This is a genomic window from Streptomyces sp. ATexAB-D23 (assembly GCF_000373645.1).
Lineage (GTDB): Bacteria > Actinomycetota > Actinomycetes > Streptomycetales > Streptomycetaceae > Streptomyces > Streptomyces castrisilvae.
The window spans coordinates 205,577-433,369 of the sequence record NZ_KB892024.1 but is presented as its reverse complement, the minus strand read 5'-3'; the positions used below and the strand labels follow the sequence as shown (position 1 = coordinate 433,369).

The window sequence follows — 227,793 nt, the reverse complement described above, 5'->3', positions numbered from 1 at the left end:
GCGCCTGGGGCGGGGCGGCGGGCGGCGGCGCCTGCTGGGCGGGCGGGGCGGCCGGCGGGGGCGCGTCCCCCCGGACCGCGGCACGCGCGACGGCGGGCCCCGACCCGGCGTCCGGCTGCGGGGCGGGGATGTGCGGGGCCGGCTGCGGGGCGGCCGGGGCGTGGGCGAGGGCCTCGGGCCCGGGGACGTAGCCCATGGCGGGCCCGGGGCCGGTCGTGGCGAAGGAGGCTCCCCGCTCCAGCCGGTCGAGCCGGGCCTGGAGGGAGCGCTCGTCATCGAAGGCGGCGGGCAGCAGCACCCGGGCGCAGATGAGCTCGACCTGGAGGCGCGGCGAGGTGGCGCCACGCATCTCCGTAAGCCCTTCGTTGACCAGATCGGCGGCGCGGCTCAGCTCGGCGGCCCCGAACACGGACGCCTGGGCCTGCATCCGCTCCACGACATCGGCCGGCGCGTCGATAAGACCCTTCTCGCCGGCGTCCGGCACGGCCGCCAGGATCACCAGGTCGCGCAGCCGCTCCAGCAGGTCGGCGACGAACCGGCGCGGGTCGTTTCCGCCCTCGATGACCCGGTCCACGACCTCGAAGGCCGCGGCCCCGTCGCCCGCCGCGAAGGCGTCCACGATCGAGTCGAGCAACGAGCCGTCCGTATAACCGAGCAGCGCCGTCGCCATGGCGTACGTCACACCCTCGTCGCCCGCACCGGCGAGCAACTGGTCCATGACGGACATCGAGTCACGCACGGAACCGGCACCGGCCCGCACGACGAGCGGCAGGACCCCGTCGTCGACGTGGCTGTTCTCCTTGCCGCACACCTCGGCGAGGTAGTCGCGCAACGTCCCCGGCGGCACGAGCCGGAACGGATAGTGGTGGGTACGCGACCGGATGGTGCCGATGACCTTCTCGGGCTCGGTGGTCGCGAAGATGAACTTCAGGTGCTCCGGCGGTTCCTCGACCACCTTCAGCAGGGCGTTGAACCCCGCCGAGGTCACCATGTGGGCCTCGTCGATGATGTAGATCTTGTAACGACTCGACGCCGGCCCGAAGAACGCCTTCTCCCGCAGATCACGGGCGTCGTCCACGCCACCGTGCGAAGCGGCGTCGATCTCGATCACGTCGATCGACCCCGGCCCGTTGCGCGCCAGGTCCTGGCAGGACTGGCACTCCCCGCAGGGCGTGGGCGTGGGCCCCTGCTCGCAGTTCAGACAGCGGGCCAGGATGCGCGCACTGGTCGTCTTGCCGCAGCCTCGCGGGCCGCTGAACAGGTACGCGTGATTGACCCGGTTGTTCCGCAGGGCCTGCTGGAGCGGGTCAGTGACATGCTCCTGACCGATGACCTCGGCGAATGACTCGGGGCGGTAGCGGCGGTACAGCGCAAGGGACGACACACCTACGAGGTTATCGGGGCGGACTGACAACCGGCCCCGCCCCGGGCCACCACCGGCCCCCGGGCACACAAGGGCCCCCCACGCACCCGCCAGAGCCAACCTACCCTTGCTGCCTTCCGGCCCTGGGGGAGTTCAGTCAGATAGCGCCACGTGAGGGGCTGACGCCCACCTTAACCGATCCCCACCCCCGCAAGTCCACCTCCCCCACCTCCCCCCCACACACACACCCGGGCCCCCCGGGACCCCCTCCCGGGGAACGGGTTCGCGAGCACTCCTCAACGTCTTGTATTGTTTGCCGCGGAGGATTCGCCTAGTGGCCTAGGGCGCACGCTTGGAAAGCGTGTTGGGGGCAACCCCTCACGAGTTCGAATCTCGTATCCTCCGCCATTGCTCTCACCGGGCAATACGTTGAAGGGCCCCACCGTTCGCGGTGGGGCCCTTCGGCGTTGTCTCAGCCCTCGTTGTCCTGGTCTCTATCCATAGGAGCGTTCGGTGCGGGTCCCCCAGATGGCGTCCGCAAGCTTCTGCGCCACCTCCTTCAGCATGGCGTCGGGCACGTGCAGGTACCGGGCGCGCATCCGTGAGGAGGTGCCTGCCTCCCAGCCCATGATCTGGTCGATCACGCGGTCCGGGATGCCGAGCAGCATGAGGACGGTGGTGGCGGTGTGACGGGCGTCATGCAGCCGCGCGTCACGCACCCCGGCGCCCTCCAGCAGCCTCTTCCAGTCGTGGTAGTCCGTGTTCGGACTGAGCGGGCCGCCGAGCGGCTTCGTGAACACGTAGTCCGACTCGGCCCATTGCCGGCGGTCTTGCGCTCCCGAGCCTGGATCTCCCTGTGCTTTCGCAGCATCACGACCAGGGGCCCGGCAGGGGAACCGCACGGCGGCCGGCGCGCGACTTGGTGCTCCTCGTCTCGCGCCGTACCTGCTTTCGGTCCGGGCAGTACCCGGCCTTCCTGCCGCACGGGGCTGCCTCCTTGCACCCGTGCTCGCACTTGGGGCGCAGACGGTTTCGGCGTAGCTTCAGGTACTCGTGGTCCAGGTCCACGTCGACCCAGCGCAGCCCCAGCGGTTCCCCCTGTCGCAGGCCGAGGGCCAAGGCCAGCATCCAACGAGCGCTGTTGCGGCGCTTGTTCACCTCGATCAGCAGGCTCTGGACCTCCTCGACCGAGTAGGGCTCGATCTCCTCCTCCGGCTCCTCCACCCGTGGCGGCTCGGCCAGGGCGGCAGCGTTCTTCGCAGCGTGGCCACGGAGCATCGCCTCGCCAAGGTCAGTACCGGCGCGATGGGCCTGATGGGCGGTGACTGCCTTGCTGCCGTTCTTCTGCATCCGGCGGTACAGGCTCGCCAAGTGTTCTGGCTCCAGACGGTCAATGCGGTGGGGCAGGTCAAGTGGGCGCCCGATCGTGCATCCAGCCCCGGCGGGAAGCGCAGCTCCGCGCCGTGCGGTCAGGCTTCACAACAGGCGACAGAGCCTCCTGGCCTCATCCCCTCGGCTCGGCTCCTCGGCTTGCACTTCCCAGGGAAGAACGCTTTCTGGAGGCGGCGACTGCCGACACCTACCTCGCAGTCGAGAAGGAGACCCTGGATGAAGCGCGTAGCGACGCTGCAGACTTCCGCGGGTATGCCCAGCCGTCCCCATCGAACCGTCTCGGACCTGCGTACACCTCGAATCACGATGAGCACGTACGCGTAGCCCGTCGAGAACTGCCCGACGGGCTACGCGCGCCGTGGAGTCGCCTCGGCGGCTCACGCCGGCCCCGCAGAAGACCGATCACAGTGTCACGTCGGCGCCGCGCGGCCATAGATGCTCGGGCGCTCGGTAGCCGCGTAGAGGACGAGTTGAGCAAGCCCGACACCCCAGGTGACCTGCCTCACACTCGAAGCGCCATCCCAGGCGACGCCTCCTCTCCGCCGCAGTCCCGACACGTCCACCATCAGCAACTTCACCCAAGGTCATTGCGCAGCACCACTGCGCAGTCAGCGCTGTGGACGAGAGCGGAGAAGCAACAGCCACGCGCATGCCTTCATCCACTGCTAAATTCCTAGTCAATCCGCCTCAACTTCAGGGTCAAGCGCGACCATCCAGTAACAGGGCCCCTAAGTGAGAGGCTGCGCAGCACTACTGCGCACGTACCCAATCGAGAGTGGTAGGGGGCACCACAGAGTGAAGTCGTTCTTCGAGCTGTTGGGGAAGGCGATGCAGAGCACGGGCATGACGCTGCGTCTATGCCTGCTGATGGTTGTCGCCTCAGCAGCGGCATACACCATCAGCCAACTGCAGTAGTCGATGTGGATCGAGGAGACCTGCACATGGGAAGCACGGGAACGAAAAGCGCATCTGCGGACGTTGCGGACCGGCTCTGGCGGGCATACGCACCCTTCCAACGGGGCCGGAAGACGTTCGGCGACCTCACCTCTATGACCACGATCCTGCTTCTTGCAGGGTTTGTTGAGTCGGTCGGTGAACCGGCGGATGAGTTCGTCAAGCGGTGGGATCGAGCAACCGCGGAGGCCCAGATCGGCATCTCGCCGCTCGTGGACCTGCGTGCCGCCTTGAGAATCGCGAGTAGGCATCAGCTCTTTCCTGTGCCTGACATCGACAGGCTTGACGTCGACTTCCTCGACGGAAGTGAAGGAGCAGACGACGTTCCCTGGGCAGCCGCGTTCCTTGCTGCCCTGACGCAGGGTCCGGCGCCGGCCAAAGCAAGCCTGGCGGAAGTCCATGAGTTGCTCCTCGAACGCCATGTTCAGGAAGGGGCTTTTCTGGCAGGAGAGTTCTACACACCGCGCGACGTCGTGCGCCTGCTTGTGGAGACCGCAGCCCCGCAGCCGGGAGATCGAATCCTTGATCCGGCTTGCGGCACTGGTGGCCTTCTCGCAGTCGCAGCGGAGCGAATCGCGGAACACGGTCGGTTGGACGGCGCTGCCTTCGAGGCTCATGCCACAGATCGCAGCAATCCGCGGCTGGCGATGATGAACCTGGCCATCCACGGAGTGGATCAGCCCGTGGTAAGTGCCTCCGATCCGGTGTCGCTCTTTCAGCACCGGGGCACGGGCCTTGTCGACCTGGTGCTGAGCAACCCGCCGTTCAACCAGCGCATCACGGCTCACCGAGCAGTCGACTGGCCCTTCGGGCAACCGCCCGAGTCCAGTGCGAACTTCGCCTGGCTCCAGCTCGCGTGGAGCCGGCTCAGCGAAGAGGGGTTCGCGGTAATGATCATGCCGCCGGGGGCCGCCTGGTCCGGCGGCCGTGAGGCGTTGATCCGCAGGAGAATGATCGCCAGTGGTGCTCTCCTCGCTGTCATTGCGTTGCCAGCGAACCTTTTCGCACCCCACACCGCCATTCCCGTGCACATCTGGGTGCTGGCTCGCGACAAATCCCGCCACCTCCCGGTAGGAGATACCAAATCCGTCCTCTTCATCGATGCAAGCAGACTCGGTAAGCAGGCTCCACGGCAGCCATGCACCTTGACCACCGAGGACACGGATCGCATCAGTACGCGGTTTCACGCGTGGCGGTTGTCCCCTTCCGCAACGCCGGATGAGCCGGGATTCTCTCGTTCGGTATCGCATGCCGAGATCGACCAGAACGACGGCAGCCTCGACCCGCGCCGATACGTCCACTTCGACCCTGAGCAGCAACCAGCAGCACCAGACCTCGATCTCATGCTCGATGCCCTGGGCCGGCATGACGATGCGACGTCGCGTTCGAGCCGTGCCGTCCAGGGAAGTCTCAGCGTGTGCAAACGACTGACTCGCAGCGGGATCGAGCTCCCCCGTGTGTCCCTTGGACTCGTTGTGAAGGGCACTCCAGCTGACTTGTTCGAGGGATCTGAGCCTGGCCTGCTCTTCGCCGGACCTTCGGGAAGTCTCATCCGAGCCGAGGACTACGAGGACGTCGGCATCCCCGTGGTGATGCCCAAGGACCTCACCAACAATGGCATCAGCACGGCGAGCATCAAGTACGTCGCCGAGCGGCAAGCCAATGATCTGGAACGTTTTCGCCTTCACCTCGGAGACGTGGTCCTGGCACGTCGCGGAGAGCTGGGACGCTGTGCGGTCGTCCGAGAGGAGCAACAGGGATGGCTCTGTGGAACCGGCTGCTTCGTGCTTCGGCCGCCCGCTGAGCTGAACGCCGACTACTTCGCGGCCTACCTCCGCAGTACAGAGGCACGCCAGTGGCTCGATGCCCACTCCACGGGGAGCATGACCATGAAGACCATCTCTCTCAATGCTTTGAGTGAATTGCCGGTTGCACTGCCAGACCTGGGAGTGCAACAGGCGGTCGCCGACGCGATGACGCAGCTGGATGAACATGAGCAACGGCTGCACGAGCAGCTCGCCGTCACACAGCAGATCCGTCGCGACTCGCTCATGGGGCTCCTGCGAAGTTGAGTACGACGCAAACGTCCCGCGCAGATCTCTCATGCTGCCAGCGACGGCCCTGGCAGCTCGCCCGGCGCCACTCGTGCGGGTGCCGGAGCGAGCTGGCCGGATACCGGCCTGCGCTCCACATGCATACTTGATTGCGCTCCCCCGCCCCGCCCTACCGTTCTGCGGCTCAGGCCACATGACGTCAACGGAAGGGCAATCGGTGAACAAGGACGAATCCAAAGCCGTCAGCGAGATCCTCCACGAGCTGAGCAACACCTCGCACGTCCAGATCCGCTCGTCCACCGAACTTGCCGCCCATGTCTCCGAGGCCGCGGACGACGAGGACGAGAAGCGGATAGACAACGGGCAGGGACCGCTTCGCCGGCGCACCGACTACAGAGCGGCTCGGAACGCGCCACGTTCACTGACCCTCACACCCTGGCAGATCATTCACGCCATCGGCCTCGGTGCTGCTTCGGCCCGACAGGGCGCGGGGCGAGGTCTGGCCGAGCACTGGGGGAGTCTGCGCTACATCCAGGCCCTGGAGGGCAACCAAGGCGATTACTTGCAATTGTCGTCCGAGGGTCGCGATCTCCTGCGCTTCTACAAGGCCACCCAGTCCGGGGAGATCGGCGCCGGCTTCGCCTCTCTGTTGGCCGAGAAGCTGGTCAGATCCCGCTACCCGGACCACTCGGTCTCCGTGATTCCCGCGGACGTCGCCCTGAAGGCCGGCTGGACCCTCCGCAGCGCCTCCGGAACGGGCGCCCGCCCGGAGCCCTTGCAGCGACGGCCCCACTTCTTCGTCGAAGCCTGGCAACCGGGGCAGCCGTCCAAGATACTCCTCGTCTCCTCCAAAGGCACCCACAGCAGCGTTCAACAGGTCCACAAGCAGCTCAGCACGGCCAGCGCTCACGTGGAGTCCGTCCACATCGGGCCCTACGGCACTGTCCCGTACCTGCTCATCGGGACAGAGATCCCCAAGAAGGAGAGCCTCGCCCTGCACATCCTGGAGGCGCCGGGCACGACCCTGCTCCGCCCGTCCGGAGAAGCATCAGAAGCCGACCTTGACCTCACCCTGGACCAGGCGAACCGCGTGGCCGACGTCGTACGGCACGCCGAGCAAGAGCGCACGATCATTCCCGGGTTCCAGGTACTGCCCGAATCCTTCGCCTGGTTCAGCATCGTGCTGGCTCGGACGGAAGCGGCCACGCTGACCGCCTTCACCGGAGGTGGCAAACCCACCGCCCAATACCTGACCAAGGAGCAAGGGCGACGCCACTTCCAGCACGATGTCCACGCCGGCACCGACAGGCTGCGAGATGCGGGGCACCGCATCCACGACATCGACTTCGTCGGCACCGACCACATCTACCGCCTCAACGGCACCCGCGTGGAGGCGTTTTCCGGGCTCGAGAAGAGCCTGTACACGCATCTCCACCACGGGCGCGTCAACGAGTACCGACGCGAAGTACACGAGCTCCGAGACCAGTGGCCGGGCGGCAGCACAGCGGAACAGTGGAGCGCGGTGTCCATCCGTGCCGACGGGACTGTGCTGGCAATTCGTCTCCAGGAGGAGTGACCGTACCGACGGGCCCCCACGCTCAGATGGTCTCACTTCTGGTCTCGTTCGCCCTCGTCCGACGCCGTTCGCGGGTGCCGCCACCAGCTCCGCAGCAGGTCAGGACACCCACGGCCCCCGCCGGACCCCCGGACGAACATTTGGAAAGCGTGTTGGGGGCAACCCCTCACGAGTTCGACTCTCGTATCCTCCGCCATTGCTCTCACCGGGCAATACGTTGAAGGGCCCCACCGCGAACGGTGGGGCCCTTCGGCGTGGGTGGTCGCAGTTCCCGGGCTCCCGGGGCCGTCGTCCCGGCGTGGGCGCTTCCCCGTGAACGGCTCCCGGCCCTGGAGCCGCGGGGCGGCGGGGCGGCGGGGCGGGCAGTGTGCCGGGGGCTTCGGGGCGAGGTGCTTGTGTCAGGATCTCGGGATGCTACGACTCACCGATTTCATCATCGACTGTCCGGACACGATGAAGCTCGCGGCCTTCTACTCCGAGGTGACGGGCCGCCCGGTCAAGGAGGACAGCTCGGAGGAGTGGGCCGGCATCCGGTTCGGGGAGGTCGAGTTGGCGTTCATCCGGGTGGACGGCTACCGCGCCCCGCAGTGGCCCGACAGCGAGCACCCCAAGCAGTTCCACCTCGACTTCGAAGTGGACGACATCGAGTCCGAGCAGCGCCGCGTCGTGGGCCTCGGCGCGACTCTGCGGCAGGACTTCGTCGGCCCGGAGGGCTATGGCTGGCAGGTCTACACGGACCCGGTCGGCCATCCCTTCTGCCTGTGCCGCAACAAGGGTGTCGTCTGGGGCGATCAGGGGCCGGTCTGGCCCGAGCGCGGCTAGCGGCCCTGGGTCCGGGGAGGGGCGCGGCTCTGTCGGTGGCTGATGCCCGACCGGACGGCTGCCCGCTGCTTCCGCGCCGGCGCCGCCCGGGACAGTTCGGCGAGTCCGTGATCCGGTCGGCCGGGCCGGGCTCAGGCCACTGCCGTCAGTCGGGGGGCGGTGGCGTGGGACGGGGGCGTGAGGGTGTGGGCGCAGTCGCGCAGGAGCAGGGGGATCGCGAGGTGGGCGGGGCTCGGTTCGTCGGCCAGGTTGTGGTCGAGGAGGGTGTCGAAGAGGCACTCCACGGCCGAGGGGGCGAGGCCGGTGGCGGCGCAGGCCTGGCCTATGTCGTGGACGGCGGCCGGGTGCAGGGCGAGGGCTCGGGTGAACTCCAGCGCCTCGTAGGGCAGGTGGGCGTAGGAGAGGGCCAGGACGGACATCAGGTCGCGGTCGGCCGTGCGCAGGAACGCGGTCCGGCCCCCACTCGTGCACAGGCGGGCCGTCACGTCCGGCACGGTCCACGAGGGGCGGTCGCGCAGGCGGGTCGCCGCGATGCGCAGGGCCAGCGGGTGGTGCCCGCACAGGGCGACCGTCCGGGTCAGGGACGGACCGGTGGCGGCTTCGCCCGCGATGCGGCGGAACAGGGTCTCCGCTTCCGCCGGGGCCAGCGCGCCCAGGGGCAGCGAGAGGGCGCCGTCCGTCGCGGTCAGCTTGCGGCGGGTGGTGATCAGGGCGAGGGTGTCGCCGGTGCCGGGCAGCAGGGGGGCCACTTGGGCGGCGTCGGCCACGTTGTCGAGGACGAGCAGGGCTCTGCGGCCCGCGAGGCGGGAGCGCCAGATGGCGCTGCGCTCGGCCAGACCCGCCGGGAGGGCGTCGGGCGCGGCGCCGTCGGAGCGCAGCAGCACGCCCAGCGCCTCCTCCGGAGTGAGCGGTGCGCGCACGGGGCTGAAGCCGTGCAGGTCGACGTAGAACTGGCCGTCCGGGTGGTCCGCGGTACGGCGGTGCGCGAAGTGGACGGCGAGTGTCGTCTTGCCGATGCCGCCCATGCCGTCGATCACGACGGTGCGGGGAGAACCGCCGCCCGGCTCGTCGACGGCCCGGTCGAGCCGCGCCAGCTCGGTGGCGCGGCCGGTGAAGTCGGGCAGGTCGCGTGGCAGGTAGTTGTCCTGGACGAGGCGGACGGTGGTGGGCCGGGCGGGCGCGGGCGTCCGGCGCTGCACCTGGGGGGCGTCCGCGAGGATCTCGGTCTGCAGGCGGCGCAGCCGTGGGCCTGGTTCCAGGCCCAGTTCGTCCGCGAGCAGCCGGCGGCCCTCGTCGTAGACGGCGAGCGCGTCGGCCTGCCGGCCGCCCCGGTACAGCGCGAGCATCAGGCTGCCGCGCAGGGCGTCGCGCAAGGGGTGCCTGGCGGTCAGCGCGAACAGTTCGGCGACCAGCGAACCGGTCTCACCGGCCGCGAGGCGCAGCTCCATCAACTCCTCGACGGCCGTGAGCCGTTGCTCGTCCAGGCCGGCCGCCGCCGCGGTCACCGCCGGGCAGTCGATGTCGGCGAAGGCGTCACCGCGCCACAGGTCGACCGCCGCTTGCAGCAACCGCATCGCCTCGGTGTCACGGCCCTCGCGCCGGGCGGAGCGGGCGGCGCGGACCCACTCGGTGAAGCGGTGCGCGTCCACCGCGTCGGCGGGTACGTCCAGGCGGTAGCCGACGTCCACCGTGATGAGCCCGGCGCCTTCGGAGGAGGTCAGGGCGGCGCGCAGATCACGGATCGCGTTGTGCACCTGATGGCGGGCGGAAGCGGGCGGATCCGGCCACATCTCGTCCACCAGCGCGTCCATGGACACCGCGTGCCCGGCGTTCAGCAGAAGAAGAGCCAGAAGCCGACGGCGACGCATTCCGCGGAGCCGGACCGGCACTCCGGACTCACGCACTTCCACCGGTCCCAGAACCAGGAAATCCATCTCCCGCACCCCTGACGTTCCGCATCGTGCAGCGTGATTGCGACGCTGGTGACGCTAGGCGCGCGGGCCCCCCGTATTCAACGCGAGTACTCCCCAAGGCACATGGCATACCTCGGAAGACACATGCCGGAACGGCGAGTTCCAGCCTTAGGTTCCCCACATGACACAGGCCCTTACGCCTCGCCTCTCCCCCACGTCCCCCTCCGTCTTCAGCGTGTTCGACGTCCCGTGGTCCTCCCTCCTCTCGACGGCCCGCACCGTGCGGATGTGTCTGCGGGAGGCGCGCCCGCTGGTGCAGGTGATGTTCGTCCTGCGGTTCGTCACGGGCGCACTGCTGACGGCGTCCGCCGCGCACCAGCGCCCCGACGCCCGGCACCTGCTGATCGGCGCGGCTGCCTGGTGGGCGGTGACGGTGAGTGTCTACGTCTTCAACGGGGTGAGCGACCTGTGCGAGGACCGGGCCAACAGGTCCCAGAGGCCGCTGGCCAGCGGCCGGCTGAGTGAGGGGGCGGCGCGGCGGGCCGTGGTGGTGACCGCGGTGGCCGGGCTGCTGCTCGGCTGGGCCGCGGGGTGGAAGGTGGCCGAGGCCGCCGCCGTCTTCCTCGCGCTGGGGTACGCCTACTCCGCGCCGTGGATCGCCGCGAAGTGCCGTTCCTGGTCGGCCTCCGCGGTCACCTGCGCCGCCGCGGGGACCACGTACCTCGCCGGGGTCGCGTCCTCCGGCAGCGCGCTCAGCGCCGAGGCCGCCGTCTTCGCCCTGGTGCTCTCGCTCGGGGTGGGGCTGATCGCGGCCGTCGCCAAGGACCTGGGCAGCACCCGGGGAGACGCGCTCGCGGGCCGGCGCACCCTTGCCGTCGTCCGCGGCGAGCACAGCGCCCGGCGGTTCTGCGCCGTCTCCGGCGGTGTGCTGACCCTGGCCCTGACGGCCGGCGCCCTGTGGGTGCACGAGGTGCCGCTCGACGCGGCTGCCGCCGTCTTCGCCGTGGGCGCCCTGTGCGTGGCGGGACGCTGCCTGCCGCCCCGGATGAAGAACGGCCGCCTCGGGAACAGCGGGCTCCGGGCTCCGTACCGGAGTTGGATGGCCACTCAGTACGCCGTCCATCTGTCCGCTCTGGGGGCGCTTGTCCTGGCTTGAGGCCCTCGATTCGCTGTCCGGACTCGCCTTCTTCCAGGGGTCTCCTTAGTATGATCCCCGCCGGACGGGTGATTGTGGGGAGTCGTGCCGTCCTGGTCTCGATGGCTCCCCGTATCGAGGGGACGCACCGTGGAACTCTCCGCCGACCCGACCATCGAGCGGTCCCGTCTGATCGACTCCTCCGTCGCCCGCTACGCCGAGGTCCTGCGAGAATCGGCCAACCCGCTGGTTCTGCGTCCGGACCTGTGGGCCTCCTGCGAGAGGCAGGGCCGGCAGATCCTCGGTGAGTGCATCGCCACCCTGCACGGCACGTCCGTACAGGTCGCGGCGGAGGCCGAACTCACCTCCATGGCCCTCGGTGTGCAGCGCTCCTTCGAGAAGGTCTCGCCGATCGACTCGGTGCACGCGGCCCGCGTGCTGTTCGACGTGGCGGTCGAGACGATGACCGAGGCCGCCGCCCAACTCCCCGCCGAGGTCGCCCTCTCCCGGTTCCTGACCGCCGTGCGGATGCTGCACAAGAGCATCTTCGCGCGGGTCAGCGCCGCCGCCATCGGCTACGAATCGGTGACCCTGCGCGATGTCGGCGAGGCCAGCACGGCCCGCCGCCATCAGCTCGCCCGCGATCTGCACGACCACATCGGCAGCAGCATCAGTCTGGCGCTGCGCTGCCTCGACCTGTACACAATGGAACAGGCGAACGGGGTCGAATCCACCCGTGACCGGCTCCAGGACGCCCGGCAGGCGCTGCGTGACGTGTTCAGCTTCACCCGCACGATGGTCAGCGGACTGCGCGTCAACGAGCTGCACGACGGCCTGAAGGAGGAGATCGACGCCTACAGCGCCGCCGCCTCCGACCGGCCGGCCGAAGTCTTCTCCCGTATCGACGGCGACGAGTCCTGGCTGCCCGAACAGACCCGCCAGGAGCTGTTCCTCGTAGTGCGCGAAGCCCTGCGCAACGCCTTCGCACACGCCAGGGCCGACCGTATCGACATCCTCGTCAGCGTCTTCCCCGACGCCGCGCACGCCACCATCACCGACGACGGGGTCGGGCTGCCGCACCCGCGTGACGGTGACGGCACCGGTCTGACCGCCATGCGGCAGCGGGTGACCGCCCTCGGCGGGACGCTGGAGCTGATCAGCGAGCCCGGCCGGGGGACGCGCGTCCAGCTCCGCATCCCGCTGGACAGCGCCGGGACGGCCTGCAGATGAGCACGGGAGCGGCCGCCTCCGGCGACATCCGGGTGCTCGCCGTGGACGACCACCGGCTGCTGCGCGAAGCACTGTGCGAACTCCTGGAGATGTACGAGGGGCTGACGGTGGTCGCGCAGGCCGATGACGGGCCGAGCGGTGTACGGATGGCCGGGCTGCACCGGCCGGACCTCGTGCTGCTCGACGTGGAGATGCCGGGCCCCGGCCCGCTCGCCAACCTGCGGGGGGTCCGCCAGGCGGCGCCCGAGGCACAGGTCATCATCTTGACGATGCACGACAACCGCCACCTCATCGACTCGCTGTTGGCCGCGGGGGCCGTGGGCTACCTCCACAAGGAGGCCGACCGGGAGGTCCTGGTCTCCGCGATCCGCAGCGCGATGGCGGGCGGCACGACGATGTTCCTGCCGCGCAAGCCGAGCGGCTCGGGCCCCGAGCGGGGGCCGGCGCCCGCCGACACGCTGACCCTCCGCGAGCAGGAGCTGATGGAGCTGGTCGCCGAGGGACTGAGCAACCGGCAGATCGGCAGCCGCCTGGGGATCACCGAGGGTACGGTCAAGCGCCATCTGCGCAACATCTTCGACAAGCTCGGCGCCACCTCCCGGCTGGACGCGGTCAACCGGGCCCACCCGCCCCGCCGTTACTGAGCCGCGGCGGCCCGTGCGGCCTTCTCCCGGCGATCGGCGATCAGCAGCGCGACAGCCGGGGCGAGGGTGAGCGCGTACACGGCGAGCAGCAGGCCGAAGGAGTCGGCGAACGCGGCCGGTACGAGCCCGTGATGGGACTGCGCGGCCCGGTCCAGGACGACCGTGACCACGGCGAGGGCGAAAGTGCCGCCGATCCGCTGGACCAGGTTGAGCTGTGCGGAGGCGTCCGGGATGGAGCGCGGCTCGACCGACTCGAAGGCGCGGGTCATGGCCGGCACGATGGTCAGGCCCGTGCCCAGGCCCCGGACCGCGATCGCCGCGCACAGCAGCGCGTACGAGGTGCTGGAGGACAGGGCGGTCAGCGGAACGGTGGCCAGCATGGTGAGGACGATCCCGATCACGACGGTGGTGCCGCCGCCGATCTTCTTCATGATCGGACGGCAGGCGAGACCCGCGACGACGACTCCGGTGCCGCCCGCCGACATCAGCAGACCCGTGGTGACGGCGCTCTCGCCGCGTGCCGACTCGAAGTACAGCGGGATCAGCATCATCGGGGAGAAGAGGACGAAGCCGAGGCAGAAGATGTTGATCGCGGCCGTACGGTACACGCGGTGCGCGAACAGGCGCAGATCCAGCAGCGGCGCCTCGGAGCGCAGTTGGTGACGTACGAAGACGATGCCGCTCCCCACGGCCACCACCAGCGGGACGAGGGAGGCGGGGTGGACGGACAGGCCCGTCTGGGAGAAGGCGTGCACGGCGAGGACGACACCGACCGTGCAGGCGGCGGCGGTCAGCAGACCCAGTACGTCGAGCGGGCGGCGGCCACCGTCCTGGGTGGACGGCGCGTCCTTGCGGACACGGCGAATCGCCACCACCAGCAGCACCGCGCACAGCGGGATGTTGACGGCGTAGACCGCCCACCAGCCCCAGGCGTTGACCAGGAGACCGCCGACGGTGGGGCCGAGTAGCGGGCTGATCAGCATGACGCTGCCGTTCAGCGCCTGCACCTGGCCCAGGCGTTCACGCGGCATGCCGCTGGTGAGCAGCATGGTGGCGACCGGGACGAGCACACCGGCGGCGGCGCCGGACAGGGCGCGCGCGGCGATCAGTTCGGGGAGGGTCGTGCTGAGGGCGCAGGCCGCGGAGCCGACCGCGAACACGGAGACGGAGGAGATGAAGGTGCGGCGGGTGCCGAAGCGGGAGGCCAGCCAGCCCGCGGCCGGCATCAGGGCGACCAGGGCCAGCAGGTAGGCGGTGACGACCCATTGGACCTGGGTGATGGCGCCGAAGCGGGCCGAGGTGTCGGCCAGCGAGACGTTGACGATGGTGGTGTCGAGCTGGGCCACGAAGGCTCCGCCCACGGCCACGGCGATGGTGAGGATCGCGGTGCGGGTGGCCGCCGCGGCTGCGGCGTCGCGGCCTGCCGCCGGTCCTCGGTCCGCGGCGGGATCCGTAGCCGGATCCGTAGCGGAGTCCGTGTCGGCCTCGTGGGCCGCCTCGGCCTCATGGGCCGGCTCCTGCGGACGGGTGTCCGTCGCCGGGGAACGGTCCTCCGGGGGTGTCGGGTCCACCGCGGGCGCGTGCTCCGCCACGGGGGTCGGGTCCGCCGCCGGCGCCGGGGGCTCGGTTCTCTGGTCCAGGGACATACGGGTCGTCCTTCGGGTGCGTGGTGGATCGGACTGGGGGTCGGTCGGGGACGGGCTTTCGTGATCGGGCGGGGTTGCCGTGGGCGGGCAGGGTTGCCGTGGGCGGTCGGGGTTGCCGTGGGCGGGGTTCGCCGTGACCGGGCGGGACGGGCTGTCGCGAGCGGGCGCTCGCGGTGTCCCTGGGCCGGCTGCGTCTTGGGGAGGGGAAGGGGCTGCCTCGTTGGGGACCGGCGCGCCCTGCCGAGGGGGGCGGCTGCCCGGGGCGGGTTCAGCTACCCGGGACCGGTTCGGCTACCCGGGGCGGGGCGCTGTCGCCCGCCGGAGCGGGGCGCCTGCCCGAGGCGGGTCGCCTGCCCGAGGCGGGTCGCCCGCCGGGGCGGGTCGCTGTCGCCCGCCGGGGCGGGGCGGCTGCCCGAGGCGGGTCGCCTGCCCGAGGCGGGTCGCCCGCCGGAGCGGGTCGCTGTCGCCCGCCGGAGCGGGGCGCCTGCCCGAGGCGGGGCGGCTGCCCGAGGCCGGTTCGCTGTTGTCCGCCGGGGCCGGGTCGGCTGTCCGGGGTGCCGGTTCAGCCGGAGACCAAGGCCTCGGTGATGTCGTCCAGGAGGGTCCCGGCCTTCTCCCGGGCACCCGGGCGGTCGCGGCAGGCCAGGGTCAGTTCGGTGCTGTCGCCCACGCGGCAGGCGCTCAGAAACATCTCGGCGTACGGGACCAGCATCGGCAGCGTGGAGAAGGAGGTGGCGCGGAAGGCGGGCGCCGAGAACGCCTCCGGGTCGACCGCGCCGTGGTCGGAGATGATCGCCGTACAGGGGAAGCTCGTGCCGTCGAACGCGCGGGCCTCGCTCAGGTTGTTGGCGAACGGGTTGTCGCGCAGGAAGTCGCGGTCGAGGACGGCGACCTCGGTCTTGGCGATCAGGGCGCGGACCAGCGTGGAGTGCACGCGCTTCCAGCTCTCGTCGCGGCGCAGGTCCAGGACGAGCTGGGAGGTCAGGTTGGCGGTGGAACGCTTCGTGGTGTCGTGGCGGCGCAGGTCCACCGGGACGATCAGGCGGCCGGTGTCCGTGGTGAGGTGGCGGGAGAGCGCGGCCGCGGCGCGTGCGGTGACCCCGGACGGGGCGGCGGGCACCCGGCGGCTCAGCCACAGGGGCCGCTCGCCCGCGGGCCCCTCGCCGACGATCGCGGGCAGTCCGGTGAGGCGGGTGGCCTCGGGGGCCGGGCGGACGTCGCCCGCCGCCGCGCGGAAGTGCGCGTCGTCCACCGTGTCCGGACAGCCGGCCGGGTCCTCGTCGCGCAGGACCCGGAAGAGGTCCGCGATCCACTGCCGCAGACCGCGCCCGTCGGTGACGATGTGGCTGGCCCGGACGACCAGCCGGGTGGACCCCGCGTCCGGGATCAGGCCCAGTTCGCAGACGGGTCCGGTGACCACCGACAGATCGCGGTGGAAGAACGGGTGGTCGAGGCCGGTGCCCGCGGGCAGTTCCACGACCTCGGGGGCGGTGCCGTCGGCGCGCCACAGCGGGCCCCGGCGGCGTACCGCGAGTCCGGGGCTCGCCTCGGTCGCCACGCGCGCGGCCCGCCGTAGCGCGACCGGGTCGAGCGTGCCCTCGCCCTCGATCACCATCTGAATGAGCTGCGGGATGCCGGTCGCGGCGGCGTTGAGGTAGCCCCGCTCGATCGGGGAGATGCGGCGGGTGTACGGCCGCGCGGCGGTGAGGGTCATTCCTCCTCCAAGTGGTGGAAGCGCACCGGAGCCGGTGCGTCGCAGGCGAGGGCGAGGTGCAGGGGCGGTTCCCCCTCGGCCCGCAGGACGACGGAACGCACCTCGTAGGTACCGGTGTTCGTGGGCCGCCAGCCCGGCTGCCACCCAGGCAGCCGGGTTCCGGCGAAGGTCTCCTTCGTCAGGTGCGAGGCCTTGATGAGCGCCTCGCACTCGGCGAAGTCCCTGATCGTGGCCGGCTGCTCACGTCCGAGCAGGTCACCGAGCCAGCGCAGGGCGTTGGGCCGGTCACGTTCGTCCTGGAGGTCCACGCCGATCACACGGCCGGCGGGCGCGAAGGCCACCGCGCTGTACGCGCCGACGTGGGCCACCGAGACGGACAGCCCCAGGGCGGGCACCGACCAGCGCTTGAGACCGTCCCGCGCCAGGTCGCCGGCGGTGATCCGGCGCCCGTACGTCCGGTGGAGCGCCCCGACGATCAGGGACCGCCCCGAGGCGGACAGCCGGTGCCCCATCCGGTCGCGGGGCAGCCGGCGGTGCCGGGAGACCAGGACGTTCACCGTCTCCCCCACCTCCGCCGGCCCGTCGGGTGCCAGCGTGTACCCGGTCAGGCCCGGGTCGATGAGCAGTCCCATCAGGGCGCCCATCACGCCTCCGGGTCGAGGACGGCCGCCGCGTAGCTGCCGCCGTACGCGAAGCTCGACAGCAGCACCGGCCCCGCGGTGCCGTCGCCGGTGAGGGCGGCGACCAGGCCGAGGGCGCCCGCGCTGCCGTAGGTCTCGCCGAGCAGGGCCTTGGGGGCCAGGACCGGCCGGCCGTCCAGACCGGTGTGGCGCAGGGCCGCCCGCTGTGCCAGGTCGACCAGCGGGTGGCCGGACGCGGCCGAGACGACCGTGCCGATCCCCTCCGGGCCGAGCCCCGCTTCGGCGAGCGCGGAGCGCAGGGAGCGTCCCCAGGCCACGCCGTCCCTGGCGATGCGGCCGATGCCGGCCGGTTCGCCACTGGCGCCGAAGCCGCGGACCCGCGCCAGGACGTCGGCGCCCCGGTCCTGGGCCGCTTCCCGGCTCTCCAGCAGGATCGCGGCGGCGCCCTCGCTGAGGACGGTGCCGGTGCGCCCGCCGGGCACGACGTGCGCGGACCGGGCGTAGCCGGGCAGCGCCGCCTGGGTGGCGAGGGCCTGCTCGGGGAACTCGTCGGCGACCACGACCATGATCCGCTCGGCGGCGCCGCGGGCGATGACCCTGGCGGCGAGCTGGAGCGCGAGCACGGAGCTGGTGCCGCCGTTGGCGATGGTCGCGGTGTAGCCGCGGAAGCGGTGCAGCATCGCGACGTGGCCGGCGGCGGCGTTGACGACGGTGTTGGCGAACAGGGAGGGGTTGGCACCGGTGATGCCCGAGCGCACCACGCCCTCGTGGAACCGCAGGACCGAGGTCACCGGCCCGTATCCGGTGGCGAAGACGACTCCGGTCGACTCCGCCACGGCCCGCGACGGTTTGCCGTGGCGGGCGTACAGGTCGCCCACGGCGGACGCGGCGAGCAGGCTCAGCGGGTCCATGCGCCGGGCCCGGCTGGGGTTCGTACCGCGCGAGGCGGCCTTGATGTCGACCCGGCCGACCGGGACCCTGCCGACGCCCGGGACCTCCTCGAAGGTCTCGAAGCAGGGCCGCCCCTCGGCGAAGGCCGCGGCGATCGCCTCGGTGCCGCCCGCCGTTCCGGCCAGGCCCGCGGCCCCGGTGACGACGACCTCGTGGACCGCCTCGCGGCGCGGCGGCCTGGAGCCGGTGCGGCCGGGCCGGTTGATGACGACGGAGGCGTTGTTGCCGCCGAACGCGAAGGAGTTCGACAGCACCACCTCCGGGCGCGCGTCGCGGCCGGTGTCCGGGATGACGTCCAGGCCGTACGGCGAGGGGACGCCCCGGGTGTTGATGGTGGGCGGCAGCGTGCCCCGGTCGATGGCCAGGGTGCTCACCACGGCCTCGACCGCGCCGGCCGCGCCGAGGGTGTGGCCCAGGATCGACTTGGTGGAGCTGGCCGCCGGTATCTCCAGGCCGAACAGGAGCTTCAGCGCCTTGGGTTCGGAGGCGTCGTTGGCGGGCGTACCGGTGCCGTGCAGGTTGAGGTAGTCCACATCGGCGGGGGTGAGGCCCGCCGTGTCGAGCGCCTGCGCCATGGCGGAGCAGGCGCCCTTGCCGCTGGGGTCGGGCGCGGTCTGGTGGTGGCCGTCGCAGGACAGGCCGTATCCGCCCAGCTCCGCGAGGACACGGGCGCCGCGCGCCTCGGCCCGCTCCACCGACTCCAGGACCATGAATCCGGCGCCCTCGCCGAGGGTGAGCCCGGTGGAGGCGGACAGCGGCGAGCACGGCTCGGAGTCCAGCGCGCCGAGCGCGCTGAACCCGTACGCGGACAGCTCCGCCAGCGGGTCGACGCCGCCGCAGACCACGAAGTCGACATCGCCCTTCCACAGCAGCTCGGCCGCGTAGCCGAGGGCGACGGCGCTGGCCGCGCAGGCGTTGGAGAGGACCACGCGCGGACCGCGCAGGTCGAACTCCGCCGCGATGTAGTCGCCCACGCAGGGCAGTTGTGAGGCGACCGCCTGCCCGACGTCCAGCCTGCCCTCCAGGACGAGGGTGCGGTGGGTGGCCTCCAGCGTCGGCATGGCGCCGAGGCTGGAGCCCACCACGACGGCCACCCGGTCGCGGTCCACGGTGGTGAGGTCGAGGCCGCTGCCGTGCAGGGCCTCGCGGATCGCGGTGGCCGCGAGCGCGTAGCAGCGGTCCAGGTCGGCGGGCTGCTCGGCGGTGGACATGCCCGCCCAGTCGGTGAGCAGCTCGGAGGTGTCGAAGAGGGTGTTGGTGCGGATGCCGGTGGTGCCGGCGGCGATCGACGACCAGCTCTTCTCCACGTCGTCACCGGCCCCGGTGATCAGGCCCAGGCCCGTCAGGGCGATGTTCGCAGGTGTCATGACCCGGCCCTTCAGGCGATCTTGACGGTGAGGGAGCGGGCGATGACCCGGGGCAGGGTCGCGGTGCGCACCGGGCGCTCGTCGCCCGTGCGGTCAGCGGCCGTCAGCTCCAGCCCCGGCACCCAGAAGGGGGTGTCGAGCAGGGCCAGGACCAGCTCCTCCTCGGGGTTGGCGGAGGGCGCCTGGTGCAGGACGGTGCCGATCTCCTGGCCGGCCGCGGTGACCGGCGTACCGGCTGCGAAGCGGCTGCCGAAGGGGGCGACGAGCGCGGTGAGGCGGCTCTCGGACCCGGTCGGCGCGGTCAGCTCACCGGAGCCGTGGAACTCGCCGGTCCGGCTCCAGTCGATCATCCAGGCCAGGTCGGCCTCGTCGACGCCCAGCTCGCCGAACCCGGCGCCGTACACGCCCATCCCGGCCTCGGCCTGCACCCGGGAGAGACCTTCCTCGCCTATCTCGGCGCCGCCCTTGTCTGCGACGCCCGCGAGTACCGCCTCGTGCGCGGCCTGCGGGGCGTCGGACAGCAGCAGGTAGCCGTACTCCCCGGTGGTGCCGACGCGGGCCAGGTGGGCGGTGGCGCCGGGGGCGTCGAGGGTGGCCTCGGTGACGGCGTGCAGGGTCAGGCCGGAGATGTCGAAGTCCACGAAGCCGGCCGCGACCGACCAGGCGACGGGCCCCTCGAAGGCGACGGCGCCCCAGCCTTCGGGGGCGATCTCGACGGTGACCCCGGCGGACGCGTCGAACTGGCCGAGGTAGGCGCCGAGCTCCTCCGCCGTGACGGCGGTGCGCGGCAGCAGCCACGACTCCTCGCCGATCTCGAAGTGCAGCAGGATCGCGAACGGCTTGCCGTCGGCGTTCAGCGCCAGCACCTCACGGACCGAGTCGGGCTCCACGTAGTCGGCGGACTTGGCGAGGAAGCCGTCCAGGAAGGTCAGCCGGTCGTCACCGGTCAGCCTGACCAGCGGGTCGGTGACGCGGTAGGCGCCGACGGCGGTGCGCAGGGTGGCGTAGTCCTCGGTGGCGGTGCGGACGGCCGGGGCGATGGTGGTGGCAGTCATGATCTGTCTTGCCTTTCGGGTCGATAGCTCAGAAGGAAGGGGGTGTGTCGTGTACGGAGAGCAGCCAGGCGCTCTCCCGGGCGGCGGAGACTCCGCCGACGAGCAGGCCCGACGGGGTGGCGCGCAGCACCAGCTCGTCGCGCGAACCGGTGGCGGGGACGCAGTGCAGCCACCGCCCGTCGGAGAGCCGGACGGCTGCCCGGCGGGCCCACACCTGGCGGAAGTCGCCGGAGTTCAGCTCCCAGCGCTCGCCGTCCGAGTCGAGGACGACGGGCGTCCTGAGCGGTGTCTGCGGGGTGAGCCACACCACGGTCTCGCGGTCCGTCCCGGTCGCCCGGGTGTCGACGCGGAGCCCGTCGCCGTCGGCGGCGATCTCCCAGTCGAGGCCGGAATCCGGGGCGTGGAGGCCGAGCGGGTGCTTCTCCTCCCAGGCGCCGGCGGCCGGCACCCCCCAGCCGAGCCCGGCGGCCCGGTCGTGGCGGCTGTTCTCGTGGGTCACCCACAGGCCCGCGGACCAGTGGGGGTTGTAGCCGTGGGAGCGGGTGCGGGGGTAGGGGCTGCGCAGCACCTTGGTGGTGCCCTCCCGCCAGACGGTGACGCCGCCGGCGGCGGCCCGCACCTCCAGGCGACGCTCGGTGTCCGCGCCGCTCGGGCGGATGGTGGTGCGCATCCGGGCCACGCCGTCCGCGCCGGGTTCGAGGCCGCGCTCCAGGAGCGTGCTGTGGACCAGCCGCAGGGGCCCGTCCACCGCCAGCGAGACGCGTACGTCCCGCCCCCGCCAGGTCAGCTCCGCGCCTTCCTCGACGGACCGGGAGGCGGCGACGATCTCGGACGCGTCACGCACCCCCTGACCGAGCCCGACCGGGTGGGCCTGTCCGTCCGCGCCGGTGAAGACGCCCTGGCGCAGGCCGACGGTCTGGAAGATCCGGCCGGTCGCGGAGCCGGTGCGGGTGAACTCCTGGAGCAGGCCGGAGCCGTCCAGGGTGAAGGTGCCGGTGACCGTGGCGTCGCCGTCCCGCTCGGTGACCCGTACCCCGCCCCCGACGGGCTCCAGGGTGAGGTCACGGGGCTCGCCCTCGCGCCAGCCGGCCGGGCGGTCGGCCCGGCAGCTGGGCCAGGTCGAGACGAGTACCGGGCCGCGGTGCCCGGCCACGAGGACGCTCAGCGTGCCGTCCTCGCCGTCCACCTCACAGGTGAGCCCGGACTCGGTGAACCGGTACGGTGCCGCCCCGCGCGGGGTCCTCACCTCGTACGGGGGCCGGGTGATGCGCAGCTCCCGTGCCGGGCCGCCGGGCTCGGTGAGGCGGGCCTCGCGGACGGCGCCCCGGTCCACGTCCACGGACGCGTCGATCCGGAAATCGCCGAGCGCCAGGCTGTAGTCGACGGTGCGGACCCCGTCCACCATCCGCACGTCCGAGCGCAGCTCGTCGTCACGGGACTCCGTGACGGAGGCGAAGCTGGTCAGGCCGCCGAGTGCCGCCGTGGCCCGCTCGCCCAGGTCGGCGAAGACGCTGCGCACGACGAGCGGGATGTAGTTGTGCAGCTCCACGTTGCCGTCCTCGCCGGGAACGGCCCGGCCCACCGAGACGCAGCCGACGCGCCGGTAGAGCCGGAAGGCCACGGTGTTGGCCGGGTTGACGGTCAGCCGCAGCACCAGGCAGCCGGTGCGCATCATCCACTCGACGGCCTCGGTGAACAGCCTCCCGGTGACCAGGCCGCCCCGGTGCGCGGGGTGGACGAAGAACATGTCCGCGATGAGTTCGCCCGCGCGGGCCGAGCGCCGGCCGGTGTTGTGGAAGAGGCCGAACGTACCCACGAGCCGCTCGTCGTCCTCGGCCACCAGGAACGTCGCCGTCTCCCGCTCGGCCAGCTCGCGGGCGAGTTCGGCGCCGCTGACGCCCCCGGCGACCGGGTTGGGGTTGTCGCGGTGACGGTTGTAGAGCTCCGCGATGGCGTGCGCGTCGCCCTCCTGGTACGGGCGGATCGTGAGGGCCATGACCACACCTCCTTCTGTCGTCCTGTGGTTCGGGTTTCGTTGCTGAGGTCTCGTTGCTGAGGTCTCGTTGCTGGGGTTTCGTTGCTGGGGGGGGGGAGCGGGCGTTCAGCCCTTGCGGCCGGTGGTGACGACGAGCGTCCCGGCGGCGGCGAGTTCGGAGCCGACGGTCGCCCGCACCTTCACCTGGCGCAGCCCTCCGAGGCGCTGCCCCAGCCGGGCCTCCAGCGTGAGCTGGTCGCCCGGGACGACGAGCCGGGAGAACTTCATGTTGCTGATGGAGCCGAGGTAGCCGACGCTTCGCGAGGCGTCGTCCGCTCCGGTGCCCGCGGCGTTCTCAAGGATCTCCGCGACGTAGACGACGGCGACCAGCTGGGCCATCGACTCGACGATCATCACGCCGGGCATGATCGAGTGGTCCGGGTAGTGCCCGGCGAAGAACGGCTCGTTGACGGAGACGCTCTTGACGCCGCGCCCCGAGACGCCCGGGACGACGTCGTAGGCCCGGTCGATCATCAGCATCGGCCAGCGGTGCGGCAGCATCTGCTTGATGTCGTCCGACGAGTAGCTCAGGGCCTTGCGCGCGGGCGCGGGCGCCGGGGCCGGGGCCGGGGCTTCGAGGAGTGTGGTGGTCGCGGTGCTCACGCGGCGGTCTCCCGGTCCTCGATGAAGTCGACCAGGGAGTTGATGGAGCCGAAGGCCTCGAAGTCGTCGTCGCTGATCAGCACGTCGAACTCGTTGTTGACCATGACGACGATCTCCAGCGTGTCCAGCGAGTCCATCTCCAGGCCCCGGCCGAACAGCGGCTGGTTGTCGGAGACGACGGCCGGCTCGACTTCGAGGCCGAGCCGGTCGATGATCATCGACTTGACCTTCATGTTCTTGTCGAGACGGGTCTCGGCCTGGGAGCGGATGTCCTCGAAGGTGGCGGTGGACATAGTGGGTCTCTCCTGTGGATCGGTTGGAATTACGGTCAGTTGGGGATCATTCCGCCGTCGACGGTCAGCACCTTCCCGGTGATGTACGAAGCGGCGGGCGAGGCCATGAAGACGGCGGCCTGGGCGACCTCGGCGGGGGTGCCGGTGCGGCCGAGCGGGATCACCTGGAGGGCCTCCTTCAGCTGGGCCGGGGGGACCTTCTTGACCATGTCGGTCGCGACGAACCCCGGGGCGACGACGTTGACGCGGATGCCGCGCGGCGCCACCTCGTACGAGAGGGTCTTGGCCAGGGAGATCACTCCGCCCTTGCTGGCCGCGTAGTTGGCCTGGCCGGCCCGGCCCGCGATGCCGCTGGTCGAGGCGATCAGGACGATGGAGCCGCCGCTCGCGTACATCTGCTTGGTGGCCTCGCGGGCGGTGAGGAAGGAACCGGTCAGGTTGGTGCCGATGACCTCCTGCCACTTGGCGCTGCTCATGGCCGCGAGATGGCCGTCCGCGGTCACGCCGGAGTTGAGGACGGCGACCTGGATCGGTCCCCACTCGGTGCGGATCTGCTTGAACATCGCGATGACCTGGGCCTCGTCACCGACATCGGCCTGGACGAGGAGGGCCTTACGGCCCAGGGCGCGGATCTGCTCGGCGACCGTCTCCGCCTTGGCCGCGCTGGCGCGGTAGTTCAGGACGACGTCGCAGCCGTGCTCGGCGAGCGCCAGCGCGGTGGCCGCGCCGATGCCGCGCGAGGCGCCGGTGACCAGGGCCCGGGTGCCCTCGGGGAACAGGAAGCTCATGCCGTGCCTCCCGCCATGGCCGCGGTGACCCGGTGCTGTCCGGGGTCGAAGCCGGCCGCCTCGCTGCCGATGCCGTCCCGCGTGGCCGCGGCGAGGATCGTCCGGGCGACGGCGAGGTCGAGGATGCCGAGGCCGAAGGGCGAGAAGACGATGGTCCCCTCGGTCGCCGGCTCCTCGCTCTGGCCGAGCGCCGTGGCGATCTCGGCGTTCACGAAGCGGCGGTGCCCCACCTCCTGCTCGGCGCGGTGCAGCGAGGTCCGTTCGCGCATCACGTGCTCGATGTCGTCGACCACGTTGTAGGCGTTCAGGACGGATTCCGTGCTCAGGTCGCGCAGCGACAGGTGCAGGATCACCTGGTGCCCGGGACGGTCGGGGTGGGCGGCGAGGTCGAGCCAGTAGGTGGAGTCGGTGGTGGCGACGGAGACCGTGGCGGCGCGCAGCGCGTCGTCGACGTCACCGGCGAGGAAGCTGATCTCCGGGCGCTCGGCCGCCAGTTGGGCGGCGAAGGTGTCCGCGCGGCCCGGCACCGCGTCCTGGACGGTGACCGTGCGCAGTTCGGGGTGGACCAGCACGAGGAAGTCCAGGACGCGCCGGTTGATGGTGCCGCAGCCGATCAGCCCGGCCGTGCGCACCGGCCGTGCGCCGTGCAGCGTGCGGCTCGCGAGGGCGGCCGACGCCGCGGTGCGGGAGGCCGATATCTGGCTGGCCTCCAGGACGGCGGTCGGGTAGCCGGTGCTCAGGTCGTTGAGGATCTGCACCGACGAGGCACGCTGCAGGCCCCGCTCGACGTTGGCCGGGAACGAGGAGATCCACTTCAGGCCCATGACGGGCTCGGGGCCGCCCAGGTAGGCGGGGAGCGAGATGATGCGGGAGCCGTCGTCGCCGGGCGGGCGCAGGAACCCGGAGTACGGCACCTCCGAGCGGCCCTGGCCGTGCAGCACGTACGCGGTGCGTACCGCGTCGAGCACGGCGGGGTCGAGGCCGTTGAGCGCGGCGGCAACGTCCTCACGACCGAGGATTTTCATGTCTGGTCAATTCCTCTGCGTGGAAGATGGGTTGGAAGACGGGCTGGGGGACGCGTGACGCGTCGCGGGCGGGGCGGTCAGCCGAACCGGGACTCGACCCAGGAGTCGCTGTAGATCGTGTCGAGGTAGCGGTCGCCCCCGTCGGGAAGGATCGCGACGCAGGTGGCACCCGGCGTGATCCAGGAGGAGGCGTCCATCAGCGCGGATATGACGGCGCCGGACGAACCGCCGGCGAGGATCGACTCCTTCGCCAGCAGGGTGCGGCAGCCGCGCACGCAGTCCAGGTCGGTCACCTTCACCACCCGGTCCGCGAGACCGGGGCGCAGCAGCGCAGGGACCACCGCCGCGCCGTGCCCGGGGATGGTGCGGCGGTGCCGGCGCTCCCAGGACTCGGGCGGGCCGAAGATCACGCTGCCCACCGCGTCCACCGCCACCACCTGGGTGGGCAGGTCCTCGGCGGCGATGTACTCGGCGCAGCCGCGCAGCGTGCCGGTGGTGCCGGCGGCCAGGAAGAGGTAGTCGGGAGCCTGTGACAGCGCTTCGTGGATCTCGCGCATGGTGTGCTGATGGGCAAGGGCGTTGTACTCGTTGCCGTACTGGTTGGGCCAGTAGGCGTCGGGCACGGTGTTCAGGAGTTCCCGCACCCGCCTGATCCGGGACGGCAGGTACTCGCCGGTCTCCGGGTCGCGGTCCACGATCTCGACCGTCGCCCCGTACGCCCGCATGATCGCGGTGTTCTGGGCGGTGGTGCGCGGGTCGGCGACGCAGATCAGGTCGAGCCGGTAGAAGTTGCAGAGCTGCGCCAGGGCGATGCCCAGGTTGCCGGACGAGGACTCCACGACGGTGGAGATGCCCGGCATCAGCACCCCGGTGGACAGGGCGTGTTCGATCATGGAGCGGGCGGCGCGGTCCTTGATGGAGCCGCCCGGGTTGAACCGCTCGCACTTGCCGTAGACCTGGAAGAGCGTGGGCGGGAAGAGACGGTCGAGGGCGACCAGCGGGGTGGCGCCGATCGTCGCGATGATGTCCGGATCGCGAGGACGGGCCGCGGTGGCGGCGCGGGCCGTCGCGTCGGAGGGGGCCACGGTCATTCCGGTACCTTTCTGCTGATCTGGAGCCGGAGTTCGCTGACGTAGCGCTCGCCCTCGGCCCCCGTGAGCCAGGAGTCCCGGGGATGCGGCAGCGGCTCGCTGAGGATCACGGTGGCGTCCTCGTCGAGGCGCCGGGTACGGCGGACGAGGTTGGCGAAGGAGAGCACGAGGGTGGGGCTGGTGAAGTCGACCAGGGACGGCTTGGTCTCCTGGGGGAACTTCACGAAGGCCTGGTCGGGCAGCCCGCCCGCGCGCAGCCAGCGCCGTACGGCCAGGTAGTCGCCCGCCCGGTCGGGCTTGGCGGCGAGCAGGATCTCCCCGGCCGGCACCCGCCAGGTCTCCCGGAACAGGACGAGCCCGTCGAGGCTGACGCGCGGGGCGTGCGGCTGGTCGAGCCCGATCTTGAAGGCGTCCGCGGCGATGATCGACACCGGGACGGCGAGCAGTTCGGCCATGCTCCACTCGCGCCCGTCGGGCGTGGTGGCGGTGACCGTGCCGTCCCGCTCGGCCAGGGTGGTCGCGGCGGCCGGGTCGATCCGGGACCGGTCGTCGAACGGCGCCCGGGTGAACCCGATGAGCCGGTCGCCCTCGCCGATGGGCGCGGGCACCATCCGGCCGCTGTTGCGCTTCCAGTCGACCGGGAGCAGCGGCACCAGGCGGGGCGCGCCGATCGCCGCGTTCACCTTGTCGCGCAGGGAGCCGGCGTCACTGGTCCAGTCGAGGAACGGCAGGTCGCAGGTGGCGAGGCAGGCGTGCAGTTCGCCGAGGACGACGGTCAGGTCCCCGTCCGGCCCCTGGACCACCTGGAGGTCGGGGCTGTGCAGGGCGAGATGGGGCGAGCGGACGGGTCCGGTGGCGAAGACGGCGCGCGCCCGCCGCTCGATGTCGTCCACCCGCAGCGCGACCGGCTCCGTGCCGGCCGGATCGAGGTCGAGGACCTCACGCCACTTGCGGGCGAGTTCCGTCGTCGCGGTGTGCACCGGCCGGGCGGCGTCGCCGCCCCAGAACAGGCCGAGCACCTGTGGCCACACGTCGGCGAGGGTGACCGGGGAGCGGCGCCGCGCGGCAGCCCGGACGAACCCGGCCATCTCCGCCTCGACCAGCTCCACCAGGCGGTTGCCGAACCAGTCCGCCGCGTCGGCCACCAGGGCCAGCGGCCGGGCGATCCCGTCCAGGAAGCCGGTGCCGACCTCGACCCGGCAGTCGCGCACCGCGTCCTGGTAGCAGAGGGTGCGGCCGGCGTACGCCTTGCCCTCGTCGCGGGACGCGTCGAGTCCGGTCGTCCGTACGAAGTAGGCGTCCAACTCATCCAGGCGTGCGGCGAGTTCGTCGGAGCCGGTGGCGGCGTCGATGGCCTCGCGGTGCCGGTCGAGTCCGGTGAGGACGGTCTCGAAGCGGACGAACAGCTCGGGGTCGGCGACGGCGGCGACCCGCCGGCGCAGTATCCGCTCGGCGCGCACGTCGACCGGGATGTTGGCGTCCCAGGTCAGCACGCGCTGCTTGAGCAGCCGGGTCAGGATCTTCTCGACGCGGGGGCGTGCCCCCTCGGCGTCCCAGCCGTCCTCGCGGACCAGGGCCTCGGTGATCGCCGCACCGTTGCGCTCCCCGTCCGCGTGGCGGAGGACCTGCCGGTCCTCCGGGCGCAGCCGCGTCACGCGTCCGCCCGGCAGCAGCAGCCGGTCGCCGTCGAGGTGGACGTCGGGGCGCGGCAGCGGCGGGAACCACCAGCGGGCGCCGGGCTGGGCGACCATCCAGTCCGCGACAGCGGCCAGTGCCCAGCGTTCGAAGTACGTACGGCTGCGCGCGACCAGCCGCTCGCCGTGGTCCACCGCGAGGCCCCCGGGCGCGCGCCCGACGGACATCCAGGCGGCCGGGCCGAAGAAGCCGATGGTCTCGGCCTTGGCGCAGTAGCGCAGCCAGTACATGGCCAGGGTGCGCTCCCGCTGCTTGCGCTTGGACTCCTTGCCCGTGCCGGCGGCGAGCGCGTCGAGAACGCGGTAGACGGTGCGGTTCTGCCAGGCGATGGCCGTGCGGACCTTCTCGTCACCGGCGAGGACGGCCAGGCGGCGCGTTTCGGCCGCGCTGTCGGCGAGGTAGGCGGCGGTGAAGGCGTCCGTGTCCCCCCGGTCGGCCGCGGCGGCGGCCGCCGGCCCGCCGAGCAGGTCGAGCCCCGAGGCGGGGAAGCCCGCGCTGCGCAGCAGTCCGACGCCCCACATGTGCCACTCGCTGTCGCCGAGGCGCCGGGTGGGCCGGAAGTCGGCCCAGTCGTGCTCGCGCAGCGCTTCACGGGTGCTGGTCACGCGGCCCGCCTCCCGGGGTCCGCGTCGAGGTCCGCGCCGGCGGCGGTTCTGGTGCCGGCCTCCGCGCCTCGCAGCGCCGCGGCGAGCCGGGCGACGCCCTCGGGGATGCGCTTGCGCGGGACGTTGCTGAAGCAGAGCCGCAGCCTGTCGCCGCACTCCCCGTCGAGCCCGAAGTGGCTGCCGGGGACGAAGGAGACGCCCCGCTCGGCCGCGGCGTGCGCGAAGCGGCCGGTGTCGGCGCCGCCCTCGTGCCGCAGCCACAGGTAGAAGCCGCCTTCAGGCCGCTGCCACCGCCAGGGGCCCCCGGTCCCCAGCTCCGCCTCCAGCGCGTCGGCCATCAGGCCGCACCGCTCCCGGTAGCGCTCGCGGTAGGCGTCGATCAGGCTGTCCCAGCCACCGCGGGCGTGGAACGCGGCGAGCGCGGCCTGGGCGAACGCCGACGGCGACAGCGCCATCACCTCGGTCGTACGGCGCAGCCGCTCCGCGACCGGCTCGGGCGCGGCGATCCAGCCGCAGCGCAGCCCGGGGGCGAAGACCTTGGAGAAGGTGCCGAGGTAGACGACGTTCTCCGGGTCGATGCCCTGGAGGACGGGGACCGTGGTGCCGTCGAAGCCGAGCAGCCCGTAGGGGTTGTCCTCGACGATCAGCAGGCCCAGTTCCCTTGCCGTGTCCGCCAGTTGGTGGCGGCGCTCGACGGACAGGGTGGCGCCCGTGGGGTTCTGGAAGGTCGGGTTGCAGTACAGCATCCGTACCTGCTGCCCGTCGGCCCGCAGCCGGGCCACGGTCTCCCGCAGCCCCCGCGGGTCGAGCCCTTCGGCGTCCTCGGGGGCCCCGTGCAGCCGCAGTCCCGCCGTACGGAAGGCGGTGGCCGCGCCCGGGTAGGCGGGGGTCTGGCACAGTACGGTCTCCCCCGGTGAGGCGAGGCCGAGACCGAGGGCCAGCAGCCCCATCTGCGATCCGGCGGTGGGCACCAGGTTCGCGGCGCCGGTGCTGCCGCCCTCGCGGGCCATCAGGTCGGTGATGGCGGGGACGAGGGCCTTGGCCACGTGCGGGGTGCTGTACTGGAGCGCGATCCGGCCGCCGATCCGCGTCAGCCGGGCGAACTGCTCGGAGAGTTCCTTCAGGGGCAGCAGGTCGAGGTCCGGCAGGCCGCCGGCGAACGAGATCAGGTCACCGCCCCGTTCGAAGAGCTGCGGCATCTCGGGCGAGGGTCTTACATCGGTCCACATGGCGGTCAGCTCCCCGACAACGCGTTCGCGCCGCTCGCCAGCTGCTCGTGCACGAGCCCGAGCAGGCCGGCCGACGAGGTGAGCGAGAGGTCGGCGAGCGCGTCGGGGTCCAGCTCGATGTCGAATCTGTCCTCGACCGCCATCACCAGGGCGACGGTGTGGAGCGAGTCCACACCGAGGTCCACGAGCGGCACCTCGGAGCTGGTGACCTGCACGGCGCATATCTCTTCTACGAGCTGGTCAAACTGCGACTGGTCCATGGGAGCTCCCTGTGAGTGCGGCGGGGACGGTGGTGGCAGCCGTGGGAGCGGCTGCGGAGGGCGCGGTGCCGGCCCCGGCGTGGAGCATCCGGGCGACGGCGGCGCGGTCGGGCTTGCCGTTGGCGGTCAGCGGCATGGTGTCGAGCGGGACGATTCCGTCGGGGCGACGGGCCGGGTCCAGCCGGTGGACGAGAGCCGCGCGGACCTCGTGCGGGGCGAGATCCGTCTGCACGGCGAGCAGCAGCGGGGCGTTCTCGTCCGCGGGGCGCGGGGCGACGGCGGCGTACACGCCGGGGATGCGCTCGGCGGCGAGCTCGATCTCCGACAGGCCCATGCGCACACCGCGCCGTTTGATCACGTCGTCGTCGCGGCCGACGAAGTACAGCAGGCCGTCGGCGTCGAGCCGGCCCTGATCGCCGGTGCGCAGCTCCAGGGAGCCGTCGTCACGGCGCACGTACCGGCTCTGCCGCTCCAGCGGCACGCCCCAGTACCCGGCCATCACGGTCTCGCCCCGGACGACGATCTCGCCGACCTCGCCCGGCGGCAGGGTGTCCCCGTCCGGGCCGGCTATCCGTACCTGGACTCCGGGGATGGCGCGGCCCACCGAGTCGGGATGCCGTTCGTAGAGCGCCGGGTCCAGGACCGAGATGCGCTTGCACTCGGTCATCCCGTACATCGAGGCGAACACGGAGCCAGGGAAGGCGTCGAGCAGTTCGCGCATCACGGCGGGGCTGGGCCGGGCACCGGTGTTGGTGAACAGCCGGACCCTGGTGGCCCGGCGCAGTTTCTTCTGCAACAGGCCGAGGATCTGCGCGAGCGAGGGCACCAGCGGGATGACGGTGACGCCGTGGCGCTCGATCGCCCGGATCAGCCCGACGTCGCCGCCCCGGCTGGTGAGCACCAGGGCCGAGCCGGCCAGCGTGCACAGCAGGGCCTGGTAGAGGCCGTAGTCGAAGGAGAGCGGCAGCCGGCACAGCACCACGTCGTCGGCGCGGTAGCCGAGCCCCGCGTTGACGGCGCGGACCGCGGCGAGGATCTGCCGGTGCGGGCAGACGACGCCCTTGGGGCGGCCGGTGGTGCCGGAGGTGTAGATCAGCAGGGCGACGGCGTCCTCGGCGACCTCGGCGGCGGTGTGGTCGGCGGGCGTGCGCTCGATCTCCCGCGCGGCCCGCTCCACCTCCACGGTCTTCCGGGCGGAGCCACCCGCGCCGGGCGGGCAGACGGCGAGAGCGGCCGTGCAGTCCCGCACGATGTGGTCGATCTGGCTGTCCGTGAGGTCGGGGTGCACCGGTACGAACACCGCTCCGATGCGGAGCGCGGCCCACAGGAGGGCGAGGAAGGTGCGGTCGCCGCCACCGGCGTAGACGACGCGCTCACCCGGGCCCACTCCCTGACCGCGCAGCCAGCCGGCGGCCCGGTCGGTCTCGGTGCCCAGCTCGGCGTAGGTCAGTGGTCCTGTGGCGTCGACGAGGGCGAGGTGCCCGGGGCGCTCGGCGCGGGCGCGGGCGAACAGCTCAGACACCGGCATGGACGAGGTCCTCCTTCCAGGCGACGGCGGCACCGATCCGGGTGCGCGCCTTGTCGAGGTCGCGGGGGGTGGTGACGCAGACGACGGCCAGCGCGGGAAGCCGGCGCTTGAAGATGCCCGCGAGGGTGCGGGCGGGCGGCAGACAGACCGTCACCTCGGGTGCGATCCGGCCGAGCGACTCCATGCACAGGTCCCAGCGCACCGGCTTGACCACCTGCTCGGCCAGGCGGCGGCGGATGTCGTCCGGTTCGCGGACGACCGAACCGTCGGCGTTCGACAGGAGGGCCCCGGTCGGCCGCCGGAACGGGGTCCGCTCGGCCGCCTCGGCGACGGCCCGGCGGGCGGACTCCATGTACGGGGTGTGGAAGGCGCCGGCGACCTGGAGCGGTTTGACCGTGGCGGAGCGCGGCGGGGCGGCGACGAGCCGCTCCAGGTCCTCCGTGGTCCCGGCCGCGACGATCTGTCCCGGGCCGTTGAACGTGGCCGCGTGCAGGCCGAGTTCGCCGATGCGTTCGAGTACGTCGGCCTCCTCGCCGCCGACCACGGCCGCCATCGAGGTGGGGACCTCGGCACAGGCCGCTGCCATCGCCCGGCCGCGCACCGCGGCCAGCCGCACGGCGTCGGCGGGGGTGAGCGCTCCGGCGTACACCGCGGCGGCCAGTTCCCCGACCGAGTGCCCGGCGGCCACCAGCGGGCCGTCCGGCTCGGCCATGCTGAGCGCCTCATGGGCGAGCAGCCCGGCGGCGACCAGCAGCGGCTGGGTGTTCTCGGTACGGGCGATCTCCGCGGCCGGCGCCTTGCCGCCGAGGTGCACGAGGTCCACATCGGCGGCCTCGGACCAGGCGCGCAGCCGCTCGGCGTACACCGGGTCGCGCAGCCAGCCGGCCAGCATGCCCGGGGTCTGGGAGCCCTGCCCCGGTACAACGAATGCGTACATGAGTTCGAATCTCCTTTCGTAGAGCTGTCGTTGACCGGTGCGGGGCCCGGTGTCGTGCCGTGCGGGGCGGTGCCGGCGCGGGTCTCAGTTGCGGCCGGTGCTCTTGCGGAAGCGGCGTACGGCCATGAAGGAGAAGGCCGCGAACCAGGCGACGGTGTTGACGGCCGCCATCGCGAGGCTGGAGTGCTCACCGCTGAACGAGTAGCCCTCGGTCAGGCTGTAGCGGGCGAGCGTGGAGACGCCGAACATCGGCGAGTAGCGGGAGATCTCCAGCATGGTGCCGGAGAGCGGGATGAAGAGGTTGCCGAGGAAGGCGAGCGCGGTCATGGTCAGGCCCGGCATGTGCATCACGGTGTCGGGCTTGAGAGCGAGCCCCAGCGTGATGCCGAGGGCGGCGAAGACGGCCGCGCCGAGCCAGGCGACCAGCAGGGACGTCACCCACACCGTGGACGTGGCCTCCACCCCGGTGAACACACCGAGCACCCCCACGACGGCCACCGGCACCGCCGCCATGATCACGGAGGACAGCACCTTGACGAAGAGGTAGCCGGGAGGCGCGAGCGGGCTGAGCGCCATGGTGCGCATCCAGCCGGACGCCTTCTCCACGGAGATGGTGGCCGCCGAGCTGACCGCCGCGGTCGCCGCTCCGTACACGGCGATGCCGGTCATCATCCAGGCGGCGAAGTTGCCGTGCGGGAGGGTGGCGTTGTCGGGTTCGGTACGGAACAGCGCCAGATAGAGGACGGCCGGCAGCAGCAGCGTGAAGATCGTGGTCTGCCGGTTGAAGCGGCGGCGCAGTTCGTAGCCGATGAAGACGGGGTTGACGCCGCTGAACGGCGAGGTCCGCACCTCGTGGGTGGCCGAGGCGGAGCTCATCGGGTGCCCCCTTCGGTACGGCTGTGGTGGGTGAGGGTCATGAAGGCCTCTTCGAGGCTGCGCGGGGTGACCTCGATGTCGGTGGCGGATGTCTGCTCGATCAGCAGGCGCAGCAGTGCGTCGGAGTCGGTGGTGTCGAAGTGGTACCGCCCGCCGCGCGGCTCGCACGAGCGGACCAGCGGGGACTGGGCGAGGGCGGCCGCGCTCTGCTCGGCGATCCGCGCCGACACGGTGCGCCCGCTGAGGGCGGACCGCACGTCGGACACCTGACCGTCGACGACGACACGGCCGCTGTCGATCATCACCACCCGGTCGGCGAACCGGTCCGCTTCCTCCATGTAGTGGGTGGCGAACATGACCGTCATGCCGTGCTCCGCGTCCTCACGGACCGTGGCCCAGAAGTCCCGGCGGGCGACGACGTCCATGCCGGCCGTCGGCTCGTCGAGGACCAGCAGCTCGGGCCCGGAGAGCAGGGCGAGGGCGAACCGCAGCCGCTGCTGCTCGCCGCCGGAGCACTCCGCGACGCGGCGGCGGCGCAGCTGGTCGAGTCCGGCCCGGGACAGCACCGCGTCGATGTCGGCGCGGGGGTGCAGCGAGCCCAGCATCCGTACGGTGGCCTCGACGCTCAGGTCGGGCAGCAGCCCGCCCGTCTGGAGGACCGCGGCGACCTGCCCGGAACGCACCGCCTGCCGGGGTTCGCGTCCGAACAGCCGCACCGAGCCCTCGTCGGGCCGCGTCAGCCCGAGAAGCATGTCGATGGTGGTCGTCTTGCCTGCGCCGTTCGGTCCGAGGAAGGCCACGATCTCACCCCGCCGGATGCGCAAGTCGATGCCGTCGACGGCGGTGAACCGCTCTCCCTTGGAATCGGTGAACCGCTTCACGACAGAGCTGAGCCTTACGGCATCCGAGGACGTCACCTCCTCGGGCACCGGGCGCGGTCGGGTTTGGATCATCTTCGAGTCCTCACGATCTGGGCGGGGGCGGCCTGGCAGAGGCCACTCTTCCCGGACCGCCTATCCGCCCCTGCCCGCCGTTCTATCCGGCCGCTATCGGGACGCGGAGACACCGGATAGCCGCTCGGACCGCCGGCGGCGGGAGGCGCCCGGGACACGTACGTAACGGACATCCGGGGCGCCGCCATCACCGTCGAGCGCTACGCCGAACCGTGCGAGCGGTTCGGCGAGCCGCTTCGTCTAGACTTGACGAGTTCTGCAATTCGTCAGTTGCCGAGTTGACCAACTGGGTGGGATGAAGACGAGGTGGGCGTGAGCGCGGTGGCAGTGCCTCTGTACCAGGCGAAGGCGGAGTTCTTCCGGATGCTCGGGCATCCGGTCCGAATCCGGGTGCTGGAGCTGCTTCAGGACGGGCCCATGCCGGTGCGTGACCTGCTCGCCGCGATCGGGATCGAGCCCTCGAACCTCTCCCAGCAGCTCGCGGTTCTGCGCCGCTCCGGGATCGTGTCCTCCACCCGGGAGAGTTCCACCGTCGTGTACCAGCTGGCGGGCGGGGACGTGGCCGAGCTGATGCGGGCCGCCCGGAAGGTTCTGACGGTGATGCTGGCGGGGCAGCAGGACCTGTTGGCCCATCTGCACGGTTCCGGCATCGAAACGTCCGCGCCGTGACGCGGGGGCACCGGAAGAACGACGACGAAGGGCTCACCGTGAGCGACGACGGTCAGGATTCGGCCGCCTCCCAGGACCGGGGGCGGGAGACCGAGGCGTGGAAGGAGAAGGGCGTCATCCTGCGGGCGTCCATCTACATCTTCGGCACGCATCTCTTCGCGGCATTCGTCTGGTTGCTGTTCTACGTGGGCCAGCACGCCGACAAGTAGCCGACACACGGGCGACGGGCGGGCGGGACAGGGTCCCCGCCGCCGTTCACCGGGGTGACGGCCCGTGCCGCTCGGGCGCGGTGCCGGGTTCGGCGGCCCGGAGGTCGGCCAGCAGTTCGGCCTGGCCCGACAGCACACCGGACAGGATGGTCCGCGCCACCCGCAGCAACTCCGCCACCTGCGGATTGGTCAGCCGGTAGTAGACGGCGGAGCCCTCGCGGCGTGGGACGACCAGGTTGGCCCGGCGCAGGACGGCGAGCTGCTGGGAGAGATGGGCCGCTTCGACGCCGATCTCGGACAGCATCTCGGAGACGGCGTGCTCGCGCAGGCTGAGGAGTTCCAGTACGCGGATGCGGACGGGGTGGCCGAGGGTTTTGAAGAACTCCGCCTTCAGCTGGTACAGCGGGGCGCTCACCGGCCGGCCCCCGCTCCGCGCCGGACCGCCGGCCGGCCCGGTCGCCGGACGGTCGTGGGCGTGCGGGTACCGCGCATCACATCCCCCTCAGAACTCTTCACCATGGGGACATCATCGCGCCCCCGCGCCGAGGCCGTGCCCCCGGGAATCGCCACGTCCGGTCAGGCCTTCCTGACCACGCTCGACTTCAGCTGCATGGGGCCGAACCCCTCGACCCTGCAGTCGATGTCGTGCCCGTCCACACCGTCCACCAGCCGGATGTTGCGCACCTTGGTGCCGGCCTTGATACCGCTCGGGCTGCCCTTGACCTTCAGGGTCCTGGTCACCGTGACCGTGTCACCGTCGGCGAGTACGTTACCCACCGCGTCCCGGATCACCCCGTCGTCCCCCGCACCGCCCGCGGGTTCGGCGGACGTGGCGGCCGACCACTCGTGGCCGCACTCGGGGCAGACCAGGAGCGCGCCCATCTCGTAGGTGTACACGCCGGAGCACTCCGGGCACGGCGGCGGAGTCTCGTTCACGTCACTGATGTCGGCCATGGTGATTCCTTGCTCGATCGTTCGTGTGCGGTTCATTGGTCTGTCGCGGCTGCTGTCCCGGCCCGGTGCGCGGACCGCTCACAGCGGGAGGGTGATCCAGATGCTCTTCCCCTTGCCGTCCGCGTCGCCCCGGGTGACGGCGGTGCCGCCGAGGCCGAGGGTGAGTTCCAGGACGGTGCCCAGACCCCCGCCGCTCGTATGCGTGATCGTCGAGAAGAGCGGGGGCTGGTACGGGTGCCGGTCGTGCACGGCGAACGCGAACGTGTCCGGGCCGGCCGCGTAGATCACGGTCACGTTCGGCGACAGCACGGCGGCATGCCGGACGCTGTTGGTGACCAGCTCGGACAGGATCAGCAGCGCCGGACCGATCGTGGGGTGAAGCCTGCTGACGCCCCACTCGGCCAAGACCTGTTCGGTGGTCTCACGCGCGATCCGTACCGCCGAGCCCAGCGTGGGCAGGGTCAGTACGTGCCGCAGCGGGAGAGCCTCGCGTCGCGCGCCGCTCACCGGGCGGCCCCGGTGTCGAGCGGCCGCGGCACCCCGGTGCCGGGCAGCCCGGTCGTACGGCGGGGAACGAGGGTGGGCATCAGGGAACCTCTTCGTCGACGGGAGCGGGGGCGGCGGGGAGGAGCCCGGCCCGGTGGAGGTGGGCGCGGGCGCCGGCGATCGCCTCCGGGGTGGTGGCGTACTCGCGGCCCTCCCGGCGCAGCAGGTCCAGCGCGCCGACCGATGCGAGGGCGCGCCGCTGGCCGGGGCGGATCCCGGAGGTCAGTACGGCGATGCCCCGCCGGTTCAGCTTCTCCACGGCGTCCTTGAGGACCAGGGCCCCGGTGGCGTCCATCGTCGTGATCCGGGACATCCGCAGGATCACCACGCGGACGTCGGCGACCTCGGACAGCTCCAGGAGGAAGCGGTGGGCGCCGGCGAAGAACACCGGACCGTCGATGCGGTAGGCGACGATGTGCTCGGCCAGCAGCGCGTGCTCCTCCTCGCTGTGCTCGCCCGGCAGGTCGGCCGTGAAGTCGACCTGGTCCATGCGCGCGTGGCGGGCGACCGCCCGCAGCGCCAGGGCGCCGGCGACGGCCAGGCCGATGACGACCGCGTGGACGAGGTCGAGGGCGAGCGTGGCCACGGCGGTCAGCACCAGCACGATCGCGTCCGAGCGGGTCGCCCGGACCATCGCCCGCAGCGCGCCGACCTCGACCATGCGGATCGCGGTGGCCAGCAGCACCCCGGCGAGCGCGGCCAGCGGGATCTTCGAGACGAGCGGGGCGGCGGCGAACACGATCGCCGCGAGGACGGCGGCGTGGGTCAGGGAGGCCAGGCGGGAGCCCGCGCCGCTGCGCACGTTGACGGCGGTACGGGCGATGGCCGCGGTGGCGGGCACACCGCCGAACAGCGGGGCGGCCAGGTTGGCGATGCCCTGCCCGAACAGCTCCTTGTCCGGGTCGTGCTTCTGGCCCACCGTCATGCCGTCCGCGACCGTGGCCGAAAGCAGCGACTCCAGGGCCGCGAGCGCGGCGACCGCCACGGCCGGGGCGAGCAGCGAGCCCAGCGCGGACAGGTCGAGGAAGCCGAGCGACGGCGCGGGCAGCCCGGACGGCAGGTCGCCGATCGGGGGCGCCGCGTCCAGGTGGAAGAGCTGGGCGGCCAGCGTCGCGGCGACGACGCCGACGATCGAGAACGGGACGGTGGGCCGCCATCGGGTCCCGAGCAGCATCACGGCCGCCACGGAGAGGGCCAGGGCCGCCGCGGTCCAGTTCGGGGTCCGTACGAACTCCGCCACGGCCCGCCAGGTCACCGCCAGGACCGCCTCGCCCTCGGGTCCGGCGACCCCGAGGGCGTTCGGGACCTGTTGCAGGCCGATCACGCACGCGATGCCGAGGGTGAAGCCCTCCACCACGGGCGCCGGGATGTACCGCATGTACCGGCCGGCCTTCAGCAGGGCCAGCGCGATGAGCAGCACACCAGCCATCAGCCCGACCGTCAGCACCCCGCCCGGCCCGTACCGCGCGACGATCGGCACCAGCACCACCGTCATCGCGCCGGTCGGCCCGGACACCTGGAGGTTGGAGCCGCCGAAGAGCGCCGCGAGCGCACCGGCCACGACGGCGGTCGCCAGTCCTGCCTCGGCGCCCAGGCCGGAGGAGACCCCGAAGCCGAGCGCGAGCGGCAGCGCCACGATCGCCACGGTGAGGCCGGCGAGCAGGTCGCGGCGCGGGTTGCGGGCCATGACGGCGAAGTCCGCGCGGGCGGGCAGCAGGGACCGCACCCGGCCCCAGGACCGGGCGAGCAGCACGTTCACCGGACCGAGACCTCGGCTTCCCGCAGTTCGGGGAACAGGCCGGCGGACCACTCGTTCCGCCGCGCCGCCGGTACGTCACGGACCGGCGTCCGGTCCGCCCGGGACCGCCCCGCGACCCGTATCCGCACGGGGCGCCCAAGCATCCGGAAGAACTCGGCCTCGGCCTGACACAGCACAACCGGCACGATCACGGACCCCCTTCGCCACCCCGTCGGACGCGGGCTTCACTCGGCGCCGCGCCCGCGGGTCCCGCACGACCGCGGCACAGCCGTGCCAGCAGCATGTAATGAATTGCCGAATTTCGCAATTCGCAGATTCGTTGCACCGCCCCGGCGTCCCGCCCCGCGTCCCGGTTCACGCCGGACCGCGGCCGGGATGAAACATTTCCCGGCCGCCGCCGCATCTAGAAGGGTGTGGTGAAAGGGGGTGGCGGATGAGGCAGTCCGAGGAGGGTGTCTTCCGCGAGTTCGCGGAGGCACGCATGGGGCCGCTGTTTCGTTCGGCGTGTCTGCTGACCGGCGGGGACACGCACTTCGCCGAGGACCTGGTGCAGGACACGCTCGGGCGGATGTACGCGGTGTGGGGGCGCGTGACACGGCTCGGCAATCCCGCGGCGTACGCGCAGACCGTGCTCGTACGGTGCTACCTCGGGCACAGGCGGCGCAGGTCCGCGGGGGAACGGCCGAGTGACACGCTGCCGGACCGGGCGGACCGGGACTCGGGGGACTCGGCGCTGCGCATGACGCTTCTCGACGCGCTGCGGGGGCTGCCGCCCAAGGACCGGGCCGTGATCGTGCTCCGTTACTGGGAGGACCGGTCGGTGACCGAGACCGCGGACGCGCTGCACGTCAGCTCGGCGGCCGTACGCACGCGCAGCACCCGGGCGCTCGCCCGGCTCCGTGAGCAACTCGGCAGCAGCATCGGTGAACTGACGGCGCGCTGAGTACGCCCTCGCGCCTTTCGTCGCTCTTCACTCTTTTCTCACTCTTCAAACAGGACGGTGGTGGTGGTCGGCATGTCCGAAAACAGGGCTCAGCAGGACCGGGACGCCTTCGAGGACGGGCTCGTCGAGGCGATGAAGCAGACCGGGGAGGGTTTCTCCCCGACGGGCCGGCCCCTTGTGGACGGCGGGGTCGTGCGCGGGCGGCGCCGGCGCGTGATGCGGCGCGGCGCGATGGTGAGCGGAAGCGTCGCGGCGCTGGCCCTGATCGGGCTCGGCGGGTCGTACGTCACCGGGGGGATCGGCGCCTCGAAGGACGACGGCGACAAGGTGGCCGTCGGCACGCAGACGAAGGCGTCCGGGGGGTCCTCCGCCAGGAACAAGGTGTTCGGGGCCCTTGAGGGGCTGCTGCCCGAGGCGAAGCTCAGCGAGCAGGGGGACGGCGGCTCCGTCCCGCCCGAGGAGCGCGCGGGCGCCTCCGTCGTGTACGACGACGGGCACGGGAAGGCCGCCGTTTCGGTGAACCTCGAACGGCAGTACCCCGGCCGGGAGCCGCAGGAGGGCGACATGGTCTGCCCCGACAAGAACCTGACGCGGTTCGAGTCCTGCTCCGCCACCTCGCTGGACGACGGCTCGCGCCTCGTGCTGTTCAAGGGCTGGGAGTACCCGGACCGCCGCGAGGAGACCAAGTGGTGGTACGCGGACCTGCTGACGCCCGAGGGCTACCGGATCTCGGTGTACGAGTGGAACGCGCCCGCGGAGAAGGGCGAGCCGGTCAGCCGGTCCACCCCGCCGCTGTCCCTGGACCGGCTGAAGACCCTGGTGCGGGCCGACGCGTGGCTGCCGGTCCTGCGGGCCCTGCCCGAGCCCGATGAGCCGCCTCAGGCGCAGCCCCCGCAGGGCATGAGCGGCGACAAGATCCTGAGCAAGCTGACCGCGCAGCTCCCCGGGCGCCTGTCGGTGAAGGCCTCCGGGAAGCAGGAGACGGAGTACGCGTACCTCGTGGTCGACGACGGCCGGGGCAGGAGCTTCGTGCAGATCAACGTCCAGCCGGGGATGGAGGCGAGCGACGTCTCCGGCGCCGACGTGAAGGTCCTGCCCGACGGTACGAGGGTCTCCACCCGGCAGGGGCCGGGCGAGAAGGGCGGCGCCGGCGTGGTGGTGTCGGAGGTCGACACGGTCCGCCCCGACGGTCTGCGCGTGGTGATCTCCGCCTTCAACGCGGCGAGCCAGAGCGAGGCCGCCACCCGCGAGGCCCCCGCCCTGACCCTCGCCGAGCTGGAGAAGATCGCCACGAGCGAGGTGTGGCTGAGCAACTGAGCGGGTAGGCCGCGCCCCGGCGTACGGGGCACGGCCGCCTCCGGTGTACGGAGCAGGCTCTGCGGCCTGCTCCGTACACCGCGTTACGCCTCCGGTGTCCCGTCGGCGGCGATACGGCGGAAGCCGAGGTACGGCGCCAGGGCCTCCGGCAGGACCAGGGAGCCGTCCTCCTGCTGGCACTGCTCCAGGAGGGCGGCCAGGGTACGGCCGATGGGGAGGCCGGAGCCGTTGAGGGTGGCGACGAGCTTGGGCTTGCCGTCCTCGCCCCGGGTGCGGATGTTGGCGCGGCGGGCCTGGAAGGTGCCGAAGTCGGAGACCGAGGAGATCTCGCGGTAGGTGTTCTGGCTCGGGATCCAGACCTCGATGTCGTACGTCAGGCGGGCGGAGAAGCCCGTGTCGCCGGCCGCCAGGGTGACGACGCGGTAGGCGAGGCCGAGTTCCTTCAGGCAGGCCTCGGCGTGCCCGACCATGCTCTCCAGCTCGGCGCCGGCCTGCTCCGGGTCGACGATCCGCACCATCTCGACCTTGGAGAACTGGTGCTGCCGGATCAGCCCCCGGGTGTCCCGGCCGTACGAGCCGGCCTCGGACCGGAAGCACGGGGTGTGCGCGGTGAGGGCCAGGGGCAGTTCGGCGGGCGGGATGATCTCGTCCGCGTAGAGGTTGGTCAGCGGGACCTCGGCCGTGGGGATCAGGAACAGCTCGCGGTCGGCCACACCCGTCCTGAACAGGTCCTCCTCGAACTTCGGGAGCTGTCCGGTGCCGGTCATGGTCCTGCGGGTGACCAGGTACGGGACGGCGTGCTCGACGTACCCGTGGCGGCGGGTGTGCAGGTCGAGGAAGAGGGTCGCCAGGGCGCGTTCCAGGGCCGCGCCCGCGCCGCGCGTGACGGCGAAGCGGGGGCCGGACAGCTTGGTCGCCCGAGCGAAGTCGAGGATGCCGGTGGCCTCGCCGATGTCGACGTGGTCCTTCGGCTCGAAGGAGAACACGGGCGGCGTGCCCACACGCCTGACCTCGACCGCGTCCTCGTCGGTGGAGCCGTCCGGGGCCGCGTCGGACGGAAGGTTCGGGATGCTGAGGAGGAGGTCGCGCAGCTGCTCCTGCACCTGCTCCTGCCCGGCCTCGATCGCCCGGATCTCGTCCTTCAGCTCGCGGGCCCGCTCCTTCAGCTTGGTGATGTCACCGCCCTGCCTGGCCGTCTGCTGGACCTCGCCGGCCACCCGCTTCGACTCCGCCCGCAGCTCGTCGGCCGAGCGGATGTTCTGGTTCCGCCGGGACTGGAGGTCCTCCAGCGCGGCCAGGTCCAGCGAGTAACCGCGACGAGCGAGCCGACGAACCGCTTCGGCACCCATGTCAATCAGGGCGCGGGCATCATGCATCAGGGAGATCCTTCTGTTCCGGCGAGTGGGGTCGGTGGGTTGCGGAACCGACGGTAGCAATCGCCGCACCACGCGCGGTCCCGAATATCAACGGGCCGGGAACACCCGACGCGTGCGGGGCGCATTCGGAGTGTCGACAACGCCGTGGACCGCTTCCACTCGCATGTGATCGCCCACCTCGCGCAAGCCGACCGCCGCACCACCCGCCGGGCACCGGCCACCGAGCCGGCCACGGGCCCGGCCACGGAGGCGGTGACGGACCGGACAGCCGTGCGGGCCTGAACGCCCGTCGCCGGCCGAGGGTGACCGGCACAGCGGCAAACGGCTGCAAACCGGTCCGTCGGCGGTGGTTGTGCTGGCCGTCGCCTCCCGTGCTCGCCATGATTCGGCCCATGACCAACAGCGACGCAGGCCGAGACATCACCCTCCGGATCGCCCAGGAGCCGGCGGCGGACAAGCTTCTCGCACGCAGTCCGCTCGCCGCCCTGGTGGGCATGCTGCTGGATCAGCAAGTGCCGATGGAATGGGCGTTCGCCGGGCCGTACGCCCTCGCTCAGCGCATGGGAAAGGACGATCTGGACGCGCACGAGATCGCCACGTACGCCCCGGAGGCGTTCACCGAACTGTTCACCACCAAACCCGCGCTGCACCGCTACCCCGGCTCGATGGCCAAGCGGGTGCAGCAGCTGTGCCAGTTCCTGGTGGCGCAGTACGACGGTGACGCGGCGGCGGTATGGCGCGACGCCGCGACCGGGGCGGAGCTGCGCAGGCGCCTCAACGCGCTGCCCGGGTTCGGTACGCAGAAGGCGCAGATCTTCCTCGCCCTGCTGGGCAAGCAGTTCGGTGTCCGGCCGCCGGGCTGGCGGGAGGCGGCGGGACCGTACGGGGAGGAGGGCTCGCACCGGTCGGTCGCCGACATCACCGGACCGGAGTCGCTCGCCGAGGTCCGCGCGTACAAGCAGGAGGCCAAACAGGCCGCCAAGGCCGCGAAGGCGGCGGCGAAGATCCGGTGAGCGCCGGCACACCCCTCCCCGCAATTCCGGAATGCAGTCCTATATGCCGTTGTTGTGTGGCGTCGCTGCCCGCAGTGCGGTGGCGCCCATGGCTGCGGGCGGAGGCCCTTGCCCGGTAGGCTTTCCGTGTGATCTTCAAGCGCATCGGAAATGGGCAGCCTTATCCCGCCCACGGCCGGGAAAGCACCCGGCAGTGGGCGGACGTCGCGCCGCGCCCGGTCCGCCTGGACCAGCTCGTGACCACCAAGGGCCAGCTGGACCTCGAAACCCTCCTCGCCGAGGACTCCACGTTCTACGGCGACCTGTTCGCGCACGTCGTGAAGTGGCAGGGCGACCTCTATCTGGAGGACGGGCTGCACCGCGCGGTCCGTGCCGCGCTCCAGCAGCGCCAGGTGCTGCACGCCCGCGTGCTCGAACTCGGCTAGCACACGGGCACGGCCCGAACGGGGTTCGTTCGGGTGTTTTCCCACCCGGACGGGTGCGATCGATTGATCATTTAGTAGGCATCATCACCGGGTCGCACTACGCTGCGCCCATGAGCATGCTCACTCCCCCAGGCATGGGCGGAAAGTACCGCATCACGGGTGACAAGTACCCCCGCATGCGGCGCCCCCGCCGCCGCAGCAGACTGGTCCTCGCCGCCATCGCCTCCGTGGTCGCCCTCGGGCTGGCCGGATGGGGCACGCTGCAGCTCATCGATGTCTTCACGGGCGGCGACAAGACGGCCAGTGCCGCCGATCGCACGCAGTGCCCGTCGCCGAAGCCCTCGGCGCCCGCCAAGGTGCTGCCGCAGCCCGCGAAGATCACGGTGAACGTCTACAACGCGACCCCGCGCAGCGGTCTCGCCAAGGCGGCCGCCGATGAGCTGAAGAAGCGCGGTTTCAAGATCGGTGAGGTGGGGAACGCCACCGCCGCCTACGACAAGAAGGTCCCGGGGCCCGGACTCCTGCTGGGTGCCCCGGCCGCCGTCGACGGATCGTTCCCGGTGCTCGGGACCCAGCTGCCGGGGGCCCTGACCAAGACCGACGCCCGCAGGAACGGGGAGGTCGACCTGATCATCGGGACGCAGTTCAAGGCGTTCAGCAAGCCGCAGGCCGCCGCCTCCGCGCTGACCGCCCTGACGAAGCCGGCCCCGGCGCCGTCCTCCTGCTGAGGACACCGCCGGGGCGCGGCCCGGGTGGATCAGGTGGGTCAGATCCGCCGGACAGGCCCTAGTCGGCGGTGCCGTACATGCGGTCGCCCGCGTCGCCGAGGCCCGGCACGATGTAGCCGTTCTCGTTGAGCCGCTCGTCGACCGAGGCGGTGACCACGGTCACCGGCGTCCCGGCGAGCTCGCGCTCCATCACCTCGACGCCCTCGGGGGCCGCGAGGAGCACGACCGCGGTGACGTCGTCCGCACCGCGCTTGATCAGCTCCCGGATGGCCGCGACGAGCGTGCCTCCCGTGGCCAGCATCGGGTCCAGGACGTACACCTGGCGGCCGGAGAGGTCGTCCGGCATCCGGCTCGCGTAGGTGGACGCCTGGAGCGTCTCCTCGTCGCGGATCATGCCGAGGAAGCCCACCTCGGCGGTCGGCAGCAGCCTGACCATGCCGTCGAGCATGCCGAGACCGGCCCGCAGGATCGGCACGACCAGGGGGCGGGGGTGCGACAGCTTCACGCCGGTGGTGGGTGTCACCGGGGTCTCGATGTCGACCTGTTCGGTGCGCACATCGCGGGTGGCCTCGTACGCGAGCAGGGTCACCAGCTCGTCGGCGAGGCGCCGGAAGGTCGGGGAGTCGGTGCGCTTGTCGCGCAGGGTGGTGAGTTTGTGCGCGACCAGCGGGTGGTCGACGACGTGGATCCGCATGACTCCACAGTAGCCGCGGCTCCCGTACCCGTGCGCTGGCATCATCCGCACGTTCGGAGGGAAGGTGGTGGCGTACGGACCCAGCGACGTAGCCAGCCTTGGGGGTGACGAGCCGATGGCCGACGGGACGCAGAGCGCCGAGGAGCCGGGCAGGGCCTCCGGGGACACGCCGGACGCGCCGGACGAGCCGGAGACCGACGCACAGCGCCGCCGGCGGCGCGCCCAGTTCCTCCGCGAGCTCCACGAGGCGAAGGCGCTGCGCGACCGGGTCCAGCCACGCCGTGTCAAAGCCGCCCGAATGCGCCAGGCGATGCGGATGCGCACGTTCCGCTGGTAGCCCTCCGGCCTGCGGAAAACCCCCTGGTGACGGTGGCCGGGAGAACTGATGGCCGACTCAACGGCCGAACTGCTCTCGCGAGGCCATGGTTTCTGCCACGATTCCGATGGGCGGGACACAGGGGCAGCCGGACCACCGACTGCCCTCCCGCCGGACCGGCCCTTGGCCCCGAGACCAGTGGGAGAGTCACGGTGTACTTCGCCGCACTGCTCGCGCGCACCGAAGACGGGTGGGAAGCGAGCGACACGGAGCTCGACGATGTGGAGACCTTGTCCGACCTGACGGATCTGGCCCGTGAGGCCTCGGTCGACGAGGACACGGTGCTCGTATTCATCGAGCAGGAGGACGCCTGGTTCGGCGTCGTCCGGGTCGATGGTGAGGAGGACCCCCGGATCTACATCTCGGACGCCTCCGCCGCCGCACGCTCCTCGTACGGGGAGATCCTGCTCACCGATGAGCTGCTCGGCCGCGAACCAGGGGCCGAGGACACGATCGCCGCCCTTGAGGAGCTCGTCGGCCTCGACGGTACGGAGGACGGCGAGCCGAACACTGCCGACAACAACAACGACGATGACGACGAGGACGGGCCGGGCGCCGGTGTCGTCCCGGCCGGTCCGCTCGGTGACACCGGGGTGCTGTCCGACCTCGGGCTCCCCGAGGCCGAGCTGCTGATGCTGCGGACGGACGCCCTGGCGGAGATCGCGGACGCGCTGGGAGCGGCCGAGGTCCTGGAGACCGTCCGTTAGGGTCCGCGGGTGACCGAAGCACCCCACCCGTACGACCCGAACCACCCGCACGATCCGGTGCGGGACCCGTGGCGGGCGGCCATGCGCCGCGCCCTGGCCGAGGCGGACCGCGCGGCGGCGACCGGTGACGTACCGGTCGGCGCCGTCGTCCTCGGCCCGGACGGGGCGCCGCTCGCCACGGGCCACAACGAACGCGAGGCGACCGGCGACCCGACCGCGCACGCCGAGGTCCTGGCGCTGCGCCGGGCCGCCGCCGCGCTCGGTGAATGGCGGCTGTCCGGCTGCACCCTGGTCGTCACCCTGGAGCCCTGCACGATGTGCGCGGGCGCCCTGGTGCAGGCCCGGGTGGGGCGGGTGGTCTACGGGGCGCGGGACGAGAAGGCGGGCGCCGCCGGCTCGCTCTGGGACCTGGTGCGCGACCGGCGCCTCAACCACCGGCCCGAGGTGATCCCCGGCGTCCTGGAAGCCGACTGCGCGGCCCTGCTGACGGCCTTCTTCCGCGACCGCTGACCTGCCCCGGGCCGTCCGCGAAGTGCTGTCCGGTATCGGATTTCGGCGGACGGCCGACATGGTCTAAGCTCTCTCTCGGTAGCGTGTCCGAGCGGCCGAAGGAGCTCGCCTCGAAAGCGAGTGTGGGGAAACTCACCGTGGGTTCAAATCCCACCGCTACCGCCAGCAGAGAAACCGCCTCCGAACCGTGCGAACGGGTCGGGGGCGGTTTTGCGTGTGTCCGGGCGCCGGATGCCGGGCGCCCGGAGCCGGTTGGTCAAGGGGACCGGCGCTGGGGGATCATGCCCGGGGCGGCGCACGGGCCGGCTGCCGCCGCGCGGTCCGTACGAGACAGACGGCTCGGCGCGGGTGAACGCGTGCGGAGCCACGACAAGAAAGCACTGGCCGTTATGCAGATCGTGCGAGGCAAGAAGCTGGAAAAGGCCTCCGACGGGGAATTCCAGCAGCTGGTCGAGGAATGCTCCCGGGTCGTCGTGGACGTCGGGACGGGCGACGCACGGGCGTCCTACCGCATCGCCAAGGAGAATCCGTCCTGGCTGGTCGTGGGAGTGGACCCGGCGTGGCAGCGGATGACACAGACGAGCATTCGCAGCCGGCGGAAGCCCGCCAAGGGCGGCGTACCGAATCTGCTGCTGGTGAATTCCTCGATCGAGAACGCCCCGGCCGAGCTGCTGGGGGCCGCCGATGAATTGCTGGTCCTGATGCCCTGGGGGAAATTGCTCCACGGCCTGGTGCGCGGGGACGAGGACATCTGGAGCGGGCTGCGATCGGTGGCCAAGCCGAATGCGCCGCTCACCGCTACGGTCGGCACCAGCATCTGGCGCGAACCGGTGCCCCGCGACATCCAGGGCCTTCCGGAGCTGACCCACCCGTACGTGGACGAGGTGCTGTCCGCGAAAGCCCTCGCGTGCGGGTGGAAGGTCACCGATTTCCAGCTCACCAAGGCCGAGGAGGCCGCGGCGGTCTCGTCGTCGTGGGCCCGCAGGCTGGACGCGGCCAGCACCGAGGTCATCGCCACGCTGACGGCCGTCGCGGCCGGGGCGGACGCGGAGGGGCCCGCCGAAGCCGGGCGGTGAGCCGGCGGGGCGGGCGTCAGCCGGTCGGGAACTGCTTGCAGTACTCGTACATGGCCATGGCGCCGGCCGTCGCGACGTTGTAGCTGTGCGGGAAGCCCCAGACCGGGATTTCCACGCACTCGTCCACGCACGCGAGTTCGTCCTCCTTGAGGCCGGTGCGTTCGTTCCCGAGGACGATGACCGACTTACGGGGGAAGCTGATCTCGTGCAGGCTCTTGGAATTCGTGGCCTGTTCGAGCGCGATGATCGTGTAGCCGTCCTCGCGCATCTTCTTCAGTACCGGGGGAAGGCTCCTGCGCATTTCGATCTCGACGTGCTCGGCGCCGTCCCGGGCGATCTTCGGGTCGAGTTTCGCGTTGCCGCACGCGATGATCTTCTCCACTCCGCAGCATCCCGCCGTGCGCACCACACTCGACAGATTGACGCGACTGCGGAACGCCGAGCAAGCGATGACGAGCTCACGCTTACGGAGCAAGGAAGAGCCCGGCTTATGGCGGAGATGTTCGAACATGCCGATGAGTCTACGCGGGCGCCGCATACCGCTAACTCCGCTAACTCCGCGAGAGGGCGCGCAGGTTACCATGACCAATCGGAAGAACGGGACAGGACACCTAGCCGTGAGTAGGCCATGAAGATCCACGCCAGGGGCCACGAGAACGTCCGCGCGACCCACGCCAAGACCCTGGAGATCACCGGCGAGCAGGACATCACGCCCCGGGCGACCTGTGTCATCGGTGTCGGCGCCGCCCTCGACGGCCGGGAGCTGGCCCTGCTGCGCGGACCGGTCGCCGTCCGGCTCTCGGCCGGGCCGCACGTGGCCACAGGCACCGCCGTGGTCAACCCGCACCACGCGGTGACCGACCGGCTGGTCCTCAGGCGCAGCGACCACGGCTCGCCGGACACCTTCGCGGTCCGCAGCACGCTGGTGGCGAGCGCGCTCGACCCGGAGTTCGTCGCCGCGCTGGCCGACCCGGCGAACGAGGTGACCCTGACGCTCACCGAGGCGGGGCCCCGTCAGCCGCTCGTGCTCGTGAACCGCCGGGACCAGCCGGAGCCGCAGGGGCGGCCGGGGCTGCTGTGGCGGGCGGCGGCGGCCTCGGTGGACCTGGACGCCGCGCGCGTGCCGGACGACGCGCGGACGGCCCTGGCCGAGGGCGGGGTCGTCGCGGCGGTCACCTCGGGCCCGCTGGAGGGCCGCTCCCAGGCGGCCGGTGCGTGGCTGGCCGAGGCGGCCGGGCTGGGGGCCCGGTTCGAGGTGCTGGGCGATGCGACCGGGACCGTACCGGCGCTGCTGGCGGCGGGGCTGCCGGTCGCTCCCGTGATCGGGCTCGGCCGGGTCGACCGGCGGGCGCTCGCCGGGGCGCCCTGCGCGGACCTGCTGCGTTCGGCGGCGGTCCCCGTGGTGTTCCGGGCAGCGGGCGCGGACCTCGGGGTGCTGGGCGAGGTGCTGGCCGGGTCCTTCGGTGAGCGGCGGATCTCCGTTCCGGACGGCCGGCCCGACCTCGGGCACGGGGTGACGTGGCTGCCGCTCCCCGAGGCCGTCGAGTCGTTCGGGAGCGACGACGAGGGCGTGTTCGTCCTGGCACCGCCGGAGCGGGCCGCGTGGAACGTCGATCTGCGGCCCCTGCTCCCGCTCCTGGTCGAACAGGGAGTCACCGCCAGGACGTTGAGCACGGTGCTCCGCCCGTTCGGGATCAGCAGGCGGGACCTCTACGACGCGCTGGGCGACAAGGCCAGGAAACAGGCCGAGAAGTAGGCCGGGAAGGAAGGGGGAGGGGAAGCGGCATCGGGGGGACGAAGCCGCTTCCCCGGGAGACAGGTCCTGCCGGTCCTTGCCGCGGTCGGGGGAGGCCACGGCATGGGTCCCACGGAAGGTCCCTGCTCCCCGGCCCCCCGGCATCCGGTGGACCCGCGGGGCTCACTTTCCATTGTCGCGCGCCGCGGGCCCCACGTGAGCGGACCAAGGGCCCCGATCAATGGGTCATTGGTCCTCAAGCCGCGGTCCCGTACGCACCCCGGTCCTCGGCAAGCGATCGCAAACAGCCAGCGGATACGGGCATGCGTACGGATAGACTCGCCCGACCGCACAGGGGAGCGAAGGGGAGTCAGGGGCCGATGGTGCAAGCGAGGAAGATAGCCCTCTACGTGCTTGTCGTGTTCGTGCTCTACACGATCATCACGTCCCCGGAGCGGGCCGCGGATCTGGTCCAAGTAGGGTTCGAGGGCGTTTCGGACGCTGCCAAGGGCGTCGGTGACTTCATGTCCGAGCTGGTCAACTAGGAGTACCGCGTGATCCGCCATCTGGTCCTGTTCAAGCTGAACGACGGCGTCGAGCGGGACGATCCCCGGGTCGTGGCGGGTGCCCAGGCGTTCCGGGAGCTGGCGGGCAAGGTCCCCGAGCTGGAGTTCTGGGAGTGCGCCTGGAACATCACGGACCGGCCGATCGCGTACGACTTCGCCATCAACTCCGCCGTCGCCGACGAGGCCGCGCTGAAGCGCTACGTCGAGCATCCGGACCATCAGGCGGCCGCCGGCCAGTGGCGCGAGTTCGCCACCTGGGTGATCGCCGACTACCCGTTCTGACGGCTTCGGCCCTGCGAGCCCCTCACCATGCCGGTGAGGGGCTTTTCTTTGTGATGAGGCCATGGCGAGACGTTTTAAACCAAGGCCGGGTCAACACGGCGCTATGGGGTGCTTGCACATAGTGGTCATGTCTTGTGATGCTATGACCGCTTTTGACGGATGAATTGACCGAAGTTGACCGCGAAGGGGTGGCGTCACCGTGCCGGCCAGTACAGCGCCTCAAGTGCCTCCCCAGATCCATCAAGCGGCCCAGGCCACCCCTCCGGCGGCGCAGACCCACCAGGCGGCGCCGACCGTGCCGCCGGCCGGGTCCGCCCAGGCACCGGGCGCGGTGCGGACGATCGAGATCGAGACCGAGACCCCGGACGAGACGGTCACGCCCGCCAGGTCGCGGGGCGCGGACACCCGGGCGCTCACCCAGGTGCTCTTCGGCCGGCTCAAGGGCCTCGAACCGGGCACCCCGGAGCACGACCGGGTGCGGACCGCCCTGATCGAGGCGAACCTCCCCCTCGTGCGGTACGCCGCCGCGCGCTTCCGCAGCCGCAACGAACCGATGGAGGACGTCGTCCAGGTCGGCACGATCGGCCTGATCAACGCGATCGACCGCTTCGACCCCGAACGCGGCGTCCAGTTCCCGACGTTCGCCATGCCCACCGTGGTCGGCGAGATCAAGCGGTACTTCCGGGACAACGTGCGCACCGTCCACGTGCCCCGCCGGCTGCACGAGCTGTGGGTCCAGGTCACCGGCGCCACCGAGGACCTGACGACCGCTCACGGGCGCTCCCCCACCACCGCGGAGATCGCCGAGCGGCTGAAGATCTCCGAGGAGGAGGTGCTGGCCTGCATCGAGGCCGGCCGCTCGTACCACGCCACCTCGCTGGAGGCAGCCCAGGAGGGCGACGGGCTGCCCGGACTCCTGGACCGCCTCGGCTACGAGGACCCGGCCCTGGCGGGCGTCGAACACCGGGACCTGGTCCGGCATCTGCTCGTACAACTGCCCGAGCGCGAGCAGCGCATCCTGCTGCTGCGGTACTACAGCAACCTGACGCAGTCGCAGATCAGTGCCGAACTGGGTGTCTCCCAGATGCACGTGTCAAGGCTTCTGGCCCGAAGTTTCGCTCGACTTCGGTCAGCAAACAGGATCGAAGCGTAGCTCGAACGGGTAGACCGTCCTCGGGGCGTTTCCCGTCAGCCAAAAGCCTCACACCCCTTGTTAACTGCACAGACTCCCCCTTGACTTGTCGACAAGTCACTACAGCGTGTTGCCGACATGTGACATTCTGCGGGAAGCGCGTTTGCCGCAGCCCCGCCTCCGGTATTCAGGTGGAGGCTGCGTTCCTCCGATGGTCGTGGCCACCGCGACCGTCCGCGACCTCAAGGGGGTGGCATGTCCGAAGAACAGGGCAGCTCGAAGGTGCTCACGCTCACCAAGAGCGCTCCCGCACCCGTTGCGCTCACCAGCTCGCCGGAAGCCATCGACACCCGCACGCTGTCCCGCTCCCTGTTCCTGCGGCTCGCCNCACTGGGGCCCGCTCCGGGCCCCGGGGGAACCGACACTCCGGAGCGCGCCTATGTGCGGGACACACTGATCGAGCTCAACCTGCCGCTGGTGCGTTACGCCGCGGCGCGGTTCCGGAGCCGCAACGAACCGATGGAGGACATCGTCCAGGTCGGCACGATCGGCCTGATCAAGGCGATCGACCGATTCGACTGCGAACGGGGCGTCGAATTCCCGACGTTCGCGATGCCCACCGTCGTCGGCGAGATCAAGCGGTTCTTCCGCGACACCTCGTGGTCGGTGCGCGTGCCGCGCCGGCTCCAGGAGCTGCGCCTCGCCCTGACCCGGGCCAGCGACGAGCTCGCCCAGAAGCTCGACCGCTCCCCGACCGTCCCGGAGCTGGCCAAGGCGCTCGGCGTCTCCGAGGAGGAGGTCGTCGACGGCCTCGCCGTGGGCAACGCCTACACCGCCTCCTCGCTCGACTCGCCCTCCCCCGAGGACGACGGCGGCGAGGGCTCGCTGGCCGACCGGCTGGGCTACGAGGACGCGGCGCTGGAAGGCGTCGAGTACCGCGAGTCGCTCAAGCCGCTGCTGGCCAAACTCCCGCCGCGCGAACGGCAGATCATCATGCTGCGGTTCTTCGCCAACATGACCCAGTCGCAGATCGGCGAGGAGGTCGGCATCTCCCAGATGCACGTCTCGCGCCTGCTGACCCGCACCCTCGCCCAGCTCAGGGAAGGGCTCATCGCCGACTGAACCGGACCGCGAACCGGGCTACGGGGGTTCATAACTGACGACGCGTCAGGCACACTGGCGCGATGCGACGTCAGACACGCGTCACCGCCGGCCGCCGAGGCGCCTTGCTCACAGCGTCGGCGGCCGTGCTGTTCCTGGGCGGCGCGTCGGCGGGCTGCGGCGGGGCGGGTGGCGACGACGGCTATACGGCGCTCGGCGCGGCCGCCACGGGGCCGGGCCGGGGGCCCTCGGGGGCCGTCGCGCCCTCGGACGGCGTCACGCTGATCCCGCTGGACGGGGCCCGGAGCGGTACGAAGGGGGGCGGCGGCGCGAGTCCCTCGCCGGGGGCGCCCGGAGGCGGGGGCTCGGACACGGCGCGGCCCGGTGGCCCGGGATACGTCCCCGGGCCCGGCTCCGGACCTGCCTCCGGCCGTACGACCGGCTCACCCGGACCGTCCGGCTCACCCGCCGCACCGGCCACGGGAACCACAGCGCCCCCGCACGGCACTCCGGGCACCACTGCCCCCGCGAGCCCGTCCCGGCCCACGGACCCCGGCGACCCCACCAGTCCCACCGCACCCACCGGACCCGCCGTGCTCCACGTGGGCGCGCCCGTGCGGGCGGCGGCGGACGACCGCTGGTGCGAGAAGGTGACCGTGGAGTTCCGTAACAGCGGAGGGGCGCCCGTGCGGTCGGGGACCGTCACCTTCGCCACGCATGTCATCGGCGGGCTGGGGGTCGACTGGGCGACCCTGGAATCGACAGCGCCGCTGCCCGCGCCGATCGACGCGGGAGCGGCGCGGAAGAAGACGTACACCGTCTGTGTGGACGCCTGGCGGGTGCCCCTGGGTATGCGTGTCGAGACCCGGGACGTCACCGCCGCCTGGAAGTGACGAGGGACGGGGAGCGGGGGGGCGGTCAGCCGAATGCGAGCCAGGCGACCGCGCCGAGCACGATGACCACCGCGACGATCCCGACGATCAGGCCGGTCCTCGGCCCGGAAGAGGAGGAGGAGACGGCCGCGGGCTGCTGCCGGCGCTGCGGCTCGCCCTCGTCGACGAAGGCGCGGAACATCTGGGTGCTGCCGGCCGGGTCGTGGGAGCCCTCGGGACCCTGCGGTGCGTGGGGATTGTGTGCCATGTCGCAGGACACTAGCGAACTCGGCCGAACGGCCCAACCCCCGGGCTCCGCCTCCCGATCCACCACCCCTGTGGCGCGCGCCACACCCGACGCCCCTCTACCGCAGACCCTGCTGGTTTGACCAGTACCCTACGCAGCCTTTTGCGTTCCTTTACCCCAGCAAGCCCCTTTTCGTTTGCCTGCAGCAACCAACGGCTTCTATGGTTGCCCTAAGCAACAAGATGGCCGGTGAGATGAGATGTCTGGGGGTTCCGTGGCCGCACGGAGTCAGTACGAAGAACTGGCCCGGCAGCTGAGCGCCATCGGAGCCGTCAAGCGAGGTCTCGCCCGCATCCTGCCCGCCGAGTGCCCTGGCGGGTCCGCCGCCGTACTGACTCTGCTGAGCCGGCACGGGGAGATGCGGATCAGCCGGCTGGCCGAGCTCCTCTCGGTCGACATGTCGGTGACCAGCCGGCACGTCGCCCACGTGGCGGAACGCGGCTGGATCGAACGGTTCCCGGACCCGGCGGACAAGCGGTCCCGCATTCTGCGGCTGACCCCCGCGGGGGAAGGGGTCCTCGACGACCTCTCCCGGCGGACGACCGAGATGTTCGCCGGTCATCTTCAGGATTGGTCCGACGAGGAAGTCGGACAGCTCAACACGTTGCTGGCCCGGCTGCGCGACAGCTTCTCCTGTCGCGGCACCGGAGGATGCGCCCCGGGGAAGCACAGCGGCGACTGCCGCCCCCGGCAGGCCGACAGCCACGACGGCTCGTACACCCGTACACCCGTGTAACAGAAGCAAGGACAAGGACTTAAATGGCTACGACCACACCGAGCGGTGTGCGGGGCGGCCACGCCAAGCACGGAGGGCACGACGCCTCCGACGGCACGCCGATGACACACCGGCAGATCATGGAAGCACTGACCGGGCTGCTGCTCGGCATGTTCGTCGCGATCCTGTCGTCCACCGTCGTCTCCAACGCCCTGCCGGAGATCATCTCCGACCTCGGCGGCGGACAGAGCGCCTACACCTGGGTCGTCACGGCCTCGCTGCTGGCGATGACGGCGACCACCCCGCTGTGGGGCAAGCTCGCCGACCTGTTCAGCAAGAAGCTGCTGGTTCAGATAGCCCTGATCATCTACGTGGGCGGTTCGGTCGTCGCCGGTCTCTCGACCAGCAGCGGCATGCTGATCACCTGCCGTGTCGTGCAGGGCATCGGCGTCGGCGGTCTCTCCGCCCTCGCCCAGATCGTGATGGCCGCGATGATCGCCCCGCGCGAGCGCGGCCGTTACAGCGGTTACCTCGGCGCGGTCTTCGCCGTCGCCACCGTCGGCGGCCCGCTGCTCGGCGGTGTCATCACCGACACCAGCTGGATGGGCTGGCGCTGGTGCTTCTACGTGGGTGTGCCGTTCGCGGTCATCGCCCTCATCGTGCTCCAGAAGACCCTGAAGCTCCCGGTCGTCAAGCGTGAGGTCAAGGTCGACTGGACCGGCGCCTTCTTCATCAGCGCCGCCGTCTCGCTGCTGCTCCTGTGGGTGACGTTCGCGGGCGACAAGTACGACTGGATGTCCTGGCAGACCGGCGTGATGCTCGCGGGCTCCGTGGTGCTGACGCTGCTCTTCGTCCTCACCGAGTCCCGGGCCAGCGAGCCGATCATCCCGCTGCGTCTCTTCCGCAACCGGACCATCACGCTCGCGTCGCTGGCCTCGCTGTTCGTCGGTATCGCGATGTTCGCCGGCACCGTCTTCTTCAGCCAGTACTTCCAGCTGGCGCGCGGCAAGTCGCCGACGATGTCCGGTGTGATGACGATCCCGATGATCGGCGGTCTGTTCCTCTCCTCGACCCTCTCCGGCCAGATCATCACCAAGACCGGCCGCTGGAAGGCCTGGCTGGTCAGCGGTGGCTTCCTGGTCACCGCCGGCCTGGGGATGCTCGGCACGATCCGCTACGACACGACGTACTGGCACATCGCGATCTACATGTTCGTCATGGGTCTCGGCATCGGCATGATGATGCAGAACCTGGTGCTCGCCACGCAGAACCAGGTGGACCCGTCCGACCTCGGTTCGGCCAGCTCCGTCGTCACGTTCTTCCGTTCCCTCGGTGGTGCGATCGGTGTCTCGGCGCTGGGCGCCGTCATGGCCAACCGCGTCACCCACTACGTCAAGACCGGCCTGGCGGACCTCGGTCCCGAGGGTGCGGCCCTGGGCCACGGCGGTACCGGCGGCGGGGGTATCCCCGACCTGGACAAGCTGCCCCCGGCCTTCCGTACGGTCGTGGAGGCCGCCTACGGGCACGGCGTCGGTGACGTCTTCCTGTACGCCGCTCCGGCCGCGCTCGTCGCCTTCCTGATCACGATCTTCATCAAGGAGGTCGCGCTCAGGACGAGGGCCGGCAACGACAGCCCCGACAAGGCCGAGGCGCTCGCCGAGGTCCCCGCGGGTACGGCCGAGGCCGTCGCCGAGGGAGCCGCCGGAGTCACCGCGGTGGACACGGCCGAGGGCACGGTCGCGGACGCCCCGGTGGACTTCGCCAAGAGCGGCACCGCCGTCCACGGTGTGGTGCGCGGCGCCGAAGGCGCTCCCGTCGGCCGGGCCGCCGTCACGCTGATCTCGCTCGGCGGCCGTCAGCTGGGCATCGCCGCCGCACAGGACGACGGCCGTTACACCCTGGACGCCCCGGGCGCCGGTTCGTACGTGCTGATCGCGTCCGCCGACGGCTTCCAGCCGCAGGCCTCCACCGTGGTCGTCGGCGACGAGCCGCTGGCGTACGACATCCTGCTCGCCGGTACGAGCGGCCTCGCCGGCATCGTGCGGGCCGCCGAGAGCGGCACGCCGGTCGCGGACGCCATGGTCGTCGTGACCGATGTGCGCGGCGACGTGCTGGCCACCGGCAAGTCCGGTGAGACGGGCGACTTCACCTTCGGTGAGCTGGTCCCCGGTGCGGTGACCGTCGCGGTCAACGCGGCCGGATTCCGCCCGCTGGCCCTGCCGGTCGAGATCGGCGGCCAGGGGATCACCCGCGTCGAGGCCGCGCTGCGGGCCGGTGCGCTGGTCCAGGGCATCGTGCGGGCTGGTGCGAGCCGCCGCCCGCTGCCGGACGCCCGGGTCACCCTGGTCGACGCGGCCGGCAACGTGATCGCCAACTCGACGACCGGGGAGGACGGGGCGTACGCCTTCGCCGACCTGGACGCGGGCGAGTACTCGGTCATCGCGACCGGCTACCCGCCGGTGGCCGGTGCCCTGACCGTGGCCGGTCACGGGGTCGACGGCCACGACATCGAGCTCGCCCACCCCGGTGAGTAGGACGGGCGAGTAACCCGAGCGGTCCGGGGCATACCCCACGGACCCACAAGACCCCTGGCGGGGGCGGCGTTTCGAGCGGAGGCGCCGCACCGGCCGGTGGAAATGGGCCCCGGTGGCGGGGACGGCAGGCAGGGGACGGCCTGCCGCCCCCGCCCCGGGGCCCGACTCATTGAGTGGCCCGGCCCGGGGACCGGGCGGGCCACTGAGCAAGGAGAGAGAGAACGGGATGGGACTTCGCGCACAGGTACGGACGCGGGACGGCTGGGCCGTCCAGCACGCGGTCGTGACGGTCACCGACATGACCGGCACCCAGGTGCTGCGTGCCGCCGCCGACGAGGCCGGGGCGGTACGCACCGAGACCCCGCTGTCCGCGGGCGCGTACACGGTGATCGTGACGGCGGTCGGGTACGCCCCCGCCGCCTCCACGGCCCTCGTCACGGCGAGCGGCCAGGTCGAGGCCGGGACGGTCGTGCTGAACCGCCAGGGCGGCGTGGAGCTGCCGCCGCCGGGCGCCTGGTCGCTGGACCCGGCGCACTCCTCGGTCGGGGCGGTCGCGCAGCACCTGGGGATCTCCAGCGTGCACGGCCGGTTCACCGAATTCTCCGGGCGCGTCGAGATCGCACGGGACGTCCAGAACTCCCGCGTGGACGCCGTGATCAGCGCGGCGAGCATCGACACCGGCAACGGCATGCGGGACAAGCACCTGCGCTCGCCCGACTTCCTGGACGCCGACCGGTTCCCCGAGATCACCTACCGCTCCAGCGGGCTGACCCCGGCCGGGCCCGACCGCTGGACCGTGCACGGCGAGCTGACCCTGCGTGGCGTCGAGCGGCCCATCGACCTCGACCTGAGCTACCTCGGCACCGGCCCCGACCCGTGGGGCGGGGTGCGCGCCGCCTTCAGCGCGACGGCCGAGCTGCACCGCGAGGACTTCGCCATGAACTACAACCAGGTGGTCCAGGCCGGCATCTCGGCGATCGGCACCACACTCCGCATCGAGCTGGACGTCCAGGCCGTACAGGGCGATTCCCTGCCCGCCGTCTGACGCTCCCCGGTCGTAGGGTCGGTTCCATGGCACCCAACATCGCGACCAACACCGCCGTGGAACTCGACGACCTGCTGGCGTTCGTGCGGCCCCGGCACCGGGCGATCCTGCTGACCACCCGGGCCGACGGCCGCCCCCAGGGCTCCCCGCTCACCTGCGGCGTGGACGACGCCGGCCGGATCGTCGTCTCCACGTACCCCGAGCGCGCCAAGACCCGCAACGCCAAGCGCGACGAGCGGGTCAGCGTCATCGTGCTGTCCGACGAGTGGAACGGACCCTGGGTCCAGATCGACGGATCGGCCGAGGTCATCGACGCGCCGGATTCGGTCGAGCCGCTCGTGGAGTACTTCCGGAACATCTCCGGCGAGCACCCCGACTGGGACGAGTACCGGGCGGCGATGCTGAAGCAGGGCAAGTCGATCATCCGGATCACCCCGGAGCGCTGGGGCCCGGTCGCGACGGGCGGCTTCCCCGCCCACCTCGCCCCGTGATCTCCCCCGCCCTGCTGGGCCGGGCCCGGCTGCTGGCCGGGCCCGAGGTGAGCGAGACCGCCGCGCGAGGCCTGGCAAGGGCCTCTGCCCGGCCCTTCGAACGCGGTACCCCCGGCGACGGCCCCTACGTCTACGTGGGGGCCTCGCTGCCCGACGCGCCGCGCGGGGCGGACCTGGTCTGGTTCCACAGCGTGAACGCCGGCACGGACGCCCTGCTGGACGCCGGGCCCTGGCCACGCACCGCACTGCTCACCCGGACGGTGGGCCGGATGGGCGAGCGCATCGCGCAGTACGTCCTCGGCTGGATCCTCGCCGAGTGCCAGTCGGTCCCGGAGTACACCGCCCTGCACGCCCGCGCCGAGTGGCGCCGTATCCCCGGTGAGCTCGTCGCCGGGCAGACCGCCGTCGTGCACGGCATCGGCCGGATCGGCTCCGCCGTCGCCGCGCGGCTGCGGGCCTGCGGCATCCGGACGGTGGGCGTGGCCCGCACCCCGCGCGAACTCCCGCCCGGCTTCGACGCGCTCGCCGCGCCGGACGAACCGGTGGCCGCCCGCTGGGTGGTCGCCGCGCTCCCGCTGACCGGGGCGACGGCCGGGTACTTCGGGGCGGACCGGTTCGCCGCGATGGGCGGGGCGACGTTCCTCAACGTGGGGCGGGGCGCGACCGTGGAGCTTGGGGCGCTGGAGGGGGCGCTGCGCTCGGGGGCGGTGGGGCGGGCGGTGCTGGACGTGCTGCCCGACGAGCCGGCCGCGCCCGGTGATCCGTGCTGGCGGCTGCCGCGTACGGTGATCACCTCGCACTCGGCGGGCATCACGGCCGACGACGACATCGTCACCGACTTCACGGCGTGCCTGCGGGAGTTGACGGCCGGGCGCGTGCCGCCGCTCACCGTGGACACGGCACGGGGCTACTGAGCCCGTTGTGCGTGGGACCGCTCCCCTTCGGCCCGTTCGCGCATCGCGTCGATGCCCGCGATCAGCAGGTCCAGCGCGAAGGTGAAGTCCCGGTCGCGCATCTCCTCGATGGCCACGCCGCCGCGCGCGGCCATGAGGTCCCGCGAGTCCTCCACGAACTCGTCCAGCTCGGGCTGTTCCCCGACCGCGGACATCGCCTGCCGGAAGTACTGGTCCTGGGTGAGTCCCGCCTCCGCGCTGCGCTGCGCGAACTGGCCCTCGACCGTGCCGAATCCGTATACGAACTGGAAGACCGCGGCGAGCGCGCCGCTGCGGCCCTCCAGGGGCAGGCCGGTCGAGCGGATCACGTCCTGGATGGTGTGGGTCACCAGCAGCGAATGCGGCCCGAGGTTCAGGAACTTGCCCGCGAGCGGCGAGACCCAGGCGTGCCGGACCAGCAGCGTGCGGTAGGCGGTGGCCACCGCGCGCAGCCGGTCCTGCCAGGGGGCGTCCGCGGGCGGTGGCCCGATCTCGCTGTAGACCGCGTCGAGGGCCAGTTCCAGCAGGTCGTCCTTGGTGTCGACGTACCAGTAGAGGGACATCGCGGTCACGTTCAGCTCGGCGGCCAGCCGGCGCATGGAGAACTTCGCGAGGCCCTCGGCGTCCAGCAGCCGGACCGAGGCGGCGGTGATCCTCTCCCGGTCGAGGCCGGCCGGCTGGGCCGTCCTGCGGGAGCGGGAGGGCGGCCGGGTGTTCAGCCACACGCTGGTCCTGGCAGGGTTCTTCACTCGGTCGGCCGCGGACACCATGGCGCACTCCCTCGTCTCACCGGCGGGACGGACGGACCGGCCCCGTACCGCGTACCCCGAAACGGAGGCACGCGGTCCGGTGGTCCCGACTGATGCTATGCCGCTGCCGCGGCCGGGTCGGCCCGTTCCGATTCTCCCCGCTCGGCCCGGCGCAGCAGGAGAGCGGCCAGCAGACCGCCGGCCAGGACGGCCACCGCTCCGCCGAGCATGCTGGTCTCCAGGCCCGAGGAGAACGCGTCCGTGATCCGCGCCCGCTCCTCCTCACCGGCCGCGGCGGCCAGGGCGGCGGGCAGTGAGGCGGCGCCGACGGCGGACGGGACGAGCGCGGCGAACCGGGAGTTGAGGACCGCGCCGAGTACGGCGACCCCGAGGCCGTTGCCGCATTCGGCGAGCGTGCCGTTGACGCCCGCGCCGACCCCGGCCTTCTCGGGCGGGATCGCGCTCATGATCGCGTTGGCCATGGCGGGCATGGCGAGCGCGATCCCGACGCCCATCACGAGCAGGCCGAGCAGCATGCCGCCGTAGCCGTCGCCGCCGAGCAGGGCGATCGAGGCCAGCCCCACGGCGAGCAGCCCCATGCCGGACGCGATGGTGAGCGGGGTGCCGAGCCTGGGGACCAGGCGGGCGCCGAGTCCGGTGAGGTTGAGGGCGACGACGCTCAGGGCGAGCGGGGCCGTGCGCAGTCCGGCCTCCAGCGGGCCGTAGCCGAGGACGAACTGCAACTGCTGGGTGAGCAGGAAGAGCGAGCCGCCCATCCCGAACGCGACCAGGACCGCGCCCGCGACCGCCCCGACGAACTTCTGGTTGCGGAAGAAGTGCATGTCCAGCATCGGGTACGGGATGTGCAGCTCCCACAGCACGAAGCCGGTGAGGACGGCGACCCCGGTGAACGCGGTCAGCAGCACCCGGCCCGAGGTCCAGCCGTGCCCGGGGCCCGAGATGATCGCGTACACGACGGCGGCCATGCCGATGGTGGACAGCAGCGCGCCCAGCAGGTCGGGGCGCTCACCGCTCGCGTTCTTCGACTCGGGGACCAGCCGGGCCACGGCGACCAGGCCGATGACGGCGACCGGGATGTTGATCAGGAAGATCGCGCCCCACCAGAAGTGGTCGAGCATGACACCGCCGATCAGCGGGCCGACGGCGAAGCCGAGCGAACTCACGGTCGACCAGATGCCGATGGCCTTCACCCGCTCGCTGTCGTCGAAGATCTGGACGACGACGGCCAGCGTGGTGGTCATCAGCAGTGCCCCGCCGACGCCCATGCCGGCCCGTGCGGCGATCAGCTGGGCGGACGACCCGGCGAGCCCGGCCACCAGGGAGCCGATGCCGAACAGGGCGAGCCCCGCGATCAGCATCTTCTTGCGCCCGTAGCGGTCGGCGGAGCTTCCGGCCGTGAGCAGCAGCCCGGACTGGACGAGCGAGTAGGCGTTGATCATCCACTGCACATCGGCGGTGGAGGCGTTCAACTCCCTGGTCAGGGAGGGGATCGCCACGTTGAGGACGGTGTTGTCGAGCAGCACGACCAGCTGGGCGAGGCAGATGACGCCGAGGATCAGCCAGCGCTGCGGATGGCTCGGCCCGGCGAGCGGGTTGTTCTGCGCGGCGTCGGTCGCCGTCATGCGTGCTCCCTGCGGTCGGTCGGGTGTCCCCGCACCTTCTTATACGGTGTACAGGGAATGAGTTGTACACCGTATAGGGACCGGATGGGGCGTACAACCGGCTTTTCGCGGGTACGGTGCCGGTCGCCGATCCGGCAACGGTCCGTCACCTGGAGTTGGAGCGCTATGTCACTGCGTCGTCGTACGGTGGAAGTCCTGGTGGCCGTGGGCCTGTTGGGGACGGCGCTCGCGCCTCCCGCGACAGCCGCGGGACACGGGCACGGGCACGGTCCCGGGCAGTCGGTGCCGCTGCGCGTCGCCACGTACAACATCCATGCCGGCGCCGGCATGGACAACGTCTTCGATCTCGACCGCCAGGTGGCCGCGCTCCGCTCGCTCGACGCGGACGTCATCGGGCTCCAGGAGGTCGACGTCCACTGGGACGCCCGCAGCGAGTGGCGCGATCTCGCAAGCGAACTGGCCCGGCGGCTGCGGATGCACGTGTCCTTCGCCCCGATCTACGACTTCGACCCGGTGGCCGAGGGCGAGCCGAGGCGCGAGTTCGGGGTGGCGGTGCTGTCCCGGTACCGGATAGTGAGCGCCGAGAACCATGACATCACCCGGCTCTCCACCCAGGACCCGGACCCGGTCCCGGCGCCCGGACCCGGCTTCGGCGAGGTGGTCCTGCGGGTGCGCGGCCTGCCGGTCCATGTGTACGCGACGCACCTCGACTTCCGGGGCGACCCGTCCGTCCGCGTCGCCCAGGTCGCGGACACCCGGCGGATCATGGCGGAGGACCGGAAGTCGGAGCGCGGCCCGGTCCGGCAGATCCTGCTCGGCGACTTCAACGCGGCGCCCACCGCCCCGGAGCTGGCCCCGCTGTGGGAGAACCTGACCGACATCGAGCCCGGCGCGCCCACCTTCCCGGCGCAGGACCCGGTGCAGCGGATCGACTACGTGGCCGTCTCGAAGGACACCATCCGGGTACGCGACGCGGCGGTGACCGAGACGCTCGCCTCGGACCACCGCCCTGTCGTCGCCGACCTGGAGCTGCGGCGCTGAGTCCGGGAACGGTCAGCTGTCCGTCGCCGGCTGGGTCAGGTCGTAGAACGTGGCGCTGCCCACCGTCACCTCCTTGAAGTTCTTCTCGACCCAGGAGGAGATCTTCGAGGCGGTGCCGCTGCCGCCCATGCCGCCGCCCTGGCCGCCGCCTTCTCCGCCGGAGACGAAGTAGTGGATGCGGCCGTCCTCGACGTACTTCTCGAACTGCGCGAGCGTCGGGGACGGGTCGCTGCCGTTGAAGCCGCCGATCGCCATCACGGGCTTCTCGGTGGCGAGTTGGTAGCTCGCCGCGTTCTGCGAGCCGATGGCGGCGGCCGCCCAGGTGTAGTCGTCGGCGTTCGCCTCCAGGAGCTTCCTGGCCTCGGAGCCGACGGACGCGCCGTTGAGCAGTCCGCCCATGCCGCCGCCACCGCCGGGGGCGCCGCCGCGTTCGCCGGCGGGCCGGTTGTTCTGGTTGTTCTGGTTGCTCTGGTTGCTCTGTGAGGGTGCTTGGCCCTGGCCTGTGCCCTGGTTCTGGCCCGTGCCCTGGCCGGGCGGGGTGCCGGTGGGGGGCCGGCCCATGCCGCCACCGCCGCCGTCACCGCCGCCGCCCGGTCCGCCGCCGCGACCGCCACCGCCGGGGCCGCCCATGCCGCCGGAGGACGGGCCCGCCGTGACGATGGAGCCCTGGTGGCCCGTGTTGAGCGTGCTGATCGTGTACGCGGTCGGGGCGGCCAGCGACGCGGCGAAGCCGAGCACCACCGCGGCCAGGGCGAGCCGGCGGCCGAGCCGGGACGCGAACAGCAGGCCCACCGCCGCCACGACCCCGGCGACGAGCACCGTGGTCCGCAGCCACGGCTGGTAGTCGGGCGTCCGCCCCAGCAGGACGTACGCCCAGTACGCCGTCACCGCGACCACGGCCGCGAGCGTGGCGCCCGCCCACCAGCGGGCCCGCTCCTCCCACAGGACCGTGACGCCCATGCCGATCAGCGCCGCGACGCATGGGGCCAGGGCCACCGTGTAGTACTGGTGGAAGATGCCGGCCATGAAGCTGAACACGGCCGCCGTCATCAGCAGCGAACTGCCCCAGGCGAGGAAGGCCGCGCGGGCGGTGTCCGTACGCTTCCCCCGCCAGGTCAGCCAGACACCCGCGACGAGCAGGATCAGGGCGGCGGGCAGCAGCCAGGAGATCTGGGACCCGATCTCGGAGTTGAACATCCGCCCGGGACCGGTCTCGCCCCACTGACCGCCGCCACCGCCTCCCCCGCCGCCTACGCTGCCGGTCTCGTCGCCGTTGATCCGGCCGAGCCCGTTGTAGCCGAAGGTCAGCTCAAGGAAGGAGTTGTTCTGCGAACCGCCGATGTACGGGCGGGAGGAGGCGGGCCACAGCTCGACGACCGCGACCCACCAGCCGCCCGCGACGGCCATGGCGAGCGCGGAGAGCCCCAGCTGCCCGAACCGCTTGCGTACGGAGACCGGCGCGAACACCGCGTACAGCACCGCCAGGGGCGGCAGGATCAGGAACGCCTGGAGGGTCTTGGACAGGAACGCGAGCCCGACCGCGACGCCCGCCCACACCAGCCACTTGGTGCGGCCGTGCTCCATCGCGCGCAGCACGCAGTAGACGGTGACGGTCATCAGCAGCGCGAGCAGCGCGTCCGGGTTGTTGAAGCGGAACATCAGCGCGGCGACGGGCGTGAGCGCGAACACCGCCATGGTGATCAGCCCGGCGGCGGCGCTGAACCGGCGGCGTACGGCCGCGTACAGCACCCCGGCCGTCGCCGCGGCCATCAGCACCTGCGGGGCCAGGATCGCCCACGAGCCGAGGCCGAAGACCCGCACGGACAGGGCCATCGGCCACAGGGCGGCCGGGGGCTTGTCGACGGTGATGGCGTTGGCCGAGTCCAGCGAGCCGAAGAAGAACGCCTTCCAGCTCCGGCTGCCGGCCTGCACGGCCGCGGAGTAGAAGGAGTTGGCGTAGCCGGAGGCGCCGAGGTTCCAGAAGTACGTCAGCGTGATGACGAGGAGCAGGGCGAGGAAGGCCGGGCGCACCCAGGGCGCGTCCTCGGGCCGCCCGCGCCAGGCGCGGCCCGGCAGCGAGGTGCCGGCCCGTACATGACCCGGGGGCGTGTCCGGCCGGGCCGGGGCGTAGGCGGGGTCGAACGTGGTCATCGGGCGTTCCTCAGGTGGTGGGTGGTGGTGGTGTCGGCGGAGACCGCGGCCGGTGCCGCTCCCTGGCCCGCTCCCCGGTCCGCATCCCGGTCCGCTTCCCGGCCCCGGTCCGGGAAGACCCAGGCGCGGAAGAGCAGGAAACGGAGCACGGTCGCCGCGAGGTTGGCCGCGATCAGTACGGCGAGTTCGGTGGTGTGCGAGGGCGATCCGGACGCCGCGCCCAGGGCCGCGAGCGAACCGCTGGTCAGGGCGAGGCCGATGGCGAAGACCACGAGGCCCTGCGCCTGGTGGCGTACGGCGCCGCCCCGGCCCCGTACACCGAAGGTGAGCCTCCGGTTCGCCGCGGTGTTGGCGACGGCGGAGACGAGGAGCGCGGCCCCGTTGGCGAGCTGGGGCCCGGCGCCGAGCCGGAAGAGGGAGTACAGCGCCAGGTAGAACAGGGTGGACAGGGCGCCCACGACACAGAACCCGACCAGCTGCCGGGCCGGCCCGCCCGGCACCCCGCCGATCCCCCGGTCCCGCGGGTCGTCCCCGAAGGGCCGCGCCAGCCGGTCCAGCGGCAGCCCGCCGACGGCGAGCGCCCGCCCGACCCGCCACACGCCCTTCAGGTCATCGGTGGCGGTGCGCACGATGTGAACGGTGGAGTCGGGGTCGTCCACCCAGTCGACCGGCACCTCGTGGATGCGCAGCCCGGCCCGCTCGGCCAGCACCAGCATCTCGGTGTCGAAGAACCACCCGGTGTCCTCCACCATCGGCAGCAGCCGCTGCGCGACCTCGCGGCGGATCGCCTTGAACCCGCACTGCGCGTCACTGAACCGGGCGGCCAGCGACGAGCGCAGGATGATGTTGTACGCCCGCGAGATGAACTCCCGCTTCGTCCCCCGCACCACCCGCGAACTGCGCGCCAGCCGCGAGCCGATGGCGAGGTCCGAGTGCCCCGAGATGAGCGGCGCCACCAGCGGGAGCAGCGCGTTGAGGTCGGTGGACAGGTCCACGTCCATGTAGGCGAGAACCGGCGCGTCCGAGTGCGTCCAGACGGTACGCAACGCCCGCCCGCGCCCCTTCTCCTCCAACCGGAACGACCGCACCCCCGGCAACAACCGCGCCAGCCGCCGCGCCACCTCGGGCGTACGGTCGGTGCTCGCGTTGTCCGCGACGGTGATCCGGAAGGCGTACGGGAAGGTGCGCGCCAGGTGCTCGTGCAGCCGCAGGACACACGGTTCGAGGTCCTTCTCCTCGTTGTGGACGGGTACCACCACATCCAGCACGGGGTCACCCGCCACACCGCCCGCACCGGCCAGGAGGTGGTCCCGGGTCGGCAAGGTGCTCCAAGGAGTCTCTGTTCGCATGCCACCGACACTCGTCAACCGCGCTGTCACAGGTGTGTGGTGAGGCTGTGGGACGTCTGTGAGTGGGCGCGGGCGCCCCGGCGGCTCGGTGGGCCGTTCACACGATGCAGTGGGTGTGCGTAACCAATGGGGCGACGTGTCGTTGAGCTGGGACCGGGGGTGGGTGCCGGGGGTGTCGAGGTGGGGGAGCGGCGGGGGTCCGTCCGGAGCAGGACCTCTTGCCGAGCCATCGCGTCCACTGCCGGGCCGGCCGGTCGGGCCGGGGCCGTTTCGTCGTGAGCGCTGTCGCGGTGGGCTCGGTCACCACTTGACCCGAACGCGACCGGTGGCTTGAGCTTCCCGTCGCGGGCCGGGTCGCCGCAGGAGAAGGGGAATGCTGTATGAGTTCCGAAGAGAGCCCCGGCCTGCCCGGTTCACCGCGTCCCCCGGGGCGGTTCGTGCCCGCGCGTGGGGTGTATACGGAGGCGGCGCGCCTGCGAAGGCTGGGCTGGCTCCGCTCCAGGACCCGGTCGGCGCTGAGTTCCCTTCAGCACACACGGCTGGACGCCGGCAGGCTGACCGGGAACATCGAGGGATTCGTCGGCACCGTCGAGATTCCGGTCGGGGTGGCCGGGCCCCTGCTGTTTCGCGGGACGCACGTCCAGGGCGAGGTCTACGCGCCGCTGGCGACCACGGAAGGCGCTCTGGTCTCGTCGGCGACGCGTGGGGCGCTGGCCGTCACGATGGCGGGTGGCGTCAGTACGCACGCCGTCTCGCAGGCGATGACGCGCGCCCCCGTATTCGCGTTCGCCCGCCTGGCGGACGCCTGCCGTTTCGCCTCGGCGGTCTCCCGGTACCTCGGTGAACTCCGTACGGCCGTCCGGGAGGTCTCCGGCCATGCCGTGCTCGACTCGATCGAACCCGTGGTCCTGGGCAGGACCGTTCACCTGAGGTTCAGGTACACCACCGGGGACGCGGCGGGGCAGAACATGACGACCGCCTGTACGTGGCACGCGTGTCAGTGGCTTCTGCGGCAACCGCGGCTGTTCGCGGGCGGGGCGCTCGAATCCTTCATCATCGAAGGCAACTCGTCGGGCGACAAGAAGGCGTCGGCCCTGGCCCTGGCGGAGGGCCGCGGGACCAGGGTGGCAGCCGACTGCGTGCTGCCGGCCGGAGTGATCGAACGGGTCCTCAGGACCACCCCCGACGAGTTGGTGCGCGGGTACCAGCACCTCGCGGCCGGGGCGGTCCACAGCGCGATGCTGGGGTCCAACGCCAACTCCGCCAACATCGTGGCGGCGATCTTCGCCGCGACCGGCCAGGACATCGCCTGCGTCCACGAGTCGGGTTCGGGGCACTTCCTCCTCGAACGCACACCGGACGGCGTCCACGCGAGCATGACCCTGCCCGGACTGGCACTCGGCACGGTCGGTGGCGGTACCCATCTGCCCACGCAGCACGAGCTGTTGGAACTCATGGGCTGCACCGGCCCGGGGAGCGCCGTCCGGCTGGCGGAGATCATCGCGGGCTTCGCCCTGGCCCTGGACCTGTCGACCGTGTCCGCGGCCGTGTCGGGAGACTTCGCCAGCGCCCACGAACGCCTCGGCCGCAACAGGCTGCCCCAGCAGAGTGGCAGCGGCCAGTACGCCGCGCCCTCGTGACGCCGCGTCGGCGGGCGGCGTCACACCGGGCCGGCGCCCCTGCGGCGGGCGGCGTCACCCCGGGGCGGGCGGCGTCGCCCCCGGGGCGGGCGCCTCACACAGCCACCGCCCCGTCCACCGGCAGACGCACCGCGAACACCGTCTCCCCCGGGACCGACCGGACCTCCGTGACGCCCCCGTGCGCCGCCACCACCGCCTGGACGATGGCCAGGCCGAGGCCCGTCGAGCCGGCGTTGCGGGAGCGGGAGGCGTCGCCCCGGGCGAAGCGTTCGAAGACGTGGGGGAGGAGGCCGGGCGGGATGCCGGGGCCGTTGTCCTGGACCTCCAGGGTGACCCACGGGTTGCCGGGGGCCGCCAGGACGCGGGCGGTGACCGTGGTGCCGGGTGGGGTGTGGGTGCGGGCGTTGGCCAGGAGGTTGACCAGGACCTGTTGGATACGGGTGGGGTCGGCGTGGAGGGTGGCGGGGGTGTCGGGGAGGTCCAGCCGCCAGCGGTGTGCGGCGCGGTCCGCGGCTCGGGCGTCGCTCACCGCGTCCACGACGAGCGGCGAGAGATCGGTGCTCTCGCACAAGAGCGGGCGGCCCGCGTCCAGGCGGGCCAGCAGGAGCAGGTCCTCGACCATGCCCGTCATGCGCTGCGCCTCGGACTCGATACGGCCCAGCGCGTGCCGGGTGTCGGGCCCCGTCTCCTCACGGCCGCGCCGGGTGAGTTCGGCGTAGCCGCGTATCGAGGCGAGCGGGGTGCGCAGCTCGTGGCCGGCGTCCGCGACGAACTGGCGCACCCGCGTCTCGCTGCGCTGCCGCGCGTCCAGCGCGGAGCCGACGTGGCCCAGCATCCGGTTGAGGGCCGCGCCGACCTGGCCGACCTCCGTGCGCGGGTCCGCCTCGGCCTCCGGGACCCGCTCGAACAGGGCCACCTCACCACTGTGCAGGGGAAGTTCGGAGACCCGGGTCGCCGTGGCGGCCACCCGGCGCAGGGGGCGGAGAGCCACCCCGACCATCGCCGCGCCCGCGATCCCCGCCGCGACGAGCCCCGCGCCGGTCACGCAGACCTCGACCAGGATCAGGGTGCCCAACGCGCGGCTCACCTCCGTGGTGGGGATGCCGACCAGGACGGACCCGCCGCCGCCCGCGGGCACCGCGCGTACCCGGTAGCCGCCCAGACCGGGCAGCTCGACGTCGTGCGCGCTGTTGTCCGCGGTGACACCGGCCGCCGTGAGGGCCTTCCGCTGCGCCCCGGTCAGCGGCTGGGTGTTCTCGGCGGCGTCGGGGCCGCCGTCCTTCACCACCGCGGAGTCGGCGACCGCGCCGTCCTCCACCAGCGCGCCGAACGTCTGGAGGGGCTGGCCGCCCATGCCGATGAAGGCGAGCGGGTCGCGGTCCGAAGCGCCCCCCGGGCTCTTGGGGCCTCCCGGGCCCGGCGCGCCCGGCACGCGTTCCGCGCGGACCGCGATGTCCCGCAGCTGGTCGTCCAGTTTCCCGTACATGTAGCTGTGGAAGGCGATGGCGGTCACCGAGCCGATCACGGCGGCGACCACCGCGATCAGGGTCACCGCCGAGACCACGAGACGGGTGCGCAGCGTCCAGGGCCGGCCCGCGCGGCTACTCACCGGGCTTGATCAGGTATCCCGCCCCGCGCCGGGTGTGGATCATGGGCGTGCGGCCCGCGTCGATCTTCTTGCGCAGGTAGGAGATGTACAGCTCGACCACGTTGGCCTGGCCGCCGAAGTCGTAGTTCCAGACCCGGTCCAGGATCTGCGCCTTGCTCAGCACCCGGCGCGGATTGCGCATCAGGAACCGCAGCAGCTCGAACTCGGTCGCCGTCAGGTGGATGTTCTTCCCGCCCCGGCTCACCTCGTGGCTGTCCTCGTCCAGCATCAGATCGCCCACGACGAGCTGGGACTCGCTGCGCGCCGCCGCCGTGCCCGAACGCCGGATCAGGCCGCGCAGCCGGGCCACGACCTCCTCCAGACTGAACGGCTTGGTGACGTAGTCGTCGCCGCCCGCCGTGAGCCCGGCGATCCGGTCCTCCACGGAGTCCCGCGCGGTCAGGAACAGCACCGGCACGTCGGACAGCTCCCGGCGCAGCCTGCCGAGGACGGCGAGGCCGTCCATGTCGGGCAGCATCACGTCGAGGATCACCGCGTCGGGCCGGAAGTCCCTGGCCGTCCGCACGGCGTCGGCGCCGTCCCCGGCACTGCGCACCTCCCAGCCCTCGTAACGAAGCGCCATGGACAGCAGCTCCGCGAGCGGGGCCTCGTCGTCCACGACCAGGACCCGGACGGGGGTGCGGTCCGGCCTGAGCAGTTCGGTACGCCCCTGGGGCGAGGTCGTCGTCATGACGGCAAGCCTGCGAGCCGGCTCTGAGAGAGTCCTTGTCCGTTTCTGTGAATTTCCTGAGAAAGCCCGGGACGGGAGCCCCGCTCAGATCTCGAACAGCGCCTTCGCGTTGTCGTGGCAGACCGCCCGCAGCCAGTCGTCACCGAGCCCCAGCCGCTCCAGGGCGTGCAGCTGGTGGGCGTACGGGTACGGGATGTTCGGGAAGTCCGTGCCCAGCAGGACGCGGTCGCCGAGCGCCGCGAGCCGCCCGTGCTCCGCCCTCGGGAACGGGGAGAACTCCTCCGTGAAATCCGTGAACGCCATCGTCGTGTCCAGCCGGACCTCCGGGTACGTCTCCGCGAGCGTCAGGAACTCCGCGTACTCCGGCATCCCCATGTGCGCCACGATCAGGGGGAGGCGGGGGTGGCGGGCGAGGACGCGGGCCATGGGGTCCGGGCCGGTGTGCTTGCCGGGGGCGGGGCCGGAGCCGCAGTGCGTCACGACCGGGATGCCGGCCTCCGCGAGCAGGCCCCAGACCGGGTCGAGCAGGGGGTCGTTCGGGTCGTACGCGCCGACCTGGAGGTGCGCCTTGAAGACCCGCGCCCCCGCCTCCACGGCCTCCCGTACGTACCGCTCCGCCTCCGGCTCGGGAAAGAAGGTCGCGGTGTGCAGGCAGTCGGGGGTCCGGGCGGCGAAATCGGCCGCCCAGGCGTTGAGCCAGGCAGCCATCGACGGCTTGTGCGGGTAGAGCATCGAGGTGAAGCGGAGTACGCCGAACGAGCGGAGCAGGGCGAGCCGTTCGTCCTCCTCGTGCCGGTAGGTGATCGGCCACTCCAGGCCGGTCAGCGGGCCCGCCGAGTCGAAGTACGCCCAGACCTTGCGCAGCACCCGCTCCGGCATGAAGTGCGTGTGGACGTCGATGATCCCTGGCAGCCCGAGCCGCTGCCAGAAACGCACCACGTCGTCGTGATCGTCACCCATACGGCCGAGCCTCTCAGAACAGCCCGTCCTGCGCCGCCCCGCCCCCCAGCGCGACGGCCGGCACGCCCACCCCGGCGTCCGCGCCGGCCGCCGCCAGCGTCCAGCCGGTCATCAGCCGGGTGTCGAGGACGACGACGCCGTCCGCGCCCGTGTCCAGGTGGAGGTCGGGTCCGGCCGCCGCGACCAGCAGGCCCGCGACCGCGCCGCCGTCCGCCAGGCCGGTCACCGCCCTGCCCGGCGCGGACACCGCCCCGAGCCCGAAGATCCCCGCGTGGTCGACCGCCTCGAACGGCAGCCGCTCCAGCGCCTCCGGCCAGCCGCCGCCCTCCAGGGCCGCCGCCTTCCCGTACAGCTCCGCCACCTCGGCGGCCCGTACCGCCTCGTCCGGCAGCTCCGCCCGCACGGCCCGCTTGCGGGCGTACGGAATGCGGTCCGGCACCCCGAGCGCCGCCCGCAGCAGCTCCTCGGCCCGGCGGGCCGCCATCAGCGGGCCACGCCCCAGCCAGCTGAAGACCACCGCCCCCTGCTCCCGCAGCCGGGCCGCGCCGCGCCCCTCGGCGGTGATCCCGACCTTCACCATCCCGGTCCCGAACCAGGCCAGGTACACGCGGTACGTGCGCGGGTCGTCCGGGATCGTGTCGGCGGCCACCGAATGCGCCCGGTCGAGCCGCCCGCACTCGGGGCAGCGCCCGCCCGTGCTGTGCGCGGGGACCACGGCCCCCAGCGGGCAGGCGTGGCCCCGGGCCCCGGCGCAGCGCCGCTCACCGGCCGCCCGGAGGCCGAACTCCGTCCCGTACGCCAGGGCGCTCGCCCGCGTCCGTGTGCCCTTGCGCCAGCCGAGCGCGGGGCCGCCGGACGCCTCGGGCCACCTCAGGCCGGTGCACTGCCAGTCCATGCGCGCACCTTACGGGCGGGCACTGACAACGGGCGCGGGACTAGGATTCGGGCATGGACCTGACGGTGCAGGACGTGGACCGGTTCGAGGCGGCCAGGCCCCGCCTGGAGGCCATCGCCTACCGCCTCCTCGGCTCGGCGAGCGAGGCCGAGGACGCCGTGCAGGACACCTTCCTGCGCTGGCAGGCCGCCGACACCGGGCGGATCGAGGTCCCCGAGGCCTGGCTGACGAAGGTCCTCACCAACCTCTGCCTCAACCAGCTCACCTCGGCCCGCGCCCGGCGCGAGACGTACGTCGGGCAGTGGCTGCCCGAACCGCTGCTCGCCGGGGACGCCATGCTCGGCCCCGCCGACACGGCCGAGCAGCGCGAGTCGGTCTCGTACGCCGTGCTCACGCTCATGGAGCGGCTGGCCCCGCGCGAGCGGGCGGTGTACGTGCTGCGGGAGGCGTTCGGCTACCCGCACCGGGAGATCGCCGAGATCCTGGACCTCACGGAGTCGGCCGTCCAGCAGGTCCACCACCGGGCGAAGAAGCACATCGCGGACGGCAGGACGCGCACCGAGGTGGACGAGGCCGCCGCCCGCCGGGTCATCGAGGAGTTCCTGCTCGCCGCCGCCGGGGGGCGTACCGAACCGCTCGTGAAGCTGCTGACCTCGGACGCCTTCTCGGTCGGGGACGGCGGCGGGAAGGTGCCGGCCCGCACCAAGCCGTTCGAGGGGGCGAAGGCCGTCGCGACGTTCATGCGGGGGCTGCTCAAGCCGGGCAAGGCCAAGACCGCCGTCACCGGGGGCTCCGTCGACCTGTACGTCACGAGCGCCAACGGCTCCACCGCGGTCGTCGCGGCCGTCGGCGAGCGCGTCATCGGCGTCATGTGCCTGGAGGTAACCCCCGAGGGCATCCAATCGTTCCGCAACCAGGCCAACCCGGACAAGCTCGAACGGGCGACCCGGCAGTGGGCGGCCATGGAACACGGGAAGCCGCTGCTCACAGCCTTCTGATCAATATGTGACGCAGGTCACATCACTTCTGTGTCAGGGAATCGCGGGCTGTCCGGTTCAAGGGGCGAAACCGCGCGAGACAGGAGCAGGCACATGCAGCACCGCATCATCGTCCTCGGAGCCGGCTACGCCGGAGCCATCGCCGCAGGCCGCATCGCCAAGCGGCTGCGCCGCGACGACGCCACCGTCACCCTCGTCAACGCGGAGCCCGACTTCGTCGAGCGCGTCCGCATGCACCAGCTCGCGGCGGGCCAGGACCTCACCCCGCGCCCCTTCGGCGAGATGTTCGCCGGGACCGGCGTGGAACTGAGGGTCGGCAGGGTCACCGCTGTGGACGTCGACCTGAAGACCGTCACCGTCCAGGGCGCCGACGGCCCCGACGAGCTGGCCTACGACACCCTCGTCTACGCCCTCGGCAGCGCCTGGAACCCCCAGGGCGTCCCCGGCACCGCCGAGCACGCCCACGAGATCGCGAGCCGCCCCGGCGCGCTCCGGCTCCGCGACCGGCTGGCCGCCCTCCCGCCCGGCGGGTCCGTGGTCGTCGTCGGCGGCGGACTGACCGGTCTGGAGGCGGCCACCGAGTTCGCCGAGGCCCGCCCGGACCTGGACATCGCGCTCGCCGCACGCGGCGGGCTCGGCGACTGGCTGTCCCCGGCCGGCCGCCGGCACGTACGCAAGGTGTGCGACCGGCTCGGCATCACCGTCCACGAGCACACCGCCGTCACCGAGGTCGGCGCCGGCCACGTCACCACGGCCGACGGCACCTCGTTCCCCGCCTCGGTCACCGTGTGGACGGCGGGCTTCGCGGTCCACCCGCTCGCGGCGGCCACCCCCCTGGAGACCGACGGCACCGGCCGGATCGTGGTCGACGCGACCATGCGCTCGGTCTCCCACCCCGACGTGTACGCCATCGGCGACGCGGCCCTGGTCGCGGGCCCCGGCGACAAGCCACTGCGGATGTCCTGCGCCTCGGGCATCCCGACCGCCTGGCAGGCCGCCGACTCCCTCGCCGCCCGGCTGACCGGCCGCAAGCTCCCGCACACCCCGCTGCGCTACTTCAACCAGTGCGTCTCGCTGGGCCGCAAGGACGGCCTGATCCAGTACGTCACCGCCGACGACCGCTCGGTGCGCGGGGTCCTGACGGGCCGGATCGCCGCCGTCTACAAGGAGCTGGTCTGCAAGGGCGCGGCCTGGGGCGTGGCCAACCCGACGACCGGCATGCCCACCCGGCGCCACCCGGCCACCGCCCCGCGGCCCGCACCGGCCGCGGCGGAGGGACGGTGACCGGGGACCGGCTCCGGGTGGTGCTCAGGCTGCGGGGCAGCCGGCGGTGAAGGGGACGTCGGCGAAGAACTCCCGCCAGGCGGTCTCCGCAAGGGCGCCGTCCGCCCGGCGGCAGACCGTGGTGGCGGCAGTACGCGGGGCGATCTCGTACGACGCGAGGTCCACGTGGCGCCCCGATACGCGCAATGTGGTGCCGTCCGCGCCGAAGCTCAGCGCCATGACGGAGTCCCCGGCCGTGGGCAGGGGCGAGCCGAGCGGCGTACGGGAGGCGAGGTCCCACAGCTGAACGGCTCCGTTGCCTCCGCCGACCGCCAGGAGACGGGAGTCCGGGGAGAAGGCCAGCGCCGTGACCCCCCTCGGTGCTTCGGGGCCCACGCGTCGCAGTTCGCCCAGGCGCTCGCGCACCTGCCCGTCCCACAGCACGACGCGGCCCGTGCTGTCCCCGGCGGCCAGAACCGCGCCGTCCGGGCTGAAGGCCAGAGGGCCCGTGCTCTCGATGGACCCTGCGCCTGCGGGGGGCCGGTCGTCCGACGGCTCGCGGACCTGTCCGTCGGAGGTGACGAACCGGCTGCCGTCCGGGGCGATGGCCACCGCGTGCCCCTGAGCGCCGGGCCACGACCTGACCATGTCGCGGCGGCGCAGGTCCCACAGGTGTGTCCAGCCGAGGGCCGGGGGTTCGACCAGGAGCAGCGACCGGCCGTCGGGCGTGTAGGCGATGGTGCTCAGCTCCACCGGGTGGGTTCGCTCGGGCATGACCAGATCCGCTGTCCCTGTGACACGGTGGCGGGACACGCCCCAGAAGTTCACGCGCAGGGGTGGTGTGGGGTGAGCCACGGCAGAGATCGTTTCGGTTCCGTACGCGAGGGTGCGGTTGTCGGGGCTGAAGGCCAGGAACTGCATGCAGCCCGGGGACTGGTCTGTCGGGGCCGGGCACGGCAGGCCAGGCAGGTCCGTCCAGCCGCCGCCCGACCCCAGCTCCCGGAGCCGGAACCCGGCCCGGTCCCCCTCCCCCTGACGGGCGACGGCGAGCAGCGTGCCGGAGGGGCTGAACTCGGCGTTCAAGGCGGGGCTTCGCTGCCAGTCGGCGGCCAGGACACGGCCTATGTCCACCGTACGCACGGCGCTTCCCCACCCGAAGTTAAGAGGGGAACCGGCCAGATAGCTGAGGGTTCCCGCCGCGAGGTCGAAGCGCAGCTGTGCCGCCTCCGCCCCTTCGAGCCCGTACCGGAACACCGGCTCGCCGCCCGGATCGTCCGTGCGCCAGAGCAGCAGCTCCTCACCGTCCGTCGCCGCCAGGAACCTTCCGTCGGGACTGAGCCGCGCCTCCACGAGGCCCTGGTGTTCGGCGAGCCGCTGTCCGCGGCCGGTGCCGATGTCCCACATACGCACCCCGTCGTCGTCGACCAGTACGAGGCCACGGGAGTCGGGGGTGAACTGCACCGCCTCGTTCAGGCACTGCACGCGGGAGGTGGTGGGCGCCCAGGGCGTCGCGACCCTGCGCCGGCGGTCGAGATCCCAGAGCTGGACCGGCTCACCGGGCAGGCACTGGGCCAGCAGACTGTCGTCGGGGCTGACGTTCACCTCCTGGACGAGTACGAGACCACGCCCTTCCGACGAGCGCCGGGCGTCGAGCGCGCCCGAGGCGGCCGGAGCGAAACCCTCGTCGGCGCGCGGCTCGCGCCAGGGGCGCGGCGGCAGGGTCAGGAGGGTCTCCCCGGTCGTCGCGTCGCGTACCACCGCCCGTTGTCGCCGGCCTTCGCCCGCCGGATCGGGGGCCTTCTCGTACGTGATGAGGAGCCGCCCGCTGGGACTCGTCGCCACCCCGCCGGAGGCCGCCGTCGACAGGGCGCGGCCGGTGCGGCCGGTGACGAGATCGCGCATCCCCACCCGCACCTCGAAGGGATCGCCCTTGAGGAACTGCGGAACGCTCAGTCCACCGCCCCGCATCGGGGCCACCAGGTCCAGCGCCTCCCCCAGGCCGGGCAGGTGACGCCGCTCCCGCCCCGTGCGTACGTCCCACTCGACCACGTTCCTGCTGCCGAGGCTGAGCAGGGTGCGACCGTCGTCGCTCAGGTGCCGCATTGTCGCGCTGTCCGTGTCGGGGTCCGTGAACAGCCCCTGCTCCGGCTGGGTCGACGCGCTCAGCAGCGCGGAGCGCGTCTCCGGCAGGTCGGCGGCGTTCCAGGCCGCGAGGGCGAGGCGCATGGATGTGACGGGGTCCGACAGGCGCAGGCTCTCGGCCACTCCGGCGACACGGCGCGCCTCGTCCTCGATGCGGCGCCGGTCGCCCAGCCGGCTCTGCTGCCAGGCCACCAGACCCGCGAGCAGGGCGAGCACGAGCAGGGTCGACAGAGCCCCGCCCCGCACGCGACGGAGGCGCACTCTGCGCGCGGCAGCCCGGGTGCTCGCGGCAAGGAAGCGGCCTTCCAGCGGGGAGAGTTCGCCGCTCTCCCCGGAGCGGGTCCCGAAGTGTGCCTGGGCAGTGGACAGCCGCACCCCCCGGTAGAGCGCTCCGGGATCGCGGCCGAGGTCCTGCCAGCCCGTGGCGGCCTCGGTGAGACGGCGGTGCAGACGCAGCCGCTCACGGTCCTCGTCGATCCACCCGCGCAGGCGCGGCCAGGCGGTCAGGAGCGCCTCGTGCGCGAGGTCGACGCTGTCGTGGCCGAGGGTGATCAGGCGGGCGCGGCCGAGATGTTCGAGGACGACCGCCACGTCTTCGCCGTGACCGCCCTCCCCGGCATTCCTGTCTGCGGCGAGGCCCAGTTCGGACCGGATGACCGGCCGGCGTGTGTCCTGGGTGCCGAAGCCCGGGGCGACCAGGCGCAGCAGCACGCGCTGGGCCGTTTCCCGCTGCATCGGGGTGAGCCGGCCGTAACACTCCTCCGCTGTACGGGAGATGGCCCCGGCCAGGCCGCCCGCCGCACCGTACGCCGATTCGGTGAGGGTCCGGCCGTGGCGCCTGTGCCAGGTCTCCAGGAGGGCGTGCGACATCAGGGGCAGGCTGCCCGGCTGTTCCGACAGCTCCTCAATGATTCTTGCCGTCAGGGAACGTTCGACCAGAAGCCCTTGGGTCGCGGCGGGTCTGGTGATCGCCTCACGGAGTTCGTCCTCGGTCATCGGCCCGAGCAGCAGCGTGCTGTCGCCGGCCGCTTCGGCCAGGCGGCGGTCCTGGGCGAGGTGGCCGTAGAAGTCGGCGCGCACCGCGATCAGTACGCGTCCCCCGCGCTCGGGCCGTACCGCGTCCAGGAGTCCGCCGATGAACCGGGACCGTTCGGAGGCGTCCGTACACAGCGTGAACAGCTCCTCGAACTGGTCCACGATGAGCAGGGCGCGCCCGTCGTTCGTGGCCCCGGGTGCCAGCAGGGGGGCGTGCGCGGTGGCCGGACGCGGGCCGGGGGTGAGGACCCTGATCACCGACGGCCGGTCCGCCGTCCCCGTCAGGTGGCGCAGCCGGGGGATGAGGCCCGCCCGGAGCATTGACGACTTCCCGCTGCCGGAGGGTCCCGACAGCACGGTGAACGGCTTCTCGCCGACGAGGGCGGCGAGTTGGGCCACGGCTCGGTCACGGCCGAAGAAGAGGTCGCTGTCACCCGTCTCGAACCGGGCGAGCCCCCGGTACGGCGCCGAGGCCGGATCGCTGTCGGCGGCGAGGCGTTCGCCCGTCACCTCCTCGCCCGCCTCGGCCCACCGCCGTTCCCAGTGGGCCTCGTCGCCGCCGCAGGCCCGTACGTAGGCGAGGGTGACCGGCAGGGACGGGAGCCGGTCCCCGGCGGCGGCCTCCGCCAGCGTGGTGGCCGAGTAGTGCGCCCGCGCGGCCATCTCCCGGTAGGTCAGCGGCGCGGCCTCCCTGCGCAGCTTCCGTAACTCCAGTGCGAACCGGACCACGGGCCCGTCGGCCGGGTCCAGTTCGCGTTCACGGCGTCCCAAGGCAGTCCCCCTCCGTCCCACAACGTCCGGACCAGCATGCCGGGCTTTGTCCGGAGTGATGGAAGGGGTCTGCCGGACAACCTGCCGGCCCCGAAAACTCGAATCGACAGCAACCGAACAGCAGAGGAGAAGTCGAACCCATGCGAATCAAACGCTCTCTCGGTGCGGCGGCCGTGCTGGCCACGGCCGTCACCGCACTGGCCGTCCCGCAGGCGGAGGCCGGACAGGCGGCCCCGGCCCCGGCGTCGGTGCAGGCGAAGTCGCCGACCGTCTCCCCCAGTACGGGACACGCCCCCATCTACAACGACGCCGGCCTCATCTCGTGCCAGGTCGGTTCCCTGTGCACTGCCGTCTGGGACCCGGCCAGGGGACAGTGGCGGGTCGACCGCTTCGAGAAGTGCGGCACCTACTACCTGAGCTACTGGGAGGGTGCCGGGACGTACATCAACAACCAGACCGGCGGAGCGGTGGGCAAGTTCATCCGGGCGGACGAGACGTCGAAGAAGGCACCCGCGGACAACAAGAGCCACCCGATCAACTGGAGCGAGTTCTGGTCGATCAAGCCCTGCTGACCCCCCTCACGGCAGCCGCTCCGGCAGTGGCCCCGCGCTCCGCGTACCGGGGTGGGGGCCGGCCGGGGTGAGGAACTCGACGTCGCCCGCGGGGTCGGCCGTCACCACACCGATCACGGTGACGTGCCGGCCCCGGGGGTGGGCGCGGAGGACGGCGAGCACCGGGTCCGTGCGTTCCGGAGGGGGGAACAGGCATAGGCAACCCGCGCAGGCCCCCCAACAGTCATCAACCTGATCCGCGAACGCCTCGTGCGGAGAGGGGAAGGGCGAAGTCCCGACCGGGACTTCGCCCTTCCCCTCTCCGCCGCACCTCTCCATCGGCCGAAGCAGTGGCCGTACGCGCATCCGCGATGAGATCCGGCAGCGCCTTCATCACCGTGTCGAACTCAGCTGAGTGTTACCGCGTCCATCCCGCCGCGAACTGCTCGCGCAACTGATCCAACGAGAACCCGGCCCGGGCGGCTCCGGCGCCCGGCCCCCGAGCACGGGCATGATGGCGCGACGCACCGCCACGAAGCGCGGCCCGTCGCTCTCCCCCGAGGACGCGACCGCGGGAAGATGCCCCAACAACGTGGTGAGCTCCACGCCCAACCCGTTCGCCAACGCGTGCCGTGGGGGAAGCCGCGCCGACTGCTTCCGCCCCTGCTCAAGCTGCCTGATCGCATCCACGGACACACCGGCCCGCTCGGCCAGCTCTTCCTGCGTCAGGGAATCCAGCCGCCGCAGAGCCCGCCCCAGATCATCGCTCGCCACCCGGCCACGGTACGCGCGCAAGTACCGGCGGGGTGGGGAGCAGGACGAAGAGCCACCTCACCGATCAACAACCCACCGCGCATCAGCCGGCCAGGCACCCGATCCAACGATGTGCTCCACGATCCGAAGCGCCTCCGCGAGGGGCACGGTGTCCCGGTCCGGATACTCATCGTCCTGCCCGTTGGCCAGCACGAACCCGTCGCTCTCCCCCTCGGCCCCCGGATCCACGGCATGCTCCCCGGGATCGCCCTCCCGTTCCAGCAACACCACCATGGCCCGCCACCCGTTGGAAACGAATGCCGGCATCCGGCCGGCAGAGCTGCTGAACCACGTCTCGAACTGCCCGCCCGCCATCCGCGCCCGAAGAGCCGGAACCACCGCTCCGCGCGAAACAGGGGCAGGGCTGTCGCCGTCGATCGCCCAGGACTCGATCACGGTCACGACGATCTCACGGGAGAACAGCGGCCTGTCAGCCGATCAACGCATCGCCGCCCCGGACCGTCCGGACCTCAACGCGAGAGGCCCCCAGGATTTCTCCTGGGGGCCTCTGGCCTGCTGTGCACTCGGCAGGATTCGAACCTGCAACCTTCTGATCCGTAGCTCTAGCCGGATCGGTCAGTAGCGGCCATTCCGGCACCTACGAGGTTCCGCAGAGTCGTCGGGGGCCAGGCGCGGTCGCTCTGGTTGCGGTACTTCTCTGCTGTACAGCAGGGGCTCAGCGCGGGGCTATGCGGCAGGCACAACGTGGTCAAAGCAGGAACCAGTAGTTCCCGCCAGCGATGCCGACAGCGGTGGCCACGCACACGAGGAACGCGGGCGAGACCGACAGGGACACGGACAAGCTGAAGTGTTTCCCGACCGTCAGGTGCAGGCGCCGGGGCGCCCCCACGGGTTGAGTCTCGGAGCTGGCCGCGCCATGCTGGGGCTCATCGGCAGGCAAGTGATGCTGGTGGATCATGGGGAACCCCCTTTGTGATGGGGCGTCGCCGCTCTCGCGGCCTCGGAACCTGATGGTGGCGACGCTCCCGCTCACCCCTGCTGCTTATGCAGAAGAGGACACAAAAAGGGGCCCCACCGTGGCATGCCATGGTAGGGCCCCTCAACGCTACTGAGACGCTAGCGAGTTACCGTGAAGTTGGTCAACTCGACTCGCCGGTCGAACTGTTGGGGGAGCTCCCGGAGAGCGGGCCCGTCTTCAGCGTCAATCTTTGAGCCACGGGGAGAGCGCTCCGCTGTGCCGCACCGAGGCACCCGGCGAGGCGAGGTCGGGGTTGGGCCGCATGGGCGATGACCTCTTCATCCCGAAGCAACTCGGGGGAGTGCTCGACCTCGGGGCATTCGTGCCGTGAGCTGCCATGACTATCTCTCGGCGTCCGTGGGCGTCCATCACGGGTCGGGTCCGTTGTCACGCAGAAAGACACTCACTTGGCGCGCCTTCGGAGCATCCCCTGGAGACCTGCATGCCTCGTCGCCTCGTAGGGCGTCTGCTTCTACTCGCCCTCGCGTCTTGAGTTGACAGCAGCTCGCAGGCGGCGTTCCCACCCTTGATGGTGAGTGATCCGCTCGAAGTCACGCGCTGGTTCGGCAATCAACTCAAGGCGTGAGCGTCGGCTCAGCTCCTCCCAACCTTCGTACATAACGTACAAAGCGTTGCCGTACTCGACGTTCTCGAAGGCCACCAAATTCGGACCGAACTTCGCCCCCACGTACCGCTGAAATCCGCTGGTGCCGTAGACGAGTTCACTAGGCGAAAGATCTAGTAGGACGCTCATCCTTTCTTCCAGCGCCCTTCTGCGCTTGTCGCCTACGGTGATGCCGACACGTCTGGCCAAGTCGTTCAGGGCTGCATCACGCTTGCCGACAGGCAGAAACTCCCACGTGACGGTTACTGATGCCAGCCAGTCAGAGCCAGTCGTGTCGCTTTCTACTACGTCAACAGCGCCCACGTTCTCCTGAAGGAGAGACAGCGCGAAGACCAACTCTCGGTCCTCCGTCTCGACGCGATGCAGGACAGACTCGACCCGAAAGGCGATGCTGATCTCGTCGTCGGCCTGTCGCGTGCTCACCATCGTGATCGGGATCTGCTGCCCGTACACGATCTCGGTCGGGTAGACGAGGCGATTGAAGAGGATTGTGTGACTACCCTTGCTCCAGTCCCCGAAGTTGGGCGTCTCGATACCCCAGGTGCGAGGTACCTTTGGGAGATCGACCCGCCGCACGACCTTCCCTGTGAGGTTCCAACGTGAGAAGCGTCCGCGTGCGATAGGCGGAAGTGCGCTCCCGGGGACTTCGACCGCGTCGTCTTCTGCTCGAACTCCGAGGTGCTCCAGTGCGCCTTCTCGGATCTCTTCGAGCGTGTAGGACTTGCGAACGCCTACCTGGTAGTTGTCGCTCTGCAGCCCAGAGATCTTAAGTCTGATGTTCTCTGGGACGCGTCTGAAACTCTTCTTCCCCATGGGCACCTCCGTAGGTGAGGGCCAAGCTCATGCTCGGGGCCTGCTTGGAAGCTCAGGCTTACCGATGTAGGGTCCCAGGGCGCGACCAACGCACGGGCCTTATGCCGGAGCTTGACACCAAGTCGAAGCCCCGCATGGGGCCTGTTTGGTTTCTGCTACTTCCAGTAGAGCACCACTGACGATCTACCAGCAACCATCTATCACTACAGGTTGTGGTAGGCACTCGATGCCACCCCTAGATCTAGTGGCCCAGGGGTGCGTAGACGCAAAATTTCCAGAATATCGGGCCACACTGACAAGAGTCGGGCATTCGCTGCACTACTCGGCTGCTCGGTCTTGTACCACCTCAACCCACCACTTACCTCGGCTCCCATCCCGTCCGCCTTCGACCCACACACCGTGGAGCGGTCGTGGTTCAGGGCGTCAAGGTGGAGCGCGCCACTGTACGAACGACCTTGACGCCCTGAACCACGACCGCTCGGCTCTGCCTGGGTCGAAGGTGGTCGGGATGGGAGCTCCCCGACGCTCGCCACGCTCCGGCCGGCACTCGCGAACGGCGCCCCGTCCCATCCCGGAGTCTGAGCGCCCCCGCCGGAGGCATCCTCTTGAAGCCGCGGGCTTGGTTCTCTCCTTATGCCCCGGGCCTATCCAGTTGTGGGCGCGCGTCGGCGGCGGCAGCGCCGAGCGGGCCGAAGGCAGGAGCGCGGGCGCAGCCAGAGCCGGGAAGCGCGCCCGGCGGAGCGGAGCGCAGCCGGGTGCCTTGATGAGGTAGAGAAACCTGTAACAGCTCTCGGTGGCCGGAATCGGCGTCTTGGCACCTCTACTGGGACATGGTGCGGTGGACTCCGAACCGAGGGGGTAGATAGCCGTGCTGCAACAGGACTTGGTGGGCAATCGGCCGGGAGATGCGATCCGGAGGAAGCTCGCAGAACTGGAGCCCAACCGAGTGAAGAGGCCGTTCGCCCGCTGGTCGCCGGATCGGGAGATACGCAACTGGGCGTTAGGGCTGGTCGGTGAACGCATGACTGGCCGGCGCCTGAACACTCTCAGACGACAGGGCTGGCGGGTTCTTCACTCCGTCCAATGGCCCAGCGGGTCGGACATCGATCACCTGGCCATAGGACCCTCGGGCGTCTTCACCATCAACTCGAAGTGCCACAGGGGCAAGGCCGTCTGGTACGGCGATCACGCCATTACGGTCAACCGCGCCCCCACCAGGTACATCGTGGTCAGCGGGCATGAGGCTCGCCGCACCTCGCGTGCTCTGTCAGACCACTGCGGGTTCCTTGTCCCTGTCCGCCCGGTCATCGCGATCGTGGGCGCGGCCAGACTTTCCGTGAAGAACGCGGCGCCTCCGGTTCTCGTCATCGATGGCGCCAGGGTGCACACAGTCCTCTCCGGACTCGCACCTGTGCTTCCGCCAGAGCGGGTTGAGCAGATATTCACCGTTGCCCGCCAGGGCGAAACCTGGGCTGGGCGCTGAGCAGCCCTTACGCGTCAAAGGCGTATTCGAGGATGTATGAAGCGGAGTCAAGGGTCATCTCGTTGACCTCGACGGCGCGTCCCTCGTCCGCAAACGCTGTCCGGCAGATCAGCATGACGGGCGTCCCGGTGGAGAGCTTCAGTTGTTCCGCCTCGTCCGTCGACGGCATGCGAGAACGAATCTCCTCGCGGAAGTGGACCGGCTTGGAGCCGAGTTCAGCGAGCCGGGCATAGATGCCGCCAGGCCCCGTGTCCTCTTGAGTGATTGCAGACCCGGCTACCAGGCTTGCCGGCAGGTACGACGTGGCGATGAGCACTGGCTTGTCGTCCAGCACGAACCGTCGGCTGCGTACGCACACGGGATCGCCCTGCTCCACTCCCAGCACGCGCGCGACACGCTCCGGGGCGCCCTGTTCGGTGACGCTTACCTGGTCAACGACCAGAGTCCGATCTTCCGTGTCGACGGCCCAGATGGACCGGCCCTCGCCCCACTGTGACTGAGCCAAGCGCTTGATGCCCTGGCGACGCAGCGGGCGGAACGATCGCACGAAGACGCCGGCGCCCTTGCGCGACTCGGCGATGCCCTCGCTTTGCAGAACGCCGAGGGCCTGGCGCGCGGTCATCCGGGCCACGCCGTGGCTGGCCATGAGGTCGTTCTCACCTGGCAGCCGGTCTCCTGGCTGGTACTGCCCGGACTGGATGGCGTCTCGCAGCTCATCGGCGATCCGTTGGTACTTCGGCTGCCGCTTGGCGCCCTCGGTGGACATGAGTGATCTCTTCCTCTCCTCTCTAGACAGCCTAGAGGTTTCTTTCACGAAAGAAACGTACGTCCCAGCAGCGGAACGTGCTCGTTACGAACCGATCGCCTGCCCTGAGGTGGCACAACAACACATCTCTAGACAGGCATTGACGTCTCTAGAGATGAGCTGCTTCACTGTAGATGTCTAGAGAGGTTGCCGGTTGGCGGTGACCTCCTGAACAAGGGATGCGCTCATGCCGTCTTTCAAGATCGACGTTTCGACCGCTGTCGTGTTCGTGGCGACGCCTCCGACGCCGAAGCTCGTGAGCAAGCAGACCGGCGAGATCGCGGTGGACCGGGAGACCGGTGCCCAGCTCGCGACGGTGGGTCTGCTGATCTCGGACGAGGGGGAGGGCAACCTCTACCAGGTGACGGTGCCGAGCACGGGTGTCCCGGAGAACCTGGTCCCCGGCACCCCGGTCACGGTGATTGGCCTCAAGGCCCGCGACTGGGAGAACACCTTCAACGGCCAGACCCGGCACGGAATCAGCTTCCGCGCGGTGGCCATCACGGCGGGTGTCTGACCATGTCGGACCTCTCAACGGTGATCGAGGTGGCGGGGGCCTTATCGGCCGCCGGCGGCCTCGGCTACGCGAAGGTTCGGTCTCCTCGGGTGTTCTGGTCGCTGGTCGGTGCCCCGGTTGCCCGGGTCCGGTTCACGGTGACATACCGGGCGACGATGGATGTGTGCGGGCTGACGGTTCAGCCGTCCCGCCTGCGGGCGTTCATGGTCCGCAACGTGGCCCGTCAGGAAGTCCAGCCGGTTCCGCCGAGGGTCCGCCGGGTCCGCTACTCCTCGACCGGGATGCGGGCGACGCTGCGCCTCCCGGCCGGCCTGGAACCCGCCGACGTGTCCGCCGCCTCGGAACGGTTGCGCCACGCCTGGGGCGTCCACTCCGTGCATGTGGTGGAGGTGAAGCCGGGGTTCGTGGAACTGCGCATGACCGGCTACGACGTACTGCGCCGGGTGAAGATGCCCCGCCGCCTGCCCCGTAACACCACCGCAGGCCCACTGGTCGTCCCCGTCGCGCTCCGGGAGGACGGCACCGCGTTCGTCCGCGACTACCAGAAAATCCCGCACGCCCTGACGGTCGGTGCAAACCAGTCGGGCAAGTCGATGTATCAGCGCAACCTCATCTCCGAGCTGGCCAAGCGCCCGGTCGGCCTGGTCGGGATCGACTGCAAGAGGGGTGTGGAACAGCGCAGTTATGCGCCCCGGCTCTCCGCCCTGGCCGTGACCCCGGACGAGGCGGACGGGCTGCTGCAAGCTCTCGTGGGAGAGATGGAAGAGCGCTTCGACCTCCTCAGCTCTCACGGTGTCCCGGACATGTGGGGCCTGCCGGCCAATGTGCGGCCGGTGCCGCTCGTCGTCCTCGTGGATGAGGTCGCGGAACTGTTCCTCGTCGCCGCGAAGAAGGACGAGGAACGCCGGGACCGGATGGTGATGCGCATGATCCGGCTCGCGCAGATGGCCCGTGCGGTCGGGATCTTTCTGGAGGTCTGCGGGCAGCGTTTCGGCTCCGACCTCGGCAAGGGGGCGACCGCGCTGCGTGCCCAGCTCACCGGGCGTGTGGTGCACCGGGTCAACGACAAGCAGACCGCCGAAATGGCCCTGGGCGACATCGCCCCGGAAGCGGTCTTCGCCGCGACCAGCATCGCGCCCGACCGTCCCGGTGTCGCGGTGGCCGGGGACGCCTCCGGCGGCTGGTCCCGCATCCGAACCCCCGCCATGAGCCCGGCCGACGCGGTCGCGGCCTGCCAGGAGTACGCGCACCTCACCCCGCACCTCGCCGCTCTGGCACCCTTCCGGCCGGCCGTTTCCGCCGCCCCGGCCCCGGGCTCCCCGCTCCTCAAGCCCCGCCCGGCAACCAGCTAACACCCAACCCAGCCCCGTCAGCTGGCGTGACTGTCTCGCGCCAGGTCCCTACCCCGCCCATGTCTGGAACCGGAAGGAACCGCCGCCATGGCCGCCCGACGGATCACCACCAAGCCCCCCAAGAAGCCCTCCACGGCCGAGCCGGTTGTCTGCTCGCCGTGCGACGGGTCCGGGATGGTCGCCGCCACGGTCCGTGTCGGTCGCAAGCGTCGTCCGGTCGGTCAGCAGGACGGCATCTGCCTCAACTGTCTCGGTTCCGGCCTCGCCCCCACCGACTGACCATTCCCCGTCGCTCCGGTGCCGGGCGGTGAGCCTTCGTCTCCTGCCCGGCCCCGGCCAAGCCTCTGAGAGGTCCTGCTGTGCGCTTCTACCTGACCACCCACAAACGCCACTGGATCAAGCTCACCGACAAGCCGTTGTTCCTGAAGTCCGAGCACTTCACCAGCGCCGCCAAGCTCTACCCCGCGCTCGGCCCATACGCGGTCGACTCCGGCGGCTTTTCGGAGCTCCAGCGCCACGGAACCTGGACCCGCACCCCCCGCCAGTACGTCCAGGACCTGCGACGCATCTGGGAGTGCGTCGGCCCCTACGACTGGGCCGCCGGACAAGACTGGATGTGCGAAGACCTCATCATCCACGGCGGCCAAGCCGGACCCCTCACCTTCGCCGGTACCGGCCTCAGCGTTGCCGAACACCAGCGGCGCACGGTCGAGAACTTCCTCGACCTGCGGAGCCTGGCTCCCGATCTGCGGATCATCCCTACCCTTCAGGGGAGCACGGTGCCGGAGTACGAGCACTGCCGGGAGCTCTACGAACGCGCCGGGGTCAACCTCGCCGCTGAGCCGACGGTCGGGCTCGGATCGGTGTGCCGGTTGCAGTCCACCACCCAGGGCGCGGCCATCGTCACCGCCATGGCCGTCCACGGCTTACGCCTGCATGGCTTCGGCTTCAAAACCTTGGGGCTGAACCGGGTGGGTCATCTGCTTGCCTCTGCCGACTCCGCCGCATGGAGCCTCCACGCCCGCCACCGGCCGCCGATGCCCGGCCACACCCACAAGAACTGCGCGAACTGCTTCCCCTACGCCATGAACTGGCGCACCCGCGTCCTGAACACCACAACCCCCGTCCCCACGGCCCCGGCCCCGGCCCCGGCCCAACTTTCTCTGTTCTGAGCAGAAAGGAGGTGACTCCACGTGTCCCGTATCCGCATAGACGCCGTACTCATCCAGGCCGTCATCGCCGGTGCCCTGTCCTTCGCCCACCTGCACGACCTGGCCGCAGCCGCCGGACAGGACGGCTGGAAAGCCTGGGCCTACCCCGTCAGCGTCGATCTGCTCCTCGTCGCCGCCTGGCGCCGCATGCGCACCACCGCCGACAACCGTGCCGCCTGGGCCTGGTTCATCATCGCCCTCACCGCCTCGCTCGGCGCGAACGTCGCCACCGCCGGACTCCTCGACCTCAACGACGTTCCCGCCTGGCTACGCATCCTCGTCGCCGGATGGCCAGCCCTCGCCTTCCTCGGCGGCACCCTCCTCGTCCACAGCCCCACCACCGCACCCGACGCCGACCCCGAGCCCTTTCCGGTGCCCGCACCGCCGGTTACTCCAGCATCTGAACCCGCCGCGGACGTGAAGGTGGAGCGGGCTCCCGAACCGGCTCCCCAACTGCCGCCCGCGGCTACTCCCGAGGAAGACACGGCTTCTCCGGCTCCGGTGTCCGCTCCGGCCGCGGCCGTTCCTCCGGCCCTTCTGGATCACGCACGGAAGCTCGCCGACACCCACCACGCCACCACCGGCAGCCGTATCGACTCCGCCACCCTGCGCGCCCGCCTCGGCGTCCCCGCCCCTCTCGCCGACGCCATCACCGCCCAACTCACGTAAGTCATAAGGAGGTTCACGCCATGCCGCGTCCGAACCGCTTCACGAACGTGGTCCGCTTCGGCCCTGTTCAGGTCGGCACCTACTACGACGGCCGGGGACGCACCAAGCACGTCGCCGCCTGCACCGCCCCGGCCTGCGCCTTCTCCGCCGACTACCACGGCCGTCCCGCCGCCGAACTCGCCGCCCGCACCCACCGCTGCAACCCCTGACAAGGAGGCCCAGCCGTGTTCACCCCGAAGATCCCGCCCCCGGACACCGCACCCACCCCCGGCACGTCCCTCGTCCAGCCGCTCACCGGCCTCGTGCATCCTCCGGCCTGCACCTGCCACAACACCCCGACCGTCCCGGCCCCGGTTCCGGCTGCTCCGCCCGCCCGGCCGGCCGTTCAGCTCACCCCGGGCTCGCTCCTCGTCGCCGCTGCTGGCGGGACCGCCATGGTCCTGATCATCGGCACGGTCCTGGTCTCGATGCTCCTCGCGACCGCGATCACCGCCGCCTCGGTCGCCGTGTGCGCCGTGGTCCTGCGCTCGCTGCTCAATCGCCCGAACAACCGCTAACCGGCCCCCGGGGCGGCCTCAACCGCCAAGTTTCCGCCGCCCCGGGCGCCCAACCACTTCCAGATCCAACGGACCCGAAAGGGAGCTCCCATCATGCCCCAGCACACCCCGCCCCGGCCGATCTGCGGCCACTGCGACGGCTTCCCCACCGCCACCATCACCACCGGCCAGACCACCCCCGACGGGCAGCGCCAGACCATCACCGCTCACTGCCCCGCCTGCCACGGCACCGGCCACACCACCCCCGCCCGTGCCTACACCCGGATCGAGGCCTGAGCGCCATGGCCGACTTGACCCCCACCCCGGACCGCCCTGGCCTCCACGTCAGCAAGCCCTCCCCCAACACCCCGGCCACCGGGTCCGCTGTCTGCCACTGCGGGGCCTCGGCCACCGCAAGCGGTGACGCACGGGTCAAGGCCCTGGTCGAGGGCTACACCGCCAACCACGGCCCCGCCCACAACCGGACGGGGCGCTGAACATGACCACCGCTGCCACCGCGGCGGGCCTGGACCCGGCCACCCTCACCGACCTGCTGAGGGTGGCCGGGTCTCCCGGCTTCGACCGCCTCACCGAACAACTCCGCCGCACCGGCGGCTGCTTCCAGCCCATCCACCTCACCGGCGCCACCAAGACCATCGACCGGGCAACCGGCGCCCTGCTCCACCACTACACGACCGACAACGAGCCCGGCGGCCGGTTACGGATCGCCTGCGGCAACCGCCGCGCCTCCCGCTGCCCCGCCTGCGCCTGGACCTACGCCGGCGACACCTACCACCTCATCCGCGCCGGCCTCACCGGCGACCCCGACAAAGGCACCCCTCACACCATCCGGGATCACCCCCGCGTCTTCGCGACGCTCACCGCCCCCTCCTTCGGCCCGGTCCATAACCGGCCCGGCACCCGGCCCTGCCACTGCGGCATCCACCACCCCGACAACGCCCCGGAACTCGGCACGCCCCTCGACCCCGACCGGTACGACTACGCGGGCGCGGTGCTCTGGAACAACCACGCCTCCGACCTCTGGCGCTACTTCACGATCTACCTCCGCCGCGAAATCGCCCGCCGCGCCGGCCTCACCCAGAAAGCCGCCCGCGAACAGTCCAAGGTCTCCTTCGGCAAGGTCGCCGAATACCAGAAACGCGGCGCCGTTCACTTCCACGCCGTGATCCGCTTCGACGGACCCGAAGGACCGGACACCCCGCCCCCGGCCTGGGCCACCCTCGCCCTGCTGGAAGACGCCATCCGCGCCGCCGCCGCACGCGCCGAAGTCACCGTCCCCGCGAACGAGGAAGCCGGCTTCCCCTCGGAATGGGTGCTGCGCTGGGGCATCCAGCTCGACGTCCAGCCCATCGGCGCCTTCGGCAACGGCGAGGACCTCACCGAACAGGCCGTGGCCTCCTACGTCGCCAAGTACGCCACCAAAGCCGCCGAGACCACCGGCACCGTGGACCACCGCATCGGCAACAAGGAAGCGCTGATCCTCCTCGACGTCTCCGAGCACCCCCGCCGGCTGATCGAGGCATGCCTCGACCTGCACCACGCCTACCCGGACCGCAAGCTCCGCGACTGGGCCCACATGCTCGGCTTCCGCGGCCACTTCTCCACCAAATCCCGCGCCTACTCCACCACCCTCGGCGCCCTCCGACAGGTACGCGCCGACTACCGCGCCGCCGAACAACGCGCCGCCCTCGGCCTCCCCGACCCCGACGACCACCCGGAAGCGACGACGCTCACGCTCGCGCACTGGGCCTACGCCGGCAACGGCCACACCCCCGGCGAATCCTGGCTCGCCGCCAACATCCACCGCGACATCCAACACAACCGCGAAACCGCCCGCGAACACCGCGCCGAACTGCAAGTCCTGGAAGGGGACGAGTACTGATGCCCACCACCGCGATTAAGCCCAAGTGGCACACCACCGCCGAGGTTGCCGAGATGTTGAGCTTCGGCCTCTCCAAGACGAAGATGCTCGTGCTTACCGGGGAGATTCGCTCCGTGAAGATCGGCCGCAATCGCCGCATCCTGCCGGCGTGGGTGGACGAGTACGTCGAGCGCGTCACCGCCGATGCCGAAGGGTGGGCGGCATGACCGGCAAGCGCGGCAACGGGGAAGGGTCTATCTACCCTTACAAGAACGGCTTCGCGGCGTACGTCTGGGTCACCAAGCCGGACGGGAAGCGGGCGCGTAAGTACGCCTACGGCAAGACGCGTGACGAGGTCCACGACAAGTGGCTGAACCTCCACGCCGAGGCGAAGAAGGGGCCGGTGGCCACGCGGCACCGCACTCTTGCGGTCTTCCTTGCCTACTGGCTGGACTCGATCGTGAAGCCGAACCTGGCCCCGCTGTCGTACGTCTCGTATGAGGGATACGTGCGGCTTTACATCACCCCGCACCTCGGCTCGAAGCGGCTCGACAGGCTCACCGTCCGGGACGTGCGCGAGTGGCTGACCAAGCTGGGCACCGTCTGCCAGTGCTGCGCACAGGGCAAGGATGCGAAGAGGGCGCCCTCGCGCCGGAAGTGCTGTGCGGTGGGGGACTGCTGCGAGTTGTTCCCCTCTCGCCGGGTGATTCAGGCGTCCAGGGATGCTCTGCGGGCTGCACTGATGCACGCGGTCACAGAGGAAGAGATCGGTAAGAACGTCGCTTCGCTGGTGAAGGTGCCCAAGCCTCGCCGACGGCGGATCAAACCGTGGTCCGTCGCTGAGGCAGGCCAGTTCCTCGCCGACGCTGCCGCTCGCGATGACCACCTCTTCGCGGCCTGGGTTCTCGTGCTGACGCTCGGTCTGCGACGCGGGGAGGTGTTGGGTCTGACCTGGAAGTCCATCGACTTCGATGCCGGCGAGCTGTACGTGGACCACCAGATCCAGCGGGCCGGTCGCCAGATCCTTCACCGCGAGACCAAGACCGAGGACTCCGACGACTTCCTCCCGCTGCCCTCCCTCTGCCTGAAGGCTCTCCGGATGCGACGCGCTCAGCAGATCGGCGACCGGAAGGCGGCGGGCGACCTCTGGCAGGACACGCACGGTCTCGTCTTCACGACGAAGTACGGCACTCCGATCGAGCCGGGGAACCTCACCCGCATGTTCGCCCTCCGGGCCCGTCGCGCCGGCCTCCGGGGCATCCCGCTCCGGAACACTCGGCACACATGCAGTTCGCTCTTGGTCGCCCTCAAGGTGCACCCGAAGATCGCCCAGCGCATTCTTCGCCACTCCCAGATCGCCATGACGATGGAGGTCTACGCCGAAGCGAGCGAGGAAGAGGTACGCGCCGCGATCGGCAAGCTGTCCGACGCGATGGGCGGTACCGGCTGACGCGGTTGCTGTACTTCGCTGCTGTACGGGCAACGCGAGAGGCCCCCAGGATTTCTCCTGGGGGCCTCTGGCCTGCTGTGCACTCGGCAGGATTCGAACCTGCAACCTTCTGATCCGTAGTCAGATGCTCTATCCGTTAAGCTACGAGTGCTTGTGCTTCCTGGGCTTTTCTGCCCCGTCCGCGTTGCGAGAACAACATTACATGACCTGCGCCGGGACGCGAAATCCATTGGCCGCACCCGGCCTGACCTGCGAGAACGACGGGAACGCGCCTCGAACGAGCCGGGAACGACCGAAGCCCCGGGCCAGGGGCTCGGGGCTTCGGTGGTGGGGCGGAGGCGGAGGGATTTGAACCCTCGATGGGGGGTAAGCCCCAAACCGCATTAGCAGTGCGGCGCCATAGACCGGACTAGGCGACGCCTCCAGCACACCCCGCGCGAGCGCGGGTGGTGCGTGCAGATGATGACACAGCTGCACGCTGCGCCACCAATCGCGGCCTACGGTACTAGGCAGTCGGCCAGGAGGGCAAAGCGGTTCGGTTGCGCAACGCCGGGGCGTGCGGCGCGTTAGTCAGGGCGAGGGCGCCGCCCTCCGCAGGTTCTTCGGTCACAGGAGTCCGCATGATGCGCCGTCTCGCCCTCACCGCTGTCGCGTCCCTCGCCGCGCTGACCGCGGCCGCGCCCGCCGCCACCGCCGCGTCCGGGCCCCTTCCGCTTCCGCTCTCCCTGCCCCTCCTCCAGAACGACGGCGCCGGCACCCGGCTCACCGTCGTCGTCGCCGGCTCGGGCAATCCGGAGGCGGACGGGACGTACGAGCTGGCGTGCGAGCCGGCCCGGGGGACCCACCCGGTCGCCGCGGACGCCTGTGAGCGGCTGGGGCAGCTGGAGGGCGAGAGGGCGGACCCGTTCGCACCGGTGCCCGGGGACGCGATGTGCACGCTTCAGTACGGCGGGACAGCCACCGCCCGGGTCACCGGGACCTGGCACGGACGGGACGTCAACGCCTCGTTCAAGCGGACCGACGGATGCGAGATCGCGCGCTGGAACCAGCTGCGTCCGGTCCTGCCGAACGTGCGGTGACCTGCCCCGCGCCCCGGTGGCAGGGCCCATCGGGGCGCGGCGAGGGGCGGAGTCGTACACCGTATGCACCAAACCTTGGTGAGAGCTCCCCCTCATCCGCAGCCCCGCGCCCCTCCCCTGCCTTTAGACTCCTCCAGTGACAGCCTGAGGCCCGAGGGGCAAGATGGGGCCGCTGTCGGCAAGGTGCAGTAATCAGGGAGGAAGCGTCGTCGTGAGCAGCAGGCCATCCCGAGGCGCTGCTCGCCTCGCAGCCATACTCGACGCCCTTCCGGACGGGCTTCTGCTCGTCAACTGCAACGGTACGGTCGTCAACGCCAACACCATCGCCCTCGAAATGTTCGAGACCCCGGGCACCGCGCTCGTCGGTCGCGGGCTGCTCGATCTGCTGCCGGAGTTCGACTCCAAGCTGATCCCGGGGTCGATGCGAAGGCCGGAGGCTGCGGACGAGCGGGGCCGTACGAAGCCCACGCGGATGACCGCGCGGCGTACCGACGGCAACGAGTACCCCGTCGAGGTGACGAGCGCCAGCCTGGAGGACGGGCAGGCGGCGTACAAGGACGTCCAGCCCTCGTACGGCGGCAGCTATACGGGTGATGAGCTGCTGATGCTCGTCGTGCGCGACCTCTCCGGCACCGTCGACACCGAGGCCGAGCTCGCCCGCTCGCAGCGCCAGACCGAGATGATCCTGCGCGCCGCGGCCGAAGGCGTCGTCGGTACGGACACGGACGGCCGGGTCGTCCTCGTCAACCCCGCCGCCGCGCAGATCCTGGGCTTCCGCGCCAGCGATCTCGGCGGCCAGGAGCTGCATCCGCTGATCCTTCACTCGCGTGCGGAGGGCGAGCCGTTCCCGTACGAGGAGTCGCCGCTCGCCGACACCCTGAAGTCGGGGCGCAAGCATCGGGTGCGCGGGCAGGTTCTGTGGTCCAAAAACGGGGAACAGGTGCCGGTCGACCTGACCACCGCCCCCGTCCGCGACGGCGACCAGCTCGTCGGCGCCGTGATGACGTTCACCGACCGCAGGCCCTACGAGGAGCTGGAGTCGCGGCGCAGGGCCGAGGCGGCCGAGCTGGCCGAAAGCCACACCTCCGAGGTCACCGAGCTCACCGAACGGCACGCCGCCGAGCTCGCCGCCCTGAAGGAGGCGCACGCCGCCGAACTGGCCGACAGCACCGAGCGCTACGCCTCCGAGCTGGAGAAGCAGACCGAGCGGCTGACCGATCTCACCGCCCGGCACACCCAGCTCACCGCCGTGCTCGGCGAGTCGCTGCGCGGGCCCCTGGAAGAACTGCGCGGCGAGCTGTCCACGCTCGCCGCCGACCCGGCCGGGCAGCTCTGGCCCGAGGCCAACCAGATCCTGCACCACCTCGCCGCGGGCTACGCGCGTATGACGACGCTCATCGACAACGTGCTGAGCTACCAGCGCCTCGACGGCGGCGCCGAGGCGCTCGCCAAGACGCGGGTGCTGCTCGACGGGGTCGTCACGGCCGGCATCGACGCCTCGGTCGAGCTGATCGGGCCGGGGCGCGCGCAGTTCGCGGTGCACGCCCCGCCGATCGAGGCGGAGGTGGACGCCGGACGGCTGGTGACCGCGCTCGCCCACCTCGTCGCGGATGTCGCGGGCGTCGATTCGACGGGCAAGGCACGGGTCGTGCCCGGTGGCGGTTACGTCGACTCGACCGTCGTGGTCGCCGCCGCCCAGCGCGGTGACGTCGTACGCATCGAGGTACGCGGTCCGTTCGCCGGAGGCGACCCGGTGCACGTGCCGATCGTCAGCGGCATCGTGCGCGCGCACGGCGGTGTCCTCCAGACGCACGAGATGCCGGGCATGAGCGGCAGCGCGTACGTGCTCGAGGTGCCGATCGGCGCGGGGGCCGGGACCGTGGTGCCTGCCGCACCGTCTGCGCCCGAGGCCGTGCCTACGGCTGAATCCGTGCCTACGGCTGAATCCGTGCCTGCGCCCGTGCCTGTGCCTGAGTCCGTGCCTGCGGCTGAATCTGTGCCTGCGGCTGTTCCCGAACCTGCGGGTGTTCCCGCTGCTCAGTCGGGTCACACTTCCTCGGAGGCCACGGTTCCCGAGGCCGGGCGGGGGCGGCGCCGGGCGCGCCGTTCCTCCACCGACGCCTTCCTGGAGAGCCCCGTCGGCGGGTCCGACGGCACCGGCGAGCTCCAGGCCGCGCCCGGGGACACCGGCGCGTCCGAGCCGACCGGGCGCCGGCGTGCGCGCCGTGCTGCCCCCGCGCCCGAGGTGGCCCCGAACGAGCTCATCCCCGCCCAACAGGCCGAGGGCTCCGGACGTCGGCGCGGGCGGCCCAGCCCCGCCGAAGCCGGTGCCCAGGCCGCCGCCCAGGCGCCGGGGCAGGCCCTCGCGCTGCCCTCGGCCGCTCCGTCGGAGGGGTCCGTGGTGACCGCCGCCGAGGGCGCTCAGGGTGGCGGTGGCCGGCCGCAGCGCGGGCAGACCGTGCCGCCGCAGGGCGTGGCGGCCGACGCGCAGGTCCCGGTCCCGGCCGGTGGGCACCGGGGACATCGAGGGCATTCGGGCGAGGAGAACCGGCTGGCGCTCCCCGCCGCCGTGAACGCCGTCGAGGCCCCGGCCCCCGCCCCCGCTACGTTCTCGGACCTGAACGACGGGGGCCACGCGGCTCCCGGTGCGACGGCCCCCGTCTCCGAGTCGCCCGCACCCGCGCCGCAGCCGACCGGCCGGAGGGCCCGGCGCGCGCTGGCCGCCGCCCAGGACCGGGCCGCCGCTGCCGAGCAGTCCGGGCCGCGCGTCCCCTTCGCGTTGCCGCCCGCCGATGCGGACCGGGTGGCTCCGGCCGGCGCGGAGGTCGACGGTCCGACCCGCGCGGAGGTCGACGGCTCGCTGCCCGCGGGCCTCGGTGGTGCGGCCGGCGCCGGGACCGAGGGAGCCGGTGCGGCGCCCGGTATGCCCGAGGGTGGTGTGACCGGTGCGCCCCAGGGTGGAGTGGCTGGTGCGCCCCAGGGCGGTGCCGACGGTGCGCCCCAGGGTGGTGCCGCCGGTACGCCAGGCGGAGTGCCGGGTGCACCCGAGGGCCGCGCCGGTACGCCCGAGGATGGTGTGGCTGGTGCTCCCCAGGGCGGTGCCGACGGTGCGCCCCAGGGTGGTGCCGCCGGTACGCCCGGCGGTGCGCTGGGTACGCACGGAGGCGGCGCTGGTGTGCCCGGTGGTGTGGCCGGGGGGCTCGACGCCCTCTCCGGTACACCGGAGCACACCCCCGTACCACCGCAGGTCCCCCAGGCCCCGCCCGTACCCCCGCAGGCTCCGCCTGCCTCGCCCGCACCCACCGGCCGGCGTCGTGCCCGGCGGCCCGACAGCGGCCCGCAGGAGGGACAGCCCGCGTCCTTCGCGCTGCCGGCGCAGGACGGACAGCCCGTGGCCGGTGCGCCTGGCGCGGACCCGGTGCCGGGTGCCCCCGTCCCGCCGCCTCCGGCCGCGCACGTACCCGCACAGGCGGCCCAGCCCGCCCCCGCCCCGCGCTCCGAGCCCTTCGCGCCCTCGGCGCCTCCCGCTCAGCCCGGTGGCTGGGGGCAGGACGACGCCTCCGGCCAGAGGCCCGTCGCGCCCGCCGCCCCCGAGCCGGAGTTGCCGGACGCCGCGCCCGTCGCACCCACCGCGCACACCACCGGCACCGCGGCCGCCCCCGGCGGGGCCCCCGTCGATGACACGGGCGCCGGCCCCGAAGGGCTTCGCGCCCCCGCGGCCCGTCCCCGGCCCCTGGCGCCCGCGCCCGACGTACGACGGCAGCCGTTGCCCGCCGAGGCGCCGATGCCGGGGTCGCCGGACTCGACGCAGGGGCGCGCGTTCAGCGTGCGCACGCTCGGGCAGGGTGTGCCGTTCGCCCAGCACATCGCCCACCAGCAGAACCAGCCCCAGGGCGGCGCCGGCAGCGTCGGCAGGCGCCGGAAGCTCGCCGCGCCGCCGGAACCGGAACCGGAACCGGGCGCGCCCGCGCCCGAAGAACAGCAGACCGCGCTCCCCGCACCCCAGTCCGCCCCCGGCACCACGGTTCAGGGGCAGGGGTCGGGGCAGCTGCTCGCCGCACCGGCGGCCGAAGGGCGCGCCTACGCCATAGGGGCGCCCGACGAGGGCGCGGCCGAGGGCCCGGAGCCGCTGGACGGTCCCGGGGGTGCGGTCGAGGTCGCCAACCGGCCCTCCCCGCAGCCCGTGGACGACGAGCTGCCTCCCGAGCCGCTGGACAACCCGCGCCGGCTGCTCGTGTGGCCCGCGCCCGACGTCTCGACCCAGCAGGCGCTGAGCGACCGCGGTTACCGGCCGGTGATCGTGCACTCGCGCGAGGAGGTGGACGCGCAGATCGCCGCGTTCCCGGCCGCGCTCTTCGTAGACCCGTTGACCGGGCCCATCACCCGAAAGGCGTTGCAGTCGCTGCGCCAGGCGGCAGTGGCCGCCGAGGTGCCGGTCCTGGTGACGGCCGGTCTCGGGCAGGCGTCGCGGGAGGCGGCGTACGGCGCCGACCCCGCCGTACTGCTGAAGGCGCTCGCTCCGCGCGACAGCGAGCAGCACCCGCCGCGCGTCCTGCTGATCGAGGAGCACGAGGACATCGCGTTCGCTCTGACGCAGACGCTGGAGCGGCGGGGCATGCAGGTGGCCTGCGCGGCGACGGACAGCGAGGCGGTATCGCTGGCGGCCCAGATGCGCCCGAACCTGGTGGTGATGGACCTGATGCAGGTACGCCGTCGCCGGGCCGGCATCGTCGACTGGCTGCGCGCCAACGGGCAGCTGAACCGCACCCCGCTGGTCGTCTACACCTCGGCCGGCATCGATCAGTCGGAGCTGCCGAAGCTCGCTTCCGGCGAGACCGTGCTGTTCCTGGCAGAGCGCTCGACGAGCGAAGAGGTGCAGTCCCGCATCGTCGACCTGCTCGCGAAGATCGGCACGAACTGACCGCAGCGCAACCGCGGTCCGACCGCCGCACAGGCACGAACTGACCGCCGCACAGGCGGTCCGACGGCCCCGCAGGCGCGGCCCGACCGCTCCACAGGCGCAGTCCGGCCACCGCACAAGCACGAACTGACCGCCGCACAGGCGCATACGACGAGGGCGGTACGGGAAGACCCCCGTACCGCCCTCGTCGTCCGTGCGGCTCGGCTCAGAGCTGCGTGATGTCCAGCTCGCCCTGCGCGTACTGCTTGCGGATGACCTTCTTGTCGAACTTGCCGACGCTCGTCTTCGGCACAGCGGGGATGACCGACCACCGCTCCGGCAGCTGCCACTTCGCGATGCCCGAGTCGGCGAGGAACGACTTCAGGGCCTCGTAGTCGGCGGTGGCGCCCTCCTTGAGGACGACCGTGGCGAGCGGGCGCTCGCCCCACTTGTCGTCCGGGACGGCCACGACGGCGGCCTCGGCGACGTCCGGGTGCGCCATCAAGGCGTTCTCCAGCTCGACGCTGGAAATCCATTCGCCGCCGGACTTGATGACGTCCTTCGCGCGGTCGGTGAGCGTGAGGAAGCCGTCGGGGCTGATCACACCGACATCGCCGGTCTTCAGCCAGCCGTCCTCGCTGAACTTGTCCTCGGGCCGCAGCGCCTCGCCGTCGGCACCGCCGTAGTACGCACCGGCGATCCAGGACCCGCGCACCTCCAGCTCACCGGCCGACTCACCGTCCCACGGCAGGTGCTCGCCAGCCGGGCCGACCAGCCGCGCCTCGACGCCCGCGGGGAAGCGGCCCTGGGTGATGCGGTAGGGCCACTCCTGCTCCTCGGTCAGCCCGGCGGGCGGATTGGCCATGGTGCCGAGCGGGGAGGTCTCCGTCATGCCCCAGGCGTGACAGAGGCGGACGCCGAGCTTGTCGTACGCCTCCATGAGGGAGGGCGGACAGGCGGCGCCGCCGATCGTGACGTTGGCCATCGAGGTGAGGTCGCGCGGGTTGGCGGTGACCTCTGCGAGCAGCCCCTGCCAGATGGTGGGGACGGCCGCGGCGTGCGACGGACGCTCGCGCTCGATCATGTCGGCGAGCGGGGCCGGCTGGAGGAAACGGTCCGGCATCAGCATGTTGACGCCGGACATGAACGTCGCGTGCGGAAGCCCCCACGCGTTGACGTGGAACTGGGGCACGACGACCAGGGTGGTGTCCTTGTCGGTCAGACCCATCGATTCGCTCATGTTCACCTGCATGGAGTGCAGGTAGATCGAACGGTGGGAATAGACGACGCCCTTCGGGTCCCCCGTCGTGCCGGAGGTGTAGCACATGGCCGCGGCCTGGCGCTCGTCGAGCTCGGGCCAGTCGTAGCTGGTGGGGCGGCCCGCGATCAGCTCCTCGTACTCGTGCACCCGCACCGTCGCGCCGTCCAGCGCGGAACGGTCACCCGGACCGGATACGACCACGTGTTCGAGCGACGTCAGCTGGGGGAGCAGCGGCGCGAGGAGCGGCAGCAGCGAGCCGTTGACAAGGACGACCTTGTCGTCGGCGTGCTTGACGATCCAGATCAGCTGCTCGGCGGGGAGGCGGAGGTTCAGCGTGTGGAGCACGGCGCCCATGGACGGGATGGCGAGGTACGCCTCCACGTGCTCCGCGTTGTTCCACATGAGGGTCGCGACGCGCTGATCCGCGTCGATGCCGAGCTCGTCGCGCAGGGCGTTGGCGAGCTGCGTGGCCCGCCGCCCGATCTCGGCGAAGCTGCGCCGGTGCGGCTCGGGCTCTCCGGTCCAGGTCGTGACCTGCGACTTCCCATGAATCGTCATCCCGTGGTTCAGGATGCGGGTGACAGTCAGCGGTACGTCCTGCATGGTGCTGAGCACGGCGTCCTCCCGGTGGGCGCTACGCGGCAGTAGGGTTCCGCTGATTCTGCGCACATACCGAGCGGTATGTCACTACTCCCGAGGGTACGAATCGGTGTCGTCCGGCATTTCACACCGACCGGAGGGGTGGTGACGGACGGCTCCGCTCCGCTTGCCCGCGTGCCGGACGACTCAGCGGACCGGGGTCAGCTCCGGGTCCATACGCAGTTTGCCGAGCGCCCGGGAGACCGCGCTCTTGACCGTGCCGACGGATACGCCGAGCACCTCGGCGGTCTGGGCCTCGCTCAGGTCCTCGTAGTAGCGCAGGACGACCATGGCCCGCTGGCGGGCCGGCAGCTTCAGCACCGCCCGCCACATCGCGTCGTGCAACGACTGCTGCTCGGCGGGGTCGGGGCCGGGGGCCGTCTCCTGCTCGGGCAGCTCGTCGCAGGCGAACTCGTCGACCTTGCGCTTGCGCCACTGCGAGGTCCTGGTGTTCAGCAGGGCCCGGCGCACATAGCCGTCGAGCGCCCGGTGGTCCTCGATCCGGTCCCAGGCCACATACGTCTTGGTGAGCGCCGTCTGCAGCAGGTCCTCGGCATCGCTCGGATTCGCGGTGAGCGAGCGGGCGGCGCGCAGCAGCACCGGCCCCCGCGCCTTCACGAATGACGTGAACGAGGGGTACGGGACATACGGCGCCGCCGACGCGCGCACACCGTACGAGGTGCGCGCCGAGGCGGACGGACGCATCGGTGCGGATGTGCGCACCGCCGGTGCGAAAGTACGTGCCGCTGCCGACGTGCATGCCGGTGCGGCTCCCCTGGAGGTGCCCGTGCGGACTGGCGTGGTCATGGCTCCACGCTAGGAGCGGGGCCCGCTCCGTGGATCGCCCCCAGGTCCCGAAACCGCGTCCGCCTCAGGGTGTAGGCCCATGCACCCCTCCACCTCCTGTAGGTGGAGGGCCCACCCCTGCGGGACTCCGGGTCGCCCCCGGTGCGTACGCCCACGGACACGGCCCCCGTCAGCCCGCCCGGCCCAGCAGAAGACCTGAGGTCGGGACGCCCGTGCCGGCGGTGACCAGGGAGGTGGCGGCGCCCGGCACCTGGTTCACCGAGGTGCCCCGGATCTGCCGGACCGCCTCCGCGATGCCGTTCATGCCGTGCAGGTACGCCTCCCCGAGCTGGCCCCCGTGGGTGTTCAGGGGCAGCGCGTCCGCCGCCACGAAGTCCGCCGCCTCACCCGGGGCGCAGAAGCCGAACTCCTCCAGCTGCATCAGGACGAACGGGGTGAAGTGGTCGTACAGGATCGCCACGTCGACATCGGAGGGCGCGAGGCCCGAGGTGCGCCACAGCTGGCGCGCGACGACCCCCATCTCCGGCAGGCCCGTCAGATCGTCCCGGTAGAAGCTGGTCATCTGCTCCTGCGCCCGCCCCGCGCCCTGGGCCGCCGCGACGATCACTGCGGGCGGACGGCGCAGGTCACGGGCCCGTTCGGCGCTGGTGACGACGATCGCCTGGCCGCCGTCCGTCTCCTGGCAGCAGTCCAGCAACCGCAGCGGCTCGACGATCCAGCGGGAGGCCGCGTGGTCGGCGAGCGTGATCGGCTTGCCGTGGAAGTACGCCGCCGGATTGCGGGCCGCGTGCCGCCGGTCGACCACCGCGACATGCCCGAAAGCCTCCGGCGTCAGCCCGTACGTGTGGAGATAGCGCTGGGCCGCCATGGCCACCCAGGAGGCGGGCGTGAGCAGTCCGAAGGGCAGGTTCCAGCCGAGCGCCGCGCCCTCGGCCGTGGGCTCGCGCCGCTGCACGCCGGAGCCGAAGCGGCGCCCGGACCGCTCGTTGAACGCCCGGTAGCAGACGACGACGTCGGCGACCCCGCAGGCGACGGCGAGGGCCGCCTGCTGGACCGTCGCGCAGGCCGCGCCACCGCCGTAGTGGACGCGCGAGAAGAAGGACAGTTCGCCGATGCCGGCGGCCTGGGCGACGGTGATCTCCGGGCTGGTGTCCATCGTGAAGGTGACCAGACCGTCGACGTCCGCGGGGGTGAGCCCCGCGTCGTCCAGCGCCGCGTGCACCGCCTCGACGGCGAGCCTGAGTTCGCTGCGTCCGGAGTCCTTGGAGAACTCGGTGGCGCCGATCCCGGCCACCGCCGCCTTCCCACCGAGCGAGTCGGCCATGCGCACGCTCATACGGACCCCTTCGGACGGGTGACGCCTACGGGGATGCTGACGCTCACCGTGCCGGTGACGTGCCGGCCGAGCCCGTTGGCGCCGACGACGGACACCTCCACCGTCCCGTCCGCCCCGAGCGCGGTGACCCTGCCGCTCAGGACCATGGTGTCGCCGGGATAGTTGGGCGCGCCGAGCCTGATGGCGACGCGCCTGAGGACCGCCGTGGGGCCGAAGCGGTCGGTGACGTACCGCCCGACCAGGCCGTTGGTGGTCAGGATGTTCATGAAGACGTCCGGGGAGCCCTTCCCCCGCGCCGACTCCGCGTCGTGGTGCACGTCCTGGTAGTCGCGGGAGGCGATGGCACCGGCCACGATGAGGGTGCGGGTCACCGCGATCTCCAGCGGCGCCAGTTCCTCGCCGAGTGCGGGCGCGGGGGCGCCGGGCATCGGCGCGGGCGTCGGCGCGACGGGTTCCGGTCGGCCGTCGGTCATCGGCGCGACGGGTTCCGGTCGGCCGTCGGGCATCGGGGCGACGGGTTCCGGTCGGCCGTCAGGCATCGGGTCCGTCATTCCTCCGGCTCCCCCTCCGTCAGCAGCGTGCCGAGTTCCTGGAGTACGCCACCGCCGCTGCCGAGGTAGGCGTCGAGCTGCCGCCCCCAGAGGAAGTGCCGGTGGACGGGGTGGTCGAGGTCGGCCCCCGTTCCGCCGTGCAGATGCTGCCCGGTGTGGACGACGCGCTTTCCCGCCTCGGACGCCCACCATGCGGCCGTCAGCGCCTGTTTCCCGTACGGCAGTCCCTCGTCGCGGCGCCATGCCGCCTCGTACGCCGTGACACGGATCGCCTCGGTGTCCATGTACGCGTCGGCGGCCCGCAGCAGCACGGCCTGCTTGGTCGACAGGGGGCGCCCGAACTGTTCGCGCGTGCCAGTGTGTTCGACCGCTCGCGTCACCGATCCGGCGCACACGCCCGCCTGCACACCGGCGAACGCCGTCCGCGCACCGGCGAGCACGTCCTCGTACGCCCCCGCGTCCCCGAGCCGCTCGGCAGACGCCCCGTCCAGCACGAGCCGGCCGGCCGACCACGCGGCCGTGGTCTCGACGGGCTCGGTCCGCACTCCGCGCTCCCCGGTCCGCACCAGCCACAGGGTGCGGTCGGCGGCGGCGACCAGGACGTGTGTGGCGTCCCGCAGCCAGGGAACCAGCGGCACACCACCACTCAGACGGGCCCCTGCCTCCACGTGTACGGCGCCGCAGGCGGGGAAGGCACCCGTCGCCACCGCCGTACCGTCACGCAGCGGCGGCAGCAACCGCTCGCGCTGTTCGTCCGTACCGTGCCGGGCGACGGCCAGCAGCCCGTAGACACAGCTCGCCGCGAACGGCACCTGCGCCGTCGTCCGCCCCTGCTCCTCCAGCATCAGCACCAGGCCGAGCAGTCCGGTCTCCTCGACCGCCCCGGGCAGACCGGCCGCACACAGCTCCTTCCACAGCTCCGTGTCCGAGCCGCTGCCGGCCGCGACCAGGCGGTCGTGCGTCGACAGGTCCGCGAAGATCCGGGCGGCCAGCCCCTGCGCCGCGCACTGCTCCTCACTGGGCGTGAAATCCATGTCAGCCCTCACCTCCCGCCGAGGAGCGGAAGACCGGAAGTCGCGCCCCGGGGCCGGTACGCAGGAACTCCAGCCGCACCGGCATGCCCACCCGCACCTCGTCGTACGGCACACCGACCACATTGCTGACCATGCGCACGCCCTCCGCGAGCTCGATGAGTGCCACCGCGTACGGGCCGCCCTCGCCCGACTCGCTGAAGGCGGGGAACGGCGGGTGGTGCATGACGACGTAACTGAAGACCGTGCCCTCGCCCGATGCCTCGACCGTGTCCCACTCGGGTGATCCGCAGGTGTTGCAGCCGGGCAGCCAGGGAAAGCGCAGGGCGGCGCACACCCCACAGCGCTGGATCAGCAGCCGGCCGGCCGCCACGCCCTCCCAGAAACCGGCGTTGTCCCGGTTGACGACAGGTTCGGGCCGCGCGACACGGGCCGGCCCCTTGGCCTTCCCCCCTGCCTTCGCCGGGCGGTACTTGAGGATGCGGAAGCGGTGTGTCCCGGCCGGTTCGCCCGAGGCGCGGACGTCCATGCGCGTGGTGACGAAGTAGCCGGTGCCGAGTTTCGTCGTCTTGCGTGCGGATACGGACTCGATCACCGCGTCGAAGGTGACCCGGTCCCCGGGGCGCAGGGGGCGCAGATACTCCTGTTCGCAGTCGGTCGCGACGACAGCGGAGTACCCGGCCCCGTCGAGCAGGGCGAACAGCTCGTCGTAGGGCCCACTGCGGTCCGTGTGACCGGACAGACCGCCCATCGTCCAGGCCTGGAGCATCGTCGGCGGAGCAATGGCGTCCGGTCCCGTGTAGGCGGGGTTGGTGTCGCCCATCGCCTCGCACCAGTGCCTGATCATCGGCTCGTTGACGAGGTCCTTGCCGGTCCCGGCGGTGGCGGCGGGCCGCCCTTCGTACGCCCTGAGCCGCCCGTACAGCTCGTCGGCGCCCTCCCTCACGCCCTCGTCCACGCCGGCTTCCGCGCTCGCGTTCCCGGCTGTCACCGCTTCGCCCCCCTCATGCCGAGCCGCATCATGGCGACGATCTCCCGCTGCACCTCGCTCACCCCGCCCCCGAACGTGTTGATCTGGGCCGCCCGGTTCATCCGCTCCAGCTCGCCGTCGCCGAACGCGCCGGGGGAGCCGCCGCGGATGAGGCCGGCGTCGCCCGTGATCTCCTGGCACATCCGGTAGACCTCCACGGCGCTCTCGGTCCCGGCGAACTTCACGCCGCTCGCGTCGCCCGGCGCCAGTGCGCCCGCGCCCACGTCCCCGACGAGGCGCCAGTTGAGCAGGCGCGTCGCCGCCAGCCGCGCATACGCCTCGGCCAGCCGGGAACGCACCCACGGCTCATCGGCCGGGCACCGGCCCGTCAGCGGATCGGGGGTGCGGGCGAAGGCGAGCGCCGCCGCGTAGAAGTCCTCCGCCTGCATGCCGATCGCCGCGAGCGCCACTCGTTCGTGGTTGAGCTGGTTGGTGATGAGCCCCCAGCCGGCGTTCTCCTCCCCGACGAGGGCGGTGGCCGGGACGCGCACACCGTCGTAGTACGTGGCGGTGGTGGTCAGACCGCCCACCGTTTCGATGGGTGTCCACGAGAAGCCCGGCGCGTCCGTCGGCACGAGCAGGATCGAGATGCCGCGGTGTTTGGGCGCGTCCGGGTCGGTTCGGCAGGCGAGCCAGATCCAGTCCGCCTGTTGCGCGTTGCTGGTGAAGATCTTCTGCCCGTCGATGACCCAGGCGTCGCCGTCCCGTACCGCCCGGGTGCGCAGCGCGGCGAGGTCCGTACCGGCCTCCGGTTCGCTGTAGCCGATGGCGAAGACGGTCTCACCGGCGAGGATCCGGGGCAGGAAGTACCCCTTCTGCGCCTCGGTCCCGTACTTCATCAGGGTGGGGCCGACGGTGTTGAGCGTGACCATGGAGACGGGCGCGCCGGCCCGGTACGCCTCGTCGAAGAACACGAACTGCTCGTCCGCGCCGCGCCCCTGCCCCCCGTACGCGACGGGCCAGCCGAGGCCGAGCATCCCGTCCGCCCCGATCCGCCGCAGCAGCAGCCGCTGCGCGTCCGGATCATGGACCGCGTGGCCGGGCTCCGGCATCACCTCGCGGAAGTAGGCACGGAGTTCGGCGCGCAGACGGAGCTGGCGCTCGGTCGGGGCCAGATGCACGTCGACGCCTCCCGGGAACGGCATGAGGACCGGTCGGCAGCGCACTGCGAGCCGACCGCTACAGGTTTCTGACTGTCCGTCAGATTCACTGCCACTGTCAAGGCACGCGACACCACCGCCCGTACGCACACGTCCCACGTGCCCTCCGCGCACGTCCCCACGTGCCCCTCCGCACACGGAACGGCCCGCACGGGCGCCGAAGCAGCGCCTGTGCGGGCCGTAGCCGTCCTTCCGTCGCGGTCCGGCCCCCCGCCCGGACCGCGACGGACCCCGCGCTCACCAGAGGTTGGTGAAGTTCACCGCCAAGTTGTGCGTGGACTGGTCGATGTCGGTGAACCCGGACCCGTTCACCTGCGCGGAGTTGCTTTGATTCGACGCCCCGGGCCCGGTGGCCTGTTGTTGGGAGGTCGACGAGTTGCCCGCGTTGTCCCCGCCGACCCCGCTGCCGCCGATCGTCGCCACGCCGGCGTTCGATCCGCCGCTCGCGATCGAGCCGTTGTCCGCCTGCGCCACCCCGCCGAGGAGAACGGCGGCAAGAGGCAGCGCGGCAACAACGGCGAGGGCACGAGCGGTACGGATGCTTGCCATGTCTGTTCCTCCATGAACCGGAAATAGGGCTGAGGCCGAACCCGGGCCGGCGGCCGACCGCCCGGTGATGATCACGACGTCGCGGATCAAAGCTGCCCAGCGCCGTACCGGCGAACCACCCGCGCCTCCCGATTCCCCCGCAAGCGTGAGGAAGGGAAACCAAACCCCCGGGAACGTCCGAACCATCCGCTCGGGCCCGCGAGGTCCCCAGCAGGGCCGCAGAACAGCCCCGGAGAAGTGGGCGAGGAAACAGGGCGGAACCGGCCGGATTCGAACCGGCGCCCTCGCGGTTTTGGAGACCGCGCGCGACGACCTCTGCGCTACGGGCCCCGCCCCACCCACCATCCTAAAAGCCCGCACGCACAACCGAACGGCCCCCGCCCGATGCACCTGGTGCACCTGGACGGGGGCCGTTCCCATGCGGTGGGTGTGGGATTTGAACCCACGGTGACTCGCGCCACGACGGTTTTCAAGACCGCCCACATCCGCGAACGCTTGGGGCTCTGACCTGCCCGTTTACTGGCGCTGCGCCCGGGCGGGCTTCGCCCGGCCCGTACATGGCCCACGGCGCACAAAGACTGCCCGGCCACGCCTGACGATCCCTCATTGCGGTGCACAGGCCACATCAACGAAACCGTCCGTCGATGTGGCCTGTGCCCATCCCGCTAGTCGACCGGTAGCGCCGCACTCGCCCGCGCTTAGGCCCGAAGCGCTGTAACCAGAGCGGCAACGGCCCCCAGCAGAGCCGCGACGGGGGTGGCGATCTGTACCAAACGGTTGACCCACCTAGAGGTGCTGTCGTTACGCTCTCGTGCGGAGGGGCTGTCAAATCCCATGGTGCCAGTTCTCCAATCCTTGCGAGACCCCGAGGTGTAGAGTTCGGCGGCTCGTTCGAGCGAAGCCCTGTTCCTGCCCTTGCCGACAGGAACAGGGCTTTCTTGTGGCACCGATGTAAACCTGTCCGGTCCCCCTATGCGATCCTGCCGGTCGCTTCCGTCAAGACCCGGACGCCAAGAGCGCAGTTGGACTAGGCTTCCGTACCCAGCCCCGGACATCAGCGGACAGTGCCGGACGCAGCCGGACAGGTAGATCAAAGAGGCCACTTATGGACCTGGCAGCACAACTCCGGGAACTCCGGGTTCGCGCTGGAGACCCATCGATTCGCAGCATCGAGCGCCTGATTGCAAGGCAAGGCAGACAAAGCAAGATGGCCCGGTCGACCATTCAAGATAAGCTCTCAGGCACAAGCCCTCTCAACCTTCCTCAAGTCTTGTCAATTGTGGAAGCGCTAGGTGAACACGCCCGACTCAATGACGCACCATTGCCACAGGAGGAGATCGACCAATCGATTTGGCGCGAAAGGACATCTGCTGCGAAAAAAGAGAAGGAGCAAGCTTCTCAAGCACACATGAAAATATTGCCGTCCAAAAAAATCTCCTGGGACAGTGAACCACTAGAACAGGCACACCTGCACGATCTCGTGCAGATTGTCACGGACTCGGCACACCTTCCAGCCGCAGGTTGGCTACCCGGACTCCTGCGGGAAATGATCAAAGCCGGAATGACTGTCACAGAATTTATTACCAGAGCTTCGGAAGAGGATCCGCTTAGTGTCGTGCGGACCCTCGCGGCTCTGGAGGACGAGTTCCCGTACGTGGACTCCCAGTGGGGGCGATGGGCGGCGACGGAGAACAATATGACCGTGGGCATGCTTCTCCGCCTCACGGCTCAGCGGGTCGGCGACACCGCATCTCCCGCCATCGTCGCTGGACTTCGGCGTTCGGATGTCGGATTGCACGTCGAAAGGTACTTGATTGAAGTCGGGGTGCACCTGCCTCCGGATCGTATCGAGAAGGCAGTAGACCACCTACGTTCGGCGACCTTGCAGGTAGACGCACAGGCTCTGCTTAGCGGGACTGGGACTCACCGAAGCTCGAACGAATTGGCGGCTGTCGTTATTCACTTTCAGACAAAAGGGAAAGTTTCCGACAGGGACACAATTCTTGCGGGTGTCGCCAAGGCCTCGTGGTTCCACGCGCGAGACGTTTTCCTGGAATTGGAAAAATCGTCGGCACCCCGTGAATGCCTCTGGGAAGTAGCTAAGGGGGTGCCGTACGGCAAACATGCGGAATATGCGCAAAATCTACAAGACGCCAACATGGAACTGTTTGCAGAGCTAGTTAGAAAGGCGGCATCTGAACCGCCGTTCTAACGGCCCGTACGGCTACCGGCCCTTGCTTTGCACGTTCACCTCGCAGCCAAAGTTTCAGCCTAGCGCGGACAGAGCCGCAAGAACTGCGACCGCGTCACCCTCGTACAGCAAATGTGGCTCATCGGAAGTAGGGGGAATGAACCGGGTTCGGTATCGCTGAAGGTCGCTTTCCGCGAAATAGATCGCGTTCGGGTCGTTCGCGTGGAACTCGTTTCGCTTACTCACCCTGGCCCAGAGTTCTTCATGGCTGGCGGCCAGGTAGACGAGCACGGGCGTCGCGTTGGCATCTACGGCGATGGCCTGCCACTTCGCCCGGTCCTCGGGAGTCCAGAATCCGTGGTCGACTACAACATTGTGTCCGGCCTTGAGCTGTGCGCGGAGGTCGGCCGCCACGTCTTCGAGCACAGGCCGTTCCAGGGTAGGGAAGACGCCCCGGGGGAAGTCGACTCCGTAGACGCCGTGCCGGCGGAACATTTCCTCGTCCGGGCACAGGCGAACGAAGCCCCGATCCGTCAGTGCGCGGGACAGTGTGGTCTTGCCGGAGCCGGGCAGCCCGGCCATCAGCACGCAGAACGGGGAGCGGCGGGGCTTCGGTTGCGTCATGGCTCGTGAAACGACTGCTGCCTCGGTTTCGGTTCCTGGCACGGTGGTGCCACTGGGCCTGGCCGTGAGCGGGGCGTCCCCTCGCCCTTCTGGCCCGTTCGCGGGTGCGTTGCTCTCACCGGTCACAGGGTGACCTCGGTTTCAGTGCGCCACGTACGCCCCGGGGCACCGAGGTCGACGCCGTACTCCACAACGGTGTCCTCACTGTCGAGGAACTTCGCGGTCATCACTACCACCGGGTCGGCCGGCGGGTTCTCCGGGTCCAGTTCCAGGAGCCGCGCGTGCTCCGGCGTGAGACGGCTGGACGATGCCGTATCGATGCGCCGGGTGATCGGGTGGCCGGTTGCCTGCGCGATGAGCTGAAGCGACGTACCCCCCATCAGCCGCTCGCTCTCTGCCAGTTGCGGCACCAGCTTCCCGTACCGGGCGGGGATCCACGACGTGCTGTGAGCGACGATGCCGTGCCGGTCCCGGTACACCCGGCTACGCCGTACGACCTTCGAGCCGGGCTTGATGTCCAGGGCCTGCGCCACGTCAGCGGGCGCCGGCACGATGGCCGCCTGGTGCGAGTCGGATCGTTCGCCCGTCCCCCAGCTGGACCCGGTACGGCGTCCGCGGTCCTGCCGCTGGGCCCCCGAGGACATCGGACCAGGCTGGTCCAGGACTTCAGTGCCGATCCCGTGAATGCCTCGGACAAGCCCTTCGCTGCGCAGCTTCCGCAGGGCCTTCTCCGCCGTGGCGGTGCTGACCTTCCACTCTTCGGCGAGGTTCTTGATGCTCGGCAGGAGCGCCCCCGGCCGCAGCTCGCCGGATGAGATCAGCTCTGAGTAGTGAGCGGCAATCTTTGCGTAAGGGGCTCGATTGTCGGCCTGGCCTGCCATTTCGCTTGCTCCTTCGCGTGTACATCCCTGAGGTTCCCTACCTTACTGCTTGACACCGCAGGGAACCCTAGGGAACCTTAGGGATGTGCCCGCCGGTCGGATCGAACGAACGGAGAGCACCCGGCACATCTGTGTCTGCAACAAGAGCGCCCGGAGGGTCCCGGCATCGGGAGTGAGCCCGAAGGAAGCCCTGTTCCTTGAGAACTGAACAGTGAAATTTAGATCGACAGGCATCTGCGACAAGCCGCAGGCCCTGCCGCACGAGGTAGCAAGCACCTTCCTCCCGGCCCGTTCAGGGCCGGTGAACCCGTCCGTGCGGTGAGACAAGGGCAAAGATCGCGAACCATGCCGTACGCCATGTCCGTGCCGTTGGAGGCCGACGTGAAGCGACGAAGACAGCGGGCGCTGTACCTGCTGGACCGGCCGGTACGGCCGCGCCCACCGCGTCATCTGACCACCCGCAGCCGCTGAGCTGGGGCCGGTTGCCTCCCTCGTCCGTCCGGCCCGCCGAGCGCGGTGCTGTACGGGCGAGGTTGAGGGGAGCCGGAGGGTCCGGAACCACGGCGGCACCCCGGGGGCAACCGGGGTGCCGCGATACAGGCACCTGTCTAGGAGGCACCTGTGATCAGCAGTCTGACAGACCAGGAACGCGAAGAGCTGTCGAAGAAGGTCAGCGAGGCCAACCGCCGTTCCTCCGGCGGCTCCGGCCGCTGAACCCCGCCCCGGACCCGGCGTGATGCCGCCGGATCGAATCCGGCCCGGGGCACTGCCACCCCCTCGGGTGGCTCTTCACCCAACGGCCAGCACCCCGGAGCGGCTACTCCGGGGTGCTGTTGGGCCGTCCTACCGCTAGGAGACAACGACCCATGATCCCCATCGTTGCACTTCAGGACCGTGTTACGGCCGCTTCGCTCGACTTCGAGCCGCCGGCCGCCGAGCTGGACGCGATCGAGCACGAGATGCCGCTCATCCGGGCGGAGGTCGAGCTGCTGGACGCGCAGATCATGACCCTCGACCGCCCGGTCAGCGAGCTGGACATGCGGCGGGTTCGCCGGGCCCGGAACCGGGTCATGGCCGCCCGCCGCGACCTGACCAACCGCACCGCCACGGTGCAGCCGGGCGGTGCCGCGTGAGCGCCGTACAGACCGCGCCAAAGCCGGAACTGCTCCTGGACCACCGGGGCGCTGCCAAGCCGAACGTCGACTCGGGTCTCGACTACGGGTCGGCTCGGCTGGGGACGGTGTTCCACGAGGCCGGGCACGCGGTGCTGGCCATGGCCTACGGCATCCACGTGGTGTCCAGCGAGGTCATGTCCTGGAGCGTCGGCGAGGACGGTTGGGGGCTGACCGGGTCCACGACGCTGAACGTGGGAAACGTCGGTGCGTGGCAGTACGCGGCGATGTGTGCGGCCGGTTCGGTCGCACAGGTGCAGTACCTGCTTGTCGCGGGACTGTGGACACCGGAGCATGCCTTGTCCTGCGCGGCCGTGCACGACCGGGAACAGGCCGTCGATGTCCTCGCCGCCCACGGGCACCGTCTGGGCCGCACCAGCGTTCCGGCCGGCGGCCGGTCGTGGGGGCAGGTGCGCGGCATGGCCCGGCGCCGGATCTCCTTCTACTGGCGGGAGATCCGCCTGGTCGCCGAGGCGATGAACGAGCGCACCATCGTCACGGGCGAGGAGATCGCCGCTCTGACCGGCCTGGCCAACCCGCCCCGGCCCGAGGGCGGTGCGGCGTGAGCGCACCGGACACCTTCCCCGCGCAGATGGCCATCGCGCAGAGCACTGGCCGGTGGCGCCTGTACGTGGCGATCTACGGCGGGCTGGTCTCCGAGTGGCCCGAGTACGTCTTCGAGGGGGCCGCGGTGCCGAGTGTTCAGGACCGTTCACGGGCTCTGGACGCTCTCGGTTACACGTTCACCGGCGCCCCGGTGTGGGACTGGATCGAGGACTACGCCCCGGGCGACGACCCTGCCCAGCCCGTCTCCCTGATCGCGACGACGCGGGTGCGGGAGGTGGCGTCGTGAACGATGTTCAGATCCGTTCAGCGGAACGCGCGTTGTCGGTAGGGACGTGGCTGATCGTGGGCGGCGCGATGCTGTTCTCGGTCCTCACGGTCACCCCGCTGATGGAACGCCACACCCCCCAGGGCTGGACCTGGACCGCCCCGATCCTCCCCCTGGTCGTGGACGCGGCGGTCGTCATCGTCGTGCGCCTGGACGCTGTTCTGGCCCGGCTGGGCGGGCACGGCGGGCGGTGGCCGGTCGCGCTGCGGTGGATGACCGGAGCGATGACCCTCGCCCTGAACGTCGCGGACTCCGCACTGCGAAAAGAGCTGGTCGGCGTGGCCGTGCACGCGGTCGCACCCCTCCTGCTGATCGTCACCGCAGAGACCGGACTCGCCTACCGCCAGGCCATCACCGCCGCCCAGAGCGCCCGCGAAGCCCAGCTCAAAGCCGACCGCAAGGAGCGCGAGCAGGAAGCCGCCGAGCGCCGCGAAGCGCAGGAGCGGCGGGCCCGTGAGGAGCGCGAGCACGCCGCCCAGTTGGCCCGTGAACAGCGTGAGCACGAAGCCCTCCTTGCCCGTGAACAGACCGCCCGCGAGGAAGCGGCACGGCGTGAGGAGCGCGAGCGGGCCGAGGCCCGGGAGCGTGCCGAGCGGGAGGCCCGTGAACGCCGCGAGCGCGAGCGTGAACAGCAGCAGGCCGAGCGTGAACGCCTTGAACGCGAGGCCGTCCAGCGCCGTGAGCGGGAGCGGCTGGAGCGGGAGCAGACGGAGCGCCGGCAGGAGGAGGAGCGGGCCGGGCGTGAGGCCCGTGAACGCGAAGCGCTGCTGTCCGGCGGCCCGGTGAACACCAAGCTCCCCGAGGACCGCGCCCGCCAGATCGTCACCGCCGCCTACACCTCCGGGACGCCCGTCCGTACGGCCGCGGAACTGTGCGGGTGGTCGGTGGGCTGGGTCTCCACCCGCTACCAGGAACTGCGCGACCGTTCGGCGGTGGCCCTCTGATGCGCCGGCCGCGTGTGCTGGATCTGTTCTGCTGCGCGGGCGGGGCGTCGATGGGCTACTACCGGGCCGGGTTCGACGTGACCGGCGTGGACATCACCCCGCGCCCCGCCTATCCGTTCACGTTCGTGCGGGGTGATGCGCTGAAGGTGGCGCGGGAGCGGTGCCAGGAATTCGACCTGGTCCACTACTCCCCGCCGTGCCAGGCATCCTGTGCCCTGACCAAGGGCACCAACCGGGGCCGCCGCGACCACATCGACCTCATCCCGCAAGTGCGAGAGGTGTGCGAGTGGTACGGCGTGCCGTACGTCATCGAGAACGTCCAAGGCGCCCGGCTACGCAAGGATTTGTTGCTGTGCGGGGAGATGTTCGGACTGTCGGTGATCCGTCACCGCTACTTCGAACTCGGTCCCTACTGGCGGCCCCCGGTCGCCGTGCACAAGCCGCACCGGGGCCCGGTCCGCGGCTGGCGCCACGGCGTGTGGCGCGACGGCCCGTACATCGCCGCGTACGGCAAGGGCGGCGGCAAAGGCAACGTCACCGAAATGCAGCGGGCCATGGGCATCACCTGGACCGACACGCACGAAGAACTCACCGAGGCCATTCCGCCCGCCTACACGCACTACATCGGTCAGAACTTCATCGCCGACGACTGGTGCGCGGCCACGATGCCCTGCCCCGACACACGCCTGCTCCACCTCGCCCGCCCCACCCCGCACGAACTGGTGGTGGCAGCCTGATGGCCACCATCCCCGAATACCGTTGGCGCCTGGCCCCCGACGGCTACGCCACCCGCCGCCAGCTCCGCGCGCTCGGGCTGCGGCCCGGCGGGCAGGACGTCGCCGCCGTACTGCGCCGCTCCCGCCGCCGGCGGGAACCGCTGCTCGCCTACCTCTACCGCATCGACCTCGCCCGCCCGGTACGGCCCATGACTCCGGGCCGTACCGCCTCCCTCGCGGCGGCCATGCGGGCCCGCCGCACCTGCCCCGTCTGCCGGCGGGATGCCGGTTACTGCATCCCGCGCTCGCTCGGCATGTGCGTGCCCTGCGCCGATGCCCCCTCTCGTTGAACCGCCCATCGTTGGAGACCCTTCATGTGGCAGACCCTCATCGCCGTCCTCGGCACCCTTGCCGGGGCCCTGGCCGCCGGGCTCATGCAGGCCCGGATCGCCCACACCGCCCGTAACGCCGCTCGCGCCGACGTCCGGCGCCGTGACTCCGTCAACGCCGTCACCGACCTCGCGGTCGCTCTGTCCGATCACCGCCGGGCCATGTGGGAACTCGGGGATGCTCGACTGACCGGCGCCGACACCGGACGCGTCCAGGCCCTGCGCGACGAGTCACACCGCACCCGCAGCGCCGTCACCGCCCCGGCCGTCCGCGTCCAGCTCCTCACCCCAGAGGTTCAGGCACCCGCCCGTCTCGCAGTGCAGGCCACCTACGCGATGCGCCATCCGAAGGACGCACACGAGCTGGAAATCCTCCGACGCCGCGCGCTGGACGCCCATGACGCCCTGATCGCGACTGCCGCGCCCCACCTCTGCGCCCCCGTCGCCGAAGGGGAGTTACGTGTTCGCTGACATCGCGTTCCTGCTCTACCTGGGCCATCTGATCTCCGATTATCCGCTTCAGAGCGACCACCAGGCCGGGCACAAGGCGCTTCCTGGCCCGGCCGGTTGGCGGGCGAATATCGCGCACGCCGCCACGCACGTCGTGGTTTGCGGTCTCCTGCTCGCGCTGGGCGCGGCCGTGCTCGGGTGGCGGCTTCCGCTGCTGCCCGCCACCGCCGCTCTGATGTGGATCGGCGCCACCCATGCGGTGATCGACCGGCGGTGGCCGGTGGCCGCGTGGATGCGCCTGGCCCGCCAGGAGTCCTGGGCTGCTGCCGGTGACGCCGTCCACGTCGATCAGACCGCCCATATCGCCGCGCTCACTGTCGCGGCTCTCTGCCTCTCCGCCTGAGACAAGGGGTTCACCATGGCAAGCAACAGCACCCGAACCGCCCCGCCCCGCCCCCGTACGGGCGGCGGACCGGCGCCCGAGAGCAAGGGCGCGAAGTTCGCGAACGCCGCCGGAGCGGCAGCCGGTGGTTTCGTCGGCTCGGTGGCCGGCGGGTTCGTCCCGCCGATCAACGTCACCGTCAACAACAACAAGTCGGCGTCCGCCCCCGGGGCCCGTCGGCACGCGGAGAGCCTGCTCCCCGCCCCGGAGTTCTCCTCCCCGGCGCAGATCCGCGACTACTGCAACGCCCTGCGGGCCGCGGCCGTGATGCTCTCCTTCGAGGTCGCCATGGGTGCCGAGATCCTCAAAGCCGTCCTCGCCACGGTCCCGGACCCCGACGGCCGGATGGGCGGCGCGAAGATCCGCGCGTTCAAGGTCTCGCGGAAGATGCAGCGCGCGGCCGACGAGCTGCGCAACGCCGCGAAGCTCGCCGCGGCCTGCTACGCCCAGTTCCAGCAGGAGTACGAGGGTGAACTCGGTGCCCACCGCCACCGTGCCCAGCGCCCCCAGCGGCCGCGCATGAACTGGACCGCGCAGTGAGCCGCCGGCGGGCCGACCCGCACGGACTAGACGTGGAAGGCGAGCTGGAAAGGATGGAACAAGGGATGAGGAACCTCGGGGAGCACAGCACACCGGCCCGGAGCAGCATCGGGGCCTACCTCCTGCGCCGTGCCCAGCCGCATCTCCCGCCGTGGCTCGGTGTGGCCGGGGTCGGTGTCGCCGGGTCGGGTGCGCACCTGTTGTGGGCCGATTCGGTCGGGGCGGGGGTCGGGCTGACCCTGTCAGCCGTCGCCCTGACCGGGGCCACGTGGTGGGCGGGGCGGGAGACCAGCGCGCAGCGGCGCCTGCACTCCGCGATCACCGTGGCGGCCGGGTCGGCGTGGGTGAGCGCTGCCGCGCTTGCCGGTCCGCTGGCCGGGGGTCTGCCTGACGCCTACCTGATGGGCGGGGTGGTGCTCGCCCTGTCCTGGAACGTGCGGATGGCCTTGCGTACCTCCGAGGGTGCTGCGCCGGCGGAGTCCGCCGACAAGGGGCTGCTCGCCAAGGTCGGTCTGGCGCGCGCGATGATCGGCCGGACCGAGGTCGAGCCGAACCGGGTCACCGCGGCGCTCGCCCTGGAGGGCGGGGAGCAGACCACCGACGATGTCGCGAAGGCGCTGATGCGGATCGCGTCCGCACTGGACCTGCCGCAGTCGGCGGTGCGGTTCCAGCCCGACCCGGACTCCGCCCGGCGCGGGGACTTGGTCATCGTGCCCAAGGACATGCTGACCGAGCCCCAGCCGTGGGAGGGCCCCTCCCAGCCCGGCGCCTCGATCACGGACCCGCTGGTCATCGGCCGTTACGACGACGGAGCCCCGCTCATGGTGTGGCTGCCCGGCGACCCGGCGGCCGGGCGTAACGCCCAGCACTTCCTTGTCGCCGGGGGCACCGGCTCCGGCAAGGGCGACACCGCCCTGAATCTCCAGACGGAAATCCTGTCCCGCCGCGACGTCATCATGTGGCTCTCCGACCCCAAGGCATTCCAGGACTTCCGGCCTCTGCTTCCCGCCTACGACTGGGCCGTGGAAGGCGGCACCGGAACCGAAGCCATGGTCGAGGCACTTCAGCACGTGATCCCGGCCCGGACGGGGTGGCTGGGCAAGCACTCCTACCGGCAGTGGACCCCGCAGGCCGCCGAGCCCCAGACCGACCCTGCGCACTCCTGCCGGCCGGACAGCACGGCTTGTGGCTGCGAGGGCATGCCGTATCTCGTCGCATGGATGGAAGAGGCCGCCAACACGCTGCGGGCCCTGGGCGACGACGCGTTCACCGGCATCGCCCAGGAAGCCCGGTCCGCCGGATGCTCCCTGATCGTGTCGCTCCAGCGGCCCTCGTACGACCAGATGTCCACCAGCACCCGGGCCTCCCTGCCGTCCGTGATCGCTCTGGGCTGCGACCCCCGCGACGAAGGGTTCTCCCTCCCGGACACGGTCATCGACGCCGGGGCCCACCCCGGCGCGTGGGGCAACCGCAAGCCCGGCTACTGCTACGTCGTCGCCGGAGGCATCGACCCCGACCGCTACGCCTCCCCCGCCCGCACGCAGCAGTTCACCCAGGACGCCGCGCCGGTCATGGAAATGCTCGCGCAGTGGACGGTCCGCAACGGCGCCACCGCCGACCCCGTCACCGCAGGCGCCGCCAGGGCGGTCGTCGGCAACGCCTACACCGGGCGCCGCACTGAAACCGACGAGACGGAGCAGACCACCGTGCCGGACCAGGACGACAGCATCCAGACCGGCACCCTCCTGGACCCCGAGGACGCCGCGATGGACCCCGAAGCCGACCTCCCCGCCGCGCAGCAGGGCGACGACGCCCCGCTCTTCGGCCAGGAAACCGGCCGCAAGCCCTCCCCGGAGGAAGCACGGGAACTGTTCGCCCAAGCCCTCAACGAGTTCGAGGCAGCCGGTCAGATGGTCGTCGGACCGAAGGACTTCATGGACTGGTGCGACGCCAACGGCTACAGCCGCCCCTGGGTCTCCGCCCGCCTCCGCGACGCCGCCATGGAGGGCCGCCTCCAGCCGACCAACCAAACCGGCCGCTGGCGCATCGTCCCAGCCCTCGCCGCAGCAGCCTGACACCCGGCGTGACACCTGACACCGTCACGGGCGTGTGACACCCAAACCCCTAGGCGGGAGCAGGTGTCACGCGCCCTGACACCCGGGCCTGACACGCCCTGACACCCACACGTGACACCCACCAGGGTCCCCGCCCGACCAGGCGCGGGACCCCGGCCCGTCCGGGAGGACCCTCCCCATGAACCGGCCTGAACAGCCCCCCGTCGAGCGTCCGCTCACCCCCGTCGAAGCCGACCTCCACGCCCGCCGCCTCATTGACGAGGCGTACACGCCGACATCGCACCGCGACGACACCCCACTCCCCACGTACGGGCCGACGCCGCCTGTGGCTCAGCCGGGGCGCCCGCCGATGAGCCAGAAGGCCGCCGACGCCAGCGCCCTGATGCTCGCCGGCAGCGTCGCCGCCCTGTCCGTCGGCGGCGCCACCTCCCTCGTCCTCTTCACGCTCGGCCACGTCGACCCCGTCGCCCTCGCCGTCGGCGCGGGCGGACCCGTCGCGCTGGTCCTTGCCGCCGGCTCCCTGCTCCGGGCTGCTGGTCGCGCCAAAGCAGCCACCCACACCGAGCACCACCACCACTACAAGGGCCCCGTCCACCAGGACCAGCGCACCACCCGCACCACCAACCGCGGCGTATGGACCAAAACCGTCAACCGCCACTGAGGGACGACACCTAACCCGAGCACGACCGTTCGTCGAGAGGCACGCCCAATGACCTTCCGTTTCCTTAGCGACCACGCCAAACTGACCGCCGCGCCCGTCATCCTGCACGCCACCTCCGACCATCCGGAGCCCGCCGTGGCCGTGCGGATCACCTCCGGCGGGGGGAGTCGGATGCTCTACGTCTCCCTCGACCGCGTCGAAGAGCTGCTGACCAGCATCAAGGACGCCGCCCGACAGGCCGCAGCCGACTTCGACCGGCACAGCAAAAAGGACATTCAGTGAACCCCCACTTGCCCGCCCCTCGCGCGCTCACCGCCGACCAGCTCCCGAACGGCGGACTCACCGCCGACCACACCGCCTGACCAACCCCCGGCACGACCAAGGGCGGCCCCCGTCTCGCCAAAGTCCGGGGCCGCCCTCTGCTGCCAGTACTTCTCACAGAACTGGAGACACCCAGCATGACCCAACCCGACACCCCGGCGCAGCCCGTCGGCGGCAACGTCAGTCTGTGCACGGGTTCCGGCGCCCTGGACCTGGCCCTGTCCCGCTCCGACCAGCTCAAAATCCTCGGCAACGGCGTCGTCATCCACCAGGCCGCCCACGCCTACCGCCTCTTCCTCGCGGGACTGGCCGCCACCGAGGACACGGGGGCTGCGGCATGAGCGACCTCCTGCGCGCCGCCCTGGCCGCCGCCGAACGTGGGTGGCACGTCTTCCCGCTCCACCCCGGCGACAAGCGCCCCGCCCTCCACGGCGAGACCACCTGCCCCCGCACCGGCACCTGCGCCACCGGGCATGTGAAGTGGGAGCAGCGGGCCACCACCGACCCGGACCGCATCCGCGCTGCCTGGTCCGCCGGCCCGTTCAACATCGGGCTGGCAACGGGCCCCTCCGGGCTTGTCGTCGTGGACCTCGACAAGCCCAAGACCATTACGGACGCGCCTGACGGCGCGGCGAACCTCGCGGCGCTCTGCGAGCGCGCCGGGCAGCCGGTGCCCCGCACCCGCACAATCCGGACCGCGAGCGGCGGACAGCACCTGTACTTCTCCGCCCCCGCCGCCGCCCACCTCCACAACACCGCCGGAACCCTGGCCCCGCTGGTCGACACCCGGGCATGGGGCGGGTACGTCGTCGCCGCAGGCAGCATCGTCAATGGCCACCGCTACGAAGCCGACGGGCCCGCCCTCATCAACCCCCTCCCCAGCTGGCTCAAGCAACTCCTCACCCCCACACACCCCCAACCGCCCGCCCCGGCACCCGCGCCCGCCGCCGTGCCGTTGCGGGCCCACCACTACGCGCAGACCGCCCTCCAGCGCGAGCGCGAGACCGTCCGGGCCTCCGGGGAGGGCAGGCGCAACGCCACGTTGCTCGCGTCCGTCCGGGCAGTGGGCCGGTTCGTGGCCTGGGGAGACCTCCCCCGCCACGTAGTCGAAGCGGCTTTTCAGGAGGAGGGCGAGGCGGCCGGGCTCACCACTGCCGAGTGCCGCGCCACCATCGCTTCGGCCCTGTCCTGGTCCATCCGCACCTGCCGGCCACGACCGGAGGCGGCATGACCACCGGACCCGCCCCTCACCTGAAAAGCCTTCCCGCGCCCTCCACCGGGCCCCGCGCCGCCGAACCGGCAGGACGGGGCCCCGGCAGTAGCGCGCCGAAGGTCGTCGGCCGCCAGGCCGTCCCCGTTGCTGTCCGCCCTGACCCGCACACGGTCACCGTGGCTGGCATCCAACCCGGCCTGACCGTACGCGGGCTCGGCCGCCACCAGCTCCCCATCGCCGACTGGCTGTGCACCTGCGGCCACCACGAGCGGGCCCGGGGGCGCCAAGCCGTCACCGACCTCACCACCCGCGCCCGGATCGGCCAGTGCCCCCACACCGAACCCGCAACGAGCAGGAGCGCCGCATGACCGACACGACCACAGCCCCAACCGACGGGGCCGCCCTGCTCGATGAGGTCGAAGCCTTCCACCGCCGCTTCAACGCCTTCCCGGCCGAGGCCGCTTACGTGGCCGTGGCCCTCTGGGACGCGCACACCCACCTGCTCGACTGCTTCGACTCCACACCTCGCCTCGCGTTCCTCTCGCCCGAACCGGGGAGCGGCAAGACCCGTGCGCTCGAAGTCATCAGCACGTTGGTCCCCCACCCCATGCACGCCGTCAACGCCTCCCCGGCCGCGCTTTTCCGTGCGGTGGCCGACGAGGCGGGGCGGCCCACGATCCTCTTCGATGAGATCGACACCGTCTTCGGCCCGAAGGCCAAGGACAACGAGGATCTGCGCGGCCTGCTCAATGCCGGGCACCGCAGGAGCGGCGTCTCCTACCGGTGCGTCGGAGACGGCGGAACACAGACGGTCGTCGCCTTCCCCTCCTACTGCGCGGTCGCCATGGGAGGGCTCGGCTCCCTGCCCGACACGATCCTGGCGCGCTCTGTGATCATCCGCATGCGGCGCCGCGCCCGTAACGAACGCGTCGAACCCTTCCGAGCCCGCGTCCATGAACCCCAGGGCCACGCCCTGCGCGATCAACTCGCCGCATGGGCCAAGGAGGTACGTCCCCACGTCGACGGCGCCTTCCCCGACATGCCCGACGGCATCACGGACCGCCCCGCCGACGTGTGGGAACCGCTGCTCGCTGTCGCCGACGCGGCCGGCGGAACCTGGCCCGACCGGGCCAGGCAAGCCTGCGTCGACCTGGTCACCGCCGTGAACGAGGACGACCGCGCCTCGCTCGGAGTCAAGCTCCTCACCGACCTGCGTGACCACGTCTTCCCCGGCGAGGACACCGTCTCCACCGTCGAGATCCTGCACCTGCTCAACGGTCTGGAGGAATCCCCCTGGGGGGACCTGGACGGCCGCCCGCTGAACGCGCGCACCCTCTCCAAGACGCTCAAGGAGTACGTCACCGCCAAGAGCAAGCCCATCTCGCCCCGCCCGCTCCGCATCGGCGGACAGATCGTCAAGGGCTACCACCGCGACGACCTCACCGACGCCTGGAACAGGTACTGCCCCCCGCCCCCGGAATCCCCGGTTACATCGGTTACACCCCTCCCGCTGGACTCCTGACCTGCGACGCACCCGTAACCGATCGGGGCGGTGTAACCGGAACACCGTCGGTTACACCGCCCCGTCTCACCGCCGCCTGTAACCGCACGCCATCGGTTACACCTCACCCATCGGTTACAGAAAACAGGCCCCTGACCTGCGGTGTAACCGCAGTAACCGATGTAACCGCACCTATAGAGCCGACCTGAGCGAAGGAGTAGCACCCATGGCCCGCCCCCAGATGCTCAAGCTCCCCGAAGTCCTCGCCGAACTGAACATGTCCCGCGCCGCCTTCTACCGCATGCGCGCCCGGGGCCTGGCCCCCAAGCTCATCAAGCTCCCCAACCACCAGGTCCGCGTACGCCGCGCCGACCTTGACGCGTGGCTCAGCAAGTACGAGGAAGCCGCCTGAGCCCGCCGTACCAACAAGTTCCGAGAGGGCCCGCCACGGCGGGCCCTCTCTCTTTGGAGAGACATACTCACCTTCGAAGTCGTCATCTGGTCCATCCGTCAACGCAAGAGCCGGCCGAAGCCATGGGAGGTGCGCTGGCGGGTCGGCAGCGAGGGGCATTCCAAGAGCTACGCGCTGAAGCCACAGGCAGACGGCCGACGTTCCCAACTCATGGCGGCCCTGCGGGCTGGGCAGCAATTCGACGAGGAAACCGGCCTTCCTGAGAAGGAACTCGCCGCGCTCTCCATGCCGACGTGGTACGAGCACGCCAAGGCGTACGCGCTGATGAAGTGGCCCGGGGCGGCGGCCAAGCATCGCGCGAGCATTGCGGAGTCCCTTGCCGTCGTGACGCCCGTCTTCACGAGCGGGCGGGGCGCCCGCCCTGACGCTCGCGTGCTCCGGGCCGCCCTCTATCAGTGGGCGTTCCGGGCCGTGGACGGTCCGGAGGAACAGTTGATCTCGCGTGCTGACGGCCAAGAACTCCCGGACGGCGTCCGCGAGGCGCTGGACTGGGTCGCTCAGCGCTCCATGCGGGTGGATGAGGCCGCGAAGCCGGAGCACGTACGGGCGGCGCTGTCCGCCCTCTCCAAGCTCCTGAACGGGAAGCAGGCGGCGGAGAACACGGCGAACCGGAAGCGCATGGTGCTGAGCAACGCCTTCCGGTACGCCGTTGAGGAGCGGGCTCTCCTCACCCGCCACCCGTTCCTGTCCGTCGACTGGACCGCACCCCAGACCTCGGATGAGGTCGACTTCCGCTGGGTGCCCGGCCCACGGCTCGCTCGCGCCCTGCTCGCCGCCGTGGCCGCCCAGGGGGCCCGGGGCGAGCACCTGGAGGCGTTCTACGGGGCCGTGTACTACGTGGCGACGCGTCCCGGCGAGGCCGTGGCCCTGCGGGAGTCGGATTTCGATCTGCCACCGGAGAGCGAGCCGGACGCGTGGGGCGAAGTCCTGGTGTCGGAGAGCCACCCCGAGGTGGGAAGCGGCTGGACCGACAGCGGGAAGTCCCACGACGAACGGGGCCTCAAGCACCGCGCCCGGAAGTCCGTACGCGCCGTGCCCGTCCCGCCGGTGTACGTCCGCATGGTCCGCGCTCACATCGCGCGCTTCGGCGTGGCACCGGACGGACGGCTGTTCCGGGCGGTGCGCGGTGGCCGCCTCACCTCAAACGAGTACTCCGAGGTCTGGAGCGAGGCGCGGAAGGCCGTACTCGGCGAGCGGGAGCAGGGCACCCCGCTCGCCGACGTTCCGTACGCCCTGCGTCACGCGGCCATTTCTCTGTGGATCAAGTCCGGCATGGACCCGGTGGAAGCCGCGTCCCGCGCCGGCCACAGTCTCGCGGTGCTCTACCGCTTCTACGCCAAGCTGCTCAAGGGCGGGTCGGCGGCGGCCAATCTGCTCGTTGAGCAGGGGCTTCGGGCGGAGGAGTAGGGCGCGGTTCTGGCCCACGTATGGCCCACACGGCCTGGCCAACACCGGGAAACAGGCACCCGGGGTGAGACAAGGTGAACGCAGAGGGCGGGTCTCCGACTCGGAGACCCGCCCTCTGACCTGCTCATTCTCTGACCTGTGGCGGTGGGTGTGGGATTTGAACCCACGGTGACTCGCGCCACGACGGTTTTCAAGACCGTTCCCTTAGGCCGCTCGGGCAACCCACCCCGCGCCGGCCGCGATCCGTGTGGATGTGTCCGGCGCGGGGAACAGCCTAGCCGGTCAGCTGTCGCCCTTGCGCTCCCCCAGGGTGACTTCGGCCGTTGCCGTCTTGCCGTCGCGCTCGTAGGTCAGGGTGACGCGGTCGCCGGGCTTGTGGGTCCAGATCTCGCCGATCAGGGTGGGGCCGCTGTCGACGACGGTGTCGTTGAACTTCGTGATGACGTCGCCCGCGCGGAGGCCGGCCTTGGCCGCCGGGCCGTCCTTGGTGACCGCTTCCGTGCCGCCGGAGCCCTGGTCCGAGATGACCGCGCCGCCGCTCTGGTCGTCCATCGTCACCGTGGCGCCGATGACCGGGTAGACCGGCTGGCCCGTCTTGATCAGCTGCTCCGCGACCGTCTTCGCCTGGTTGATCGGAATCGCGAAGCCGAGGCCGATCGAGCCGGCCTGGCTCTGGCCGGAGCTGCCGGTCGACTGGATCGCCGAGTTGATCCCGATGACGGCGCCGCCCGCGCTCAGCAGCGGGCCGCCGGAGTTGCCCGGGTTGATCGAGGCGTCGGTCTGCAGGGCGCTCATGTACGAGTTGCTGCCGCCGTTGCCGTCACCGGAGGCGACCGGGCGGTTCTTCGCGCTGATGATGCCCGTGGTCACCGTGTTGGACAGGCCGAACGGGGCGCCGATCGCGATGGTCGAGTCGCCGACCGCCACCTGCTCCGAGTTGCCCAGAGGGAGCGGGGTCAGGGACTGCGGCGGGTTCTTCAGCTTCAGCACGGCCACGTCGTAGCCCTGGGCCCGGCCGACCACCTCGGCGTCGTACTTCCTGCCGTCGGAGAACGTCGCCGTGAGCTGGCCGCTGTCCGCGGCGGAGGCCACCACGTGGTTGTTCGTGAGGATGTGGCCTTCCTTGTCGTACACGAAGCCCGTACCCGTGCCGCCCTCGCCGTCGCCGCCCTTCGCGTCGATCGTAACCACGCTGGGGAGCGCCTTGGCCGCGACGCCGGCGACCGTGCCCGGGTCGCGCTTCAGGTCCTGGGGATTGGCGGAGGCAGAGACGGTCGTCGAACCGGAGCCGTCGTTGCTGTCCGCCGCCCAGTAGCCGAGGGCGCCACCGATGCCGCCCGCGACGAGCGCCGCCACGGCCACCGCGGCGACCAGACCGCCCGCACCCCGCTTGCGCGGCGCTTCGGGGGCGTGCGGTGCGTGCGGTGCGCCGGGCGGACCCCAGACGGGACCGCCGCCACCGGCCTGCGGGTGCGCGTACGCGGGAACGGCGGGCGGCGGCGGGGGCCAGCCGGCATCGGCCGCGGACTGCGGCGGGGCCGGGGGGGCGTACTGCGGCGTCGCCGAAACCGCGGCCAGCTGCGTGGTCGCCTGGTCCTGTACGGGGGAGGCCGGCGGCTGCTGTTGCGCGGCCGCCGGGTCCTGCGCGTGGGAGACGGGCGGCTGCTGCGGGGCCGTCGGGCCGGGGTGGGACACGGCGGGGGGCGCGTCCTCCGAGTGCGCCTGGGGAGTGTCGGCCGGCACGGGAGGTGCGGACGGAACGGACGGGGCGGCCTCGGCCGCGTTGCCCTCGTTGCCCTCGTTCTCTGTGCTCACAGCTCTATACTCCTCGGTTCCACATCATCATTCGGCAAGAGATCCGCTGTGTACGTGTCTGGGACCAGCCTTTCCCACAACACGTCAGGCCACTGTAAGCAGGACCTGTGCATCTGCGCACGGGTCCTTACAACGGACAAAACGGTCCTGCGTCGCAAGGTGCGCACACCCATGGTCTCCCGGTGACACCATGACCCGGGTGACCCAAGCACGGCAGCACCGCCCCGAGCAGCATCCCATCCAGGTCATCGCACACCGGGGCGCGTCCGACGACGCCCCCGAGCACACCCTCGCCGCGTACCGGAAAGCGATCGAGGACGGTGCCGACGCCCTGGAGTGCGACGTACGACTCACGGCCGACGGCCACCTCGTATGCGTACACGACCGCAGAGTGAACCGTACGTCCAACGGGCGTGGCGCGGTTTCCGCCCTGGAGTTGAACGCACTCGCCGCCCTCGACTTCGGCTCCTGGAAGGACCGGGACGAGACCGAGTCACCGGACTGGGACCCGGTGCCGGGCGAGCTCACCTCCGTACTCACCTTGGAACGGCTCCTCGAACTCCTCGTCGAGACACGGGCGGGCGGGCGGCCGCTCCAGTTGGCCATCGAGACCAAGCATCCGACGCGCTGGGCCGGCCAGGTCGAGGAACGGCTCCTGCACCTGCTGAAACGCTTCGAACTCGACGCGCCCCCGCCCGCCGGCAGCCCCTCGCCCGTACGCGTCATGAGCTTCTCGGCCCGCTCGCTGCACCGCGTCCGCGACGCCGTACCCCATTTGCCCACCGTCTATCTCATGCAGTTCGTCTCCCCCCGCCTGCGTGACGGGCGGCTGCCGGCCGGAGCCCGGATCGCCGGCCCCGGCATGCGGATCGTGCGCAGCCACCCCGGCTACATCGAACGGCTCCACCGGGCCGGGCACCGGGCTCATGTCTGGACGGTCAACGAGCCCGAGGACGTCGAGCTGTGCGTCCGACTCGGCGTCGAGGCCATCATCACCAACCGCCCCAAGCAGGTTCTGGCGCAACTGGGCCGCTCGTAGCGTCGACGCCGCCACCCCTCCGACGCACCTGCACCTGCACCTGCACCTGCACCTGCACCTCAGTAGATCGCATCAGCGCATGAGCCCTTCAGTAGATCAACTACAGGGAGTACACCGGCGCACTCGGACTGTGTCCGATGGTGACGAGTGCGTCACTGCCAGACCATTGGCCGGTTTCCGGCACAGCCCTGGAGGGCATCCACTCCGTGGCGTGGGGACAAAGGAGGTCTCGGGGGTGGCGTTGGTGGTGGCACAGGAGGTGCCCACGTCGTCGAGCATGGCCGTACCTCATGGCCCGGCGGGCGTGGGACAGGCACGGCAGCGGATGCGTGAGCAGTTGCGCAGCCACGGGGTGTCGGATTCGGTCGTCGACGATGCGGTGCTGATTCTTTCCGAGCTGCTCAGCAATGCCTGCCGGCACGGCAGGCCGCTGGGCCGGCAGGCAGAGAGAGGAGAGGGCGACGTCCGTGCCGCGTGGCGCGTCGACCGGACGGGCGGACTGACGGTCGAGGTGACGGACGGCGGCGGCCCGACCAGGCCGGTTCCGGCCACCCCCTCGGTGACCGCGCGCGGTGGTCGAGGGCTCAACATCATCAGCGCGCTGGCCCAGGAGTGGGGCGTACGTGACGACGCCCCCGGCGAGGTCACCGTCTGGGTGCTCGTCAGCGCGGGCCATGGGGCCCACCGTTCACACGGGCGCCCCGGCGAGCGGCCGGGCGGCCGGAACGGCGGGCGGACGCGCGGCGTGACCGGCTTGCCGAGCGCGCCGAAGACCACCGTCGTCCCGGGGTTCGAAGGGCTGGATTTCTCCGGCGCGTTCGACGACGCGTTCGACGACGTGGGCTGAAGGCGACGACCGCGGGCACGAGCCGGGAGCGGGGCGAGGGCGGCTGTGCCCCGGACAGCGGTGGGGCGGCTAGGCTCGCGGGCCAGACCGCACTGTCGCAATCGGGAGAAAGCCCACCATGGCTAAGAAGCGCCCTCAGACCAAGGCCGGGAAGCAGCAGCTCAAGGACGGCGAGATCCCGGTGGTCGGGGCTCGCGAGCCCTGCCCGTGCGGTTCGGGCCGCCGCTACAAGGCCTGTCACGGCCGGGCCGCGGCCCAGGCAGTGACCGAGCTGGTCCAGCGCCCGTTCGAGGGGCTGGCCGGGGAGTGCGACTGGGTCGCGCTGCGCGAGCTGGTCCCGGCGGCCACGGCCGAGCTGACGCTCAAGGGCGGCCTGCCCGAGGGCGTGCCCTCGGTGACGCTCGCGACGGTCCTCCCGATGGCCTGGCCCGCACTGCGCCGCGAGGACGGTTCCGTGCTGCTCGCCCTGCAGAACGACACCTCGTCCGGTGACCTGAGCCGGGACCTCGCGGACACGCTCCAGCGTGCGCTGGAGGCGGAGCCGGGTTCGCCCGTGGCCGCCCGCCGTGTGCCGGCCGACGGCCCCCGGCTGCAGGACCTGCTGGACGCCGACGCGTCCTTCGCGCCGGTCGTCCACTCCGGCTTCGAGTTCTGGGTGCCGGACGCGGAGAACGCCACGGCCGAGGTGAGCGCCTCGCTGGAGCGTGCGAACGACGCGGCGATCCCGACCGTCCTGCTCTCCGGGGTGGATGCCGCCTACTGGTGCGAGACGCCGGAGAAGAACCACCTGCGCTGGGTCATGCCGCACGCCGAGGAGCAGCTGCTCGACGCGCTCGCCCGGCTGCACGCCGCCGGCGAGTCGTCGCTCGGTGACGACACCAGGCTGGTCGGCTCGTTCCGGGCGCACGGGCTGATGGTCCCGGTCTGGGACCTGCCGAGCGCGATGGGCGCGGAGGACTGCGAGAAGCCGGCCGCCGCATTCGCGGAGCGGCTCGCGAAGGCGCTCGCCTCGGACGCGCCACTCACCGCCGAGGAGCGGCGGGCGCGCGGCGGGCTCACCAACCGCCAGGTGACGCTCAGCTGACAGTCACCAGCAAGCGGACCGAACGGTGACCCGCGTCACAACTCCCCCGTACTGACAGGTAAATCGCTGTCCGAATACGCGAGATCGAATTTGCGAACGGCAGATCTCTTGTTACCGTTCTAGAAGCCCGGTCGCTGGTGCATCCCCCGTCGCCAGCGACCGGGCATCCTCATTTCCGGGTACGGCGCCGCAGGGCGTGCCCCGCGGCGCACAAGCCGCGCACAGGCCCCCGCACAAGCCGCGTACGGCCCCCGCACAAGCCGCGCGCAGGCCCGCTGCCTCGCTTCCCGCCCCCGCACTCCTCCCCCCGATGGCCCGGCATCAGTCCTGCGGCCGCGTACGCCGGTTGGGGCCGTGGCACGATCACAGCCGCCCCGGACCAGCGCCCGAAGCGCCATCAGGTACCCCGCCGCCGCCCGGATTTACCCGGCCCGCCGCACCCGGGCGCCACTTGGCGACAGGGCAATCGCACCGGCACAAACGGGCCGACGTGAATGAGACGGCGCAAACGGGCCGGCAGAAACAGATCGATACAGCGGGCCGGCGGTTTACGCGGAGAATGTGAAACGTGAAGCAAGTCGGAAGGGCGGGGAGGAGGTACGGAGTACGGAAGGGATTCGCCGGAGACCGGGCAGAGAACCGACAGAAATCCGTAATGAATGCGTTCCAAAAGAACACACGCACACCGGAAACGGGCCAACCCGGCTGTCGAACGCTCAGTGAGCCAGTCTGCTTCCGCCGTCGGGGGCACTCGTGCTCGCCGCGACCAGCGCGTCCAGCACCTCCCCCACATCCGGCAGCCACGGCGCGGCGGCGACCACCCCTCCGGCGCGCGGCCCGGAAACCCGCTCCGGCGCACGCTCCCAGCGCACCCGCCCCGTACCGATCTCCGAGGGCGGCAGGACGACGTAACCCCCCTCGCCGTGGAACCGCAGCGAGCTGGGGACCCAGTCCTGTGCGTACAGCAGCTCACCGAGCCGTTCGAGCGTGTACGGGGCGACCAGCAGCAACCACCGGGTCGGCGTCGCCACGACCGGGCCGAGCCGTACGCCCGCCAGTTCCAGCTCGGCCAGGGCGCGGGCACCGGCCACGGCGGGCAGGCTCAGGGCGCAGGGCGCCCGTCCGCCCGTGGCGAGCAGCACCGGCGCGGTGGGCCGGTTCGTCCACCACCAGCGCACCATCCGGGCGTCGGTGGTCGCCGCGAGCAGTCCGGGATCGAAGGGGTGCGCGCCGGGCACGGCGCACTCGGGATCGGGGCAGGCGCAGCCGTGCCCACGGTCACCGCGGCCGCCGGCCGCCCGCAGCCCCGCTCCGGGGAGCACGGGCCACTGCCAGGCCGTGGCACAGGTCAGGGCGGCGTCGAGCCGGGCGGAGCCGCCCCTGCGTCCGAGCCTGAACCTGAGCCTGCGTCGCCTTCCGAGGATCTCGCGCATGAGCGCTCGTTCCTTTCCGTTGAACGCCGAGGGTCCGCTCCACATCGTGCGCGGTCACACCATGCGTGCGGATCTTCACTGGGTGTACATGCTCGTCGAGCCTGCGGTACGGGTCATTCGTCGGTACCGAGCGTGAGCTGTGCTGAGCCGGATCGAGCTGCTTGCAGTCGACATCGTGGCGAGGTGCAGGCCGCGTGGCGCGCCTGCCGTCCGTGCGTACGGCCTCACCACTCGGGGGTGGGGCGCGGCCGTCACAAGGGAGGACGTCCGGACCCGCTGCCAGGTTCCGGGGGCGGGTGCGACCGCCCCTGGCCATCCAAGGATTTACGTACCCAGCATGCCCGGAATGACGCTCCCCCGGGGCTTCACCCAGAGGTACACCCCCGTCGGGCAGACCCAGTCGACCCCGAATAGGCACTACAGGGTGCAGTTTTTGGCCAAGTTGACCAACGCGGGAACACCGCGTTTCCCGGGGGGACAATGCTGGACATCGCCTTACTTGTGCGTGTACATGTGGATGCACTGGTAGCGGCGCAGAATGACATGGGGGTTTGCGATGCTATTCGACGGAACACACCGCTCGGAAAGCCGACGACCATGAGCGCTCCGCACCTGCCAAAAGTGGCTGGAATCGATCCAGAAGTTCCGGTTTCGGCGCACACTGCCGGGCCGATCGACGAGGTCTCCGCGGCGCCCGGCGCCTTCATCCAGGACCGCCTGGCCGGCTGGGTCTCCGACCTCACCACGCTCCACGAACTCACCGAACGGCTGGCCAGAACCAGCACCCTCGACGACGCACTGCACGAGTTCCTCGAAGCCGGAGCCGCCCTGGTCGGCGCCCGTCGGGGACTGGTCGCCTTCGAGCCCTCCGACCGCCGCGGCCCCGTCAGCACCGTCGGGCTCGGTCTGGCCCACGCCGAACTCGGCCAGATCGAGACCGTGCCGCGCAGCGCCACCTCCTACGGCCGCATCCTGGAAGGGCTGCCGAACCCCGAAGGCCCGCTGACCACGCCCGACCTGCTCGGCGACCCCGGCGTGGACCCCCACAGGCGCGAGGTGGCCGCCCGGCTGGGCTACGCCGCCAGCTACGCGCTGCCCCTGTCCACCGGGGCGACCGGACGGCTCGCCGCGGCCGTCTGGCTCTACGACGAACCCGCCGAACCGCTGGAGCGCCAGCGCCACCTCGTCGGCCTGTACGCCGGATACGCCTCCGAGCACCTGGCCCGCCTGCTGGAGCTGGAACGGGCCAGGACGGACGTCGCCACCGTGACCGAGGAGCTCCTGCCCACCCGGCTCCCCCGGATTCCCGGCGTCCAGCTGGCCGTACGCCATCAGGTGGCCCCGCAGGGCGGCACCGACTGGTACGACGCGCTGGCCCTGCCGGAGGGCACGCTCGGTCTCGCCGTCGGCTCGGTGGGCGGCTCCGGACCCAGCGCGCTGGCCGCCATGGGACGGCTGCGCGCCGGTCTGCGCGCCTACGCGGTGATGGAGGGAGAGGACCCCGTCGCCGTACTCTCCGACCTCGAACTGCTGCTGCGGCTGACCGAGCCCGCCCGCTCGGCTACCGCGCTCTTCGCGTACTGCGAACCGGCCCGCCGCAAGATCCTGCTGGCCGGGGCCGGGCACACACCGCCGCTGATCGTCGGTGAGCGCCGCACCTCGTACGTCGAGACCACCCTGTCCGCCCCGCTGGGCATGCTGTCGTGCTGGGAGGCGCCCAGCGTGGACATCACCCCGGCGCCCGGCGAGACGGTCCTGCTCTACACCGACGGGCTGCTGCGCCGGGCCGGCGACTCGATGGACCGGGCCTTCGCGCGGCTGCACTCGGCGGCGGCGAGCGTGCCGAGGGCGCTGCGCCAGGACGCCGGGTCGGTGGCCGACCATGTGGTGCGCACCGTGCTGCCCGAGGGAGCCGGGCGCGCGGACAGTGCCGAGGACGTGGTCGTCGTGGCCGCCCGCTTCGACTGACGCCCCCCTTTTTCCGCACCGCGCCGGCCTCCTTGTGTAAGAGGTCTTCCGGCCCTGGGCCCCCTTCCGTACGCCCGTACGATGGAGAGGGCCCAGTGTCGTACCAAGGAGAGACAAGTCGTGTCTGAGGAGTTCATTCCGGAGACCCCGGAGACCGAAGAGACAGAGACGGTCAAGCAGCGGAAGAACGGCCTGTACCCGGGCGTATCCGATGAGCTCGCCGCGAGCATGAAGTCCGGTTGGGCCGACACCGAACTGCACGGTCTGGAGCCGATCGCCCAGGCCGGGCACACCGCCGACCGCCGAGCGGCGCTCTCCGCGCGCTTTCCCGGCGAGCGTCTGGTCATTCCCGCGGGCCGGCTGAAGACCCGTTCGAATGACACCGATTACGCCTTCCGCGCCTCCACCGAATACGCGTACCTCACCGGCGACCAGACCCAGGACGGCGTCCTCGTCCTGGAGCCGACGGACGAGGGCCACGAGGCGACCGTCTACCTGCTGCCCCGCTCGAACCGGGAGGACGGCGAGTTCTGGCTCGACGGCCAGGGCGAGCTGTGGGTCGGCCGCCGCCACTCGCTCACCGAGGCCGAGCAGCTGCTGGGCATCCCGGCGAAGGACGTGCGCGAGCTGCCCGCCGCCCTGACCGAGGCCACCGGCCCCGTGCGCAACGTGCGTGGCCACGACGCCGAGATCGAGGCCGCGCTGACCGACAAGGTCACCGCCGAGCGCGACGAGGAACTGCGCGTCCACCTCTCCGAGGCCCGGCTGGTCAAGGACGCCTTCGAGATCGCCGAGCTGACGAAGGCCTGCGACATCACCGCGCGCGGCTTCGAGGACGTCGTGAAGGTCCTCGACAAGGCGGAGGCCACGAGCGAGCGCTACATCGAGGGCACCTTCTTCCTGCGCGCCCGCATCGAGGGCAACGACATCGGGTACGGCTCGATCTGCGCCGCCGGCCCGCACGCCACCACCCTGCACTGGGTGCGCAACGACGGCGCGGTCCGCTCGGGCGAGCTGCTGCTGCTCGACGCCGGGGTCGAGACCAACGACCTCTACACGGCCGACGTGACCCGCACGCTTCCCATCAGCGGCACGTTCACACCGCTCCAGCGCAAGATCTACGACGCGGTGTACGAGGCGCAGGAGGCGGGTATCGCCGCGGTCAAGCCCGGCGCCGACTTCCGCGACTTCCACGACGCCGCGCAGCGGGTGCTCACCGAGAAGCTCGTCGAGTGGGGCCTGCTGGGCGACCTGTCGGTGGAGAAGGTCCTGGAGCTGGGCCTCCAGCGCCGCTGGACGCTGCACGGCACCGGCCACATGCTCGGCATGGACGTCCACGACTGCGCCGCCGCGCGGACCGAGGCGTACGTCAACGGGACGCTGGAGCCGGGCGTCTGCCTCACCGTCGAGCCCGGTCTCTACTTCCAGGCCGACGACCTGACCGTGCCGGAGGAGTACCGCGGCATCGGCGTCCGGATCGAGGACGACATCCTGGTCACCGAGGACGGCAACCGGAACCTCTCGGACAAGCTGCCGCGGCAGGCCGACGAGGTCGAGGCGTGGATGGCCCGGCTGAAGGGCTGATTCTCCGCCGGCCCGCACCGGGCCGGGCCCGTGCGCCGGAGGGCGCCCCGCTCAGGACACCATGAGCAGGGCGCCCTCCCGCCGCTTCAGGACCTTGTCGAAGCTCACCACCGCTCCCGCGTGCCCCGGGCGGTTCCCGAAGTGCACATGGTCGGCGAGCTGCTCAATCAGGCACAGCCCCCGCCCCTCCTCGGCGGTGACGGGCGGATACGACGCGTACTGCGGTTCCGGCGGCCTGCTCCCGGGCTTCCGCCCGGATGTGTGCGGCCCGCCCCGGGTGGGAAAGCCGGGCCCCGAATCGGCGACTTCGATACGGCACTTCTCGCCGTCCAGATACGCGGTGACCCGGTACTGCCCACTGGCCGTGGCGGACGGCTCCTCCCAGGCGTCCCGGGTTTTCCCGGTGCCGTCGGCGGCGTCGTGCTTCCCTCCGTGCTCGACCGCGTTCGCACAGGCTTCGCTGAGCGCGAGGGACAGATCGAAGGAGATGTCCGGGTCAACGCCCGCGGATTCCATCGTGCCGAGCAGGAACCGGCGGGCGAGCGGAACGCTCGCAGCTTCGCGCCGCAAATGGAGTGACCACCAGATGCTCATGCTCCGGCCTCCTGGATGCGGCTAGACATACCGATACGTATGCCACGCAGGGGCGGTCATAAGCACGCGCGTGCCGTCTTACCGCTCGATCGGCGGATGGCCGGATGCGTCACACCGGTGTAGCCCCGCCCCACGGGACCCTTTCCGTACCACCCAGGAGGGTGCGGAACCCGCCCGAACGGCCCTGCTCGCGCCCAATCCGCCTGGAAGACGACCTTCCGGACCTGCCGTACGGAGGCGGGGGGCCGGGTGCGATGATGGCCCGGCCATGTCTACATCTGTGGGACGCGCCGGAGCCGGTCTGCGGCTACTGAGGGCCGCGGTGTTCGCCGCGGTCTGCGTCGCGTTGTCCGCGGCGGGGCATGCGCTGGCCGCCTGCGCGACCGTCCCCTGGTGGACGCTGCTCGCCGCCTTCCTCGGCGTCCTCGCGGTGGCCGTCCCCCTCGCCGGGCGCGAACGTTCGCTGCCCGGCATCGCGGCGGCCCTGGCCGGCGGACAGCTCGCCCTGCACGTCCTCTTCGGCCTGGGCACGCACACCACGACGCCCCGGGCCACCGGCGGCGAGGACGCGCTCATCCGGTTCGCGGCGAGCCTCGTCTGCGGCGCCGGCCCCGGTCAGCTGGACGCCTCGGACGCGCACGACATCGTCACCACCGCGGGCGTCGACCCGGTGGCGGTGACCGCACAGGCGCACCAGCACCTGGCCGCGGCCCCTTCCGACGGCCTCTGGGCCACCGGAACGACCGGCCTCGCCGGAATGCTGCCCGGCCTGCCCATGCTGCTCGGGCACCTGCTGGCCGCGCTGGCCACCGGCTGGCTGCTGCGGCGGGGCGAAGTCGCCCTGTTCCGCCTCGCCCGGCTCTCGGCCCACGGCGCCCAGCAGATCGCGGCAGGGGCCCGGCTCCGGGCGCTGCGGGCCGCGTTCGGCCTCGTCTCCGCCCTGCGCGCGGGCCTGTCCGGCGAACTCACGACCGGGCCGCGCACCCCCCGTACCGCCGTGGACGCGCCGCGCCCGGCGACCGGGGACCCGTTGCAGCACATGGTGATCCGGCGCGGGCCGCCTCCCGTACTCACCCTCGCAGCCTGACGCGACGCCCTCCACGCGATGCGGTCCGGCCCACGCCACGCGCCTCTCGGCGCGTCCGCGGGTCGTCCGCGCATTCCGCTCGTGCGGAGGAGGTGTCGCGATGCCGGTGCGTACCCGCGCGCCGGAGCACCTTTCCTTCGTGCCTCTGTGGAGTGATCTCTGTCATGAACGTTTCCCGCATCGCCCTCGCCGGCGGCGTCGCCGCGTCGACCGTGCTGCTGCTCGCCGGTACGGCCTCCGCCCACGTCAGCGTCCAGCCGCAGGGCGAGGCCGCCAAGGGCGGTTACGCCGTCATCAACTTCAAGGTGCCCAACGAGCGCGACAACGCCTCGACGACCAAGCTCGAAGTCAGCTTCCCCACCGACCACCCGCTGGCGTCCGTCATGCCGCAGCCGGTACCCGGCTGGGACATCGAGGTGACGACCAGCAAGCTCGACAAGCCGCTGGAGATGCACGGCAAGACGATCAACGAGGCCGTCTCCAAGGTCACCTGGACCGGCGGCAAGATCGAGCCCGGCCGCTTCCAGCAGTTCCCCCTGTCCGTCGGCCAGCTCCCCGAGGACGCCGACCAGCTGGTGTTCAAGGCCGTCCAGACGTACTCCAACAAGGAGGTCGTCCGCTGGATCGAGGAGCAGAAGGAGGGCGCCGACGAGCCCGACACCCCCGCTCCCGTCCTCAAGCTGACGGCCGCGTCGGGTGACGGGCACGGGGCCGACGCGGCGGCCGGCTCGGGCTCCTCCGCCTCATCGGACTCCTCCGCCGCCTCCGACAAGAGCGGGGAGACCACCACCGCCTCGTCGGCCTCTTCCCAGGACAACGCCGCCCGGGTGCTCGGCGTCATCGGCATCGTCATCGGTGTCGCCGGCGTGGCCTTCGGCGTCCTGGCCGGCCGCCGTCGCACCACCACCTGATCCGGCCCAAGCCCCACCCGCTCCATCGACCCACCAGGAAAAGTGCTCCATGGTTAAGAAGATCGTGCCGGCCGCGGCGCTCGTCGTCGCGGCCGCGCTCACCCTGTCCGCCTGTGGCGGCAGTGACAACGACAGCAAGAAGCCCATCGCCGATGTGTCGGTGGAGGCGAAGACCAAGGCCGCGACGGTGCTCGACCAGCCGTTCACCAAGCCGAACCTCGTCCTGACCGACACACACGGCAAGAAGTACGACCTGCGCGAGCAGACCAAGGGCAAGCCGACTCTCATCTACTTCGGCTACACCCACTGCCCCGACGTCTGCCCGCTCATCATGAGCAACATCGCGATCGCCAAGAAGTCCCTCTCCCAGGCGGACCAGGACAAGCTCCAGGTCATCTTCGTCACCACCGACCCGGAGCGGGACACCCCCGCCTCGCTGGGCACCTGGCTCAAGTCCCAGGACCCGTCCTTCATCGGTCTCACCGGCGACTTCCCGACCATCCAGGCGGGCGCCCGGCAGATCGGCATCGGCATGGACGCGCCGAAGAAGGAGAAGGACGGCACGATCGTCTCGATGCACGGCTCGCAGGTCCTCGCGTTCTCCCCGAAGACCGACCAGGGGTACGTGCTGTACAGCGAGGACACCACGCCCGACGACTACACCAAGGACCTCCCCAAGATCGTCAAGGGGGAGAACCCGTGAACCGCCGTACGGCCCTCGCCGGTGTCCTGACCCTCACCACGGGTCTGGCGCTGGCGGGGTGTTCGTCCTCCTCGGACCGGCCGGAGCTGAAGGTCATCGGCGGGTTCATGCCGCAGCCCGTCAACGACATGGCAGCCGGCTTCCTCGTCGTGCAGAACCACGGCAACGGAGCCGACCGCCTCACCTCGGTCACCAGCCCGCTCTCGGACGACGTCACGATCCACGAGACGAAGAACCAGGTCATGCGCGAGGTGACGTCCTTCGACGTGCCCGCGGGCGGTGAGCTGGACCTCGAACGCGGTGGCAACCACATCATGTTCGCGAAGCTCAAGCAGCAGCCCAAGCAGGGCCAGAAGGTGTCCGTGGAGCTGCACTTCGAGAAGGCCGGCGCGGTCAAGGTCGACCTTCCCGTGAAGGAGACCACCCACAACCCGAAGAAGCAGTGAGGGACTGACAGACCATGACAGCCACCGCCCCGCACTTCGGGCCGCCCCCGTACGCCGCACGACGGCCGCTCGCCGCGGCCGGACTCCTCGCCGCACTCGTCGGCGCGGTGTTCGGTCTGCTGCTGGCCGTCGCGGGTCCCGCGTCGGCCCACGCCGCACTCACCGGGAGCGATCCGCAGGACGGGGCGGTGGTCGCCACCGCACCCCAGGAGGTCACCCTCACCTTCTCCGAGCAGGTCGCTCTCGGCGCGGACTCCATCCGCGTCCTCGACCCCTCGGGCAAGCGCGCCGACACCCAGGCCGCCCCGCGCGACCTGCACAGCGGCTCCACCGTGAAGTACGGCGTCGCCCTGCGCACCGGCCTGCCCGACGGTACGTACACCGTCGCCTGGCAGGCGGTCTCCGCCGACAGCCACCCCGTCTCCGGCGCCTTCACCTTCTCCATCGGCGCACCCTCCGAGACCACCGTCGCCCTTCCCGACAACGAGGCCGGGGGCGGCCTCGTCGGCACGCTCTACGACATCGCGCGCTACGCCGCGTACGCCGGGTTCATCGTGCTCGCGGGCGGCGCCGCCTTCGTGCTGGCCTGCTGGCGGCACGGCGCGGGCGCGCGTCCGCTGCAGCGCCTGGTGGTACGCGGCTGGATGACGCTCACCGCGGCCACCATCGCGATGCTGCTCCTGCGCAACCCGTACACCGGGTCCGGGAAGCTCGGGGACGTGTTCGACCTCGACGGCCTGAAGGCGGTCCTCGACACCAAGCCCGGCGCCGCACTCGTCTCGCGGCTCCTGCTGCTCGGTGCCGCCGCGCTGTTCGTCGCGGTGCTGTTCGGCACGTACGCCAAGCGCGAGGACCCGCGCGAGAAGAAGGACCTCACCTTCGGCCTCGCCATCGGCGGCGCGGTCATCGCCGCCGGCATCGCCGGGACCTGGGCGCTGGCCGAGCATGCGTCGACCGGCATCCAGCCCGGTATCGCCATGCCCGTGGACGTGCTCCACCTGCTGGCCGTCGCGGCCTGGCTGGGCGGGCTCGTGGCCCTGCTGACCGCGCTGTACCGCACCCCGGACCTCCCCGCGGCGGCCGTACGGCGCTTCTCCGCGATCGCGTTCACCAGCGTGGTCCTCCTCGTCGCGACCGGGGTCTACCAGTCGTGGCGGCAGCTCGGCACCTGGTCGGCGCTGACCGGCACCGGATACGGGCAGCTGCTGATCGCGAAGGTGGCGCTCGTCGCCGCGCTGGTCGGGGTCGCGTCCGTGTCCCGCAGGTGGACGGCCCGACTCGCGGCGGGCGGCGGCACGGAGGAGCCAGCAGCCGCTGCCGGATCCGGTGTCCCTGAGCCGGAGGAAGAGGAAGAGGCCGCGGCGGAGGCCGCCACGGACCCCGGCCGGGCAGCGCAGCTCGCCCGGCAGCGGGCGGCTGTGGCCTCCGCCGAGCAGAAGCGGATACGTGACGCCGACCCCGGCCGGGCAGCGCTGCGGCGCTCCGTGCTGGCCGAGGTCGGCGTCGCCGTGGCCCTGCTGGCCGTGACCACCGTCCTGACCTCGACCGAACCCGGCCGTACGGAGGAGGAAGCGCGCTCGTCGACGGCGGCCGCCGTACCCGTGGCGGACGGGCCCGTCAACCTCTCCCTGCCCTTCGAGACGGGCGGCGAGAACGGCAAGGGCACGGTCCGGATGGACATCGACCCGGGTCGCACCGGAGCCAACGTGATCCACCTGTGGATCAAGGACAGCGGCGGAAAGGCCATGGACGTCCCCGAGGTGAAGGTCGCGTTCACCTTGAAGTCCAAGGACATCGGCCCCCTCCCGGCCGTTCCGGTCCGACTGACCGAGGGACACTGGACCGCCACCGGCCTCCAGCTCCCGATCGCGGGCGACTGGAACGTCGCGGTGACCGTGCGGACGTCGGACATCGACCAGACGACGGTCGACAAGAACGTGAAGATCGGCTGAGCAGGACGTGAGCGGAAACAGCGCGAGCAACAAGAGCGACAAGAGCCGTGACAACGGCAGGGCCGGAGCGATTTCGCGGCGGCGGCTGCTCGGCACGGCAGGCGCGGCCGGAGCTACCGGGCTGGTACTCGGAGCGGCCGGCGGCGCCACCGGCTATGCCGCCACGCGCGACGATCCACCGACGGCGCTGACGTCGGTCGGCTCCACCGAGGTGATGTTTCACGGGAAACATCAACCGGGGATCACCACTCCGCTTCAGGCGTGCGGCCACCTCGTCGCCTTCGACCTCACCGCCGGCGCCGGCCGCAAGGAGGCCGCCGCCCTGATGCGTCGCTGGTCCGCCGCGGCCCAGCGGCTGATGGCCGGCGAACCCGCCGCCGGCTCCGCGGCGGACGGCAGTGTGCACGACACCGGCATCGCGCTGGACGCGGGGCCCTCCTCGCTGACCGTCACCTTCGGCTTCGGCGCCACCTTCTTCGAACGCACGGGCCTGGCCTCCCGTCGGCCTCCGGGCCTCGACCCCCTGCCGCCGTTCTCGTCCGACCACCTCGACACCGGCCGGTCCAACGGGGATCTGTGGGTGCAGATCGGCGCCGACGACGCGCTCGTCGCGTTCCATGCCCTGCGGGCGGTACAGAAGGAGGCCGGTTCGACGGCCACTGTGCGCTGGCAGATGAACGGCTTCAACCGCACGCCCGGCGCCACCGCCAAGCCGATGACGGCCCGCAACCTGATGGGCCAGGTCGACGGCACCGGCAACCCGAAGCCTGCCGACAGCGACTTCGACAAGCGGATCTTCGTCCCCGGCGGCCGCGACGCCGCCTACGACTGGCTCGCGGGCGGCTCGTACGCGGTGGTCCGGCGGATCAGGATGCTGCTCGACGACTGGGAGAAGCTCCCCGTCGGGCAGCAGGAGCGGGTCATCGGCCGACGCAAGTCGGACGGTGCCCCGCTCAGCGGCGGCACGGAGACCACCGCCATGGACCTCGACAAGGTCGGGTCCGACGGCAAGCTCCTGATCCCGGACAACGCGCACGCCCGGATCTCCGCCCCCGAGCGCAACAGCGGTGCCGCGATGCTGCGCCGGCCGTTCTCGTACCACGACGGCATCGCCGCCGACGGCACCCCGGACGCGGGGCTGCTGTTCATCTGCTGGCAGGCCGATCCGCTGCGCGGCTTCGTGCCCGTGCAGCGCAAGCTCGACCGGGGGGACGCGCTCTCCCCCTTCCTGCGCCACGAGGCGAGCGGGCTGTTCGCCGTGCCGGGCGGGGCCGCGGCCGGGGAGTACGTGGGGCAGCGGCTTCTGGAGTCCTGAGCCACCGCGGCTCCGCAGACCTGGACTTCCGAGCCGTCACCGCGCATTAGGGTGACGGTATGTCCGCCACGCGCTACGCCTATCTCGGCCCCGAGGGCACCTTCACCGAGGTCGCCCTCCGTACGCTCCCGGAAGCCGCCACCCGCGAACTGGTCCCGATGGTCTCCGTACCGGCGGCCCTGGACGCGGTACGCGGCGGTACGGCCGCCGCGGCGCTCGTACCGATCGAGAACTCCGTCGAGGGCGGCATCACCACCACGCTCGACCAGCTCACCAGCGGTGAACCGCTGATGATCTACCGCGAAGTGCTGCTCTCCATCACCTTCGCGCTGCTGGTGCGGCCCGGCACCAAGCTGTCCGACATCAAGACGGTCACCGCCCACCCGGCCGCGCAGCCGCAGGTACGCAACTGGATGGCCGCCCATCTCCCGCAGGCCGTATGGGAGTCGGCGGCTTCCAACGCGGACGGCGCGCGGCTCGTGCAGGAGGGCCGGTACGACGCCGCGTTCGCCGGGGAGTTCGCGGCGGCGACGTACGGGCTCGAACCGCTCGTCACCGAGATCCATGACGCGGAGAACGCGCAGACCCGCTTCGTGCTGGTGGGCCGGCCGGCCCGGCCCGCGGCGCCGACCGGCGCGGACAAGACCTCCGTCGTCATCTGGCTGGGGGACGATCACCCCGGCGCCCTGCTCGAACTGCTCCAGGAGTTCGCGGTGCGCGGGGTGAACCTGATGCTGATCCAGTCGCGGCCGACCGGGGCGGGCATCGGCAACTACTGCTTCGCGGTGGACGCCGAGGGCCACATCTCCGACCGCCGGGTCGGCGAGGCGCTGATGGGGCTGAAGCGGATCTGCCCGAATGTGCGGTTCCTCGGCTCGTACCCGCGGGCCGGTGTGACGCCGGCGGATGTACGCCCGCTGCGCGCGGGGACCTCCGACGCCGAGTTCACCGAGGCCTCGGACTGGCTGGCCCGCAACCAGGACGGACGCGCCTGACAGCTCTCGGCCGGCAAGCAGCTGCTGGACTGGTAGGGGGAGCCGGCGGGCGGGCTGTCGCCCGCCTCCCTGGCCGATGGGATCAGCTGATTGCCTTACCGGGAAAAGTTATCCACAGGTGCGTACCCGAGGCTGGGGACAAGTCGACACGGCAATGCGACATGGTCGACAAATCAACACACCCCACCCAGACCGGCCCACAGGGTCGCAGGCCACCCGGTGTCAGCCCAATTCCATTGATCAACTCTTTAGAGCGAGCAATTCCCACCCGAACGAGCGTATAAAGCGGGTTTGAACTGCGAATCCACGCGTTTTCGCAGGCCTCCCGGAATGACCTCCTCCACGTCCACAGACTTCCCCCACAGCCTGTGGATAACTTTGCCGGATCACCCATTCCTGTGGACAAGCGGCAACCAACTGCCGTGCCGGGCAAGGCCGATACGTCAGGAGCCCACACCCCTTCTGTCCCATTTAGGGGAATAGCGGCCCTTTCTTCGATACACGCTTCGATTCCGGCCCGGCAGCTCGCCCCCAGAATGTCGAATACCGGCAATTCGGGCAAAGCGCCACGCTTGCCCCTATCGGTTCAAGCAGGGGAAGCCGACACCGGTAGCCTGGAGGAGTGATTGACCTTCGCCTGATTCGTGAGGACCCCGACCGTGTTCGCGCCTCCCAGCGCAACCGGGGAGAGGACGTCGCGCTCGTCGATGCCCTGCTCTCCGCCGACGAACGGCGCAGGTCGTCCGGGACCGCCTTCGACGAACTCCGTTCCGAGCAGAAGTCGCTCGGCAAACTCATCCCCAAGGCGTCCCCCGAGGAGCGCGCCGAGCTGCTGAAGAGAGCCGAGCAGCTCAAGGCCGACGTCAAGGCGGCCGACGCGGCACAGGCCGAGGCCGACGCGGAGACCAGGAATCTGCTCCTCCGGCTCGGCAACATCGTCCACCCGGACGTGCCGGTCGGCGGCGAGGAGGACTTCGTCGTCCTGGAGACGCACGGAACGATCCGCGACTTCGGCGCCGAGGGATTCGAGCCCAGGGACCACCTGGAGCTCGGCGAGTCGCTGGGCGCGATCGACATGGAGCGCGGCGCCAAGGTATCCGGCTCGCGTTTCTACTACCTGACCGGCGTGGGCGCGCTGCTGGAGCTCGCCCTCGTCAACGCGGCGATCGCCCAGGCCACCGAGGCCGGTTTCACCCCGATGCTCACCCCGGCGCTGGTCCGCCCGCGCGCCATGGAGGGCACCGGATTCCTCGGCCAGGCCGCCGAGGACGTCTACCACCTGGAGAAGGACGACCAGTACCTGGTCGGCACCTCCGAGGTACCCCTCGCCGCGTACCACATGGACGAGATCATCGACGCGGAGAAGCTGCCGCTGCGCTACGCGGGCTTCTCGCCCTGTTTCCGCCGCGAGGCGGGCACGTACGGCAAGGACACCCGGGGGATCTTCCGGGTCCACCAGTTCGACAAGGTCGAGATGTTCACGTACGTCGACCCGGCCGACGCGGAGGCGGAGCACCTGCGCCTGCTGGACTGGGAGAAGCAGTGGCTCACCGGCCTTGAGCTGCCCTTCCAGGTGATCGATGTCGCCAGCGGGGACCTGGGGGCTTCGGCCACCAGGAAGTACGACTGCGAAGCGTGGATTCCGACCCAGGGCAAGTACCGCGAGCTCACCTCGGCGTCCAACTGCGGTGAGTTCCAGGCGCGCAGGCTCTCCGTGCGGATGCGGGACAACCGGGGCGGCAAGAAGGTCATGCAGCCGCCGGCCACGCTGAACGGCACGCTCTGCGCCGTCCCGCGCACCATCGTTGCGATCCTGGAGAACCACCAGCTGGCCGACGGTTCGGTGCGGGTGCCCGAGGTGCTCCGCCCCTACCTGGGCGGGCGCGAGCTGCTGGAACCGGTCGCCAAGTGACCCTCCCCTACAAGCTCGTCGCGACCGACCTCGACGGCACCCTGCTGCGTGACGACGAGACCGTCTCCGCACGGACGCGCGAGGCGCTGGCCGCCGTCACCGCGGCCGGTGCGGCGCACATCATCGTCACCGGCCGCGCCGTCCCGTGGACCCGGCACGTCCTGGACGACCTCGGCTACGACGGCCTCGCCGTCTGCGGGCAGGGGGCGCAGGTCTACCACGCGGGTGAGCACAGGCTGCTGACCTCGCTGACGCTGGACCGGCAGCTCGCCGGGCTCGCGCTGTCCAAGGTCGAGGCCGAGATCGGGCCGCTGGCGCTGGCCGCGAGCCGCGACGGGCTCGACGGCGAAGTGCTGGTCGGGCCGGGCTACCGCGTGCAGGAAGGTCCGCGTCCGGCCGTCTTCGTCCAGGATCCGGCCGAGATGTGGGCCGCCCCGCTGAACAAGGTCTACATACAGCACCCCGATCTGGACGACGACGCACTGGCCAAGGCCGCACGGGCTGCGGTCGGCAATCTGGTCGACGTGGTCATGGCGGGTCCGGGGGTCGTGGAGATCCTTCCGCTGGGGCTCAGCAAGGCCACCGGCCTCTCGCTCGCCGCACGCCGGCTGGGCGTGAAGGCGGCGGACACGATCGCCTTCGGCGACATGCCGAACGACATCCCCATGTTCGCCTGGGCAGGGCACGGCGTGGCCATGGCCAACGCCCACGAGGACCTGAAGGCCGTCGCTCAGGAGATCACCGCGTCGAACGAGGACGACGGGATCGCCGTGGTACTGGAGCAGCTGCTCCGGGAGTCGTAGGAACGGCCGTCCCGCCGTGCGGCTCGGGGACCGGGGCACCGCCTCGGTCCCCGAGCCTTTTCTACTCTGCTCCTGGGCCCGCTGCGGCCGGATCAGCGCTTGTTGCGGCGGTTGAGCTCCTTCAGATTGCGGGCGAGCGCGTCCATGCGGCCGTCGAGCCGGGCCACGTCCTCGGAGACTCCGCCCAGCCGGACGCTCATGGAGCCGACGACCTGATGGGTGACCTCCAGCCGCCGGTCGAGGCTGTCGAGCCGGTGCGACATCCGGCCGAGGACCGGGCCCAGCTCCTGAAGCGCGGTGCCCACCCCGGCCAGGTGGTTCTCGACCCGGGTGACGCGGTGTTCGAGCGACGCGTATCCCGCGCGCAGGTCCTGTTCGGCGTCGAGCAGATACGTACGCACGCACCGGGCAACGTCGCTGTCGCGAAGAAGCATGGCGACGTTAAGGACGGCCCTACGGGTGTAGAGGCGGAGCTGAGTGGCAGCCTGTGGATAACTTTCGGCACCTTCGCCGCTCCATAGCGACAGCATGTCGCTATGGAAGACATGCAGCTCAGAGCCTCGAAGCACGCGCATGCCGTTTCCCAGAAGCTCGCTTTGATGCCGGTCGGTCAGCCTCCGGACCGCCCTTGTGGATACTTCGAAGTAACGAGCCACGTCCTCTGTGCGAACGTGAATACCGTCCGGGAGCATGACAAGACACTTCACCTTGTCCAGGACGTCGACGCGCCCCATCTGTTCGTCACGCAGCGCGCGGGATTCGAGTAGGGCCATTTCTGTCGCCATGAGCATGCCTTCCGTTCGTGAAAGCTACGGGGGAATGGACGGCCCTCTCCCCGGGCTTCAGGGGCGGAGGACGCTCACGGTTGCCACTCACTCCAGGAACCGACCGGCGGGTGATCCCCCGCCGCATCGGCCATCACATATTTCACGAACGCTACGACGCCACGGATTCCAGTTGCCTCCACGCACCGTGAACAACGCACCGATAACCGTACAGTTACGCGTAAGACTGTCCGACATGCGACAGCCCCCCGGCCGAAGACCGGGGGGCTGTCGCATGTCGGAGGGTTCGCGCTCACTCCTCGCCGGCGAGCTTCAGGGCGCGCAGCTTCTGCCCCGCGTACCAGGTCGCCACGACGGTGACCACGGCGAGCAGGATGGTGGCGAGCGGCAGGCCCACGTCCGAGGTGATCGTGCCGTTACCGCCGGTCTTCTCCGCCAGCGCGAGCGCCCACTGCTGCACACTGAGCGTCCGCGCGCCGGGCACCAGGCTGCCGAAGAAGGCCTCCCACACCAGCGCGTAGACGAGACCCAGGACCACCGCGTGCCGGCTCACGGTCCCCAGCAGCAGGAACAGCGCGCTGTAGGCGATCGAGGCGACCAGGGCGGCGATGGTGTAGGCCACCGCGATCTGCTGGCCGTTGCCGTTGAGGATCAGGCCGGCGAGCAAGGTGGGCACGGCCGAGAACACCATGGTCACCGCGATCGCCACGATCAGCTTGGTGAAGATGATCGTCGGCCGGCTCACCGGCTTGGCCAGCAGGTACACGATCGAACCGTCATCGATCTCCGGCCCGATGGCGCCCGTACCGGCGATGACGCCGATCAGCGGCACCATGGTGGCGATGGCGAATCCGGCGAGCACGTCCGAGGTCATCTGGTCGTCGGCCCCGGCGAACATCCGTACCGCCACCGCGATGACGATCAGGAGCGCGGGCAGGACGAAGAGGATGGCGGCCCGGCGCCGGCCGAGCAGCGCCCGGTAGGTGAGCCGGGCGACTGTGGGGTCGTACATGACGTCACAGCTCCTTGTCGGCCTCAGGCCGCTACGAGATAGGAAAAGACCGATTCGAGGGACTCGTCGGACGGTGAAACGGTCAGCAGACGAATGCCCTGCTCGCGTGCGACCTTGGGCAACAGCGTGGTGAAGCGGCCAAAATCGATCGCCTGGATACGCAAAGCGTTCTCGCTCAGGTCCACTTCGATCCCAGCCGTCGACGGATCGGCGATGAGCGCGGCGGCCAGGGCCCGGTCGTCGCTGGACCGTACGAGATAGCGGTGCGGGCGGTCCGTCATCAGCCTGCGGATCCTGCGGAAGTCACCGGACGCCGCGTGCCGACCTGCCACGATCACCTCGATGTGCGAGGCGAGCTGTTCGACCTCTTCGAGGATGTGCGAGGAGAAGAGGACCGTCCGGCCCTCCGCTCCCATCTCCCGCAGCAGGTCCATCAGCTGCATCCGCTGACGCGGGTCCATCCCGTTGAACGGCTCGTCGAGCAGCAGCACGGACGGGTTGTGGACCAGCGCGGACGCCATCTTCACGCGCTGGCGCATGCCCTTGCTGTACGTCGAGATCTTGCGGTCCTGCGCGTACTCCATCTGGACCGTGGCCAGCGCCGCGGCCGCCTCGGCGTCGCCCAGACCGTGCAGTTCGGCGTTGGCCACCACGAACTCGCGGCCGGTGAGGAAGTCGTACATGCCTTCCCGCTCCGGCACGATGCCAATCTGCCGGTACACCGCCTCATTGCGCCAGATCGGCTTGCCGTCCAGCGTGACCGTCCCCGTCGACGGGGCGAGGAATCCGGCCATCATGTTGATCAGCGTCGACTTGCCGGCGCCGTTGGGTCCGAGCAGACCGGTGACGCCAGGTCCCACGGTCATGCTCACGTCGTTGACGGCGACCACGTTGCCGAACCAGCGGGAGGTGTGGTCGATCTCGATGGTGGTCACAGGCCGACCTTCCGGTAGCGGCGCATCAGTACGGCGTACGAGCCGGCGACGAGCGCGAGGACAACGAGCAGATACACGACTCCGGCGCCGGCACCCGGACCGTACCCTCCGGGGAAGGCCGAGGAGGCACCGAGGAAAGCGGTCTGCACACCGTCGATCAGCGTGATCGGGGAGAACAGCCCCAGCCACTTCACCGCGCCTTCGGACTCGGTCGACCAGGCGATGCCCTGGACGGTGGAGACCGCGCCGTAGGTGATGGTCAGCAGCGCGATGACGGCGGCGACACCGAAGCCGCGGCGCGGGGTGAACGCGGCCATCACGAGGCCGAGGCCGGCGAAGAGCACGGACAGCAGGGCCACCGAAACCATCCCCTGGGCGAACCACTCGGTCTGGTCCGCGAAGTCGAACTTCCCCAGCAGCGCGCCGATGTAGAGGATCACGAGGGGCGCACCGGTGAGCACGAACAGCGCCGAGGCCATGGCGGCGAACTTGGCGATGACGTAGTCGCTGCGCTCGATCGGACGCGAGAAGTACAGCGGCACGGTCTTGAACCGCAGGTCCCTGGAGACCGCCTGCGGCGCCTGTGAGGCGATGAACAGGCCGATGACGGCCTGGAGGTAGATCGCGAACGATGTGTACTTGATGGGGAGCTTCGTGGAGTCGGGGGTGGCGATGGCCACGGCCACGATGATCGCCGCCACCAGGCACATCACGCCGAACAGCAGCATCGGAAGCACCTTGGACTTGACCGAGCGGCCGAGTCCGAAGGAGCCCCGCAGGGACTGCGAGTACAGCGAGCGGCGGGCGTAGGCGCGGCCCAGGCGCGGGCCGTCGTAGGCGCGGTAGCCGATGTTGTGGATCCGGGAGGTCTCGCTCCCGGTCGCGGCGCCGGTCTCAGTGCTCATCGCGACCGCTCCCCTTCTGCTGGACGGGTCCGGTCTGCTCTGCGGGGCCGCTCTGCGGTACGACTCCGGCCGGGACCGCCGCCGTCCGCGCCGCCGCTGCCTCGCCGTTGCGGAACACCTCGGCGATGTGGTGGCGGCGCTGTTCCATCCGTACGAGGCCGAGTCCGAGCCCGGCGACGCTGTCGCGGACCAGGTCGTAGGTCTCCTCGCCGGTCGCCTCGATCAGCAGGATGTGGCCGGCGCCGGGCAGCCCCTGTGTGTCCAGCCCGTCCAGGCCGATGAGTTCGACGCCCGCGTCGGTGAGGGCACGGCGCAGGGCGTCGGTGCCGTCGGGATGGGTGTCGCTGTCGGTGACCTCGATCGCGAGGGTCGTGGTGGTCTGTGTGAAGTCACTGGTGGAGCTGGAGCGCAGGAGCGTTCCGCCGTCGATGACGACAACGTGGTCGCAGGTGCGTTCCAGCTCGCCGAGCAGGTGCGAGGTGACCAGCACCGAGATGCCGAAATCGGTGTGGATCCGGCGGATCAGGCCGAGCATCTCGTCGCGCCCGACCGGGTCGAGCCCGTTGGTCGGCTCGTCCAGCAGGACCAGCTGTGGGTCGTGGACCAGCGCCTGGGCGAGCTTCACGCGCTGCTTCATGCCCGTCGAGTAGCCGCCGATGGGGCGGTAGCGCTCCTCGTACAGGCCGACGTGGCGCAGTGTGTCGGCGGTGCGCTCGCGGGCGGCGGTCGGTGGCAGCCCGGACATGCGCGCCATGTGGACGACGAACTCGGTGGCCGAGACATCGGGTGGCAGGCAGTCGTGCTCCGGCATGTAGCCGACCCGTTCCCGGATGGCGGCGCCGCTGGTCGACACGTCGAGCCCGAGCACCGCCGCCCGGCCCTCGGTCGCGGGGGACAGACCCAGCAGGATCTTGATCAACGTGGACTTGCCGGCTCCGTTGGCACCCACCAGCCCGGTCACACCCGGTCCGATGTCCAAGGAGAGCCGGTCAAGCGCGGTCACCCGGGGGAACCGCTTACTCAGGCCTTCGGTAGCGATGACATTCACAGGAACGACGGTAGTGGCGCGCACCACAGCAGTCGTCAGACCTGGCGGTTGGTTCGACGTCAGACTCCAGTTGTAGGGGACCCGTAAGGGGCCCTCAAGAAGGACTACAGCAGTCACGGGGCGCCGGTCGTGACAGGCGTGCACAGAGAGTTGTCCACAGGCCGCGCACACCCCTTGACGCAGCCGCCGGACATTGTCACATTCATCAGTGTCACGTTACGGATACGTACCGCACACGGCAGGGAACGGACGGTGGCATGGCCTCGCGAGTGATGTACGAACGGCCTGCGGGCACGGGGGAGTCCGGAAAGAGGGTGGTGTCGTGAATCTGCGCGATGTGCCGGGGGCGCGCGAGCGCCGGGTGGCCACGGGCGGTATCGAGTTGTGCGTGGTCGAGCTGGGGGAGGCTTCGCGCCCGACGATCGTGCTCGTGCACGGTTATCCGGACAGCAAGGAGGTCTGGACCCAGGTCGCCGTGCGGCTCGCGGAGGAGTGGCATGTCGTGCTGTACGACGTGCGTGGCCACGGCGAATCGACGGCGCCCAAGCCGTTGCGCGGCGGTTTCACGCTCGAGAAGCTGACCGACGACTTCCTGGCCGTGGCCGACGCCGTGAGCCCGGACCGGCCGGTGCATCTCGTCGGGCACGACTGGGGTTCCGTGCAGGCCTGGGAGTTCGCGACGGTCAGCCGTACGGAGGGCCGGATCGCCTCCTTCACCTCGATGTCCGGCCCGTCCCTGGACCACTTCGGTCACTGGATCAAGCAGCGGATGACCCGGCCCACCCCGCGCCGGGTCGGCCAGCTCCTCGGGCAGGGAGCCAAGTCCTGGTACGTGTACCTCCTGCACACCCCGGTCCTGCCGGAGCTGGCCTGGCGCGGGCCGCTCGGCAAGCGGTGGCCGGGCATCCTGGAGCGCCTGGAGAGCGTGCCGCAGGGCGACTACCCGACGCCCTCGCTGCCCCACGACGCGGCACACGGAGCCTGGCTCTACCGCGACAACGTCCGCTCCCGGCTGCGCAGGCCGCGCGCCGACGCGTACGCGCACGTGCCGGTGCAGCTGATCACACCGACCGGGGACGTGTTCCTCTCCGAGAGGCTCTACGACGGACTCGACGCCTGGGTACCGCAGTTGACCCGTCGCTCGCTCCCCGCCAAGCACTGGGTCCCGCGCACCAGGCCGGACCGGATCGCTTCCTGGGTCGGGGAGTTCGCCGCAGCGGCCGAATCGGCCCGGGAGACCGGCCTGCCGGTGGAAGCCGGGGCGAAGGGACGGTACGCGGAGCGGTTCGGCGGCCAACTCGTGCTGGTGACAGGGGCGGCGGGCGGCATCGGCCGGGCCACGGCACTGGCTTTCGCCGGGGCGGGTGCCCGGGTGGTGGCCGTCGACCGGGACGCGGAGGGGGCCGAGAGGACCGCCGAGTCCGCCAGGCGGGCAGGCGCCCCGCAGGCCTGGGCCGAGACGGTGGACGTGGGCGACGAACAGGCCATGGAGAAGCTCGCCGCCCGGGTCGCCGACGCGTACGGCGTGGTGGATGTCCTGGTCAACAACGCGGGCATCGGACTGTCCGGGCCGTTCCTGGACACGACCATCGAGGACTGGAAGAACGTCCTCGACGTGAACCTGTGGGGCGTGATCCACGGCTGCCGGCTCTTCGGCAGGCAGATGGCCGAGCGCGGCCAGGGCGGGCACATCGTCAACACCGCGTCGGCGGCGGCGTTCCAGCCGTCCCGCGCGCTGCCCGCGTACAGCACGTCGAAGGCCGCCGTCCTGATGCTCAGTGAGTGCCTGCGTGCCGAGCTCGCCGAGAAGTCGATCGGGGTCAGCGCGATCTGCCCCGGCATCGTCAACACCGGAATCACCTCGACGGCACGCTTCGTGGGCACGGACGCCGCGGAGGAACAGCGGATGCGGCAGAAGGCCGGCAAGCTGTACGGCGCCCGGAACTATCCGCCGGAGAAGGTCGCCGCCGCGGTGCTCCGGGCGGTCGTGCGCAACCAGGCCGTCGTTCCGGTGACGCCGGAGTCCCATGCCGTGCGCTTCCTGTCCCGGGTCGGTCCCGGCGCACTGCGCGGCCTCGCCCGGCTGAAGCCGCCGCTGTGAGCCGGGCCGGAACGGGTCGGGCCCCGGCGGGCGGGTCATCGGCCGGCGGGGCGTCCTCGGATGTGGAAGTGGCCTCGGCCAGTGGGGCGTTGTCGGGGGCGGAAGCGGTCTCGGCCGGTGGGTGGGAGGCCGCCGAGTACCGGATTGAGGACTTGGCGCACGCCAGCGGCGCCACGGTACGCACCATCCGCGCCTACCAGGACCGCGGGCTGCTGCCGACCCCGGAGCGGCGGGGCCGGGCCAATGTGTACCGGGGCACCCATCTCGCCCGGCTCCGGCAGATCGCCGATCTGCTGGACCGCGGCTACACCCTGGCCAGCATCAAGGAGTTGCTTGACGCATGGGACACGGGCCGGGGGCTCGAAGGAGTGCTCGGGCTCGTCGCCGAGGTCCACGGCCCCTGGACCGACGAACGGGCCGCCCGCATCACCCGTGCCGAACTCGCCGAGAAATTCGTCGGTGTCGCGGACGAGCAGTCCGTCGCAGAGGCGGTGGAGCTGGGCGTCCTTGAACCGGTCCCCGGACACGACGACGAGTTCCTCGTCCCGAGCCCCCAGGAGCTGGCGGTGGCTGCCGAGTTGTACGCGGCCGGCGTGCCACTCACCGCAATCTCCGGACAGCTGCGGGAGCTTCGCGGACAGGTCGAGCAGATAGCAAGCCGGTTCCTGGAGTTCACCACCGAGCATGTGTTCGCCCGGTATCTGGGACACCGCCCCCCGACCGATGCGGACGCGGCCGACGCGGCATCGATGGTGCGGCGGCTGCGGCCGCTGGCCCAGCAGACGGTGGATGCCGAACTGGCTCGGGCGATGCGGCTGTTCGCGACCCGGCATCTGGATCACCACCTCGCTGCGGATGGGCCCGGACCCACGGTCCCGGCCGGCCGTCAGCGAGGCGCCGTCTCCTTGCCCGGGGCCACAATCGAGGCGGTGGAGCGCTTGGTTGGGCGGGACCACATCGCCGAGTTCGTCACGGCGGCCACCGAACGAGAGGTGAACAAACGGGCTTTGGACACCCTCACCTCATCCACCGCACAAAGCCGACAAATTGGCCAAATGCCTTAATCGACACGCTACTTGTCCACAGATTCCCCAATCACCCTGTGGATAACTCAAGTTGGCTGTGGATCAAACCTGTGCACAAAAGTCGCTTCGCCGAAGTGTCGGCGAAGCGTCGGCAAAAAAAATGCGGATGCGTGGGGAGGTACGGCGGGAGGACGCTGAGGGCATGGACGAAAGACGCACCATCAAGGTGTCCAAGTACCTCTCCAGACACCTGCGACACCAGCCCGAGCGCATCGGAATCACGCTCGACGCCCATGGCTGGGTGCCGATCGACGAGCTGCTGCACGCGGCGGCCCGCCACCACTTCCCCGTCACCCGGGCGGAGCTCGACCGTGTCGTCCTCTCGAACGACAAACAGCGCTTCGCCGTCGAAGGCGACCGCATCCGGGCGAGCCAGGGGCACACCGTGGACGTGGACCTGGGCCTGCCGCCGGCCGAACCGCCCGCGTATCTCTACCACGGCACGGTCGGCCGGGCCCTGGACGCGATCCGGGCCGAAGGGCTGCGCCCGATGAACCGCACCCATGTCCATCTCTCGCCCGACCGCGAGACCGCCACCCGTGTGGGGGCCCGACGCGGCCGGCCCGTCGTCCTCTCCGTGGACGCGGGCGCCATGCACCGCGCGGGCCACACGTTCCATGTCAGCGCCAACGGGGTGTGGCTCGCTTCCGCCGTACCCGCCGAGTTCCTGCGCCTGCCCGGCTGAGGCCGGGCAGGCGGCGGTCCCCTCCCCCGGGCCGGTCGCCGGCCCGTCAGCCGGCCAGCTGGGCCGCGCCCCGGGTCGCGATCTCCTCGAACAGCTTCTCGTCCGCCACCGCCGCGTCGAAACCAGGCCCGTCGGCGGGCACCGGGGCATGGATGACGAGTTCGGTGAAGCCGAGCTCCGCGTGCCGGCCCGCGAAGTCCACGAACGCGTCCACGGAGTCGAACGGCCGGGCCCCGGAACCGGCGAGGGCCGGGTTGAACTCCGGTGTGAACCCCGTGAGCACGATCTTGTCGAGCTCCGCCACGTCCCGCCCGGCCTCCGCGCAGGCGCGGCCCAGCCCGGCCATCTGCCGGCGGATGGCATCGAACGACCCGGCGGCGCTGCCGGCCTCGTACAGCTTCGGGTCCCCCGTGGTCACCCATGCCTGGCCGTAGCGCGCGGCGAGCGCGAGCCCGCGCGGCCCCGTGGCGGCAACGGCGAACGGCAGGCGCGGGAGCTGCACACAGCCGGGCAGGTTCCGTGCCTCGGTGGCGCTGTAGAACTCGCCCTCGTACGACAAACCGGCCGGCTCGCGCAACAGGGCGTCCAGCAGCGGTACGAACTCGCCGAACCGGTCGGCGCGCTGACGCGGGGTCCACGGCACCTCGTCGCTCCGGAGCAGGGTCGTCGCGTCGAAGCCGTTCCCGCCCGCACCGATCCCCAGTGTGACGCGGCCGTTCGAGATGTCGTCGAGCGAGATCAGCTCCTTGGCCAGGGTGACCGGGTGGCGGAAGTTCGGCGAGGTGACGAGGGTACCGATGCGGATATGTTCCGTAGCCGCGGCTGCTGCGGTGAGAGTCGGCACAGCGCCGAACCACGGCTGATCTCGAAAGCTCCGCCAGGACAGGTGGTCGTAGGTGTACGCGGTGTGGAAGCCGAGCTCCTCGGCCCGGCGCCAGACCTTCCGGCCTTCGGCCCAGCGGTGGATAGGAAGGATGACAGTGCTCAGACGCATGCCGTGACCTTAATCCGTGTGGGCGGGCGTATTCCCTTGTGGCGGTCAGCCGAGCCGACGGACGTCGCGCATGAGGTCGCGTACGACCTTGGCCTGTGGCGGTGACGCCGCTTCGACGGCCGTGGCGTACAGCGCCTTCTGCAACCCCCGGCAGAGTGTTCCGTCGGGGGATCACCGCGGGGAGCGGGTGACGCCGGTCGGCAGCGATTCCTGTGACCCAGATCTCAGTGCAGCCGTGCAGCAGATGAGGCGGTGCTCACGTCGAGGAAGGGTGACAGGAAGGGGGGAGCGCATGGAGACGGACTTCCAGGCTTTCGTCGCCGCGAGGTCGAGCGCGCTGTTCCGGGGCGCCTTCGTCCTGACGGGCAACCGTGAGGCAGCGGAGGATCTGGTCCAGGAGACCCTGGAGCGGGCCTGCCGCAAATGGCGCACCATCGCAGGGAAGGACGCTCCGGACCTCTATGTGCGGCGGATCATGGTGAACCTGGCCAACGACCGCTGGCGCAGGTTCCGCCGTCCGGGCATGACCTCCGATCCGGAGAGCGGCGACAAAGCCGCCCCGGAAGACGAGTTCGGGCAGGTGGACAACCGGGACCAGTTGGTACGCGCCCTGCAACAACTGCCCATGCGGATGCGCACGGTCGTGGTGCTGCGGTACTTCCACGACCTCTCCGACACCGAGATCGCAGCCGACATGGGCATATCGCCCAGCACGGTGCGCTCCCAGCTGGCTCGTGGGATCGAGAAACTCAGAAGTCAGATCCCCGTGCTCTCCGCCCCTTCACCACGGCAGCACACGGAAGGAATCCGATGACCTCTTACGGCGACGCATGGCCTTCCGGCTGCACACCTTTCGAAGAGGAACTGATGAACGTCATGAACCGATTCGCGAACTCCGCCGAGGCCCCCGACTTCGACGCGTCCCAGATCCTGCGCCGCACCCGGCGCAGGCGCACCATCGGCGTCGCCGCTGTCGCCACCGCCCTCATCGCGGCGGGCGGGGGCACCGCCCTGGCCACCTCGGTCGCCGGCAGCAGCAACTCGGCCCCGGCGGCCACCAGCACGGCCACCAACAGCGACGCCACTACCCTGCTGTACCTCTTTCCCAACGGCCGGAGCATCCCGATCGACTTCGCGGGCTGGAGCCTGGACGAGGCCACGACGTACATGCAGAAGACGCAGACGAAGCTCGGCACCGTCACCAAGAAGGCCGTCAAGGGCTGCAAGCCGGGCTCGGTGCTCGGCGTGTCCCCGCACGCCCCGAAGACCGTCAAGAAGGGCGACACGGTCGACTTCACCGTATGCGTCGGCTGACCAGGTCCTGAGCTGATACGACGCCCGCCCCTGCGTCAATCAGGGGCGGGCGCCCGTCACATCATCACATCGGACCAGACCCCGCACCGGAATTGGCCGGAGGGGGACGGGCACACCGGCAGCGGACACAACCGTGCCGGCGGTCTCGTGGAGACGGGCGACGGGGCGCGCACAGGCTCGCTAACCTGGCAGCGTGGAACAGAGGAGCGGCGCCGAACTGGACGTGCTGATCGAAGAGGCGACCGTTGACACGTACGACGAGGTCGAGGCCGTCAACGGATTCCTGGCGATCATCGATGAACACCTGGACGTTCCGTTCACCACGACTGTCCTGGGGGTCGAGGTGAGCGTGGTCGAGATCCGCCTCACGAACGACTCCCGCATGGTCGCCCGTTGCGTTCGAAATGGGCTCCGGCAGGACATCGGCCTGGCGGAGCTGCCCCTGCCGCAACCGCCCCCGGCGGGAGCGCACTGGGTCGATGCGTACCGGCGCTGGTCCGGTTGCTGATGAAGAGGAATCGGACGAGAGCCGAAGCGCGTCGGAGCACGACATGAACCCCCTCACAGAGCTCGCACAGGTCCTACGCCGAGTGCCGAACTGAAGGAAGAACTCGTAGCGTTCGGGGAGAGCCGCCCCTTCGAGCGGTTCCTCGATCCACTCCTGTCGGAAGCAGTAGGTCCCGAAGGGGTGCTGGACGAGGCGACCGCGTCCAACGTCATCGACCACTTCCTGCTGCAGTACCGCCTTCCTGACGGCAACACGGTCGCCGACCGTTTCATCACCCGGCGACCGGCCCTGACCGGTGCCGACCGGCAGATGGTGCTGGCCTGGCGTGACCCTGTGGAGGGGCTCTTCGAGGTACGGGGCAGGTACGGCGACTCCCTGCTCCTGCTCAACCTGCTCGACGACCTTGAGTACCGCACCTACGCCAACGCCGGGCGGACGGCTCTCCGCAGGGTCGCGAAGGGAAGCTTCCTCAGCGCCAGACTGGTAGCGCTGGCACCAGTGCCCGGCGCGTGGCTCTTCTCCGGCGTGATGTCCTCCTACCCTCGCAGCGCCACGCCGGAGATCGCCGCCGCGGCCCTTGACCTGGCCGTCGGCCGGCCCGGTCTCGTCTTCCGCAACCCGGAGAAAGTCGAGCAGGGATGGCGCTCGATGCATGAGGACCGAGCCGCCTTCGCCGAGTTCTTCGGCAGCGACGAGCTGATCCTCACGCCCGAGGAAGCCGAGGAGCGTATCAATGCCTACTACCGCCATCGGCAGCACGCCGCCGGCGCCGGGCAACGCCCCGGCTCTCCCCGGGCCGGACAACACGCCGCCCCGAACCCGCTCCTCTTCACACTGTCACCCGAACTGACGGAGGCGGAGACTGTCGGCGTCATCTATGACCGGGTCGACGGACTCAACTTCTACGCGGACTACGGATCATTGCGGGACCTGTTCGCGAACCCCGGCCTCCCGGGCCGAAAACACCACCAGGACCTGCTCCGCACGTATCTGCGCGAGGAGTCGATCACACCGCTGCCCATCCGCCGACTGGCCGCCGCACACCCGGAAACCGTCGACACCGTCTTCCAGAAACTCCTGCGGCGGCCCGACTTCACCTGGAGCGAGCACGGCGACGCACTCCTGCGCCGACGCAAGCCCTGGTACGTCGAGTCCGAACAGCGCCCCGGAGTGTCCGTGATCGGTGACCGGCTCAGTGAACTGCTCCGCAGCCGGCCACGCTGAGCACGCACGCCACCACGCTCCCCGCCAAGCGGATGCCCGGACTGTTGAGGCCCCGTCGGCACCGTGATGGCCCCGTACACCGTCCCGGACCTGGTCACGACATTGTCATATGCCAGAGGAATGTTCCCCTGGTCAGGGGCGCGCGTACTCAGATGTGCGCCCCTGCGCACGCCCGTGCACCCTCGTACGGGAGAATGGACGGGTGACCTCAGCTATCGAACAGTCCGCTCCTGTCGCTCCCCGGCTGATCGCCACGGACCTGGACGGCACCCTCCTGCGCGACGACAAGACCGTCTCGGACCGCACGGTCCGGGCGCTCGCCGCTGCCGAGAAGGCCGGGGTCGAGGTCTTCTTCGTCACCGGCCGCCCCGCCCGGTGGATGGATGTCGTCAGCGACCACGTCCACGGTCACGGACTGGCCATCTGCGCCAACGGAGCCGCTGTCGCCGATCTGCACGCGGGCGGCCGCCTGCTGAAGATCCGGGAGCTGGAGCGGGAGGCGGCCCTCGATGTGGTGCACACCCTGCGTGCCGCCGCGCCCGGCACGGCGTTCGCCGTGGAGCTGACCACCGGCATCCACTACGAGCCCGGCTATCCGCCCTTCCACCTCGACCCCGGCGCGACCGTGGCCGTCGCGGAGAAGCTGCTCCACGAGGAGACGCCGGGCGCCGGTGCCCCCGTGCTGAAGCTCCTCGCCCAGCACGGCGAGCTGGCCCCGGACGAGTTCCTCGCGCTGGCCCGTGGAGCCGCCGGGGAGCGGGCGTCCTTCACCCGGTCCAGCCCCACCGCGCTCATCGAGGTCAGCGGCCCCGGCGTCTCCAAGGCCAGCACGCTGGAACTGTGCTGTGCCGAGCGCGGTATCTCGGCAGCCGAGGTCGTCGCCTTCGGTGACATGCCGAACGACGTGGAGATGCTGAGCTGGGCCGGCGCCTCGTACGCCATGGGCAACGCCCACCCGGCCGCCCTGGCCGCCGCCACCGGCCGTACCGTCACCAACAACGAGGACGGGGTGGCCGTCGTCATCGAGCGCATCCTCGCCGACCGCGCGCGCAACCTCGCGGAATGCTGACACGACGGCGTACCGCCGGGGCCGTGGGCCACTGAGGCAGCGGGCCGTCCCACGCCTCCTCGCTCACAACGGAGCCTGCCACACCACCGTCGTCCCGCCGCCGTCCTCTCCGATGCCGGGCCCGAACCAGCTGGCCCCGCCCAGCGACTCGGCCCGGCGGGCCAGGTTCCGCAGCCCGCTGCGGCGGCCGCCCTCCGGCATGCCCACCCCGTCGTCGGCGACCGAGAGCCGCACCGCCTCCCGCCCGTCCTCCAGCGTGGCGGTCGCGTCGACGACCACCTCGATGCGCGCCGCGCCGGCGTGCCGGAAGGCGTTGGACAGCGCCTCCCGGAGCGCCGCGATCAGGTTCTTTCCCGTCAGCTCGCCGACCACCGAGTCGACCGCCCCCAGGAAGCGGTGGGACGGTTTGAAGCCGAGCGGAACGGCGGCCATGTTGATCTCGCGCAGGACCCGGGTGCACAGCCCGGACGGCGCCTCGGCCGGCTCCTGCTGGAGCGCGAAGATGGCGGTACGGATCTCCTGGATGGTCACATCCAGCTCGTCGACCGCCCGGCCGACACCGGTCTGTACGTCCGGCACGTCCGAACGCCGCTGAGCGCTCTCCAGCATCATCCCGGTGGCGAACAGCCGCTGGATGACCAGGTCGTGCAGGTCCCGGGCGATCCGGTCGCGGTCCTCGTACACCGCCAGCCGTTCCCGGTCGCGCTGCGCCTCGGCCATCATCAGGGCCAGCGCCGCCTGCGAGGCGAACTGGGTGGCGAGCGTGCGTTCCGTCTCCGTGAACGGCCGGCCGCCCCTGGCCCGGGGCGTGGCGAGCGCGCCCAGCACCCGGCCTCCGCTGTGCAGGGGGAGCAGCATGCTCGGCCCGAACCGGTCCGCCAGCCTGGTGATCATGCGGGGGTCGGTGGCCGAGTCGTCCACGAAGACCGCCTCGCCGCCCAGGAGCATCCCGACCACCGGGCTCCGGGCCGGAATGATCACTCCCAGGGAGTCGGTCGGGTCCTCCGCCGAGACGGCGACGATCTCCAGGCCCCCGTCCTCGGCGGGCAGCATCACGATGCCGGCGGCGGAGCCCGCGAGGCGGCGGGCCTGTTCGGCGACGACCGTGAGCGCGTCGTCGGCGTCCCCGCCGGAGAGCAGGGCGGTCGTCACGGCGACCGAACCGTCGATCCACCGCTCGCGCTGCCGGGCCGCCTCGTACAGCCGGGCATTGCCGATGGCGATCCCGGCCTCCGTGGCCAGCACGCGCACCAGGTGCAGGTCGTAGTCGCTGAACTCGCCGCCGCCGTCCTTCTCGGCCAGGTACAGGTTGCCGAAGATCTCCCCCCGGACCCTGATCGGAACGCCGAGGAACGTGCGCATCAGGGGATGGCCGCGCGGAAAGCCGGCGAACCTCGGATCGGCGGTCAGGTCGGCCAGCCGGAGTGGGTGCGGGTTGTGGAGGAGGGCGCCCAGCAGGCCGCGGTGGCCGTCCGGCCGGCGGCCGATCTCGTGCGCCACCGGCTCAGGGACGCCGAAAGTGACGAAGTCGGAGAGCCCCTGGCCCTCCTGGTCCACGACTCCGATCGCGGCGTAGCGGGCGTGGGCCAGTTCGGCCGCCGTCTCGCAGATCCGGTCGAGGGTGGAGTGCAGTTCGAGGCCGGTTCCCACGGAACGCATGGCTTCCAGGAGCCGCGGCACCCTGGCGGTGAGTCCGGCGGGCAGGCCCCGCAGGCTCCGGGTCACGTCCGCCGCTTCCGCCGCGTCGCCGCGTGCGTCCTTCGACTGCTGGAAGCCGGCCGGAGGCTCTGCGTGGTTCGGGTCCTGCTCTGACATACCCAGAGCGTAGTTAGTCCTATTTGCAAGGGAAAGTCGGAATCTCGGTGCGCGCCCCGCTCAGGACCGCGCACCCACCACCACACCCGGCTCCCCCATGCTCTCCTTCTCCCGCGCCAGCATGCGGCGCAGCGGCCCGTCCACCGATGCGAGTACGTCGTACGGTCCGCGCTGGACGATCGCGCCCGTATCCAGGACCACCACCTCGTCGACGGCCTCAAGACCGGCGAGCCGGTGCGTGATCAGGACCGTCGTACGCCCTGCGGTCGCCGCCAGCAGGTCCGCGGTGAGGGCGTCGGCGGTGGGCAGGTCGAGGTGCTCGGCGGGCTCGTCCAGCACGAGGACGGGGAAGTCGGCGAGCAGGGCACGGGCCAGGGCGAGCCGCTGGCGCTGGCCGCCGGAGAGACGGGCGCCGTGTTCGCCGACCAGGGTGTCCAGCCCGTCCGGCAGCGCCTCCGCCCAGTCGAGCAGGCGGGCCCTCGCGAGGGCGTCGCGCAGTTCCGGCTCGGCGGCGGCGGGGCGGGCGAGCCGCAGGTTCTCCCGGAGCGAGCTGTCGAAGATGTGGGCGTCCTGGGCACACAGACCGATGAACCGCCGGACGGTGTCCCCCTCCAGGGCGGACGCGTCCACCCCGCCGATCCGGTAGGCCCCCGCCCGCGCGTCCAGGAAACGGAGCAGGACCTGGGCGAGCGTGGTCTTGCCTGACCCCGAGGGGCCCACGACGGCGATGCGGCGGCCCGCCTCCAGCGTGAGGTCGACGGAGTCGAGCGCGTCATGCCCGGCTCCCGGGTACCGGGCAGAGAGCCCGCGCACCTCCAGCGGGAACGGCGTGGCCGGCGCCGCGGCCGGGGCATCGGGCTCGCGGACGGGCACCGGGGCGTCAAGCACCTCGTACACGCGCTCCGCGCTCCGCTTGACCCGCTGCCGGTACTGGACGGCGAGCGGCAGTCCGGTCACGGCCTCGAAGGCGGCCAGCGGGGTCAGGACGACGACGGCGAGTTCCACACCGGCGAGCCGGCCGTCCGCCACGGCGGGCAGGGAGACGAGTGCGGCGGCCACGACGGTGAGGCCGGCGATCAGCGCGGTGAGGCCACCGCCGAGCGCGGTCGCGGTCGCCGCGCGGGAGGCGATCCGGGTGAGGACGGCGTCGGCCGCGCGCGCCCTGGCCGTGCGTCCGGGTAGGGCACCCGCGACGGTCAGCTCGGCCGTCCCGCCCAGCAGATCGGTGATCCGGGTGGCCAGGTCGGCGCGCGCGGGGGCCAGGCGCCCTTCGGTGCGGCGGGCACAGGCACCGCTGACGAGCGGGACTCCGATCCCGGCCAGCAGCAGACCGGCGGCCAGCACGAGGCCCGCCTGGGGGAGCAGCCAGCCGGTGAACCCGACGGTCGCGACGCCCACGAGGACGGCTGTCCCGGCGGGCAGCAACCACCGCAGCCAGTAGTCCTGCAGGGCGTCCACGTCCGCGACCAGCCGCGAGAGCAGGTCACCGCGCCGGGTCCTGCGCAGGCCGCCGGGTGCGATGCGCTCCAGGCTGCGGTACACGGCGACGCGCAGCTCGGCGAGCATCCTCAGGACCGCGTCGTGCGAGACGAGCCGCTCGGCGTAGCGGAAGACCGCCCGCCCGATGCCGAAGGCACGGGTCGCTGTGACCGCGACCATCAGATAGAGGACGGGGGGCTGTTCGGAGGCACGGGAGATCAGCCAGCCGGAGACCGCCATGAGTCCGACGGCCGAACCGAGGGCGAGGCTTCCCAGCAGGAGGGCGAGCACCAGTCGGCCACGCTGTGCGCCTGCGGCCTCCCGGACCCGGGTGAGCACATGCCCGCGCCGGTCCGTGGTCTCGCGCAGCGCCTCGGGCTCGTGCGCCGGCTCGGTGGACCGGGTGTCGCCGGGAGCGCTCGCGGGGCGAGGTGCGGCCCCGATCGCCTCCGGGGCCGACGCTCCCGGCGCCGGGGTCGTCAGGGTCACCACCCGGTCCGCGACCGTCAGCAGCGCCGGCCGGTGCACCACCAGCAGCACGGTCCGGCCGGCCGCCAGCCTCCGTACCGCCTCGACGATGCCTGCCTCCGTCTCGCCGTCCAGGCTCGCGGTCGGCTCGTCCAGCAGCAGCACCGGGCGGTCGGCGAGGAAGGCGCGGGCGAGCGCGAGACGCTGACGCTGGCCGGCGGAGAGCCCCGCCCCGTCCTCACCGAGAAGGGTGCGGTCGCCGTCCGGAAGCTGCCGCACGAAGTCGTAGGCCCCCGCGTCGCGCAGAGCGGCCGTCACCGCGCTGTCGTCGGCGGCGGGGCGGGCGAGCCGCACGTTCTCCGCGATGGTGCCGGCGAAGAGGTGGGGGTGCTGCGGCACCCAGGCGATGTGCCGGCGCCAGTGTTCGAGGGAGAGGTCCGCCAGATCGGTGCCTCCGACCCGTACCCGGCCCTCGTCGGGGGCCGTGAACCCCAGCACCGTGTTCAGCAGGGTGGACTTGCCGACCCCGCTCGGGCCGACCAGGGCGACGGTCTCCCCCTCGTCCACCACCAGCGAGGTCGCCGCGAGCGAGGGCTCAAGGCGCCCGTCGTGCCGGACGGTCACCCCGTCCAGCTCCAGCCGCAGCGAACCGGGAACCTCCTGCGTGCCGCTCGCGGGGGGATCGGTCTCCAGGACGGCGAAGATCTCCTCGGCTGCCGAGAGCCCCTCAGCAGCGGCGTGGAACTGCGCCCCGACCTGCCGGATCGGCAGATAGGCCTCGGGAGCGAGGATGAGGACCAGCAGGCCGGTGTAGAGGTCGAGTTCGCCGTGGACCAGCCGCATGCCGATGGTGACGGCCACGAGGGCCACCGAGAGCGTCGCGAGGAGTTCCAGGGCGAAGGACGACAGGAAGGCGATGCGCAGAGTGCGCAGGGTGGCCTGCCGGTATTCCGAGGTGATCCTGCGGATGGACTCCGCCTGGGCCTTGGCCCGGCCGAACACCTTCAGCGTCGGCAGCCCGGCCACCACGTCGAGGAAGTGCCCGGAGAGCCGGGAGAGCAGCCGCCACTGGCGGTCCATCCGCGACTGGGTCGCCCAGCCGATGAGGATCATGAAGAGGGGAATGAGCGGCAGTGTGACGACGATGATCGCCGCCGAGACCCAGTCCTCGGTGACGACCCTGGCGAGCACCGCCGCCGGCACCACCACCGCGAGCCCGAGCTGTGGCAGGTACCGGGCGAAGTAGTCGTCGAGCGCGTCGATCCCCCGGGTGGCCAGGGTCACCAGCGAGCCGGTGCGCTGCCCGCTCAGCCAGTCCGGGCCCAGCTCCGCCGCCCGGTCCAGCAGACGTCCGCGCAGTTCGGACTTGACCGCCGCGCCGGCCCGGTGGGCGGCCAGCTCGGTGAGCCAGGAGACCAGGCCCCGGCCGAGCGCGACCGCAGCGAGCAGAAGGAGCGGGGTCCGCAGCCCGCCGGCCGTGAGCCCGTTCCGGAAGCCGCCCACCACGATCTCGGCGACGAGCATGGCCTGGGCGATGACCAGCGCCGCCCCGGCCACGCCGAGAACCACCACGGCCACCATGAACAGGCGGGTGGCACGCGCGTGGCGGAGCAGACGCGGGTCGATCGGTTTCACGTGAAACACCCCATGCGGCTCGGCTCGGTCAGAACACTTGCTGCGTCAGTGCGCGTCGGCGATGTGCTGCGTGCCGATCCGCTTGCGGAACACCCAGTACGTCCACCCCTGGTAGAGCAGGACGACCGGAGTGGCGATCCCTGCGCACCAGGTCATGATCTTCAGCGTGTACGGGCTGGACGAGGCGTTGGTGACCGTGAGGCTCCAGGCGTCGTTCAGCGAGGACGGCATGACGTTCGGGAAGAGCGTCAGGAACAACATGGCGACGGCGGCGGCGATGGTCACGCCGGAGAGTGCGAAGGACCAGCCCTCGCGCCCCGCCGCGATCATCGCGATCGCGCCGACCAGCGCCCCCGCGGCGATGACCATCGCGATGAGGCTGTATCCGTCACCGTTGTCGAGCTGGGTCCAGATCAGGAAGGCGAGCGCGACCACCGCCGCGACGGCACCCAGCTTCAGGGCCAGCTTGCGCGCCCTGGCCCGGATGTCCCCGACCGTCTTCAGTCCGGCGAACACCGCGCCGTGGAACGTGAAGAGGGAGAACGTGACCAGGCCGCCCAGGAGCGCGTACGGGTTCAGGAGGTCCCAGAAGTTGCCCACGTACTCCATGTCCGCGTCGATCTTCACGCCGCGCACGATGTTGCCGAAGGCCACACCCCACAGCACGGCGGGGATCAGCGAGGTCCAGAAGATCGCGTTCTCCCAGTTGGTCTGCCACTTCTCCTCCGGCCGCTTCGCCCGGTACTCGAAGGCGACGCCGCGCACGATCAGGCAGAGCAGGATGATCAGCAGCGGCAGGTAGAACCCGGAGAACAGCGTGGCGTACCACTCGGGAAACGCGGCGAAGGTCGCGCCGCCGGCGCTGAGCAGCCAGACCTCGTTGCCGTCCCAGACGGGCCCGATCGTGTTGATCAGCACCCGCCGTTCCTTGCGGTTCCTGGCCAGCAGCTTGGTGAGGACCCCGATCCCGAAGTCGAATCCCTCCAGGAAGAAGTAGCCGGTCCAGAGGACGGCGATGAGCACGAACCAGACGTCGTGGAGTTCCATCTCTCGGCTCCTGCGCTCTCAGTAGGAGAAGGCCATGGGCCGGTCGGCGTCTTCGTGGTCGCCGCCGATCCGGGTGGGCGGGTTCAGGTCGTCGTCCGTGAGTTCGGGAGGTCCGGCCTTGATGTACTTCAGGAGCAGCCTGACTTCGATGACCGCGAGCACCGCGTAGAGCGCGGTGAAGACGATCAGCGAGGTGAGCACCTCGCCCTGGGAGACACCGGGGGAGACCGCGTCGCGGGTCTGGAGCACGCCGTAGACGACCCAGGGCTGGCGGCCCATCTCTGTGAAGATCCAGCCCCAGGAGTTGGCGATCAGCGGGAAGAGCAGGGTCCACAGGGCGACGATCCAGTAGCACCGGGCCAGCCGTGGGCTGAGGGCCTTGTTCCTGAAGAGGACCAGATTCGGCACCTCGTCCTCACCGGTGCGCATCGCCTCGGGCAGCATGAACTTCTTCCGGGTGAGCCACAGCCCGAGGATGCCGAGGCCGAAGGAGGCCATACCGAAGCCGATCATCCACCGGAAGCTCCAGAAGGCGACCGGGATGTTGGGCCGGTAATCGCCGGGCCCGAAGCGCTCCTGCTCCGCCTTGTTGATGTCGTTGATGCCGGGGACGTACGAGTGGAAGTCGTCGTCGGCAAGGAAGGACAGGAGGCCGGGGATCGAGATCTCGACGGAGTTGTGTCCCTTGCTGACGTCTCCGTAGGCGAAGATCGAGAAGGGTGCGGCGTCCTCCCCGTCCCACAGCGCCTCGGCCGCCGCCATCTTCATCGGCTGCTGCTTGAACATCACCTTGCCGAGCTGATCACCGCTGACGGCGGTGAGGAGGCCGGAGATCACCACGGTGATCAGCCCCAGCCGCAGCGAGGTCCGCATCACGGGGATGTGCTTCTTGCGCGCCAGGTGGAAGGCGGCGATGCCGACCATGAACGCCCCGCCGACCAGGAAGGCGGCGGTGATGGTGTGGAAGAACTGGGCGAGCGCCGTGTTCTGGGTGAGCACGTGCCAGAAGTCGGTGAGCTCGGCGCGTCCGCGTTCCTTGTTGATGCGGTAGCCGACCGGGTGCTGCATCCAGGAGTTGGCCGCCAGGATGAAGTAGGCGGAGAGCACGGTGCCGATGGACACCAGCCAGATGCAGGCGAGGTGGATCTTCTTCGGGAGCTTGTCCCAGCCGAAGATCCACAGACCGATGAAGGTGGACTCGAAGAAGAAGGCGATCAGCGCCTCGAAGGCGAGCGGCGCCCCGAAGATGTCACCGACGAACCGCGAGTAGTCGGACCAGTTCATCCCGAACTGGAACTCCTGGACGATGCCGGTGACGACACCCATGGCGATGTTGATCAGGAAGAGCTTTCCCCAGAACTTGGTGGCCCTGAGGTACTTCTCCTTGTTCGTCCGCACCCAGGCGGTCTGCAGGCCGGCTGTGAGCGCCGCGAGAGAGATCGTCAGAGGAACGAAGAGGAAGTGGTAGACGGTCGTCGTACCGAACTGCCATCGCGCCAGGGTCTCCGGCGCCAGAGCTAGCTCCACGTCGTCTTCTCCTTACGTCATCGCCGTCGTACCGACGATTTGTCCGTGAAATCCAACGGATCACGGGAGGAAGCAGGACACGCTTGTGAACGCGTTCACATTCACAAGCAATTATGGCGCACACCTTGTCGGGATCTTCGCCCGGGGTCCCCCTCTCCTCGCGCACCCCGCGTCGGGCACGCGAAAGGGCCCCGTACCTCCTCGTGAGGTACGGGGCCCGGACGGCCGGAAGGAGCCGGCTACAGCTCCTTGCGGTACGACTCCGTCACCTTCAGGAACAGATCGTTCGCCTCGTCCTCGCCGATCGTGACGCGCACGCCCTCACCCGCGAACGGCCTGACCACCACACCCGCCTTCTCGCAGGCCGCCGCGAAGTCGAGGGTGCGGTCCCCCAGCCGCAGCCACACGAAGTTCGCCTGCGACTCGGGCACCGTCCACCCCTGCCGCGCCAGCGTCTCCTGCACCCTGTCCCGCTCGCACACCAGTGAGCCGACCCGGCCGAGCAGCTCGTCCTCGGCTCGCAGCGAGGCCACCGCCGCGTCCTGGGCGAGCTGGCTGACCCCGAACGGCACCGCCGTCTTGCGCAGGGCGGCCGCCACCGGCTCGTGCGCGACGGCGAAGCCGACCCGCAGCCCGGCCAGCCCGTACGCCTTGGAGAACGTGCGGAGCACCGCCACATTGGGCCGGTCCCGGTAGATCTCGATACCGTCGGGCACCTCGGTGTCGCGGATGAACTCCCTGTACGCCTCATCCAGCACCACGAGGACATCGCCCGGCACCCGGTCGAGGAATCGTTCCAGCTCGGCCCTGCGCACGCCGGTGCCGGTCGGGTTGTTCGGGTTGCAGACGAAGATCATCCGCGTACGGTCGGTGATCGCCTCCGCCATCGCGTCCAGGTCGTGCACCTCACCGTCGGTCAACGGCACCTTCACCGAGGTAGCGCCGCTGATCTGCGTGATGATCGGGTACGCCTCGAAGGATCGCCAGGCGTAGATCACCTCGTCACCCGGGCCCGACGTCGCCTGGAGCAGCTGCTGTGCCACACCGACCGAGCCGGTGCCGGTGGCCAGGTGCGAGACCGGCACGCCGAAACGGTCGGAGAGTTCGTTCATCAGCCCGGTGCAGGCCATGTCCGGGTAGCGGTTGAAGTGCGCCGCCGCCGCCAACGCGCTCTCCATCACGCCCGGCAGCGGCGGATACGGATTCTCGTTGGAGGACAGCTTGAACGCGGCCGGTCCGTCCACCGCCGCCGGTTTGCCCGGCACATAGGCGGGAACGCCGTCCAGTTCGGCGCGCAGCTTGGGGCTCGTCTCGCTCACCGCAGGTCCTCCTCGACCGTCCGTTCACATCAATACTGCTCACCTTATGAGGATTGGGCGCCGCTGCGAACGGGTGGACAGTGGATTCGTCCGGTGGACCCCGGAATGAGGGGGAGCGCGCCGGGCCATGGCGTGCGCCGGTGGCTCACTCCGTGGCGCGCGTCCCTCGAAGAGGTGAGTTGAGACCTCTTCGAGACATCGGTCGGTCGCCAGGCCTATCAGGCCGGACGCATGACACATGATGGTTCAACACAGCAACGTCCTTGCTTCACAAGGCATTTGACGCCTAATGACCTTGCAGAAACGTGCCTGTCAATGGGTGCATATGCGACCGGCCCGAGGGTCCTCCCGAGCCCTACTATCGGCTCGCCATGACAGCAGCAGGGAAGCACCAGGTGAGCCGGACGGAGACCCCCCGGCGCGGCGGCAGGCAGGGACGTGCGGGAATCCGCGATGTGGCCGCCGCCGCCGGCGTCTCCATCACGACCGTGTCCGACGCCCTCAACGGCAAGGGCAGGCTCCCGGACGCCACCCGCCGCCATGTCCGCGAGGTCGCCGAGCGTCTGGGCTATCGCCCTTCCGCCGCGGCCCGCACGCTCCGCACCGGGAAATCGGGCCTGATCGGCCTGACCGTGACCACGTACGGGGATGAACCTTTCACCTTCACCGAATTCGCGTACTTCGCGGAGATGGCGAGAGCGGCCACGTCCGCGGCGCTCGCCCGCGGCTACGCCCTCGTCATCCTCCCGGCCACCTCGCGCCACGACGTCTGGTCGAACGTCGCCCTCGACGGCACCGTCGTCATCGACCCCTCCGACCAGGACCCGGTCGTCACCGAGCTGGTGCGCCAGGGACTGCCCGTCGTCTCCGATGGCCGGCCCGCCGGGTCGCTCCCGGTCACCGCCTGGGTGGACAACGACCACCGGGCCGCCGTGCTCGACCTACTCGACCACCTCGCCGCCGCCGGGGCCCGCCGTATCGGCCTGCTCACCGGCACCACGACCGACACGTACACCCGGCTGTCCACCAGCGCCTACCTCCACTGGTGCGAGCGCGTGGGGCAGGACCCGGTGTACGAGTCCTATCCGGCGCACGACCCGTGCGCGGGCGCCGTGGCCGCCGACCGGCTGCTGGCCCGCCCGGACCGCCCCGACGCCGTCTACGGGCTCTTCGACCCCAACGGCACGGATCTGCTGGCGGCCGCCCGCCGCTACGGGCTGCGCGTCCCCGAGGACCTGCTGCTCGTCTGCTGCAGCGAGTCAACGGTCTACGCGACGACCGAGCCGCCCATCACGACGCTCTCGCTGAAGCCGCGCAGAATCGGCACGGCGGTCGTCCAGCTGCTCATCGACGCCATCGAGGGCGTCGACCACGACGGTCCGCTGGAGCGGGTGATACCGACAGAGCTCATCGTCCGGACGTCCTCGCAACGCCGTCCGCCCCGCACCACGGTCAGTGCGCCGCGTTCCCCGGCAGGGGATTGATCAGCCCAATTGGGACCAATCGACCGATGAACCTGGCATGCGGAAGGATTCACCACCCCTGGTGCGTCACAGAGCACGATCCGCATTCCTATGATGGGCGCACGACACCGCGGACCAACCCGACCAGCAGGGCCCGTCAGGTGTACGGCGGCGCGACGGTGGTGGAGGGGTCGATGACACAGGGGGCCGGTCAGGAACCCGTGGTGCGGACGGCGACGTTGCGCGACTTCCGCGTACCGCCCTATGCGCAGTCGCCTGCGCCGCCCGCCTCACCGCACCCGGGAAATGCCTTCCCGGGTGGTGAGCCGCCGGAGGGGTACACGCCGACGGCGCGCGACCTTCCCGTCATCGTCGAAAGACCCTCCCAGGTGCAGGCCGTGCCAGAACCGCGCCCCACCACGGAACCGGGTCTCGGTCCGCTGTACGTGGTGGGCGACGTCCACGGCTATCTGGACGAGCTCGTCGCCGCCCTCGCCGAGCAGGGCCTGATCGACGCCGACGGCCACTGGTCCGCGGGCAACGCCCGGCTCTGGTTCCTCGGTGACTTCACCGACCGGGGGCCCGACGGCATCGGCGTCATCGACCTCGTCATGCGGCTCTCCGCCGAGGCGGCGGCCGCCGGCGGCTACTGCAAGGCCCTCATGGGCAACCACGAACTGCTGCTCATCGGCGCCAAGCGGTTCGCCGACACCCCGGTGAACTCCGGCGCGGGCACCGCCACCTTCCAGGCCGCCTGGCTGCTCAACGGCGGCCAGAAGACGGACATGGAGCGCCTCCAGGACGTCCACCTCCAGTGGATGTCCCGGCTCGACGCGGTCGTCGAGGAGGACGGCCACCTGCTGATGCACTCCGACACGACGGCGTACCTCGATTACGGCTCCACCATCGAGGACGTCAACGACACGGTGCACGCCATTCTCACGCGCAACGACGCCGACGAGTGCTGGGACCTGTTCCGCAAGCTGACCAAGCGGTTCGCCTTCCGGGACGAGTCGGGCGCGCAGGCCGTCCAGGAGCTGATGTCGGCCTACGGCGGCCGACGCGTCGTCCATGGTCACAGCCCCATTCCGTATCTGACCGGCGAGGTCGGTCCGGAGGACGGCGAGGACGGGGCCGGCCCGCAGGTCGACGGTCCGCATGTGTACGCGGACGGGCTCGCCATCGCCATGGACGGCGGGGTGACCATGGCCGGAAAGCTACTGGTCGTCCAACTGCCGCTGCATGACTGACGTGCCCGGGGGAAGGCGCATCCCGGCCTGAGCACATCGAGCACCGGGCTAATTCTGGAAACCCTCTGTCACCCCGCGCGCTGAGCGCTCTACCATCGGCGTACCAGTAGCAGGCTCTCCTCCGTTTCCGCCCAACTGCCCGGCCAGAGCGGGCACACAGGCCCGACGGAGCATCGGGGGATGCACATGAACAGCGCTCCGCACCTGCTGACCGAGGACCGGCCCGAGTACGAACGGCTCCTCGACGACGCACTGCGTCACGCTCATGAACGACCGGAACTGGCCGCACTGGGCGAACGCCTCAACGCGGTCCAGTTGCGCACCATGGCGCTGGCGGCCGTCGCCCTGATCACCGCCACGGCCGCCACCGAGTACGAGCACTACGTGAAGACCCGCGACGAGGTCCGTGCCGCGCTCTGCGACCGGGACGCGGCCCGCGCGCCGGACGACCCCGGCCGGACCGGCGCCGGCATAGGCGCCGTCGTCACCGTCCTGGCGCCGATGCTGGCCGGCACCGCCGCGCTCATCTTCCTGCTGGTCGGCTACATCCTGAAGATGCTGGAACCACCACCGGCGTTCGCCACCACCATGGTCGGCGCCGGCTGGTTCTTCGCCGTCGTCACCGCCGCCGCCATCTTCGTCGCCGCCGTCGGCCTCCTGGTCGCCGCCCTGCGCAACGGCTCGACGTCACGGGCGGCCCGGGGAGGCGGCGAGGCCCTGCCCGACGACGTGGCCCAGGCCAAGGACGCCTGGCGGCAGGCCCTGCTGGAGCGGGGCATCCTGCCCTTCCTGCGCGACGCGCTCGCCCAGCCCGCGGCCGGCCCCGCCGCCCCGGCCCCGTACCGTCCGGCCAGCCGTCTGCCGAAGATCGGCTACAGCAGGCCGGACTTCGCGGGTCCGGACGACGGCCCGGCCGCGGCCCCCCGTCCCACGTTCACCAGTCCGGACTTCAGCAGCCCCGACTTCGGCGGCCCGGAACACGAACTGGACTGACCGGGCGAGCGCGGGCCGGGACCTGGGACTGAGGCTGGGGCGCTGGGCTGGGCTGGGCTGGGCTGAGGCTGGGGCGCTGAGGCTGAGGCTGGGCCGGAGCCGTACAGCGGCCTCGTGCCGGGTCAGTCGGCCAGCGGCAGGTACACCCGGTTCCCTCCCGCCGCGAATTCACGCGACTTCCGGAGCATCCCCTCGGCGATCTCCTCGGCCGTCGCCTCCGCGTCCGCCGACGCACCGAACTGCTCGGAGATGCTGTGGCTGATCTTCATCGAGCAGAACTTCGGGCCGCACATCGAGCAGAAGTGCGCCGTCTTCGCCGGTTCGGCCGGCAGGGTCTCGTCGTGGAACTCCCGTGCCGTGTCCGGGTCGAGCGCCAGATTGAACTGGTCCTCCCAGCGGAATTCGAACCGGGCGTCCGACAGCGCGTCGTCCCATTCCTGCGCCCCCGGGTGCCCCTTCGCCAGGTCCGCCGCATGGGCCGCGATCTTGTACGTGATGACACCGGTCTTCACATCGTCCCGGTTCGGCAGGCCGAGGTGCTCCTTGGGCGTCACGTAGCAGAGCATCGCCGTCCCCCACCAGGCGATCATCGCGGCGCCGATGCCCGAGGTGATGTGGTCGTACGCCGGCGCGATGTCGGTGGTCAGCGGGCCGAGCGTGTAGAACGGCGCCTCCTCGCAGATCTCCTGCTGGAGGTCGATGTTCTCCTTGATCTTGTGCATCGGGACATGCCCCGGCCCCTCGATCATGGTCTGCACCCCGAACCGCTTGGCGACCGTGTTCAGTTCGCCGAGCGTGCGCAGTTCGGCGAACTGCGCCTCGTCGTTGGCGTCCGCGATCGATCCGGGGCGCAGCCCGTCGCCCAGGGAGTACGTCACGTCGTACGCCGCGAGGATCTCGCACAGCTCCTCGAAGTGCTCGTACAGGAACGACTCCTTGTGGTGTGCCAGGCACCACGCCGCCATGATCGAGCCGCCCCGGGAGACGATGCCGGTCTTCCGGCGGGCGGTGAGCGGCACGTACGGCAGGCGTACGCCGGCGTGCACCGTCATGTAATCGACGCCCTGTTCGGCCTGCTCGATGACGGTGTCCTTGTAGATGTCCCAGGTCAGCTCCTCCGCCAGGCCGTCGACCTTTTCGAGGGCCTGGTAGAGGGGAACAGTGCCGATCGGTACGGGTGAATTGCGAAGTACCCACTCACGGGTGGTGTGGATGTTGCGGCCGGTGGAAAGGTCCATGACCGTGTCGGCGCCCCACCTGGTCGCCCACGTCATCTTGTCCACCTCCTCCTCGATGGAGGACGTCACCGCGGAGTTGCCGATGTTGGCATTGACCTTCACCAGGAACCGCTTCCCGATGATCATCGGCTCGATCTCCGGGTGGTTGACGTTGGCCGGCAGCACCGCGCGACCGGCGGCGATCTCCTCGCGCACCACCTCCGGCGCGACGTTCTCCCGGATCGCGACGTACTCCATCTCCGGGGTGATCTCGCCCCGGCGGGCGTACGCGAGCTGCGTGACGGGCCGCCCGTCCCGGCTGCGCCGAGGCCGGCGCGGGCGCCCGGGGAAGACCGCGTCCAGATTGCGCAGCCCACCACGCGGCGAGGTGTGCTTGAGCCCGTCGTCCTCCGGGCGTGCGGGGCGGCCCGCGTACTCCTCGGTGTCGCTGCGGGCGATGATCCAGTTCTCCCGCAGGGGTGCGAGTCCGCGGCGGACGTCGGTCCCGATGGCGGGGTCGGTGTACGGCCCCGACGTGTCGTACAGCGTCACGTCGTGGCCGTTGGTGAGGTGCACCTGGCGGACCGGCACCCGGATGTCCGGGCGCGGGCCCTGGACGTATCCCTTGTGCCAGCCGATGGACTTCCCGGCCTCGTCGCTCCGATTGGAGGCAGGCGTGCGTGTGTCCGATGTGGTCATGAGACCTACTCCCTACGCCGGCATTACCCGGTAACAGGTTCGGCGGTCGGCGCAGCATGACCCGTACGGTCGTCGTACGGCGGTCAGCGCCCTCTCAGCCCGGTGCTCCGAGCTCCCGCGTGTGCAAAGGTGCCACCACGCTAGCGTTCGTCGGGGCGACCTGAACAGGGGGCCTCCTTCTTCTTGCGATGATCGGCCGGTGACGCCCCCTCATCGCGACTCAGAACCGCAGGGCCATCAGCAGCACACCCATACGCACAGCCATGGCCCCGCCGCACCCGTCTCCACCCATCTGCGCAAGGTGATCGCCGCCGTGCTGATCCCGTTCGCGGCCGCCGTGCTCGTCGGTCTCGTGGCGCTCTGGCCGGGTGGTGCGCCGGCGCACGAACGGACCGGTGTCGGTTTCGACCGGCAGACCCAGCAGGGAAAGGTGGTGAGCGTCGTCAAGGTCGACTGCAAGGACGTGAACGCCGCTCAGCTCCCTGTCAGCGGCGAGACCACCCCGCCCTCCGGGGACCGGGCCACCGGCAAGAACCTCTGCGAGAAGGCCACCGTCGAAGTCACCAGCGGCCCGGATCAGGGACGCAGATTCATCGAGGTCGTCCAGCCGGACGCTCCCCGGCAGCTACGGAAGGGGCAGGGCGTGGTGGTGGCGTACGCCCCCGACGCGCCCCATGACCTCCAGTACTCCGTGACGGACGTGAACCGGAAGTTCCCTCTGGTGCTGCTGGCCGGGATCTTCGCCCTCGCGGTGGTGCTCGTGGGCAGGATGCGCGGAGTGATGGCCCTGGTCGCGCTCGCACTGTCGTTCGCCGTGCTGACCCTGTTCATCCTTCCGGCCATCCTGCAGGGCTCGAACCCGCTGCTGGTGGCGGTCGTCGGGGCAGGCGCGATCATGCTGATCGCGCTCTACATCTGCCACGGGCCGACCGCCCGCACCTCCGTCGCCGTCATCGGCACCCTGATCTCACTGCTGCTGATCGGGCTGCTCGGCTCGCTGTTCATCGGCTGGGCGAGCCTGAGCGGGAACACCGACGACAACACCGGCCTCATCCACGGCCTGTATCCGCACATCGACATGAGCGGCCTGCTGCTGGCCGGCGTCATCATCGGTTCCCTGGGCGTGCTCGACGACGTGACGGTCACCCAGACGTCGGCGGTCTGGGAACTGCGCCAGGCCAACCCCACCATGAGTGCGAAGCAGCTCTACCGGGCAGGCATCAGGATCGGACGCGATCACATCGCCTCGGTGGTCAACACCCTGGTGCTCGCCTATGCGGGCGCCGCGCTCCCTCTCCTGCTGCTGTTCTCGGTCGCACAGAGCAGCGTGGGGACGGTCGCCAACAGCGAGCTGGTGGCGGAGGAGATCGTGCGCACGCTGGTCGGCTCGATCGGACTGGTCGCCTCCGTGCCGGTGACGACCGCGCTCGCGGCGCTGGTCGTCTCCGCGGACCGCACGGGGGTCGGCGCGGAAGCCGGAGCTTCGGCACCCGTGCGGAGCGGCAGGGGACGTCGCCGGCGGGCGAAGCCCTGACCGGAACACGGAGCGTGATTCACCCGTTCGGCAGGTGTCGTGTTCGAGTGGCATGAGGGGCCCTGAGGACACGGCCCTCGTCAGCCGGCGTTCTGCTCTTCGGCCAGAATGCGCCCCAGCGCCTCCTCCAAATTGCCCTCGAAGTCACCCAGAGTGCACTCCTGCCCAAGCGGAACCAACTTGTCCGTCCGGTCGAGGAAGGCGACCAGGGGCGCCGTGCCCGCCCGGAAGAGCGCCCGGTCGGCGCCTACCTGCAGCCGGATATGGACATCTGACAACCCTTCGGGCTCGATCGGCCCGATGTGTACATCGCCGTCACCGCTGGGGCTGTTGAGGCCGTCGAGCAACAGCTCACGGCCGAAGGCCCAGGTGACGGGGGCGTCGCCGGGCAGATGGAAGGTCATCCGGATCGCGTACGGATCGCACACTTCGTACCGGAGCTCCACCGGGATACGGAATGAGAGCTCCTCGGAGACGAGGAAGCTCATCATGACCTCAGCTTGAACCGACTCGCGCATCGTTCAACCCCGCAGTAGATGAATCTGGCCAGGAATGATCCCCCATGGCCCTATTGACGCCATCGTGGTGCACGCGATAGCAGATCACAAGGAGTGATTTTTCAGATACTGATAGAGAACACGAACGAACGCAAGAGGCTGGCCACTTCGCCACGTAGTCGTTCGACTGCGGGGAGCAACCGTTCTTCCTGTTCCAGGGGTACCGAAATGGCCATCGCGGCGGCGGTGAATCCGGCCGTGATCGGGATCGCCGCACAGACCGTGCCGAGGGCGTACTCCTGACGCTCGATCACCGGTTCCGTACGCTCCAGCGACCGCAGCCGCGCGAGGAAGGCCGCGCGGTCGCGCACGGAGTATCGGGTCAACGGACGGACCGGATGCCGGTCCAGATGATCCTCGCGGGCCCGTTCGTCGAGCCGGCTCAGCAGGCACTGGCCGATCGCGTGTGCGTGGCCGGTCTCCCGGAAGGCAGCCCACTCGTCGACCGCGGGCGCCTCGGGGGTGTCCGCCACCGCGAGGAGTTCGATCTCGCCCTCACGGTAGATCGCGCAGTAGACGGGGGCTCCGACGACGTCCCGCCAGCGGCCCAGCGACTGGGCCATCGTGCCGCGACGGCTCGGCAGAGCGCCGTCGCCCACCAGGCGCTCCGCGGCGGCGCCGAAGAGGAAGACGCCGTTCTCCCGGCGCAGATACCCCTCGTAGGTCAGGGTCCGCAACAGGTGGTAGGCGGTGGGAAGGGGAAGCCCCGCTTCTCTCGCGAGCTGTTTGGCCGGGGCCCCGTCGCGATGGGTGCCCACAGCCTCCAGCAGTCTCAGCGCCCGCTGCACCGACCCGATCAACGTCGGAACAGCCCTACTCGATGCCGTGGTCAACGGTCACCCCCAGGCGTGGTGACGGGCGGTCAGCCCGCCCGTGGGGGCCTCCCCCACAGGTCTGTCGCAGACCTGGGGGTCCGAAGGCCGGATCCCGTAAAACCACTGGTCAGGGGTGGTGACTAACGGCGCTTTCCCAGGCGGCGACAGCTGACTGTCACTGTATCGGCAGCATTGCGACCGGGTGCCGATTCGCCTTTCCCTTAGCCCACCTGGGCTAATCACCCCTCGGGCGTGCGGTCACCAGCCGGAGGACGACATGAACTTCCGTACGAGGAAGACGAGCCCGCCGACCAGGATCACGAAGATCAGGATCTTGAAGAGCAGTCCCACCACGAACGCGACCACGCTGGCGATCAGTCCGCCGAACACGACGATCGCGATCACGGGCACCGCGATCCACTTCACCCACCAGGGCATACCAGCGAATATCTCCCGCACGGCCATCGTCCTTACCTCGTCTCTGTGAGTTCCTGCTTCGATGCTAGAGGCGAAAGGGTGGCCACCGGGGCTCGGGAAGCCCTTGAACTCCCCTGATCGATCCCCTAGGGATCCCCGGAAGGAAGACCGGCCGCCCGGAGGACCGGTCCCAGGGGTCAGCCCTCGGGCGGCGAGAAGACCACCATCACGCGCAGGTCCTCGGTGATGTGGTGGAACTTGTGGGCGGTGCCGGCAGGTACATACACGACACTCCCTCTTCCCACCTGCGTGGTTTCCATGCCGACGGTGATCGACGCGCGACCGCTGACCACGAAGTAGACCTCGTCCTGGCTGTGCGGCTGCTGCGGGTCGAGCTCGCCGGCGTTCAGGGCGTACAGGCCGACCGACATGTTCCGCTCCCGGAGGAACTGCAGGTACGCACCGTCGTTGGCGGCCCGTTCCGCTTCCAGTTCGTCCAGCCTGAATGCCTTCATGGCCCGTCCGCCCCTTGCCTCTGTCCAGCCGGTGTCCGCCACCGATCATGTCTGCCACGATCAGACACATGAAGAATTTCGTAGTCAAGACGATCGCCAACGCGGGTGCGCTGGCCGTGGCCATCTGGCTGCTCCAGGACATCACGCTGACCGGCGGCAGCACCGGCCGCAAGGCCCTGACCCTGATCCTGGTCGCGCTGATCTTCGGCCTGGTCAACTTTGTGGTCAAGCCCATTGTGAAGGTGCTCACCCTTCCCCTCTTCATCCTCACGCTGGGTCTGATCACCCTCGTGGTGAACGCGCTGATGCTGCTCCTCACCTCGTGGCTGGCCGATGTGTTCGATCTGAGCTTCCACGTCCACGGCTTCTGGACGGCCGTACTCGGTGGCCTGATCGTCTCGATCGTGTCCTGGGCGCTGAACGTCGTCCTGCCCGACGAGGACTGATCCGCGACCACCTGCGAAAGTGCGGGCAGGAACCGGTGACCGGCCGGGGGAGAGAAGTGAGGACAAGGTATGAGCACCATGGGCGAAGGAACGCGCGCGGTACGAGCCGGCCTGCCGGAACCGCAGCAGTACGAGCCCACACTCCCCGGCCCGGTCTTCGCCGCACACTTCCACCTGTCCGGCGAACCGACCGGCCCCTACACCTACGGCCGGGACACCAACCCGACCTGGACCCATCTGGAACGGGCCATCGGGGAGCTGGAAGCACCGGGGGAGAGCGTGCACACCACGGCCTTCGCCTCCGGCATGGCCGCGATCTCGGCCGTCCTGCTGTCCCAGGTGCGCAGCGGCGACGCCGTCGTCCTGCCCGACGACGGCTACCAGGCGCTGCCGCTGCTTCGGGCCCAGCTGGAGGCGTACGGAGTCGAGGTGCGGACCGCCCCGACCAGGGGCGATGCGCAGCTGGCCATGCTGGAGGGGGCGAAGCTCCTGTGGATCGAGACGCCCTCCAATCCGGGGCTCGACGTCTGCGACGTGCGACGGCTCGTCGAGGCCGCACACGCGGGCGGCACGCTGGTGGCCGTCGACAACACCCTTGCCACCCCGCTCGGCCAGCGCCCGCTGGAGCTGGGGGCCGATTTCTCGGTGGCCAGTGACACCAAGGGCATGACCGGCCACGGCGACCTCCTGCTCGGCCATGTGACCTGCCGCGATGCCGATCTCGCCGCAGGGGTACGCCGCTGGCGCAAGGTCGTCGGCGCGATCCCCGGCCCGATGGAGGCCTGGCTCGCCCACCGGTCGCTCGCCACGCTGGAACTGCGGATCGAGCGGCAGTGCGCCAATGCCCTCGCTCTCGCCGAAGCACTCCGCGCCCACCCGGACGTGACCGGGCTGCGCTACCCGGGCCTGGCCACCGATGCCTCGTACCCGACTGCGGTCGAGCAGATGCGGCGCTTCGGCTCGGTGGTGTCGTTCATGCTGGCCGACCGGGGGACCGCGGAACGCTTCCTCTCGGCCCTGCATCTGGCCGAGGACGCCACCAGCTTCGGCGGCGTACGGTCCACCGCCGAGCGGCGGGCCCGCTGGGGTGGCGACGCCGTACCGGAAGGGTTCATCCGCTTCTCCGTCGGCGCCGAGAACGCCTCCGACCTGGTGGCCGATGTCGAGCGGGCGCTGGCCGAGGCCACCGGCGGTAACTGACCACCCGCCCCGATCCGGTCGCGCGGTGCGGTACGGGCGGTCCGAGCCTCCCCCCTCGTGGCTCGGACCGCCCCGGTCCCCCGCGTCCACCCGGCATGTGCCGTGTTCACCGCGTGAAGAACCGCCTCGACAAGGCTAGTTGACTCTGCGTCAGTGTCCAATCACAGTAGCGGCAGCGACCTATCGACAAATTTATAGTTGTCCGGGTCCAATCGAATGCGTCACCAGGTGGGGCGGGAAGGGACGGAGCGTGGATCTGGCGCTGCTACGCACCTTCGTCACCGTGCACCGGGCCGGCTCCTTCACCCGCGCCGCCGCGCTCCTCGGCCTCTCTCAGCCCGCCGTGACCTCCCAGATCCGCACCCTGGAACGGCAGCTGGGCCGCCCGCTCTTCCTGCGCAGAGCCCGCGGGGTGACCCCGACGACGATCGGCGACGAACTCGCGCACCGGGCCGCTCCCCATCTGGACGCGCTCGTCGAGATCGCCGAGACCGACCTGGACGAGGAGACGGGGGTACGGACGCTGCACCTGGCGGGACCGCCGGAATTCCTCGCCCTACGGGTCCTGCCCGCGCTCACCCCGCTGATCGCCCAGGGCCTCGCGCTGCGCGGCTCGTTCTCCGCCGATACGAACGAGACCTTGGAGGGACTGGCCGCAGGCCACCACGACCTGGCTGTCGTGACGGCCCGGCCTCGCGGCGAACTGCTCACCGCCACTCCGCTCTGCGACGAGGAGCACGTCCTGATCGCCGCCCCGCGCTGGGCGGGACGGCTGGGCCCGGGAACGCTGAGGCGCAACGGCCCCGTGGTCCTGGAGCAGCTGCCCGTGGTCGAGGTGCACGAGAGCCTGCCACTCGTCTCCCGTTACTGGGCCGCGGTCTTCGACAGTTCGCCCGCGGCCGCCGGGGCCGTCATCGCTCCGGACCTGAGGGCGGTCCTGGAGTGCGCGGCTGCGGGCGCCGGGCTCGCCGTGCTGCCGCGCTATCTGTGCGAGGACGCGCTGGAACGGGGAGAGGTGGTGGCGCTCCTCGACCCGCCGGTCCCGCCCCTGCGCACCTACTTCCTGGCGGCACGGACCGGCACGCTCGCGCTTCCGCATCTCGCCCGAGCGCACGAGTGGCTTCTGCGCGCCGCGGCCGACTGGTGACCTCAGGGGCGCCCGAAAGCCCTGGGGTGTTTCAGAACCGGTCCCGTGGGCCACGCTCTTGCCATGACCGAACGTCCTGTGGTCAAGCGCACCGCACGCGCCATCCTGCTCGACGGCGATGACCTCGTCCTCATCAAGCGCACCAAGCCCGGAGTGGATCCGTACTGGGTCACGCCGGGTGGAGGGGTCGAACCGGAGGACGCCACCGTCGTCGACGCTCTGCATCGTGAGGTCGACGAGGAGCTCGGCGCAAAGATCACCGATGTGGTGCCCTGCTTCGTGGACACCGTGGAACACATCGAGGAGGGCGGGGTGAAGGGCGTCAAGGTCCAACACTTCTTCGTCTGCCGCCTCGACTCCATGGACCTGACCCTGCGGCACGGTCCCGAGGTCGACAAGCCCTGCGGGGAGTACGACGTCGTACGCGTGCCATTCAGCCGGGTCGGGATCGCCGCAGTGCATCTCGTGCCGCTTTCGCTGCGGCACTACCTGGACGGCAACATCGAGGGGGTCCGCGCCCTGCACGCCCACGATCTGGGCTGATGCGGCTGCTTCCTCGGTGGCTGCTCGCCTCGGTCCGCTTGCCTCGGTCTGCTCCCTCGGTCTGCCCCCCCCCTCGGCCGCTCGCCTCGGTCTGCTCCTTTCTCGGCCTGAGCCCCTAGCTGCCGGGTTCCGCGCCACCGGGCACCGTGTTTCACGTGAAACCGGTCAGGCTCCTGTCCGACCAGGGCGATTTTCGGCTGCGCGTCTCGGCCAGATCCGGTAAAGCGGTGGACGGGCGATCACCGGTCGGACAGCCTGGCCCGTATGTCCAGCTCATTGCCCAGCCCGCTGACCGACCTGCCCATCCGGCGCCTCACTCGGGACGACCTGGTCCCCTGCGCCGACCTCAGCGAGGACCGCGGCTGGCCGCGCGACGAGGAGCGCTGGGCACTGCTCTTGGCCGCCGGAACGGGCTACGGCATCGACGACCCCGACAGTAAAGGCCTGATGGCGAGCTGTGTGACGGTCTCGTACGGCCCCGAACTGGCGGCCGTCGGCATGCTGCTGGTCGCCGGCCGCCATGCACGGCGGGGCGTGGGCCGGTACCTGATGCAGAGGGTGATCGAGACGGCCGGGGGTACCCCGCTCAGCCTCTACGCGACATCATCGGGGCGGCCCCTCTACGAGGACCTCGGTTTCATCCCGGTGGGGCGGACCGTTCGCTTGAGCGGAACTTTCCGGCCAACCACGGAATCCGGCTCAGCGGGTTCCAGTGGTGCGGAACCGTCCGGCAGTACGGGTCTTGTCGTCCGGCCTGCCTCGGCCGGGGATCTGCGGGCCATGGTGCAACTGGACTCGGGCGCCTTCGGGCTCGACCGCACCCACCTGCTGACCCGGTTGCCGGCCTTCGCCGACCATCTTCGGGTGGCGGAGGAGGACGGGGAGCTGATCGGGTATGCCGCGCTCTCACCCAGCGCGGACAACCACGCGGTCGGGCCGTTGATCGCAAGGGACACCGCTACGGCCAAGGCGCTCGTGACCTCGCTGGCCGCGGCGACGGACCGGCCACTGCGCGTGGACATCGATGCCCGGCACGACGAGCTGCTCGACTGGGCCGGGGCGTGCGGGCTGCGGTACGACTCGGAGACCACCGAGATGATCCTCGGCGGGCGCCGGCACGGGGACCGCGCCCGGTGCTTCGGCCCCCTGAGCCTGGCGACGGGCTGACGCCGGTCCTCGTCCCAGCCTGTTCGCGGGGAGGGTACGGACCCGTCGCCGCGGTCCCGGCGTCAGCTTCGGGCTGCGGGGGCCGCCTCCGGCTCCGGGATGTGAGTGGCGACGAGGCGGCTCCGGGTGGCCGTACGCCGCTCCAACGCGCCGGAGACGACGGCGAGCACCAGCGCCGAGGCGGCGAGCGCCGCGCCGACCCAGTTGGGCGCGGTGTAGCCGAGACCGGCGGCGATGACGAGCCCGCCCAGCCATGCCGAGAGCGCGTTGCCCAGGTTGAAGGCGCCGATGTTCACGGCCGAGGCCAGGGTCGGGGCCCCGGCTGCCTGATCGAGGACCCGCTTCTGCAACGGGGGCACGGTCGCGAATCCGAGAGCGCCGATCAGGACGATGGTGACGGCTGCCGTGATCTTGTTGTGGGCGGTCAGGGTGAACAGCGCCAGCACCACGGCGAGGCCCCCCAGCGAGACCTGGAGCAGAGGCATGAGGTGACGGTCGGCGAACCTGCCTCCGACCAGGTTGCCACCGACCATGCCGAGTCCGAAGAGGACCAGCAGCCAGGTGACAGCGGAGGACGAGTATCCGGCGGTCCCCGTCATCATCGGTGTGATGTAGGTGATCGCGGCGAATACACCGCCGAAGCCGAGCACCGTCATCGCCATGGCCAGAAGGACCTGCACGTTGCGGAAGGCGGCGAGCTCCTGGCGCAGCCTGACCCCTTCGGCACGGGGCTGTTCGGGAACCAGCCGGGCGACCCCGAGCAGACCGACGACGCCCAGCGCCGCGACGACGAAGAACGTGGTCCGCCAGCCGGCGTGCTGACCGATGAAGGTGCCCAGCGGCACTCCGACGACATTGGCGACGGTGAGCCCGGTGAACATCAGGGCGATGGCGCCGGCCTTCTTGTGCGGGGCGACGAGACCGGCTGCAACCACTGATCCGATGCCGAAGAAGGCGCCGTGGGCGAGTGAGGCGACCACCCGGCCCGCGAGCATCACTTCGAAGACGGGTGCGGTCGCGGTGACCAGGTTGCCGACGACGAAGAGGCCCATGAGGATCATCAGCATCCGTTTGCGGCTGACTTTTGTGCCGAGCACGGTCATCAGAGGTGCACCCAGGACGACGCCGAGCGCGTACCCCGTGACGAGAAATCCCGCCGTCGGGATCGTGACCTGGAAATCGGCGGCCACCTCGGGCAGCAGCCCCATGATCACGAACTCGGTCGTGCCGATACCGAATGCCCCGATGGCGAGGGCGAGGAGCGCGAGCGGCATGGGTTTCACCTTCTCAAGAGATTGCGACTGCCCTTTACAAGCGTTGACAATAATTGCAGACGCCCGTTAGTTGCAAGCGCTGGCTATTGCGCTCGTCGGCTATTCTGGACGTACGCAGCTCCGGCACGGAGGAGAGACCCATGACAGCGACGGACCCGGCCCTGACCGCCCTCTCCCAGGGCTGGATCGCTCTCTCCCTGCTCCATGGCAAGATCGAGACCCGAGTCGAACGGGCCCTCCAGAGCGGTCACCGCCTCAGCGTGCGGGAGTTCTCCCTGCTGGATGTGCTCAGCCGACAGCACAACGGACCGGGTGGCCACCTGCAGATGAAGCAGGTGGCGGATGCCGTCGGACTGAGCCAGAGCGCCACCACGCGCCTGGTCACCCGCCTCGAAGATCGCGGGCTGCTGACCCGATACCTCTGTGACACCGATCGCAGGGGCATCTACACCGATGTCACCGATGACGGGCTCGTCCTGCTCACCGAGGCCCGGCCGACCAATGACAGCGCCCTCCGTGCCGCACTCGACGAGGCCGCCCAGAACCCCGAGCTGGCTCCGCTCGTACGGACGGTCGAGGAACTGAAGGCCATTCCCGCGTAGCCGTGCCCGACTGCGTAGGCTGCGGATCATGAGCGATCTGGACATACGCCCCGCGGCCGTCGACGACCTGGCCGAGATCGTGGCCCTGCTCGCCGATGATCCGCTGGGAGCCCTGCGCGAGTCGCCGGACGACCTCACCCCCTACCGGGCCGCGCTGCGACGGCTGAAGGACGATCCGAACCAGCGCATGATGGTCGCCGTGCGCGCGGACCGGATCGTCGGGACCCTGCAGCTGACAGTGATCCCCGGCCTCTCCCGGCGCGGCTCGACCCGTTCCGTGATCGAGGGCGTCCGCATCCACGCGGACGAACGCGGAAGCGGCCTCGGCACCCAGCTGATCCAGTGGGCCGTGGACGAATCACGTCGGCAGGGCTGCCAACTGGTTCAGCTCACCTCCGACGTGTCCCGCACCGACGCACACCGCTTCTACGAGCGGCTCGGCTTCGTGGCCAGCCATGTGGGCTTCAAGCTCGCTCTCTGACCCCGCCCCTCCTGCCGCATCCCCGAGGAGCCGCCTTGCAACGCATCAGTGATGAACAACGGCGTATCCGGATCGGCCACCGCCATCTGCTGGCCTCGGAAGCACGCGCACAGTCCCCGGTCGCGGTGGCCGACGCTCTCGTCGCCCTCCATGCGACCGATGCGGCCACCGTTTTCCTGTCCGTCTGCGCCCGGCTCTCCGACCCCGGCGTCGCCGCGGTGGAGGGATGCCTCTACGAGGACCTCTCGCTGGTGCGGATGCTCTCCATGCGCAACACCCTCTTCGTCGTATCGGACGAGCTGGCTCCCCGGGTCGAGGCCGCGAACGCCCGCGCTGTGGCCGCGAAGGAGCGCCGGACCCTGCTCAAGCACCTGAAGGAGGACGGCAACGACCTGGACGAGCACTGGCTGGACGAGGCGGAGCGAAGCACCCTCGCGTTCCTCGACCACAGCGGCCCGGCATCCGGCAGCGAACTCGCCGCCGGCGTCGCCGCACTCCGCACCAAGATCACGCTGTTTCCCGGGAAGAAGCAGGAGACGGTCCAGGGAGTCGCTACCCGCGTGATCCGTGTGCTGGCCGCAGAGGGCAAGATCCGCCGGGACCGGCCACGCGGTTCCTGGACCTCCAGCCAGTTCCGCTGGGCACCTGCCCGGCCACGACCGGTGGAGGAGACGGCCTGGGCCCAGGCGGAGCTGGCCCTGTGCTGGCTACGGGCGTACGGACCGGCCACCGAGGCCGATCTCAAGTGGTGGACCGGCTGGGGGACCCGCGATGTCCGCACGGCGCTGGCGGAGGTCGAGGCCGAGGAGGTACGACTCGACGGCGGAGCCAGCGCCTGGGTCGCGCCCGGGGACGCCGGGCCGGAGCCGGCGCCCGCCCCGTGGGCGGCTCTGCTGCCCGCGCTCGACCCGAGCGCGATGGGGTGGGCGGACCGCGGATTCCATCTGCCGGCCGAGCACCGGGCGGCCCTCTTCGACCGCTCCGGCAACATCGGCCCCACGGTGTGGTGGGACGGCGGGATCGTCGGTGGCTGGGCGCAGCGTGGCGACGGCGAGCCGGTCTGGCGACTGCTGACGGACGTCGGCCGGGATGCCTCGACGGCGATCGAGGCCGAGGCCTCCCGGCTGTCGGCATGGGTGGGGGATGCGCGGGTCACTCCGCGCTTCCGGACCCCTCTGGAGCGGGAGTTGACGGCCTGAGCCACCAAGCCGCCTGTTTCACGTGAAACAGGCGGCTCTCAGTCCTCCAGGCCCCGCCACCCCGCCTCGTCCACGCCGCCGGGCACGGCAGCCGCCGGCTCGTACGGCTCACGCGTGAAGACGAATGACCCCACGTCGAGGTGGTTCACGGTGCCGTCGTCGTTCCGCACGATCCGCAGGGTCTCCCCCGCGTAGTAGCCGTCCAGCCCGACCCAGGTGCCGTCGGGACGTGCGGCGAAGCGGGCGCCCCGGCCCTGGCCGTTGACCGGACGAAGCTCGAACCCGCGGTCGGCCGCCAGGTGCAGGACATTGGCGCGCGTCGCCCAGTACCACGGACCGGTCAGGGCAAGGAGTTCGGCGTCTACCTCGGGGAGGGGACGCCACGGTTCAGGGATACGGGGTTCGGCCTCGGCAACGATGTCCACCAAGTCGGCGGCCACCTCACCGATCGCCGTCCCCGAGGTCGCGTTGACGAGGACAACGGCTGCCACATCGTCCTCGGCACTGACCCACAGGGCGGCCAGGAAGCCGGGAAGCGAGCCCGTGTGTCCGATGAAGGTGCGGCCCTTCCTCCGGATCACCTGGAGCCCCAGGCCGTAGTACCCGTTCCAGTCCCCCCGCTCCGGAGGCGTTGAAGGCTGCTTCATCTCCTCCACCGACGCGGCGCAGAGCACCCGGTCGTCCCCCTCGGCGAGGAAGGCCGCGAAGCGGAGCAGGTCTGCGGTGGTGGACCAGAGCTGCCCGGCAGGCGCCATCAGCCCCAGGTCCTGTGCCGGTTCGGGCAGCAGGGCATCGGCCCAGGGGTGGACCGCCCAGCCGCCCGCGTGCGGAGCCTGCGGCCGGGGAGTCGTGCGGTGCATGCCCAGGGGCTCCAGCACCTCACGGCGCAGTACCTCTTCCCAGGACGCCCCTCGTACGGCCGCCACCAGCGCACCGAGCAGGGTGTAGCCCGGGTTGGAATAGTGGTGGCGGCTGCCAGGCGGGTGCATAGCGATCTGCTCACCCAGCACGTCCGCCAGGGTGGGGCGCAGGCTGCCGGGGGTCCGCTCCCACCAGGGCGCCGTCGTCTCGGCTCCGAGACCGGCGCTGTGCCCCAACAGCTGAAGAAGGGTGACGTCACCCGCCCCGGTGCCCGGCAGATGCTTCTCCAGCGGGTCGGACAGATCGAGAAGCCCCTCGTCGCGCAGCCGGAGCACCAGCACCGCGGTGAACGTCTTGGTGATGGATCCGATCCTGAACTGCGTGTCGGAGTCGGGGGCATGGCCGTCGACACAGCTGCGGGAGCCGTCCCAGACGATCTGCCCCTGCCTCTGGACGGCGGCGGCCAGAGAGGGGGTACGGCCTTCGGCCTGGGCGGTGGCGACGCGGTGCAGCAATGCGCGCCGGGTACCGGGAAGCAGCTGTTCGGCAGGAGAAGTCATCGTCAACAACTACCGTCCGAGCCACCGTATGGCGACTCCGTTTGCTGAGCGCGACGAACCTCGTGGCGGCCGACCGCGATACCGCTCCCGTGCGCCCGTGAGGTCGCGACCCACGGTGTTTCGATGGCGCACTCAACCGGACGGCGTGCCCGGGGACCACATGCCGAGCCACTGCTCGGCGTCCCAGGCCTCGAACCGTTCCACTTCGGTGAACCCCAGTTTCGCCGCGAGGCGCATCGAGCGGGCGTTGGCGGTCTGGGTGGCGAGCACCACTGGTTCACCGGGGAGCACACCGGCAAACCAGTCGAGTGCCGCCGTACATGCCTCGGCGGCGTAACCACGCCCCCACGCCCGCGGCAGGAACAGGTACCCGAGATCGGCCTTTCCCGCGGCAGCCGGACGGTGGTGCCCCGGTGCCCTCCTGAGCAGGATCTGCCCGATCATCGCCCCGTCGAGATCGACGGCGAAGCTCCCGGGCCACCGCCCCGGCGCCCCGGGTATCTCGCGCTCCAGTGCGTCACGCGGCCGGGGGCCGCCGAGGTAGGTGTGAACTTCCGGCGAGGCGAGCAGTTCGATGAACGCCTCACGGTCCCGGCTCTCGGGCTCGCGAAGCACGAGCCTGTCGGTTCTGATCGGCTCAGGTGGCCAAGGGACAGCTCCCAGATCTTCCATCCGCGCAAGCTAACAGGTGGTCAAACCGACTCGGGGCCGCGCGGCACGCCTTCAGCGGAGTCGTGCCTCAGCGGAAAGCGGCGATGTTACGGGCGACCCAGTCGCTGAAGCGGCGCGGAGCGCGACCGAGGACTCGTTCCACGTCCGAGCTGATCCGCAGTTCGGCGGGGTTCGGGGCGGAGATGATGTCCAAGGTGTCGTCCGCGAGCTCCAGCGGCACGAACCGGGTCATCGCGGCCTTGGCCTCCTCGCGGGTGAGTTCGTGGAACCGCACCGGCGAGCCGAGCGCGGCGGCGATGGCCTCTGCCTGCTGACGGGGCGTGATCACCTCGGGCCCGGTCAGCTCGAAGATTCCACCCCTGTGCCGGTCGTCCAGCAGGCAGGCCGCCGCGACCTCGGCGATGTCCGCCGGGTCGACGACCGGGACCCCGACATCGCCGAACGGCGCGCCGACCATCCCTTGCGTGCGGACGGACTCCGCCCAAGCCAAGGCGTTGGAGGCGAAGCCACCCGGTCGCAGGACGGCCCAGTCCAGGCCGGACTCCCTCAACGCGCCCTCCACCGCGCTCATCGCGATCCGAGACGGGCCGAGCGGCCTGGTCGCCACGCCCTGCGAAGACAGCAGGACGACCCGGCGGACCCCGTTGGAAGCCGCCAGGTCGATGATGTCGGCCGGCCTGGCTCCAGGGGCGTGCAGGTCGCCGGACAGCAGGAGGAACAACGCCTTCGCCCCCTCCAGGGCGGGGGTGAGGCCCTGCGGCTCGGCCAGGTCGGCCGACACGTGCCGTACCCCGTCCGGCACGGCCGCCGCATGCCGTGACACCGCCGTCACCTGCTCGCCCGCGTCGGCCAGGGCCTGCGTCAAAGGCCGGCCCACATTTCCGGTAGCTCCGGTCACCACGATCATGTTCAGCTCCTAGCCGTTGTGCACTGCGGTCATGGACGCTAGGAGATGGGCTTACTTTTCGTAAGAACATACCCAGAGGTAAGCTCCGGACATGACTGAAGGTGCGCAGCTGACACAGGTCGAGGCGGGCAACAGGTATGACGTGTTTCACACCGACTGCCCTGCGCGGGACGTGGTCGACCATGTGACCAGCAGGTGGGGCATCTGGGTGCTGATCTCCTTGCGGAGCACCGACCTCCGGTTCTACGAGCTGCGCGACAGCATCCGGGGCATCAGCGAGAAGATGCTCGCCCAGACACTGCGCGCGCTGGTCCAGGACGACCTGGTCTGGCGGAAGGTCGAGCCGACGACGCCGCCCCAAGTCACCTACGGGCTGACCGAATTCGGCCAGGACATCGGTGCGCCGCTGACAGACCTGTTCGACCGGATCACACAACGGCTCGCAGCCGGCGGTGCGCCCGCCCCGGAGGGCCCGAGCACACCCCGCTGAGCCCCGAGCCCGAGGGCCATCGGCGAGCCCAGATCGTGCACCGATGAGTTTCCCGAGCCACGCTGGTCTGAACGCCGGACACCCACGGACGGAAGGCTGGGCCATGCGGAAACTGATCTACGGCATGAACCTGACTCTGGACGGCTATATCGCCGCGGCCGGCGACGACATCGGCTGGAGCGGGCCGCCCGGCCAGGAACTGTTCCAGTGGTGGCTCGACCACGAACAGGCCAGCGGCCCGTCGCTCTACGGGCGCAAGCTGTGGGAGGCAATGAGCTCCTACTGGCCGACCGGCGACCAGCAGCCCAACGCCACCCCGGCGGAGATCGAGTTCGCCCGGACGTGGCGGAACAAACCGAAGGTGGTGTTCTCCTCGACGATCGACACGGTCGACTGGAACACCCGCCTGGTCACCGGGGACGCGATCGCCGAGATCACCCGGCTCAAGTCCGAGGACGGCGCCCCCATGACCATCGGCGGCGCAACGCTCGCCGGGGCGGCCATGCGCGCCGGACTGATCGACGAATACGTGATCGCTGCCCACCCGGTCCTGGTGGGCAGCGGCACGCCGTTCTTCACCGCACTGGACCACTGGGTGAACCTGAACCTGATCCAGACCCGGACGTTTCCCGGCGGCGTGGTCCTGACCAGGTACGAGACGAGACGCTGAGCAGCGCCCGGCCGCCTCACGGGCCCAGCCGGGTGTCCGTGTTCCCTCTCGGCGTCCGAGCCCCCACGGGCGGTGTAGGTTCTCGCCTTCGGTGTCATGCACCGACGCTGTGACCTGGGACGTTCCCCTCCCGTCTCACGACCTGTCGGCAGGCGGCTGTCTCAGATCGATGTCATCTCCTCAGGCTGCACAGCCGGCTGCGCCGGACCTCCTGAACCTGCATCGGCAGCCGTCCGTTCCATCCACTCCCGCACCTTCACTGCTTGCTCGATGCGGTTGACCATGTCCTTCTTGGACGCCGTGTCCAAGGTCTCCGGGATCTTGTCGAAGGTGTCGGGAAGGATGTCGAGGAGGCCCCAGATCTGCTCGCCGGTGCTGACGGTCAGCATTTGCTGGCACCTCCACTGCAGCGGCACCTCGGGACGGTGCGTGAGCCGCTGCACAAGTGTCGGGAACAGGTAGTGCGTCGCCTCCGCGGCGAGGTGCTCTCGTAGCCAATCGACCGGGAGCCGCTGGCTGAAGCCATGCATCGCGGCTTCCTGGGCCAGGTCCAGGAGCTGAGCGGTGTCGACGGCTCGGACGGTGCGGGGAAGAGGCGGGATCATGTCGCGATGATGCCAAGAAGCCAGTGCGGCGCCGAGAGGTCAGCTGGGCCGGGATGCGCTCTGCTGACGGGCCGGGCCCCAGACATCCTCGAACTCCTCGAAGGTGAGTTGTTCGGGGTCGTGGCCTTCCCATTCCGAGACGGGCAGCTCGGCGGTGATCCCGAACCTGCTGTCGTAATCACCGAGGCGGCCTGCGTCGCAAGCCCGCTGCCACTCGGCGAGGGAGGCAGCTGCGATCGGGGTCAGCTCAGGCCCTTCGAGTTCGACCTGCCGGATCACCCAGCCTTCGGCGTCGACCTCGAAGTAGAACCAGGTGTCTTCCTCGTCCCAGTAGCAGCGCATCCATGTGGTCACCAGGCCATGATGCCGGGCCAGACGCGCCGCCCTGCTCCGCTCTGTCTCATGGCTGGGCGATGAGTCCTGTGGATCGGTCGAGCTGGAAAGGAGAACCGAACCGGGTTGGATCCTAGCCTTGATCCCGTGCCTCTCGAATGCTGGCAGCAACGTGAGCCGGACGAATGGGCTCCATTTCGACGCCCACCCAGTTGCTGGGATAGGCCCGGCCGCTGGTGACAATCAAGGTCGTGCCCGGCTGGCTGCCGCTGGCCGCTTCAACCGCATAGGTCAGTGGTGTCCAGCAGAGTCCCTGCATGTAGGAGGGCTTCCTGCGGATCCGCCGGCGGTACTCGATCCCGTCAACGGTTATGTGCCAGGAACCCTTCTTGTTCAGCGACATCTTCGCCTCATCCGCCGTTGGACTCTGCTGTGTCGCCGCGGTCGCGAAAGGCGGGTTGCACGCGAACGTACCGAACGTTATCGCCGACAAGCGTCTTCGGGACTACAGATGGGTTGATCAGACCATAATTGGAGTCAGTGCCGAGCGACCCGGCGCATCGCACCCGCCCCGGGTGCGCTCACCGCGATCGGAGAGCATCGTGAAGGACAGCCCGTTGTGGCGAGTGGTTGACAACGAGAGTGGTACCCAGTCCATCGTCAGCACGCCCTCCGAGGCGGTCGCGTTCGTCAACAGCCGGTTCGACACCGATGTCGACGACGAGCCGTTCAGCATCACCGAGGTCGGCCCTATCCTTCCGAAGCCGCTCGGGATCGTCACCGCATGGGCCGCCAAGAAGGACGGCGAGCGAACCGACGGGCGTACTGCGCCGATCACCATCAGGCCGGTTGTGACAGATAACGCCATCGAGTGCGACAACGTCGTGCTCTGGGGCGACGTGTATGTGTCATGGGGCCACGACATGTACACCGTCGAAGGGCCGGACGACCCCGAGTACAGCGAGGCTTACAGCGCAGCCGAGTTGAGCGAAATCCTCGACGAGTACGCCGGCGACTACGAGTACGCGCCTGAAGGGTCTGACAGCCACAGGTGGCCGAAACCGGGAGAGTTGATCTCCTACGGGGCCCAGGAGTGTGCCAAGCGGTTCGGGCACCTTGACGACGACGCCCTGCTGTGGCTGGCTGCCACCCGCATCACGCTCGCCGTGTGGCGCAACACACCCGTCGAGAACTGGCATGCCGGTAAGAGTCCGCTCCACGACGGCACGATGATGCGGATCAACGTGGCAACCACCCGACTCGTGCGCTCGATGCTGTCGTTCGACCATGTCAACTGGATCGGTCTCGGTCTCACGATCGTCAACCCGTCTCGGGTTCTACCGACCGGGCAGTCCGTGCTCGAGCTCGGGCTGGCCTGCCACAACCCTGAGGACCCGGCGCACGCGGTTGATCCGCGCGAAGAACTCGCGGAGATGGCACAGGACGCGATCGCTTGGGGGCGAACACACTGCCTTCGCGAGAAGGAGTTCGGCCTGCGAACCCTGATCAAATTCTTCTGTGCGTCCGACAACGGCTGGTTTGGAGCACCGAGTTGGGGGCGCATCGTCGATCGGTTCCTTACGGCTGTCGACGACCGGGAGAATGCGCACTGGCGCATGCGCCGGGACGAGCCTTGGTTCGCCGAATGGTTCACCAACCGCCCGGCCGACATTGCGGACACCACGGAATTTCGTCGGCTGCTCCTTGCCGGACCCGACCTGCTGTCCGAGAAGGCCGCCGAATGGTGCGTGGATGGTGCCATCCGCTACGTCTGCCAGGACGACCACGCGAACGACTGCTGGCGGTGCGGTATCCCACTGGCAACGGAGTCCCCCAACGAGTGAACGTGGGCACCAGCACAGAAAAGCAGCAGTCCACTGACGCGCTCTCTCCCGCCTACTCGGCGGCCTCCCCTGCTTGGGGAGCCGGTCGCGACTCCACTGACTGGAGATGTGCGGGTGCTTCTGACGGATCTGTGGCAGCAACACTGGCCCGGCTGCCCACCGGTCGGTCACAAGCTCCGTGAGCCCTACAGGAATGTCTGGGTCCGCTTCCACAGCCCGTCGGGTCTTTGACATCAGCATCACCGGCCTGCCGGTTTCTTGATAACCACGGCTTCCACAACACGGAGGTCGAGCAGGTCGCCGGACCTCCGGGATCATGACGCCATGCAACTCCGACACTTCAATCAGACCGGATGGACCGCCATCTTCAATGGCACTGAGACCGAGATCGGTCGCATGGTGCGTGTGGAGGGATGGGATCCCGCAACCGGGACAGCCTTGGTGGTCGACCCGTAGCGAGGGGCACTGCGCCAGGTCAGGGACTACGTGGACTTCTCCCACTTGGAGCGGGCCGATCAGGTCATTGCCGCGATACCCGGTGGGGGATGGCGAGTCCACTGGACGGATGAAGGGCCGGTTGGATCACCTCTCACAGAGCAGGTGCTGGCCTGGTTGATCACTTCGCAGGGCCGCGCGACTGCCATCACGGTCGATGCTCACGGGCATGTGGAGGACGCCGACAGCGCCGACGCCTTCATACCGCCGGGTGAGGAGCTTCAGTGACGGCGCTGATGCCGCAACAGGCGAGCCCGATGTCTCCAGGCAGTGCTTCTTCTGCGCGGACGGGCTGATCGTGCGGAATCCCGGCATCGGCAGCATGGTGCGCGTGATTGCCGGGCTGGTGGCATCAGGCGAGTTCGACGGGGTATTTCGGCCCATTGCCGACCAGGAATGATCATGGTGCGTCTCAGGGCATCGTGTTGTCCTGCATCTTTCGAATGGCCTTGAGCACCTTCTTCCCCAGGAGAGTAGGCGTCATGGGCCTTCCGCGTCGGCCGGACCAGGAGTGGTCGAACGAGTTCTCGCTCAATCCGGTTGATCTGTGCGACGGGGGTGAAGGTGTTGAGGCCGAGGGCTGCTGCCGCCGCGCTGAGGCTGGGGTGGGCGGACGCGGCGGCGAAACGGCTCAGGCGTTCGTCGGCGCCTCGGCCGGTGAGTGCCGGCCGGAGGATGCGCGGTGCTCGGCCGGCCTCGTCGGCGGCTCGGAGTGCCTGGTTCTGGCCGGCGCTTCCGCGCAGTCGCAAGGGGATGTTGTGGGTCTTGGCCCAGCGCACCAAGTTCGAGGTGCTCATGCCCTTCTCGCGTCCGAGGTCGCCGGAGTGCGGTGGCAGTGGACGTACTGCTCGATCAGCCAATTCCGGTCGACTGGCCCTCGGGGCTGGTAGTCCAGGGGTCCGTCGCGGAGCGGGATGTCGTAGTCGTGCGGGAGGGCGGCTAGCACTCTGCGGGAGAAGTCGGCGGCGGCGCTGATCTGGTTGAGGGACTGGTTTTCGTCCGAGTAGAGGCGCGCGAAGTCCTCCTTCGTCAGCTCCCGACGGGCCTCGCGGCGGGTCGCGCCTGTTGCCCGGGCCGTGCCGTGGCCTGTTCCTGTGGAAGGGCGGGGCGGGGCGGGGCGGGCGCTCGTTCGGGACGTAGCGGTTCGCCTCGATGCCGGTGCCGAAGACTGCGGCTGCGTGCTGCACCGACTTCTTCTGCCGACGGATGAGGTCGTGCAGGCGCGGGACATCGATGGGGGGCGGGGTCGAGGCCCAGTCAGTCGAGCAGAGTGATAGGCGGCTGCCAGGTCACAGGTTCGGCTTCGATTCCACTGGCTGTCAGGAACTCTCGGGCCGCACGGTCGAGTTCCGCGGTGAGCTCGGGGTCTGATGGATCGCAGCGCGGGCGGTCTCGGCCCTGAAGGGCGCCTCGCCCTCGTGGCGGTAGCCGGGTGCGGCTTCGGCCGGGAACCCGCTGATGCGTTGGAACAGCCTGCAACGGAAGATCTGCTCGCGGCGGCCTTGGCCGGGAGGTGTGCCGGTGCGGGCGGCAGGTGTCCCTGCCGCCATGCGTCAACCCGGGTCGTCGGCAGCCTCCTCCGCGAGCGCTACGTTCGCATCCGTGCGAGGCTCCCACGCCGGACCTGAGGCAAGGTCAGCCGAACGAGTGAAGGCAGTTGTCCCGTCTCATTAGATCTTGACGGGATAAGGCCACTGACCTGGGGGTTGACAGATTGGCTTGCGACTCAGAGCGTGGGGGCCGTGGGCTTCAGGAGGGGCTGAGCAAGGCGCCGAGTTCGCGTCTCATCGATCATGGCGAGACCGGTGGTTCCTGAGCTGGGCTTTGTCAGGACGGTGAGACGCCCTGCTCCAGGATTCGCGGTGAAGGTGGCAGTTTCCGGACCAGGCCCGACGCTAGTGCTCCGATGGCATAGGTTCACCGGGTTGCGGGTCATGCCGCGTTGGCAAGGGGGTGTCCCGCCCCATCGGATGCCCTCGCGGAACCTTCCCGTGCGAAGGACTACTTCTCGCGCAGGCTCGCAATTTCGGCGGCCAGCACAGCCATGTCGCGCACGTGCGTGTAGTACTCGGCCGCGTACTCGTCGTCGATCGCCGGGAGGACTTTCCCGAACACTGACGTCAGCCGCGTCAAGCCTGCCCGGTGCTGCTCGCTGAGCGGGCCTTCACGAACGACGGCTGCATAGCCATAGGAGTCCGCGTCGAGCAACACCATGTCCTGGCCCTCGACGTCCAGGCCGCGGCAGCCGGGCGGGAACGGCCTGGCCATGTGCTCGGCCATCACTTGGGCAAGCGCGTCGAGCTTTTCTTCGAGCATGCGGGAGATCCTGCCAGACACGGGCTCGCGACTGTGGACCGGATGCCCCGGCACACCCCAAACACACGCGAGCCCCAACCCGGCGAACCTGTGCGTTCAGAGCACTAGCTGGGTGTCTGCGATGCCGAATCGGCGTGCTGTCTCTGCGGGCAGTTGGGGATGGTCTCGCCAATGCGGGGAGGCGAACAGGCCGGTGAGCACGATGACTTCGGGGTAGGTGGCCACTTCGATCCGGGGCTCGGAGGGGCGGTGGGGATCGCCGAACGGGTCCTCGCCGAGCACTTCGAGCCGGCGGTCCCACCTCTGCCGAAGAGGCTCTCCGCTTCTCTTACCGGTGAACCACCTGGTCAGGCGGTCGCGAGCATCGACGAAGGCCAGCCCGGTGAAGGGATGGGTGCCCCGGCGGACGATCCGGTAATGCTGGAGGTTGGCCCGCAGAACCTCGGGCAGCCGCGTCAGATCGTGTTGCTCCTCTCCGAGGAGCCAGCGGCGGTGGCGGTGGCAGACACCTTCATGGTGCGGGGTGCTGCGGACGACGAGCCCGTGGACGTGTCGCCGGGCCATGCAGAGGCGGCAGGCCGGGCGGCGTCGCGGCTCGATGACCTCTTCAATTGCAGACCGATGGTGTCGAAGCGGGTCGCCGATCGAGCCGAGCGGTGGCATCGCGTGGACCAGGGATGCCGGGCTCCGGCCGGTCAGGATGGCGGGCCGTCGCAGCGCATCTGGCGTCCAGTAGCCGACCCGGTTGTCGACTCGACGGTGTTGGCGCGACGGGCCGATCAGGGAGGAGAGGTAGCCGATGGTGAGGTGGTTGGCGTCGGCGAGGCGGTTCAGGTAGGAGCCGATAGTCTCGTGATGGACGGGCGGCGGCGTGACAGGCAGGGTCCGCGGCCGGCCGGTCACGCGATGCGCTTCTCGTGACGGGCTCGGCGACGCCGTGCCCGGGGAATGTTCTGCTGTTCGGCGCCCTCGTCCAGGTCGACCCGTTCCAGCGAGGCTTTGGTGATCTTCTCGCTGCCGTCGAGGATGGCGTCCAGGGCGGCCTCGCGGACGAGGTGGGACAGGCTGCCGATCATGCCGCCGGTGCGGTCGTGCAGGTAGGCGCTCAGCTTGAGCAAGGTGCCCGGTCGGTGGGCGTGCAGCCGCAAGGATTCCTCCAGCGTCGCCACGAGTGATCGCCAGGATTTGCGCTGTTCCTCGGTCTTGTGGCGGAAAGGGCTGGTGGGGATGAGGGTGTAGCGGCTGGCGATCTGTCCGCCCCGGCGCCCGGCGAACAGTCCGGTGCCCTCGACGTCGACGCCGGCCAGGACGAAGGTCGCCGGGATGCGTTCGGACAGGTACTTGATCTGGTCGGATGCCTCGGCACCGACCCGCGTACCGATGTCGAGATTGTGGAGCTCGTCGATGAGCACGAGACGGCAGCCGAGGGTGCAGAGCAGGTCGCAGACCTTGTTGGTGACCTCGACCTGGCTGAAGCGGGACGGCAGCGGCAGGCCGATGAACCGGGCGAACTCGACGGCCAGCATCTTCGGGGTGGCAGCGGGCGGGACGGTGATGTAGACGACCGGCAACGAGTCCGGCAGGACCTCGCCACGCTGTTGCCCGAGCTGTTCGAAGTTCTTGCCCAGCTGGGTGATAGCGGTGGTCTTCCCGGTCCCGGCGGGTCCCGAGACGATCAGTCCGCGGCGGGCGGAGTGCTGGTGCCGGTTGAGCAGGATGCGTTTGCGGCCGGTCGCGGCGACGTGGCGGATCGTCGGGGTGGAGACGATGACGAGTTGTGCGTGGTAGTCCTCCCGAGCCTGGTCGTAGGCGGCCCGTTCTGCTTCGGTGAGGCGTTGCAGGGCCGCCGGCGGCGGGACGGCCGACGGAGTGGTGCTTTCCGCGACGAAGGCGGCCCAGCCTTCCTTGCTCGTCAGCGGATGGTCGACGTCCTCGGGCTCGAAGAAGTGCGTCATCAGCGGCTTCCGTCGGTGAAGGCGTCGAACACGCCGAAGGGGATGACCTGGGCGATGTCTTCTTCGCCTTCCGGCTCCTCGTCCGTCTCCGGCTCGGGTTCGTGCCGGGCCTGCGGCAGGGCAGGCACGGCTGTCGCCGCTTTGGTACGGGCGGCGATGCGGCGGTCCGGGCCGTTTCCGGCGCGGGTCAGAAGGTCGTCGATGACGGCGGCGATGGCGTTCTCGTCGGTGTCGTCGGCTCCCTTGGCGGCCAGCACGGCTCTGGCGTGGCGCCAGGTGAAGTCGGCGAACGGTGCCGAGACCGTGCCGAGCCGGGTCCAGGGAACGGTGATCCAGCCGCCGGCCCGGGTGTCGCGTACCCAGACGTGGGAGAGGTCGTAGGGGTCGTGGTGGACCTCCCAGAGGTTGCCCTTGGTGTCCACTCCGGACGACTGGCGCCGGTAAGGGCCCAGGTCCCGGCAGTCGTAGGTGCGGTAGTCGAGCGTGATGCCGTAGTCGTTGATCTTCCGCCACTCCGCCGGCAGCAGCTCGATGTAGTCGTCACCGCCGAGACAGACCGGCAGGTAGCCGGTGCGGGAGACGAGCATGGCGTAGACCTCGTTCGGCGAGAGTGCCTTGCCCGGCAGGAAAGGACTGCGCAGGGAGTCATGGGGGCGGGTCTGCCACCGGGCGACGACCCATTCGTGGAAGAGATCGGAGAGTTCCGCGATCGTCCAGACGGCCTGGACGTCGCGGCCGCGCCGGGTGGTGTCGGAGCCGACGTATCCGGCGACGTGCTGGCAGAACAGGGTGTTGACGGACTCGAACGTCCGCTCCACGATGCCCTTGTCCGTCGGCGTGGCCGGCCGTGCGGGCTGGACGGAGATTCCCAGTGAACGGCAGGCCGCGACGAACGTGTCCGAGATGAAGACCTTGCCCCGGTCCACGGTGATCGTGTCCGGGACGATCACCGGACGTGCCGCGGCGTGCTCCAGACGGGCATCGACACTCATCAACCGGGCGTGCGGAACCAGTGAGGCTGACATTCGTAGGGCGTCCGACCAGCCGGGCCGCATCGGTTCCGGCACCAGCATGCGTGCCAGCAGCAGCGCGGCGTCCACGGCCTTCGTCCCGGCCGGACGCAGGATCGCCGCGCAGATGGTGCGGGAGGCGACATCCACCGCGATCGTCAACTCGATCCGGCCCGTCACACCGTCGTCCAAGACGGCCAGCACATCCAGCGGGGTGGTGTCGATCTGCACCACCTCGCCGGGCCGGGCGGCCAGCATCGGGGTGAACGGAGCCTCCGGCCGCCCGGCCAAAGAACGCCGGGTCGTTGCCGCCCCGAAGCTGTGGCGCCCTTCGGACATCGACTTGAGCAGCCGGAAGTACGTTGCCCGCGACGGAAGGGGGACTGTGCCCTCCCCGTGCCGCTCGGCGACCAGCTTCTCGGCCTGCCGAATCACACGGGTGCGGGTCCCCGTCGACAAATCCTCCTGCGCGGCCAGGACCTCCAGCACCGCCTCGACCAGACGCCCGTCCACCCGGCCGGTGCCCGGCGCCATGGACAGCCTGGTGGCCCGCCGGTCCACCAGGCCCCACAACCCCTCGTCCCGCCACTTCGACCTCAACCGGAACAGCGTCCGTTCCGACACCTCGGTGCCCAATGCGGTCAGCTCGGCCGCCTTGGCCACCAGCCGTTCATTCACGGTCCGCCACTGCGGGTCGTACTCGGGCCGGGGAACCGATCCCTTCGGCGCATCCGGCGGGAGCCCGGTCTCCGCCTCGATCAGGTGCTTCTCGAAGAATCTGGCCTTCCGCAGAGCCACTTCGGGAACCGTGTCCAGCAGGCCGAAGGGCGGCAGTCCCGGCGTGGGGGCCGTGGAGTCCAGCCGCTCGAACCCGTCCGACGCCATCAGGTGAGCGAACATCACCATGCTCGCGGTGTTGTGCTCGTCGACCAGGCGGACGGTCGTGCCCGACAGGCCCACCACCGTCTGGACCCGGTCGTCGAACCGGACTCGGTCACCCACCCGCAGCACACCCCGCGGCCGCTCGTGCTCCGGCATCAGCCCTCCACCCGGCAGACCAGGGAGTAATCGCCCAAGGGACGCGACAGATCCGTCCCCAGGCGCCCGCACCACAGCAGGTGGAAGACGACCGGCAGCACTCGGATCGGGTCTCCGAGCTGAGCGGCTTGGCCCACCAGAGGGCCGGGAACCGCGAAGGCTGCCTCCACCGCCTCCGTCAACCCGGCCCCGCCGAACCGCGGATGGCGGAACCCGGCGAGCCACCGCAGGTTCGCCACCCGCACCCGATCGATCTCTCCCACGAGCCGGTAGTCCCACCCCACCGCCTCGCACGCAGCCTGCGTACCAGCGAACTTGGCCAGGTCCCGCGGCCTGCGCCGGCCCTCCGGCCGGCAGTCCACCACGACAGCCGAGCCATCGGCCCGACGCGCGAAGTAGTCCGGCGCGTGCGACAGCCGTCCGCCCTCCGCCGACGTCCAGAACAGCCAGAACGGCTGCGACGAGAACCCGGCGACACACGGGTCGAAGTCCATCGAAATCGCGTGATCCCGCTCCAGCCACGACTCGAACCCCACATGCCGCAGCATCGTGGCGGCCCAATACAAGCCCGGAAAGTGCCGCTGTCCCCGGTACGACGGGAACTCCCGCACCGGAACGACCTCCTCGAAGGCCACCTCGGCCACGTTCCTCAGCGGTCGGCGCACTTCGACGCCCTCCCGAACCCAGGCCACGTCGAAACCGGCCACTGTGTCCCTGCCGCTCAGCGGCTCCCCCTCATCGTCCACACCAGGACGATGTCCACTGGATTGCGACAAGCCACGTACAACGAGACAAGAGCCACCCCAAAGCGGGACGTGGTCTCACTCAAACCTGTCTCGGCCTTCGTCCCGCAAGGTCGGCGCACAGATCAATGCGACAGGCCACGGTTCGATGCGACGGGACAGCAGTGGCCAGCGACTCTCAATCCCATGTCAATTCGGCCAATCAGATGACATTGCGACTGAGAAATGACACGGAATTTGAGAACCTGCAAGCGGTCCGATCAGGTCTGTGCCATGTCCACGAAACGTGAGTAGTGGCCCTGGAAGGCGACCGTGATCGTCGCCGTCGGCCCGTTTCGGTGCTTGGCCACGATCAGGTCCGCCTCGCCGGCGCGGGGAGATTCCTTCTCGTAGGCGTCCTCACGGTGCAGCAGGATCACCATGTCGGCGTCCTGCTCGATGGAACCGGATTCGCGGAGGTCGGAGACCATCGGCTTCTTGTCGGTGCGCTGCTCGGGGCCACGGTTCAGCTGGGAGAGCGCGATGACCGGCAGTTGCAGTTCCTTGGCCAGCAGCTTGAGGTTTCGCGACATGTCCGAGACCTCCTGCTGGCGGCTCTCGGCGCGCTTGGAGCCGCCGGACTGCATCAGCTGCAGGTAGTCGATGACCACGAGCTTGAGGTCGTTGCGCTGCTTGAGGCGGCGGCACTTCGCCCGGATCTCCATCATGGAGAGGTTGGGGGAGTCATCGATGTAGAGCGGGGCCGCGGAGACGTCCGGCATGCGCCGGGCGAGCCGCGTCCAGTCCTCGTCCGTCATCGTGCCGGAACGCATGTGGTGCAGAGCGACCCGCGCCTCGGCGGACAGCAGGCGCATCGCGATCTCGTTCCGCCCCATTTCCAGGGAGAAGATCACGCTGGGGAGGTTGCTCTTGATCGAACAGGCGCGGGCGAAGTCCAGCGCGAGCGTGGACTTACCCATGGCGGGACGGGCCGCGATGACCACCATCTGGCCAGGGTGGAGGCCGTTGGTCAGGGCATCGAGATCGGTGAACCCCGTGGGCACACCCGTCATCTCACCGCTGCGGGAACCGATCGCCTCGATCTCGTCGAGAGCGCCCTCCATGATGTCGCCGAGCGGCAGGTAGTCCTCGCTGGTCCGCTGCTCGGTGACGGCGTAGATCTCGGCCTGCGCGGAGTTGACGATGTCGTCGACGTCGCCGTCGGCCGCGTATCCCATCTGCGTGATCTTCGTGCCGGCCTCGACGAGCCGTCGCAGAACCGCCCGCTCGTGAACGATCTCCGCGTAGTACGAGGCGTTGGCCGCGGTCGGCACCGACTGGACCAGGGTATGCAGATACGGAGCCCCGCCCACCTTGGTGATCTCGCCGCGCTTGACCAGTTCGGCGGCCACGGTGATCGGGTCGGCCGGCTCGCCCTTGGCATAGAGGTCGAGGATCGCCTGGTAGACGGTCTCGTGCGCGGGGCGGTAGAAGTCGTGGCCCTTGATGATCTCCACGACATCGGCGATGGCGTCCTTGGACAGGAGCATGCCTCCGAGGACGGATTGCTCGGCGTCGAGATCCTGGGGCGGCACCCGCTCGAATCCCGAGGAGCCGCCCTCCCAGTCCTGGCTGTCCCAGCCGCGGTCATGCCGCTCGCCCCGGTCCCGGTCCTCGCCCCGGCGCTGACGGGAGACGGGCAGCCGGTCACTGGGGCCGGTGTCGGCCCAAGGGTCGTCCAAGGGTTCGGGAATGCTCACCCGGCCACCTCCTCCCGTCCGCTCCGCGGACCTCACCGTGCCACTCTTTCTTACGGCACGGCACCGACAAACAAGACCCCCGACTCCGGTTCCGGTGTGTCGAGTTCTGCGTTGTCGCAGAGCCGAAACGGGGTGGGGGCGCCGCACTACGGTAGGCGGCTCCGCACCGTCAGCCAATCTGGTTATCCACAGGCCTTGTGGACGACGGACCAGATGCTGTGGAGAACTCCGCAGAACCTGTGCACGGAGCGGGGGACAGCACTGTGGACAAACTCATAACGGCTCCCCCATCACTGCTTTGACCTGCGGTTTCCCCATCCACCGGCTGTGGGGGAGAAAAAGTTGCCGAGCTACGCCGAGAACGCGGCATGTCACGCACAGGGGATAGCTACAGGTGAGCAAATGTAAGGACTCCAAGAGGATTGCATCTGTTACCTGTGGAAGATTAGATTGGCTGCCATGATCCAGGCACCGGGGACCCCGTCGTCCCGTCGTCGGCGGCACGACCGCGAGATCATCGCGCTCGCCGTCCCGGCCTTCGGCGCACTCGTGGCCGAACCTCTTTTCGTCATGGTCGACAGCGCGATCGTCGGCCACCTCGGCACCCCGCAACTGGCCGGTCTGGCCGTCGCGGCCGCACTGCTGACCACCGCGGTGAGCATCTTCGTCTTCCTTGCCTACGCCACCACGGCAGCCGTCGCCCGCCGCGTCGGCGCCGGCGATCTGGCCTCCGCGATCCGCCAGGGCATGGACGGCATCTGGCTCGCGCTCCTGCTCGGTCTCGGCGTCATCGCCGTGACGCTCCCCCTGGCCCCCTGGTTCGTGGATGTGTTCGGCGCCTCCCACACCGCCGCCCCCTACGCCGTCACCTATCTCCGGATCTCCAGCTTCGGCATCCCCGCGATGCTGGTGGTCATGGCCGCGACCGGCGTACTCAGGGGCCTCCAGGACACCCGTACCCCGCTCTACGTCGCCATCGGCGGCTTCGCTGCCAACGCCGCCCTCAACGTCGGCCTCGTCTACGGCGCCGGCCTGGGCATCGCCGGCTCGGCCTGGGGCACGGTCATCGCGCAGCTCGCGATGGCCGCCGCCTATCTCTTCGTCGTGGTGCGTGGTGCCCGGCGACACGGCGCGTCCCTGCGCCCCGACGCCGCGGGCATCAGAGCCTGCGCCCAGGCGGGCGTGCCGCTCCTGGTTCGTACGCTGTCGCTCCGCGCCGTCCTGCTCATCGCCACCGCTGTCGCCGCCCGGCTCGGCGACACCGACATCGCCGCGCACCAGATCATCCTTTCGCTCTGGAGCCTGATGGCCTTCGCCCTCGATGCCATCGCCATCGCGGGGCAGGCCATCATCGGGCGCTACCTGGGGGCGAACGATGCCCAGGGGGCACGCGAGGCCTGCCGCCGCATGGTGGAGTGGGGCATCGCGTCCGGGGTGGTCCTGGGCGTGCTGATCGTTCTGGCCCGCCCACTGTTCGTGCCGCTGTTCACCAGTGACACCTCGGTGCAGCACGCCCTGCTCCCGGCTCTCCTGGTGGTCGCCGCCACCCAGCCGATCGCCGGTGTCGTCTTCATCCTGGACGGCGTACTGATGGGCGCCGGCGATGGCCCCTATCTTGCCTGGGCCATGATCGTGACCCTCGCCGTCTTCGCCCCGGCCGCACTCCTGGTCCCCACACTCGGCGGCCTGGGCACCCTCTGGTGCGCGATGGCTCTGATGATGATCGTGCGGATGGCGACGCTCTGGCTCCGTACCCGTTCGGGCAAATGGCTGGTCACCGGCGCGACCCGCTGACCACGAGCGGGCGAGCGGGCTCATGGCACCGACTCGTCCGTCGGCTCACCACGGTCTCTTCCGGTGCATGTTTCACGTGAAACGGTGAAGGGCCGCACCCCGAGAGGTGCGGCCCTTCACTGTTCTGCTGAGGTGCGGCCCGATCAGGCAGCAACAACCTCGATGCCGAGCTTCGCAGCGACCTCGGGGTGCAGACGCACGGACACCTGGTGTCCGCCGAGCGTCTTGATCGCCGAGCCGAGCTCGACGCGACGCTTGTCGACGTCCGGACCACCAGCGGCCTTGATCGCCGAGGCGATGTCGGCCGGGGTGACGGAGCCGAAGAGACGGCCGGCGTCGCCGGAGCGAACGGCCAGACGGACCTTCACGGCCTCAAGCTTGGCCTTGATCTCGTTGGCCTGCTCGATCGTGGCGATCTCGTGGATCTTGCGGGCGCGGCGGATCTGCGCCACGTCCTTCTCGCCGCCCTTGGTCCAGCGGATGGCAAAGCCACGCGGAACCAGGTAGTTACGGGCGTACCCGTCCTTGACGTCGACGACGTCGCCCGCAGCACCGAGGCCGGAGACCTCGTGGGTGAGGATGATCTTCATGATTCGGTCACCCTTCCCTTATCGCGCGGTGGACGTGTAGGGCAGCAGCGCCATCTCACGGCTGTTCTTGACTGCCGTGGCGACGTCACGCTGGTGCTGCGTGCAGTTGCCGGTGACGCGGCGGGCACGGATCTTGCCGCGGTCGGAAATGAACTTCCGCAGCATGTTCGTGTCCTTGTAGTCCACGTACTGGGTCTTGTCCTTGCAGAACGCGCAGACCTTCTTCTTAGGCTTGCGCACAGGCGGCTTCGCCATGGTGTTTCTCCTGTGTGATCAAGAAGTGGGGGTACGAGCTCCCTAGAAGGGAGGCTCGTCCGAGTAGCCGCCGCCGGAGCCAGCGGAGCCGCCGGAGTTTCCACCCCAGCCGCCTCCGCCTTGCTGGCCCCCGCCCTGGCCGCCGGCCGGAGCGCTCGTGGCCCACGGGTCGTCGGCGGGAGCGCCGCCACCACCCTGCTGGCCACCGCTGGGACCGCCGCCCCAGTTACCGCCGCCCTGCTGGCCGCCGCCGTATCCACCCTGGCCGCCCTGGCCACCACGACCCGTGGTCTTGGTGACCTTGGCAGTGGCGTTCTTGAGACTGGGGCCGACTTCCTCGACGTCCAGCTCGTAGACCGTGCGCTTGACGCCCTCGCGGTCTTCGTACGACCGCTGCTTCAGCCGGCCCTGCACGACAACGCGCATGCCTCGCGTGAGCGACTCGGCGACGTTCTCCGCCGCCTGCCGCCAGACCGAGCAGGTGAGGAACAGGCCTTCGCCGTCCTTCCACTCATTGGTCTGCCGGTCAAAGATGCGGGGAGTGGACGCGACACGGAACTTCGCGACCGCCGCACCGGACGGGGTGAAGCGCAGCTCGGGGTCGTCGACGAGATTGCCGACGACCGTGATGACGGTCTCGCCTGCCATGGGTGAACCTCTCGGCGGGGATTGCTTCTGGCTGCTTGCTGCTACTCGGACCCGATGACCGCTGAGCTAGAAGCTCAGTGGATCTCGGGACGGAGGACCTTGGTCCGGAGGACCGACTCGTTCAGGTTCATCTGGCGGTCGAGCTCCTTGACGACCGCAGGCTCGGCCTGCAGGTCGATGACCGAGTAGATGCCCTCGGGCTTCTTCTTGATCTCGTAAGCGAGACGACGACGGCCCCAGGTGTCGACCTTCTCAACCTTTCCTTCGCCCTCACGGACGACGGAGAGGAAGTTCTCGATCAGCGGGGAGACTGCTCGCTCCTCGAGATCGGGGTCGAGGATGACCATCACCTCGTAGTGACGCATGTGGAACCCACCTCCTTTGGACTCAGCGGCCACGGTCGTTCCGTGGCAGGAGGGTCGTGATGCGTTGAGCAACGGTGCCCGAGTAAAACAGCCGCCACTGACAGCACCCTCCGCGAGGAGGGGGCGGACCGTGCTGGCCTGGGCAGACACCGGTGCAGACCCATCAGAGTACCCGTAGACCCGCTTCCGGTTGAAATCCGGTGGTCAGCGGACGCAATCTGTACACATCGGGTGTGAGCGGCGCCACGAGACGCCGCCTATCGGCCAGGAGGTACTCCATGGCACAGACAACGCGGACCCGCCCCACCGTCTCCCTCTTCGCGACCGACGGCAGGCCCCATCCGCGGCAGAACGCCCTCGTGGTGATCACGCTGATCCTCGGTGCCCTCGCCTTCGTGTCGGCGATGTTCCACAACCTGCATCTGCTCAGCTCGTGGGCCGGTCTCATCGGCATCCTGACGGGGGCGTACGGCCAGTACATCTCCGCGACCACGCGGGAGAGGTTCCCGCTGATCATCGGTATGGGTGCGGCCGGCCTCGGGTTCTTCCTGGGCATGGCCCACGGCGGTCTGTTCGGCGGCGTGATCGGCTGACACCGCCGGTCCGGCTCCCCTCACAACCAGCGGCTCCGTCGCCCTGACGGAGCCGCTCCCGCACGCCGTACGGAACAGAACGGGTACGACGGGGCCAGACCGCGCGCTTCCCAGCCACAGTAGGCTTCGGCGCGAGAGCCGGAGCCCCTGACCGATGGGGACACACCTGCCGAGGAGCGCCCCGCATGAGCCTGACCCTGAGGACCATCAGCCGAGAGCAGCATCTGGCGTACATCCAGAGTCTGCCCGCGGCCAGTCACATGCAGGTCCCGGCATGGGCGGATGTGAAGGCCGAGTGGCGCTCGGAGAGCCTGGGCTGGTTCGACAAGACCGGCCAGCTCGTCGGCGTGGGCCTGGTCCTCTACCGGCAGCTGCCCAAGATCAAGCGGTACCTGGCGTACCTGCCCGAGGGCCCGGTCATCAACTGGTACGCGCCGAACCTGAACGACTGGCTGGAGCCGATGCTGGCCCACCTCAAGCAGCAGGGCGCCTTCTCGGTGAAGATGGGCCCGCCGGTGGTGATCCGCCGCTGGGACGCCGCCGCCATCAAGGCCGGCATCCAGGACCCCGAGGTGAAGCGCCTGCGCGACGTCGAGGCCACGCACATCGAGCCCCGCGCCTTCGAGGTCGCCGACCGGCTGCGGAAGATGGGCTGGCAGCAGGGCGAGGACGGCGGCGCCGGATTCGGTGACGTACAGCCCCGCTACATCTTCCAAGTGCCGCTGGCCAACCGCTCCCTCGAAGACGTGCACAAAGGCTTCAACCAGCTCTGGCGGCGCAACATCAAGAAGGCCGAGAAAGCCGGCGTCGAGGTCGTCCAGGGCAGCTACGCGGAGCTTGCCGAGTGGCAGCGGCTGTACGAGATCACGGCGGAGCGCGACCACTTCCGGCCGCGCCCCCTCGGTTACTTCCAGCGCATGTGGACGGCCCTCAACAACGAGGACCCCAACCGGATGCGGCTCTACTTCGCCCGGCACGAGGGCGAGAACGTCGCGGCGGCGACCATGCTGATCGTCGGCGGCCACGTCTGGTACTCCTACGGCGCCTCGGCCAACCACAAGCGCGAGGTCCGCCCCTCGAACGCGATGCAGTGGCGGATGCTGCGCGACGCGTACGCCATGGGGGCCACGGTCTACGACCTGCGCGGCATCTCGGACTCGCTGGACGAGACCGACCACCTCTTCGGTCTGATCCAGTTCAAGGTCGGCACCGGCGGGCAGGCGGCGGAGTACCTCGGCGAGTGGGACTTCCCGCTCAACAAGCTGCTGCACAAGGCGCTCGACATCTACATGTCACGCCGCTGATCCATGCCCCACAGCTGACGAAACCGGCTTCATTGGTTTCAATAGGGCCTGAACACGCTCCTCACCTCTGATCCACCGCAACCACCAGAAGGGTCCCGGACCGGCCATGGCGCTCTCCCTGTACGTCGACACCGCGCGCTGGCGGGCGCACCAGAAATCCGTCCTCGACCAGTTCCCCGGCATCGTGCCGGTCTGCAAGGGCAACGGGTACGGCTTCGGCCACGAGCGGCTGGCCGACGAGGCGATCCGCTTCGGCTCCGACATCCTCGCGGTGGGCACCACGTACGAGGCGGCCCGCATCAAGGACTGGTTCAGCGGTGACCTGCTGGTGCTCACGCCGTTCCGGCGGGGCGAGGAGCCGGTGCCGCTGCCCGACCGGGTCGTACGGTCCGTCTCGTCCGTCGACGGCGTGCACGCCCTGGTGGGCGCCCGGGTCGTCATCGAGTGCATGAGCTCGATGAAGCGCCACGGCGTCAAGGAGGAGGAGCTCGGGCAGCTGCACGCCGCCATCGAGGACGTACGCCTCGAAGGGTTCGCGCTCCACCTGCCGCTGGACCGCACCGACGGCTCGGACGCCGTCGAGGAGGTCATCGCGTGGATGGACCGCCTCCGGGCGGCCCGGCTGCCGCTGCACACGATGTTCGTCAGCCATCTGCGGGCCGAGGAGCTGGCCCGGCTGCAGCAGCAGTTCCCGCAGACGCGTTTCCGTGCCCGTATCGGCACCCGGCTCTGGCTCGGCGACCACGAGGCGACGGAGTACCGCGGCGCGGTCCTCGACGTCACGCGCGTCGTCAAGGGTGACCGGTTCGGCTACCGGCAGCAGAAGGCAGCTTCGGACGGCTGGCTGGTCGTCGTGGCCGGCGGCACCTCGCACGGCGTGGGCCTGGAGGCGCCGAAGGCGCTGCACGGGGTGATGCCGCGCGCCAAGGGCGTCGCCCGCGCGGGCCTGGCCACCGTGAACCGCAACCTGTCGCCGTTCGTCTGGGCCGGCAAGCAGCGCTGGTTCGCCGAACCGCCGCACATGCAGGTGTCGATCCTCTTCGTGCCCTCGGACTCCGAGGAGCCGCGGGTGGGCGACGAGCTCGTGGCCCACCTGCGGCACACGACCACGCAGTACGACCGGCTCGTCGAGCGCTGAGCCCGCGCGCCCGCCCCGCGCTCAGTCGGCGGCGGGCGCCCCGGCCGATCCCCACTCCACACGAGGCCCCTCGGCCTCGGCCGCGTCCCGGCGCGCGGAGCCGGACTCGACGAGGTGGGCCAGTACGAACACGTCCTCGGCCCCGTCGAGGACCCCTCCCGAGGGGTCGTCCGAGCCGTCCCGCCGCACCTCGTCGCGCTCCGGCATCAGAATGTCCCGTACGACGACGGCGCACAGGTACAGCGTGCCCAGCAGGTGCAGGACGATCGCCAGCTGGTAGCCCTCCGTGGGCAGCCCCTGATGCTTGTCGCCGCTCGTCGTGTACGCGAGGTACATCCAGATCCCCAGGAAGTACAGGACCTCGCACGCCTGCCAGATCAGGAAGTCCCGCCAGCGGGGCTTGGCCAGCGCGGCGAGGGGAATCAGCCAGAGCACGTACTGCGGTGAGTAGACCTTGTTGACGAGGATGAACACCGCGACGACGAGGAAGGCGAGCTGGGCGAACCGCGGCCTGCGCGGCGCCGTCAGCGTCAGGACACCGATGGCGGCGCACAGCCCGACCGTGACCAGCGTCGAGACGGTGTTGACCGTGCTGACGTCGATCGACTCACCGGTGCGCTGTGTGATGACCAGCCAGAAGGACCCGAAGTCGATCGAGCGTTCCTGGCTGAACGTGTAGAACTTCTTCCATCCCTCGGGAGCGAAGATCATCACCGGAAGATTGACCACCAGCCAGGAGCCGGCCGCCCCCAGCGCGGCCGCCCCGAACTCCCGCCACCGGCCCGCCCGCCAGCACAGCACGAACGCGGGCCCCAGCAGCAGGACCGGATAGAGCTTGGCGGCCGTGGCCAGTCCGATGAGGATGCCGAACGCGAGGGGGCGGCTCCGGGACCACATCAGCATCGCCGCCGCCGTGAGGGCGACGGCCAGCAGATCCCAGTTGATCGTGGCGGTGAGCGCGAAGGCGGGGGCGAGCGCCACCAGGAGGCCGTCCCAGGGGCGCCGCCGGTGCGTACGGGCGACGCACACGGCGATCACAGCGGTACAGATCATCAGCATGCCCGCGTTGACGAGCCAGTAGGCCTGCTCCTGCTCCTGGAGGGAGCCGCCCGGTGTGAGCCAGGCGGCGAACTGCATGAACACGCCTGTGAGGACGGGGTACTCCAGGAACTGCATGTCGCCCGGCAGCCGGTCGAAGTACGGCACCAGGCCGTCGGCGAATCCGCGGCCCGAGTACAGGTGCGGGATGTCCGAGTAGCACGCGTGGGTGTACTGGGAGCCCGCGCCCCTGAACCACGCCCAGTTGTAGCAGGGCAGTTTCTGCACCATGCCGAGCGCGAACATCCCGATGGCCACCAGTGCCACGGCCCCCACGGGCGTGAGTGCGGTGCTGCCGAGACGCGCCCAGCGGCCCGACCTGCCGCCGATCAGCTCGCTGCCGGCCGCCGCGACCTCGTCCTGGTGCGTGGGCCGCACGTCGGCCCGTTCCTGGTGCACGCTCGTGTCCTCTGCGCTTGGCATGCCGCACATCCTGCCGTACGGGACTGTGGAAACGACGAGGGCCGCCGCACCTGGGGTGCCGCGGCCCTCGACTGCTCGGTCGGATCACCTCGCGCCGGGCTGTCCGCCGGGCGCGAGGCGCGCTGTCTGCCGGGCGCTACCCGGCAGGGTCACCGAACCAGGCCCCGTTGGAATTTCCGTTGCCGTTCCCATTCCCGTTGCCGTTGCCGCCGGTCCCGGGGTCGGGAGTGGATCCGTTGTCGCCCTCCGTCGTACCGGTGGAGGTTCCGGTATCCGCACCGCCGTCGTTGCCCTGGCTCGTGCCCGTGTTCGTACCGCCGTCGGCCCCGCCCGCGGAGTTGCCGCCGCTGTTGTCCTGGCAGTTCCAGCCCCACGTACCGCAGGTGTCGCTCGGGTCGGGGGTCGGAAGGTCCGGGGTCGGGGTCGGCGTGGGGGTGGGCGTCGTCGACTCGGACTGGGTCGGCGTGGGGGTGGGCGTCGGCTTGGGCTTCTTGGAAGCACCGCCGCCGTAGACCTTGTCCCCGATCGGCTCCGCCTTCGCGAAGGCCTCGGCCTCCTCGCCCTTCATGGCCTCGGCCATGTAGTCGTGCCAGACCTGTGCGGGGAACGAGGCACCGTGGATCTTGTCCTGCCCACCGGTGCCGTACATCTTCTCGAACGCGCGGTTCTTGTTCTTCTCGTCGTCGTCCAGGCGGTACATGCTGATCGCCGTCGAGAGCTGCGGGGTGTAGCCGACGAACCAGGCGGACAGGTTGTCGTCGGTCGTACCCGTCTTGCCCGCCACCTCGCGGTCCGGGAGCCTGGCCGGCGTACCGGTCCCCTTCTCCACGACGTTCTTGAGTACGTCCGTGACGTTGTCGGCGATGACGTTGTCGAAGGCGCTCTTGGTGACCGCCTTGTGCCGGTAGGCGATCTCGCCGCGCTTCTTCACCTCGGTGACGCAGAAGGGCTCACGCTGCTGGCCCCTGGCCGCGAAGGTGGCGTAGGCGCCGGCCATGCGGGTCGCGCTGGGCGAGGACGTACCGATGGAGAACGACGGGACACTCGCGTCCGCCATGTACTGGTCGTCCTTCAGACCGGCCGCGATGGCCGCTTCCTTCACCTTGTCGGTGCCGACGTCCATACCCAACTGCACGTAGGGCGAGTTGGCCGACCACTGCATGGCCTCACGAAGGGTGATGTTGCCCCTCGACTCGTGGTCGTCGTTGGTCTGCAACCACTCCTTGCCTTCCTTGTCGACCCAGACATCGCCGTTGTACTTCTTGATCTTCAATTTGTCGTCGGCGTTGTAGATGCTCAGTGGCGAGACCTTCGTACGCTGCGACTCGCCCTGTTCCTGACCGCCCGACGGGTCACGCTTGCCGTACTCCATCGCGGCCGCCAGCACGAAGGGCTTGAAGGTGGAGCCCACCGCGGCGCCGGTGGGGCCGGCGTTGCTGGTGTAGTGCTTCGTCGCGTCCTCACCGCCGTAGATCGCCTGGATCGCCCCCGTCTTGGGGTCCACCGACGAACCGCCGAACTGCACGTGGGTGTCCGTCTCGGGACGCTTCTTGGCGTCGATCTTCTCGTCGTAGACACGCTTGACGGCCTTGTTGAGCTGGTCGACCTTCTTCTTGTCGAAGGTCGTGTGGATCTCGTAGCCACCCTGGTCGAGCATGTCCTTGGTGACGTCGGTGTTGTTGAGGAACTCGGCCTTCGCGGTGTTGACGAGGTAGCCGATCTGGCCGCCCAGCTGGGCGTTCCGCTTCGGCTTGTCGGGCATCGGGAATTCCGTGTACCCGTCCCGCTCCTTCTGCGACATCCGGCCGTCCTTCACCTCCTCGTCGAGGATCCACTTCCAGCGCTTCTTCGCGCGGACCGTGTTCTTCTCCGCGGTCGCCTGCACCGAGTCGACCTCGGGCGCGCCCGCGGGGTCGTAGTAGCTGGCGCCCTTGAGGAGGGTGGCCATGAACGCGCACTCGCTGGGAGTCAGGTCCTTGGCGTCCTTGCCGTAGTACGTACGGGCCGCGGCCTGCAGCCCCGAGGCTCCACGTCCGTAGTACGAGACGTTGAGGTACCCGGCCATGACCTCCTTCTTCTTCATCTCGCTGCCGACCTTCAGCGTGATGAAGAGTTCCTCGAACTTGCGGCTCAGGGTCTGCTCCTGGGAGAGCCGCGAGTTCTTCACGTACTGCTGGGTGATCGTCGATCCACCCTGGGTCTCGCCGCCCTTGGCCATGTTGAACAGGGCGCGGGCGATACCCATCGGGTCGATGCCGTGGTCGGTGTCGAAGGACTTGTTCTCCGCGGAGATGACGGCGTTGCGCATCGCCTCGGGGATCTGGGCATAGTCGATGACCTGGCGGTTGACCTCACCGCCGGTCGCCACCATCTGGGTGCCGTCCTTCCAGAAGTAGACGTTGTTCTCCGCCCTTGCGGCCGCCTTGATGTCCGGCTTGGCGACCATCGCGTACGCGAGGCCGGCGAGGCCCATCAGAAGACCGAGGAAGCCGATGCACAGGCTGGAGACCAGCTTCCACGACGGGACCCAGCGCCGCATGCCCTGTTTGCCCGCGCGCGGGTAGTCGATGAAGCGCTTCTTGGGCGGGCGGCGTCCTCCGCGTCCACGGCCGGGGCCCTCCTGCCCGCCGTCCCCGCCGCGACGCCGGCCACCGCCGCCGTCCGAACCTCCGCGGCCTCCGCCGCCGCGCTGTGCGGCCCGTCTGGCGGCGGCACGCCCACCGTAGGGGGCCTCCTCGCGGTGCGAATCAGACGGTGAAGCTGAGGTAACTCCGCGTGACGGTGCTGCGCGGCGTCCTGAGGACTGCTGGGCGGCTCGTCGGGCCGCGGCACGTCCGCCACCTTGCGGTTGCGACGTTTTGCGACGGTGCTCGCTCATCGAACGACTACTCCTCGGGCAGGCGAAACGCCTGGAAGCGGCAGGTGAGATCCGGTCCCCCGAAATGACGGACCAGCCCGGCGAAAGGCTTGCCCGCAGTGCATCCGGCTGGCCCGCGAGCACTGACGCACCCGCGCGTCTCGCGGTTCCCGGTGGTCTGCATGCCGCACAGACTACGCACGGTCAAAACCCTTCTAGGACCGAACTTCACCCCAAATAACGCAAGTCGGTTCCTACGAATTAGCGATGTGACGCCGCTCACTGAGGCTCCCCTTGTCGCGACGAGCAGTCCGATCTATCGTGCTGATGTATCGAGTCGATACATCAGCTCGGTACATCGACTCGGCACAGGGACCGCGAGAGCACTCGGAGAAGGAGGAGGCGAGGTTGAGCAGACGCTCCGGCATCCTTGAGTTCGCTGTCCTCGGACTGCTCCGCGAATCCCCGATGCACGGCTATGAGCTGCGCAAACGCCTCAACACCTCGTTGGGGATCTTCCGTGCCTTCAGCTACGGAACCCTTTACCCCTGCCTCAAGACGCTGGTCGCCAACGGCTGGTTGATCGAGGAGCCGGGGAATGCTCCGGCAGAAGCGGCACCCGGTTCCGGCCGGGCCGTCGCTCCTGCCTCGTCCCTTGCGGGGCGCCGCGCCAAGATCGTCTACCGGTTGACGGCGGAAGGTAAGGAGCACTTCGAGGAACTGCTCTCGCACACCGGCCCCGACTCCTGGGAGGACGAGCACTTCGCGGCTCGTTTCGCCTTCTTCGGACAGACGGAGCACGAGGTGCGGATGCGGGTGCTGGAAGGTCGACGCAGCCGGCTGGAGGAGCGCTTGGAGAAGATGAGCGCCTCTCTGGCCCGCACCCGCGAGCGTCTCGACGACTACACACTTGAGCTGCAGCGACACGGCATGGAGTCCGTGGAGCGCGAAGTGCGCTGGCTGAACGAGCTCATCGAGAGCGAGCGGTCGGGACGGGATCAGCGACGATCCTCGCCCGAGGGCTCAGCTCAGCAGAACACCGCAGGAGAGCCGGACGGCCTGCCCCGGCGGGGGAACAACCCGCCGGATCCGTCCGGCGACACCGCCAAGTGAGCTCACCGCAGATCCGCGGAGAGCTCATCAGAAACATCCATTACACACAGGGAGCAACCGGAATGGGTTCGGTTCGCGTAGCCATCGTCGGCGTGGGCAACTGCGCCGCCTCGCTGGTCCAGGGCGTCGAGTACTACAAGGACGCCGATCCGGCCGGCAAGGTGCCCGGTCTGATGCACGTCCAGTTCGGCGACTACCACGTGCGGGACGTCGAGTTCGTCGCCGCCTTCGACGTCGACGCGAAGAAGGTCGGCCTCGACCTCTCGGACGCCATCGGCGCGAGCGAGAACAACACCATCAAGCTCTGCGACGTGCCGAACGCCGGCGTCACCGTCCAGCGCGGCCACACCCACGACGGCCTGGGCAAGTACTACCGCCAGACCATCGAGGAGTCCGACGAGGCCCCGGTCGACATCGTCCAGATCCTCAAGGACCGCAAGGTCGACGTCCTCGTCTGCTACCTCCCCGTGGGTTCCGAGGTCGCTGCGAAGTTCTACGCCCAGTGCGCCATCGACGCCAAGGTCGCGTTCGTCAACGCCCTCCCGGTCTTCATCGCCGGCACCAAGGAGTGGGCGGACAAGTTCACCGAGGCCGGTGTCCCGATCGTCGGCGACGACATCAAGTCGCAGGTCGGCGCCACCATCACGCACCGCGTGATGGCGAAGCTCTTCGAGGACCGGGGCGTCATCCTGGACCGCACGATGCAGCTGAACGTCGGCGGCAACATGGACTTCAAGAACATGCTCGAACGGGAGCGCCTGGAGTCCAAGAAGATCTCCAAGACGCAGGCCGTCACCTCGCAGATCCGTGACCGCGAGCTCGGTGCGGACAATGTCCACATCGGTCCGTCGGACTACGTGGCCTGGCTGGACGACCGCAAGTGGGCGTACGTGCGCCTTGAGGGCCGCGCCTTCGGTGACGTCCCGCTGAACCTGGAGTACAAGCTGGAGGTCTGGGACTCCCCGAACTCGGCCGGTGTCATCATCGACGCCGTCCGTGCCGCGAAGATCGCCAAGGACCGCGGCATCGGTGGCCCGATCCTCTCGGCGTCGTCGTACTTCATGAAGTCCCCGCCGGTTCAGTACTTCGACGACGAGGCCCGCGAGAACGTCGAGAAGTTCATCCGCGGTGAGGTCTCCAACTGAATCGCGTGACTCGGTTGAGCAGGTGAGGCGCGGCAACGTTCCTCGGCTGCCGCATCGTTGAGGGTCCCCGGGCAATCCGCCCGGGGACCCTCGGCATATGTGACCCTTGCTCCCATGCCTGTCGTGCATGACCTGCGCGTACTACTGCGCCTACGGAACTTCCGCCGCCTGCTGGCCGTGCGGATCCTGTCCCAGTCGGCCGACGGCGTCTACCAAGTGGCCCTCGCCACCCACGTGGTCTTCTCCCCGGAGAAACAGGCGTCTGCGGGCGCCATCGCTTCCGCGATGGCCGTACTCCTTCTGCCCTACTCGCTCATCGGGCCGTTCGCCGGTGTGCTGCTGGACCGCTGGCCCCGGCGCCAGGTCTTCCTCTACGGCAACCTGCTGCGTGCCGCGCTCGCCTGCTGCACCGCGATCCTGATCATCGGAGCGGCTCCCGACTGGCTCTTCTACGCCTCCGCGCTCTGCGTCACCGCGGTCAACCGCTTCGTCCTCGCCGGCCTCTCCGCCGTCCTGCCACGGGTCGTCGACCGGGAGCGCCTGGTGCTGGCCAACTCACTGTCGCCGACCGCGGGCACCCTCGCGGCCACCGCGGGCGGTGGACTCGCCTTCGTCGTGCGGCTGTTGCTGGCCGACTCCGATGCCGTCGTGGTGCTCCTGGGGGCGACGCTCTACCTCACCGCCGCACTGGTCTCGCTGAGCCTTGCCGCGAGTCTTCTGGGGCCGGACCGCGACACCGTGCGGCTGCCGCTGCGGGTGGCGCTCGCCGCTGCCGCCGCCGGGCTCCGCGACGGGCTGCGTCATCTGGCGGAACACCGGAGCGCTTCACGGGCGCTGGCCGCGATGACGGTGATCCGCTTCTGTTACGGGGCGCTGACCGTCATGGTCCTGATGCTCTGCCGGTATGCCTGGACGGACAGCGAGGCCGACGGGCTGGCGCTGCTCGGCCTGGCGGTCGGGGTCTCCGGCGCCGGTTTCTTCGCTGCGGCGGTGCTGACTCCCTGGGCTGCGGGGCGACTTGGCCGGTTCCGCTGGATGGCGGTGTGCGCGGCGGCTGCCGCGGTCCTCGTACCGGCGCTGGGGCTGTGGTTCACCCCGGCACCGATGCTCGTCGCCGCGTTCGTCCTCGGACTCGTCACCCAGGGGGCGAAGATCGCGACAGACACGGTGGTCCAGACGGCCGTGGACGACGCTTACCGCGGCAGGGCCTTCTCGCTCTACGACGTGCTGTTCAACGTGGCATTCGTCGCGGCAGCCGCAGTCGCCGCGCTACTGCTGCCTCCTGACGGGCGGTCGGTCGCGCTGGTGAGCGGCGTAGCAGTCCTCTACGCGGCCGCGGCCGCGAGCTTGGCGCGTTGGAGTCGGACAGGGAGTGTCCTATAGCGTGCCCGCGTCAAAGTCAGACGCATGCATCACGGGGGCACTCACATGACTTACCCGCCACAGCAGGGCAACGGCCCATACGGCCAGCAGCCCGCCCAGCCCTACCCGCCGCACCAGCAGCAGCCCGGTTACGGCACCCCTCAGCAGCCCTATCCTCCGCACCAGGGTCAGCAGCCGTGGGGCGGCGGGCAGCCGCAGGGTCAGCAGCAGTGGGGTGGGCAGCCGCAAGGAATGCCACCCCAGGGGCCGCCGCAGAACATGTCCGGCGGCAAGAAGGCGTTCCTGGCGACGCGCAACATCATCCTCATCGTTGTGGCCATTGCCGTGCTCGTCGGCCTGAAGTTCGGCTGGGACAAGCTGTCCGAGTCCGACGCCCAGGCCGCTTCGGTCGGCGACTGCCTGGAGAACAAGGGGACCAACTTCAACCCCGACATGAAGTCCGCCGACTGCGATTCGTCCGCTGCGGAGTACAAGGTCGCCGAAGTCCACGACAGCACCACCGACACGGACCTCTGCGACGCAGAGAAGTACGTCGCCTACACCGAGACCTCGGGCAGCCGTAAGAGCCGGAGCAGCGTGGTGCTCTGCCTGACACCGCTCAAGACGGCCAACTGATCCCTGTACCGAGCAGACACCGACCGAGGGCGTTGTTTCACGTGAAACAACGCCCTCGGCGTATGCGGCGGCGCTCATGTTTCACGTGAAACATGAGCGCCGCCGCGAGCCGTATCAGGGGTGTGTGGGTCCTCAGCTCTGCGCGTCCCACCACTTCTTGAGCTCCGTGACGGCCGCGTCGTGCTCCATGGGGCCGTTCTCCAGGCGGAGCTCCAGCAGGAACGCGTACGCCTTTCCGATGGCCGGGCCCGGCCCCACCCCGAGGATCTGCATGATCTCGTTACCGTCCAGGTCCGGGCGGATCGCGTCCAACTCCTCCTGGCTCTGAAGCTGGGCGATGCGCTCTTCCAGAGCGTCGTACGTACGCGAGAGAGCGGCGGCCTTGCGCTTGTTCCTGGTGGTGCAGTCCGAGCGGGTCAGCTTGTGCAGCCGCTCCAGAAGAGGGCCGGCGTCCCGCACGTAGCGCCGCACCGCGGAGTCGGTCCACTCGCCGTCGCCGTATCCGTGGAAGCGCAGATGCAGCTCCACCAGCTTCGCGACGTCCTTGACCATGTCATTGGAGTACTTGAGCGCGGTCATGCGCTTCTTTACCATCTTGGCGCCCACCACCTCGTGGTGATGGAAGGAGACCCGCCCGTCCTTCTCGAAGCGCCGTGTCCTCGGCTTGCCGATGTCGTGCAGAAGGGCGGCAAGGCGCAGAACGAGGTCCGGACCGTCCTGCTCCAGGTCGATGGCCTGCTCCAGGACGGTCAGGGAGTGCTCGTACACATCCTTGTGCCGGTGATGCTCGTCACTCTCCAGCCGGAGTGCCGGCAGCTCCGGCAGGACCTGCTGGGCGAGGCCCGTTTCGACGAGGAGGGACAGACCCTTGCGGGGATGCGAGGAGAGTAGGAGCTTGTTGAGCTCTTCGCGCACCCTCTCGGCGGAGACGATCTCGATCCGGCCCGCCATCTCCGTCATGGCGGTAACGACCTCGGGCGCGACCTCGAAGTCGAGCTGGGCGGCGAACCGCGCGGCACGCAGCATGCGCAACGGGTCGTCGGAGAACGACGCTTCGGGTGTCCCGGGGGTCCGCAGCACCCGCTCGGCGAGGTCCTGGAGACCACCGTGGGGATCGATGAAGTCCTTCTCCGGCAACGCGACAGCCATGGCGTTGACCGTGAAGTCGCGCCGCACGAGGTCGTCCTCGATGGAGTCGCCGTAGGACACCTCGGGCTTGCGGGAGGTCCTGTCGTACGCCTCGGACCGATATGTCGTGACTTCGATCTGGTAGCCGCTCTTGTGTGCTCCTACCGTGCCGAAAGCGATACCGACCTCCCACACGGAGTCGGCCCACGGCCTGACGATCTTCAGCACGTCCTCGGGGCGTGCGTCGGTGGTGAAGTCCAGATCGTTCCCGAGCCTGCCGAGGAGTGCGTCACGGACCGAGCCGCCGACCAGTGCGAGACTGAATCCGGCATCCTTGAATCGGCGGGCAAGATCGTCGGCGACCGGGGAGACCCGGAGCAGTTCACTGACTGCGCGGTGCTGCACCTGGGTCAGGGCGCTGAGGTTGTCTTCATTGGCGTTCGGCACAACAGAAAAGGGTACGTGCCCATGCCCGTCCGGGCGTCATGCGTTTCCTTCGCCCTGCGAGACTCTCTCGATCATGCAGTGCACTCCCCGGCACTTGGCCCCCACGCATCTCGTTACCATGCGGGGACGCAGCAACGGACGACGATCAACAGCAGTTGACGATGACGAGGGACGGATACGCGTGGCCGAGGCGGCAGACATCCAGGGGATGAGTCCCTCTCCTGCCCGCCGGTGGCTGCGGCGCACAGCCGCGGTGCTCGCCGGGGCTCCGCTTGTCGCCGCCCTGCTGGCCGGGGTGTCCACCCCGGAGGCGCAGGCCGGCGGCACGGCGAAGGCTCCGTCCGGCTCCAGCACCGTCGCGGTGTCGCTGGACGAGGTCACCCCCAGCGCTCCCGTGAAGGGGGACACGCTGACCATCTCCGGCACCCTGACCAACAAGGGCAAGGAGACGGTCACCCACGGCCAGGTCGACCTGCGCGTGGGGCCCCGGCTCTACAGCAGGTCCGCCATCGACACGGCCGCCCATCGCACCGGATATCTGCCCGGTACCGACCCCTATCCGATCGGGGGCAAGTACACGGTCGAGATCAACAAGCTTCGTTCGGGCATCAGCCAGGACTTCACGTTGTCGGTACCGGTCAGCAAACTGGGCCTCGGCGCCGACGGGGTCTATCAGCTGGGTGTCTCACTGACGGGCCGCACCTCGCACACCGTTTACGACCAGGTGCTCGGTATCAAGCGGACCTTCCTGCCCTGGCAGGACGGGGACCGCGACTCCAAGCTCGGGATCAGCTACCTGTGGCCGCTGATCGCTTCGGCACACCTCACCGCGGAGACCGGCTCCGACGAGCAGCAGACCCCGGTGTTCGCCGACGACGACCTGGCCACCGAGATCGCACCGGGCGGCCGCCTCGAACAGATGGTGTCCCTGGGCAGGCAGCTGCCGGTGACCTGGGTCATCGACCCGGATCTGCTGGCCAGTGTCGATGCGATGACCAAGCCCTACCGGGTCAGGTCGGGTGACACCACGGTCGCGGGGACGAACCAGGAGGTGGCCAAGAAGTGGCTCACTTCGCTGGAGGCCGCCGTGTCGGAGGGCAAGGTCGTGGCCCTGCCGTTCGGCGACCCGGACCTGGCGTCCATCGCCCACCGCGGCAAGAACGTCTCGGGCACCCTCAGCCACCTTCAGACAGCCAGCGAGGTCGCCGGGATGACGGTGGAGACGATCCTCCACCTGAAGCCGTCCACGGACTTCGCCTGGCCGGTGGACGGCGCGGTGGACCCCTCCATCGTGGATGTCGCCACCTCGGCAGGGGCCCACTACGTGATCGCCCGCAGCGACAGCCTCGAAGAGACCGGGAACCTGTCGTACACGCCCTCAGCGGCCCGGCCGATCGGCGGTGGCACCACGGCGGTGGTCGCGGACGCCAGGCTCTCCACGGCCTTCCAGGGCGACATGGGCAACGCGGGGAACTCCACGCTCGCCGTGCAGAAGTTCCTCGCCCTCACCCTCGCCCTGGCCGAGCAGGACACGGACAAGGACCGCACCGTCGTCGTCGCGCCCCAGCGCATGCCGACGGTCGCCCAGGCCCAGTCGATGGCGCGCGCCCTGCACACGCTGGACGACGACCGCTGGACCGAGCCCCAGGGACTGATCGAGGCGTCCGCGACGAAGCCCGACGCGGACGCGACCACCGAGGTACCGCCGACCTCCCGGTACCCCAAGAAGCTGCGCAGCCAGGAGCTGCCCACTCAGGCCTTCCAGGACATCAAGTCCATCCAGTCCTCGCTCGACAACTTCCAGGTCATCCTCACCCACCCCGAGCGGGTGGTGACCCCCTTCGGCAACGCGGTCAACCGGTCGATGTCGACGTCGTGGCGAGGCAGGCCCCTGGAGGCCCAGCAGTACCGCGATTCCGTACGCGGCTATCTGCAGGGACTCATCGGCGAGGTCCAGCTCGTCTCGAAGTCGGACATCACGCTGTCCGGACGCAGCGCCACGATCCCCGTGACCGTGCAGAACAGGCTTCTGCAGGATGTCGATCACCTGGTGCTGCGGCTGAAATCGGACAACAGGACCCGGCTCAAGCTGAACGACGGCGGGAGTGTGGCGGAGCAGCCCATCCAGATCGGCGCCGGGCACAGCCAGTCGGTGAAATTCGACGCGGCGGCCAACATCAACGGCCAGGTCCAGATGACGGCCCAGCTCTACACGGAGGACGGAACACCGTACGGCCCGGAGATGGCCTTCACCGTGAAGGTCTCCGAGATCACGCCGACGGTGCTTCTGGTGATCGCCGGCGGGCTGCTGCTGCTGGTCCTCGCCGGCATCAGGATGTATGCACATCGCAAGCGCGCCAACGCGGGCGGCGCGTCGGGCGACGGCGGCAGTGAACCCGAGCAGCCGAGTGACCCGACGCCGGACACCGGTCCCGAAAGCACGGAGCCGTCGGGCACGGGTGAGAAAGTGGACCGTTGAGCGATGTCTGTCGTGGCCGGTCGGCCGGGGACGATGAGGTGGGGTTTCGATGAACGCGCCGTACGACGGTGACCGCGGTCAGGGTACGGGCGGGGCCGGGTACTCCGGGGGCCCTCCGGTGCCCCCTGGGCCGGAGCAGGAACCGGCGCCGGACCCATATCTGCAGGCCGCGTACGACTACGACCCCTACCGGTCCCAGGACCTCGCCGCCCAGGACCCGGTGGACGAGGCGTTGTACGACCGCGCCGCCCACCCGCCGCCGCCCCCCGGTACCTACCAGCAGCCCCAGCCGCTCTACCAGCAGCCGCCGGCGTCCCCGTACGCCCCCGACCCCCGCATCTGGGCACAGACACCGCCGCCCGAGCCCGACGGACCCTCGCGTCACCTCCCGTACGGGGACAACGCGGCGACGACCCAGTTCGTCGGCGTGGACGATCTGGTCACCCAGGCCTCCACGAGCCGCGAGGAGCCCGACGCCTTCGCCCATCTCTTCCGGGACCAGGAGGGGCCCTCGGGCCCGGCCGCGTCTCCGGCGCCCGCACAGCCCGAGCCCGCCCCCGCGCCCCCCAGCTCCGGCGGCCGTGCCTCCAGCCTGCTGAAGTCCAGTGCGGTGATGGCGGCGGGCACACTCGTCTCGCGCCTCACCGGCTTCGTCCGCAGTCTCGTGATCACTGCGGCACTCGGCGCGGCCCTGCTCGGTGACAGCTTCACCATCGCCTACACGCTGCCCACGATGATCTACATCCTCACCGTGGGCGGTGGCCTGAACTCCGTCTTCGTCCCCCAGCTCGTCCGCTCCATGAAGGACGACGAGGACGGCGGCGAGGCCTATGCGAACCGGCTGCTGACCCTGGTGATGGTCGCCCTCGGCCTGATCGTCGCCGTGGTGGTCTTCGCCGCGCCCTGGCTCATCCGGCTGATGTCATCGACGATCGCCGACGACCCGGCGGCCAACAACGTCGCCACCACGTTCGCCCGCTACTGCCTCCCCACGATCTTCTTCATGGGTGTGCACGTCGTGATGGGCCAGATCCTCAACGCCCGCGGCAAGTTCGGCGCGATGATGTGGACCCCGGTCCTCAACAACATCGTCATGATCTTCACCTTCGGCATGTTCATCTGGGTCTACGGCACCTCGCACCAGTCCCACATGGGCGTCCAGACGATCCCGCCGGAGGGCGTGCGGCTGCTGGGCATCGGCACCCTGCTCGGGCTGGTCGTCCAGGCGCTGGCCATGATCCCGTACCTGCGCGAGGCCGGTTTCCGTTTCCGCCCGCGGTTCGACTGGAGGGGCCACGGGCTGGGCAAGACGGTCAAGCTCGCCAAGTGGACGGTGCTGTTCGTCTTCGCCAACCAGGCCGGCGTGCTGGTCGTCACCCAGCTCGCGACCTCGGCCGGCAAGGCGTCCGGGAAGAGCGGGGCGGGCTTCCTCGCCTACTCCAACGCCCAGCTGATCTGGGGCATGCCGCAGGCGATCATCACCGTCTCGGTCATGGCCGCCCTGCTGCCCAGGATCTCCCGGGCCGCCCACGACAACGACCCCGGCGCGGTCCGCGACGACATCTCACAGGGGCTGCGCAACTCCGCCGTGGCCATCGTGCCGGTCGCCTTCGCGTTCCTCGCCCTGGGCGTTCCGATGTGCACCCTGCTCTACGCGTCCAGCGGTCCCGAGGCCGCCCGCTCCATGGGCTTCATCCTGATGGCCTTCGGCCTCGGACTGATCCCGTACTCCGTGCAGTACGTGGTGCTGCGAGGGTTCTACGCGTACGAGGACACACGCACGCCGTTCTACAACACCGTCATCGTCGCCCTGGTCAACGCAGCGGCCTCGGCCCTCTGCTACGCCGTGCTGCCCGCCCAGTGGGCCGTGGTCGGCATGGCGGCCTCGTACGGCCTCGCCTACGCCGTCGGCGTCGGGATCGCCTGGCGCAGGCTGCGCAACCGCCTGGGCGGGGACCTGGACGGCGCCCATGTGGTCCGCACCTACGCCCGGCTGTGCCTTGCCGCCCTTCCCGCCACCGTGGTCGCCGGGGCCGTGGGCTTCGGTCTCCTGCACGTACTCGGGCAGGGCGCCCTCGGTTCGCTGGCAGCTCTGATCTGCGGTGGGGCCATCCTGCTGGGGGTGTTCTTCGTCGCGGCCAAGAGGATGCGGATCGAAGAGATCAACGGCATGGTCGGCATGGTCCGGGGACGGCTCGGCCGCTGAGGATGAGCGGCCCGCACAACCATCACCGGTCTCCGCGTGTCGTGCATAGCGCCGGAGTGTGGGCACAATTGGCGTGACTGTGCAGAGCTGGCTGGCATCGCGCAACGGATGGGGAGGCAGGAACGACGGTGGCGGAACGTAGCACGGCTGCCGTCGACGTGGCCGACAACAGCGGGGACGAACCGCTGGCCGCCAAGGCGGACGAGGCCACGACCGACGGCACGGCAGAAGCGCAACGCGCGGCGGGGGACGACTCCCGGGACGAGGGCGGCGAGCAGACCGCCTCCGAAGCCTCCAAAGCCTCCGCGGCAACCCCGGAGACCTCCGTAACGGCCCCGGACCTGCACAGCGGTCACAAACTGGCCGGCCGATACCGACTGGAGGAGTGCGTCACCCGTCTGGACGGGTTCAGCAGCTGGCGTGCTGTCGACGAGAAGCTCCGTCGTGCGGTGGGCGTCCACCTCCTCCCCGCCGACCACCCACGGGCACGCTCGGTGCTGGCCGCCGCCCGGTCCTCCGCGCTGCTCGGTGATCCGCGCTTCGTGCAGGTCCTCGACGCCGTCGAGGAGGACGACCTCGTCTACGTCGTCCACGAGTGGCTCCCCGACGCCACCGAGCTCACGGCCCTGCTGGGCGCCGGCCCGATGGACGCGCACGACGCGTACCAGCTCGTCAGCCAGGTCTCCCAGGCCATGGCGGCCGCGCACCGGGAGGGCCTGGCCCATCTCAGGCTCACTCCCGGGGCCGTGCTGCGCAGTTCGTCGGGCCAGTACCGCATCCGCGGTCTCGCGGTGAACGCCGCTCTGCGGGGGATCACGTCGGAGGGCCCCCAGCGTGCCGACACCGAGGCCGTCGGCGCCCTGCTGTACGCCGCGCTGACCCAGCGCTGGCCGTACGAGAGCGACGCCTACGGCCTCACCGGGCTACCCAAGGGCATGGGGCTGCTGCCGCCCGACCAGGTGCGGGCGGGTGTCCACAGGGGGCTCTCCGAGATCGCCATGCGGGCGCTCGCCAACGACGGGGCCACGGCCTCCCGTCAGGAGCAGCCGTGCACCACCCCCGACGAGCTCGCCAAGGCCGTCGCGGCGATGCCGCGCATCCGCCCGCCCGAGCCCACATTCGCCGCCCCGCCCGAGTATCAGCGGACCACGTACCAGCAGGGCACGTACGGCAGGCCTGGCGCACCCGGCGGCGTCGTGACCCAGCCCGTGGTGCCTGTGCCTCCCGCCCCGCTCCAGAGCCGCACCGGAAGGGCCCTGAAGTGGGCCGTATCCGCGCTGCTGATCGCCGCACTGGGTCTGGGCAGCTGGCAGCTCGCCGAGACGCTCCTCAACCGCGACAGCAACTCGGGCGGCGACCCCGGCACCACCCAGTCGAACCCGGAGAACGGCGACGCTCCTCCGGTCGAGAAGAGCAAGCCCGTCGAGATCGTCGATGCCAAGGACTTCGACCCGCTCGGCGACGGCACCGAGAAGCCGCAGGAGATAGGCCATGTCTACGACGGGGACCCGAACTCCTACTGGCGCACGGACGGCTATGCCAGCGCCGACTTCGGCAGGCTCAAGGAGGGCGTCGGGCTCGTGCTCGACCTCGGCAAAGTGCAGCGGGTCGGCACGGTGGACGTGACCTTCCTGGGCGGCGCCAGCTCGGTCGAGTTGCGCACCGTCAGTGGCTCCACGGTGCCGACGATGCCCGACGGCTTCACGAAGGTCGCCGAAGGCTCAGGAACGACGGTGTCGCTCAAGCCGGCCAAGGCCGTGCAGGCGCGATACCTCCTGGTCTGGCTCACCAGGATCCCGCCGAGCAACGAGGGCAACTTCCGGGGGAAGATCTCGGACATCAAGGTCACCAGCTGACGACCTAAGGGCATACGAATACAGGGTCGTGCCGGATCGACAGATCCGGCACGACCCTGTTCCCTTTCGAAGGGATGTTCAAGCAGTCAGTACGACGGCGTCTTCGAATGCAGGCTGACGTTGTCGTACTGGGACCAGCCCTCCGCGTACGAGGAAAGCGGGTCCTTGTCGTAGACCATCGCCGTGTAGCACGTATAACTACCGAGCGACGCATTGTAGGAAAGATTCGTGCAGTTATACGCTTTACCGTCCGTGTTCCGAACGATCTGCGCCTTCCCCCAGACATCCTCGGAGAGGGTGATCCTCGCCCACGCGGTGTGGCACTTCACGCTGTACCGCAGCTCGATGGCGCCCAGCGTCCAGCTGGACGTACCGATGGAGGCGCGCTTCATGGTGGTGACGTCGCCGGAGCACCCGGCGGAAATCGGGTCCTTTCCGTCCAACGCGTACGTGGCCGCCTGCGCGCTCCCAGGCCCCATTACCACTAGGACGGGTGCGGCGAGAACCGCCGGCAGAGCCTTACCCAGATACCGCTTCACATGCCTCTTCATTACTGGTCCCCTTCCTGTTCATTCATCAATATACGGACGAAGAGGCCATTCCCGAAGAATTAAGAAAGGACACTTGACGCCATTCCGATAATCCGCCGGGACTTGGTATTTACTTCTTGGCGCGGATCGGTTTGAATGCACGGATGGCGACCACCGAGGAGGGATACCGCGAGGCCGACGGCGGCGATCCCTCCACGCCAAGCGACTCAGATCTGCTCGCCCGTCATGTGGCTGGTGAACCGGACGCATTCGGTGAGCTGGCTCGACGCCATCGCGACCGGCTGTGGGCCGTGGCGCTGCGAACGCTGGGTGACCGCGAGGAAGCGGCCGACGCCGTGCAGGATGCCTTGATCTCCGCCTTCCGCGCCGCCCACACCTTCCGCGGCCAGTCCGCCGTCACCACCTGGCTGCACCGGATCACGGTCAATGCCTGCCTCGACCGGGTGCGCAAAGCCGCCTCCCGGAAGACCTCCCCCGTGGACGACCCGGAGCGGCTCGATCGCCTCCTCGAACCGCACGAATCCGCGGAGGCCCCGGCGGAGCGCCAGGACCTCCACAGGGAACTGATCGCTGCTCTCGCCACGCTCCCCGCCGAACAGCGCGCAGCGCTCGTCCTGGTCGACATGCAGGGATACCCGGTGGCAGAGACCGCTCGCATTCTCGACGTGCCCGTCGGCACCGTGAAAAGTCGTTGCGCGAGAGGCCGTGCCCGGCTGGCGCCTCTGCTCGCCCATCTCCGCACAGGGAACGGCAACCGCGGTGCAGCCGGCACGCAAGGGAACCGGACGCCCCCGCCATCCGTCCCACCGGCGACGCGGCCACGAGACTCGGAAGCAAGCGATCCCACTGCGATGAAGGGCGGAGGTGGACACCTATGACGTCGACAGCTGACACAACCCGGCACCCGGATGTCTCGGAGATCTCCGACCTGACCGAGGGGCTGCTCTCCGAGTCCCGGGCGGCCGAGGTCCGCCGTCATACCGCCGACTGCGAGCTCTGTGCCGATGTCCTCGTCTCGCTGGAAGAGGTCCGCGAATTGCTCGGCGCGGTACCCGCCCCCGAGCCGATGCCGACCGATGTCGCTGCCCGCATCGATGCGGCGCTCGCCGACGAGGCCCGGTCCCGCAGTGCGGACGCAGATGTGGCGGACGATGTTTCACGTGAAACAGAGCTGCGCTCCATAGCCTCGGAGCTTCCGGACCGCCCAGCCGGGCGTCCGCGGGCGACCACCGGGCCTGGGCGTCGCCCCGGACGAAGGCGGCGTCGCACCACCGTGCTCGCCACTGCGCTTGGTGCCGCTGCCATGGTTGGGGTGAGCGTGTTCCTGCTGCAGAACGCCCCGCCCTCTCAGAACAACGCAGACGCAGGCGCGCTTCAAAGGGAAGTGTCCGCGCCTGGGAACGGCGCTCAGACGTTCTCCCAGTCCACCCTCGCGGGCCAGGTACACGACCTGCTGAGTGCTCACCCCAACACGGCCACCCCGCAGGATTCAAGCGGCAAGGAACAGGCTCCGTCCATCGGCGCGAAGTCCTCGCCTCAGACCCAGCCTTCGGACTCCGTGAAACCTGAATCCCCCCTTCGCGCCCCGGCCGTCGACGTCCCCTCATGCGTGGAGCAAAGCATCGGGCGGAACACCGCCGCCCTCGCCATCGAGAAGGGCACTTACGAGGGCACCGCTGCCTTCCTCGTCGTCCTGCCGCACCCCACGGATCCCGCCAGCGTTCAGGCATACATCGTGGACGCGGCTTGCATCGACGCCGAGCCCCCTGCCAAGGGAGAGCTCCTGCTGACGCACGCCTACACGCGGCCCTGAGAATCAGGCTGCCCGCCGCCCGGCACGTCGGGAATGCATCCCCCGTAGGATCCGTTGGGTGGGGTGAGAGTCGTTGAACCGGCCCCAGTAGGCGTGGACAGTAGGCAGTCTGCAGAGACGAGGAAGAAACCCGTGAGCGACGTGCGTAATGTGATCATCATCGGCTCCGGTCCCGCCGGCTACACAGCCGCCCTTTACACCGCGCGCGCCTCGCTGAAGCCGCTGGTCTTCGAAGGGGCCGTCACTGCCGGTGGCGCGCTGATGAACACCACCGACGTGGAGAACTTCCCGGGCTTCCAGGACGGCATCATGGGCCCGGAGCTCATGGACAACATGCGCGCCCAGGCCGAGCGCTTCGGTGCCGAGCTCGTCCCCGACGACGTGGTCTCCGTCGACCTCACTGGTGAGATCAAGACGGTCACCGACACCGCTGGCACGGTTCACCGCGCCAAGGCAGTCATCGTGACCACGGGTTCGCAGCACCGCAAGCTCGGTCTCCCCAACGAGGACGCCCTCTCCGGACGAGGCGTCTCCTGGTGCGCGACTTGCGACGGCTTCTTCTTCAAGGACCAGGACATCGCCGTGGTCGGCGGCGGCGACACCGCGATGGAGGAGGCGACCTTCCTCTCGCGCTTCGCCAAGTCGGTCACGATCATCCACCGCCGTGACACGCTGCGTGCCTCCAAGACGATGCAGGAGCGTGCGTTCGCAGACCCGAAGATCAAGTTCGCCTGGGACAGCGAGGTCGCGGGGGTCAACGGCGAGCAGAAGCTGTCCAGTGTGACCCTGCGCAACACCAAGACCGGCGAGACGTCCGAGCTGCCCGTCACCGGGCTGTTCATCGCCGTCGGCCACGACCCGCGCACCGAGCTCTTCAAGGGCCAGCTGGACCTCGACGACGAGGGCTACCTGAAGGTGGATGCTCCCTCCACCCGCACCAACCTGACGGGGGTCTTCGGTGCGGGCGACGTCGTCGACCACACCTACCGTCAGGCGATTACCGCTGCGGGCACCGGCTGCTCCGCCGCCCTCGACGCCGAGCGCTTCCTTGCAGCACTCGCCGACGACGAGAAGGCCGCCCCCGCGGCCGCCGTCTGACACTCGTCTCTTGCCCATCCCCGCGTACACACCCCGCGAAGTTAAGGAGGCCGCCGTGGCCCTGAAGAACGTGACTGACGATTCCTTCGAGGAGGACGTCCTCAAGAGCGACAAGCCTGTACTGGTGGACTTCTGGGCCTCCTGGTGCGGCCCGTGCCGCCAGATCGCCCCGTCGCTGGAGGCCATCGCGGCCGAGCACGGCGAGATCGAGGTCGTGAAGCTCAACATCGATGAGAACCCGGCCACCGCCGCCAAGTACGGCGTCATGTCCATCCCGACGCTGAACGTCTACCAGGGTGGCGAGGTCGCCAAGACCATCGTGGGCGCCAAGCCGAAGGCCGCGATCCTTCGTGACCTCACGGGCTTCATCGCCGAGTAAGGCAGACAGACACAGCAGCCGTTGTTTCAC

Annotated in this window: 215 protein-coding genes, 7 tRNA genes, 1 other RNA gene, 2 pseudogenes and 1 riboswitch (1 of these 226 running past the window's edge); of the genes and pseudogenes, 124 read left to right on the top strand and 101 right to left on the bottom strand. The window is 70.4% G+C overall.

Annotation, left to right across the window (positions count from 1 at the left end):
* Positions 1-1,384 carry the 5' portion of a DNA polymerase III subunit gamma and tau gene (locus B082_RS0122680; RefSeq protein ID WP_018554103.1) on the bottom strand. 827 nt of this gene lie to the left of the window's left edge, so the window shows 1,384 of its 2,211 coding nt (coding positions 1-1,384); the start codon lies at positions 1,382-1,384; its stop codon lies off the left edge, out of view.
* Between the two features lie 66 nt (positions 1,385-1,450).
* Positions 1,451-1,547, bottom strand: an RNA gene (gene ffs / locus B082_RS37605) — signal recognition particle sRNA small type.
* A gap of 136 nt (positions 1,548-1,683) precedes the next feature.
* Between ffs and B082_RS0122675 the strand changes: the two genes are divergently transcribed.
* Positions 1,684-1,771 (top strand) — tRNA-Ser (locus B082_RS0122675).
* A gap of 64 nt (positions 1,772-1,835) precedes the next feature.
* Here the strand turns inward: B082_RS0122675 and B082_RS36445 are convergent.
* Positions 1,836-2,764: pseudogene (locus B082_RS36445) on the bottom strand (tyrosine-type recombinase/integrase); the annotation flags it as partial.
* 1,040 nt (positions 2,765-3,804) lie between these two features.
* Between B082_RS36445 and B082_RS0122660 the strand changes: the two are divergent.
* From B082_RS0122660 to B082_RS0122650, 3 genes are all read left to right on the top strand, one after another.
* A complete protein-coding gene (locus B082_RS0122660) occupies positions 3,805-5,781 on the top strand; it encodes an N-6 DNA methylase (RefSeq protein ID WP_199783830.1) in 1,977 nt (658 codons plus the stop codon).
* A 199-nt stretch (positions 5,782-5,980) separates the two neighbouring features.
* Positions 5,981-7,339 carry a hypothetical protein gene (locus B082_RS0122655; protein WP_018554100.1) on the top strand — a complete coding sequence of 453 codons (1,359 nt, stop codon included), beginning with the start codon at positions 5,981-5,983 and terminating at the stop codon, positions 7,337-7,339.
* A gap of 411 nt (positions 7,340-7,750) precedes the next feature.
* Positions 7,751-8,161, top strand: coding sequence for a VOC family protein (locus B082_RS0122650; RefSeq protein ID WP_018554099.1), 411 nt, complete (start codon positions 7,751-7,753; stop codon positions 8,159-8,161).
* A 131-nt stretch (positions 8,162-8,292) separates the two neighbouring features.
* On the opposite strand, the gene B082_RS36440 is transcribed toward B082_RS0122650, so the two are convergent.
* Positions 8,293-10,095 (bottom strand): AfsR/SARP family transcriptional regulator, encoded by a 1,803-nt coding sequence (locus B082_RS36440; RefSeq protein ID WP_037710682.1) that lies wholly within the window; start codon positions 10,093-10,095, stop codon positions 8,293-8,295.
* Positions 10,096-10,255: 160 nt separating this feature from the next.
* Here B082_RS36440 and B082_RS0122640 point away from each other — a divergent pair, with 160 nt between their 5' ends.
* From B082_RS0122640 to B082_RS0122630, 3 genes are all read left to right on the top strand, one after another.
* Positions 10,256-11,230, top strand: a complete 975-nt coding sequence (locus tag B082_RS0122640; protein ID WP_026250084.1) for a UbiA prenyltransferase family protein — start codon at positions 10,256-10,258, stop codon at positions 11,228-11,230.
* Between the two features lie 129 nt (positions 11,231-11,359).
* Positions 11,360-12,439, top strand: coding sequence for a sensor histidine kinase (locus tag B082_RS0122635; protein ID WP_018554096.1), 1,080 nt, complete (start codon positions 11,360-11,362; stop codon positions 12,437-12,439).
* Positions 12,436-13,083, top strand: a complete 648-nt coding sequence (locus B082_RS0122630) for a response regulator (RefSeq protein ID WP_018554095.1) — start codon at positions 12,436-12,438, stop codon at positions 13,081-13,083. Before B082_RS0122635 ends, B082_RS0122630 begins: the two co-directional genes overlap by 4 nt.
* Here the strand turns inward: B082_RS0122630 and B082_RS0122625 are convergent.
* The 18 genes from B082_RS0122625 to B082_RS0122540 all read right to left on the bottom strand — a co-directional run bounded on the left by B082_RS0122625 (position 13,077) and on the right by B082_RS0122540 (position 34,375).
* Positions 13,077-14,729: a DHA2 family efflux MFS transporter permease subunit gene (locus tag B082_RS0122625; RefSeq protein WP_018554094.1), complete on the bottom strand. Its 1,653-nt coding sequence runs from the start codon at positions 14,727-14,729 to the stop codon at positions 13,077-13,079. The two genes, B082_RS0122630 and B082_RS0122625, sit on opposite strands and share 7 nt — an antisense overlap.
* A gap of 562 nt (positions 14,730-15,291) precedes the next feature.
* On the bottom strand, positions 15,292-16,443 hold the full coding sequence (locus B082_RS0122620) for a hypothetical protein (protein ID WP_018554093.1): 1,152 nt from the start codon (positions 16,441-16,443) through the stop codon (positions 15,292-15,294).
* Positions 16,440-17,087, bottom strand: a complete 648-nt coding sequence (locus tag B082_RS0122615; RefSeq protein WP_018554092.1) for a hypothetical protein — start codon at positions 17,085-17,087, stop codon at positions 16,440-16,442. The genes B082_RS0122620 and B082_RS0122615 overlap by 4 nt, the downstream gene beginning before the upstream one ends.
* Complete coding sequence (locus B082_RS0122610; RefSeq protein ID WP_018554091.1) at positions 17,087-19,402, bottom strand: beta-ketoacyl synthase N-terminal-like domain-containing protein; 2,316 nt, start codon at positions 19,400-19,402, stop codon at positions 17,087-17,089. The genes B082_RS0122615 and B082_RS0122610 overlap by 1 nt, the downstream gene beginning before the upstream one ends.
* A gap of 11 nt (positions 19,403-19,413) precedes the next feature.
* On the bottom strand, positions 19,414-20,457 hold the full coding sequence (locus B082_RS0122605; RefSeq protein WP_018554090.1) for an aminomethyltransferase family protein: 1,044 nt from the start codon (positions 20,455-20,457) through the stop codon (positions 19,414-19,416).
* 28 nt (positions 20,458-20,485) lie between these two features.
* Positions 20,486-22,453: a GNAT family N-acetyltransferase gene (locus tag B082_RS0122600; RefSeq protein WP_018554089.1), complete on the bottom strand. Its 1,968-nt coding sequence runs from the start codon at positions 22,451-22,453 to the stop codon at positions 20,486-20,488.
* A gap of 105 nt (positions 22,454-22,558) precedes the next feature.
* Positions 22,559-23,095, bottom strand: coding sequence for a 3-hydroxyacyl-ACP dehydratase FabZ (gene fabZ / locus B082_RS0122595; protein WP_018554088.1), 537 nt, complete (start codon positions 23,093-23,095; stop codon positions 22,559-22,561).
* The gene (locus B082_RS0122590; RefSeq protein ID WP_018554087.1) at positions 23,092-23,388 is read right to left on the bottom strand and encodes an acyl carrier protein; all 297 of its coding nucleotides are present in this window, start codon (positions 23,386-23,388) and stop codon (positions 23,092-23,094) included. The genes fabZ and B082_RS0122590 overlap by 4 nt, the downstream gene beginning before the upstream one ends.
* A 35-nt stretch (positions 23,389-23,423) precedes the next feature.
* Positions 23,424-24,176, bottom strand: a complete 753-nt coding sequence (gene fabG / locus B082_RS0122585) for a 3-oxoacyl-ACP reductase FabG (protein WP_018554086.1) — start codon at positions 24,174-24,176, stop codon at positions 23,424-23,426.
* A complete protein-coding gene (sbnB, locus tag B082_RS36435; protein ID WP_018554085.1) occupies positions 24,173-25,201 on the bottom strand; it encodes a 2,3-diaminopropionate biosynthesis protein SbnB in 1,029 nt (342 codons plus the stop codon). Before sbnB ends, fabG begins: the two co-directional genes overlap by 4 nt.
* Positions 25,202-25,278: 77 nt before the next feature.
* Complete coding sequence (gene sbnA, locus B082_RS0122575; protein WP_018554084.1) at positions 25,279-26,292, bottom strand: 2,3-diaminopropionate biosynthesis protein SbnA; 1,014 nt, start codon at positions 26,290-26,292, stop codon at positions 25,279-25,281.
* Entirely contained in the window at positions 26,289-28,592 is a 2,304-nt protein-coding gene (locus B082_RS0122570; protein ID WP_018554083.1) for a lantibiotic dehydratase, read from the bottom strand. Before B082_RS0122570 ends, sbnA begins: the two co-directional genes overlap by 4 nt.
* Positions 28,589-29,821 carry a PLP-dependent aminotransferase family protein gene (locus tag B082_RS36430; RefSeq protein ID WP_106435520.1) on the bottom strand — a complete coding sequence of 411 codons (1,233 nt, stop codon included), beginning with the start codon at positions 29,819-29,821 and terminating at the stop codon, positions 28,589-28,591. Before B082_RS36430 ends, B082_RS0122570 begins: the two co-directional genes overlap by 4 nt.
* 5 nt (positions 29,822-29,826) lie before the next feature.
* A complete protein-coding gene (locus tag B082_RS0122560) occupies positions 29,827-30,081 on the bottom strand; it encodes a phosphopantetheine-binding protein (RefSeq protein WP_018554081.1) in 255 nt (84 codons plus the stop codon).
* Complete coding sequence (locus B082_RS36425; RefSeq protein WP_018554080.1) at positions 30,062-31,609, bottom strand: class I adenylate-forming enzyme family protein; 1,548 nt, start codon at positions 31,607-31,609, stop codon at positions 30,062-30,064. Before B082_RS36425 ends, B082_RS0122560 begins: the two co-directional genes overlap by 20 nt.
* Positions 31,596-32,546, bottom strand: coding sequence for an ACP S-malonyltransferase (locus B082_RS0122550; RefSeq protein WP_018554079.1), 951 nt, complete (start codon positions 32,544-32,546; stop codon positions 31,596-31,598). Before B082_RS0122550 ends, B082_RS36425 begins: the two co-directional genes overlap by 14 nt.
* Before the next feature lie 84 nt (positions 32,547-32,630).
* Positions 32,631-33,422 (bottom strand): ABC transporter permease, encoded by a 792-nt coding sequence (locus tag B082_RS0122545; protein ID WP_018554078.1) that lies wholly within the window; start codon positions 33,420-33,422, stop codon positions 32,631-32,633.
* Entirely contained in the window at positions 33,419-34,375 is a 957-nt protein-coding gene (locus tag B082_RS0122540) for an ABC transporter ATP-binding protein (protein WP_051094659.1), read from the bottom strand. The genes B082_RS0122545 and B082_RS0122540 overlap by 4 nt, the downstream gene beginning before the upstream one ends.
* 321 nt (positions 34,376-34,696) lie before the next feature.
* Between B082_RS0122540 and B082_RS0122535 the strand changes: the two genes are divergently transcribed.
* A complete protein-coding gene (locus tag B082_RS0122535; RefSeq protein ID WP_026250079.1) occupies positions 34,697-35,044 on the top strand; it encodes an ArsR/SmtB family transcription factor in 348 nt (115 codons plus the stop codon).
* Positions 35,041-35,253 (top strand): DUF6126 family protein, encoded by a 213-nt coding sequence (locus B082_RS0122530; protein WP_018554075.1) that lies wholly within the window; start codon positions 35,041-35,043, stop codon positions 35,251-35,253. The genes B082_RS0122535 and B082_RS0122530 overlap by 4 nt, the downstream gene beginning before the upstream one ends.
* A 46-nt stretch (positions 35,254-35,299) precedes the next feature.
* On the opposite strand, the gene B082_RS0122525 is transcribed toward B082_RS0122530, so the two are convergent.
* The 5 genes from B082_RS0122525 to B082_RS39970 all read right to left on the bottom strand — a co-directional run bounded on the left by B082_RS0122525 (position 35,300) and on the right by B082_RS39970 (position 38,703).
* Complete coding sequence (locus B082_RS0122525; protein ID WP_018554074.1) at positions 35,300-35,668, bottom strand: ArsR/SmtB family transcription factor; 369 nt, start codon at positions 35,666-35,668, stop codon at positions 35,300-35,302.
* Positions 35,669-35,829: 161 nt separating this feature from the next.
* On the bottom strand, positions 35,830-36,207 hold the full coding sequence (locus B082_RS0122520; RefSeq protein WP_018554073.1) for a zinc ribbon domain-containing protein YjdM: 378 nt from the start codon (positions 36,205-36,207) through the stop codon (positions 35,830-35,832).
* A 78-nt stretch (positions 36,208-36,285) separates the two neighbouring features.
* Positions 36,286-36,714 carry an ATP-binding protein gene (locus B082_RS0122515; RefSeq protein WP_018554072.1) on the bottom strand — a complete coding sequence of 143 codons (429 nt, stop codon included), beginning with the start codon at positions 36,712-36,714 and terminating at the stop codon, positions 36,286-36,288.
* Between the two features lie 79 nt (positions 36,715-36,793).
* The gene (locus B082_RS0122505; RefSeq protein WP_018554071.1) at positions 36,794-38,512 is read right to left on the bottom strand and encodes a SulP family inorganic anion transporter; all 1,719 of its coding nucleotides are present in this window, start codon (positions 38,510-38,512) and stop codon (positions 36,794-36,796) included.
* Positions 38,509-38,703 (bottom strand): hypothetical protein, encoded by a 195-nt coding sequence (locus B082_RS39970; RefSeq protein WP_018554070.1) that lies wholly within the window; start codon positions 38,701-38,703, stop codon positions 38,509-38,511. Before B082_RS39970 ends, B082_RS0122505 begins: the two co-directional genes overlap by 4 nt.
* 242 nt (positions 38,704-38,945) lie before the next feature.
* Here B082_RS39970 and B082_RS0122495 point away from each other — a divergent pair, with 242 nt between their 5' ends.
* The gene (locus B082_RS0122495; RefSeq protein WP_018554069.1) at positions 38,946-39,455 is read left to right on the top strand and encodes a SigE family RNA polymerase sigma factor; all 510 of its coding nucleotides are present in this window, start codon (positions 38,946-38,948) and stop codon (positions 39,453-39,455) included.
* 72 nt (positions 39,456-39,527) lie between these two features.
* On the top strand, positions 39,528-40,772 hold the full coding sequence (locus B082_RS39255; RefSeq protein WP_026250077.1) for a hypothetical protein: 1,245 nt from the start codon (positions 39,528-39,530) through the stop codon (positions 40,770-40,772).
* A gap of 83 nt (positions 40,773-40,855) precedes the next feature.
* Here the strand turns inward: B082_RS39255 and serS (B082_RS0122485) are convergent, their stop codons facing one another.
* The gene (gene serS, locus B082_RS0122485; RefSeq protein WP_018554067.1) at positions 40,856-42,148 is read right to left on the bottom strand and encodes a serine--tRNA ligase; all 1,293 of its coding nucleotides are present in this window, start codon (positions 42,146-42,148) and stop codon (positions 40,856-40,858) included.
* 144 nt (positions 42,149-42,292) lie between these two features.
* On the opposite strand from serS (B082_RS0122485), the gene B082_RS39250 reads away from it, so the two are divergent.
* The 4 genes from B082_RS39250 (at position 42,293) to B082_RS0122465 (ending at position 44,314) form a co-directional block, all read left to right on the top strand.
* A complete protein-coding gene (locus B082_RS39250) occupies positions 42,293-42,430 on the top strand; it encodes a hypothetical protein (RefSeq protein ID WP_018554066.1) in 138 nt (45 codons plus the stop codon).
* A gap of 110 nt (positions 42,431-42,540) precedes the next feature.
* Positions 42,541-43,161: an HhH-GPD-type base excision DNA repair protein gene (locus tag B082_RS0122475; RefSeq protein WP_018554065.1), complete on the top strand. Its 621-nt coding sequence runs from the start codon at positions 42,541-42,543 to the stop codon at positions 43,159-43,161.
* 128 nt (positions 43,162-43,289) lie between these two features.
* On the top strand, positions 43,290-43,586 hold the full coding sequence (locus B082_RS0122470) for a type II toxin-antitoxin system VapB family antitoxin (RefSeq protein ID WP_018554064.1): 297 nt from the start codon (positions 43,290-43,292) through the stop codon (positions 43,584-43,586).
* 134 nt (positions 43,587-43,720) lie between these two features.
* Positions 43,721-44,314, top strand: a complete 594-nt coding sequence (locus tag B082_RS0122465) for a LytR C-terminal domain-containing protein (RefSeq protein WP_018554063.1) — start codon at positions 43,721-43,723, stop codon at positions 44,312-44,314.
* Between the two features lie 58 nt (positions 44,315-44,372).
* Here B082_RS0122465 and upp read toward each other — a convergent pair whose 3' ends face one another.
* A complete protein-coding gene (gene upp / locus B082_RS0122460) occupies positions 44,373-45,008 on the bottom strand; it encodes a uracil phosphoribosyltransferase (protein WP_018554062.1) in 636 nt (211 codons plus the stop codon).
* Positions 45,009-45,123: 115 nt separating this feature from the next.
* Between upp and B082_RS0122455 the strand changes: the two genes are divergently transcribed.
* The 5 genes from B082_RS0122455 (at position 45,124) to B082_RS0122435 (ending at position 47,677) form a co-directional block, all read left to right on the top strand.
* On the top strand, positions 45,124-45,345 hold the full coding sequence (locus B082_RS0122455; protein WP_026250076.1) for a hypothetical protein: 222 nt from the start codon (positions 45,124-45,126) through the stop codon (positions 45,343-45,345).
* 191 nt (positions 45,346-45,536) lie between these two features.
* Positions 45,537-46,091 (top strand): hypothetical protein, encoded by a 555-nt coding sequence (locus tag B082_RS0122450; RefSeq protein WP_018554060.1) that lies wholly within the window; start codon positions 45,537-45,539, stop codon positions 46,089-46,091.
* Positions 46,092-46,100: 9 nt separating this feature from the next.
* Positions 46,101-46,601, top strand: a complete 501-nt coding sequence (gene tadA, locus B082_RS0122445; RefSeq protein ID WP_018554059.1) for a tRNA adenosine(34) deaminase TadA — start codon at positions 46,101-46,103, stop codon at positions 46,599-46,601.
* Positions 46,602-46,678: 77 nt separating this feature from the next.
* Positions 46,679-46,766 (top strand) — tRNA-Ser (locus tag B082_RS0122440).
* Positions 46,767-46,990: 224 nt separating this feature from the next.
* A complete protein-coding gene (locus B082_RS0122435) occupies positions 46,991-47,677 on the top strand; it encodes a class I SAM-dependent methyltransferase (protein WP_018554058.1) in 687 nt (228 codons plus the stop codon).
* Positions 47,678-47,693: 16 nt separating this feature from the next.
* Here B082_RS0122435 and B082_RS0122430 read toward each other — a convergent pair whose 3' ends face one another.
* Positions 47,694-48,188: a TrmH family RNA methyltransferase gene (locus B082_RS0122430; RefSeq protein ID WP_026250074.1), complete on the bottom strand. Its 495-nt coding sequence runs from the start codon at positions 48,186-48,188 to the stop codon at positions 47,694-47,696.
* Between the two features lie 117 nt (positions 48,189-48,305).
* Here B082_RS0122430 and B082_RS36415 point away from each other — a divergent pair, with 117 nt between their 5' ends.
* The 6 genes from B082_RS36415 to B082_RS38175 all read left to right on the top strand — a co-directional run bounded on the left by B082_RS36415 (position 48,306) and on the right by B082_RS38175 (position 53,386).
* Complete coding sequence (locus B082_RS36415; protein WP_018554056.1) at positions 48,306-49,433, top strand: DUF371 domain-containing protein; 1,128 nt, start codon at positions 48,306-48,308, stop codon at positions 49,431-49,433.
* Positions 49,434-49,822: 389 nt separating this feature from the next.
* The gene (locus tag B082_RS40280) at positions 49,823-49,957 is read left to right on the top strand and encodes a hypothetical protein (protein ID WP_267885845.1); all 135 of its coding nucleotides are present in this window, start codon (positions 49,823-49,825) and stop codon (positions 49,955-49,957) included.
* Positions 49,958-49,966: 9 nt separating this feature from the next.
* On the top strand, positions 49,967-50,260 hold the full coding sequence (locus tag B082_RS0122415) for a Dabb family protein (protein WP_018554054.1): 294 nt from the start codon (positions 49,967-49,969) through the stop codon (positions 50,258-50,260).
* 223 nt (positions 50,261-50,483) lie between these two features.
* A complete protein-coding gene (locus B082_RS0122410; protein WP_018554053.1) occupies positions 50,484-51,413 on the top strand; it encodes a SigB/SigF/SigG family RNA polymerase sigma factor in 930 nt (309 codons plus the stop codon).
* Positions 51,414-51,647: 234 nt separating this feature from the next.
* Positions 51,648-52,514, top strand: coding sequence for an RNA polymerase sigma factor SigF (locus B082_RS0122405; RefSeq protein WP_018554052.1), 867 nt, complete (start codon positions 51,648-51,650; stop codon positions 52,512-52,514).
* A gap of 62 nt (positions 52,515-52,576) precedes the next feature.
* Complete coding sequence (locus B082_RS38175) at positions 52,577-53,386, top strand: hypothetical protein (protein ID WP_078622627.1); 810 nt, start codon at positions 52,577-52,579, stop codon at positions 53,384-53,386.
* Positions 53,387-53,411: 25 nt separating this feature from the next.
* On the opposite strand, the gene B082_RS0122395 is transcribed toward B082_RS38175, so the two are convergent.
* Entirely contained in the window at positions 53,412-53,633 is a 222-nt protein-coding gene (locus tag B082_RS0122395; RefSeq protein WP_026250072.1) for a hypothetical protein, read from the bottom strand.
* A 253-nt stretch (positions 53,634-53,886) separates the two neighbouring features.
* Between B082_RS0122395 and B082_RS0122390 the strand changes: the two genes are divergently transcribed.
* The 5 genes from B082_RS0122390 to B082_RS0122370 all read left to right on the top strand — a co-directional run bounded on the left by B082_RS0122390 (position 53,887) and on the right by B082_RS0122370 (position 59,371).
* Positions 53,887-54,408, top strand: coding sequence for a MarR family winged helix-turn-helix transcriptional regulator (locus B082_RS0122390; protein ID WP_018554049.1), 522 nt, complete (start codon positions 53,887-53,889; stop codon positions 54,406-54,408).
* Between the two features lie 23 nt (positions 54,409-54,431).
* A complete protein-coding gene (locus tag B082_RS0122385) occupies positions 54,432-56,921 on the top strand; it encodes an MFS transporter (protein ID WP_026250071.1) in 2,490 nt (829 codons plus the stop codon).
* Between the two features lie 226 nt (positions 56,922-57,147).
* On the top strand, positions 57,148-57,966 hold the full coding sequence (locus tag B082_RS0122380) for a YceI family protein (protein WP_018554047.1): 819 nt from the start codon (positions 57,148-57,150) through the stop codon (positions 57,964-57,966).
* Positions 57,967-57,992: 26 nt separating this feature from the next.
* A complete protein-coding gene (locus B082_RS0122375) occupies positions 57,993-58,457 on the top strand; it encodes a PPOX class F420-dependent oxidoreductase (protein WP_018554046.1) in 465 nt (154 codons plus the stop codon).
* On the top strand, positions 58,454-59,371 hold the full coding sequence (locus tag B082_RS0122370) for an NAD(P)-dependent oxidoreductase (protein ID WP_018554045.1): 918 nt from the start codon (positions 58,454-58,456) through the stop codon (positions 59,369-59,371). Before B082_RS0122375 ends, B082_RS0122370 begins: the two co-directional genes overlap by 4 nt.
* Here the strand turns inward: B082_RS0122370 and B082_RS0122365 are convergent.
* Together B082_RS0122365 and B082_RS0122360 are read right to left on the bottom strand one after the other, a co-directional pair.
* Positions 59,365-60,159, bottom strand: a complete 795-nt coding sequence (locus B082_RS0122365; protein WP_018554044.1) for a TetR/AcrR family transcriptional regulator — start codon at positions 60,157-60,159, stop codon at positions 59,365-59,367. The two genes, B082_RS0122370 and B082_RS0122365, sit on opposite strands and share 7 nt — an antisense overlap.
* A 95-nt stretch (positions 60,160-60,254) precedes the next feature.
* Positions 60,255-61,781, bottom strand: a complete 1,527-nt coding sequence (locus B082_RS0122360) for an MFS transporter (RefSeq protein ID WP_018554043.1) — start codon at positions 61,779-61,781, stop codon at positions 60,255-60,257.
* Positions 61,782-61,946: 165 nt separating this feature from the next.
* On the opposite strand from B082_RS0122360, the gene B082_RS0122355 reads away from it, so the two are divergent.
* Positions 61,947-62,822, top strand: coding sequence for an endonuclease/exonuclease/phosphatase family protein (locus tag B082_RS0122355; RefSeq protein WP_026250070.1), 876 nt, complete (start codon positions 61,947-61,949; stop codon positions 62,820-62,822).
* Positions 62,823-62,834: 12 nt separating this feature from the next.
* On the opposite strand, the gene B082_RS0122350 is transcribed toward B082_RS0122355, so the two are convergent.
* The gene (locus B082_RS0122350) at positions 62,835-64,973 is read right to left on the bottom strand and encodes an ArnT family glycosyltransferase (RefSeq protein WP_018554041.1); all 2,139 of its coding nucleotides are present in this window, start codon (positions 64,971-64,973) and stop codon (positions 62,835-62,837) included.
* On the bottom strand, positions 64,970-66,322 hold the full coding sequence (locus B082_RS0122345; RefSeq protein WP_078622626.1) for a bifunctional glycosyltransferase family 2/GtrA family protein: 1,353 nt from the start codon (positions 66,320-66,322) through the stop codon (positions 64,970-64,972). The genes B082_RS0122350 and B082_RS0122345 overlap by 4 nt, the downstream gene beginning before the upstream one ends.
* Positions 66,323-66,702: 380 nt before the next feature.
* Between B082_RS0122345 and B082_RS36410 the strand changes: the two genes are divergently transcribed.
* Positions 66,703-67,962: a hydroxymethylglutaryl-CoA reductase gene (locus tag B082_RS36410; protein WP_018554039.1), complete on the top strand. Its 1,260-nt coding sequence runs from the start codon at positions 66,703-66,705 to the stop codon at positions 67,960-67,962.
* 94 nt (positions 67,963-68,056) lie between these two features.
* Here B082_RS36410 and B082_RS0122335 read toward each other — a convergent pair whose 3' ends face one another.
* The 4 genes from B082_RS0122335 to B082_RS0122320 all read right to left on the bottom strand — a co-directional run bounded on the left by B082_RS0122335 (position 68,057) and on the right by B082_RS0122320 (position 72,156).
* Complete coding sequence (locus tag B082_RS0122335) at positions 68,057-69,571, bottom strand: sensor histidine kinase (RefSeq protein ID WP_026250069.1); 1,515 nt, start codon at positions 69,569-69,571, stop codon at positions 68,057-68,059.
* The gene (locus B082_RS0122330) at positions 69,564-70,301 is read right to left on the bottom strand and encodes a response regulator transcription factor (protein WP_018554037.1); all 738 of its coding nucleotides are present in this window, start codon (positions 70,299-70,301) and stop codon (positions 69,564-69,566) included. The genes B082_RS0122335 and B082_RS0122330 overlap by 8 nt, the downstream gene beginning before the upstream one ends.
* A gap of 84 nt (positions 70,302-70,385) precedes the next feature.
* Complete coding sequence (locus B082_RS0122325; RefSeq protein ID WP_018554036.1) at positions 70,386-71,261, bottom strand: amidohydrolase family protein; 876 nt, start codon at positions 71,259-71,261, stop codon at positions 70,386-70,388.
* 13 nt (positions 71,262-71,274) lie between these two features.
* Positions 71,275-72,156, bottom strand: a complete 882-nt coding sequence (locus B082_RS0122320; RefSeq protein WP_018554035.1) for a DUF2797 domain-containing protein — start codon at positions 72,154-72,156, stop codon at positions 71,275-71,277.
* A gap of 53 nt (positions 72,157-72,209) precedes the next feature.
* Here B082_RS0122320 and sigJ point away from each other — a divergent pair, with 53 nt between their 5' ends.
* Both sigJ and B082_RS0122310 read left to right on the top strand, forming a co-directional pair.
* Positions 72,210-73,154: an RNA polymerase sigma factor SigJ gene (gene sigJ / locus B082_RS0122315; RefSeq protein WP_018554034.1), complete on the top strand. Its 945-nt coding sequence runs from the start codon at positions 72,210-72,212 to the stop codon at positions 73,152-73,154.
* A gap of 93 nt (positions 73,155-73,247) precedes the next feature.
* Complete coding sequence (locus B082_RS0122310; RefSeq protein ID WP_018554033.1) at positions 73,248-74,438, top strand: NAD(P)/FAD-dependent oxidoreductase; 1,191 nt, start codon at positions 73,248-73,250, stop codon at positions 74,436-74,438.
* A gap of 24 nt (positions 74,439-74,462) precedes the next feature.
* On the opposite strand, the gene B082_RS0122305 is transcribed toward B082_RS0122310, so the two are convergent.
* Positions 74,463-78,365: a hypothetical protein gene (locus B082_RS0122305; protein WP_018554032.1), complete on the bottom strand. Its 3,903-nt coding sequence runs from the start codon at positions 78,363-78,365 to the stop codon at positions 74,463-74,465.
* A gap of 140 nt (positions 78,366-78,505) precedes the next feature.
* On the opposite strand from B082_RS0122305, the gene B082_RS0122300 reads away from it, so the two are divergent.
* Positions 78,506-78,937, top strand: a complete 432-nt coding sequence (locus B082_RS0122300) for a hypothetical protein (protein ID WP_018554031.1) — start codon at positions 78,506-78,508, stop codon at positions 78,935-78,937.
* Between the two features lie 6 nt (positions 78,938-78,943).
* On the opposite strand, the gene B082_RS39245 is transcribed toward B082_RS0122300, so the two are convergent.
* The 5 genes and pseudogenes from B082_RS39245 to B082_RS0122270 form a co-directional block, all read right to left on the bottom strand.
* Positions 78,944-79,099, bottom strand: a complete 156-nt coding sequence (locus B082_RS39245) for a hypothetical protein (RefSeq protein WP_018554030.1) — start codon at positions 79,097-79,099, stop codon at positions 78,944-78,946.
* Positions 79,100-79,232: 133 nt separating this feature from the next.
* Positions 79,233-79,690 (bottom strand): annotated as a pseudogene (locus tag B082_RS0122290) (helix-turn-helix domain-containing protein); the annotation flags it as partial.
* Between the two features lie 57 nt (positions 79,691-79,747).
* Complete coding sequence (locus B082_RS0122285; protein ID WP_018554029.1) at positions 79,748-80,131, bottom strand: hypothetical protein; 384 nt, start codon at positions 80,129-80,131, stop codon at positions 79,748-79,750.
* Positions 80,132-80,438: 307 nt separating this feature from the next.
* Positions 80,439-80,648, bottom strand: coding sequence for a hypothetical protein (locus tag B082_RS0122280; RefSeq protein ID WP_158688892.1), 210 nt, complete (start codon positions 80,646-80,648; stop codon positions 80,439-80,441).
* Positions 80,649-81,180: 532 nt separating this feature from the next.
* Entirely contained in the window at positions 81,181-82,146 is a 966-nt protein-coding gene (locus tag B082_RS0122270; RefSeq protein ID WP_158688891.1) for a hypothetical protein, read from the bottom strand.
* An 868-nt stretch (positions 82,147-83,014) separates the two neighbouring features.
* Here B082_RS0122270 and B082_RS0122265 point away from each other — a divergent pair.
* Positions 83,015-83,629, top strand: a complete 615-nt coding sequence (locus B082_RS0122265) for a nuclease-related domain-containing protein (RefSeq protein WP_324608503.1) — start codon at positions 83,015-83,017, stop codon at positions 83,627-83,629.
* Between the two features lie 7 nt (positions 83,630-83,636).
* On the opposite strand, the gene B082_RS0122260 is transcribed toward B082_RS0122265, so the two are convergent.
* Positions 83,637-84,395, bottom strand: coding sequence for a GntR family transcriptional regulator (locus tag B082_RS0122260; protein ID WP_018554024.1), 759 nt, complete (start codon positions 84,393-84,395; stop codon positions 83,637-83,639).
* Between the two features lie 226 nt (positions 84,396-84,621).
* Here B082_RS0122260 and B082_RS0122255 point away from each other — a divergent pair, with 226 nt between their 5' ends.
* The 12 genes from B082_RS0122255 to B082_RS0122200 all read left to right on the top strand — a co-directional run bounded on the left by B082_RS0122255 (position 84,622) and on the right by B082_RS0122200 (position 92,051).
* Positions 84,622-84,951, top strand: coding sequence for a hypothetical protein (locus B082_RS0122255; RefSeq protein WP_018554023.1), 330 nt, complete (start codon positions 84,622-84,624; stop codon positions 84,949-84,951).
* 2 nt (positions 84,952-84,953) lie between these two features.
* Positions 84,954-86,303, top strand: coding sequence for an FtsK/SpoIIIE domain-containing protein (locus B082_RS0122250; RefSeq protein ID WP_026250066.1), 1,350 nt, complete (start codon positions 84,954-84,956; stop codon positions 86,301-86,303).
* Between the two features lie 87 nt (positions 86,304-86,390).
* Positions 86,391-86,582 carry a hypothetical protein gene (locus tag B082_RS0122245; RefSeq protein WP_018554021.1) on the top strand — a complete coding sequence of 64 codons (192 nt, stop codon included), beginning with the start codon at positions 86,391-86,393 and terminating at the stop codon, positions 86,580-86,582.
* 80 nt (positions 86,583-86,662) lie between these two features.
* Positions 86,663-87,475, top strand: a complete 813-nt coding sequence (locus B082_RS0122240; RefSeq protein ID WP_018554020.1) for a DUF7221 family queuine tRNA-ribosyltransferase-like protein — start codon at positions 86,663-86,665, stop codon at positions 87,473-87,475.
* Between the two features lie 21 nt (positions 87,476-87,496).
* Positions 87,497-88,183, top strand: a complete 687-nt coding sequence (locus tag B082_RS0122235) for a DUF2637 domain-containing protein (protein ID WP_018554019.1) — start codon at positions 87,497-87,499, stop codon at positions 88,181-88,183.
* Positions 88,184-88,203: 20 nt separating this feature from the next.
* Positions 88,204-88,392, top strand: a complete 189-nt coding sequence (locus B082_RS0122230; protein ID WP_018554018.1) for a mobile element transfer protein — start codon at positions 88,204-88,206, stop codon at positions 88,390-88,392.
* Positions 88,393-88,407: 15 nt separating this feature from the next.
* Positions 88,408-88,740, top strand: coding sequence for a hypothetical protein (locus B082_RS0122225; RefSeq protein ID WP_018554017.1), 333 nt, complete (start codon positions 88,408-88,410; stop codon positions 88,738-88,740).
* Between the two features lie 93 nt (positions 88,741-88,833).
* Positions 88,834-89,016, top strand: coding sequence for a hypothetical protein (locus tag B082_RS0122220; RefSeq protein WP_018554016.1), 183 nt, complete (start codon positions 88,834-88,836; stop codon positions 89,014-89,016).
* A 5-nt stretch (positions 89,017-89,021) separates the two neighbouring features.
* On the top strand, positions 89,022-89,216 hold the full coding sequence (locus tag B082_RS0122215; RefSeq protein WP_018554015.1) for a hypothetical protein: 195 nt from the start codon (positions 89,022-89,024) through the stop codon (positions 89,214-89,216).
* Positions 89,217-89,218: 2 nt separating this feature from the next.
* A complete protein-coding gene (gene repSA / locus B082_RS0122210) occupies positions 89,219-90,622 on the top strand; it encodes a replication initiator protein RepSA (RefSeq protein ID WP_018554014.1) in 1,404 nt (467 codons plus the stop codon).
* Positions 90,622-90,828: an excisionase family DNA-binding protein gene (locus B082_RS0122205; RefSeq protein ID WP_018554013.1), complete on the top strand. Its 207-nt coding sequence runs from the start codon at positions 90,622-90,624 to the stop codon at positions 90,826-90,828. The genes repSA and B082_RS0122205 overlap by 1 nt, the downstream gene beginning before the upstream one ends.
* Positions 90,816-92,051 carry a site-specific integrase gene (locus B082_RS0122200; RefSeq protein WP_018554012.1) on the top strand — a complete coding sequence of 412 codons (1,236 nt, stop codon included), beginning with the start codon at positions 90,816-90,818 and terminating at the stop codon, positions 92,049-92,051. Before B082_RS0122205 ends, B082_RS0122200 begins: the two co-directional genes overlap by 13 nt.
* A 78-nt stretch (positions 92,052-92,129) precedes the next feature.
* Here the strand turns inward: B082_RS0122200 and B082_RS0122195 are convergent.
* A tRNA-Arg gene (locus B082_RS0122195) sits at positions 92,130-92,202 on the bottom strand.
* Between the two features lie 182 nt (positions 92,203-92,384).
* A tRNA-Ser gene (locus B082_RS0122185) sits at positions 92,385-92,475 on the bottom strand.
* Positions 92,476-92,671: 196 nt separating this feature from the next.
* Here B082_RS0122185 and B082_RS0122180 point away from each other — a divergent pair.
* On the top strand, positions 92,672-93,130 hold the full coding sequence (locus tag B082_RS0122180) for an SSI family serine proteinase inhibitor (RefSeq protein WP_018554011.1): 459 nt from the start codon (positions 92,672-92,674) through the stop codon (positions 93,128-93,130).
* A gap of 211 nt (positions 93,131-93,341) precedes the next feature.
* Positions 93,342-98,051, top strand: coding sequence for a PAS domain-containing protein (locus tag B082_RS0122175; protein WP_018554010.1), 4,710 nt, complete (start codon positions 93,342-93,344; stop codon positions 98,049-98,051).
* A gap of 205 nt (positions 98,052-98,256) precedes the next feature.
* Here the strand turns inward: B082_RS0122175 and B082_RS0122170 are convergent, their stop codons facing one another.
* The 10 genes from B082_RS0122170 to B082_RS39240 all read right to left on the bottom strand — a co-directional run bounded on the left by B082_RS0122170 (position 98,257) and on the right by B082_RS39240 (position 106,903).
* Positions 98,257-99,906: a long-chain fatty acid--CoA ligase gene (locus B082_RS0122170; RefSeq protein ID WP_018554009.1), complete on the bottom strand. Its 1,650-nt coding sequence runs from the start codon at positions 99,904-99,906 to the stop codon at positions 98,257-98,259.
* 171 nt (positions 99,907-100,077) lie between these two features.
* Positions 100,078-100,737: a SigE family RNA polymerase sigma factor gene (locus B082_RS0122165; protein WP_037710628.1), complete on the bottom strand. Its 660-nt coding sequence runs from the start codon at positions 100,735-100,737 to the stop codon at positions 100,078-100,080.
* Positions 100,738-100,906: 169 nt separating this feature from the next.
* Entirely contained in the window at positions 100,907-102,073 is a 1,167-nt protein-coding gene (locus B082_RS0122160) for a lipid-transfer protein (protein WP_026250065.1), read from the bottom strand.
* Complete coding sequence (locus B082_RS0122155; protein ID WP_026250064.1) at positions 102,070-102,501, bottom strand: MaoC family dehydratase; 432 nt, start codon at positions 102,499-102,501, stop codon at positions 102,070-102,072. The genes B082_RS0122160 and B082_RS0122155 overlap by 4 nt, the downstream gene beginning before the upstream one ends.
* 119 nt (positions 102,502-102,620) lie before the next feature.
* Entirely contained in the window at positions 102,621-103,658 is a 1,038-nt protein-coding gene (locus B082_RS0122150) for an acyl-CoA dehydrogenase family protein (RefSeq protein ID WP_018554005.1), read from the bottom strand.
* A gap of 1 nt (position 103,659) precedes the next feature.
* A complete protein-coding gene (locus tag B082_RS0122145; protein ID WP_018554004.1) occupies positions 103,660-104,646 on the bottom strand; it encodes a bifunctional MaoC family dehydratase N-terminal/OB-fold nucleic acid binding domain-containing protein in 987 nt (328 codons plus the stop codon).
* A complete protein-coding gene (locus B082_RS0122140; protein WP_026250062.1) occupies positions 104,643-105,806 on the bottom strand; it encodes an acyl-CoA dehydrogenase family protein in 1,164 nt (387 codons plus the stop codon). The genes B082_RS0122145 and B082_RS0122140 overlap by 4 nt, the downstream gene beginning before the upstream one ends.
* A gap of 276 nt (positions 105,807-106,082) precedes the next feature.
* Entirely contained in the window at positions 106,083-106,394 is a 312-nt protein-coding gene (locus B082_RS0122135; RefSeq protein WP_018554002.1) for a hypothetical protein, read from the bottom strand.
* Positions 106,395-106,649: 255 nt separating this feature from the next.
* Positions 106,650-106,725, bottom strand: a tRNA-Trp gene (locus B082_RS0122130).
* 90 nt (positions 106,726-106,815) lie between these two features.
* Positions 106,816-106,903, bottom strand: a tRNA-OTHER gene (locus tag B082_RS39240).
* A 596-nt stretch (positions 106,904-107,499) separates the two neighbouring features.
* Between B082_RS39240 and B082_RS39235 the strand changes: the two genes are divergently transcribed.
* A complete protein-coding gene (locus tag B082_RS39235; protein WP_158688890.1) occupies positions 107,500-108,606 on the top strand; it encodes a hypothetical protein in 1,107 nt (368 codons plus the stop codon).
* 54 nt (positions 108,607-108,660) lie between these two features.
* Here B082_RS39235 and B082_RS0122125 read toward each other — a convergent pair whose 3' ends face one another.
* Positions 108,661-109,209, bottom strand: a complete 549-nt coding sequence (locus B082_RS0122125; protein WP_018554001.1) for an AAA family ATPase — start codon at positions 109,207-109,209, stop codon at positions 108,661-108,663.
* A gap of 122 nt (positions 109,210-109,331) precedes the next feature.
* Complete coding sequence (locus tag B082_RS0122120; protein WP_018554000.1) at positions 109,332-110,090, bottom strand: GntR family transcriptional regulator; 759 nt, start codon at positions 110,088-110,090, stop codon at positions 109,332-109,334.
* A 345-nt stretch (positions 110,091-110,435) separates the two neighbouring features.
* On the opposite strand from B082_RS0122120, the gene B082_RS40275 reads away from it, so the two are divergent.
* The 19 genes from B082_RS40275 (at position 110,436) to B082_RS0122025 (ending at position 123,285) form a co-directional block, all read left to right on the top strand.
* Positions 110,436-110,561 carry a hypothetical protein gene (locus tag B082_RS40275; protein WP_267885842.1) on the top strand — a complete coding sequence of 42 codons (126 nt, stop codon included), beginning with the start codon at positions 110,436-110,438 and terminating at the stop codon, positions 110,559-110,561.
* A gap of 395 nt (positions 110,562-110,956) precedes the next feature.
* Positions 110,957-111,223, top strand: coding sequence for a DUF6284 family protein (locus B082_RS0122110; RefSeq protein WP_018553998.1), 267 nt, complete (start codon positions 110,957-110,959; stop codon positions 111,221-111,223).
* Positions 111,220-111,828, top strand: a complete 609-nt coding sequence (locus B082_RS0122105) for a hypothetical protein (protein ID WP_018553997.1) — start codon at positions 111,220-111,222, stop codon at positions 111,826-111,828. The genes B082_RS0122110 and B082_RS0122105 overlap by 4 nt, the downstream gene beginning before the upstream one ends.
* Positions 111,825-112,115: a DUF6303 family protein gene (locus tag B082_RS0122100; RefSeq protein ID WP_018553996.1), complete on the top strand. Its 291-nt coding sequence runs from the start codon at positions 111,825-111,827 to the stop codon at positions 112,113-112,115. Before B082_RS0122105 ends, B082_RS0122100 begins: the two co-directional genes overlap by 4 nt.
* Positions 112,112-113,098 carry a hypothetical protein gene (locus B082_RS0122095; RefSeq protein WP_026250060.1) on the top strand — a complete coding sequence of 329 codons (987 nt, stop codon included), beginning with the start codon at positions 112,112-112,114 and terminating at the stop codon, positions 113,096-113,098. The genes B082_RS0122100 and B082_RS0122095 overlap by 4 nt, the downstream gene beginning before the upstream one ends.
* Positions 113,098-113,835 (top strand): DNA cytosine methyltransferase, encoded by a 738-nt coding sequence (locus B082_RS0122090; protein ID WP_018553994.1) that lies wholly within the window; start codon positions 113,098-113,100, stop codon positions 113,833-113,835. Before B082_RS0122095 ends, B082_RS0122090 begins: the two co-directional genes overlap by 1 nt.
* Complete coding sequence (locus B082_RS0122085; protein ID WP_018553993.1) at positions 113,835-114,164, top strand: RRQRL motif-containing zinc-binding protein; 330 nt, start codon at positions 113,835-113,837, stop codon at positions 114,162-114,164. The genes B082_RS0122090 and B082_RS0122085 overlap by 1 nt, the downstream gene beginning before the upstream one ends.
* Positions 114,165-114,188: 24 nt before the next feature.
* On the top strand, positions 114,189-114,674 hold the full coding sequence (locus B082_RS0122080) for a hypothetical protein (RefSeq protein ID WP_018553992.1): 486 nt from the start codon (positions 114,189-114,191) through the stop codon (positions 114,672-114,674).
* The gene (locus B082_RS0122075) at positions 114,664-115,056 is read left to right on the top strand and encodes a DUF3307 domain-containing protein (protein WP_018553991.1); all 393 of its coding nucleotides are present in this window, start codon (positions 114,664-114,666) and stop codon (positions 115,054-115,056) included. Before B082_RS0122080 ends, B082_RS0122075 begins: the two co-directional genes overlap by 11 nt.
* A 15-nt stretch (positions 115,057-115,071) precedes the next feature.
* Positions 115,072-115,635 (top strand): plasmid transfer protein TraA, encoded by a 564-nt coding sequence (gene traA, locus B082_RS0122070; protein ID WP_018553990.1) that lies wholly within the window; start codon positions 115,072-115,074, stop codon positions 115,633-115,635.
* Between the two features lie 65 nt (positions 115,636-115,700).
* Positions 115,701-117,710: a plasmid transfer protein TraB gene (gene traB / locus B082_RS0122065; protein WP_018553989.1), complete on the top strand. Its 2,010-nt coding sequence runs from the start codon at positions 115,701-115,703 to the stop codon at positions 117,708-117,710.
* 178 nt (positions 117,711-117,888) lie between these two features.
* Positions 117,889-118,371 (top strand): hypothetical protein, encoded by a 483-nt coding sequence (locus B082_RS0122060; protein ID WP_018553988.1) that lies wholly within the window; start codon positions 117,889-117,891, stop codon positions 118,369-118,371.
* Positions 118,372-118,419: 48 nt separating this feature from the next.
* A complete protein-coding gene (locus B082_RS0122055; protein ID WP_018553987.1) occupies positions 118,420-118,653 on the top strand; it encodes a hypothetical protein in 234 nt (77 codons plus the stop codon).
* A 176-nt stretch (positions 118,654-118,829) separates the two neighbouring features.
* Positions 118,830-119,033, top strand: a complete 204-nt coding sequence (locus B082_RS39520; protein WP_018553986.1) for a hypothetical protein — start codon at positions 118,830-118,832, stop codon at positions 119,031-119,033.
* Positions 119,030-119,923: a bifunctional DNA primase/polymerase gene (locus B082_RS0122040; RefSeq protein WP_018553985.1), complete on the top strand. Its 894-nt coding sequence runs from the start codon at positions 119,030-119,032 to the stop codon at positions 119,921-119,923. Before B082_RS39520 ends, B082_RS0122040 begins: the two co-directional genes overlap by 4 nt.
* 158 nt (positions 119,924-120,081) lie before the next feature.
* On the top strand, positions 120,082-120,273 hold the full coding sequence (locus B082_RS38170; protein ID WP_078622625.1) for a hypothetical protein: 192 nt from the start codon (positions 120,082-120,084) through the stop codon (positions 120,271-120,273).
* Positions 120,270-121,427 carry a DUF3631 domain-containing protein gene (locus tag B082_RS0122035; protein WP_018553984.1) on the top strand — a complete coding sequence of 386 codons (1,158 nt, stop codon included), beginning with the start codon at positions 120,270-120,272 and terminating at the stop codon, positions 121,425-121,427. The genes B082_RS38170 and B082_RS0122035 overlap by 4 nt, the downstream gene beginning before the upstream one ends.
* A gap of 205 nt (positions 121,428-121,632) precedes the next feature.
* A complete protein-coding gene (locus tag B082_RS0122030; protein WP_018553983.1) occupies positions 121,633-121,818 on the top strand; it encodes a helix-turn-helix transcriptional regulator in 186 nt (61 codons plus the stop codon).
* 210 nt (positions 121,819-122,028) lie between these two features.
* Entirely contained in the window at positions 122,029-123,285 is a 1,257-nt protein-coding gene (locus tag B082_RS0122025) for a tyrosine-type recombinase/integrase (RefSeq protein WP_018553982.1), read from the top strand.
* A 139-nt stretch (positions 123,286-123,424) separates the two neighbouring features.
* On the opposite strand, the gene B082_RS0122020 is transcribed toward B082_RS0122025, so the two are convergent.
* Together B082_RS0122020 and B082_RS0122015 are read right to left on the bottom strand one after the other, a co-directional pair.
* Positions 123,425-123,512 (bottom strand) — tRNA-Ser (locus tag B082_RS0122020).
* A 55-nt stretch (positions 123,513-123,567) separates the two neighbouring features.
* Complete coding sequence (locus B082_RS0122015; protein WP_018553981.1) at positions 123,568-125,100, bottom strand: S1C family serine protease; 1,533 nt, start codon at positions 125,098-125,100, stop codon at positions 123,568-123,570.
* Positions 125,101-125,290: 190 nt separating this feature from the next.
* Between B082_RS0122015 and B082_RS0122010 the strand changes: the two genes are divergently transcribed.
* From B082_RS0122010 to B082_RS0122000, 3 genes are all read left to right on the top strand, one after another.
* Positions 125,291-126,139, top strand: coding sequence for a glycerophosphodiester phosphodiesterase family protein (locus B082_RS0122010; RefSeq protein ID WP_018553980.1), 849 nt, complete (start codon positions 125,291-125,293; stop codon positions 126,137-126,139).
* 235 nt (positions 126,140-126,374) lie between these two features.
* On the top strand, positions 126,375-126,986 hold the full coding sequence (locus tag B082_RS0122005) for an ATP-binding protein (RefSeq protein WP_234018205.1): 612 nt from the start codon (positions 126,375-126,377) through the stop codon (positions 126,984-126,986).
* A gap of 118 nt (positions 126,987-127,104) precedes the next feature.
* Positions 127,105-128,070 (top strand): DUF5926 family protein, encoded by a 966-nt coding sequence (locus B082_RS0122000; RefSeq protein ID WP_018553978.1) that lies wholly within the window; start codon positions 127,105-127,107, stop codon positions 128,068-128,070.
* A gap of 716 nt (positions 128,071-128,786) precedes the next feature.
* On the opposite strand, the gene B082_RS0121995 is transcribed toward B082_RS0122000, so the two are convergent.
* On the bottom strand, positions 128,787-129,503 hold the full coding sequence (locus B082_RS0121995) for a bifunctional DNA primase/polymerase (protein ID WP_018553977.1): 717 nt from the start codon (positions 129,501-129,503) through the stop codon (positions 128,787-128,789).
* Positions 129,504-130,100: 597 nt separating this feature from the next.
* Here B082_RS0121995 and B082_RS0121985 point away from each other — a divergent pair.
* A complete protein-coding gene (locus B082_RS0121985) occupies positions 130,101-131,471 on the top strand; it encodes a PP2C family protein-serine/threonine phosphatase (RefSeq protein WP_234018204.1) in 1,371 nt (456 codons plus the stop codon).
* A gap of 120 nt (positions 131,472-131,591) precedes the next feature.
* Positions 131,592-133,055 carry an aminopeptidase P family protein gene (locus tag B082_RS0121980; RefSeq protein ID WP_018553974.1) on the top strand — a complete coding sequence of 488 codons (1,464 nt, stop codon included), beginning with the start codon at positions 131,592-131,594 and terminating at the stop codon, positions 133,053-133,055.
* 51 nt (positions 133,056-133,106) lie between these two features.
* Here the strand turns inward: B082_RS0121980 and B082_RS0121975 are convergent, their stop codons facing one another.
* Complete coding sequence (locus B082_RS0121975) at positions 133,107-133,649, bottom strand: ATP-binding protein (protein ID WP_037710623.1); 543 nt, start codon at positions 133,647-133,649, stop codon at positions 133,107-133,109.
* A 268-nt stretch (positions 133,650-133,917) separates the two neighbouring features.
* Between B082_RS0121975 and B082_RS0121970 the strand changes: the two genes are divergently transcribed.
* The 9 genes from B082_RS0121970 (at position 133,918) to B082_RS0121930 (ending at position 143,773) form a co-directional block, all read left to right on the top strand.
* Positions 133,918-134,736: a hypothetical protein gene (locus B082_RS0121970; protein ID WP_199783829.1), complete on the top strand. Its 819-nt coding sequence runs from the start codon at positions 133,918-133,920 to the stop codon at positions 134,734-134,736.
* A 164-nt stretch (positions 134,737-134,900) separates the two neighbouring features.
* Positions 134,901-135,647 (top strand): YcnI family protein, encoded by a 747-nt coding sequence (locus tag B082_RS0121965; protein WP_018553971.1) that lies wholly within the window; start codon positions 134,901-134,903, stop codon positions 135,645-135,647.
* Between the two features lie 49 nt (positions 135,648-135,696).
* Entirely contained in the window at positions 135,697-136,350 is a 654-nt protein-coding gene (locus B082_RS0121960; protein ID WP_018553970.1) for an SCO family protein, read from the top strand.
* Positions 136,347-136,796, top strand: coding sequence for a copper chaperone PCu(A)C (locus B082_RS0121955; protein WP_018553969.1), 450 nt, complete (start codon positions 136,347-136,349; stop codon positions 136,794-136,796). The genes B082_RS0121960 and B082_RS0121955 overlap by 4 nt, the downstream gene beginning before the upstream one ends.
* Before the next feature lie 14 nt (positions 136,797-136,810).
* On the top strand, positions 136,811-138,748 hold the full coding sequence (locus tag B082_RS0121950) for a copper resistance CopC/CopD family protein (protein ID WP_018553968.1): 1,938 nt from the start codon (positions 136,811-136,813) through the stop codon (positions 138,746-138,748).
* Positions 138,749-138,755: 7 nt separating this feature from the next.
* Positions 138,756-140,063, top strand: a complete 1,308-nt coding sequence (gene efeB, locus B082_RS0121945; protein WP_018553967.1) for an iron uptake transporter deferrochelatase/peroxidase subunit — start codon at positions 138,756-138,758, stop codon at positions 140,061-140,063.
* Between the two features lie 59 nt (positions 140,064-140,122).
* Positions 140,123-141,058 (top strand): prephenate dehydratase, encoded by a 936-nt coding sequence (pheA, locus tag B082_RS0121940; protein ID WP_018553966.1) that lies wholly within the window; start codon positions 140,123-140,125, stop codon positions 141,056-141,058.
* Between the two features lie 622 nt (positions 141,059-141,680).
* The gene (gene serS, locus B082_RS0121935; RefSeq protein WP_018553965.1) at positions 141,681-142,970 is read left to right on the top strand and encodes a serine--tRNA ligase; all 1,290 of its coding nucleotides are present in this window, start codon (positions 141,681-141,683) and stop codon (positions 142,968-142,970) included.
* Positions 142,967-143,773, top strand: coding sequence for an HAD family hydrolase (locus B082_RS0121930; protein WP_018553964.1), 807 nt, complete (start codon positions 142,967-142,969; stop codon positions 143,771-143,773). Before serS (B082_RS0121935) ends, B082_RS0121930 begins: the two co-directional genes overlap by 4 nt.
* Before the next feature lie 92 nt (positions 143,774-143,865).
* On the opposite strand, the gene B082_RS0121925 is transcribed toward B082_RS0121930, so the two are convergent.
* The 5 genes from B082_RS0121925 to B082_RS0121905 form a co-directional block, all read right to left on the bottom strand.
* Positions 143,866-144,558, bottom strand: a complete 693-nt coding sequence (locus B082_RS0121925; protein WP_026250058.1) for a hypothetical protein — start codon at positions 144,556-144,558, stop codon at positions 143,866-143,868.
* A gap of 292 nt (positions 144,559-144,850) precedes the next feature.
* On the bottom strand, positions 144,851-145,570 hold the full coding sequence (locus B082_RS0121920) for an ABC transporter permease (protein ID WP_018553961.1): 720 nt from the start codon (positions 145,568-145,570) through the stop codon (positions 144,851-144,853).
* 23 nt (positions 145,571-145,593) lie between these two features.
* The gene (locus B082_RS0121915) at positions 145,594-146,505 is read right to left on the bottom strand and encodes an ABC transporter ATP-binding protein (RefSeq protein ID WP_018553960.1); all 912 of its coding nucleotides are present in this window, start codon (positions 146,503-146,505) and stop codon (positions 145,594-145,596) included.
* Entirely contained in the window at positions 146,502-147,410 is a 909-nt protein-coding gene (locus tag B082_RS0121910; RefSeq protein ID WP_018553959.1) for an ABC transporter permease, read from the bottom strand. The genes B082_RS0121915 and B082_RS0121910 overlap by 4 nt, the downstream gene beginning before the upstream one ends.
* The gene (locus B082_RS0121905) at positions 147,400-148,458 is read right to left on the bottom strand and encodes an ABC transporter ATP-binding protein (protein ID WP_199783828.1); all 1,059 of its coding nucleotides are present in this window, start codon (positions 148,456-148,458) and stop codon (positions 147,400-147,402) included. Before B082_RS0121905 ends, B082_RS0121910 begins: the two co-directional genes overlap by 11 nt.
* A 322-nt stretch (positions 148,459-148,780) precedes the next feature.
* Between B082_RS0121905 and B082_RS0121900 the strand changes: the two genes are divergently transcribed.
* The 3 genes from B082_RS0121900 to B082_RS0121890 all read left to right on the top strand — a co-directional run bounded on the left by B082_RS0121900 (position 148,781) and on the right by B082_RS0121890 (position 152,329).
* Positions 148,781-150,559, top strand: a complete 1,779-nt coding sequence (locus B082_RS0121900) for an SDR family oxidoreductase (RefSeq protein WP_018553957.1) — start codon at positions 148,781-148,783, stop codon at positions 150,557-150,559.
* Between the two features lie 89 nt (positions 150,560-150,648).
* Positions 150,649-151,623 (top strand): MerR family transcriptional regulator, encoded by a 975-nt coding sequence (locus tag B082_RS0121895; RefSeq protein WP_026250057.1) that lies wholly within the window; start codon positions 150,649-150,651, stop codon positions 151,621-151,623.
* A 163-nt stretch (positions 151,624-151,786) separates the two neighbouring features.
* Complete coding sequence (locus tag B082_RS0121890; protein ID WP_018553955.1) at positions 151,787-152,329, top strand: RNA 2'-phosphotransferase; 543 nt, start codon at positions 151,787-151,789, stop codon at positions 152,327-152,329.
* A gap of 46 nt (positions 152,330-152,375) precedes the next feature.
* Here the strand turns inward: B082_RS0121890 and B082_RS0121885 are convergent, their stop codons facing one another.
* On the bottom strand, positions 152,376-153,323 hold the full coding sequence (locus tag B082_RS0121885) for an LLM class flavin-dependent oxidoreductase (RefSeq protein ID WP_018553954.1): 948 nt from the start codon (positions 153,321-153,323) through the stop codon (positions 152,376-152,378).
* A gap of 292 nt (positions 153,324-153,615) precedes the next feature.
* On the opposite strand from B082_RS0121885, the gene B082_RS0121875 reads away from it, so the two are divergent.
* The 5 genes from B082_RS0121875 (at position 153,616) to B082_RS0121855 (ending at position 157,438) form a co-directional block, all read left to right on the top strand.
* Entirely contained in the window at positions 153,616-154,137 is a 522-nt protein-coding gene (locus B082_RS0121875; protein ID WP_018553952.1) for a SigE family RNA polymerase sigma factor, read from the top strand.
* Between the two features lie 62 nt (positions 154,138-154,199).
* Positions 154,200-154,637, top strand: coding sequence for a PASTA domain-containing protein (locus B082_RS0121870; protein WP_234018203.1), 438 nt, complete (start codon positions 154,200-154,202; stop codon positions 154,635-154,637).
* 193 nt (positions 154,638-154,830) lie between these two features.
* On the top strand, positions 154,831-155,145 hold the full coding sequence (locus tag B082_RS0121865; protein WP_026250054.1) for a hypothetical protein: 315 nt from the start codon (positions 154,831-154,833) through the stop codon (positions 155,143-155,145).
* Positions 155,146-155,325: 180 nt separating this feature from the next.
* On the top strand, positions 155,326-156,369 hold the full coding sequence (locus B082_RS0121860) for a hypothetical protein (protein WP_018553949.1): 1,044 nt from the start codon (positions 155,326-155,328) through the stop codon (positions 156,367-156,369).
* A 202-nt stretch (positions 156,370-156,571) separates the two neighbouring features.
* Complete coding sequence (locus B082_RS0121855) at positions 156,572-157,438, top strand: Cof-type HAD-IIB family hydrolase (RefSeq protein ID WP_018553948.1); 867 nt, start codon at positions 156,572-156,574, stop codon at positions 157,436-157,438.
* A 63-nt stretch (positions 157,439-157,501) separates the two neighbouring features.
* Here the strand turns inward: B082_RS0121855 and B082_RS0121850 are convergent, their stop codons facing one another.
* The 5 genes from B082_RS0121850 to hisC all read right to left on the bottom strand — a co-directional run bounded on the left by B082_RS0121850 (position 157,502) and on the right by hisC (position 166,728).
* The gene (locus B082_RS0121850) at positions 157,502-159,253 is read right to left on the bottom strand and encodes a GAF domain-containing sensor histidine kinase (protein ID WP_018553947.1); all 1,752 of its coding nucleotides are present in this window, start codon (positions 159,251-159,253) and stop codon (positions 157,502-157,504) included.
* 60 nt (positions 159,254-159,313) lie between these two features.
* Complete coding sequence (gene cydD / locus B082_RS0121845; protein ID WP_018553946.1) at positions 159,314-162,835, bottom strand: thiol reductant ABC exporter subunit CydD; 3,522 nt, start codon at positions 162,833-162,835, stop codon at positions 159,314-159,316.
* Between the two features lie 45 nt (positions 162,836-162,880).
* Positions 162,881-163,882 (bottom strand): cytochrome d ubiquinol oxidase subunit II, encoded by a 1,002-nt coding sequence (cydB, locus tag B082_RS0121840; RefSeq protein ID WP_018553945.1) that lies wholly within the window; start codon positions 163,880-163,882, stop codon positions 162,881-162,883.
* 18 nt (positions 163,883-163,900) lie between these two features.
* Positions 163,901-165,409 (bottom strand): cytochrome ubiquinol oxidase subunit I, encoded by a 1,509-nt coding sequence (locus tag B082_RS0121835; protein WP_018553944.1) that lies wholly within the window; start codon positions 165,407-165,409, stop codon positions 163,901-163,903.
* Between the two features lie 239 nt (positions 165,410-165,648).
* Positions 165,649-166,728 (bottom strand): histidinol-phosphate transaminase, encoded by a 1,080-nt coding sequence (gene hisC / locus B082_RS0121830; RefSeq protein WP_018553943.1) that lies wholly within the window; start codon positions 166,726-166,728, stop codon positions 165,649-165,651.
* A 371-nt stretch (positions 166,729-167,099) separates the two neighbouring features.
* On the opposite strand from hisC, the gene B082_RS0121825 reads away from it, so the two are divergent.
* The 3 genes from B082_RS0121825 (at position 167,100) to B082_RS0121815 (ending at position 170,434) form a co-directional block, all read left to right on the top strand.
* Positions 167,100-168,212, top strand: a complete 1,113-nt coding sequence (locus tag B082_RS0121825) for a LacI family DNA-binding transcriptional regulator (RefSeq protein WP_026250053.1) — start codon at positions 167,100-167,102, stop codon at positions 168,210-168,212.
* Between the two features lie 173 nt (positions 168,213-168,385).
* On the top strand, positions 168,386-169,441 hold the full coding sequence (locus B082_RS0121820) for a metallophosphoesterase (protein ID WP_078622623.1): 1,056 nt from the start codon (positions 168,386-168,388) through the stop codon (positions 169,439-169,441).
* A gap of 180 nt (positions 169,442-169,621) precedes the next feature.
* A complete protein-coding gene (locus tag B082_RS0121815; protein ID WP_018553940.1) occupies positions 169,622-170,434 on the top strand; it encodes a hypothetical protein in 813 nt (270 codons plus the stop codon).
* Positions 170,435-170,556: 122 nt separating this feature from the next.
* Here B082_RS0121815 and thiC read toward each other — a convergent pair whose 3' ends face one another.
* Positions 170,557-172,350: a phosphomethylpyrimidine synthase ThiC gene (thiC, locus tag B082_RS0121810; protein WP_018553939.1), complete on the bottom strand. Its 1,794-nt coding sequence runs from the start codon at positions 172,348-172,350 to the stop codon at positions 170,557-170,559.
* Positions 172,343-172,479, bottom strand: a riboswitch (TPP riboswitch). (Overlaps the previous gene by 8 nt.)
* Before the next feature lie 70 nt (positions 172,480-172,549).
* On the opposite strand from thiC, the gene B082_RS0121805 reads away from it, so the two are divergent.
* Complete coding sequence (locus B082_RS0121805; RefSeq protein WP_026250051.1) at positions 172,550-173,884, top strand: YibE/F family protein; 1,335 nt, start codon at positions 172,550-172,552, stop codon at positions 173,882-173,884.
* Between the two features lie 80 nt (positions 173,885-173,964).
* On the opposite strand, the gene B082_RS0121800 is transcribed toward B082_RS0121805, so the two are convergent.
* The 4 genes from B082_RS0121800 to B082_RS0121785 form a co-directional block, all read right to left on the bottom strand.
* A complete protein-coding gene (locus B082_RS0121800) occupies positions 173,965-174,402 on the bottom strand; it encodes an SsgA family sporulation/cell division regulator (protein ID WP_018553937.1) in 438 nt (145 codons plus the stop codon).
* A gap of 101 nt (positions 174,403-174,503) precedes the next feature.
* Positions 174,504-175,274, bottom strand: coding sequence for an IclR family transcriptional regulator (locus B082_RS0121795; RefSeq protein WP_275942401.1), 771 nt, complete (start codon positions 175,272-175,274; stop codon positions 174,504-174,506).
* 240 nt (positions 175,275-175,514) lie between these two features.
* Positions 175,515-175,721, bottom strand: a complete 207-nt coding sequence (locus B082_RS0121790; protein WP_026250050.1) for a DUF5326 family protein — start codon at positions 175,719-175,721, stop codon at positions 175,515-175,517.
* Between the two features lie 149 nt (positions 175,722-175,870).
* Complete coding sequence (locus B082_RS0121785; protein ID WP_018553934.1) at positions 175,871-176,188, bottom strand: cupin domain-containing protein; 318 nt, start codon at positions 176,186-176,188, stop codon at positions 175,871-175,873.
* Positions 176,189-176,256: 68 nt separating this feature from the next.
* On the opposite strand from B082_RS0121785, the gene B082_RS0121780 reads away from it, so the two are divergent.
* The 5 genes from B082_RS0121780 to B082_RS0121760 all read left to right on the top strand — a co-directional run bounded on the left by B082_RS0121780 (position 176,257) and on the right by B082_RS0121760 (position 180,691).
* Complete coding sequence (locus B082_RS0121780) at positions 176,257-176,634, top strand: phage holin family protein (protein WP_018553933.1); 378 nt, start codon at positions 176,257-176,259, stop codon at positions 176,632-176,634.
* A gap of 69 nt (positions 176,635-176,703) precedes the next feature.
* A complete protein-coding gene (locus B082_RS0121775; protein WP_018553932.1) occupies positions 176,704-177,834 on the top strand; it encodes a cystathionine gamma-lyase in 1,131 nt (376 codons plus the stop codon).
* 250 nt (positions 177,835-178,084) lie between these two features.
* Positions 178,085-178,981, top strand: a complete 897-nt coding sequence (locus tag B082_RS0121770) for a LysR family transcriptional regulator (protein ID WP_018553931.1) — start codon at positions 178,085-178,087, stop codon at positions 178,979-178,981.
* A 63-nt stretch (positions 178,982-179,044) separates the two neighbouring features.
* Positions 179,045-179,524: an NUDIX domain-containing protein gene (locus tag B082_RS0121765; protein ID WP_026250049.1), complete on the top strand. Its 480-nt coding sequence runs from the start codon at positions 179,045-179,047 to the stop codon at positions 179,522-179,524.
* 264 nt (positions 179,525-179,788) lie between these two features.
* Positions 179,789-180,691 carry a GNAT family N-acetyltransferase gene (locus B082_RS0121760; RefSeq protein ID WP_018553929.1) on the top strand — a complete coding sequence of 301 codons (903 nt, stop codon included), beginning with the start codon at positions 179,789-179,791 and terminating at the stop codon, positions 180,689-180,691.
* A 62-nt stretch (positions 180,692-180,753) separates the two neighbouring features.
* On the opposite strand, the gene B082_RS0121755 is transcribed toward B082_RS0121760, so the two are convergent.
* Positions 180,754-181,965 (bottom strand): MFS transporter, encoded by a 1,212-nt coding sequence (locus B082_RS0121755; protein ID WP_018553928.1) that lies wholly within the window; start codon positions 181,963-181,965, stop codon positions 180,754-180,756.
* 140 nt (positions 181,966-182,105) lie between these two features.
* Between B082_RS0121755 and B082_RS0121750 the strand changes: the two genes are divergently transcribed.
* The 3 genes from B082_RS0121750 to B082_RS0121740 are packed head-to-tail and all read left to right on the top strand — an operon-like array spanning position 182,106 to position 184,247.
* Positions 182,106-182,567, top strand: coding sequence for a MarR family winged helix-turn-helix transcriptional regulator (locus B082_RS0121750; RefSeq protein ID WP_018553927.1), 462 nt, complete (start codon positions 182,106-182,108; stop codon positions 182,565-182,567).
* Between the two features lie 28 nt (positions 182,568-182,595).
* A complete protein-coding gene (locus B082_RS0121745; protein ID WP_018553926.1) occupies positions 182,596-183,048 on the top strand; it encodes a GNAT family N-acetyltransferase in 453 nt (150 codons plus the stop codon).
* A 35-nt stretch (positions 183,049-183,083) separates the two neighbouring features.
* On the top strand, positions 183,084-184,247 hold the full coding sequence (locus tag B082_RS0121740) for a winged helix DNA-binding domain-containing protein (protein WP_018553925.1): 1,164 nt from the start codon (positions 183,084-183,086) through the stop codon (positions 184,245-184,247).
* 38 nt (positions 184,248-184,285) lie between these two features.
* On the opposite strand, the gene B082_RS0121735 is transcribed toward B082_RS0121740, so the two are convergent.
* From B082_RS0121735 to B082_RS0121725, 3 genes are all read right to left on the bottom strand, one after another.
* Positions 184,286-185,668, bottom strand: coding sequence for a serine hydrolase domain-containing protein (locus B082_RS0121735; protein ID WP_026250048.1), 1,383 nt, complete (start codon positions 185,666-185,668; stop codon positions 184,286-184,288).
* 132 nt (positions 185,669-185,800) lie between these two features.
* A complete protein-coding gene (locus B082_RS0121730) occupies positions 185,801-186,340 on the bottom strand; it encodes a GNAT family N-acetyltransferase (RefSeq protein ID WP_026250047.1) in 540 nt (179 codons plus the stop codon).
* Between the two features lie 67 nt (positions 186,341-186,407).
* Complete coding sequence (locus tag B082_RS0121725; RefSeq protein ID WP_026250046.1) at positions 186,408-187,247, bottom strand: SDR family oxidoreductase; 840 nt, start codon at positions 187,245-187,247, stop codon at positions 186,408-186,410.
* A gap of 91 nt (positions 187,248-187,338) precedes the next feature.
* Here B082_RS0121725 and B082_RS0121720 point away from each other — a divergent pair, with 91 nt between their 5' ends.
* Positions 187,339-187,737: a winged helix-turn-helix transcriptional regulator gene (locus B082_RS0121720; protein WP_018553921.1), complete on the top strand. Its 399-nt coding sequence runs from the start codon at positions 187,339-187,341 to the stop codon at positions 187,735-187,737.
* A 103-nt stretch (positions 187,738-187,840) separates the two neighbouring features.
* On the top strand, positions 187,841-188,407 hold the full coding sequence (locus B082_RS0121715) for a dihydrofolate reductase family protein (RefSeq protein WP_018553920.1): 567 nt from the start codon (positions 187,841-187,843) through the stop codon (positions 188,405-188,407).
* A gap of 161 nt (positions 188,408-188,568) precedes the next feature.
* Here B082_RS0121715 and B082_RS0121710 read toward each other — a convergent pair whose 3' ends face one another.
* From B082_RS0121710 to B082_RS38155, 3 genes are all read right to left on the bottom strand, one after another.
* Entirely contained in the window at positions 188,569-189,012 is a 444-nt protein-coding gene (locus B082_RS0121710) for a hypothetical protein (RefSeq protein ID WP_018553919.1), read from the bottom strand.
* A 39-nt stretch (positions 189,013-189,051) separates the two neighbouring features.
* Complete coding sequence (locus B082_RS0121705) at positions 189,052-189,354, bottom strand: hypothetical protein (protein ID WP_037710661.1); 303 nt, start codon at positions 189,352-189,354, stop codon at positions 189,052-189,054.
* 124 nt (positions 189,355-189,478) lie between these two features.
* Complete coding sequence (locus B082_RS38155) at positions 189,479-189,748, bottom strand: hypothetical protein (protein WP_078622621.1); 270 nt, start codon at positions 189,746-189,748, stop codon at positions 189,479-189,481.
* A gap of 223 nt (positions 189,749-189,971) precedes the next feature.
* Here B082_RS38155 and B082_RS0121700 point away from each other — a divergent pair, with 223 nt between their 5' ends.
* Positions 189,972-191,189, top strand: coding sequence for a hypothetical protein (locus tag B082_RS0121700; protein WP_018553917.1), 1,218 nt, complete (start codon positions 189,972-189,974; stop codon positions 191,187-191,189).
* Positions 191,190-191,895: 706 nt separating this feature from the next.
* Positions 191,896-192,084, top strand: a complete 189-nt coding sequence (locus B082_RS36400) for a hypothetical protein (protein ID WP_018553915.1) — start codon at positions 191,896-191,898, stop codon at positions 192,082-192,084.
* Between the two features lie 1,601 nt (positions 192,085-193,685).
* On the opposite strand, the gene B082_RS0121675 is transcribed toward B082_RS36400, so the two are convergent.
* From B082_RS0121675 to dnaB, 6 genes are all read right to left on the bottom strand, one after another.
* Entirely contained in the window at positions 193,686-194,000 is a 315-nt protein-coding gene (locus B082_RS0121675; RefSeq protein WP_018553912.1) for a hypothetical protein, read from the bottom strand.
* A gap of 96 nt (positions 194,001-194,096) precedes the next feature.
* Positions 194,097-194,903 carry a TniQ family protein gene (locus B082_RS0121670; RefSeq protein WP_018553911.1) on the bottom strand — a complete coding sequence of 269 codons (807 nt, stop codon included), beginning with the start codon at positions 194,901-194,903 and terminating at the stop codon, positions 194,097-194,099.
* On the bottom strand, positions 194,900-195,955 hold the full coding sequence (locus B082_RS0121665) for a TniB family NTP-binding protein (RefSeq protein ID WP_018553910.1): 1,056 nt from the start codon (positions 195,953-195,955) through the stop codon (positions 194,900-194,902). The genes B082_RS0121670 and B082_RS0121665 overlap by 4 nt, the downstream gene beginning before the upstream one ends.
* Positions 195,955-198,003 carry a Mu transposase C-terminal domain-containing protein gene (locus tag B082_RS0121660; RefSeq protein ID WP_018553909.1) on the bottom strand — a complete coding sequence of 683 codons (2,049 nt, stop codon included), beginning with the start codon at positions 198,001-198,003 and terminating at the stop codon, positions 195,955-195,957. Before B082_RS0121660 ends, B082_RS0121665 begins: the two co-directional genes overlap by 1 nt.
* Positions 198,003-198,749, bottom strand: coding sequence for a TnsA-like heteromeric transposase endonuclease subunit (locus B082_RS0121655; RefSeq protein ID WP_018553908.1), 747 nt, complete (start codon positions 198,747-198,749; stop codon positions 198,003-198,005). The genes B082_RS0121660 and B082_RS0121655 overlap by 1 nt, the downstream gene beginning before the upstream one ends.
* A 257-nt stretch (positions 198,750-199,006) precedes the next feature.
* Complete coding sequence (gene dnaB / locus B082_RS0121650) at positions 199,007-200,467, bottom strand: replicative DNA helicase (protein ID WP_199783836.1); 1,461 nt, start codon at positions 200,465-200,467, stop codon at positions 199,007-199,009.
* Positions 200,468-200,944: 477 nt separating this feature from the next.
* On the opposite strand from dnaB, the gene B082_RS0121645 reads away from it, so the two are divergent.
* Entirely contained in the window at positions 200,945-202,279 is a 1,335-nt protein-coding gene (locus B082_RS0121645; RefSeq protein WP_018553906.1) for an MATE family efflux transporter, read from the top strand.
* A gap of 143 nt (positions 202,280-202,422) precedes the next feature.
* Here the strand turns inward: B082_RS0121645 and rplI are convergent, their stop codons facing one another.
* The 4 genes from rplI to rpsF all read right to left on the bottom strand — a co-directional run bounded on the left by rplI (position 202,423) and on the right by rpsF (position 204,137).
* Positions 202,423-202,869 carry a 50S ribosomal protein L9 gene (gene rplI, locus B082_RS0121640; protein ID WP_018553905.1) on the bottom strand — a complete coding sequence of 149 codons (447 nt, stop codon included), beginning with the start codon at positions 202,867-202,869 and terminating at the stop codon, positions 202,423-202,425.
* 18 nt (positions 202,870-202,887) lie between these two features.
* On the bottom strand, positions 202,888-203,124 hold the full coding sequence (gene rpsR, locus B082_RS0121635) for a 30S ribosomal protein S18 (RefSeq protein WP_003967857.1): 237 nt from the start codon (positions 203,122-203,124) through the stop codon (positions 202,888-202,890).
* A 42-nt stretch (positions 203,125-203,166) separates the two neighbouring features.
* Positions 203,167-203,772: a single-stranded DNA-binding protein gene (locus B082_RS0121630; protein WP_018553904.1), complete on the bottom strand. Its 606-nt coding sequence runs from the start codon at positions 203,770-203,772 to the stop codon at positions 203,167-203,169.
* A 74-nt stretch (positions 203,773-203,846) separates the two neighbouring features.
* Positions 203,847-204,137 (bottom strand): 30S ribosomal protein S6, encoded by a 291-nt coding sequence (gene rpsF / locus B082_RS0121625; protein ID WP_018101872.1) that lies wholly within the window; start codon positions 204,135-204,137, stop codon positions 203,847-203,849.
* A gap of 278 nt (positions 204,138-204,415) precedes the next feature.
* On the opposite strand from rpsF, the gene B082_RS0121620 reads away from it, so the two are divergent.
* The 3 genes from B082_RS0121620 to B082_RS0121610 all read left to right on the top strand — a co-directional run bounded on the left by B082_RS0121620 (position 204,416) and on the right by B082_RS0121610 (position 207,172).
* Complete coding sequence (locus tag B082_RS0121620) at positions 204,416-204,730, top strand: hypothetical protein (RefSeq protein WP_018553903.1); 315 nt, start codon at positions 204,416-204,418, stop codon at positions 204,728-204,730.
* 185 nt (positions 204,731-204,915) lie between these two features.
* Positions 204,916-206,034, top strand: coding sequence for a lipid II:glycine glycyltransferase FemX (locus B082_RS0121615; RefSeq protein ID WP_018553902.1), 1,119 nt, complete (start codon positions 204,916-204,918; stop codon positions 206,032-206,034).
* A gap of 106 nt (positions 206,035-206,140) precedes the next feature.
* Positions 206,141-207,172: an alanine racemase gene (locus B082_RS0121610; protein WP_018553901.1), complete on the top strand. Its 1,032-nt coding sequence runs from the start codon at positions 206,141-206,143 to the stop codon at positions 207,170-207,172.
* 21 nt (positions 207,173-207,193) lie between these two features.
* Here B082_RS0121610 and B082_RS0121605 read toward each other — a convergent pair whose 3' ends face one another.
* The gene (locus tag B082_RS0121605) at positions 207,194-208,693 is read right to left on the bottom strand and encodes a glycosyltransferase family 87 protein (RefSeq protein WP_037710617.1); all 1,500 of its coding nucleotides are present in this window, start codon (positions 208,691-208,693) and stop codon (positions 207,194-207,196) included.
* 136 nt (positions 208,694-208,829) lie between these two features.
* The gene (locus B082_RS0121600) at positions 208,830-211,571 is read right to left on the bottom strand and encodes a transglycosylase domain-containing protein (RefSeq protein WP_199783827.1); all 2,742 of its coding nucleotides are present in this window, start codon (positions 211,569-211,571) and stop codon (positions 208,830-208,832) included.
* Positions 211,572-211,958: 387 nt separating this feature from the next.
* On the opposite strand from B082_RS0121600, the gene B082_RS0121595 reads away from it, so the two are divergent.
* The 4 genes from B082_RS0121595 (at position 211,959) to B082_RS0121580 (ending at position 215,806) form a co-directional block, all read left to right on the top strand.
* Complete coding sequence (locus B082_RS0121595) at positions 211,959-212,663, top strand: PadR family transcriptional regulator (protein ID WP_018553898.1); 705 nt, start codon at positions 211,959-211,961, stop codon at positions 212,661-212,663.
* A 62-nt stretch (positions 212,664-212,725) separates the two neighbouring features.
* On the top strand, positions 212,726-213,808 hold the full coding sequence (locus tag B082_RS0121590; RefSeq protein WP_018553897.1) for an inositol-3-phosphate synthase: 1,083 nt from the start codon (positions 212,726-212,728) through the stop codon (positions 213,806-213,808).
* A 114-nt stretch (positions 213,809-213,922) separates the two neighbouring features.
* Positions 213,923-215,191, top strand: a complete 1,269-nt coding sequence (locus B082_RS0121585; protein WP_026250044.1) for an MFS transporter — start codon at positions 213,923-213,925, stop codon at positions 215,189-215,191.
* Between the two features lie 45 nt (positions 215,192-215,236).
* A complete protein-coding gene (locus B082_RS0121580) occupies positions 215,237-215,806 on the top strand; it encodes an LppU/SCO3897 family protein (protein ID WP_026250043.1) in 570 nt (189 codons plus the stop codon).
* A gap of 132 nt (positions 215,807-215,938) precedes the next feature.
* Here the strand turns inward: B082_RS0121580 and B082_RS0121575 are convergent, their stop codons facing one another.
* On the bottom strand, positions 215,939-217,381 hold the full coding sequence (locus B082_RS0121575) for a CCA tRNA nucleotidyltransferase (protein ID WP_018553894.1): 1,443 nt from the start codon (positions 217,379-217,381) through the stop codon (positions 215,939-215,941).
* 181 nt (positions 217,382-217,562) lie between these two features.
* Here B082_RS0121575 and B082_RS0121570 point away from each other — a divergent pair, with 181 nt between their 5' ends.
* The 3 genes from B082_RS0121570 (at position 217,563) to B082_RS0121560 (ending at position 223,922) form a co-directional block, all read left to right on the top strand.
* Positions 217,563-219,860, top strand: a complete 2,298-nt coding sequence (locus B082_RS0121570) for a DUF6049 family protein (protein WP_026250042.1) — start codon at positions 217,563-217,565, stop codon at positions 219,858-219,860.
* Between the two features lie 49 nt (positions 219,861-219,909).
* On the top strand, positions 219,910-222,066 hold the full coding sequence (gene murJ / locus B082_RS0121565; protein WP_018553892.1) for a murein biosynthesis integral membrane protein MurJ: 2,157 nt from the start codon (positions 219,910-219,912) through the stop codon (positions 222,064-222,066).
* Positions 222,067-222,194: 128 nt separating this feature from the next.
* Positions 222,195-223,922 carry a protein kinase family protein gene (locus tag B082_RS0121560; RefSeq protein WP_018553891.1) on the top strand — a complete coding sequence of 576 codons (1,728 nt, stop codon included), beginning with the start codon at positions 222,195-222,197 and terminating at the stop codon, positions 223,920-223,922.
* Positions 223,923-224,008: 86 nt separating this feature from the next.
* Here the strand turns inward: B082_RS0121560 and B082_RS0121555 are convergent, their stop codons facing one another.
* On the bottom strand, positions 224,009-224,473 hold the full coding sequence (locus tag B082_RS0121555; protein WP_018553890.1) for a DUF2690 domain-containing protein: 465 nt from the start codon (positions 224,471-224,473) through the stop codon (positions 224,009-224,011).
* A 143-nt stretch (positions 224,474-224,616) separates the two neighbouring features.
* Here B082_RS0121555 and sigM point away from each other — a divergent pair, with 143 nt between their 5' ends.
* The 4 genes from sigM (at position 224,617) to trxA (ending at position 227,763) form a co-directional block, all read left to right on the top strand.
* Complete coding sequence (gene sigM / locus B082_RS38150; RefSeq protein WP_026250040.1) at positions 224,617-225,351, top strand: RNA polymerase sigma factor SigM; 735 nt, start codon at positions 224,617-224,619, stop codon at positions 225,349-225,351.
* Positions 225,348-226,286 (top strand): anti-sigma factor family protein, encoded by a 939-nt coding sequence (locus tag B082_RS0121545; protein WP_018553888.1) that lies wholly within the window; start codon positions 225,348-225,350, stop codon positions 226,284-226,286. The genes sigM and B082_RS0121545 overlap by 4 nt, the downstream gene beginning before the upstream one ends.
* Positions 226,287-226,418: 132 nt before the next feature.
* Entirely contained in the window at positions 226,419-227,384 is a 966-nt protein-coding gene (gene trxB / locus B082_RS0121540) for a thioredoxin-disulfide reductase (protein WP_026250039.1), read from the top strand.
* A 55-nt stretch (positions 227,385-227,439) separates the two neighbouring features.
* Complete coding sequence (gene trxA, locus B082_RS0121535; RefSeq protein WP_018553886.1) at positions 227,440-227,763, top strand: thioredoxin; 324 nt, start codon at positions 227,440-227,442, stop codon at positions 227,761-227,763.
* The last annotated feature ends 30 nt before the right edge of the window (positions 227,764-227,793 follow it).

Bases quoted from the DNA above. Each gene is read 5' to 3' on its own strand.
- B082_RS36430 (WP_106435520.1), bottom strand. From the start codon at position 29,821: ATGTGGACCGATGTAAGACCCTCGCCCGAGATGCCGCAGCTCTTCGAA.
- B082_RS0121875 (WP_018553952.1), top strand. From the start codon at position 153,616: ATGGAGACGGACTTCCAGGCTTTCGTCGCCGCGAGGTCGAGCGCGCTG.
- B082_RS0121715 (WP_018553920.1), top strand. From the start codon at position 187,841: ATGCGGAAACTGATCTACGGCATGAACCTGACTCTGGACGGCTATATC.
- B082_RS0122380 (WP_018554047.1), top strand. From the start codon at position 57,148: ATGGGACTTCGCGCACAGGTACGGACGCGGGACGGCTGGGCCGTCCAG.
- B082_RS38155 (WP_078622621.1), bottom strand. From the start codon at position 189,748: ATGTCGCTGAACAAGAAGGGTTCCTGGCACATAACCGTTGACGGGATC.
- B082_RS0122060 (WP_018553988.1), top strand. From the start codon at position 117,889: ATGAACCGGCCTGAACAGCCCCCCGTCGAGCGTCCGCTCACCCCCGTC.
- repSA (WP_018554014.1), top strand. From the start codon at position 89,219: ATGACCACCGCTGCCACCGCGGCGGGCCTGGACCCGGCCACCCTCACC.
- sigM (WP_026250040.1), top strand. From the start codon at position 224,617: ATGGCGACCACCGAGGAGGGATACCGCGAGGCCGACGGCGGCGATCCC.
- B082_RS0121815 (WP_018553940.1), top strand. From the start codon at position 169,622: ATGCACATGAACAGCGCTCCGCACCTGCTGACCGAGGACCGGCCCGAG.
- B082_RS0121580 (WP_026250043.1), top strand. From the start codon at position 215,237: ATGACTTACCCGCCACAGCAGGGCAACGGCCCATACGGCCAGCAGCCC.
- B082_RS0122375 (WP_018554046.1), top strand. From the start codon at position 57,993: ATGGCACCCAACATCGCGACCAACACCGCCGTGGAACTCGACGACCTG.
- B082_RS36410 (WP_018554039.1), top strand. From the start codon at position 66,703: ATGAGTTCCGAAGAGAGCCCCGGCCTGCCCGGTTCACCGCGTCCCCCG.
- B082_RS0121730 (WP_026250047.1), bottom strand. From the start codon at position 186,340: ATGGAAGATCTGGGAGCTGTCCCTTGGCCACCTGAGCCGATCAGAACC.
- B082_RS0121950 (WP_018553968.1), top strand. From the start codon at position 136,811: ATGACAGCCACCGCCCCGCACTTCGGGCCGCCCCCGTACGCCGCACGA.
- B082_RS0121970 (WP_199783829.1), top strand. From the start codon at position 133,918: ATGTCTACATCTGTGGGACGCGCCGGAGCCGGTCTGCGGCTACTGAGG.
- B082_RS0121755 (WP_018553928.1), bottom strand. From the start codon at position 181,965: ATGCCGCTCGCGCTCCTCGCCCTCGCCATCGGGGCATTCGGTATCGGC.
- B082_RS0122055 (WP_018553987.1), top strand. From the start codon at position 118,420: ATGACCTTCCGTTTCCTTAGCGACCACGCCAAACTGACCGCCGCGCCC.
- B082_RS0122345 (WP_078622626.1), bottom strand. From the start codon at position 66,322: ATGCGAACAGAGACTCCTTGGAGCACCTTGCCGACCCGGGACCACCTC.
- B082_RS0122255 (WP_018554023.1), top strand. From the start codon at position 84,622: ATGCCGTCTTTCAAGATCGACGTTTCGACCGCTGTCGTGTTCGTGGCG.
- B082_RS0122550 (WP_018554079.1), bottom strand. From the start codon at position 32,546: ATGTACGCATTCGTTGTACCGGGGCAGGGCTCCCAGACCCCGGGCATG.
- murJ (WP_018553892.1), top strand. From the start codon at position 219,910: ATGAACGCGCCGTACGACGGTGACCGCGGTCAGGGTACGGGCGGGGCC.
- B082_RS39235 (WP_158688890.1), top strand. From the start codon at position 107,500: ATGGACCTGGCAGCACAACTCCGGGAACTCCGGGTTCGCGCTGGAGAC.
- B082_RS0122000 (WP_018553978.1), top strand. From the start codon at position 127,105: ATGGCTAAGAAGCGCCCTCAGACCAAGGCCGGGAAGCAGCAGCTCAAG.
- upp (WP_018554062.1), bottom strand. From the start codon at position 45,008: ATGCGGATCCACGTCGTCGACCACCCGCTGGTCGCGCACAAACTCACC.
- B082_RS0122590 (WP_018554087.1), bottom strand. From the start codon at position 23,388: ATGTCCACCGCCACCTTCGAGGACATCCGCTCCCAGGCCGAGACCCGT.
- B082_RS0122385 (WP_026250071.1), top strand. From the start codon at position 54,432: ATGGCTACGACCACACCGAGCGGTGTGCGGGGCGGCCACGCCAAGCAC.
- B082_RS0122120 (WP_018554000.1), bottom strand. From the start codon at position 110,090: ATGGCAGGCCAGGCCGACAATCGAGCCCCTTACGCAAAGATTGCCGCT.
- B082_RS0122325 (WP_018554036.1), bottom strand. From the start codon at position 71,261: ATGGGTGACGATCACGACGACGTGGTGCGTTTCTGGCAGCGGCTCGGG.
- rplI (WP_018553905.1), bottom strand. From the start codon at position 202,869: ATGAAGATCATCCTCACCCACGAGGTCTCCGGCCTCGGTGCTGCGGGC.
- B082_RS0121630 (WP_018553904.1), bottom strand. From the start codon at position 203,772: ATGGCAGGCGAGACCGTCATCACGGTCGTCGGCAATCTCGTCGACGAC.
- B082_RS0122155 (WP_026250064.1), bottom strand. From the start codon at position 102,501: ATGCCCGGCGCCCCCGCGCCCGCACTCGGCGAGGAACTGGCGCCGCTG.
- B082_RS0121760 (WP_018553929.1), top strand. From the start codon at position 179,789: ATGTCCAGCTCATTGCCCAGCCCGCTGACCGACCTGCCCATCCGGCGC.
- traA (WP_018553990.1), top strand. From the start codon at position 115,072: ATGGCAAGCAACAGCACCCGAACCGCCCCGCCCCGCCCCCGTACGGGC.
- B082_RS0122080 (WP_018553992.1), top strand. From the start codon at position 114,189: ATGTGGCAGACCCTCATCGCCGTCCTCGGCACCCTTGCCGGGGCCCTG.
- B082_RS0121825 (WP_026250053.1), top strand. From the start codon at position 167,100: ATGACAGCAGCAGGGAAGCACCAGGTGAGCCGGACGGAGACCCCCCGG.
- B082_RS0122300 (WP_018554031.1), top strand. From the start codon at position 78,506: ATGCGAATCAAACGCTCTCTCGGTGCGGCGGCCGTGCTGGCCACGGCC.
- B082_RS0122220 (WP_018554016.1), top strand. From the start codon at position 88,834: ATGCCCCAGCACACCCCGCCCCGGCCGATCTGCGGCCACTGCGACGGC.
- B082_RS36415 (WP_018554056.1), top strand. From the start codon at position 48,306: ATGAAGATCCACGCCAGGGGCCACGAGAACGTCCGCGCGACCCACGCC.
- B082_RS0122605 (WP_018554090.1), bottom strand. From the start codon at position 20,457: ATGACTGCCACCACCATCGCCCCGGCCGTCCGCACCGCCACCGAGGAC.
- B082_RS0122030 (WP_018553983.1), top strand. From the start codon at position 121,633: ATGGCCCGCCCCCAGATGCTCAAGCTCCCCGAAGTCCTCGCCGAACTG.
- fabG (WP_018554086.1), bottom strand. From the start codon at position 24,176: ATGAGCTTCCTGTTCCCCGAGGGCACCCGGGCCCTGGTCACCGGCGCC.
- B082_RS0122545 (WP_018554078.1), bottom strand. From the start codon at position 33,422: ATGAGCTCCGCCTCGGCCACCCACGAGGTGCGGACCTCGCCGTTCAGC.
- B082_RS0122435 (WP_018554058.1), top strand. From the start codon at position 46,991: ATGCAGATCGTGCGAGGCAAGAAGCTGGAAAAGGCCTCCGACGGGGAA.
- B082_RS0122365 (WP_018554044.1), bottom strand. From the start codon at position 60,159: ATGGTGTCCGCGGCCGACCGAGTGAAGAACCCTGCCAGGACCAGCGTG.
- B082_RS0121960 (WP_018553970.1), top strand. From the start codon at position 135,697: ATGGTTAAGAAGATCGTGCCGGCCGCGGCGCTCGTCGTCGCGGCCGCG.
- B082_RS39255 (WP_026250077.1), top strand. From the start codon at position 39,528: ATGTCCGAAAACAGGGCTCAGCAGGACCGGGACGCCTTCGAGGACGGG.
- B082_RS0122090 (WP_018553994.1), top strand. From the start codon at position 113,098: ATGCGCCGGCCGCGTGTGCTGGATCTGTTCTGCTGCGCGGGCGGGGCG.
- B082_RS39520 (WP_018553986.1), top strand. From the start codon at position 118,830: ATGACCCAACCCGACACCCCGGCGCAGCCCGTCGGCGGCAACGTCAGT.
- pheA (WP_018553966.1), top strand. From the start codon at position 140,123: ATGTCCGCCACGCGCTACGCCTATCTCGGCCCCGAGGGCACCTTCACC.
- B082_RS0121780 (WP_018553933.1), top strand. From the start codon at position 176,257: ATGAAGAATTTCGTAGTCAAGACGATCGCCAACGCGGGTGCGCTGGCC.
- B082_RS0121610 (WP_018553901.1), top strand. From the start codon at position 206,141: ATGGCGCTCTCCCTGTACGTCGACACCGCGCGCTGGCGGGCGCACCAG.
- B082_RS0122135 (WP_018554002.1), bottom strand. From the start codon at position 106,394: ATGGCAAGCATCCGTACCGCTCGTGCCCTCGCCGTTGTTGCCGCGCTG.
- sbnA (WP_018554084.1), bottom strand. From the start codon at position 26,292: ATGACCGTGGCCCCCTCCGACGCGACGGCCCGCGCCGCCACCGCGGCC.
- B082_RS0122250 (WP_026250066.1), top strand. From the start codon at position 84,954: ATGTCGGACCTCTCAACGGTGATCGAGGTGGCGGGGGCCTTATCGGCC.
- B082_RS0121850 (WP_018553947.1), bottom strand. From the start codon at position 159,253: ATGTCAGAGCAGGACCCGAACCACGCAGAGCCTCCGGCCGGCTTCCAG.
- B082_RS0122520 (WP_018554073.1), bottom strand. From the start codon at position 36,207: ATGGCCGACATCAGTGACGTGAACGAGACTCCGCCGCCGTGCCCGGAG.
- B082_RS0121615 (WP_018553902.1), top strand. From the start codon at position 204,916: ATGAGCCTGACCCTGAGGACCATCAGCCGAGAGCAGCATCTGGCGTAC.
- B082_RS0122150 (WP_018554005.1), bottom strand. From the start codon at position 103,658: ATGGATTTCACGCCCAGTGAGGAGCAGTGCGCGGCGCAGGGGCTGGCC.
- B082_RS0122010 (WP_018553980.1), top strand. From the start codon at position 125,291: ATGACCCGGGTGACCCAAGCACGGCAGCACCGCCCCGAGCAGCATCCC.
- B082_RS0122430 (WP_026250074.1), bottom strand. From the start codon at position 48,188: ATGTTCGAACATCTCCGCCATAAGCCGGGCTCTTCCTTGCTCCGTAAG.
- B082_RS0122035 (WP_018553984.1), top strand. From the start codon at position 120,270: ATGACCGACACGACCACAGCCCCAACCGACGGGGCCGCCCTGCTCGAT.
- B082_RS0121555 (WP_018553890.1), bottom strand. From the start codon at position 224,473: ATGAAGAGGCATGTGAAGCGGTATCTGGGTAAGGCTCTGCCGGCGGTT.
- B082_RS0121920 (WP_018553961.1), bottom strand. From the start codon at position 145,570: ATGTACGACCCCACAGTCGCCCGGCTCACCTACCGGGCGCTGCTCGGC.
- B082_RS0122125 (WP_018554001.1), bottom strand. From the start codon at position 109,209: ATGACGCAACCGAAGCCCCGCCGCTCCCCGTTCTGCGTGCTGATGGCC.
- B082_RS0122330 (WP_018554037.1), bottom strand. From the start codon at position 70,301: ATGACGACGACCTCGCCCCAGGGGCGTACCGAACTGCTCAGGCCGGAC.
- sbnB (WP_018554085.1), bottom strand. From the start codon at position 25,201: ATGAAAATCCTCGGTCGTGAGGACGTTGCCGCCGCGCTCAACGGCCTC.
- B082_RS0122640 (WP_026250084.1), top strand. From the start codon at position 10,256: ATGACACAGGCCCTTACGCCTCGCCTCTCCCCCACGTCCCCCTCCGTC.
- B082_RS0121705 (WP_037710661.1), bottom strand. From the start codon at position 189,354: ATGCGCTGCTACTGGGACGAGGAAGACACCTGGTTCTACTTCGAGGTC.
- B082_RS0121590 (WP_018553897.1), top strand. From the start codon at position 212,726: ATGGGTTCGGTTCGCGTAGCCATCGTCGGCGTGGGCAACTGCGCCGCC.
- rpsF (WP_018101872.1), bottom strand. From the start codon at position 204,137: ATGCGTCACTACGAGGTGATGGTCATCCTCGACCCCGATCTCGAGGAG.
- B082_RS0122615 (WP_018554092.1), bottom strand. From the start codon at position 17,087: ATGGGCGCCCTGATGGGACTGCTCATCGACCCGGGCCTGACCGGGTAC.
- B082_RS0121675 (WP_018553912.1), bottom strand. From the start codon at position 194,000: ATGCTCGAAGAAAAGCTCGACGCGCTTGCCCAAGTGATGGCCGAGCAC.
- B082_RS0121910 (WP_018553959.1), bottom strand. From the start codon at position 147,410: ATGAGCACTGAGACCGGCGCCGCGACCGGGAGCGAGACCTCCCGGATC.
- B082_RS0122270 (WP_158688891.1), bottom strand. From the start codon at position 82,146: ATGGGGAAGAAGAGTTTCAGACGCGTCCCAGAGAACATCAGACTTAAG.
- B082_RS0122160 (WP_026250065.1), bottom strand. From the start codon at position 102,073: ATGAGCGTGCGCATGGCCGACTCGCTCGGTGGGAAGGCGGCGGTGGCC.
- B082_RS0121585 (WP_026250044.1), top strand. From the start codon at position 213,923: ATGCCTGTCGTGCATGACCTGCGCGTACTACTGCGCCTACGGAACTTC.
- B082_RS0122355 (WP_026250070.1), top strand. From the start codon at position 61,947: ATGTCACTGCGTCGTCGTACGGTGGAAGTCCTGGTGGCCGTGGGCCTG.
- B082_RS0122395 (WP_026250072.1), bottom strand. From the start codon at position 53,633: ATGGCACACAATCCCCACGCACCGCAGGGTCCCGAGGGCTCCCACGAC.
- B082_RS0121800 (WP_018553937.1), bottom strand. From the start codon at position 174,402: ATGCGCGAGTCGGTTCAAGCTGAGGTCATGATGAGCTTCCTCGTCTCC.
- B082_RS36440 (WP_037710682.1), bottom strand. From the start codon at position 10,095: ATGGATTTCCTGGTTCTGGGACCGGTGGAAGTGCGTGAGTCCGGAGTG.
- B082_RS0122110 (WP_018553998.1), top strand. From the start codon at position 110,957: ATGATCCCCATCGTTGCACTTCAGGACCGTGTTACGGCCGCTTCGCTC.
- thiC (WP_018553939.1), bottom strand. From the start codon at position 172,350: ATGACCACATCGGACACACGCACGCCTGCCTCCAATCGGAGCGACGAG.
- B082_RS38175 (WP_078622627.1), top strand. From the start codon at position 52,577: ATGCGACGTCAGACACGCGTCACCGCCGGCCGCCGAGGCGCCTTGCTC.
- B082_RS0122455 (WP_026250076.1), top strand. From the start codon at position 45,124: ATGGCCGACGGGACGCAGAGCGCCGAGGAGCCGGGCAGGGCCTCCGGG.
- B082_RS0122215 (WP_018554015.1), top strand. From the start codon at position 89,022: ATGGCCGACTTGACCCCCACCCCGGACCGCCCTGGCCTCCACGTCAGC.
- B082_RS0121925 (WP_026250058.1), bottom strand. From the start codon at position 144,558: ATGGCGACAGAAATGGCCCTACTCGAATCCCGCGCGCTGCGTGACGAA.
- B082_RS0121665 (WP_018553910.1), bottom strand. From the start codon at position 195,955: ATGACGCACTTCTTCGAGCCCGAGGACGTCGACCATCCGCTGACGAGC.
- B082_RS0121965 (WP_018553971.1), top strand. From the start codon at position 134,901: ATGAACGTTTCCCGCATCGCCCTCGCCGGCGGCGTCGCCGCGTCGACC.
- B082_RS0122660 (WP_199783830.1), top strand. From the start codon at position 3,805: ATGACCACGATCCTGCTTCTTGCAGGGTTTGTTGAGTCGGTCGGTGAA.
- traB (WP_018553989.1), top strand. From the start codon at position 115,701: ATGAGGAACCTCGGGGAGCACAGCACACCGGCCCGGAGCAGCATCGGG.
- B082_RS0121745 (WP_018553926.1), top strand. From the start codon at position 182,596: ATGAGCGATCTGGACATACGCCCCGCGGCCGTCGACGACCTGGCCGAG.
- B082_RS0122040 (WP_018553985.1), top strand. From the start codon at position 119,030: ATGAGCGACCTCCTGCGCGCCGCCCTGGCCGCCGCCGAACGTGGGTGG.
- B082_RS0122610 (WP_018554091.1), bottom strand. From the start codon at position 19,402: ATGACACCTGCGAACATCGCCCTGACGGGCCTGGGCCTGATCACCGGG.
- B082_RS0122540 (WP_051094659.1), bottom strand. From the start codon at position 34,375: ATGATCCAAACCCGACCGCGCCCGGTGCCCGAGGAGGTGACGTCCTCG.
- B082_RS0122085 (WP_018553993.1), top strand. From the start codon at position 113,835: ATGGCCACCATCCCCGAATACCGTTGGCGCCTGGCCCCCGACGGCTAC.
- B082_RS0122280 (WP_158688892.1), bottom strand. From the start codon at position 80,648: ATGATCCACCAGCATCACTTGCCTGCCGATGAGCCCCAGCATGGCGCG.
- B082_RS0121710 (WP_018553919.1), bottom strand. From the start codon at position 189,012: ATGATCCCGCCTCTTCCCCGCACCGTCCGAGCCGTCGACACCGCTCAG.
- B082_RS0121545 (WP_018553888.1), top strand. From the start codon at position 225,348: ATGACGTCGACAGCTGACACAACCCGGCACCCGGATGTCTCGGAGATC.
- B082_RS0121735 (WP_026250048.1), bottom strand. From the start codon at position 185,668: ATGACTTCTCCTGCCGAACAGCTGCTTCCCGGTACCCGGCGCGCATTG.
- B082_RS0121660 (WP_018553909.1), bottom strand. From the start codon at position 198,003: ATGCCGGAGCACGAGCGGCCGCGGGGTGTGCTGCGGGTGGGTGACCGA.
- B082_RS0121720 (WP_018553921.1), top strand. From the start codon at position 187,339: ATGACTGAAGGTGCGCAGCTGACACAGGTCGAGGCGGGCAACAGGTAT.
- B082_RS36425 (WP_018554080.1), bottom strand. From the start codon at position 31,609: ATGCCGGTGTCTGAGCTGTTCGCCCGCGCCCGCGCCGAGCGCCCCGGG.
- B082_RS0121750 (WP_018553927.1), top strand. From the start codon at position 182,106: ATGACAGCGACGGACCCGGCCCTGACCGCCCTCTCCCAGGGCTGGATC.
- B082_RS0122165 (WP_037710628.1), bottom strand. From the start codon at position 100,737: ATGACCACGCCAGTCCGCACGGGCACCTCCAGGGGAGCCGCACCGGCA.
- B082_RS0122310 (WP_018554033.1), top strand. From the start codon at position 73,248: ATGCAGCACCGCATCATCGTCCTCGGAGCCGGCTACGCCGGAGCCATC.
- B082_RS0121620 (WP_018553903.1), top strand. From the start codon at position 204,416: ATGGCACAGACAACGCGGACCCGCCCCACCGTCTCCCTCTTCGCGACC.
- B082_RS0121600 (WP_199783827.1), bottom strand. From the start codon at position 211,571: ATGAGCGAGCACCGTCGCAAAACGTCGCAACCGCAAGGTGGCGGACGT.
- B082_RS0122260 (WP_018554024.1), bottom strand. From the start codon at position 84,395: ATGTCCACCGAGGGCGCCAAGCGGCAGCCGAAGTACCAACGGATCGCC.
- B082_RS0121985 (WP_234018204.1), top strand. From the start codon at position 130,101: ATGAGCGCTCCGCACCTGCCAAAAGTGGCTGGAATCGATCCAGAAGTT.
- B082_RS0122025 (WP_018553982.1), top strand. From the start codon at position 122,029: ATGGCGGCCCTGCGGGCTGGGCAGCAATTCGACGAGGAAACCGGCCTT.
- B082_RS0121790 (WP_026250050.1), bottom strand. From the start codon at position 175,721: ATGGCCGTGCGGGAGATATTCGCTGGTATGCCCTGGTGGGTGAAGTGG.
- B082_RS0122245 (WP_018554021.1), top strand. From the start codon at position 86,391: ATGGCCGCCCGACGGATCACCACCAAGCCCCCCAAGAAGCCCTCCACG.
- B082_RS0122620 (WP_018554093.1), bottom strand. From the start codon at position 16,443: ATGACCCTCACCGCCGCGCGGCCGTACACCCGCCGCATCTCCCCGATC.
- B082_RS0122465 (WP_018554063.1), top strand. From the start codon at position 43,721: ATGGGCGGAAAGTACCGCATCACGGGTGACAAGTACCCCCGCATGCGG.
- B082_RS0121820 (WP_078622623.1), top strand. From the start codon at position 168,386: ATGACACAGGGGGCCGGTCAGGAACCCGTGGTGCGGACGGCGACGTTG.
- B082_RS0121765 (WP_026250049.1), top strand. From the start codon at position 179,045: ATGACCGAACGTCCTGTGGTCAAGCGCACCGCACGCGCCATCCTGCTC.
- B082_RS0121645 (WP_018553906.1), top strand. From the start codon at position 200,945: ATGATCCAGGCACCGGGGACCCCGTCGTCCCGTCGTCGGCGGCACGAC.
- serS (WP_018554067.1), bottom strand. From the start codon at position 42,148: ATGCATGATGCCCGCGCCCTGATTGACATGGGTGCCGAAGCGGTTCGT.
- B082_RS0122180 (WP_018554011.1), top strand. From the start codon at position 92,672: ATGATGCGCCGTCTCGCCCTCACCGCTGTCGCGTCCCTCGCCGCGCTG.
- B082_RS0122320 (WP_018554035.1), bottom strand. From the start codon at position 72,156: ATGGACTGGCAGTGCACCGGCCTGAGGTGGCCCGAGGCGTCCGGCGGC.
- B082_RS0122630 (WP_018554095.1), top strand. From the start codon at position 12,436: ATGAGCACGGGAGCGGCCGCCTCCGGCGACATCCGGGTGCTCGCCGTG.
- B082_RS40275 (WP_267885842.1), top strand. From the start codon at position 110,436: ATGCCGTACGCCATGTCCGTGCCGTTGGAGGCCGACGTGAAGCGACGA.
- B082_RS0122360 (WP_018554043.1), bottom strand. From the start codon at position 61,781: ATGACGGCGACCGACGCCGCGCAGAACAACCCGCTCGCCGGGCCGAGC.
- B082_RS0122230 (WP_018554018.1), top strand. From the start codon at position 88,204: ATGCCGCGTCCGAACCGCTTCACGAACGTGGTCCGCTTCGGCCCTGTT.
- B082_RS0122600 (WP_018554089.1), bottom strand. From the start codon at position 22,453: ATGGCCCTCACGATCCGCCCGTACCAGGAGGGCGACGCGCACGCCATC.
- rpsR (WP_003967857.1), bottom strand. From the start codon at position 203,124: ATGGCGAAGCCGCCTGTGCGCAAGCCTAAGAAGAAGGTCTGCGCGTTC.
- B082_RS0121995 (WP_018553977.1), bottom strand. From the start codon at position 129,503: ATGCGCGAGATCCTCGGAAGGCGACGCAGGCTCAGGTTCAGGCTCGGA.
- B082_RS0121605 (WP_037710617.1), bottom strand. From the start codon at position 208,693: ATGCCAAGCGCAGAGGACACGAGCGTGCACCAGGAACGGGCCGACGTG.
- B082_RS0121885 (WP_018553954.1), bottom strand. From the start codon at position 153,323: ATGCGTCTGAGCACTGTCATCCTTCCTATCCACCGCTGGGCCGAAGGC.
- B082_RS0122560 (WP_018554081.1), bottom strand. From the start codon at position 30,081: ATGGACCAGTCGCAGTTTGACCAGCTCGTAGAAGAGATATGCGCCGTG.
- B082_RS0121870 (WP_234018203.1), top strand. From the start codon at position 154,200: ATGAACCGATTCGCGAACTCCGCCGAGGCCCCCGACTTCGACGCGTCC.
- B082_RS0121725 (WP_026250046.1), bottom strand. From the start codon at position 187,247: ATGATCGTGGTGACCGGAGCTACCGGAAATGTGGGCCGGCCTTTGACG.
- B082_RS0122625 (WP_018554094.1), bottom strand. From the start codon at position 14,729: ATGTCCCTGGACCAGAGAACCGAGCCCCCGGCGCCGGCGGCGGACCCG.
- cydB (WP_018553945.1), bottom strand. From the start codon at position 163,882: ATGGAACTCCACGACGTCTGGTTCGTGCTCATCGCCGTCCTCTGGACC.
- B082_RS0121785 (WP_018553934.1), bottom strand. From the start codon at position 176,188: ATGAAGGCATTCAGGCTGGACGAACTGGAAGCGGAACGGGCCGCCAAC.
- B082_RS0121975 (WP_037710623.1), bottom strand. From the start codon at position 133,649: ATGAGCATCTGGTGGTCACTCCATTTGCGGCGCGAAGCTGCGAGCGTT.
- B082_RS0122475 (WP_018554065.1), top strand. From the start codon at position 42,541: ATGACCAACAGCGACGCAGGCCGAGACATCACCCTCCGGATCGCCCAG.
- B082_RS0122650 (WP_018554099.1), top strand. From the start codon at position 7,751: ATGCTACGACTCACCGATTTCATCATCGACTGTCCGGACACGATGAAG.
- B082_RS0122495 (WP_018554069.1), top strand. From the start codon at position 38,946: ATGAGGCAGTCCGAGGAGGGTGTCTTCCGCGAGTTCGCGGAGGCACGC.
- B082_RS0121890 (WP_018553955.1), top strand. From the start codon at position 151,787: ATGGACGAAAGACGCACCATCAAGGTGTCCAAGTACCTCTCCAGACAC.
- sigJ (WP_018554034.1), top strand. From the start codon at position 72,210: ATGGACCTGACGGTGCAGGACGTGGACCGGTTCGAGGCGGCCAGGCCC.
- B082_RS0121775 (WP_018553932.1), top strand. From the start codon at position 176,704: ATGAGCACCATGGGCGAAGGAACGCGCGCGGTACGAGCCGGCCTGCCG.
- B082_RS0122350 (WP_018554041.1), bottom strand. From the start codon at position 64,973: ATGACCACGTTCGACCCCGCCTACGCCCCGGCCCGGCCGGACACGCCC.
- B082_RS0122205 (WP_018554013.1), top strand. From the start codon at position 90,622: ATGCCCACCACCGCGATTAAGCCCAAGTGGCACACCACCGCCGAGGTT.